The organism is Rhodobacter maris (assembly GCF_900217815.1).
Lineage (GTDB): Bacteria > Pseudomonadota > Alphaproteobacteria > Rhodobacterales > Rhodobacteraceae > Rhodobacter > Rhodobacter maris.
Genome location: NZ_OBMT01000002.1, coordinates 1 through 225,327, shown reverse-complemented (window position 1 = coordinate 225,327; position 225,327 = coordinate 1). Strand labels below are relative to the sequence as shown.

Genomic DNA, 225,327 nt, shown 5'->3' with positions numbered 1-225,327 from the left:
GATCGCCTGTGAGAAACCAAGTTTCTCCGCCTCTTTCAACCTGTTTTCCGCCTGCCCGACCGGGCGCAGCGCCGCGGAGAGGGAGATTTCTCCGAAAATTACGAGGTCTGGCGGAAGTGCCACATCTTCGCGCGCACTGAGCAACGCCGCGGCGAGCGCCAGATCGGCGGCGGGTTCGAGCACCTTGAGCCCGCCCGCAACGTTCAAGAAAACGTCAAGCCCGGCAAAGGGGATGCCGCACCGGCTTTCGAGCACGGCGAGGATCGTCGAGACCCGCCCCGAATCGAGCCCCACCACGGTGCGCCGGGGGCTTGCGAGCGAGGAGGGGGCGACGAGCGCCTGAATTTCGGTCAACACGGGCCGCGTGCCCTCGATCCCGGCAAAGACGGCCGAGCCGGGCGCTGGCTGGCCGCGCTCGCTCAAAAACAGCGCCGAGGGGTTGGCCACTTCGGCCAGGCCGCCCCCCGTCATCTCGAACACGCCGATCTCCGAGGCCGGGCCGAAGCGGTTTTTTACCGCGCGCAGAATGCGGAACTGGTGCCCCCGCTCGCCCTCGAAATAAAGCACCGTATCGACCATGTGCTCGACCACGCGGGGGCCGGCGATCTGGCCCTCTTTCGTCACATGGCCCACCAGCACCACCGAGACGCCGCGGGATTTGGCAAAGGTGACCAGCTCATGCGCGGCCGCGCGCACCTGGCTCACCGAGCCGGGCGCGGCCTCGACCATGTCGGCCCACATCGTCTGGATCGAATCGATCACCACGAGGTCGGGCCGTTCCGCCTCGAGCGTGGTGAGGATGTCGCGCAGGTTGGTCTCGGCGCCGAGCTGCACGGGGGCATCGGCGAGCCCCAGCCGGGCGGCGCGCATGCGCACCTGCGCCGAGGCTTCCTCGCCCGAGATGTAGAGGCATTTGAGCCCGCGCCGCGCGAAGGCGGCCACCGCCTGCAACAGCAGTGTCGATTTGCCGATGCCGGGGTCGCCGCCCACAAGGATTGCCGAGGCGGGCACCAGCCCGCCGCCCAGCACCCGGTCGAATTCCGCCATGCCGCACAGGGTGCGCGGCGGCGGGGCCTCTTCGGTGGCAAGCGTGGTCAGGTCGATGCGCCGCCCCTTGGCGCCGCCAAGGCTTTTCGAGGCGGGGCCGGAGACGGAGAGCGGCGCCTCCTCGACGATCGCATTCCAGGCGCCGCAGGCGTCGCAACGCCCCGACCATTTGCGGTGCACGGCACCGCATTCGGTGCAGGTGAAGGAAGCGGATGCCTTGGCCATGCGCCCTTGTGGCAGAGTGGCGCGCGCCGGGCAAGCGCGCGCCACTCCGGCCGGGCGCGCGGTTCAGAGGAAGACAAAATCCTCCTTCCCGAGCGTGTCGAGGCCAAGAACAAGGATGGTCTGGCCGTCATAGCTCAACGCGACTGCCGCCGCGCCCTCGTAGGTTACCGTTTCCGGGGCGAGCGCGTCGAAATAGGCCTGCAGGCCGCTGCCGCCCGGCGCCTTTTCCACCCCGACCAGCCGGATCAGATCCTCGCCGCGGGTGAAATCGGTGAGGATGTCGACATTGCCCTCGGTGCCCGCATTGAACAGGAACACATCCGCACCGGCGCCGCCGGTCATCGTGTCGTTCCCCTCGCCGCCGTTGATCAGATCGTCGCCGGCATCGCCATCGATCAGGTCGTGCCGTCCGCCCCCGGCGAGGAAATCATCGCCCGCGCCGCCCAGGATCGTGTCATCGCCCTCGCCGCCGCCGATCGTGTCATTGCCGGTATCGCCCGCGAGGCTGTCTCGGCCCGAGCCGCCGCCCATCGCATCGTTGCCGTCGTCGCCCAGGAGCGTGTCATTGCCAAAGCTCGCCCCCATCACGTCATTGCCGGTCCCGCCGTTCATGGAATCGTCGCCCGCGCCGCCGTTCACGGTGTCCTTGCCCGCCGAGCCGAGGAGCGTGTCATCGCCCATGCCGCCGCCCATGAAATCGTTGCCGTCGCCGCCATCCATGCTGTCGTTGTCGAGGCCGCCACCCATCCGGTCATTGCCCGCGCCGCCATAGAGCGAATCTGCCCCTTCGGCGCCGGAGATGTTGTCATCCCCCGTGCCGCCATCGACAGTGTCGTTGCCCGGCCCACCGCGCAGGCCGTCATCGCCCGCCCCGCCCGAGAGCAGGTCATCGCCATCTTCGCCCGAAAGGAGGTCGTCGCCCTCCGCGCCGGTGAGCGTATCGGCGCCCGCGGTGCCCTCGAGCGTGAGATCCACCGGACCCGCCGCCACCACCGTGTCAGACACCGCCGAGGTGACGCTTTCATGCGTGCCGAAAAGGTCAGTGTAGCTCAGCACGGCCGCGATCACATGGCCCTGATCGGCGGACGTGAGCGTGTAGCTGGCCGCGGTCGCGCCCGAGATCACCGTGCCGTCGCACAGCCATTGCCAGCCGAGGGTGGGGGCGTTGATGCCATCGGCATCGGCCACGCTCGAACTGGCGGTGAGCACCGCACCCACCTGCGCCGTACCCGAAAGCGTCACCACGCCCGTCGGCGCCGCGTTCACATTGGTGATGGTCCAGGTGAAGCTGTCAGAGGTGGTGAGGATGCCGTCAGAGGCCGTCACCGTCACCGACATCGGTGCGCCACCCGCCACGGCGGCGACATTGCCCGAGATCACCGAGCCCGAAAGGCTCAGACCTGCAGCAAGGCCCGTCACCGTGTAGCTCAGGCTGTCGCCATCGGCATCGGAGAAGTAATCCGCCAGATCGAGCGAGATCGTGCCCTCGGCATGAGTGAGCGTTGCGGGCAGGGTCGAGACCGGCGCATCGCCGATCACATAATCTGCCAGCGTTTCCCATGTGTAGGTATGGGTGCTGTAGCTGTTGTAATAGAACAGCACCGTCTCCACGCCGCGCAGGGTGGTTCCGTTGTAAAGGAGCGTATCGGCCGAGACCGCCGAGAGGAGCGATTGCGAGAAGTCGCTGTCGAAGATCACGGTATCGCTGCCCGCGCCGCCGTCGAGCGTATCGCCGCTGCCGCCCACGAGCGTGTCATCGCCCGCCCCGCCCGAGAGGCTGTCATTGCCCGCGCCGCCATCGAGATAATCGGCCACGGCGGAGCCTGTGAGCGTGTCATTGCCCTCGCGCCCGAAGAGGGCCGCGCCGGTGACGGCGGCGGTCAGCGCATCGGCGCCGGTGGTGCCGAGCTGGTCTTCCATCAGCCGCCATGTCAGCACTTCGGGGCCATCGCCGTTCCAGCTGTCATTGCCTTCGATCAGGGCGAGATACTGGCCATTGCCGAGCAGCGCAAATTCCGGCGGGACGTTGTAATAGGTGGTGTCATCGTCGGGCACATGGCTCTGGGTGAGCACAAAGCGGCCATCCACCAGAGCGTTGTCCGCATCAAAGCGGTAGCCATAGGTCGTGTAGGCGGGGTTGTAGCCCGAATACATCGCGGTGATCAGGAACCCGCCATCCGAAGTCGCCGTGGCGCGGATGTCGACGTAATAGCTTCCCAGTTCCATCGCATCGGTGAGCGGCGTGCCATCTGCCGCAAAACGGCGCCAGTATCCGCTCTCCTCGCCGCACCAGGCCACCACGAAATCACCGTTCTCAAGCACGGCGACCGAGGCCTCCTGGGCCCAGGTGTCGGTCGCCTGGCTGATCATGAAGGCCGAGCCAATTGCGGTGCCCGAGGCGCTGTAAAGCTGCCCCATCACCGCGGGATCCGCACTCTCGTTGCCCGGAGCACCCTCGCCGCCGCGCATCACGACGATATAGGTGCCATTGTCGAGCGCCGCGATATCGGAGGTGTAGCTCACCAGATCCCAACCGTAAGAGATGCTGGCGACCCAGGGGGTGACTTGCGTGACCGGACTGGCGGCGATACCGGTGGCGCTGAAGGTCTGGGTATAGATCGTGCTTGCGCCCGCATATTGCGCCAGCATCCCGGCGTAGGTTCCGTCGAGCGAAAGCGCGAACCCGCCCCCTTCCAGTGCCGTCAGAGCCGCGCTGCCCGCGCTCGCATGCACCTCTACATATTCGTCTCGGCTTTCCAGATAGCGGTCGGGAAGGTCGACAGTGACATCGTTCAACAGCACGCCCGCGGCGGTGAAAGTCTGCACGCGGTAATCGAGCGTGTCCGGGTCTTCCCAGGCGATCGCATAGCCTCCCCCCGCGAGCCCGGTGACGACGGGGTAGTAATAGGCTGATATGCTCGCCACGCCCTCGACATGCGCGATCACGATCTGTCCGCCGACGGCATTGCCCGAGGCATCGTAGCGCTGCGCGGTGACTTCGCGGTCATAGCCGGAGACTGCATTGTCGAGGCGCTGCTCAAAAACGACGAGTGCGCCGCCATCGGCGAGAGCGGTGATGCTGGAGTGATATTGCTGGCCAGTACTGTCGTCGTGGGCATGGCTGGACCCGGCGGCGGCCACAAGATGATACGTCATGACGAAAACCTCTCCTGATAGAGGCCCGGAACAGGGCTTCGGATTCTGACCGACGGCCGCTTCCTTTCTGCTGCGCGGACCGGGGTTTCGGGGCGGGTTTAAGAATTAATGTGCGTAATCTTAAGGCAGATGCGCGGTCCGGCGGATTGATTTCGATCAATCCCGGCCGCCGCGACGGGCAGGCGGGGCCGCGAGAAAGGACAGAGCCAGCGAGGCCAGCACGCAAAAGGTGAAGAGATAGAGCCCCCAGCCGGTTTCAACCCGGCCAAGCCCGATGCCCTTGGCCAGCACGATATAGAGAGCGACAAGGAAGATATCGGCCATCGCAAGCCGTCCCAGCAGGTGGAGCGCCGGAAGCAGGCGCGGGGACGCGCGGCCGAATTGCACGAGCGCGAGCCCGATCACCTTGGCCAGCGGTGCGACCAGCGCGAAAAACGCCACCACGAGCGCCAGGAAGACATCTTCGCGCCAAATCACGGCGAGACCCGAAAGCACCGAGATCTCGTTCAGATCGAAGAAGGGCAGGAGCCCCGCGCGCAGCAGAGGTGCTGTCCAGGCGAGGGGATAGAGCAGCAGGAGTGTCAGATTGGCGGTTCTCAGCGCCGTCTCCGCACGCCCGCTCATCGCACCGCGGCAATCGGGCCTTCGGCCAGTCCGTGGATGAATTGATGCACGTAGGGGTCTGAGGTGCTGTCCATATCCGCAATCGGCCCGTGCCAGCGGATCTTGCCCGCATGGAGCATCGCCACCTTGTCGGCAATCGCGCGCACCGAGGACATGTCATGGGTGATGGTGATCGCGGTGGCCCCCATCTCGCGCACGACCGAGTTGATCAGCGCGTTGATCACGCCGGCCATGATCGGGTCGAGCCCGGTGGTGGGTTCGTCAAAAAAGATCACCGTGGGATCGGTGGCGATGGCGCGGGCAAGGCCCACGCGCTTTTGCATGCCGCCCGACAGCTCGGCCGGGAAGAGGTCGGCCACTTCGGGGCCGAGCCCGACACGGGCGAGCTTTTCCACCGCTACGGCGCGCGCCTCGGCCTTGGGCCGGCGCTCGGGGCCGCGCAGAAGCCGGAAGGCCACGTTTTGCCAGACGGTGAGGCTGTCAAAGAGTGCCGCGCCCTGAAACAGCATGCCGAAGCGGCCGAGAAACGCTTCGCGATGCGCCGCAACCGGGGCGCCGTTCACGGTGATCGTACCCGCGTCGGGGCGCACCAGCCCGAGGATGCATTTGAGCAGCACCGATTTGCCCGTGCCCGAGCCGCCGATCACCACGAGGCTCTCGCCGCGGTCCACCCGCAGGCTGACGCCGCGCAGCACCTGCTTGGCGCCGAAAGATTTTTGCAGTCCCTCGATCTCGATCATGCGGAGAAGAACACCTCCGTCAGCAGGTAGTTGGCGGCAAGGATCAGGATCGAGGCGGCGACCACGGCGGATTTGGTGGCTGCCCCCACGCCCTGCGCGCCGCGGCCCGAGTTCATGCCGTGATAGCACCCCATCAGCGCGACGATGAAGCCGAAGGCCGCGCCCTTCACAAGGCCCGAGCCCACGTCCCAGACCTCAAGATATTCCCAGGTGTTGCGCAGATAAGTCGAGGAATTGAAGCCAAGCCGCCCGGTGCCCACGAGCCATCCGCCCATCACGCCGATGATGTCGCCCACCGCGACGAGCACCGGCACCGAGAGCGTGGCCGCGAGCACCCGCGGCACGGCGAGGTATTTCAAGGGGTTGGTGGAAAGGGTGACGAGCGCGTCGATCTGTTCGGTCACTTTCATCGTGCCAATCTCGGCGGCAATCGAGCTTGCGACCCGCGCCGCCACCATCAGCCCGCCCAGGACCGGGCCAAGCTCGCGCACCATGCCGATCGCGACAATCGAGGGCACGACGGATTCCGCCGAGAAGCGCGCCCCGCCTGCGTAGATCTGCAGCGCCAGCGCGGCGCCGGTGAAAACGGCGGTCAGCCCCACGACCGGCAGCGAGAGCCAGCCAATCTGCAAAAGTGCGACGAGAAATTCGCGCCGGTAAAAGGGGGGCCGGAACAGATGACTGACCACGGCGCCTGCGAAAAGCCCGACCCGGCCCGCGGCGGCGAGCCCGCCGAGCGTGCCGCGGCCGAGCGCGGCAAGCGCGGTGAGGATCACGAATGCCCCCCGGCATAGCTGCGCTGATAGCGCGCACCGAGCGCGGTAAGGATCTCGTAGCCGATCGTGCCGACCGTTTCGGCCAGCGCGTCGATGCCCTGCTGCGGGCAGATCAGGTCGAGCGCTTTGGGCACTTCGGCCAGATCGGTGATGTCGACGGTGACAAGATCCATCGAGATCCGGCCGACGAGCGGACAGGGGATCGCGCCGAAATAGAGCGTCGCATTGTTGGAAAACCGCCGCGTCAGCCCGTCGGCATAGCCCGCCGAAAGCGTGGCGATGCGGCTGTCTTTCGGCGCGGTCCAGCTGTTCGAATAGCCCACCGTCTCGCCCGCCTGCACCTCGCGGATCTGCACCACGGGCAGCGACAGCGTGACCACGCTTTGCGAGCCTTCCCACGGCAGGCCGCCATAAAGGCCGATGCCGGGGCGCGTGACGTCAAAATGATAGTCCGCGCCCAGCAGGATGCCGCCCGTGGCCGAAAGCGAGCGCGGCACGCCGAGCCCCTCGGTCATCGACCGGAAGGCGGCCAACTGGCTCGCGTTCATCGGATGGTCGGGCTCGTCGGCACAGGCGAGGTGGCTCATGATCAGCTTCGGCCCGGCGCCGAGAATGGACGGCGCCACCGCCTGCCATTCCGCCGCCTCCATGCCGAGCCGGTTCATCCCGGTGTCGAGCTGCACGCCAAAGGCCGCGCCCGGCAGCGCCTCGAAATGGCGCGTCACCTGTTCGAGCGAATTGAGCATCGGCGTCAGCGCCAGATCGCCGATCATTTCGGTATCGCCCGCCATATGGCCGGAGAAGACGAAGATCTCGGGCCCTTCGCCGAGCGCCTGACGCACCGCGGCGCCTTCTTCGGCGGCGGCCACGAAAAACTTGCGGGCGCCTGCGCGGGCAAGGGTGCGCGCTACATGCGCGGCGCCGAGCCCGTAGCTGTCGGCTTTCACCACCGCGCCGGTCTCGGTCGCGGAAGCGGTCATCTTGTCGAGTGCGCGCCAATTGGCGAGCACGGCGTCGAGGTCAATGCGGAGCGATGCGGTAGCCATGCCGTTTTCTGTTGTCTGAGGGGCGCGAGGTCAAGCGCAAACAATCGTGAAGGGGCTTACTCGGGAGGGCGGGCGGCGCGCCCGCCGCGGCGCTTTTTCAGCCGCTGGGCGCGGGCCGGAAGCTCGGCCATCAGCGCGAGCCGCTCGGGGCGGCTCAGCCGGGACCATGCGCCGATTTCGGCCAGCGTGCGGTAGCAGCCGACGCAAAGCCCCTCGGTCGGGTGCATGACGCACACCTTGACGCAGGGCGTGTCGGGCTCGTCGCGGCTCCAGATCTCGTCAGACATCGGCGCGCCCCAGATGGCCGAGCCGGTCCAGCGCGCCTTGCAGGATGAACCCCGCGGCGACATGGTCCACGAGTTCCGCGCGGCGCTTGCGCGACAGATCCGCCTCCAGCATCGCGCGCTCGGCGGCGACGGTAGAGAGCCGTTCGTCCCAAAAGGTGATCGGCAGCGGCGTGAGCTTTTCGAGGTTGCGGGCAAAGGCTCGGGTCGATTGCGCGCGCGGCCCCTCTGAGCCGTCCATGTTGACGGGAAGGCCAAGCACAAGGCCCACGATCTCGCGCTCGGCCACGATCTTCAAAAGCTCCGCCGCATCGAGGGTGAATTTTTCGCGCCGGATCGTGCGCAGCGGCGTGGCGATTGAGCGCAATGTGTCGGAGACCGAGACGCCGAGCGTTTTGGTGCCAAGGTCCAGGCCCGCGAGCGCGCCAACCCTCGGCAGGGCGGCGGCAAACTCCGCAATAGCGGGGCAGATCATGGGCGCACCCCGGCGGCTTTTGCGGCGGCCTCAAGCGTGGCAAGGCCGGCGTCATCGCCTGCGAGCGCGGCCTGGCCCTTGGCGAGCATCGCGCGCGCCTCGTCTTCCTTGCCGATCTTGGTGAGCACGCCCACCGCGCGCGCCCATTCCTCGGCGCTGCCGCCCGTGTCGTTGAGCCGGCTCACCAGCCGGTCGACCATGCCTGCGATCATCGCCTGCCGGTCCTCGGCGCTCATCTCGCCCGCGGCCTGAACCTGCTCTTGCGACGGGCCGGGGAGCGCGGCGGAGGGGGCTGCGGGCGCGCTTTCAAGCTTGCCCAGCGGCGTTTCTGCCGCGGCCTCGATCTGCGCAAGCTCCTCGGGCTTTTGCGCAAATTTCTGCCGCGCCTCGGTGGCAATCGCGTTTGCGCGCTCTTCCTCGCCGATCAGGCGCAGCGAGGAGATCAGCTTCGCCCAATCCGCCGCGGTGCCGCCCTCATTGGCGAGCCGCGCATTGAGGTTTTCCACCATCCCGCGGATCATCTGCGCGCGCGCCTCGGGGCTCATGTCTTCGGCGGCGGCCATCTCCGCAGCCGAGGGGCCGCGCGGCACCGGCATCGGCACGGTGTACTCCTGCTCACCCGCAAGCCATGCCAGCGCCTCGATATTTTGAACCACTTGGTCAACCCAGAAGGCGTCAGCCGGCGAAGCACGAAGAGCTGCATCCCAAAGAGGGAATGCACGATCATAACGGCCGTTTTGGATCATCATCAAACCAGCATAATACAACGCTAAAGCGTTACGAGGATCCTTTTCAAGTGCAATTGCAAATGCCGCTTCCGAATCAGCCGTAATAATATCTCCTGCCGCAAGCGCCATCAAAAAGCCAAGCCTTGCATAGTCATTAGAGGTCGCCGCATTCCGCTTGATAGCAATAATGCGGCGTTGGGCGATCCAGCTCTCTCGCAGATTTTGATTTTGAAATTCGGCTATTACCAACTGGTCAAGCAAATTGATGTCATTTGGTTGATCTTGCACCGCTTTACGTGCGCGATTTAAGGCTTCCTTGCTTTCATCTGAAATCTGCGGGGCAGGGCCGCGCGCGGCCTCGGCCTGCGCCTCGGCCGCCTCCTGGCTTGGGCGGTTCGCATAGCTCTCGTTGGCTGCCGCGATCCGCGATGCCATCGGCTCGTCGGGCATGCCTGCGGCGCCAAGCTGGTCATAAAGCAGGAAGCTGCCGCCCGCGAGCAGCGCCACAAGCCCGCCCGAAACCGCGACGGTCAGCGCCCGCGGCGCCCCCGCCTGCGCCCCCGCCTGCGCCTCCTTGCCTGCCGCCTGCACCGCCCGGTCGGCCTCCAGCAGTCGCCGCGAGATCTCGATCTTGAGCCGCTCGGCCTCCACATCCGACAGCACGCCCCGCGCGCGGTCCTTTTCCACCTCGGCGAGCTGCGTGCGGTAAACCGCCATGTCCTGCACCGCCGCTGGCACCTCCGCCCCCCGCGGGCGCAAGAGCGTGATGGCCAGGGCAAAGGCGATCGCCGCCACGAGCACGGCGCAGATGATCGAAAACAGCATCGGGTCTCCTCTTCTCCGCCTCTCCCTTAGCCGGTTCGAACCGTTCCAGAAAGAGACAATCCCGCGATCCTCCCCGCTCACGCGCAGTTGTTCGAAAGGCGTTCCGCCGATGTCGCTTTTGTCCCTCGGATGCCGCTTGAGGGGGGCTTTCGGGGAGGGCGCGGGTTCATCTAGGGTCAAGGGGCGGCAGACTCACGCCGCCCAAGCCGAACCCGAAGCCGAGAGGGGCCGATGAGACGTTATTCGATCTTCGCCGTGGCGCGCGAGGCGCTGCGTTACCATTCCGGATGGGAAAAGGCCTGGGCCTCGCCCGAACCGAAAAAACGCTACGATGTGATCGTGGTGGGGGCGGGCGGCCACGGGCTTGCCACCGCCTATTACCTCGGCAAGGTGCATGGCATCACCAATGTCGCGGTGATCGAGAAGGGCTGGCTTGGCGGCGGCAATACCGGGCGCAACACCACCATCATCCGCTCGAACTATCTGCAGGATCCGTCCTCCGCGATCTTCGAGAAAGCGCGCTCGCTCTACGAGGATCTCAGCACGGATCTCAACTACAACGTCATGTTCAGCCCGCGCGGCCTGTTGATGCTGGCGCAATCCGAACATGAGATGCGCGGCTACAAGCGCACCGTTTATGCCAACAACCTGCAAGGCGTGGAAACCCGCTGGATCGACCGCCATGAGGTGAAGAACCTCGTGCCGATCCTCAATATCGACGGGCCGCGCTACCCGGTCCTTGGCGCGCTCTATCAGGAGCGCGGCGGCACCGCGCGCCACGATGCGGTGGCCTGGGGCTACGCCCGGCGCTGCTCGGCGATGGGGATGGACATCATCCAGAACTGCGAGGTGAAGGGCGTGCGCACCGAGGGCGGCAAGGTCGTCGGCGTCGACACCACGAAGGGCGCGATCGATTGCGGCAAGCTCGCGATCGTCGTCGCCGGTCACTCGAGCGTTCTGGCCGATATGGCGGGCTTCCGGCTGCCGATTGAATCGCGCGCGCTGCAGGCCTGGGTCTCCGAGCCGATCAAGCCGACGATTGACGTTGTTGTGATGGCCAACCTCGTGCATGGCTACATGTCGCAATCCGACAAGGGCGAGCTTGTGATCGGGGGCGGCACCGACGGGTTCAACAACTATTCGCAACGCGGCTCCTGGCAACATGTCGAGGAGACTACCCGCGCGCTGATCGAAACCTTCCCGGTGATCTCGCGGCTGAAAATGCTGCGCCAATGGGGCGGCATCGTCGACATGACGGGCGACCGCTCGCCGATCCTGTCGAAAACCCCGGTCGAAGGCATCTATGTCAACTGCGGCTGGGGCACGGGTGGCTTCAAGGCGATCCCGGGCTCGGGCTATGCGATGGCTGAACTCGTGGCGAAGGACTATTCGCCGCTCGCCGCCGAATTCGGCCTGCACCGCTTCAAGGAAGGGCAGTTCATCGACGAGAGCGTCGCCGCCGGGGTTGCGCATTGATGCACGCGGCCGTTTCATCTTGCTCTCAATATCCCGCGGGGGTCCGGGGGCGCGAAGCCCCCGGCGGCCGCTTCGGGAACCAATCTGCGGCCTGCGCCGTTTCCCTCCGGTACATCAACCGGAATGGAGATGACCCATGGCTGACACATCGACCGGCACAACGACCAGCAATTTCAAGAGCTTCCTCATCGGCGCCCTCATCGTCGTGGTGGCGGGCCTCGGCTGGTACATCTATGACCGCAACCTCGCGAAAGACGAGGCTGAAGTCACCATCACCCTGCCTGATCTCGACATCGGCAAATCATCGAACTGACCGGGGGTCGCGTCGCGCGGCGTGCCTCCAAGCAAAGGAGAGCGCGTCGTGCTGACACTCACCTGCCCCTATTGCGGCGTGACCGTTGAGGAAACCGAACTCTATCCGGGCGGCGAGGCGCATCTCAAGCGCTTCGGCCCCGGTTCGACCGACGCCGAATTCGAGAGCTACATGTTCGCCCGGAAAAACCCCAAAGGGGTGCATTTCGAGCGCTGGCGCCATGCCTATGGCTGCGGCAAGTGGTTTTTGGCCGCGCGCGACACCGTCACCTGGGAGGTGTTCGGCACCTATTCCGCCCAGACCCCCGAGCCGCCTGCCGCGCTCGTGGCCACCATCAAGCAAAAACGCCCGGGCTGGGAGGGCTGGAAATGAGCCAACGTCTTGCCAAAGGCGGCCGTCTGATCGACCGGACAAAGCCGCTCACCTTCACCTTCAACAGCACCCGTTACACCGGTTTTGCTGGCGACACGCTGGCCTCGGCGCTTCTGGGCACCGGAAAATCGCTGCTCGGGCGCTCGTTCAAATATCACCGCCCGCGCGGGCTGGTGGCGAGCGGGGTCGAGGAGCCGAACGTGCTCGTGAACCTTGGCGAAGGCGACCGGCTCGAGCCCGATCAGCGCGCCACCACGACCGAGCTTTTTGACGGCGCTGTCGCTGCGAGCCAGAACCACTGGCCGAGCCTCGCTTTCGACGTGGGCGCGATCAATGATTACGCCTACCGGATGTTCCCGGCGGGCTTCTATTACAAGACCTTCATGGTCTCCACCTGGGCCTGGCACAAGATCTTCGAACCGATCGTGCGCCAAGCCGCGGGCCTTGGCGCCGCGCCGCGCCGCGCTGACCCGGACCGCTATGAGCAAGCCTATGCCTATTGCGACGTGCTCGTTGCGGGCGGCGGCGTGGCGGGCCTGATGGCGGCGCTGAAAGCCGCCAAAGAGGGCAAGCGCGTGATCCTCGCCGAGCAGACCGCGCATTGGGGCGGTCGCGCCCCGGTCGATGGCGGCGAGATCGAGGGCATGGCCCCCGAGGCCTGGGTGAAGAAAACGCTCGAAGTCCTTGGCGCGATGGACAATGTCCGCCTGATGACGCGCACGATGGTGGCCGGTGTGCATGACCACGGCTATGTCATCGTCTATGAGCGTGTGGCCGACCATACGCCGGGCGATGATCGCCCGCGCCACCGGCTCTGGCGCGTGCGCGCCGGTGTGACCAAAGTGGCGACCGGCGCGATCGAACGCCCGCTTGCCTTTGCCGGCAACGACATTCCCGGCGTCATGCTCGCCTCGGCGGTGCGCGATTACATCGTCAATTGGGCGGTGAGCCCGGGCGAGGAGATCATCGTTGTGACGAACAACGACGATGCCTACCGCACCGCGCTTGCGGCGCTCAAGGCCGGGCTGAAAGTGATCGCCGTGCTCGACGCCCGCCCCACCGCCAACGGCCCGCTGGCCGAGGCCGTGAAGGCCAAGGGCGTGCGGGTGATGCCCGGCCATGCCGTCTCCAAGGTGCGCGGCAAATCGAAGGTCGTCGCCGTCGAGATCTGCAAGCAGGAGAGCGCGGGCGAAGTTGTCGAAGTGCTGGGCTGCGATGTGGTGGCGATGTCGGGCGGCTGGTCGCCGGTCGTGCATCTTTATTCGCATGCTGGCGGCAAGGTGCTCTGGGATGAGGCGGCGGCGATGTTCCGCCCCGATCCGGCCCGTCCGCCCACCGGCGACAAGGCGCAGCCGATTGCCGAAGTGGTCGGCGCCGCCAATGGCGCGCTCACGCTCACCGCGCTCTGCGCCGAGGCCGGTCTTGCCGGTGGCGCCGAGGCGGAAGCCCCGCTCGCACCGGTTTGGGTGATGCCCGCGAAAGCCAAGGACAAGCTGAAGTTCAAGGCCTTCCTCGACTTCCAGAACGATGTGAAGGTCTCGGATGTGCAGCTCGCCGCGCGCGAGGGCTATGCCTCGGTCGAGCATACCAAGCGCTATACCACGCTTGGCATGGCAACCGATCAGGGCAAGCTGAGCAACATCAACGGCCTTGCCGTGCTCTCCGAAGCGCTCGGCCAGCCGATCCCGCAAACCGGCACCACCACCTTCCGCCCGCCCTACACGCCGATTTCCTTCGGTGCGATCACCGGCGAGGCGCGCGGCGAGATCTTCCAGCCGCTGCGCAAAACGCCGATGCATGGCTGGCACGAAACGCATGGGGTGCATTGGGAGCCTGTGGGCCTGTGGCGCCGCCCCTATACCTACCCGCGCGCGGGCGAGGGGCACCGCGACAGCGTCAACCGCGAGATCGTCAACACCCGCACCAATGTGGGTCTCTTGGACGCCTCGACGCTCGGCAAGATCGTCGTCAATGGCCCCGATGCCGGCAAGTTCCTCGACATGATGTATACCAACATGATGTCGACCCTGCCGGTGGGCAAATGCCGCTACGGGCTGATGTGCTCGGACAACGGCTTTTTGATCGACGATGGCGTGGTGGTGCGGCTCTCCGAGGATACGTGGCTGTGCCACACCACCTCGGGCGGCGCCGATCACATCCACGCGCATATGGAAGACTGGCTGCAATGCGAGTGGTGGGACTGGAAGGTCTATACCGCCAACCTCACCGAGGAATATGCCCAGATCGCCGTGGTCGGCCCGAAGGCGCGGATGCTGTTGGAAAAACTCGGCGGCATGGATGTCTCGAAAGAGGCGCTGCCCTTCATGACCTTCAAGGAAGGTGAGCTTGGCGGCTTCCCGGTGCGGATCTACCGGATCTCCTTCTCGGGCGAGCTCTCCTACGAGATCGCGGTGCCCGCGAATATGGGCCTCGCGCTGTGGGAAAAACTGAACGAGGCCGGGGCCGCGTTCAGCGCCATGCCCTATGGCACCGAGGCGCTTCACGTGATGCGGGCCGAGAAGGGCTTCATCATGATCGGCGACGAGACCGACGGCACCGTGATCCCGCAAGATCTCGGCCTCGGCTGGGCGATCTCGAAGAAGAAGGAAGACTACCTCGGCAAACGCGCGCAGGCGCGGGTGCACATGACCGACCCGGACCGCTGGACCCTTGTCGGGCTGGAAACGCTCGACGGGTCGGTTCTGCCCGATGGCGTCTATGCCGTCGACGAAGGCGTGAACGAGAACAACCAGCGCAAGGTGCAGGGCCGCGTGACCTCGACCTATTATTCGCCGGTGCTGAACAAAGGCATCGCGATGGGTCTGGTGAAACACGGGCCGAGCCGCATGGGCGAGGTGCTCGATTTCCCCGCCGACAACGGCGTGGTGATCAAGGCGCGGATCTGTGATCCGGTGTTCTACGACAAGGCGGGAGAAAAGGCCGATGTCTGAGATGATGACAGGAGCGGTGTCTCCGCTGAACGGGAAAACCATCGCCACCGGTTTTGCTACGGTGGCGGAAGTCGGGCTGAAGGGCATGGTGAGCCTGCGCGCCGATCTCGGCTCGAAGGCGCTCGCCAAGGCGCTCAAGGCGCTGGGGCTGAAAACGCCCGCCCCGCGCGAGATTGTGACCGAGGGCGGCCGGTCGGTCGCCTGGATGAGCCCGGATGAACTTCTGGTGCTGTGCGGCTATGCCGAAGCGGCCGGGGTTGCGACGGATCTGGAAAAGGCGCTGGCGAAGGAGCATGCGCTCGTGGCCAATGTCTCGGATGCGCGCGCGATGTTCACCGTTGCCGGGGCGCGGGCCGATGAAGTGCTGATGAAGCTTTGCCCGGTCGATTTCGCCGCGCTCAAGCCGGGCGAGATGCGCCGCACGCGCTCGGCCCAGGTCGCGGCAGCGCTCTGGCGCTCGGGGCCGGAGGAGCTCAGCCTGATCTGCTTCCGCTCGGTCGCGGGCTACGTGATGGGGCTTCTTGAGGTCTCCTCCCGCAAGGGTGGCGAAATCTCCTGAGCCGGGCAGGGGGGCGCTGCCCCCCGTCCGCAAGCGGATTCCCGTGGGGTGAATTTTCCGCAGGAAAAGAGGGGGGCAGCGCCCCCCTTTTGCGTTTGGGCTTGCCTCGCGGCCCGGGCTGGCGGAGAAGCGGGAAAACAGGAGCGAGTGATGGATTATTCGAAATCAGGCGGGCCGAAACCGGGCCAGAACGCGCCGCGCCATGCCGAGCACAATGCCAAGGGCACGGCGAAGAACCCCTTTGGCAAGGGCGCCGCGAAGGACGAGCTGCTGGCGCGGATGAAGGCTGCGGCGGCGGCGCGCGGGGCCGAAGCGGACAAGAAAGGGTGATGTGCGGCCATTGGGGGCGGTTGTGCAGGAAAACCTTGCCGAGTGCTCTTGACCTTCGCGGTTTCGGTGCTTCATTTAGTCGCAACAGAACCAAAAAGGATCAATCCAATGGCTTTCGAACTTCCCGATCTTCCCTATGCCCATGATGCGCTCGCCGCGCTCGGCATGTCGAAAGAAACGCTCGAATACCACCATGACCTGCACCATAAGGCCTATGTCGACAACGGCAACAAGCTGATCGCCGGCACCGAGTGGGAAGGGAAATCGGTCGAAGAGATCGTCAAGGGCACCTATGTGGCCGGTTCGGTGGCGCAATCGGGTATTTTCAACAACGCCTCGCAGCACTGGAACCATGCCCAGTTCTGGGAAATGATGGGCCCGGGCGGCAAGACCATGCCGGGCGAGCTGGAAAAGGCGATCACTGAGTCCTTCGGCTCGGTTGCCAAGTTCAAGGAAGAATTCGCAGCCGCCGGGGCCGCGCAATTTGGCTCCGGCTGGGCTTGGCTCGTGAAGGACACCGATGGCGCGCTGAAAGTGACCAAGACCGAGAACGGCGTGAACCCGCTCTGCTTTGGCCAGACCGCGCTTCTGGGCTGCGACGTCTGGGAGCACAGCTACTACATCGACTTCCGCAACAAGCGCCCGGCTTACCTCACGAACTTCCTCGACAAGCTCGTGAACTGGGAAAATGTCGCCTCGCGCCTCTGAGGCAGACCCTTCGAATTACCTCCGGAAAGCAGCGAAACCGGCCCCCTCGGGGGCCGGTTTTATGTCATGGGCTCAGAGCTTTTCGAAGCGGCAGGTGAAATGGCGCATCAGTTTTGGCTCCTTGACGATGCGGTAGCCGCGCAGCGCGTCTTTCCTTGCGGCCAGGTCCTCGAAGGCTTCGAGCAGGTAATCGGCGTGGCTTTGCGTGTAGGTGCGCCGCGGGAAGGCGAGGCGGACAAGGTCCATCGCCGCCGGGTGCTCGGAGCCATCGGGCGCGCGGCCAAACATCACCGTGCCGATCTCGCAAGACCGCACCCCGGCGATCTCGTAAAGCGCGACGGCAAGTGCTTGCCCGGGGTATTCGAGCGGCGGGATATGGGCGAGCCAGGCCCGCGCATCGATGAAGACCGCATGCCCCCCCGCCGGGCGCACCACCGGCACGCCCATCGCCACGAGCCGCTCGACGATGTATTCATTGGTGCGGATGCGGTAGCGCAGGTAATCCTCCTCGACGATCTCGGAGAGCCCCTGCGCCAGTGCTTCAAGGTCGCGTCCGGCGAGCCCGCCATAGGTCGGAAAGCCCTCGGTGCGGATCAGATGCCCGCGTGCCTCCTCGGCCAGCGCATCATCATTGAGCGCGAGCCAGCCGCCGATATTGCCGAAGGCATCCTTTTTGGCCGACATCGTCATCCCGTCGGCGACCGAGAAACAGTCCCGCACGATCTCGGGGATCGAGCGCCCGGCCTGCCCTTCCTCGCGGGTCTTGATGAACCAGGCGTTTTCGGCAAAGCGGCAACCGTCGATCACGAAGGGTTTGCCGAACCGATGCGCGAGCCCCGCCACAGCGCGGATATTGGCGAGGCTCACCGGCTGGCCGCCGCCCGCATTGTTGGTGATGGTGAGCATCACCACCGGCACGGCATCGCGATGTTTTTCGAGATAGGCTTCGAGCTTTTCGAGATCCATGTTGCCCTTGAACGGATGCAGGCGCTGCGGATCCTTCCCCTCGGCGATCACGAGGTCGTCGCCCCGCGCACCGGAGGCCTCGATATTGCCGCGCGTGGTGTCGAAATGGGTGTTCGAGGGGATGCATTTGCCTGCCCCCCCGAAGATCGCGAACAAGATCGCCTCGGCGGCACGGCCCTGATGGGTCGGGATCACGTGGCGGAACGGCATCAGGTTTTTTACCGCCGCCTCGAAGCGCGCGAAACTTGGCGAGCCGGCATAGCTTTCATCGCCGCGCATCACCGCCGCCCATTGCTGCGACGACATCGCGCCGGTGCCGGAATCGGTGAGCAGGTCGATCAGCACGTCATCGGAGTGCAGCCCGAAAAGGTTATAGCCCGCCTCGGCGATCAGGCGCTCCCGCTCGGGGCGTGAGGTGAGGCGGATCGGTTCGACCGATTTGATGCGGAAAGGTTCGATGATGGTTTTCATCACGGGGCTCCTGAAATCGGCCCCGGGATTCGTGGCAACCTTTGCACGATGGGACCGAAGCGTCGCGGTTGCCCGGAGATCCGGACCGCGCTCGACGCCCAAAGGGGTTGCAGGCGAAATCTGGCACCGCGCGACGGCGCCGTCAAGCAGGGCTTGACGGCACGCTTGCGGCGCGGTTGATGTGGCGGGCTGACGCAGGAGAGAGCGATGAAAGAGACCACCAAGGGGTTCTGGGCGATCGTTGCGGCCTGCGTGGTCTGGGGTCTTTCAGGGATCTATTACAAGGCGCTTTCCGAGGTGCCGCCCGCGGAGGTGCTCGCCCACCGCACGCTCTGGTCGGCGGTGCTTTTGGGGGGGGTGGTGATGGCGCAGGGCCGCGGCGGGGCGCTGGTCGCGGCGCTCACGGGCCGCGCGCTGCGGGTGCTTGTCGTGGCCGCCGTGGTGATCTCGATCAACTGGTTCGGGTTCATCTGGTCAGTGCAGAATGGCCGCGCGGTCGAGGCCTCGCTTGGCTATTACATCTTCCCGCTCGTCGCCGTGGCGCTCGGTATGGCGGTTTTCGGCGAGCGGATGGGGCGGGCACAGGGCGTGGCGGTGGCGATTGCCGCAGCGGCGGTGGGCTATCTGACCTGGGCGCTCGGCGCAGCGCCCTGGATCGCGCTGCTGCTCGCCGCCACTTTCGGGCTTTACGGGCTGATCAAGAAACGACTCGCGGTGCCTCCGGTCGTTTCGGTTCTGGCGGAAGTGGTCATCCTCACGCCGCTTGCGCTTTCCTTTCTCGCGGCCCAGCATATCGGCGCCTTCGGGCTTGCCCCGCATTCGGGCGCTTTCGGCAACGACCTTGGCCATTCGCTGATGCTTGTCTTTTCGGGCGTGATGACGGGGGGGCCGCTCATGCTCTTCAGCTATGCCGCGCAGCGGGTGCGTCTCGCCACGCTCGGCCTCGTGCAATATCTCAACCCGACGCTGCAATTCCTCGTTGCGGTCGTGGTCTTTGCCGAGCCCTTCACCGCGGCTCATGCCGTGGCCTTCCCGCTGATCTGGGGCGCGCTCGCGCTCTATTCCGCCGCCACCTTGCGCGGCAAGAACTGAGAAGGGGGAGCGCCCCCGCGCGGGTGGGGCCGGGCGCCTCAGCCGAAAGCGCTCTCCAGTGCGGTCTCGAGCTTCGAGACGCTGTCGACCACCTGCACCATGTCGATCAGGCTTGCACTCGCGAAGCCCTCCGCCACGACATGGGCATTGAGCCGCAAGAGCGGATCCCAGTAACCCTCGGTGTTGAGCAGGAAGATCGGCTTTTCATGCAGGCCGATCTGACGCCAGGTGAGCACTTCATAAAACTCGTCAAGGCTGCCTGCGCCGCCGGGCAGCACCACGAGCGCATCGGAATTCATGAACATCACTTTCTTGCGCTCGTGCATGTTCTCGGTGACGATGAATGTCGTGAGGTCGCGCTTGCCCACTTCAAGCTTGAAGAGATGCTCCGGGATCACCCCGAAGGTCTGTGCGCCCGCCGCCTGCGCTGCCCGCGCCACCTCGCCCATCAGCCCCACGTCACCCGCGCCATAGACGAGCCGCCAGCCTCGTGCGGCGAGCATCTGCCCGGTGGCGCGCGCGGCTTCGGCATAGGCCGCTTTCACCCCGTGCCGCGAGCCGCAGAAAACGCAGACCGAGGGGGCGGGTTTGACGAGGGGCGGCAAGGACATCGCAGGGTTCCTTCGGGCTGGGAATGCACGGGCGGGAGTTGCTTTCCCCGGTGATACCGGGTCAGATGGTCACACTCAAGCGGCGGAAATCCGCCGCAGCCGGATCGGGCCGGAAAGGAAGGGCAGCATGGCGGGAGTGGAGCACGAAAGCGGGAGTGCCGGAGGGAAGGGCGGCGCGCTCAAAGGCGCCGCGGCCGGGCTTGTGGTGCTGGCTTCGGCGGCTTTTGGCCTCTGGATCGCCAGCCTGCCACCCGCCCCAGCCCCAGCCCCAGCTCCCGCTCCGACCGTGGCATCGGCGCCGGAACCCTCATCCCCCGCGCCTGCGGCACCGGTGACGGCGCCGCCCGCAGACGAGCGCGCGGCGCCCGGCCCTGCCCCCGAAGCGCAAGCGCCCGCCGCCGAAGCCCGCGCCTCAGGACCGGGCGAAACGGGGCCAGACGAAACGGGTCCAGACGAAACGGGCCCAGGCAAAACCGGGGCGGGCGAAACGGGGGTGATGGCGCCCTTGGCCGCCACGGAGCCGGCGGAGCGGGCCCCGATTGAGCCGGCCGCCGCGGCGCCCGGCCGCGCCGATACCGGACGGAATCTTGCCGCCCCGTCCGGGGATGCCGCGGCCGAAATCACCACGGCAGAACCCACCGAGGTGCCACCAGAGGCCGAATCGCCTGCGAAGCCCGCGCCGCCGGAGATTCGCTTTGATGCCCTGCGCGTCACCCCCGAGGGGGGGCTCACGCTCGCAGGCCGCGTGGCGCCGGGGGCAGCGGTCGAGATCTTGCTCGACGGCGTGCCGATCGCTTCGGCAAGGGGCGACGCACAGGGGGCTTTTGCCGTGCTCGCCGATATCGCGCCCGCCGCCGCGCCGCGCAGCCTGCGGCTGCGGGTGACGGGCGCCGATGGCGTGGCGCAGATTGCGCCCGAGAGCCTGACGGTCGCGCCGAGCCCGGTGGCGATAGCCGAGGCCGCCGCGCAAGAACGCAAGGCTCCCGAACGCATTGCCGCAGAACTGCAGGCGGCGCAGGTGCTGGCCGAAACTCCGCTGGTGACCGATGCCGCGGGGGCGGCGCATGTGCTCGCGGGGGCGACGGAAGTGCTTGGCATCGACACGCTGGCTTTCGATGCCGCGGGACGGATCGCGATTTCGGGCCGTGGCGCGCCGCGGGGCGTCCTTCTGCGCGCCTATATTGACGGTGCCGAAGCGGGGCTTGTGCAGGCGGGCGCCGACGGGGCCTGGGCGATGCAATTGCCGAAAGTGGCTCCGGGCGCGCATGTGTTGCGTGTCGATGCGCTCGATGCGGCGGGCGCGGTGCTTGCCCGCGCCGAACAGGGCTTCGAAGCGGTCGCCCCCCCCGCTCTCGAAGCGGCGGCCCGCGCCGCGGCGCCCGAACCTGCGGTCTCCTCCGCCGTCTCTCCCGCAGCCCTCCCGGCGGCGTCTCCCGCGCCCGAGCCCGTGGCGCCGGTCACCCGCGCCGTGACCATCGCGGCGGGAAACACGCTTTGGGCGATTGCGCGCGAGGCCTATGGCGATCCTTATCTCTACGTGCAGATCTTCGAAGCGAACCGGGGCCAGATCCGCGATCCGAATCTGATCTATCCGGGCCAGGTCTTCACCCTGCCGAAGTGAGCCCGCGACGGCGTTTGGACTGGACAATCCCGTCGGGGCACTTAGGTTGCCGCTCGCAGGCGGGGCACGTGACCCGCTCCCCGGTATCGTCACAGGTTTCGCAAAGGAGGGGCCATGCCGCCCTCTCAGATCACCCAGTCCGGCAAGATGGACCCTTCCGAGCGTGCGCGCGGCTGGCGCACGATCCGCGCGGTTGCCCCCTATCTCTGGCCCGCGGACCACCCTTGGGTGAAGCAGCGCGTGTTGATCGCGATGGCCTTTCTCGTTGCGGCAAAGCTGATCTCGGTCGGCACGCCCTTCCTTTACAAGGCGGCGGTCGACGGGCTGGCGGGCGAGGGGCGCAGCGAGGCCTGGCTTTTAGGCTTTGGCGCGGTGGCGCTGACGGTTGCCTATGGGCTTGCGCGGTTGATGTCGGTGGGTTTTGGCGAATTGCGCGACGCGGTCTTTGTGCGCGTGGCGCAACGCGCGCTGCGCCAGCTTGCGCTTGAGACCTTCCAGCATATCCACGCGCTGTCGCTGCGCTATCACATCACCCGCAAGACGGGCGGGCTCTCGCGTATTGTCGAGCGCGGCGTGAAGGGCGTCGATTTCCTTTTGCGCTTCATGCTCTTTTCGGTCGGGCCGCTGATCCTCGAGCTGACGCTGGTCACGCTGATCTTCGCCTTCCTGTTCGACTGGCGCTATGCGCTCGTGGTGGTGGGCACGATCTGGACCTATGTCACCTTTACCTTCCGCATCACCGAATGGCGGGTGGCGATCCGCCGCAAGATGAACGATGCCGACAGCGCCGCGAACCAGAAGGCGATCGACAGCCTTCTGAACTTCGAGACGGTGAAATATTTCAGCGCCGAGAAGCGCGAGGCAGCACGCTATGATGCCTCGATGGCGCATTACGAACAGGCGGCGGTGAAAACCGGCCAGAGCCTTGCCGCGCTCAATGCGGGCCAGACGCTGATCATCACCGCGGGACTTGTCGCGGTGATGGTGATGGCCGCGCTTGAGGTGCAGGCGGGCACGCTCACCGTGGGCGATTTCGTCATGGTGCAGGCCTATATGATCCAGATCACCATGCCGCTTGGCTTCCTTGGCACGGTCTACCGTGAGATCCGGCAGGCGCTTGTCGATATGGGCGAGATGTTCGATCTGCTGCACCAGCCTGCCGAGATCACCGATGATCCCGACGCGAAACCGCTGGTGGTGACGGGCGGCGCGCTGCGCTTCGAGGCGGTCGATTTCGCCTATAGCCCGGAGCGGCCGATCCTGCATGCTGTGTCGCTCGATGTGGCGGCGGGGCAGAAGGTGGCGCTGGTCGGTCCCTCTGGCTCGGGCAAGTCGACCATCGGGCGGCTGATGTTCCGCTTCTACGAGGTGACGGGCGGGCGCATCACCATCGACGGGCAGGACATTCGCAAGGTGACGCAAGAGAGCCTGCACGAGGCGATTGGCGTGGTGCCGCAAGATACGGTCCTTTTCAACGACACGATCCGTTACAACATCGCCTATGGGCGCTCTGACGCGAGCCAGGCCGAGATCGAGACTGCGGCGCAAGCGGCGAAGATCCATGAGTTCGTGATGAGCCTGCCCGAGGGGTATGACACGCAGGTGGGCGAGCGCGGCCTGAAGCTCTCGGGCGGCGAGAAGCAGCGCGTCGGCATTGCGCGCACGCTTTTGAAGAACCCGCCGATCCTGCTTCTGGATGAGGCCACCTCGGCGCTCGACACGCAGACCGAGCGCGACATTCAGGAAAGCCTCGATGCGATGGGCGAAGGGCGCACGGTGATCGTGATCGCGCACCGGCTTTCCACTATCGCCGATGCCGACCGGATCGTGGTGCTCGAAAAGGGCGTGATCGTCGAGGAAGGCAGTCACGAGGCGCTGCTCGCCCGCGGCGGGCGCTATGCGGCGATGTGGGCGGCCCAGAAGGCCGAGGAAGAGGCCGAGGAACACGCGGCTTCGGGGTCCGAAGCGGCGGAATGAGGCTGCGCCGCGCGGAGGCGGCGCCCGCTTTCCTCGTCCTTCATTCGGGAGCCGGTCGTGACGGGGACGGCGTTTCCCGGCCTTGGCAAGGCGCCGCCCTTGCGTATAGATAGGGCCAAAGATCAAGGAGCCTTGAGCGTGCACGACAGCGACAGTTTCATTGACGAAGTCACCGAGGAAGTGCGCCGCGACCGGCTCTGGGGGCTGTTTCGCAAATATGGCTGGATCGGTGTTCTGGCGATCTTCGGGCTTGTCGGCGGCTCGGCGTTCTATGAATGGCAAAGGGCACGGGCGGCGGCCGAGGCGGAGGGGTTCGGCGATGCGATCCTGGCCGCGATGCAGAGCGACAATCCCGCCGAGACGATGGCGGATCTGGCCGCGGTGGGGCCGCAACAGGGCTTTCTGAAACTGCTCCTCGCGGCGCAGGCGGCTGAGGACGGGAAGACCGAGCTTGCGCTTGAGGATCTGCGCGCGGTTGCGGCCGACGCCACGCTGCCCGGGAGCCTGCGCGCGCTCGCAAGGCTCAAGGCGGTGCTTGTCGCGGGCGATCTGATGACGCCTGAGGAGCGTGCCGCCGAGCTAGACGCTCTGGCGACCCCGGGCCAGCCGTTCCGGCTTCTGGCAATGGAACAGCAGGCGCTCGCGCTGCAGGCGGCGGGCGACAGCGCCGGGGCGATCGCCAAGGCGCGCGAGATTCTCGGCGAAAGCGGCGTCACCTCGGGCTTGCAACAGCGCGCGACAGAGTTGATTGTGGCGCTCGGCGGTGATCCGGCGGCGGCGTGACGTTCCGGACGGGGCAGGGCGGCCGAGGCCGCGAAGAGATGAAGGCAGGGAGACAGCCGTGAAGCGGATTGCGGGACTGGCCGTTCTGGGCGTGGCGATAGCGCTGGCGGGCTGCGAAAAGGATGTGCATCTGGAAGGCGAGCGGCTCGATCCGCGCGCCTTGCTTGCGGACGCCGCTTCCGACCCTGCCTCGGCGATCGAGGGGCCGCGCGCGCTTGCGTTGCCCGGCGTGGTGACGAATGCCGACTGGCCGCAGCGCGCGGGCGGGCCGAGCCATGGCATCGTCAATGCCGCGCTCGGGCAGGGGCTGACGCCGGTCTGGTCGGCGCCGATCGGGGCGGGCCAATCGCGCCGCTACCGCATCGCGGCCGCTCCGGTGGCGGCAGGCGGGCGGATCTTCACTCTCGACAGCCAGTCGCGCCTGACCGCGACCGGCACCAACGGGGCAACGCTCTGGGCCGCCGACATCGCCGCCCCGGGCGACCGTGACGATGATGCCACCGGCTCGGGTCTCGCCGTGGCCGATGGCAAGGTCTTCGCCACTTCCGGTTTTGCCGAGCTGATCGCTCTGGATGCCGCGTCGGGGCAGATCCTCTGGCGGCAGGATTTCGACGCCGGGATCGGCGGCGCGCCAACGGTTTACGAGGGCGTCGTCTATGTGCTGGCGCGCGACGGCTCCGCCTGGGCGGTCGAGGCGGCGGACGGCAAGGTGGTCTGGCAGATTGGTGGCGTGCCCGGCAAGGTTGGCATGTCGGGCGTGTCCGCACCGGCGATCACGGGCAAGACCGTGATCTTCCCCTTCGCCACCGGCGAGATGCTTGCGCTTGACCGCGCGACGGGGGCCCCGGTCTGGCGGGCGCAACTGGCGGGCGGCCGGCTCGGGCGCGGCTATACGATCGTCTCTGACCTCACCGGCGATCCGGTGGTGATCGGCGATACCGTTTATGCGGGTTCCTCGGCGGGGCGGCTCGGCGCTTTTGACGCCGTGACCGGCGTGGCGCGCTGGACTGCGACCGAGGGCGCGGTGAGCCCGGTGCAGGTGGCGGGCGGCTCGGTCTTCCTGATCTCGGATGAGAACAAGCTGATGCGGCTCGATGCGGCGAATGGTGCCGAAATCTGGGCCGTTGATCTGCCCGATTACGTTACCGACAAGATCCGCAAGCAAAACGAGATCCATGTGAACCTCGGCCCGGTGCTGGCGGGCGGTCGGCTCTTCGTCGTGTCCTCGGACGGGCTTTTGCGCTGTTTCGACCCGAGCTCCGGCGCGCTGATCGGCCAGGCGGAGCTTCCCGGGGGCGCCGCCACCGACCCGATCGTGGCCGGATCCACCCTTTACGTCGTTTCGCGCAATGGGCAACTCCACGCTTTTCGTTGAGGCCAAACCCGTGTAAGGGGGCGGCTTCGACGCGACGGGGGATGCAACCGGCCGCGCAAGGAGCGTGACATGAGCTTTACCCTGGCCATCGTGGGCCGCCCGAATGTGGGCAAATCGACCCTTTTCAACCGGCTCGTCGGCAAAAGGCTGGCGCTGGTGGATGACACGCCCGGCGTGACCCGTGATTTGCGCGAGGGGGATGCGCGGCTGGGCGATCTGCGCTTCGTGGTGATCGATTCCGCCGGGCTCGAACTTGTCGAGGATGACAGCCTGCAGGGGCGGATGCGGCGGCTCACCGAACGCGCGGTCGAGGAGGCGGACATCTGCCTGTTCCTGATTGATGCGCGCATGGGGGTCACGCCCGCCGATGAAATCTTTGCCGATATTTTGCGGCGCAAGAATGCCCATGTGATCCTCGCAGCCAACAAGGCCGAGGGCGCGGCGGGCGATGCGGGTGCGCTGGAGGCCTGGGCGCTTGGCTTGGGCGAGCCGGTGCGGATCTCGGCCGAGCATGGCGAGGGGATGGACGATCTTTACGATGTGCTTCGCCCCCATGCCGATGCCTTTGCCGAAAAGAACGTCGCGCAGATGCCCGAGGTGGATGTGGCGCTTTCCGAAGACGAGGCGGAAGAGGAAGGCGCAATCCGCATGCCCACCGAGGCGCGGCCGCTGCAACTGGCGGTGATCGGCCGCCCGAATGCGGGAAAATCGACCCTGATCAACAAGATCCTCGGCGAAGACCGGCTTCTCACCGGCCCCGAGGCCGGGATCACCCGCGATGCGATCTCGGTCAGCACCCCCTTCATGGGCACGCCGATGCGGATCTGGGACACCGCCGGGATGCGCAAGAAGGCGAAGGTCTCGGGCAAGCTCGAGAAGCTTTCGGTGGCCGATGGGCTGCGTGCGGTGCGCTTTGCCGAGGTGGTCGTGGTGCTCCTCGACGTCAATATTCCCTTCGAGGTGCAGGATCTGCGGATCGCCGATTTTGCCGAAACCGAGGGCCGCGCGGTCGTGGTGGCGGCGAACAAATGGGATCTCGAGGAAGAGAAGACCGAGAAGCTGAAAGAGCTGCGCGAGAGCTTCGAGCGGCTTTTGCCGCAGCTCAAGGGCGCGCCGCTCGTGACGGTGTCGGCCAAGACCGGCAAGGGGCTCGACCGGCTCCATGCCGCGATCCTGAAAGCCTATGAGGTCTGGAACCGGCGTATTTCGACGGCGAAACTGAACATGTGGCTCACTGCGATGACCGAGGCACATCCGCCGCCCGCACCGGGCGGGCGCCGCATCAAGCTGCGCTACATCACGCAGGCGAAAACGCGGCCGCCGGGGTTTGTGATCAAGGCCACCCATACCGACCAGATCCCCGAAAGCTACGGGCGCTATCTGGTGAACGGGCTGAGGGCGGATTTCGACATGCCGGGCACGCCGATCCGGCTTTATTTCCGCGATCAGGGCGGGACGAACCCGTTCAAGGATCGCAAGAAATCGATCCCCTCGCGGCTCACCAAGCATGTCGAGAAGAAGAAACACGCCGCACGCAAGGAAAAGGGTCTGCCCTCGAAGCCGAAGGGCTGAGCGGGGCGGAAGGCGCCTGTTTCGCTTCGGCGGGGCCGAAGCGACCCGCCGGGGGGCTTGCCGCCCCCCGGACCCCCCGCAAGGCCGGATCCTCGGGCGAGGCGCGGGAGGAGGTCCGCTCCGGACCGGCTCAACCGGGGCGCTGCGGCAGGGCGCGGCCCGCGGCATCGAAACGGTGCAAATGGGCGGGGGCGGGGGTCAGCCAGACGGTCTCGCCCGGGCGCAGATCGGCGCTGCCGTCGAGCCGGGCGACGAGGCGTCCCTGCCCACTGCTCAGATGCAGGAAGCTTTCGGCGCCGAGCGCCTCGATCACATCGACCCGGCCCGGCCAGAGCCCCTGCGCCCGGGTCACCCGCAGATGCTCGGGGCGGATGCCGAGCGCATGGGCGCCCTGTCGCTCCGCCTCCGGCCCCTCGATGAAATTCATCGTCGGACTGCCGAGAAACCCGGCGACAAAGCGGTTGCAGGGCGCATGATAGAGCGCCAGCGGTGCGCCGGTCTGCTCGACCCGGCCCGCGTTGAGCACCACGATTTGCTCGGCGAGCGTCATAGCCTCGATCTGGTCATGAGTGACGAGGAGCATTGTCGTCCGCAGTGCCCGATGCAGCCGTGCGAGCTCGAGCCGCATTCGCGCGCGCAGTTCCGCATCGAGGCTTGAGAGCGGTTCGTCGAGCAGGAACGCGGCCGGCGCGCGCACCAGAGCGCGCCCGATCGCCACCCGTTGCCGCTCGCCCCCCGAAAGCTGGCACGGCTTGCGCGCGAGGCAGTCGCCGAGGCCGAGCTGACTGGCCACGGCCTGCACCCGTGCGGCGATCTCGGGCGCTGGCCGCCCCGCCATTTTCAGCGGAAAGCCGATATTCTCGCGCACGTTCATATGCGGGTAGAGCGCGTGGGACTGGAACACCATCGCCAACCCGCGCGCCGCGGCCGCGGTATGGGTGACATCGCGCCCGTCGATCAGCACGCGCCCCGAAGAGACCTCCTCAAGCCCGGCGATGAGGCGCAGAAGGGTTGTCTTCCCGCATCCCGAGGGGCCGACCACCACGACGAAGCTTCCTTCCGCGATCGTCAGATCGAGGGGGGCGAGCACCTCCTCGGTGCCAAACCGCTTGCTCAAGCCTTCCAGCAGGATCTCGGCCATGGGCTATTTCACCGCGCCAAAGGTCAGCCCGCGGACAAGCGCGCGCTGGCCGATCCAGCCAAGCCCGAGGACGGGCAGGCTGGCGAGCATCGCGGCAGCGCAGAGCCGGGCATGAAAGAGCCCCTCCGGGCTCGCCTGTGCGGCGATGAAGGCGCTCAGGGGCGCCGCTTTCGCCGCACTCAGATTGAGGGTCCAGAAGGCCTCGTTCCAGCCGAGGATCAGGCACAAAAGCGCCGTTGCCGCGATGCCGGGCGCGGCAAGCGGCGCGATCACATGGCGAAGCTCGGCGCCCGGCCCGGCGCCGTCCATCCGGGCCGCCTCGAAGATCTCGCCGGGGATCTCGCGCAGATGACCGTAGAGCATCCAGATCGCCACCGGCAGGTTCGTCAACATCACGACCACAATCAGGCCCGCTCGGCTGTCGAGCAGGCCAAGGTCTCGGAAGAGCAGGTAAACCGGAACAAGCACGCCCACCGCAGGCATCATCCGGGTGCCGAGGATCGTCATGAGAAGCGCTTTCGTGCGTGGCCCGGGGAAAAGCGCGAGCGCCCAGGCGGCGGGAAGCGCGACGAGGAGCGCGAGCGCCGTGGCGCCGCCCGCGATCAGGACCGAATTGACGAAGGGGGCGGTAAAGCGTGTGCCTGCGGTGATTGCAGCATAGCTTTCGAGCGTGAACGGCGCGGCGAGCACGGCAGCAGGCGCACCCAGTGCATCCGCTTCGGAGCGAAAACTCACCAGCGCGGTCCAGAGGATCGGGAAAGCGAGCGTGAGCCCGACGCTCCAGCCAAGGAGCGTAAGGGCCGCCTTGCGCAGCAGGGGGGATAACGAGGACATGGCTCAGCGCTCCAGCGCGCGGCCGATCAGCCGCATCAGGAAGATTGCAACGGCATTGGCAAGGAGCACCGCAAGGATGCCGCCGGCGGCGCCCGTGCCCGGGTCGAATTGCAGAAGCGACTGGATATAGACGAGATAGGTGAGCGTGGTCGAGGCGGTGCCGGGGCCGCCATTCGTGGTGACGAGGATCTCGGCGAAAGTGGAGAGCAGGAAGATCGTCTGGATCAGCACCGCAACGGCGATGGCGCGGCCCAGATGCGGCAAGATGAGGTGGCGCAGCCGGGCAGCCGGGCCCGCGCCGTCGAGCCGGGCGGCTTCGATCTGTGCCGGATCGAGCGATTGCAGCGCCGTGAGCAGGATCAGCGCGACAAAGGGTACCCATTGCCAGGCGAGCAGGGCAATGAGCGTTGCGAGCGGTGCCTGTGATAAAAAATCAAAGGGTTGCAACCCAAGGCTGCGCGCGAGATGCGCCAGAAGCCCGGACATCGGATGCAGCAGCATGGTCTTCCACACGAGCGCCGAGACACTCGGCATGATGAAGAAGGGGGCGAGCACGAGGGCGCGGACGACCCCCCGGCCCCAGAAGGGCTGGGCCAGCACAAGCGCGATCCCGAGCCCGCCGGGCAGGGTGAGGGCGAGCACCCCGAGCACAAGGGCGAGAGTGTTGCCAAGCGAAGGCGCGAAGGCCGGATCGGTGATGAAATAGCGATAGTTCTCAAGCCCGGCGAAGCCCTGCGCGCCGGAGGTGATCAGCGTGTACCGCTGCAGCGAGAACCAGAGCGTCATCGCGAGCGGGACGAGCATCCAGCCCGCCAGCATCCCCAGGGCGGGCGCAAGCATCAGGCGGGCGGTGCGACGCGAGGCTGGGGGCGGCGGCATCGGGGCTCCGGGCTGAAAGGTTAGCGGATATATCCGGCCTTTTTCATGGCGCGCAGGGTGAGCTGCTGTGAGGCGGCAAGGGCCTCTTCAGCGGAAAGGGTTCCGGCCAGAGCCGCAGCGAATTGCTGTCCCACCGCGGTGCCGATCGCCTGAAACTCAGGGATCGCCACGAACTGCATGCCGATATAGGGCACGGGATCAACCGTCGGATGCACCGGATCGGCCTCGGAGATAGCGTGCAGGGTGATTTCCGCAAAGGGCAGGGCATGGTATTCGGGCTGCGCATAGAGTGAACGGCGCGTGCCGGGCGGGGCATGCGCCCAGCCTTCTTGCTCTGCCACGAGCGCGAGATACTCCTTCGAGGTCGCCCAGGCGACGAAGGCGCGGGCCGCCTCGGCTTTCTGGCTTCCGGCCGGGATGGCGAGCGTCCAGGCCCAGAGCCAGCTTGCACGCTTCGTCCCGCCCGGGCGGTTTGGCGCGAGCGCGAAACCCACGTGCTCCGCCACGCTGGACTGCGTCGGGTCGGTGACAAAAGAGGCCGCGACGGTCGCGTCGATCCAGATCCCGCAATGGCCCTGCTCAAACAGCGTCAATGTCTCGTTGAAGCCGTTGTTGGCGGCGCCGGGCGGGCCGTAGAGCCGCATCATGTCAAGGTAATCGCGCAGCGCGGCGGCCCAGGCGGGGGTGTCGAATTGCGGGTGCCAGCCCATGTCGAACCAGCGCGCGCCATAGCTGTTTGCCATCGCGGTGAGAAGGGCGACATTCTCTCCCCAGCCCGGCTTGCCGCGCAGGCAGAGCCCATAGATCCCGGCGGTTCGGTCGGTGATCGCGGCGGCGGCGGCGCGGATAGCGTCCCAGTCGGGCGCGTCGGGCAGCGTTATCCCGGCCGCGGCCAGAAGATCGCGGCGGTAGAGCGTGATCGCGCTTTCGCCGTAAAACGGCGCGGCATAGAGTTGGCCCTCGACAGTGAGTCCGTCGCGGATCGGCGGGAGCAGGTCGTCCACGTCATAGGCGGCGTCGAACTCGAGCGGCAGCAGCCAGCCCTGCCTGCCCCAGATCGGCACTTCATAGGTGCCGATCGTCATCACGTCGAACTGCCCGCCATGGGTGGCGATGTCGGTGGTGACGCGCTGGCGCAGCAAGTTTTCCTCAAGCACCACCCAATCCACCCGGATGTCGGGATGGCGGGCCTGAAAATCCCCGATCATGTGCTGCATCCGGATCATGTCGCCATTGTTCACCGTGGCGACGGTGATTGTCGTCTCGGCGCGCGGGGCCGAGGCCAGTGCGAGGCAGGTCAGCGCGCCGAGTGTCACGGTGCGCAGGGCAACCACTCCCGGCCGCCGGGTGCATAAACACCTTCCCTGCCGGCTCGAACGGGGCCGGATCGTGGTGGTCATGAAGCTCCTCCCGGCTCTCCCTGCGGAGATAGTTTCTTTTCTCAACCGAGGGTTGCAGATTTCCAGAAAGGGCCGGACCCTGTCAATGCGGAAAAAGCGCGCCGGGAAGCAGAGTGCCGAACATTCCAAAATCCGAGAAATCGCGACTGGCGCGGGGGGCCTCGGAGGCAGCGAGGTCGCGCCCGGCGAGATGGCTGCCGCCGGTGAAACGCCAGACCTCCATCCCCGCGGCATGCGCGGCCCGGATACCGGTGACACTGTCTTCGATGACGAGGCAGCGCGCGGGCGCCACCCCCATCTCGCGCGCGGCCAGCAAAAAGAGATCGGGCGCAGGTTTGCCATGCGCCACCTGGCTCGCGGTGAAGAGGCGTGTGCCGACACGTGCGCGGAGCCCCGCGATTTCAAGCGAGCGTTCCGCGCGGGGGCGCGAGGAGGATGTCGCCACGCACCAGTGCAGCCGCAGCCGGTCGAGTACCGAGGCGACGCCGGGCATCGCCTGCATCTCTGCTTCGAAGGCCGTCATCAGCCGGGCGCGGTAGCGCGCCTCGAAATCCGCGGGCAGATCAAGGCCGAATGCCGTGCGGACATGGGCCTGCACCGTCGGATAGGCCCGACCCAAAAAATGCTGCGCCACATAATCGAGATCGATCACCACGCCGTCTTCGGCCAGTTCGGCAATCAGCATCTGCGCCGACAGGATCTCGCTGTCGATCAGCACGCCGTCGCAGTCGAAGATGATCAGATCGAAGGCGGGATGCGGCTCGGACATGATAGTTCCTCCGCAGCGAGCCTAACCGGATCGGCATGGGCAGGAAAGTGCCGTTTGGGATATAATAAATCATGTTGAGTTATATATTGACCGGAGCGCCGACTCGCGCCAGAGTTTGTGCGGGGCTGGGAGGAACGGCCCGAACGGACGGGAGGAGAACCGTTATGATGCACAAGGCAGCCCTGATGGGCGCTTCCGTGATTTTTGCGAGTGCCTTTGGCGGTGCGGCTCTGGCCGATGTCGGCGCCTGCCTGATCACCAAGACCGATACCAACCCCTTTTTCGTGAAGATGAAGGAGGGGGCGAGCGCGAAGGCCGCCGAGATGGGGATTGCGCTTTCGACTTATGCAGGCAAGATCGACGGCGATGTGGAAACGCAGATTGCCGCGGTTGAAAGCTGTATCGCGGCGGGCGCGAAGGGGATCCTGATCACGCCGTCCGACAGCCGGGCGCTTGCGCCCGTTGTCGGCAAGGCGCGCGAGGCAAATATTCTTGTGATCGCGCTCGACACCCCTTTCGAGCCGGCCGACGCCGCGGACGCAACCTTTGCGACCGACAACTTCATGGCTGGCGAGATGATCGGCAAATGGGCCGCAGCGAAGATGGGCGATCCCGCGGGGGCAAAGATTGCACTGCTTGACCTTAACCCTTCCGAGGTCTCGGTCGATTACCTGCGCGATCAGGGCTTCCTGCAGGGCTTCGGGATCGACATCAAGGATCCGAAGGATATCGGCGACGAGGACGACCCGCGCGTCGTCGGCCATGATGTGACGAATGGCAACGAGGAAGGCGGGCGCACGGCGATGGAGAACCTGCTGCAAAAGGACAGCGGTGTGAACCTCGTTTACACGATCAACGAACCCGCGGCTGCGGGGGCTTATGAAGCGCTCAAAGCGGTGGGGCTGGAGCATCAGGCGCTGATCGTCTCTGTCGATGGCGGGTGCCCGGGGGTGCAGAATGTCGCCGATGGCGTGATCGGCGCCACGGCGATGCAGTTCCCGCTTCTGATGGCCTCAAACGGCATCGAGGCGATTGCCGCCTATGCCGCCGACGGCACCAAGCCCGTCAACTCCGAGGGGCTCGATTTCGTCAATACCGGGGTCACGCTGGTGACCGACGCTCCGGTCGAGGGGTTGCCCTCGATCAGTTCCGAGGAAGCGCTGCACCAGTGCTGGGGGTAAAGTGTGAGTAACGAGTGCCGGAGAGGCGGGAAACCGCCTCTCCTTTTTGAAAAAAATGACAAAGCCTGGATCGGCAGGCGGGCGGGGGAGGGCCGCATGGGCGAGACTGCGGGCAGTTCGGTTCAAAACGAACCGCGGGGCCAGGATTTCGAGCAGGTGCTGGGGCAGAGCGATGCACGGCTGGCGCGGTTCGAGGACCGCCCGCCGGGACTGATCGCTGCGCTTCAGCACGGGCTGCATGGCAATCCGACGCTGGTGCCCGTGATCGTGCTTGTCGTCGCGATTGCGGTCTTCGGCCTTATCGCGGGCGGCAAGTTCTTCTCGCCCTTCAACCTGACGCTGATCCTGCAACAGGTCTCGATCATCGGCATTCTGGCGGCGGCGCAATCGCTGATCGTGCTCACCGCGGGGATCGATCTTTCGGTGGCCGCAATCATGGTGCTGATGTCGGTGATTGCGGGAAATCTTGCCGTCTTCATGGGCGTGCCCACGGTGCTGGCCTTGCTCGTCGCTTTCGCTGGCGGCTCTGCGGCGGGGCTGATGAACGGCTTTTTCGTCACCAAGGTGAAGCTGCCGCCCTTCATCACCACGCTGGGCACCTGGTCGATTTTCTTTGCACTCAATCTTTGGCTCTCCGGCGCGCAGTCGATCCGCAGTCAGGATATCGACCGCAATGCACCACTTCTCAAATTCTGGGGTGAGGGCTTTGCCTTCTTTGGCGCGCGCGTGACCTATGGCTCGCTTCTGATGATCGCGGTCTTCCTCGTGCTGTGGTACCTGCTCAACCGCACGGCCTGGGGCCGGCATGTCTATGCCGTGGGCGATGACCGCGAAGCGGCGGAGCTTGCTGGCATTCAGGCCGACCGGGTGTTGCTTTCCGTCTACGGGCTTTCGGGCTTTGTCTGCGCCATTGCCGCCTGGGCCTCGATCGGCCGGGTCGGCTCGATCTCGCCGCAGTCGTTCTACGAGGGCAACCTGCAATCCATCACCGCTGTTGTGGTGGGGGGGATTTCGCTCTTTGGCGGGCGCGGCTCGATCCTGGGCGCTTTGTTCGGCGCGCTCATCGTCGGCGTGTTCCAGTCGGGCCTGCGCCTCGCCAATGTTGACGTGCTCTGGCAGGTTTTCGCGATCGGCTGGCTGATCATCCTCGCGGTCGCCATCGACCAATGGATCCGGAAGGTGTCACGATGAGCGGGCAACCGATCCTTTCCGCACGTGGCCTCGTGAAGCGTTATGGCCGGGTGACCGCGCTCGATCATGCTGATTTCGAGCTGATGCCGGGCGAGATCCTCGCGGTGATCGGCGACAACGGCGCGGGCAAGACCTCCCTGATCAAGGCGCTTTGCGGCGCGGTGCAGCCCGATGCGGGGGAGATTTTTCTCGATGGCCGCCTGGTGCGCTTCGCCTCGCCGCGAGAGGCGCAGGCGGCGGGCATTGCCACCGTCTATCAAACGCTCGCGCTGTCGCCCGCGCTCTCCATTGTCGACAACATGTTCATGGGGCGCGAGATCCGCAAGCCCGGCCTTGCCGGAACGCTGTTGCGCGCGCTCGACCGTGAGGCGATGCGCGCGTTTGCGCGCGAAAAGCTCTCGGATCTCGGGCTGATGACGATCCAGAACATCGACCAGCCGGTGGAAACCCTGTCGGGGGGCCAGCGGCAGGGGGTGGCCGTGGCACGCGCCGCCGCCTTTGGCTCCAAGGTGATCATCCTTGATGAACCCACCGCCGCGCTGGGCGTGAAGGAGAGCCGGCGGGTTCTCGAACTCATTCTCGATGTGAAGGCCCGCGGCATCCCGATCATCCTGATTTCCCACAACATGCCGCATGTCTTCGAGGTGGCGGACCGCATTCACGTGCACCGCCTTGGCCGCCGCCTTTGCGTGATCGACCCGAAGACGCACACGATGTCCGATGCCGTTGCCTATATGACAGGGGCGAAAACGCCCGCAGGCATGGAAGCCGCCTGAAAGCCACTCACGCGCGCAGACTGGGGCCCGGGGTTTTCCCGGGCCTTTTTTCTTGCCCGCCCCGCGCCGGCGCGCCAATCTGGCGCCGAGAGGCCAAGGGGCGGGGAGGAAACATGAAACTGGTGCGGTTTGGCGAGACGGGGCAGGAGAAGCCGGGGTTGGTGCATTCGGATGGCACTGTGCGCGACCTCAGTGCCGTGGTGCGCGACATCGACGGGGCAGCGCTTTCGGAGGCGGGGCTGTCGCGGCTCGCTTGGGTCGATGCGGAGATGCTGCCGATCGTGCCCGAGGGGGTGCGGCTCGGGGCGCCGGTCGCGCGGGTGGGCAAGCTCATCGCGATCGGGCTCAACTATGCCGATCATGCTGAAGAGGCGGGGATGCAGGTGCCGCCAGAGCCGGTTGTTTTCATGAAGGCGACCACGGCGATTTGCGGCCCCGATGACGATGTTGAATGCCCGCGCGGCTCGGAAAAGCTCGACTGGGAGGTGGAGCTGGCCTTCGTGATCGGCACACGGGCGAAATATGTGCCGCTTGAAGCGGCGATGGATCACGTGGCGGGCTATATGGTCTGCAACGACATTTCCGAGCGCGGCTTTCAGATCGAGCGCGCCGGGCAATGGGTGAAGGGCAAGAGCCACGACACCTTCGCCCCGCTCGGCCCCTGGCTTGTGACAAAAGACGAGGTGGCCGACCCGCAGGCGCTGCCACTCTGGCTGGAGGTAAACGGGGAGCCGATGCAGACCGGCACCACCGCCACGATGGTCTATGGTGTGGCCTATCTCGTGCATTACCTGAGCCAGTTCATGACGCTTGAGCCGGGCGATGTGATCACCACCGGCACGCCCCCCGGCGTGGGCATGGGGATGAAGCCGCCGCGGTTCCTGAAAGTGGGAGACAGGATCGGGCTCGGCATCAAGGGGCTGGGCCAGCAGCAACAGCGCGTGGTGCAGGCGTGAGCGCCGCCGCTGCCTATGCACGGCTCGCCGCAGGCGATGCGGCGCGCCGGAGAGAGTTTGACGTTGCCAGACGCCGCGCAGTGCTCGCGCGCCTTGCCGAGGAGATCCGCGCGCGCGAGGGCGAGATCATGGCGGCGCTCGCGGCCGATCTCGCCAAGCCCGAGGTCGAGGTGCGGATTTCCGAGATCATCCCGGTCTTGTCGGAAATCCGCCACAGCGCGCGGCATCTGAAACGCTGGGCGCGGCCGCGCCGGGTTTGGCCGACGCTTGCGATGCTCGGCACCCGCGGCACGATCCGCCCCGAGCCCAAGGGCACGGTGCTGATCATCGCGCCGTGGAATTACCCGTTTTGCCTCGCGCTCGGGCCCCTCGTCTCGGCGATTGCGGCCGGCAATGCCGCGGTGATCAAACCCTCCGAGCTTGCCCCCGCCACCTCGGCGCTGATTGCCTCTCTGGTGGCGGCCGCGCTGCCCGAAGACCTCGTTACGGTGGTCGAGGGCGGCGTCGAGACATCGACCGAGCTTCTGGCGCAGCCCTTTGATCATATCTTCTTTACCGGCTCGCCTGCGGTGGGGCGCGTGGTCATGGCGGCGGCAGCGAAAACGCTCGCCTCCGTCACACTGGAACTCGGAGGCAAATCGCCTGTCATCCTCGGGGACGGGGCGGATGTGCAGAAGGCCGCGCGCATGCTCGCCTGGGGCAAGTTCCAGAACGCGGGGCAGACCTGCATCGCGCCCGATCATGTTTATGTGCCGCGCGCGATGGAACCCGCGCTCACCGCCGCGTTGCGCGCCGAGATCGCGCGGATGTATGGCGGCGCGCCGAAGGAGTCGCCAAGTTATGCCCGGCTGATCGGGGCGCGCCATTTCGCCCGCCTCAAGGGGATGCTTGACGAGGCGCTCGCAGGGGGGGCGACTCTGATTGCGGGCGGCGCGGCGGAGGAGGGCGCGCGCTATCTGGCGCCGACCGTGCTCACCTCCCTGCCCGGCGAAACCGCGCTGATGCGCGAGGAGATCTTCGGCCCGGTGCTGCCGGTGATCGCCTATGACGATCTTGAGGCGGTTCTGCGCGGGATCGAGGCGGGCGAAAAGCCGCTGGCGCTTTACCTCTTTGCCCGAGACCGCGCACTGATCGCGCGCGTCACCGCCAGCACCACTTCGGGGGCGCTCGGCGTCAATGTCACGCTGGCGCATTTCCTGCATCTCAACCTGCCGTTCGGGGGGATCGGAAATTCGGGGCTCGGCGCGGCGCATGGGCGCTGGGGCTTTGCCGCCTTCAGCCACGAAAAGCCGATCCTGGAAAACCGCTTTGCCGTGCTCGACCCGCTGATGCCGCCCTATACAAAGCTCAGCGCGCGGATCGCGAGGATGGTGCAGAAGCTGGTGGGCTGACCCGGGACGTGTGGTCGCAAGGGGTTAGCGGGAAAGAATATTTTTACGCCTCCGGCTTAGGTTGCCGAAAAGTAACGAGTGCCGGTTCGCCCCATGACCCTGACCATTTATGCCCTCGACAACCAGTTCGCCGCCGCGACCGGCAGCAATGTGGGCTCAGGCTCCGGCACGTCGACCTTCGACTATCCGCCCAATTCGTCCAAGGATCTGGTGATCCAGTCGCAGGCGGGAGATGCCTCGCCCTATGTCTTCTCCCCTGGCGATGTTTACACGATCAGCTTCGGGGGAAACGGCGGCGACACGATCCAGAACGCGACGGTGATCCGCTCGGACTATATCGATTACGGGGGAGATACCGGCTATGCGGTGGTTTTCGAAGGGCTCGACAGCAAAGGCGAGCTGATCCAGCTCGTCTGGACCCCGGAGTTTGATCTTGAGGGCTGGTACTGGGACAATTTCTCCGGGGGAAATCCGCCCGGGTTCTATACCTCCGATCTCTCCGCCACGACCTATCAGATGCCGTGTTTCGAGCAAAACACTTTGGTTGCAACTCCCTCCGGCCCGCGCGCCGTCGCCAGCCTGATCCCGGGCGACAGCATTCTGACGCAAGACCACGGCCCGCAGCCTTTGCACTGGATCGGGCGGTTCGAGATGGCGGGGCAGGGGCGGGCGATGCCGGTCCGGATCGAGGCGGGGGTGCTCGGCAATGAGCGGCCGCTCTTGTTGAGCCGCCAGCACCGGGTGTTGCTGCACGACCCCGATGCGGGCGAGGTGCTGGTGCCCGCGGCGGCGTTGCTCAACGGCGCAACGGTGCGGCTGCAGCCGATGGAGCGCGTCAGCTATGTGCATCTGCTCTGCATACGCCACGAGATCATTCGCGCCGAGGGCAGCCCTTGCGAGACGCTGCTGCTCAAGCGCACCACGGCAGGGTGGCTGGCGATGGGGCAGGTTGCCGGGCGGGCTCCGGAACTCGGCGGGCTGGCGCAGGAGCCCTGCCGCCCGCTCCTGACGACGCGCGAAGGCGCGGCGCTCTGGGCGCGACTTTGCAATGCAGGCGGCCGGAAACGGGCGATGTTCGGCCGGCGCGGCGCCGCGCAGGCGGCCGTTTTCACCTTTGTGCCCTGCACCGACGGTCCGCGAGTCAATTGCCTGCGCGTCTCGGCACCGCATGGGGACGCCGGACCGGGCTGAGGCGGCACCCTCTTGCTCCCGCGCCGATTTCGGCCCAAACCGGAGCCGCAACTTCGGAGGCGGGCATGGGTGAGGCGAAAGCGGCAGGCGGATGGAAGCTCTGGGCAGTGCTTGCGCTGCCGCCGCTGTTCTGGGCGGGCAATTTCATCGTGGCGCGTGCCTCGCGCGGCGACTGGCCGCCGATCGCGCTCTCCTTCGGGCGCTGGGCGATCGCGCTCGTCGCCCTTCTGCCGTTCGCCTGGCCGCATCTGAAGCGCGACGCACCGCTTTACCGGCGCTATTTCTGGCGCATCGTGCTTTTGACCTTGCCCGGCGTCGCGGCCTTCAACTCGCTCGTCTACTGGGGGCTGCAAAGCACTACGGCGACCAACGGGATGCTGCTCAATTCCACCATCCCGCTCCTGATCCTCGCGCTCGGCGCGCTGTTCTGGGGCCAAAGGCTCAGCCTCTGGGCCATCCTCGGGCTTCTCGTCTCCACCCTTGGCGTCGCTGTGGTGATCCTTCAGGGCTCCTGGGAACGGGCCGCCGCGCTCGATTTTGCCTCGGGCGATCTGATCATCTTTGCCGCGATGGTGGCCTGGGCGCTCTACACGATCGGGCTGAAGCTCTTTCCGCCCGAGGTGAACCGGATCGGCCTTCTGGCGGTGCAGATCGCGCTCGCTTTGCCGATGCTCGCCCCCTTCCTCGCTTTCGAGATCGCCTCGGGCCGGGTGCCGCACTGGAGCCCCGCTTCGGTTGCAGCGCTCGTTTATATCGGCATCGTGCCCTCGGTGCTGGCCTATCTCTTCTATACCCGCGCGGTCGCGCTCGCGGGTCCGGCCCGGGCGGGGCAGTTCATCCACCTGCTGCCGGTCTACGGCGCGATTCTCTCGGCCGCCTTCCTGCACGAACCGCTCCACCTTTATCATGCGGCGGGCTTCGGGCTCATTCTGACGGGGATCGTCCTTGCCGGGCGCGGCAAGTGATTTCGCTTGCAATGGCGGGGGGACGAGGCTAGAAGGCCCCACTTCCGCGCTGATATGAACCGGCGATGCCTCTCGTGGTGGGTGGCGGAAGTCTACACCCGCCGTTGAAGCCGCCTTGCGAAACAGGAGCCTACATGCCGCTTTACGAGCATGTCCTCATTGCGCGTCAGGATCTTTCCAACGCGCAGGCCGAAGGCCTTCTCGAACATTTCTCCGCCGTGATCGGTGACAACGGGGGCAAGATCCTCGGCACCGAATACTGGGGCGTGAAGACGATGGCCTACAAGATCAACAAGAACCGCAAGGGCCATTACGGCTTTTTGCGCACCGATGCGCCCGCCGCCGCGGTGCAGGAGATGGAGCGTCTCGCCCGCCTGCATGACGACGTGATGCGCGTGCTCACCGTCAAGGTCGATGGCCATGACGAGGGCCCCTCGGTGCAGATGCAGAAGCGTGACGACCGCGAAGACCGTGGCGAGCGTGGTGACCGCGGCCCCCGTGGCGACCGTGGCCCGCGCGAGGATCGTGGCCCCCGCGAAGACCGCGGCCCGCGTCCCGAGCGTCGTTGATCCGAGGAGTTTGACCCATGGCTACCAAACCGTTTTTCCGTCGCCGCAAGGTCTGCCCGTTCTCGGGTGAGAACGCGCCGAAGATCGACTACAAGGACGTGCGCCTGCTGCAGCGCTACATCTCGGAGCGCGGCAAGATCGTTCCTGCCCGCATCACCGCCGTCTCGGCCAAGAAACAGCGCGAACTGGCGCGTGCGATCAAACGCGCCCGCTTCCTCGCCCTGCTTCCCTATGCCGTGAAGTAAGGAGACACAGAGATGCAAGTCATCCTGCTGGAACGCGTGGCCAAGCTTGGCCAGATGGGCGATGTCGTGAAGGTTCGCGACGGTTACGCCCGCAACTTCCTTCTGCCCCAGGGCAAGGCGCTGCGCGCCAACGAAGCCAATATCAAGAGCTTCGAAGCCCGCAAGGCGCAACTCGAGGCGACCAACCTCGAGACCAAGAAAGAAGCCGAAGCGCTGGCCGCCAAACTCGACGGGCAGCAGTTCGTGGTGATCCGCTCGGCCTCTGATGCCGGCGCGCTTTACGGCTCGGTCACGACCCGTGACGCGGCCGAAGCGGCCACCGCGGGCGGCTTCACGCTCGACAAGCGCCAGGTCGCGCTCAAAGCCCCGATCAAGGATCTGGGTCTGCACGAGGTGCATGTGATCCTGCACCCGGAAGTTTCGGCGACGATCACGATCAACGTGGCGCGCTCGCCCGAGGAAGCCGAGATCCAGGCTTCGGGCAAGTCGATCCAGGAGATCGCGGCGGAAGCCGAAGCTGCGGCCGAATTCGAAATCGCCGAACTCTTCGACGAAGTCGGCGCCGCGGCGGGCGACGACGAGGAATAAGCCTTTCGGACCGGAAGCTGCGAACCGCGCCCCCCGGGGCGCGGTTTTGCTTTGGGGATGGTGTGCGGCCAAGCCCCCCGGCGCGCCCGCCGGGGGCGCCTTACTGCGGCTCCACCAGCCGGTGATATTCCCCGATTGCGAAACGATCGGTCATCCCCGCGACATAGTCGAGCACCACGCGGGCGATCTCGGTCTGCCCTTCCGCATTGCCCCGGGCGAGCGCCTTGGCCACATCACCCTGCCAGTCTTCGGGGAGCAGGTCGGGGCGGTCCAGAAACAGCGGGAAGAGCGCATTGACCATCCCCGTCACCCGTTTGCGCTCGACCACCACGGTGGGGGCGCGATACATGCGGGTGAAGAGGAAGCTCTTGATCGCCTTGATGTTCTGGTAAAGCGGCTTGGAGAAGCGGATGATCGGCCCTTGCATGTGGCGGATGTCGTCCACATGGCGCGGTTGCAGGCTTTCGAGCCGGTTGCGCGCCACCGCGATCACATCTTCCACCATCACGCCAAAGACGCGCCGCAGCGCCTCGTGGCGGCGCCGCATCGGGTTGAGCCCGGGGTAGAGTTTGTCCACGGTGGCGAAGCACTCGCCCAGCACCGGAAGCTCGCACAGATCCGCCTCGGTAAAGAGCCCGGCGCGCAACCCGTCGTGCAGATCGTGGTGGTTGTAGGCGCAATCATCGGCCACCGCCGCCACCTGCGCCTCGGCCGAGGCATTGGTGCCAAGCTCGAGGTCCCAAAGCCCGTTCACCTCGGCGAGCGCATAGTTCCAGGGCGCCTCGACCGGGCCATTGTGCTTGGCGATGCCTTCGAGCGTTTCCCAGGTGAGGTTGAGCCCGTCGAAATCGGCGTAATGGCGCTCGAGCCGGGTGACGATGCGCAAAGCCTGCGCGTTATGGTCAAACCCGCCATAGGGCTCCATCAGGAGCGCGAGCGCATCCTCGCCGGTGTGGCCAAAGGGCGGGTGGCCGAGGTCATGCGCCAGCGCCACCGCCTCGGCCAGATCGGTGTTGAGCCCCAAAGCCCCGGCAATCGTGCGTGCCACTTGCGCCACCTCGATCGTATGGGTGAGCCGGGTGCGGTAGTAATCGCCCTCATGTTCCACAAACACCTGCGTCTTGTGCTTGAGGCGGCGGAAGGCGGAGGAATGGATGATCCGGTCCCGGTCGCGCTGAAACGGCGTGCGGAAGGTGGAATAGCTCTCAGGGAACAGCCGCCCCCGGCTCGCCTCCGGTTGGCACGCATAGGGTTGCAGCATTCCTCACCTCGCCTTGTCGTGGGCCCTTGCCCTTCCTATACTTATCATCAGCCCAACGACAGGTTCCAGCCCATGCTTTTGCCCCCCAAAGTGACCCCCCGCGCGTTCGAACGTCTCGCTGCCATCAATGCCAAGGAGCCCGCGCCCAAGGCGCTGCGCGTGGCGGTGGAGGGCGGCGGCTGTTCGGGCTTTCAATATGATCTGAAGCTCGAGGCCGCGCCCGCCGCGGATGATATCGTGATTGCAGGCGAGGGGGAGATGGCGGCGCAAAAGGTGCTGATCGACCCGGTGAGCCTGCCGTTCTTGCAAGATGCGGTGATTGATTACACGCAAGAGCTGATCGGCGCGCGTTTCGTGGTACAAAACCCGAATGCGACCAGTTCCTGCGGCTGCGGCATTTCCTTCTCGATGTAACGGCTGGCGCTGGCCGCCCGTTCGCAAGCGCCGGTCCTTGCCGGGACGCCAAAGCGTTCCGGCCAGCGCCCGCCCCGCCCATGGCGGGCGCTTCTCGCCCGCCGGGGCAGGCGCCGGCCTCCGGTGCACCGGGAACCACCGGGCCGGGCTTCCCCCGCGCGCTGCGGGCGGGGAAAGGGCAGGCCTTTCCCTTTCGCCCGAACTAGCATGCGTCTTGCCAGAAGAACAATCCACCGGCAAAGTTGCGCCGGGGGGGGGCGATGCAGCCGAGTGAGATACAGGACGAGGAAACGCTCAATGCGTGGCTCGACGCGCTGCCCGGGGAAATGCGGCAGCGAGAAGTAGTAACGTTCGTCCATCGTGCGGCGATGCGGATGCTGCCTTTGTTCATAGCTCGCCTGAATGCGGAATGGGCGCGCAAGGGGGATTTGACAGCTCTGCCATTTTTGCGCTGTGCTTTGATCTCCGGAGTCTATTTCGGGAACTCTGCTCCGGAGATCGAAAACGCCGCTGCCGCGGCCTACAACGCCGCCTCCGCCTACGTCTACGCCGCCGCTGGCGTCGCCGAAGCCGACAATTACGCCGCCGCCGCCGCCATAGCCGCCGCCGCAGTCAGAGCCTCCGCTGCCCTCGCCTTCAGAGACGCCGCCGCCTTCGCCTCCGCTTCCGCCTCGTTCACATCCTCTGCCGCCGTTGCCGCCTTTTGGGATGCGGTACGGCAGGATGCCTCCGCGATCGAAGCGAGGGCGTTGTTGCTTTCTAATCCCCTTTGGGCTCGGCAAACGCCAGATTGGCCCCAGACCGCATGGCATTCCGCAAAAGATTGGCTTGCTGCAAACTCCGGCCATGGGTTCTGGGTCTGCTGGTATGAAGCCGCGCTTGCAGGCCGCCCACTCACCGAGGACTGGGAGAGCCACGCGCAGCTTCTGACCGACATTGCCCTTATTCCCGACGCAGACTGGAAGCAGGGTGCGGAGCATGTGGCGCAGATCATTGCCGAGATCGAGGAGCGGTTTCGGCTGCTCGCAGAAGCGCGCCGCTTGAAGGCAGAGCTCGCCCCAGTGCTCGAAAAGAGTTCGCCTGCGCCGATGGGGCACAACCATCCGCCGGAAGCGCTGGAAGAGGTCGTCCCGGCGCAGTCGATCTTGCTGATCTGGGATACGCTGGATGAGGTCGAGACGGAGCTGGAAAAATTACAACCCGACAAGCCGCTCTTGCGACGGGCGGCGGGTATTCTGCTCCATGCCAGTTTGGAAGTCGCGAAATACTGTGGTCGGCTTGCTGACAAGGCATTGCAAAATGCCGCGGGGCAGATCGGGGATTCGATCGGGAAATGGGCTTTGCCTATTATCGCCGGAAAACTGATGGTAGGAGACGAATTGCTGCGCTCTTTTGCTGAGGCTTTGGCCCGTTTCGCGGGCAATTAAACTACCGCTGAGCAGTTAAAACCCATCTGTTATTTCACCTTGCTCGAAATATCCGCGGGGTGAATTGGGCGGAGCCCAAGAGGGGGCGGCGAGCCCCCTTGGCGCTTTCCGCGCGCGTGCCGTCAATCTTTCTTGCGAAACAGCGCGGCGCGGCCGACGCGGTCGAGGAGGTCGCGGCCCGCTTCGGTGCCGAAATGCGGCGTGTGGATCAGATCGGGCAGGCGGGCGCGGATCTCGGCGGTCAGCTCCTCGGGCATCAGCTTCAGCACCGCCTCGCTCACCTGCAGGCTCTCGACCGGCACGCCCTCGGCATAGACGATCTCGTGATGGTCGAACACGAGCGCGTAGTAATCCACATAGCCGCCCTCGCGCCGCCAGACATGCTCGCCGTCCACAAGGTGTTTCGCCTGCACCAGAATTTCGGCGGTGTCGCCGAGCCGTTGCGCGCCGCGGCGGTACAGAAACACGCGGTGATGCGGCGCCACGATCAGGTCGCTCTCATTGCCGAGCGTGCCCGCCGAGATCACCACCGGGGCAAAGCTGCCAAGCGCGCGCAGCGTGGTTTTGGCCACGAGCCGCACCGGCTGGGGGCCATTGTCGCGGGTGAGCACGCGGTCGCCCGGGCCGAGCGTCTCGATCGCGCGCTGCGCGCCGCCCGCCATGGTGATCATCGTGCCGGTGGTGAAGGCGATGCAGACGAGGTCTGAAAGGCGCACATCGCCCGGATCGTCGGTCGCCTCCAAAAGCGTGTAATCCACCCGCGGGATGATCGGCGAGAGCGGCAGCGCATAGAGGGTCTGCGTTTCCTCGTGACGGATCAGGAGGATGTCGAGCGTGTCGGCCTCGGGTGTGATCATCACATGGCGCGCGACAAGCCGGATGTGCTCGCCCTCTGTGCCCACTTCGGAGCCTGCGCAGATGTGCTGGCGCTGCGCGGGATCGGCGGAGAGCAGAAGCCGCAAGGGTTTGGCGCCGCGGTCAAGCTGATACACATCGCCGGGCTGGCTCAGCGCGGCCAGATCGAGCCCGTCGCCATGATTGGCGCCCGAGGTCACCCAGATCAGATCCGCCTCATAGACATGGACGATCTGGGGCGGCAGGGCAGGGGGCGAAGACATGGCGGCTCCAGCACGGATGGCGGTGCGACGATCGCGCGATCTGTTCACGATTTCGTTAAGGGGCGGGGGCGTCAAGGTCAAGTCCAACCGCGGCCGGGAGCTTGCCGCTGCCGCGGCCGGGGCTAGCTTGGAGCGAAACGGAGGACGACATGGATCTGGGGCTTTCTGGAAAACGCGCGCTGGTCTGTGCCGGCTCGAAAGGGCTGGGGCGGGGCTGTGCCGAGGCGCTCGCGGCAGCGGGGGTGGAGATCGTGCTCAATGCGCGCGGGGCCGAGGTGCTGGAGCGCACCGCGGTAGAGATTGCGGCGGCGCATGGCGTGAAGGTGAGCCCGGTGGCCGCCGATATCACCACGCTCGAGGGGCGCGCGAAAGTGATCGCTGCGGCGGGCGAGATCGACATTCTCGTCACCAATGCGGGCGGCCCGCCGCCGGGGGTCTGGTCGGACTGGGCGCATGAGGATTTTCTCGCCGCGATCGAGGCGAACATGCTCGCGCCCATCGCGCTGATGCAGGCCTTTGTGCCGGGGATGAGCGCACGCGGCTGGGGGCGGGTGGTCAATATCACCTCCGCCGCGGTGAAGGCACCGATTGCGCAGCTTGGGCTCTCCAACACCGCGCGCTGCGGGCTTACGGGCTTTGTCGCGGGCATGGCGCGGCAAGTGGCACCCACCGGCGTGACGGTGAACAACCTTTTGCCCGGCATCCATGCCACGGACCGGATGGCCGCGCTCGACGGCCCGGTGGCGCAGGCCGAGGGGATCAGCCTTGAAGAGGCCTCGGCGCGGCGCAAGGCAACGATCCCGGCGCGTCGCTATGGCGCGCCGCAAGACTTTGGCGCAGTCTGCGCCTTCCTGTGCTCGCAACAGGCGGCCTTCATCGTCGGGCAAAACGTGCTTGTCGATGGCGGCGCGGCGAACCAGACGCTGTAAGCCTGCGGGCGCGGGGGTCAGTACCCCTCCGCGCCCTCGCCCTGCCACGGTTTTGCGAGATCGGAAAACCGGGTGAAGCGGCTCTCGAAGGCCACTTCGACGGTGCCGATCGGCCCGTGGCGCTGCTTGCCGAGGATCACCTCGGCCTTGCCATGCACGCGCTCGGCCTTTTGCATCCATTCGGCGAATTTCGGGTCGTCTTCCGGCGGCTTCATGCGCTCGTGATAATATTCGTCGCGGTAGACGAACATCACCACGTCGGCATCCTGCTCGATCGAGCCCGATTCCCGCAGGTCGCTCAGCTGCGGGCGCTTGTCCTCGCGGCTTTCCACCGTCCGCGAGAGCTGTGAAAGCGCCACCACGGGAATGTTGAGCTCTTTTGCCAAGGCTTTGAGGCCCATGGAGATTTCGCCAATTTCCTGCACCCGGTTGTCGGTCCGGCCCGAGCCGCGCAGAAGCTGCAGGTAGTCCACAAAAACCACATCGAGCCCATGCGTGCGCTTGAGGCGGCGGCAGCGCGCGGCGACCTGCGCGATCGGCAGCGCGGGCGTGTCGTCGATATAGAGCGGGCAGGTTTCGAGCGCCTTGGCCGCCTCGACAAAGCGGCGGAACTCCGCCTCGGTCATGTCGCCACGGCGGATCTGTTCGGAGGGCACTTCGGAGGCTTCCGAGAGCACCCGCGCGGCAAGCTGCTCGGCGCTCATCTCGAGCGAGAAGAAGCCCACGACGCCACCCTCAACAGCGCCCTCGGTGCCATCGTGACGGGTGCCGCGCTTGTAGGCCTTGGCGATGTTGAAGGCGACGTTGGTGGCGAGCGAGGTTTTCCCCATCGAGGGGCGCCCGGCGAGGATCAGAAGGTCAGAGGGGTGCAGCCCGCCCAGTTTCTTGTCGAGATCGCGCAGCCCGGTGGACACGCCCGCAAGGCCGCCCTCGCGCTGATAGGCGGCGTTGGCCGACTGAACAGCCTCGGTCACGGCCTTGAGAAAGCTCACAAAACCCTTTTCGGCAGTGCCAGTCTCCGCCAGCTTGTAAAGCGCCCCTTCGGTGGCAACGATCAGCTCCTCGGGCTCGCGTCCGATCTCCACCTTCGAGGCCGAGGCGGACAGATCCTTGCCAAGCCGGATCAGCTCGCGGCGCAGCGCGAGGTCATGGATCATCTGCGCATAGTCGCGCGCCGCATAGGCCGAGATCGCCGCGCCCGCGAGCCGCGCCAGATAGGCAGCGCCGCCGAGTGCCTTGAGCCCCGCGTCTTCCTCAAGATAGGCCTTGAGCGTGACCGGCGAGGCCAGCGCGTTCTTCTGGATCCGCGCCACGGCGACTTCGTAGATCGTGCGGTGAACCGGTTCGAAGAAATGCTCCGCCCGCACCACCGAGGCGATACGGTCGAAAATATCGTTGTTGGTCAGGATCGCACCGAGCAATTGCTGCTCGGCTTCGATGTTGTGCGGCAAGGCCTCTTCATCGGCGCCGGAGCCGCCGTCGGGGCGAATGGCGGTGCTGTCGTTCATCTCTGCCTCATGTCGGTCCCGCCTGATAGCCGGGCTGCACGCGCTGCGGTATCGGGATAAGTTCGGGGATAAGCCTAAGGTTTAGGCCCCGCTTACGGCTCTTTTGGTGTTGCGCTGGCATGAGGCTACCACAGGTTGTGGTATTTTGCGAGCTTTCCGCGCCGAGACCGAGTCGCGGCGAGTTATCCCCATTTTGTGCACAGCGGTGCGGCGAAACTATCCCCAGAAATCGGGTCAGCCTTTTTGCCGGGCTTCCTGCCAGGCGCGCGGCGCCTTGAGAAACGCTTCGACCTCGTCGAGCGTCCCGGCACTGAACGCGCCTTGCGCGCGCGCCTCGGCGAGCACATCCCACCAGGTGCAAAGCGCATGGAGCCTCACGCCATGTTCGGCGAGCCGCGGCTCGGTTTCAGGGAAGATGCCGTAGTAGAAGATCACTGCCGTGTGGGCGCAGGTGGCCCCGGTCTCGCGGATCGCATCGACAAAGCTCAGCTTCGAGCCGCCATCGGTGGTCAGATCCTCGACCAGCAGCACCCGCTGCCCCTCGGTCATCGCGCCCTCGATGCGGGCATTGCGGCCGTAACCCTTGGGCTTTTTGCGCACATAGGTCATCGGCAGCGCCAGCCGCTCGGCGACCATTGCGGCAAAAGGAATGCCCGCCGTCTCGCCCCCGGCGATATTGTCAAACGCCTCAAAGCCCGCCTCGCGCAGCACCGTGACGGCGAGGAAATCCATCAAGGTCGAGCGGATGCGCGGAAAGCTGATCAGCTTGCGGCAGTCGATATAGGTGGGCGAGGGCAGGCCCGAGGCGAGGGTGAAGGGCGCGTCGGCGTTGAAATGCACCGCCTTGATCTCAAGGAGCATCCGCGCGGTCAGCCGGGCGATTTCTTCTTTCGCGGGATAGGAGGAGGGGATCATCTCATTGGTCCTTTCGCGCTTTCAGCTTGCCGAAAATATCCCCGCCGGAGGCTCCCGGCGGCCCCGCAGATGCGCTGCGGGGGATATTCAGAGCAAGATGAAAACCATCATTTCACATGCCAGTAGACCGGGAAGCCCGGATCGAAAACAGTGACCGGGCCCGCGCCAGTCTCGATTTTTGCGGGCCATTGGGCGGGGGTGCCGGTTTTGATCAGCGTGAGCGTGTCGCTGTTCACCGGCAGCCGGTAAAAGGCCGGGCCATTGCGGCTTGCGAAGGCCTCAAGATTGGCAAGTTTGCCGTCTTCTTCAAACACATGGGCAAGCAATTGCATCGTGTTCGTGGCAGTAAAGCAGCCCGCGCAGCCGCAGGCATGTTCTTTCAGCGCGTCGATATGGGGCGCGGAATCGGTGCCGAGGAAGAAGCGCGCCTCGCCCGAGGTGGCCGCCTCACGCAGCGCAAGGCGATGGTGCTCGCGCTTCGCCACCGGCAGGCAATAGTAATGCGGCTTGATCCCACCCACGAGGATGTGGTTGCGGTTGATAATCAGATGATGCGTCGTGATTGTTGCGCCGAGGGTCTCGTCCTGGCTGCGGGCATAATCCACGCCGTCTTTCGTGGTGATATGCTCCATCACCACCCTCAGGCCGGGCGTGGCGCGGCGGATCGGGTCGAGCACGGTCTCGATGAAGACCGCCTCGCGGTCAAAAATATCGACCTCCGGGCTCACCACCTCGCCATGCACGCAGAGCGGAAGGCCGATTTCGGCCATCACCTCAAGCACGCCGCGCACCTTGTCAAAATCGCGCACGCCGGAGGCGGAGTTGGTCGTCGCGCCCGCCGGGTAGAGCTTTACCGCGCTCACAAGCCCGCTCTCGGCGGCGGCGCGCAGATCGGCCGGATCGGTCGTCTCGGTGAGATAGAGCGTCATCAGCGGCGTGAAGCGCGCTCCCGCCGGCAGTGCCGCCATGATCCGCGCGCGATAGGCCGCGGCATCCTCCGCCGTCACCACCGGCGGCACCAGGTTCGGCATCACGATCGCACGGCCGAAGTGATGCGTGCTTTCGGGCAGGATGCCCTTGAGCATCGCGCCATCGCGCAGATGCAGGTGCCAGTCGTCGGGGCGGGGGAGCGTGATCTCGGTCATGGGCTCCGGTTACACCCTCGCGCGGATCATTTCCAGTGGCAGCTTCGCGCCGATGTGATGGCGCGGGGCTGGACGCGGGGGGGCGCGCTTGCGATGCTGGCAAAGGCCCGGAGCAACTGGGCGTGAGAGGAGCGCAGATGAAATCCCAAATCCTGTCCGTTGCCCTGTCGGGGGCGAGCCTTCTCGCGCTTGCGGGCTGCAACGACCCGGGCTTTCGCGGCGTGCCCGAGGTGCGCATCGCCACTGCGGGCGAGGTCGCGCAATGCCGTGCGGTCTCGGTGATCACCAACGAACCCGGGGTCTATGGCCCGCTCGTTGGTCATGAGGCGGAGCGCTATGCCCGCAACAAGATCCTCGAAAGCGCGAAACAGGACGGCGCCAATACCGTCGTGTTTGACCCGGTGGTCCCCGGAGAGCCGGTTTATCTTTTGCGTGCGCAGGCTTACGCCTGCTGAGGTGCGCCCCGGAAGCCTCTGATTTCTGTATGCAAATGTATGCTGCGTTGCAGAAAATGCAGGGCGGGATTGCGGCCGGGCCGGTTGCTGGGGCAGGGGAGTTGACGTAATTTGCCGCCACGGGAGGAAACTCTCTGCCCGAAGGAGGTTTCCATGGCTTACGTCACGACGTTCATTCAGAAAGAAAATGGCCCGCTGAAGGGTCTGCGCAGCCGCATGGGCCAGATTGGTGCGGCAATCGGTGATCGGCTGGTCGCCGCGGTCGAAACCGGCTCGCGGATGCGCGATGTGGTGCGCTTCTCCGAGATGTCGGATGCCGAGCTGGCAGTGCACGGGCTCACCCGTGATGAAATTGTCAGCCACGTTTTCCGCGACAAGTTCTGCTATTGACGGCACGCGGCTGCGGCATTCCTGCACCCCGGGGCTCTTGCGCCGGGGCTTTTGCGGTTGAATAATGCGGGTCGCAGGCGGGGGGCCTGCCGGGGGAGAGGATCAATGACACAAGAGACGCTGACGGAAGTGCGCGGAGATCTGGTTCTGGCCGCGCTCTGCGTGGGGCAGTTCCGCGCGCCGTGCCAGATTGATGCCGAGCGGCTTCTGGTGCGTGCCGATGAGGCGCTGGGTCAGGCGCTTCATGCGCTCGGGCTGGAGCTTTCGGTGGTGGTGGAAAGCTTCACCCCCGCACCGCTCTTCGCGCCCGATGAAGTGTTGCTCGATCAGGCGGCCCGGAGCCTCGCGCGGCGTCAGGTGCAGACCCACGTGTTCCGCCCGCATGACGAGGAGCCGCCGGAGGAAGAGGCGGTGCTCGAGGATCTTCCCGGCCAGCAGGGCTGAGGGCCGCCCCCCGATGCACCGGTGCGGTGCGAGACGGGGGGGGCGGGGGCGCAGCCCCCGCCCGGGTCGCCTCGCAAGGCGAGGCGAAATACCCCGGCCCGAGGGGCCGGGGCCAGGCGCGGCCTTCAGAGATCTTCGCCAAACCCGTAGGTCTGGGTCACGTAATCGATATCCTTGTCGCCGCGCCCCGAGAGGTTGATCAGGATCGAGCGGCCCGGGTTCGCGGCCGCCTCGCGCAGCGCAAAGGCCACCGCATGCGCGCTTTCGAGCGCGGGGATGATCCCCTCGTGGCGCGAGAGCGCATAGAAGGCCTTCAGCGCCTCGGTGTCATCGGCGGTGGTGTAATGCACCCGGCCCGTCTTGTGCAGATGCGCATGCTCCGGGCCGACGCCCGGATAATCGAGCCCGGAGGCGACGGTATGGACGGGCGCCGGTTCGCCGTTCTCGTCGGTCAGAACGAGGGTGCGGAAACCGTGAATGTCACCATCCGCGCCAAAGCTGATCGTCGCGGCATGTTCGCCAAGCTTCGAGGAGGTGCCGAGCGGCTCGACGCCGTGCAGGCTCACGCTTGCATCGTCGATGAAGCCGGCAAAGATCCCCATCGCATTCGAGCCGCCGCCGACGCAGGCTGCCACCATGTCGGGGAGTTCTCCCGTCATTTCAAGGAATTGCTCACGCGCCTCGATGCCGACGACATGCTGGAAGTTGCGCACCATCATCGGGAAGGGATGCGGGCCGACGACCGAGCCGATGGCGAAAAGGGCATGATCGGCTTGGGAGATATAGCTCTGGAAACAACTGTCGACCGCTTCCTTGAGTGAGCGCCCGCCAAAGCCTACCGGCACCACCTTGGCCCCCAGAAGCTTCATCCGGGTGACGTTTGGCGCTTCCTTGGCGATGTCGATCTCGCCCATGTGGATCTCGCAGTCCATGCCGAAATAGGCTGCCGCCGTGGCCAGTGCCACCCCGTGCTGGCCCGCACCGGTTTCCGCCATCAGCTTGGTCTTGCCCATGAATTTGGCAAGCAGGCCCTCGGCCATGCAGTGGTTTAGCTTGTGCGCGCCGGTGTGGTTGAGATCCTCGCGCTTGGCATAAAGTTGCGCGCCGCCGCAAAGCTTCGAGAGGTTCTTCAGATAGGAGATCGGGGTCGGGCGGCCCTGGTAATGCTTGCGGATCTGGCGCAGCTCGGCGATGAAATCGGCCGATTTCGAGATCGTCGCATAGGCCTCGCGGATCTCCTTGAAATGCGGCACAAGCGGCGGCGGCAGCATCGCGCCCCCATAGCTGCCAAAGAAGCCCTGCGCATCGGGCATGGTCTTGAGGTAGGAAGTCATTTGGCCCTCTCCTTGCTGTAACCCCGCTGGGCGGGATTTGACGCGTCTTTGCAGCCGCTTGCAAGCGCTGACCCGGCCTCCCCGGCCCCGCGCCAATTAACCGCAGGCTAAAGCCTTTCGTGTATGTCGGGAGCAAAGGCCACGGGAGTTCGGTATGAGAGTCGGAAGTTTTTCAACGATTGCAATCCTTTGCGCGGCGCTTGTCGGCGTGGCCGGAACGGCGTTCGCCGAGCAGGGCGTAACCCCGTCGGAGGTCCGCTTCGCCCAGGTGGCGGCACTTGAGGGGCCCGCGGGCGCGCTTGGCTCGGGCATGAACACGGGGCTGCGCGCGGCGTTCGAAGAGGTCAACCGCGCCGGCGGCTTGGCCGGGCGCAAGCTCGTGCTTGAGGCGTTCGACGATGGCTATGAACCGTCGAAATCGGTCGAAGAGACGCGCAAGCTGCTCGCCAAGGATGACCATATCGCCCTCATCGGTCCGGTCGGTACGCCGACCTCGGCCGCCACGCAGCCGCTGGCCACCGAGGCGGGTTGGCCCGTGCTTGGCCCTTTCACCGGGGCGGGCTTCCTGCGTGATCCGGGGCTGCGCAATGTGTTCAACCTGCGCGCCAGCTACGATGCCGAGACCGAGACCTGGATCAAGCTTCTGGCCGATACCCGCGGCTATACCCGGATCGGCATTCTCTATCAGGACGACAGCTTCGGGCGCGCCGGGCTCAAGGGGGTCGAGGCGGCACTCGACCGGCGCGGGCTCAAGCCGATCGCCCGCGGCGCCTATCCGCGCAACACGCTGGCGGTGAAGGCGGCGCTGCTCGACATCCGTCGCTCCGGCGCCGAGGCCGTGGTGATGATTGGCGCCTACAAGCCGGTGGCCGAATTCATCCGCGTGGCGCGGAAGATCGACTTCCGCCCGGATTTCATCACCATCTCTTTCGTCGGCACCGATGCGCTGGTGGGCGAGCTTGGTCGCGACGGCGCGGGGGTGATCATCTCGCAGGTGGTGCCCTATCCGATGGACTCTTCAGTTCCGGTGGTGGCGCGCTATACCGAGGCGCTCAAGGCGCTTGATCCGGAAGCGCAGCCGAGCTTCATCTCGCTGGAAGGCTATCTGGTCGGGCGGCTGGCGATTGCCGGGCTCGAGGCGAGCGGCGCGACCCTCACGCGCGCGAGCTACCTGGCGGCGCTGCAGGGGCTTGGCGATGTCGATCTGGACGGGCTCGTGCTGCATTTCGGCAAGGACGACAATCAGGGCCTCGACGAGGTGTTCCTGACGCAGATCTCGCCCGAGGGCACGATCACGCCGCTCTCGCCCGAGGCGGCCAAGGCGGCCAAGGCGGATTGTGTGGCCCCGGCGGTGGGTGGTTGAGGCGCTGCCTCTCGCTCTTGTCGCGTATGAGTATCGAAGGGAAATGAGATGATCGGCAAGCTGCACAGCCTTTTTGCCAGTGTCGGCGTGAAGATCGTGGCGATCGTGATCGCGCTCGTGGCCGTGACCGCGGTTGCGGTGGTGGTCAGCCTGAGCGTGTTTCGCGCCACCGACCGCGTGGTGACAACCCTTGTCGAGGATGACGTGCCGGTGCTGCGCACGACGATGGAGCTTGGCGGCATCACCGGGGCGCTGACCCGGGACATGGTCGATATTCTCTCGGCGCAGGATGCGGGTGCGCTCGACGCGCCCGATCAGGCGGCGCAGAGGCATTTCGCCGATCTGCGCGGGATCGTGGCGGCGCATCAGGAAAATCAGGAAGCCCTTGCCGCGCTCGGCCCCGTTGTGGCTGAGGCCGAGGGCGAAGTCACCGCTCTGATCGCGGCGCGGCGCGCGCTTTTCAGTGCGACCGAAACCACCGATGCGGCGATCACGCGGCTCTTCACGCTCAATACCGAGGTCTCCGAGCGGTTGCTCGAAGTGAGTGATGACGCGCATTTCAGCGTGGTGATGGGCGGTGAGGTGGCGGTGCGCCGGGTCGACCGCACGCTTGACCGGCTCGTGGACCGCGAGTTCAACGCGCTCGCCGATGCGCTGACGCTGCGCGTCGAAGTGAACATGCTGCGCGGCAATCTGGGTATGATGGCGCCCGGGCTCGATGCGGAGGCGCAGGCGGCCCTGCGCGAGGGGCTCGCCTCCTCGGAATCGCATATGCGCGACCGGCTGTTGCACATCGACGCGGGCTCGCCACTCAATGACCTGCGCCCCGATCTCGAACGCCTCGCCGATCAGGCGAAGCGGATGATCGAGCTTGGCAATGCGGCGATGGGGCGGCAGCGGCGCGAGATGCAGGACTTGGCCAAGAGCCTCGATACCGCTCTGGCGGCCCGGATCGACGATCTTTCCTTCGCGCTCACCCAGGGCGCGCGGGCGGCGTCGGGCAAGAATGCCGAGGCGATCGAGCGGCTGATGACGAGCGAACTTGACCCGTTGCTGATCGCGGAAACGATCGAGGGGCGGGTGCGCGATCTGGCCACCGCAACGCTGCGCCTGGCGCTGACCCGCAGCGAGACCAGTTTTGCGCGCGAGAGCGTGGTTGTGGCGGCCGCCCGTGCGGCGCTCGTCGAGATCGTGGCGCAGACGCCCGAGGCGCTGCGTCCGCGGATCGAGGATCTGCTCGCGATGGCCGATCCCGAGGCGGAGCTGGCAAAGGCGCATCTGGCAACGATCAAGGCAAGGGCCGCCGCGGACGCCGCGTTTGACGGCGCCAACGTTTCGATGAGTGCCATCGACAAGGCCGCCGATGTGGCCGGCGGTGCCGTGCTGGCGCGGATCGAGACCGCCTCGGCCGATGTCTCCGATCGCACCAGCCAGTCGATCCGCGCGATGATGGTGGTGGCGGCGCTGAGCGCGCTGATCGGGCTTGCTGCGCCCTGGCTTGCCTGGGTGACGATCGTGCGCCCGCTCCGGCGTGCGACCGAAGCGACCGCGCGGCTGGCGCAGGGCGAGATGACGGCGGTCGATGGTCTGCATGCCGGGCCGGGCGAGATCGGCGGGCTCATTGGCGCATTGATGGTGTTCCGCGACGGGCTGCGCGACAAGGCGCGGCTGGAGGCGGAAGAACGCCGTCAGGCTGAGGCGACTGCGGCGCGCGAGGCGGCGGAACGCGATGCGGAGGCGGCGCGGGCCGCGGCCGAGCTGGAGCGCGAACGCGCCGAGCATGAGCGGCAGATGGCGGAAGAGGCCGAGCGCGCGCGTCTGCGTGCCGAGGCCGAGGCGGAGCGCGCGGCGCAGGCAGAAGAGCAGAGCCAGGTGGTGAGCCGGCTCGCGGCCGGGCTGCGGGCGATGTCGGGCGGCGATCTGACCGCCACGATCGACAGCGCCTTCCCCGCGTCCTACGAGGCGTTGCGGCACGATTTCAACCAGACCGTGGAACGGATGGCGGAATTGCTCTCCTCGATCGTGCAATCGACCGGTGTGGTCGAGACAGAGGCGCGCCATCTCGGCGGCGCGTCGAGTGAACTTGGCCGTCGTACCGAGACCCAGGCCGCCTCGCTCGAGGAAACCGCGGCCGCGATGAACGAGATGGCTTCGTCGGTGCAGCAATCGGTGACGGGGACGCGCGAGGCGGCGAAAGCCGTCGGGCAGACCCGCGACACGACGACGAGCGGGCGCGAGGTGGTGCGCCAGACGCTGCAGGCGATGAACGACATCGCGCGCAGCTCGGAGCAGATCTCGCGCATCACCTCGGTGATCGACGATATCGCCTTCCAGACCAACCTTCTGGCATTGAACGCGGGCGTCGAGGCGGCGCGGGCGGGCGAGACCGGGCGCGGCTTCGCGGTTGTCGCTTCCGAAGTGCGGGCGCTGGCGCAGCGCTCTTCGGAAGCGGCCAAGGAAATCGCCGAGCTGATCGAGACCTCCTCGCGTCAGGTGCATTCGGGGGTGCAACTGGCGGCGCGCTCCGACACCGCGCTCGGGGAAATCGAGGTGCTGGTCGGCAAGCTCGACAGCCTGCTCGAAGAGATCGCTGCGGCGGCGAGCGAGCAGTCGGCGGGCATCACCGAGGTGACGGCCGCGGTGAACCAGCTCGATCAGGTGACGCAGCACAATGCCGCGATGTTTGAGGAAAACTCCGCCGCGACCCAAGGCCTGCTCGGCGAGGCGCAAAGCCTGCGCCAGCTCAGCGCGGTGTTCCGTATCACCAGTTCCGAAGCCGGACCGGAGGCGCTGCGCGCCGCCGGCTGACTGAGATCCCGCGCTTAAAAAAGAAAGCCCCCTGCACATGCGCGGGGGGCTTTGCATATCTTGGTCTCTGATCGCCGGTTCCGGTGTTCCCGCGGTGATCAGGTGCCGGTTACGAGGTGCCGGTGATCAGGCGCCTGTACGGGTCAGCACCACGCCCGCGGTGCGCAGGATCAGCGCAAGATCGCCCCGCGCCGACATATTGGCCGCATAGGCCTCATCGAACCGGATGCGCGAGCCGAAGGTCGTGTCGCAGCGGCTGAACACCTGCCACAGACCGGTCACGCCGGGGCGCAGCCGGTAATAGGCGCGCCCGCCCGCCTCGTCGTAGATCGCCTTCTGCGCCGGCAGGAAAGGACGCGGGCCAACAAGGCTCATGTCCCCCTTGAGAACGTTGAAGATCTGCGGCAACTCATCGAGGCTCGTCCTGCGCAGGATCTTGCCGACACGGGTGATGCGCGGATCCTTGGCGAGCTTCTGGTAAGTGACCCATTCCGCCGCAACAGAGGGCATGCGCGCGCACATGTCCGCCAGCACGCGCTCGGCATCGGGCACCATCGAGCGGAACTTGTAGCAGCGGAACAGCTTGCCGTCGCGACCGACCCGAAGCTGAACGAAGAGGGCCGGATGACCGTCGAGGCGGATCAGCAGCGCGATCACCGCCATCACCGGAAGCAGCACGGGCAGAAGCAGCACTGCAATCCCGAGATCAAGCAGGCGTTTTCCGTAGCGCGCATAGAGGCTTGAGTCGCGGCGTTGTCGCGTCAGGCTTTCGGGTTGCGGACCCTGCACCGGATGGGCAATTGCAAAACCGCCCGGAAAGGACTCCATCTCTTGAAACGCCACTGCTACCCCCCAGTACAAAACGCGCCCATAGGGCTTCAACAATCTACATCGCACCCGGCTCCCCGCTTTCAGCGACGTGAAGACGCCGAGGACCGCAGCGCGTTAAGAATTTAGTAACATATACCCCGAAATATGGTGGGGGTCACATGCTTTTCTGCACTGATCAAACGCATGAATGCATAAATAACGGTCAGTTGAGATGGTTAACACCGCTTCTTCTGGCACTTTCGTGCATGAACGCGCAACCGCTGCAGGCTGCTCAAGGGCGCCCGGTGCTGCGCCGCGGCGTTAACGCTTTAGCCGGATGAAAACGATTCGCGGCGCTTCAACCGGTGCGCATTGCCGCAGCGACAATCGTACCGCGGCCGGTGTTTGCGGGTGCCGGTGTCTGCGGGGGGGCGAGCCGGTGAGGGCGTTCAGAGCTCTTTCTCGGAGCGATCTGCCTCGCCCGCGACCCAGTAACCCGCGGCTTTCAGCCAGGATGCGGGATGCCCGCGGTCGGTGAGCGCGGCGCGCAGCGCTTTCGCCACTCCGGCCTCGGCGGCGATCCAGACGAAAGTGCCCTCGGAGAGCGGGATCCGCGCCAGCGCGGCGCAGAGCCCGGCCGCATCGGTCGGATCGGTGCGATGCACCCAGAGCCCGACATGTGCGGCAGCGGTCCGGATCCGCTGCTCCTCGGCGGGGCCTTCGACGGCAACGAGGCTGGTGACCGGCGTGCCCGGCGCCATTTCCTCGATCCGCCGCGCGATGGCGGGCAGCGCCGTTTCGTCGCCGATGAGCAGCCAGCGCGCAATCGGCCCGGAAATCACCTGCGAGCCGCGCGGACCACCGATTTCCGCGGTGTCTCCCACCTGTGCGGCCATTGCCCAGGCCGTGGCCGGGCCCGCCTCATGCAACGCAAAGTCGATTTCCAGTGCGCCCCGGTCCGCATTGTAGCGGCGCGGGGTGTAATCGCGCATCTGCGGCTCGCCATGCGCGCCGGGAATGAAGAGCTTGATATGGTCGTCGGCGCCGAGCGAGGTGAAGCCCATCAGCTCCGGCCCGCCGAGCGTGAGGCGCAGCATCCGCGGCGTGACCAGTTCGCGGCGCAGCACGGTGAGTTTGCGGCGGCGGATCTCGTGGCGGTGGCGGGTGATTTCGGGCTGGGCGGTCATGGCATTCTCCGGAACTTCGTCGCAATCGCCAACCAGCTAATGCGCGGGCGGCGCCCGGCAAGACTGCTGCAGTCTTTGTTTTTCTGCTGACGTCAGGTTGGATCCGGGCCTTCTGCCGCAACGCAGCGGTTGCGGCCCCCCTCCTTGGCGCGTTGCAGGGCCTGATCGGCGCGGGCCATCGCCACCGCCAGGCTCTCACATTCCGGTTCGAATGTGCCATAGCCGAATGAGGCGCTGAGCTCCGCTTGAGGGAAGGGGTCCGCCCGCCCCGGCATGGCGACAATCGCGCGCCGCAGCCGCTCGCTCAGATCGGCGAGTTGGCCGCGGTTGCTGATCTCGAGCAGCAGCAGGAATTCCTCGCCGCCCCAGCGTGCGAAGACATCGCCCGGTGCCAGTTCGGCATGCACCCGCTCGGCCACCGCCCGCAGCACCCGGTCCCCCTCAAGATGCCCCATCGTATCATTGATGCGCTTGAAATGGTCGAGGTCGAACAGGATCAGCCCACTTAGCCGCTGATTTTCGGCGATGGCATCGTTCAATCCGCGCCGGTTCAGCGCGCCGGTCAGCGGATCGTGGCGCAGTGCATGGTCAAATTTCTCGCGCTGTGCGTTCAGCTTGGTGCCGGTGTAGAGCACCACTGCCAGCAACAGATATTCCATCGCTTCGAAAACATGGAGCATTCCCTCCAAATGGTGGTGGCTGAAGTCTTCGGTGTGCGAGAGCAGCGCGCCGCTCAGGAAGGGCAGGGCGAGGATCGCGCCGAGCATCACCAGAAACGGCTGGCGCAGATCCCCCGGGGCAAGAAAAATGCGGAAGGGCGCACTTTCGGCATGGCTCAACACCAGCGCGGTGAGCAGCGCCAGCAGCGCAGCGAGCGAGAAGGCCGAAAACTGGATCGACTCGTTGAAAAGGCTGAAGGCGAATTTGAACAAGGCGCCGGTGGCACTGAACCAGCCGAGCGCCACGATCGCGGTTGCGAGCGGGGTTGAGAACCGATCCGCCAGCAGTGCCCCGTTCAGGATCAGAAGGGCGCGGGCAGTCGGGGGAGAGAAAGCACCGTTGAACCCCAGATCGTAGCCCCAATGCGCAAAGATCTCGGGTGAGACCAGAACCGGCCAGCCCGGCAGCCCCGCTTCCAGAAGCCGTTGTGTGGCGATCAGGAAAAAAAGAGCCTGCGCCAGTGTGAGCACAGGATGCGGGCGCCGCAGGAGGCTCAGCGCCACGACCAGATAGCCCGCCGCCGCAAGCGGATGCAGCGAGGCGCTTTGCACTTGGTCGGCATAGAAAAAGTTATGCGCGATGCCCAGAACAACGATGCCGATCACCAGCACCGCAAGGCCGCGTGTCGCGACAGCAAACTGTGCCACTGTCTTCGATAACTCCATGACACGCCCCCTCGCGCATGGTTTCACTTCGGGCGTGATCCGACGAAGTCCGTCCCAGCGCACAATTCATGATGGTTAATGTATGTTAAAACGGTACAAAAATGTAAATGAAATTATTCTAACCAGACCGGCCGCGCCAGTTTCTTTCGCCTCCGGGCGGTTCTCCAAACCGCATGCCGGGAATGAACGGCAAACCGCGCCCGGGGTCTTGCCGGGCGCGGTCTCGGTCTGCTGCGGTGGGTTTGGTCGGACGGGATCAGGCGGTCTTGCGCCCGAGCCGGCCCGCCAGCGACATGATCAGAACATAAAGCGCGGGCACCATGAAAATGCCGAGGAAGGTCGAGGCGACCATGCCGCCGATCACGCCTGTTCCGATCGCATTCTGCGCGGCCGCGCCCGCCCCGGAGGCAGTGGCGAGCGGGGCCACGCCCAGAATGAAGGCGAGCGCTGTCATCAGGATCGGCCGCAGCCGGAGCCTTGCTGCGGCAATCGCCGCGTCCTTGAGCGCTTTTCCTTCCTGCCGCAGGCTTTCGGCGAATTCCACGATCAGGATCGCGTTGCGTGCCGCAAGGCCGATCGTGGTGAGCATGCCGACCTTGAAATAAACGTCGTTCGATTGCCCGAAGACCCAGGCGGCCAAGAGCGCGCCGAGCACCCCCACCGGCACGGCCAGCATCACCGCGAAGGGGATCGTCCAACTCTCGTAAAGGGCGGCGAGCGCGAGAAAGACGACCAGCACCGAGATGGCGTAAAGCAGTGGCGCCTGATTGCCCGATTGCTGCTCCTGATAGCTCAGCCCGGTCCAGGCGAGGCCGTAGCCGCCGTCGAGCCCATCGACAAGATCCTGCATCGCGGCCATCGCGGTCCCGGTCGAGACGCCATTGGCGGCCGACCCCGAAACCGAGATGGCAGAGGTTGAATCGTAACGGCTCAGGCTCGGGGGCACCGGCTCCCAGCGGGTGGTGGCGAAAGCCGAGAAGGGCACCATCTCCCCGGAGGAATTGCGCGCATACCAGGAGAAGATGTCATCAGGTTGCATCCGGTAGGGGGCGTCGGCCTGCACGATCACCGGGCGCAGCGAGGAGCCAAGCACGAAATCGTTCACCTCCTTGCCCGCGAAGACGGTCGAGAGCATCGCGTTCACCTCGGAGAGGGTGAGCCCGAGGCTTTCGAGCTTTTGCTGGTCGATGTCGAGGCGCAACGCGCTCTCGGCATCTATCCCGTCGACGCGCACTGTGGTGAGCCGGGCATCCTTGTCGGCGCGGGCCTCAAGCTCTTTCGCCGCCGCCTGCAAGGCCTCGATGCCATGGCCTGCCTGATCGATCAGGTAAAAGCTGAAGCCGCCGGTATTGCCGAGCCCCCGGATCGCGGGCGGCTGGTTGACAAATACCCGCCCGGCGCGTTCGGAGGCAAAGGCAGCATTGGCACGCGCGGCAATGGCGGCGGCGGTGAGGGAGGGATCCTTGGCGCGTTCGTCAAAATCGCGCAGTTTCACAAACAGCATGCCGCGGTTTTGCCCGCTGCCGCTGAAGCCAAAGCCGAGCGAGGCGAAGCTGGCCTCCACCCCGGCCTTTTCGGTGTTCAGAAGGTAGTCGTTGACCCGGTCCAGCACGTCTTTGGTTTGTTGCGTGGTTGCGCCCTGATCAAGCTCGATGATCGCCATCAGCACGCCCTGATCCTCGGTCGGGATGAAGGAGGAGGTGATGCGCCCGTAAACGCCCCAGGCGGCCGCAAGCACCACGGCCAGAACGGCAAGCATGATCACCGGCGCGCGCAGGCTCCGACCCACCGAGTTTCCATAGAAATTGGTGAACCGGTCGAGCCCGGTGTTGAACCAGCGCGCGGGCGCAAAACTCGGTTCGGCATCGCCCAGCCGCAACAGCCGCGCCGACATCGGCGGGGACAGGATGATGGCGACAAGCAGCGAGAGTGCCATCGCCGTGACCATGGTGAGCGAGAACTGCCGGTAAATCACACCGGTCGAGCCCGGGAAAAAGGCCATCGGCAGGAACACCGCGGCGAGCACCACGTTGATGCCGACCAGCGCGGCGGTGATCTGCCCCATGCTTTTCGCCGTGGCTTCCGGTGCGGGCAGGCGCTCGTCGCGCATCAGCCGCTCGACGTTTTCCACCACCACGATCGCATCGTCGACCAGAAGCCCGATCGCGAGCACCATGGCAAACATCGTCAGCGTGTTGATCGAATAGCCCGCCGCATAAAGCACCGCGAGCGTGCCCAGAAGCACCACTGGCACGGTGATCAGCGGGATGAGCGTGGCGCGCCAGCTTTGCAAAAACACGATCAGCACCAGCACCACGAGCCCGACCGCCTCAAGCAGCGTATGTTCCACCTGCTCGATCGAAAGCTCGACGAAGGGCGAGGTGTCATAGGCGACGCGGAATTCGAGCCCGGCGGGGAGCGCCGTCGTGAGCCGGTCCAGCGTGGCGCGCACCGCCGCGGAAGTATCGACCGCATTGGCGCCGGTCTCAAGGTTCACAGCGAAGCCTGCGGCGGGGGCTCCGCTGAAATAGGCGTCACCGCCATAGCTTTCCTGGCCGATCTCGACACGGGCGACATCGCTCAGATGCACCGAGGCGCCATCGGCCTCTGTCTTGATCAGGATCTGCTCGAACTCCGCCGTGGTGGTGAGCTGACTTTGCGCGGTGATGGTGGCGGTGAATTGCTGGCCCTCGGTGCTGGGCTGGCTGCCGAGCGCGCCGACCGAAACCGTGGTGTTCTGCGCCTCGACCGCCGAGGTCACATCGGCAGGGGTGAGCTGGAAGCGCACCAATGCCAGCGGGTCGAGCCAGATCCGCATCGCATAACCCGAGCCGAAGGCATGCACATCGCCCACGCCTTCGGTGCGCTCGATCTGGTCCTCGACCTGTTCGGTGAGGATGTCGCCCAGTTGCAGCGTCGTGTATTTGCCGCGGGTATCGACGAGCGTGCCGATCATCAGGATGTCGGAGGAAGAGCGGCGCACGTTCACGCCTGCGGTCTGCACCGAAGTGGGCAGGTCGGAGAGGATGTTGCTCACCTTGGTCTGCACATCGTTTTGCGCATCGACCGGCTCGATCGAGCCGTCGAAGGTGAGGGTGATCGAGGCGGAGCCCTTGCTCGAAGTGCTCTCCATGTAGAGAAGCCCGTCGAGCCCGGTGAGGCTCTCCTCGATCACCCGGGTCACGGAGTTGAGCACCGCGTCGGCGGTGGCGCCGGAATAGGTGGCGGAAATGCGCACCGTGGTGGGCGCGATGTCCGGATATTGCGCCACCGGCATCTTGGTGAAGGAGGCGGCACCGGCGAGCATCGTCATGATGGCCAGAACCCAGGCGAAGACGGGGCGTTTGAGGAACATGTTGCCCATGACCGGCTCAGTTCTCCTGCGCGGCATGCGCGCTGTCGGCCGCCGCCGCGTCTTGCACCACGCCCGTCGCGTCAATCGTTACCGGCACCGGTGCGACCTCGGCCCCGTCTTGCAGGTTGGTCAGCCCGTCCACCACCAGCGCCTCGCCGGGGCTTACGCCATCGGTGACGATCCAGGCGTTTTCATAGGTTCCGCTCGAAATCAGCGCGCGTTTTTCCGCCTTGCCATCCACCGCCACGAAGGCGCTCAAGGTGCCATCCGACGCGCGCGACGTGGCGCGCTGGGGCACAAGAACGGCGCGGATCGTGCCCAAAGTGATGGTCACGCGCAAAAACTGCCCGGGCAGGATCTTGCGGTTGGGGTTGTCGAACTGGATGCGCATCTCCGTGGTGCCGGTGGTCGAGGAGACGGTGGTTCCGGGCGAGACGAAGCTGCCCTTGCGTTCATAGATCTCGCCGGTTTCGAGCGTCAGCGCGAAATCGACTTTCTCGCCGCGCACCAGCTTGCCGGTTTCCAGCATCGCGCGGTGTTCAAGCATGCGACGGCTCGATTCCTCGACGTCGACATAGATCGGATCGAGCCGGGTCACGGTGGTGAGCGCATCGGTCTGGTTTGCGGTGACAATCGCGCCGGTCGAGACGGAGGCAACATCGGGCACGCCCGAGATCGGCGAGGTGATGCGGGTGCGGTCAAGGTTGAGCTTTGCGGTATCGCGCGCAGCCTCCGCCGAGCGCAGCGTGGCTTCCGCCGAAGCTACGGCAACGCGGGCGGTATCGACATCTTCGACCGAAATCGAGGTGCTTTCGAGCTTCTTGTAGCGCGCATAGGTGGCGCGGGCGGCCTCAAGCGCGGCCTCGGCGCTGTCCACCGCCGCTTCGGCAGATTTCAGGTCCGCCTCGTAAGTGTCGCCGTCGATGGCAAAAAGCGGGTCACCCACCTGCACCGGACGGCCCGCCTTATAAAGGATCTCGGCAATCACTCCGGCCACGCGCGGGCGGATATCAACCTCTTCATAGGCCACGGCCCGGCCCGGCACGGTGATCTTGTAGGGCACGTCGGATTGCTCAAGCGTGACCACCCCCACCTTGCTCGGCCCGCTCGTGCCACCGGGCGGGCCTTGCTGCGCGAGCGCCGGAGCGGCGAGGCCAAGCGTCAGAGCGGCGAGCAGCAGGCGGCGCGAGAGGTGGCGCAGCATAATCGAAGCGGGGCGGGGAAGAAAGGCCGGCATGGCACCTCGGCAACTGGGAAGGATCTGAAAGGATACGCGCGAGGCGCGCTGATCGGTCGCTGCCGGGCGCACACGCTTGCGTGATCAGGCGCTTTTTTCTGCCGTTGCGTCAAGGGCGGGCGTTTTTCCCGCGCCTGTCGGGCCAAGCTCGGTGCCGCGTAATTGCAGCGCGATCCCGAGCGCGAGAGCCATCACTCCGGCGCCGATCAGGAAACTTGCGGAGATCGCCTGTCGGAACGCCTCGGCGACTTCGGCCTGAAGCGCTGTCGAGAGCGTTGCGATCAGTTCTATGCCGCCTGTGGCAATCCCGGCGGCGTCGATGCCCTCAAGCCCCTGCAGCTTCGTGGCGAGCAGGCTTGTCATCACGCCGCCCGAGACGGCAACGCCCAAGGCCCCGCCGAGCGAGCGCAGGAAGGACATGCCCGCCGTCGCCACGCCGAGGCTGACCCGCGGCACGGCATTTTGCACGATCACGGTGGCATTGGGCATGGCACTCCCCATGCCGGTGCCCAGCACCGCGAGCGCACCAAGCACCGGCACCACCCCCGCCTCCTGATGCGCCATCAGCGCCAGCAGCCCGAGCCCGCTTGCCTCAAGCGCGATGCCGCCGACGAGGAAGAGTTTCGGCCGCCCGATGCGGGCGGAGAGCCGGCCGCCCAGCACCGAAGAGAGCAGCATCATCACGATCTGCGGCACCATCACGAGCCCCGATTGCGCGGCGCTCATGCCCAGCACGAGTTGCAGGTAAAGCGGCAGGAACACCATCGCGCTCATCATCGCGAAGGTCATCGCCCCCGTGGTCACCGCACCGATGGTGAAGGCGGGGATGGCAAACAGGCTCAGATCGACCATCGGCTCGCGGGCGCGGGTTTCCTGCCAGACGAAGAGGGCAAGAAGCAGGAGGCCCGCGGCCAGCAGCGCGCCCGATTGCGGCGAGATGCGCGGAAACACCGAACCCGCAAGCGAGAAGAGGAGCAGCAGCGCAGTGGCGGCACCGGTGAGCAGGAGCGCGCCGAACCAGTCGATATGGTGACGGCGCTTTTCCACCGCGGGCAGTTTGAGCGCGCTGATCAGCAGCGCGAGCGCGACGAGCCCCACCGGCACATTCACATAGAAGACCCAGCGCCAAGAGAGGGCGGTGGTGAGCCCGCCGCCGAGCACTGGCCCGGCGAGCGAGGAAAAGGCGAAGGCGCCGGTGAAGAGGCCCTGATACCGCAGCCTCTCGCGCGGGCCCACCACATCGGAGATCGTCGTCTGCGTCAGCGTCATCAGCCCGCCGCCGCCGATCCCCTGCAGCAGCCGAAAGCCGATCAGTTCCGGCATCGACTGCGCAAGACCACAGAGCGCCGAAGCGAGGATGAAAAGCGTGATACACCCCAAAAGCAGGTTGCGTCGCCCGTACATGTCGCCGAGCTTGCCGAAGATCGGCGTGGCGTTGGTCGAGGACAGCATGAAAGCCGTGACCACCCAGGAGAGATGCGCCATGCCCCCCAGATCGCTCGCCACCGCGGGGAGCGCGGTATTGACGATCGACTGGTCGAGCGCCGCGAGCACCATCGCCAGCATCAGCCCGGCAAGGATCAGCCGCAGCGGGGCGCGGCGGCTTTCGGTCGGGGCAAAATCGGTGGTTGAGGAGGTCATGTCGGTCATGAAAGGTCCGAAGTAAAACGGCTCCCCGGTGGGGAGCCGATGCGGGGTTCAGGCTGTGGTGTGGCGCGCCACCCAGGCCGCAAAGGCGGCCGAGATCCCGGTCAGGAAGGCGCGGGTCTCGTCAGATGTGACCTTGCCCTGATCGTCAAAGAGGCTGCCGAGATTGCCGATATAGGCTTCGGGCTGGCCCATCACCGGCATGTCGAGCACGACGAGCATCTGCCGCAAATGGTGGTTCGCGCCAAAGCCCGCGAGCGCGCCGCCCGAGCCCGAGACAACGGCGGCCGGTTTGCCGCTCCAGACGCTCGCGCCATAGGGGCGAGAGGCGATGTCGATCGCGTTCTTCAGCGCGGCGGGCACGGATCGGTTGTATTCGGGGGTGACGAAGAGCACGCCATCGACGGCGGCGATTTCGGCGCGCAGGCGCGCCCAGGGGGCGGGGGGCGTGTCGGTGTCCAGATCGGGGTTGTAAAGCGCCAGATCACCGATCTCGATGAATTTGAAGCGCAGCGTGGCAGGTGCCAGATCGGCCAGCGCTTCGGCCAGTTTTCGGGTCAGCGACCCTTCGCGCAGGCTGCCGACGAGTACGGCAATCTCGAATGTGTCTTTCATGGGTGTGGTCCTTCATGTGGTCCGCGGGGAGCTTGGCGCTCCCGATATTGGTCCCGGACAGAAATACTGCGCTCAGATGCAAGTGCAAATGGTAATTGATGTAATTTATGTGCGTTTTTGAACATATTGAGAGCCGGAATGGACTGCAGTTTTTCGGGAACCGGGCGGTGTGATGCGCGTTGCGGGCTGGCACGCAAAAACCCGGAGGATCACCGGATCCTCCGGGTCCGACCCGCCGCGGCAAGGCGGCGGGTCTTCCGGGCGCCGCCTTCCCCGCGGCGGCCGGAGCTTTTTTCCGGGCGGCGGCTTATTCGAGCCGCGACACCACGCCATTGGCGAAGGCATTGACCATTGCCACATAATAGGCGGGGCTGTCGAAATAGGCGCCTTCCTTCAGCTTGCCTTCCTTGTCGAAGGCATGGGCGGCGGCGGTGTTCACCGTCACGGTGTAATTGTCGATCGGCGAGCGGTCGTCGCGATTGAGCACGCGCACGGTCCCGACGAGAACCGCATCTTCATCGCTAGTCACCTTTTCGAACGTGTTCGCGAGCGCCAGTTCGTCGATATCGACATCGAGCACTGCGCCTTGCGGGGCGAGCTGGTCGTTTTCCGCCAGCCGCGCGGCGATCGCGCTTTGCAGGTCGTCCGAGATCCGGCCCCAATAGTCAGCGGCCTTCGGGTTGGCGATTGCAGTGATGTCGGTCTCGACATCCACCTCATGCACCGGCGTCGTATTGGCGAGCGCCGGCCCCACGAGCGCGCTCGAGGCGAGCATAACGGCGGTGGTGGTGGCAATCATGGTCTTGCGGATCATGGTAATCTCCCTTTTCGACTGCGCCCTCAGTGGCGCTGTGAGAAGAAAACGCGAAAACCTGCGCCTCAGTTCCTCATTTCACAACGACTTGTTATAAAAAGAAAACCCGCCATGAGGCGGGTTTTGAGGGGCGCACTGGCGGGATTCCGCTCAGCCCGCCAGCGTCTCGGTCGAGGCAAAGAACATCGCCTGGCTCACCGCCGAGCGCACCTGTTCCTCCGAGAAGGGCTTGGTGATCAGGAAGGCGGGCTCGGGCTTCTCGCCGGTGAGCAGCCGCTCGGGGAAGGCGGTAATGAAGATCACCGGCACCTCGCCGATCTCGCGCAGGATGTCGTTCACAGCGTCGATGCCCGAGGAATTGTCGGCAAGCTGGATGTCCGAAAGGATCAGGTCCGGGCGATGCTTGCGGGCAAGCTCTACCGCCTCGGCGCGGGTGCGCGCGGTGCCGGTGACCTCGTGCCCAACCCCGGTGACGATATCGACAAGGTCCATCGCGATGATCGCCTCGTCCTCGATCACCATCACCCGGCCGGTGACGGCGCGGGTCATCTCGTCATTGGCGGCGGCGATCAGCGTGGCGACCTCGTCGGTCTCGATCTGCATGATCGCGCCGATCTCCTCCTGGCTGAACCCCTCGATCGCCTGCAGCAGGAGCGCCTCGCGCGAATTGGGCGTAAGCCCCGCCATCAACGCCTGAGCCCGCGCCGCGGGGCCTTCGGTGGCCTCGCTGCCGGGCGCGCCAGCACTCGCCCAGACCAGATGGAAGGCATGGAACAGCCCCACTTTCGGGCGCGGCGCGGCTTCCACCACCGAAGGATCGACGAGCAGGCTTTCCAGCGTCGCCACGGCAAAGGCATCCCCGCTCGTCTGACTTCCGGTCAGCGCGCGCGCGTAGCGGCGCAGATAGGGAAGCTCCCCGGCAATCGCTTGCGACAGGTCGAGGGTTGCGGTGGAGGTCATGGATTTTTCTCCCGATTGCGAGTTTTTCTGGGAACCGAACGTCGCGGGGGCGCGTTGGGTTCCCGAAGACGGACACATACACGCAAAAAAAGAGCATGGCGCAAGAGATGACAGAGGAAAAGGGCAAGCCGGGACTGCGGCGCGACATCGACGAAAACCTCAAGCGCGTCTACGAGGCCGCGATCGACCCGGAGATTCCGGATCGGTTCAAGGCGCTGCTGGCGCAGCTGAAGGCGCAGCAGGACGGCGTGCGCAACAACGAGCCGGAGGGCAGCCGGTGACCGCCTCCAACGCTCTCGCCCCGCCCGCCGGCGTTCCCGACCCGCGTGACGAACTGGCCGGGCATATTCCCGCGCTGCGTGCCTTTGCGATCTCGCTCACGCGCAATGTCTCCGAGGCCGATGACCTCGTGCAGGAGGCGATCCTGAAAGCCTGGAGCAATTTCGACAAGTTCCAGCCCGGATCGGATCTGAAGGCCTGGCTCTTCACGATCCTGCGCAACACCTTTTACTCTGCGCGCCGCAAGACCCGCCGCGAAGTGGCCGACCCCGACGGGCTGCATGCCGCGACGCTTGCGGTCAAACCTGCGCATGACGGGCGCCTCGCGCTCGCGGATTTTACCCGCGCTTTCGACCAGCTTTCGGCCGAGCACCGCGAGGTTCTGATCCTTGTCGGCGCGAACGGGTATTCCTATGAGCAGGCCGCGGGCATGATGGGCTGCGCGGTGGGCACGGCAAAGAGCCGCGCCAACCGGGCGCGGGCGCGGCTTGGAGAACTCCTTGGCCTGGCCGAGGGGGAGGATCTGATCTCCGACAACCCGTTGACGCTTCAGGCCGTGGCGGGCCCGGGTGGCCCGCAGGCAGCATGAGAACGATCAAGCGGATCTTTGCGCGCGTCGATGGCCTCGGCGCGCGTCTCGTGCTGATGATGGGGGTGGTGCTGCTGCCGCTCGCCCTGTTGAGCTTTGCCCAGCAGCTTGCCTCGAACCGGCTTGCCGAGAGCCGGATGCGCGCCGCGATTCTTGGCGAGACGCTGATCGCCGCGGCGCCGCAGATCGACCTTCTGATGCAGGCGCGCGGCACCGCCATGGCGATGGCGGCGGGGCTGCCCCAATGGCGTGACGATCCCGCGGGCTGTTCGGCCCATATGCATCAGATCAAGGAAGCGGCCGGCGGGGATTATTCCTTCGTCGGTTTTGTTCCCCTCGACGGCAAGATCACCTGCACCTCGCAGGAGGCTCCCTTCACGCTCACCCATTCGGACTGGCTCGCCGATCAGCGCGCCAATCCGCGCCCGCTGCTTTACGTCAACCGGCAGGGGCCGATCTCGGGCACCTCGATCCTGAGCTTTTCGCTGCCGGTGCGCGACGGGGCGGGGGCGCTCCTGGGCTTTGCCGCGGTTTCGATGCCGCATGAAACCTTCGAGGGGCGCGGCATTGCCGCCACCCAGGGCGGCGAGCGCCCGCTGGCCATCGTCACCTTCGACGGCACGGGCGAGGTGCTCACGGCGACCACCGGGCTCGACCATGTCGCCCGCGCGCTTCCCGCTGCGCGCCCGCTCGGCACCTTCATCGGTCAGGGCGGGCAAAGCTTTCTCGACCGCGCCGCCGATGGCCGTCGCCGCGCCTTTGCCGTGGTGCCGATCTCGGAGGGTGATCTCTATCTGCTTGCTTCCTGGCCCGCCGATACGCTCGACGACGAGGGATTGCTGGCGAACTGGCCGCCCTTTGCCTTCCCGTTCCTGATGTGGGCGGCGAGCCTGATGGTGGCCTGGCTCGCGGCCGAGGGGCAGGTGCTGCGCCATGTCCGCGCTTTGCGCGTGTCCATCACAGCCTTTGCCCGCGGCGATCGCCGCATCCGCCCGCTCTCGATGCGCGGCGCGCCGCTTGAGCTGCGCGATGTGGCCCGCGCGCATGAGCACATGACCGAGGCGGTGCTCCATGACGAGGCCTATCTGGAAAACGTGATCCACCAGAAGGAGGTGCTCCTGCGCGAGGTGCACCACCGGGTGAAGAACAATCTCCAGCTCATCGCCTCGATCCTGAACATGCAGCTGCGCCGGGCGCGCTCGGACGAGACGCGGGCGGCGATGAAGAACGTGCAGGAGCGGGTGCTGAGCCTCGCCACGATCCACCGCGAGCTTTACCTCACTTCGGGTCAGACCGATATCCGCGCCGATGAACTTTTGCCGCGGATCGCGAAGCATATCCTGAAGATCGGCTCCACCGCCGAGCGGCCCTTCGATCTCGATCTCGAAGTGGAAGAAATCCGGCTGGTGCCCGATCAGGCGGTGGCTTTGGCGCTTCTGCTCACCGAGGCGCTCGACAATGTGCTCAAACATGCCTGGCGCGGGGCGGAGGTGGCGGCGCCGGTACGGGTGGCGCTGACGCATCGGCTCGATGGCTCGGCGCTTCTCGAAGTGGTCAATGCGCTCGCGCCCTTCAGCGCGGCCAATACGCCTGCCGCACCCGATATGGTGCCGCCGTCGGACGGGTTTGGCACCAAGCTTCTCACCGCCTTTGCGGCGCAACTCGGCGGGAGGCTTGAACGCGGCCCCGAGCCGGGAGGCCCTGCGGATGCGCCGCCGCGTTATGTTCTGCGCCTGAGCTTCCAACCGGCCGCCCTTGCCGCGGGGGAAGAGCGCAATGCCGCCCCGCCGGAGCCGCCGGAGCCGATAGAGGCAGAGCCCGGCGCGGAGGGTTGACGCTTTCGTGAGGGAACGCCGGGCCGGGCAGGACGTTGATCCGGTACACAGGCCGCGCAGCCCCGAACCCCGCGCGGTCCCCCTCGAAACAGCTCAAAAGGAGATCCATCATGCTGGGTTGGGCCCTGACCTTTCTCGTCGTCGCGCTGATCGCCGGCGCGCTCGGATTTGGCGGCATTGCGGGGGCTTCGGCCTCGATCGCGCAGGTGCTGTTCTTCCTGTTCCTGATCCTGTTCGTGATCGCGCTCGTGGCGCGCGCGCTGCGCGGCCAGCCGCCACTCTGATCGCTGCAGACATGACCACAAAGGGCCCCCGCGGGGGCCCTTTGCATTATGCTGCGGCAGGATCGGCAGGCTTGGGCGGGAAGGTCAGCGTCACCACCGTGCCACCGCCGTCGCGCGCGTCAAAGCCGAGCGTGCCCTCAAGCTGGGCCGCGAATTGCGTGGCCAGCCTCAGACCGAGGCTTTTGGGCTGTCCGGGGTCGAAATCCTCCGGAAGCCCGGTGCCATTGTCTTCGATCGCAATCGTCGCAATGCCGTCTTTCAGCCGGGTACGCAGCGTGATCGTGGTGCGTCCGGTCTCGCGCAGGGCATGTTCGAGCGCGTTCGACACCATCTCGACCACGATCAGCGCAACCGGCGTCGCCTGATCGGCGGGGATGGCGAGCGGCACGAGGTCATAGGCGAGGCGCACGCGTTGGCTCAGGTTCGCTGCGGCGACAATCTCGGGCAGGGCGCTTTGCATCAGCGCGCCGATCTCGGTCACCTGGCGGCGCGGGTCGTGCAACTGCCGCTGCAGCGAGGCGATCACGCCCAGCCGCGCCGCGGCGGTGTTGAGCGCCTTCTTGGCCACCGGGTCGCGGGCCTTGCGCTCCTCCATCCGCAGGATCGAGCCGATCACCTGCAGATTGTTGGAAACGCGGTGCTGCAATTCGTGGAACATGAGCGTGTTCTGCTGCGCCTGCCGGGCCCAGTCGGCGCGCTCGTTTTGCAGCTTGCCGAGGGCGGCCCGCATCGCGGCAATTACGAAAAGCTCGGTGGCGACGATGAAGGCATAAAACCCCATCGCCAGAAGCCCCGGCCCGCCCAGCCGGAACGTGCCCTCCGGCGTGACGAAAAAGAACCAGGCGGCGAGCCCGCAGCCCACTGCCATCACCACGCCTGCGCGGGTGGAGACGAAAAAACCGGTCAGGAACACCGCCGGGAAGAAGGTCAGGAACGGATAACCGGGCGGCAAGAGCCCCTCGGTCTCGAACCTTAGCCCGAGCGCAAGCGCGAAGATGGCGGCGCTGCCGCCCCATTCGAAAAGAGAGCCGTGCGGGGTCACGGTCATGGCGCGCAGGAGTTTCATCGGTGGCTCGGATGGTCAGAGGGAGGCAGGCGGCGGACCCCGGGGGGTTGCGGCATCTCGCCCATGACTACCGCATTCACCGGGCTTGTAAACCGGATTTGCGGCAATGCGCGACAGAGCCGAAGGCGCGCGCAATCCGGCGGTTCCGGCGGGCCGGCTCCGGGAGCCGAAGCGACGTTTCAGACCCGAGAGCGCGGAAAAGAGCGGGTCTGGCCGCGGAGCGGCGATGAAACCGAAAGGCCCGACGGTCTGGAACCGCCGGACCTCTGAAGGCGCATCTTGAGCCGGTTCAGGCGCGGCGCCGCGAGACGAACCGGGTTTCCTCGGTGCGCGGCGCAGGCCCGGGGGCGGCCGACCGGGCGCTCCAGGCGGCGGGGGCGCTCGGGGCGCCCTGCACTTCGAGCCGGAAGGCCGAGACCGCCTCTGCCAGCGCATTGGCTTCGCCCTGCAGCGAGCGCACCGCGGCGTTGGTCTGTTCGAACACGGCGGCATTATGCTGCGTCGTGCGGTCGAGTTCGGTCGTGGCGTTCGAGATCTCCCCGATCCCGGCGGCGGTTTCGCGCGAGGCGGTGACGATCTCGGCGATCTTCGTGGCGGCATCCTCGACGCCCGCCACGATGTCGCGCAGAGCCCGGCCGGAATCGCGCACCAGATCCACGCCCCGCCCGACACTGGTGCTCGAGCTTTCGATCAGCCGGGCGATGTCGCGCGCCGCTTCCGAAGAGCGTTGTGCGAGGGCGCGCACTTCCGAGGCGACCACGGCAAAGCCGCGCCCCGCTTCACCCGCCCGCGCCGCCTCGACGCCGGCGTTGAGCGCCAGAAGGTTGGTCTGGAAGGCGATATCGTCGATCACCTGCAGGATCTTCGCGATCGCATCCGAGGAGCTCTTGATCTCGTCCATCGCGGCGACGGCGCTTTCGACCACCTTGCGCCCGGCGCCTGCCTTGCCGGAGATGTCATCCACCGCAACCCGCGCGACCTCGGCGGAATTCGCGGCCGATTTCACCGTGGCCGACATCTGCTCGAGTGCCGAGGCGGTCTGTTCGAGCGTCGCGGCATTGCGTTCGGACCGGCGTGCCAGATCGTCGGTCGCCCCGGAGATCTCGCTGGCCGCGGTATCGACCGAGGCGGCGGAAACGGTGATATTGGTCAGCGTGCCGTTCAGGCTTTCCGTCGAACGGTTCATTGCCGCGGCGATCTCGGCAAAGACGCCGTGGAAGCGCTCGGGCATGCGGTGGGTGAGATCGCCTTGGGCGAGCTGGTCGAGCGCGTCCTGCACCGCCGAGAGCCCGTCCATCGCGGCTTCGCCGATCCGGTTCACGCCCTCGCACAGCTCGGCAAAGACGCCCTCCTTGTCGTCGGTGCGCAACCGTTGCGAGAAATCGCCTTCGGCGCAGGCGGCCACAACGGCGGCGATTTCCTGCGCTGCGGCGTGTTCGCGCGCGACCCGCTCGGCGGTGGCGAGGCGCTCGGCTTCGGCGGCCGCGGCCTTGGCGCGGGCTTCCGCGGCCTCATGGTCGGCCTGTTCGGCACGCGCTGCCGCGGCGCGCTCGGTTTCGGCGGCATGTTCCGCCTCGAGCCGACGCCGCTCGATGATGGCATCGCGGAAGGTGCTCAGCGCCGCACCGATCGCCTGCACCTCGCGCAACCGCGATTGCGGTACGCTGATCTCGGTCGAACCGCCCGCAAGCGTTTCCACCGCCTCCGAAACTTTCTTCAGCGGCACCACGGTGGCGCGGAAGAGCCGGAACGCCCCGAAGGCAAGCGCGATGAAGCCGATCAGCCCGGTCACAGCGATCACGCCGCCTGCCATCAGCTTGTGCTGGACGGCCGAAGCCTCGAGCGCGTCGCTGTTTTCGGCAATATGCGTGCGCAACTGGTCCAGTTCGGGCAGCATCGCGTGATATTGTTCGTCGCTTGAGATGATCAAGTCATGCAGTTGCAACGACAGATCGGCGAAGAGATGAAAGGTTTCCTGATAGGCCTCGATCTTCTTCACCACCCGGGCGCGATGCTGTGCAGAGGGGTATTTCTCCGCCGGATAGGCAAGCAGGTTGGCGACCTCGGCATCGACCTTGTCGATATAGACCGGGTCGATGCGCAAGATGAAATCCTTCTCGTGGCGGCGCAGCATCAAAAGCGAGGCGCGCACATCGGGCATGCCGAGCGAGTCGATGATTTTCTCGGCGTCATGCACGGCCTTGCGCAGCTCGCCCTGCAGCCCGGAATCGTGATCAAGCCCGACCACGCGCAGGTTGTCTGAAAGCTCGAGGAAGCTTGAGCCGTAGTCGAGCAGCGGTTCGTGCAGCGCTTCGGTCTGCGCCGCCAGATCCTCGAATCCGAGGCCATTGGCCGCGGCGACCATCTTCTCGAGTTCTTCTCCGGTCGCTTCGATCTGCGCCTCGTGGCGGGTGATCAGGCTCTCGTCATGCAGGTCGCGAAACTGTGTTTCTATGTCGCGCGCGGCTGCAAAACCACGCTCCACCGCGCCGAGGTCTTCCTTCAGCGCCGCCATGGCGATGCTTTCTTTCTTGCTCTGGTTGTCGATGTAGACCGCGAATCCCAGCGACCCGCCGACCGCGAGCGTGCTGAAAAAAACGATCAGCGCCATGCCGATCAGATGTGAAAAGAAGGTCCTGGTCTTGACTGACTTTGCCATGCCTGCGCTCCGAAATCCCGGGGCAGATCCTGCAAAAAAGACCTTAACGCCGGATGAAGCGGTATCACAAATCCTGAGCAGATGCCCGGATTAGTGGCTAAAACACGTTCTATTGTTAGAATATGTAGAAAAACGAGGGGGCTGGGCGCGCGGCGTGCGGAGGCTCACAGAAGGGCGGCGCAGAGCGCGCACCAGCCCGCCAGCTCGGCGCATTGCTGCGAGGCGCCAAGAACATCCCCGGTTTGCCCGCCGAGCTTGGCTTGGGCTCGCCGCGCCACGGCGAGCGCGGCGAGCCCCCCGGCGAAGCCGGGCGCAAGGATCGGCAGGCCCGGGACGGCGAACCCGGACAGGCCGAGGGCTCCCGCCACGGCGAGGGCCGCAGGTGCTGCGCCACGGGCGCGGTGGCCCATGCCATTGTCGCGCGCGGGAGCCATCGTGGCCATCAGGGCCACCGGGGCGACCCGGCTTGCCATGGCCAGGGCGACAAGCGCGGCACTGGCAAGGCCCGGCCCGGCAGCGGCGAGAACGGCGAGCGCCTGCCAGCGCAGCCCGAGCGCCAGCACAAGCGCCGTGACGCCATAAGAGCCGATGCGGCTGTCGCGCATGATCTCAAGGCGGCGCTCGCGCGTGTGCCCGCCCCAAAACCCATCGGCGCAATCGGCGAGCCCGTCCTCATGAAGCGCGCCCGTCATCATCACCTGCGCGGCAAGCGCGAGCCCCGCCGCCAGCGCGGGCGGTAGCCCGAGCGCGAGCGCGAGGCCCAGCACCAGCGCGGTGAGCCCCCCGAGCAGCGCCCCCGCGAGCGGAAACGCCCAAGAGGCCGCGGCAAGGCTCGGGGCCGGGTCGGGCAGACGGGGGGCGGGAAGGCGCGTGAGCATCACCACGGCCAGCAAGGCTTCGGTGAGGCGCTGGCCCGCCCAGCCCTTTCCGGTCTGCCCGAGGGCGCTCATTGGCCTTCGCTCACGCCAGCTTCGGCGAAGGTCGCCATGCCGTTGTGGCACTCAAGCGCCGCACGCACGACGGAGAGCGCGAGCGCCGCGCCAGTGCCTTCCCCGAGCCGCATCCCCATTTCCAGCAGCGCGACCTTGTTCATCGCCGCGAGGATGCGGCGGTGGCCGGGCTCGGCCGAAGCATGGCCGACGATGCAGTGATCAAGGAGCCGCGGATCGACCTTGAAGAGCGTGGAGACGGCGCCGGTGCAGATGAACCCGTCGAGAATGACCGGGATCCGCGCCGCCCGTGCTGCCAGCACTGCGCCGCACATCGCGGCGATTTCACGCCCGCCAAGGGCGCCCAGCGTTTCGATGCCGCCAAGGCCGGAATGCAGCGCAAGGCCCTTGTCGATCACCGCGGTCTTGCGCGCGATGCCCGCCGGGTCCGAGCCCGCGCCGGGGCCGACCCAATCCGCGCCGGTGCCGCCAAAGACCGCCGCGGCGAGCGCCGCCGCTACGGTGGAGTTGCCGATCCCCATTTCGCCCACGAACACCACATCGGCGCTCTCGTCCACCGCCGCGGCGCCCGCGTTGAGCGCGGCAATCGTTTCCGCCTCGTCCATCGCCGGGCCCTGGGTAAAATCTTGCGTCGGCCGGTCGAGGTCGAGCTTGACCACGGTCAGATCGGCGCCGGAGGCGCGGCAAAGCTGGTTGATCGCCGCGCCGCCTGCCTCGTAATTCGCCACCATCTGGATCGTGACTTCCTGCGGGAAGGGGCTCACCCCGAGTTTGCAGATGCCGTGATTGCCCGCAAAGACAATGCCCTGCGCCTTGGTGATCGTCGGCTTCACGGTGCCGCGCCAGGCCGCCCAATGCACCGCCACATCCTCGAGTTTGCCCAGCGAGCCAAGCGGTTTGGTGAGGTTGTCCTGCCGCGCGCGCGCCTCGGCGCGGATCGCCTCATCGGCGACGGGAAGCCGGTCAACCAGCGTGGCGAACTCTGCATAGGATTGGAATTGCAGCATTTTCTTATTTCACTTTCATTGGCAGGCCCGCGACGGTGAAGATCACTTCATCCGCCGCCGCGGCGACCCATTGGTTGAGAAACCCCGCAGCATCGCGGAAGTCCCGGGCGAGGCGGTTGTCGGGCACGATGCCGAGGCCCACCTCGTTGCTTACAAAAACGACCGGTGCGGCAAGATCGGGGAGAGAGGCAAGAAGCGCCTTTGCCGCAGCCTCCCAATCCCGCTCGCCCAGCATCAGATTGGTGAGCCAGAGCGTGAGGCAATCGACGAGGCGGGGGGCGTCGTCAGTGGCGCGCAGCACCTTTACAAGGTCAAGCGGTTCGGCATGGGTGGTCCATTCCGGGCCGCGGCGCGCCTGATGCAAAGCGATGCGGGCGGCCATTTCCTCATCCCAGATCTCGGCGGTGGCGATGTAATGGGCGGGGCGGCCCAGCGCGAGGGTGCGTGCCTCGGCATGGGTGCTCTTGCCCGAACGGGCGCCGCCGGTGACCAGAAGGATGCGTGCCATGGGGGCGTGGACCTTGCCTCTTGTTCCTTGCGCGGCAACAAAGCAGAAAGGGCGCCGGACCGGAAGGAGAAATGCGACCATGGGCGGGAACGGGGCGACGGAGGCGCAAGCAGCGCAGGCGACGGGGGCGGAGCTTTTGCTGATCCGCCATGCGCCGGCGCGCAACGGCGGGTGCCTCGCGGGGCGGCGCGACGTGCCCGCAGACCTTCCAGGCCCCGCGCCGCTTGCGGCGTTGCGCGCGGCGGTGGGCGCGGCGCGGCTGGTGGCCAGCCCGGCGCTGCGCTGCCGCGAGACCGCCGCGGCCGTGTTTCCGGGCCTGACGCCGGATCTGGACGAACGGCTCTGGGAGCAGGATTTTGGCGCCTGGGAAGGGGTGCCCTTTGCCGATCTGCCCGACATCGGGGCGATGACGCGGGCGGACCTTGCCCGCCACCGCCCGCCTGCGGGCGAGAGTTTCGAAGACCAGTGCGCCCGCGTCTTTCCGGCCCTGACCGAGCTGGCAGAGCAGGGCGGGCGCACCGCTGTTGTCGCCCATGCGGGCGTTGTCCGCGCCGCGCTGGCCCTCGCCATCGGAGATCTTCCCGCGGCGCTTGCCTTTGACATTGCGCCGCTTTCGCTCACCGGGCTTCGGGTGTTGCCGGGCGGGCACTGGGTGATCTCCCATGTGAACCGGACCTTCGGATGAGGGCTGCGCTTCATATCCCCGGTCATTTCGGCGAATGGTTGCAGGGCCGGATGGGGCCCGAGGGGCCGGTGGTGCTGGTGACGCTTTCGGCGCCCGCTCTGGGTGTCGAGGCCTGGCACCGCCCGGGTCCGGGGCTCGCGCTTCATGGGGCGGGGCTGAGCCCGGCGCGGGCGCGCCGGTTTCTGGAGCGACTCGGGGGCGCGCTCTTTGGTCAGGTGGTGCTGCGCCCCGCGGTGGTGCCGGGGCTCGGCACCGGCGTTTCCACGGCGGCGCTTCTGGCGCTGGCCCGGCTGGCCGGGCTGGAACGCCCCCCGGCGGATCTCGCCGCAGCCTGCATCGCCACCGAGGGCGCCTCTGATCCGCTGATGTTCGCTGCGCCGGACCGGCTCTTGTGGGCCTCGCGGCAAGGACGGGCTCTGGCCGCGCTCCCGCCTTTGCCGCGCCACGAAATTCTCGGCGGATTTGACGGCCCCCCGACGCGGACCGAGGCCGAGGACGATGCCTTCCCCGATATTTTGGACCTCGCGCAGCGCTGGCAGGCGGGCGCGACGCTTGCCGAGCTTGCCGCACTCGCCTCGGAAAGTGCGGCGCGCTCCTCGCGCCTGCGCGGTCCGGGCGCGGAGAGTGCCCCGGCCCTCGTCGCGAGGCTGGGCGCGCTTGGATGGATGCGCGCCCATACTGGCGCCGCGCGCGGGCTCATCTTCGCCCCCGGCACCGTTCCCGCGGGCGCCGAAGCGCTCTTGCGCGCGGCGGGCTGGCGCGGGATCTTGCGGCTCAGGGGGGGCACGCGATGAACTTTGCGGCGATGATGCTGGTGGCGGTTGCGCTCGATCTGGCGCTCTCCTGGCCGGGCGCGCTTTATGAAAGGATCGGCCATCCGGTGACCTGGCTTGGCGCGCTGATCGCCGCGCTGGAAGTGCGTTGGAACGGCGGCGCGGCGCAACGGCTGATGGGCGTGGCCGCGGCCGCGGTCGTGATCGGGGCGGTTCTTGGAATAACCATTCTTCTTCAGACCCTTCTGCCGCAGAGTTGGATTGGAATCCTGCTCGGCGGGCTGCTCGCCTGGCCCTTTGTCGCGCTGCGCTCGATGCATGATCATGTGGCCGCCGTGGCGCGCCCGCTTCTGGCGGGCAATCTCGCACAGGCGCGCCATGAGGTTTCCATGATCGTGGGCCGCGACCCGGCGCAGCTTGACGAGGCCGGCGTTGCCCGCGCCGCGCTCGAGAGCCTTGCCGAGAATTCGTCGGATGGCATCATCGCGCCGCTGTTTTGGGGCTGCGTCGCCGGGCTGCCGGGCATCGCCGCCTACAAGGCGATCAATACGCTCGATTCGATGATCGGGCACCGCAGCGCGCGCTATGAGCGCTTTGGCTGGGCCTCCGCGCGGGTCGATGACCTCGTGAACCTGATCCCGGCGCGGCTCACCGGCCTGCTCTTTGGCCTTGCCGCCGGAGCCAAGGCGCGCGAGGCGCTGGCCGTGATGCGGCGCGATGCCCGCGCGCATCGCTCCCCCAATGCGGGCTGGCCCGAGGCGGCGCTCGCGGGCGGGCTTGGCATCCGGCTCTCCGGGCCGCGCATCTATGGGGACCGGGTGGCCACGGAGCCCTGGCTCAACGGCACCGCCCCGGACCCCGTGCCGCAAACCCTTGCCCGCGGCCTTGCGCTTTATCGCCGTGCGATGGGCGGGGCCATTTTGCTCATTGCCCTTGTGGCGCTTTTGTGGAGCTTCGCATGAGACGCGATCACGGTGGCAATATCGATGCGGCCAAGGCCCGGTTCGGCGGCGCCGACTGGATCGATCTCTCGACCGGCATCAACCGCGTCCCCTATCCGCTCGCGCGGCTGACCCCCGAAGCCTGGACCGGCCTGCCCACCGCAGCGGCCAAGGCGGCGCTGATTGCCGCGGCGCAGACGGCCTTTGGCACGCAGGCGCCGGGCGTCGCCCTTGCGGGGGCGCAGCAGGCAATCCAGCTCATTCCCCGGCTCACGCCGCCCGGCCTCGCCCGGGTTCTGGCGCCGACCTACAACGAGCATGCGGCCGCGCTTCGCGCCGCAGGCTGGGAGGTCGAGGAAGTGACCAGCCTGCGCGCCCTTGCGGGGGCCGATCTTGCCGTGGTGGTCAACCCCAACAACCCCGATGGCCGGGGCACGAGCCCCGAGGCGTTGCGTGCGCTTGGCCTGCAGGTGCGGCGCATGGTGGTGGACGAGAGCTTCGCCGATGCCACGCCCGAGACCTCGCTCGCGGCGAAAGCGGGGGCCAAAATCATCGTGCTGCGCTCCTTTGGCAAGTTCTATGGCCTTGCGGGGCTGCGGCTCGGCTTTGCCTTTGCCGATGCCGCCACGGTGGCGCGGCTTGAAGACATGGCCGGGCCGTGGCCCGTTTCCGGCCCCGCGATTGAAACCGGCACCCGCGCGCTGCGCGACCGCCCCTGGGCCGAGGCGACAACGGCGCGGCTCACCGCAGAGGCCCAACGCCTTGATGCCATCGCCGCGGCAGCAGGCTGGGCGCTTGTGGGGGGCACCGCCCTTTTTCGCACTTACGCGACGCCCGAGGCGCAGGCGGCGCAGGAGCGGCTGGCGCGCGCGCAGATCTGGAGCCGGATCTTCCCCTATTCGCCAAGCTGGTTGCGGCTGGGCCTGCCGGGGGCAGAATCCGAATGGAAACGGCTGGAAAGGGCCTTGAGCGATGCAATTTGACCAGACCCACCGCGAGGCGCTGACCGAGGTTTTGCGCTGGCGCCGCGATGTGCGCCATTTCCGCCCCGATCCGATCCCCGAAGAGGTGGTCGAACGTCTGCGGGCGGTGATGGATATGGCGCCCTCGGTCGGCAATGCCCGGCCCTGGCGGGTGCTGCGTGTCGAGAGCGCCGAAATCCGCGCCGCGGTGCTTGCGAATTTCGAGGCGGCCCGGACCGAGGCCGGGGCCGTTTACGCCGATGACCAGGCCGCGGCCTATGCAAAGCTGAAACTGCAGGGCATCGACCAAGCGCCGTTGCAGCTTGCCGTTTTTACCCATCGTGATCCGCAGGCCGGGCACGGGCTGGGCCGCGCCACCATGCCCGTTACCTTGCAGCAATCGACCGCCATGGCGATCCACACGCTCTGGCTGGCGGCCCGGGCAGAAAACCTTGGCCTCGGCATGGTCTCGGTGCTTGATCCGCGCGCGATCGAGCGGCTCCTGGGCACCCCGCCCGAGTGGGAATTCACCGCCTGGCTCTGCATCGGCACCCCGGAATTCACCGATGACACGCCGCTTTTGCACCGCGCAGGCTGGCAGGCGAACCTTACCACTGAATGGGAGACCCGCTAGCGTGCGAGCGCGAGCAGGCCCGCGACGTCGAGATGCGCTTCCATATGGTCGGCGAGCGCTTCGAGTGTGGCCTCGACCCCGGCTGCATGGCTTTGGCCCGAGGCACGGATGCCGAGGCTTTCGAGAAAGGCCGCCCGGAACGCATCCGCCGAGAACATCCCGTGCAGATAGCTGCCGATGATCCGCCCCGAGGCAGAGATTGCCCCCTCGGGCGCCCCGTCGATCAGCGCAAAGGGGCGGGCGCGGTCCGGCCCTTCGGTCTTGCCGATATGGATCTCGTAGCCCTCGACGGCGAGCCCGGTCGCGGCATGGGTGGCGCGGGTGCGGGTGAGGCGCTTGTCGGGTGTCATCACCGTTTCCACGTCAAGGAGACCAAGGCCCGGTGTGGTGCCGGGCGCGCCCTCGATGCCGTCGGGGTCGGTGACGGTGCGGCCCAGCATCTGATAGCCGCCGCAGATGCCAAGCACATGGCCGCCGCGCCGCACATGCGCGGCGAGGTCGATGTCCCAGCCCTGGTCGCGCAGGAAGGCAAGATCGCCGCGCGTCGATTTTGAGCCCGGAATCACCACGAGCCGCGCCGCGGCCGGGATCGGTTGGCCCGGCGTGACCATCACAAGGTCGACCCCGGGCTCTGCCGCAAGCGGGTCAAGATCGTCGAAATTGGCGATGCGCGAGAGCGCGAGGCAGGCCACGGTGAGGCCACCCTCGGTGCGCCCCGAGCCAAGGTCGAGCGCGTCTTCGGCGGGGAGCAGATGCGCCTTGGAAAACCACGGCAGCGTGCCAAAGCCACGCCAGCCGGTGCGCGCCTCGATCAGCCGGTAGCCGTCGTCAAAAAGCGAAACATCGCCCCGAAACTTGTTGATGATAAAACCGGAAATCATCGCAGCATCTGCGGGGTCGAGCACTGCCTGCGTGCCGATGATCTGCGCGATCACACCGCCGCGGTCGATGTCGCCCGCCAGCACCACCGGCACATCGGCGGCGCGCGCGAATCCCATATTGGCAATGTCGCCCGCGCGCAGGTTCACCTCGGCCGGGCTCCCCGCGCCCTCGACAATGACCAGATCATGCGCCGCCTTGAGGCGCGCGAAACTTTCCAGCACCGCGCCCATCAACTGCGGCTTCAGGCCCGCATAATCGCGCGCCTTCGTAGTGGTGAGGCGTTTGCCCTGCACCACCACTTGCGCGCCGACATCGGTTTCCGGCTTGAGCAGGATCGGGTTCATGTCGACCATCGGCTCCAGCCCGCAGGCCAGCGCCTGCAAGGCCTGCGCGCGGCCAATCTCGCCACCATCCGCCGTCACGGCCGCATTATTTGACATGTTCTGCGGCTTGAAGGGCGCGACCGAAAAGCCTCGCCGCCGCGCCGCGCGGCACAGCCCCGCCACCAGCATCGACTTGCCGACATTCGAGCCCGCACCCTGGATCATGATCGCGCTCATGGCCGGCCTCCGCGCCTGTTGCCGCTGCGGGAGCCTCCGGCGGGGATATTTGGGAGCAAGCTGAAAGCCGCATCTGCAAAAGACGCGCTGCACCGCACCCAAGCCTGCCAAGGCAGGGAGGGCGCGGCGCTTTCACCTTGCACGGTCATCGGGATCCCTCCCTGTACCGTTCTTTCAGCCTGCGCGCACATGGTTAACAGATCCTTAACGTGGTCTTTCATCTTGCCCCAAATATCCCGGGGGTCCGGGGGCAGCGCCCCCGGCCTTCGGCTCAGAATTCGACCCCCGGCTGGCCCTTGATGCCGGCGCGGAACGGATGCTTCACCAGCGTCATTTCGGTCACCAGATCGGCCGCCTCGATCAGCTCCGGCGCGGCGTTGCGGCCCGTCAGCACAACATGGGTCATCTCCGGTTTTTCGTCGCGCAAAAACGCCAGCACCTCGGCCAGATCGAGGTATTCGTAGCGCAGCGCGATGTTGATCTCGTCCAGAAGCACCATCCGGATCGCCGGGTCGCGGATCAATTCCTTCGCCTTTTCCCAGCCCGCGCGCGCCGCCGCCACATCGCGCTCGCGGTCCTGTGTTTCCCAGGTGAAGCCCTCGCCCATCGCATGGAACTGGCACAGCGCGCCGAAATGCTCGGTGAGCAGGCGCCGTTCGCCCGTGTCCCAGGCGCCCTTGATGAACTGCACCACCGCACAGGGCATCTCATGCGCAATGCAGCGCAGGATCATCCCGAACCCGGCCGAACTTTTGCCCTTGCCCGCGCCGGTATGGACGATCACAAGCCCTTTTTCTCCGGATTTTCCCGCCATGATCTTGTCGCGCGCGGCCTTCTTCTTGGCCATTTTCGCGGCATGGCGCGCCAGATCCTCGGGCGTGTCTTCGGCGTCATGCGGCGGGGCGGGGTCGGTTTCGGGCGTCATTGCGGCGGCCTCCTGCTTGACAATGCACTATCTCTCGCCCACTCAGGAGCGGCGCTGGTTTCTGTCCTATGACAGGCGAAGAGGGAATGCGACAGGCTTTGCGACCGAAAGGTGACAAAAGCCGAACGCAGCCGCCCCCGCGACCGTGACCGGAGAGGGCGCCCCGCACCACTGGCAGACCCGAGAGGGGGCCGGGAAGGGGGGGCGACCGTGAGGGATTTCCCTCGCATCCGCAAGCCGGGAGACCTGCCAGCGCATGTGTTTCGGGCGGACGGGGTGTGCCGCGACCGGGAGGGGCGTTTGCCCGTCTTCGGCCGTTCCCCCAGACCCATCAAGGAGGGGCGATGGTCGCCACACTGCATGTTTGCACCACCTGCCGACGCGCGGGTGAGGTGCCCGAAGACGAGATCCGCCCCGGCGCGGCGCTTCATGCGGCGCTCGAAGGGCTCGATTGCCCCGAGGGGCTGCGGATCGTCCCCGTGGAATGCCTTTCCGCCTGCACGCAGGGCTGTTCTGTCGCGCTCTCCGCCCCCGGCAAATGGTCCTATGTCTATGGCCGGCTGGGCCCCGCAGATGCCGCGACCGTGCTTGAGGGCGCCGCGCTTTACGCGCAAAGCGCCGACGGGCTCGTGCCCTGGCGCGCGCGGCCCGAGATTTTCCGCAAGCAGAGCCTTGCGCGCATCCCGCCCCAAGCGTTGACCCCTGAGGAGTAGCCCATGTCGGACCTGACCAAAATTCCCGTCACCGTGATCACCGGCTTTCTGGGCGCGGGAAAAACCACGCTCATCCGCCACCTGATGGCCAACCCCGGCGGGCGCACGCTTGCCGTGCTGGTGAACGAATTTGGCACTGTGGGCGTGGATGGTGAGATCTTGCGCCAATGCGCCGATGAAAACTGCCCCGACGAGAACATTGTCGAGCTGGCCAACGGCTGCATCTGCTGCACCGTCGCCGATGAGTTCATCCCGACCATCGAGGCTTTGATGGCGCGGCCCAACCGCCCGGACCATATCCTGATCGAGACCTCGGGGCTGGCGCTGCCCAAACCGCTCCTGAAGGCCTTCGACTGGCCCGCGATCCGCTCGAAAATCACGGTCGATGGCGTGATTGCCGTGGCCGATGCCGAGGCGGTGGCGGCGGGCCGCTTTGCCCCCGACGAGGCCGCAGTCGATGCGCAACGGCAGGCCGATGACAGCATCGACCACGAAACGCCGCTCTCCGAAGTGTTCGAGGATCAGATCGCCTGCGCCGATCTCGTGCTCCTGTCCAAGGCCGATCTCGCGGGCGAGGCGGGGCTTGCCGCCGCGCGCGCCGCGATCGAGGCGGAGGCGCCGCGCAAGCTGCCCATTCTGCCGATGGTCGAAGGCGTGATCGACCCGCTCGTGGTGCTGGGCATCAATGCCGCCGCCGAGGATGACCTTGCCGCGCGCCCCAGCCATCACGATGATCACGGCGAGCATGAGCATGACGATTTCGACACGGTGGTAATTGATCTGCCCGAAATCGCCGATCCCGCCGCGCTGGTGGCGGCGATCGAGCGGCTCGCGCGGGAGCACAATATCCTGCGGGTGAAGGGCCATGTTGCGGTGGCGGGCAAGCCGATGCGGCTTTTGGTGCAGGCCGTGGGCGAGCGGGTGCGCCATCAATATGACCAGCCTTGGGGCGAGCGGCCGCGCCGCTCGGCGCTTGTGGTCATTGCCGAGCATGACGATGTGAACGAAGACGCGATCCGCGCGCTGCTGATGACCGGGGTTGCCGCCTGATGCATGTCGTCTTCCGCGAAAGCCACGGGCTTGAGGAAACCGAGGTGCCGACCGATCTTGGTCAGCGCCCGGCGGACCTCGTGGCGCTGTCCTTCTCGGACAGCGACCTTGGGGCTTTTGCGGCAGGCTGGAAGCGCGCGGCGGGGGGGCTTCCGTCGTTGCGGCTCGCCAATCTGGTGGCGCTGCGCCACCCGATCTCGGTCGATACCTATGTCGAGACCACGCTTTCGGGCGCGAAAGGCATTCTCATCCGGCTGATCGGCGGCGAGGCTTACTGGCCCTATGGGCTCGCCTCGGTGCAGGATTTGTGCCGCCGCAAGGGGATTGCGCTTGCGGTGCTGCCCGCGGATGGCCGCGCCGATGAACGGCTCGACGCGCTTTCCACCCTCCCGGTCTCGACGCTCCGGCGCCTGAAAGAGCTGTGCGACGCGGGCGGCGCGGTGGCTGCGCAAGCGGCGCTGGCGCAGCTTGCGCTTGCCTCGGGCCTTTATGCCCCCCCCGTTCCGGGGGACAAGCGCCTGCCGGACTGGGGGTTTTACGACCCCGCCAAGGGGGTGATCCCGGCGCCCGAGGGGGAGGGGCCGCTTGCGCTTGTCTCCTTTTACCGCTCCTATCTCACCGCCGCCGATACTGCACCCGTCGATGCGCTGATCGCAGGGCTGCGCGCGCGCGGCTTTGCCGCCTGCGGGCTCTTTGCGGGGTCTCTCAAGGCGGAGGGGCTCGGCGATGCGGTGGAGGCTGCGCTTGGCGCGCGCCACCCGGCGCTGATTGTCAACGCCACCGCCTTCTCGGCGCAGGGCACCGACGGCACCACCCCCTTTGACCGCTACGATGTGCCGGTGTTTCAGGTCGCGCTTTCAACCGCGCGCAAGCGCGACTGGGAGGCCGCCGAGCGCGGCCTTTCGCCCGCCGATCTTGCCATGCATGTGGTGCTGCCGGAGGTGGACGGGCGGCTCTTTGCCGGGGTCATCTCCTTCAAGGCGCCCGAACCCCGCGACCCCGATCTCGAATATGCCCGCTTTGCCCACCGCGCCGATCCGGGCCGCGTGGAAGCCGCGCTCGAGCGCATCACCGGCTGGCATCGGCTCGCTCACACGCCCGCGCCTGCGCGCCGCGTGGCGGTGGTGCTCTCCACCTATCCCGGCCGATCGTGGCAGATGGCGCATGCGGTGGGCCTTGATGCGCTCGCCTCGACCGAGGCGCTGTTGGTCGAACTCGCCGCTGAAGGCTATGCGATTGCGCCCGGGGCCGAGCTTGAAGCGCTTGCCTCAGAGCGGCAAAGCTGGCCGCTCGCTGATTACCGCACCGCGCTTGAAACGCTGCCCGAGCGCCTGCGCGCGGCCCTCACCGAGGCCTGGGGGCAGCCCGAGGATGACCCCGCCTTTGCCGCGGGCGCGTTTCACTTTGCGGCGCTTTCGCGCGGCGCGGCGCTGATCGCGCTGCAGCCCGAGCGTGGCGAGGTGCGCGCGCGCGAGGACGATTATCACGACCTCTCGCGCGTGCCGCGCCACGGCTATGTGGCCTTTTACCTCTGGCTGCGGGCGCAGGGGCTTCATGCGCTCACCCATATGGGCGCGCATGGCACGCTCGAATGGCTGCCCGGCAAGGCGGTCGCGCTTTCAGAGGCCTGCTGGCCCGAGGCGCTCTGGACAGGACCGGTGATCTACCCCTTCATCGTCAACGATCCGGGCGAGGCCGCGCAGGCCAAGCGCCGCCTTGGCGCCGTGACGCTCGGCCATCTGCCGCCGCCGCTCGCGCAAGCCGTGGTGCCCGAGGGCATGACCCGGCTGGAGCGGCTTTTGGACGAATATTCCACCGCCGACGGGCTCGACCCGGCGCGGCGTGACCGGCTGATTGCCGATATCCGCGACGAGGCCCGCGCGAGCGGGATTGAGGCGGATCTGGGCATCCCGCCGCAGGCTTCTGCCGCCGAGGCAATCACCCGGATTGACCGCTTTGTCTGCGACATCAAGGAAAGCCAGTTCGGCGAGGGGTTGCATGTGCTGGGGCAGGGCGCCTGCGGCGCGGAGGAGCGCGCCGGGCTCAGGGCGGCGCTTTCAGGCGCCCGCGTGCCGCCCGGCCCCTCGGGCAGCCCCGCGCGGGGGCGCGCCGATGTGCTCCCCACCGGGCGCAATCTCTTTGCCGTCGACCCGCGCGCCGTGCCCTCGCGCGCCGCCCATGCGCAGGGCGTCAAGCTTGCCGAGGAGCTGTTGCGCAAGCATCTGCAAGATCAGGGCGACTGGCCGAAAGGGCTGGTGGTGGACCTCTGGGGCTCGGCCACGATGCGCACCGCGGGCGAAGAATTCGCCATGGCGCTGCATCTGGCGGGGCTGAAGCCGGTCTGGGACGAGGGCGCGGCGCGGGTCTCGGGCGTTGAGGTCATCCCGCTCGCCCTGTTGGGTCGGCCGCGGATCGACGTCACCTTGCGCGTCTCGGGCCTGTTTCGCGATATTTTTCCGGGCCTCGCCCAGCTTTTCGAGACCGGGGCAGAAGCGCTCGCCGCGCGCGAGGAAAGCCTTGAGGATAACCCCTATGCCCGCCCCGCCCCGCGCGTGTTCGGGCCCCGGCCCGGCCAATACGGGCTCGGCATGGGCGCGGCGCTGGATGCCTTCACCCCCGAGGCGCGCGCGGCGGCGGGCGAGGCATGGCTGGCCGCCTCAAGCTATGCCATTGACAAAAAAGGCGAGATTCGCGCCGATCGGGAAGGGCTGGAAGCGCGCTTGATGGCCTCGGACAGTTTTGTCCATGCGCAGGATCTGCCCGAATCCGACCTGCTGCTGGCCTCGGATTACGCCGCCCATGAGGCGGGCTTTGCCGCCGCGCTCGCGCATATTGGCGCGGCAACGCCCGCGCTTTACCACCTCGACGCGACAGATCCTTCTCGCCCGCGCGCCCGCACGCTGCCCGAGGAAATCGCCCGCGTGGTGCGGGCGCGGGCCACCAACCCGGATTGGGTTGCGGGCATGATGCGGCACGGCTTTCGCGGCGGCGCCGAAATTGCCGCGACGCTCGACCACATGGCCGCCTTTGCCCATCTGGCCCAAGTCGTGCCCGCCCATCTCTTTGACCTTTATCACGAGGCGACGCTCGGCGATGATGCCGTCACCGCCTTTCTGGAAACCGCCAACCCGGAAGCGCTTGCCGCGATGCGCGATCTCTTCCGCCGCCTCGCCGAGGCCGGGCTTTGGCAGACCCGCCGCAATTCGATTGCGGCAAGCTTGCAGGAGCGGCTATGAGCGCCCAACCCGACCCGGAGACCCGCAATGCCCCATACCTATGAGAAGGACGGCGCGAAGATCTACGTGCAATCCTTCGCCACGATCCGCGCCGAGGCGGAGCTTGCCCGCTTCACCCCCGAAGAGGAGGTGGTCGTGGTGCGGATGATCCATGCCGCCGGGATGGTGGGGCTGGAGCGCCATGTGCGTTTTGCGCCGGGCATGGCGATTGCCGCGCGGGCCGCGCTTGAGGCGGGCGCGCCGATCCTGTGCGATGCGCGGATGGTGAGCGAGGGGATCACCCGCGCGCGGCTGCCCGCAAAGAACGAGGTCATGTGCACCTTGCAAGATCCGCGCGTGCCGGAGATGGCGCGCGAGATGGAAAACACCCGCTCGGCGGCGGCGCTTGAGTTGTGGCGCCCGAAGCTCGCCGGCGCGGTGGTGGCGATCGGCAATGCGCCGACGGCGCTTTTCCATTTGCTGAACATGCTCGAAGACCCGGCCTGCCCACGCCCGGCAGCGATCATCGGCTGCCCCGTCGGCTTTATCGGCGCGGCCGAGAGCAAGGCCGCGCTCGCGCAGGCAAACCCGGTGCCCTGGGTGATTGTGGAGGGGCGGCTTGGGGGCTCGGCGATCACCGTGGCGGCGGTGAACGCGCTGGCGAGCCGGAAGGAATAAAGATGGGGCGGATCATCTGTGCGGGGCTTGGCCCCGGCGACCCGGAACTGATCTCGGTGAAATCGGATCGCGCGATCCGCGCCGCGACCGATATTGCTTATTTTCGCAAGGCGGGCCGGGCCGGGCAGGCACGCCGCATTGTTGAAGGCATGCTTGCGCCGAACGCAGTTGAACATGCAATGGAATATCCGGTCACGACCGAGCTTCCGTTCGACAGCCCGGAGTATATTGCGGCCCTCGCGGGCTTCTACGATGACTGGGCTTCGAGGCTTCTTGAAATTTCGAAAACCCGCGACATCGTTGTTTTATGTGAGGGCGACCCCTTCTTCTATGGCTCTTTCATGCATCTCTACACGCGGCTTCTGGGCCGCGTGGAGCTTGATGTGATCCCCGGCATTCCGGGCATGGTGGGCTGCTGGACCGCGACGGGCCAGCCGATCACCTGGGGTGACGATGTGCTCACCGTGCTCGCGGGCACGCTGCCCGAGGCAGATCTCGCGCGCCAAATGGCGGCGGCCGATGCGCTTGTGGTGATGAAGACCGGGCGCAACCTGCCCAAGATCAAGCGCGCGCTCGCCGCGGTGGGCAAGCTTGAGGCGGCCTGGCTCGTGGAGCGCGGCACGATGCCCACAGAGCGGCTGGCGCGGCTTTCGGAAGTCGACGCGGAAGATTGCCCCTATTTTGCGATCGTGCTCGTGCATGGAGAGGGGCGGCGCCCCGAGAGGGAGGGGCTCGCATGAGCGGTTGGGTCACGGTGGCGGGGCTCGGCCCCGGAGATGAAGCGCTGGTGACACCGGAGGTCACGGCGGCCCTGTCCGAGGCGACCGATATTGTTGGCTATATTCCTTATGTGGCGCGGATTGCGCCGCGCCCGGGGCTGACGCTGCATGCTTCTGACAACCGCGTGGAACTTGACCGCGCCCGCCATGCCCTTGAAATGGCAGCAGAAGGGCGGCGCGTGGTGATTGTCTCCTCGGGCGATCCGGGGGTATTTGCCATGGCCTCGGCGCTTTTTGAGGGGCTCGAGGCAGCGCCCGAATTCGCCGAAACCGAGATCCGTATCCTGCCCGGCATCACCGCCATGCTCGCCGCCGCCGCGCGGGCGGGCGCGCCTTTGGGGCATGATTTCTGCGCCATCAACCTGAGCGACAACCTCAAGCCTTTCGACCTCGTTGAGCGCCGGTTGCGGCATGCGGCGCAGGGCGATTTTGCGATGGCCTTTTACAATCCGCGCTCAAAATCCCGCCCGCATCAATTTGCCCGTGTGCTGGAGGTGCTGCGCGAGGAATGCGAGCCCGGGCGGCTCATTCTGTTTGCGCGCGCGGTGACAACCCCCGAAGAAGAGATCAACGTTGTCACGCTGGCCGAGGCGACGCCCGAGATGGCGGATATGCGCACCGTGGTGCTGGTGGGCAATTCCACCACGCGGCGGGTGGGGCGCTGGGTTTATACGCCCCGGGGCGTGGCGCCGTGAGCGGCAAGCCAGTCCAGCACCGCTGCAACCGAACCGCAGATGCTGCGCTGCGGCACATAGGGGCGATCAATCAGGATCACCGGAATGCCAAGCGCGCGCGCGGCGATGAGTTTGGCCTCTGCGCCGCGCCCGCCGGCGTTTTTGGCCACGATATGGGTGATGGCTTCGCTGCGCAGCAATTCGCTATCCCCTTGAACATCAAAGGGGCCGCGGGCGATCACGGCGGTCGCATCGGGGAGCGGCAACGCGCCTTCGGGCGGATCGACGAGGCGCAGCAAATAGTGATGCTGCGGTGCGGCATTGAACGCTTCGAGATGCTGCTTGCCGATGGCGAGGAACACGCGGGCCGGGTATTGCGGCAGGGCTGCAACGGCGGCGGCGAGATCGGGCACATGCAGCCAGCGGTCCCCCGCCTGCGCCACCCAGGGCGCGCGCTCAAACGCGCACAGATCCACGCCCGTCTCGGCGCAGGCGGCAACGGCATGGGCGCTCATCTGCGCGGCGAAGGGATGGGTCGCGTCAATCACATGGGTGATGCCCTCGGCCTGCAGGTAGCGCACCAGCCCCGCGATGCCGCCAAAGCCGCCAATACGGGTGGGGAGCGGCTGCGCCACCGGCTTTTCGGTGCGCCCGGCATAGGAAAAGACGGCGTCAAACCCTTTTTCTGCAAGGGTTTTTGCCAAAAGGCTCGCTTCGGTGGTGCCGCCGAGCAAAAGGAGGCGCGTCATGTCTGACCCCTGGCTCACGATCATCGGTCTGGGCGAAGATGGCCCGGCGGGCCTCCCCTTGGCAAGCCGTGAAGCGCTGCAAGACGCAGAGGTGATCTTCGGCGGGCCAAGGCATCTGGCGCTGGTGGGGGCGGGCGAACGGGGCCGCCCCTGGCCCGTGCCCTTTGACATTGGGCCGGTGCTGGCAGTTCGCGGCCGCCCGGTGGTGGTGCTGGCCTCGGGCGATCCGTTCTGGTGTGGCGCCGGGGCGCGGCTCGCCGATGTGCTCGCGCCTGATGATTGGCATGCGATCCCGGTGGCAGGGGTCGTTTCACTCCTCTGTGCGCGCCTCGGCTGGCATGGCGAGCGGGTGCGGGCGCTTGGCCTTCATGCCGCGCCTTTCGCGCGGCTGCGCCCCGAAATCTATCGCGGGGCGCAGATCATCGTGACGCTGCGCGATGGCGCGGCAGTGGCCGATCTCGCGCACTGGCTCACCGATCAGGGCTTTGGCGCGCTGCGCATGGTGGTGGCGGAAAATCTTGGCGGCCGGGCCGAGCGTTTGCGCAGCACTCTGGCGCAAAGCTATGATTTGGAAGATGTTTCCGTCCTCGTCGCGGTGGCCCTCGATGGCGCGGATCTTCCGGCATCCGCGGGCATTTCGCGCGTGCCGGGGCGCCCGGAGAGCCTTTTTGCCCATGACGGGCAGATCACGAAATCTCCGTTTCGGGCCTTGACGCTGGCCGCGCTGGCGCCGCGCCCGGGCGCGCTGTTGTGGGATATTGGCGGCGGTTCGGGCTCGGTTTCGGTCGAGTGGTGCCTCGCCGGGGGGCGCGCGCTGACGATCGAGCCGCGCGCGGACCGATGCGCCAATATCGCCGAAAATATCGCGGCCTTTGGCCTTGGCGGACAGATGCAGCTTGTTGCGGGGGCTGCGCCCGACGCGCTCGCGGGGCTCGCGCTCCCGGATGCCGTTTTTGTCGGCGGTGGCGGCGCGGAAGCGCTTTATGCGCGGCTCTGGGAGATCCTTTCCCCCGGCACGCGGCTTGTCGCAAATGGCGTGACGCTCGAAACCGAGGCATTGCTGGCGAGCCTCCATGCCTGCCACGGCGGTAGCCTGATGCGGATCGAGATCGCCGAGGCCGAACCGCTCGGGCGGATGCGCGGCTGGGGGGCCTCACGTCCGCAGGTGCAATGGAGCGTGACGCGATGAGGGTGGCGGGGCTCGGATTCCGCCGCGGCACGGTGGATTTTGCCGCGGCGCTGGCGGCGGCGGGGCCGGTCGATGCCCTTGCAACGGCGGCGGAAAAGGCCCAAGAGCTTGCCGCCGCGCTGCCCGGACATCGGGTGCTTGGCGTCGATGTGGCGGGGGTGGCGACCCCCACGCAATCGGCCCGTGTTCTGGCGCTGAAAGGCACCGGATCGGTGGCGGAGGCGGCGGCGCTCATGGCGGCGGGGCGGGGGGCAAGGCTGGTGCGGGCGCGCGAAGTGATCGGCGGGGTGGCCCTCGCCGTGGCAGAAGGAGAAGGCGAATGACGGTGCATTTCATCGGCGCGGGGCCGGGCGCGGCGGATCTGATCACGCTGCGGGGTCGCGATCTCATTGCCGCTTCGCCGGTCTGCCTTTATGCGGGAAGCCTCGTGCCCGAAGCGCTGCTTGCGCATTGCCCTCCCGGCGCGAAAATCGTCAACACCGCGCCGATGAGCCTCGATGCGATCATCGACGAAATCGCCGCGGCCCATGCCGCGGGGCAGGACGTGGCGCGGCTGCATTCGGGCGACCTTTCTGTCTGGTCGGCGATGGGCGAACAACTCCGCCGGCTGCGCGCGCTTGGCATCCCCTATGACGTGACGCCGGGTGTGCCCTCTTTTGCTGCCGCCGCCGCCACTCTCGGAGCAGAGCTTACGCTGCCCGGCGTCGCGCAATCGGTCGTGCTCACCCGCACCTCTGGGCGGGCGAGCGCCATGCCTGCGGCCGAGACGCTGGAAGATTTCGCCCGGACGGGAGCGGTTCTGGCGATCCATCTTTCGGTCCATGTGCTCGAAGATGTTGTCGAAAAACTCACCCCCTTCTATGGCGCCGATTGCCCGGTGGCGGTGGTGTGGCGCGCGAGCTGGCCCGATGAACGGGTGGTGCGCGCCACGCTGGGGAGCCTGCGCCCCGCGATCGGTGCGGAGATGGAGCGCACCGCGCTCATTCTCGTGGGCGCCTCGCTCGGCGCGGAAGAGTTCGACGAGAGCCGCCTTTATGCGGGTGATTACGACCGCCGCTACCGCCCGCTCGGCACCCATCCGCGCTTCCCGGAGGGCACGGAATGAGCGGGTTCGTCTCCTTCGTTTCCTCCGGTCCCGGCGATCCGGAGCTGCTGACCCTGAAGGCCGCCGATAGGCTCGCGAAAGCCGATGTAGTGCTCTTTGACGATCTCTCTGCCGGGCCGATCTTGGGCCATGCGCGCGAGGGAGCGGAACTCATTGCCGTGGGCAAGCGCGCCGGGCGCCCCTCTCCAAAACAGGACCATGTGAGCCGGCTTCTGGTCGATCACGCGAAAACCGGGCAACGCGTGGTGCGGCTCAAATCCGGAGACAGCGGGCTTTTTGGCCGGCTGGAGGAGGAGCTTGTCGCGCTTTCGGCGGCCGGAATTGACCATGAGATCATCCCCGGCGTGCCCTCGGCCTGCGCGGCGGCCGCGGCGGCGGGGCTGCCGCTCACGCGCCGGCTCACCGCGCGGCGGGTGCAATTTGTCACCGGCGCCGATGTGACGGGCGATTTGCCCGAGACGCTGAACTGGGCGGCGCTGGCCGATCCGGGCGCGACCACGATTGTTTTCATGGGCAAGCGCACCTTTCCGAAACTGGCCGCGGATCTGATCGCGCATGGCCTTGCGCCCGAAACGCCCGCGCTTCTGGCCGAGGCGGTGGGGCACTCCGACCAGAGCTTTCAGCGCGCGACCGTCGCCACGCTCGCGGCATCGCTTGCGCAGGCGCGCAGCGACAAACCCGCACTCATCCTCTACGGCCCGCTTTACGACCCGGAGGCGGACGCATGATCGAACTCACGCTGATCGGCATCGGCACCGGTAATCCGGGCCATATCACGCTTGAGGCCATTGCGGCGATGAATGCGGCCGATCTGATCCTCATCCCGCTCAAGGGCGCCGACAAGTCAGATCTTGCGGGGCTCCGGCGTGAAATCTGCGCCCGCCATGTCACACGCGCCTCGGTGAACGTGGTGGAATTCGCGCTGCCGGTGCGCGATGCTGAAAACCCCTCTTATCGCGCCGGGGTGGATGAGTGGCACGATGCCATTGCCGAGACCTGGTATGCCGAAATGGCGGCGCACTGTCCCAAACTCGAGGGCCGCGTCGCGCTGCTTGTCTGGGGCGACCCTTCGCTTTACGATTCGACCCTGCGCATCGCGGCAAGGCTCGAACACCGGCTCACGCTGAAGACGAAAGTGATCCCGGGCATCACCGCAATTCAGGCGCTCTGCGCGGCGCATGCGATCCCGCTCAATGACATCGGCGCGCCGGTGGTGATCACCACCGGGCGGCAGATCCGGGACACTGGCTGGCCCGCGGGGGCCGAGACGGTGGTGGTGATGCTCGACGGCAGTTGCGCCTTCCAGAGCCTTGACCCCGAAGGCATCGCGATCTGGTGGGGGGGCTGTGTGGCGATGCCCGAAGAGGTGCTGGTCGCAGGCCCGCTCGCCGAGACCGGGCCGCGCATTCTTGCCGCCCGGGCGGCCCTGCGCGCATCTCACGGCTGGGTAATGGATATTTATCTGATGCGCCGCAACCGGTGAGGCCGCCGTTGCGCTTGCGGGCCCCGGGGGCAGGCGCGGCGTTGAAGCTGCGCCCGGTCGCGCCGATGCGCCCGCCGCGCGCTTCAGCCTTGCGCATGCCCGCGCCCGCTCTTGTGGGCAGGCGCAGTTTCGCTACTCTGACCGGATCATGACGACGCCCGCCCGCGCCCTTGCCGTTCTTCCCGCCAGTACCGGAGTGCTGGTCATCGGGGCCGGGCTCGCGGGGCTTTGCGCGGCGATCGCGGCACGGGAGGCCGGGGCGTCGGTCGTGCTGCTCGATGCCGCGCCCGAGGCCCGGCTTGGCGGCAATGCCCGGCATGGGCGCAACATCCGCTGTGCCCATGCGACCGAGACGGAGGTCCAGCGCGATGCCTATCCGGTCGCGGAATTCGCCGCGGATCTGGGGCGGCTCGCGGGCGCCGATCCGGGGCTTGCCGCGGTGCTGGCCCAAGGGTCCGCCGATCTTGCCGACTGGCTGATGGCCCAGGGCGTGCGGCTCGAGCCCTGGGCAGAGGGTCATCTGCCCTATTCGCGCCGAACCGTCTTTTTGCGCGGCGGCGGGCAGGCGATGGTCAATGCGCTGCTGCGCCGGGCGCGGACGCTTGGCGTTGCACTCTTCTCCGAAGCGCGCGTCGAGGCGCTTGATCCGGCGTTGCTCGATCCGGCCGCCACGCGGCCGTTCGAGATCGTCGTCGCGCGGCCGGGGGGCGCGCACAAGATCGCCGCCGGAGCGGTGGTGCTTGCCGCGGGCGGCACGGTTCCGGACCATCCTCATATTGTCAACCGCGGCACGCCCGAGCAAGCGGGGGCGCCGGTTCTCTGGGCCCTGGGCGCGGGCGCACGGGCGGCGGGTCGGCCGGGCGATGGCCATTTTGTCGCCGTCGATGCCCGCGCGCCGAAGGCCGATGCCGGGATCGTGAGCCGGGTGGACGGGATGCATCTGGGCCTTGTGCTCGGCGCCGACGGGCAGCGGTTTTACGATGAGGCGGCGGTAACCAGCCCGGCGCGGCATTCGGTGGCGGCGCGGGCGCTTCGCGCGCGCACGGATCCGCGCGGCTGGATCGTGCTGGGAGCCGAGGCTGCGCGCGCCCTGCCGCCGCTGCTCCTGGCGCCGATCCGTGCCACGAGCGCGCGGCTGCTGGCAGAGGAATGCGGCATCGACCCTGCCGGTCTCACCACAACGCTTACGACCCCCTTCGATCCACCGCGCAGCGTGGCACCGGATCTGACACCGCCTTTCCACGCGATTCCGATCGTGCCGGGGCTCGGCTTCAGCCGACACGGGCTCGCCATCGATGCCCAGGCACGGGTGCAGTTACAGGAATCTGGTGTTGCGCCACGCTTTTTTGCGGCCGGGACGGCGGTTTGCGGGGCGGTGCTGGGGGAGGGATACCTGTCCGGCGCAGGGCTGGCGATTGCCGCGGTGTTCGGGCGCATCGCCGGGCAGGCGGCAGCGCAAACGGTCGGTCCCGGCGATGCTGCGCCTGCAATGCTGCGCAGCGAAACCGTGCCCTGCGTGGAGGCCACACCGCAGAGCGCGGCGCGCGCGCTCAACATATGCAATACCTGCGGCTTCTGCACCGGGCTTTGCGCCGTCTTCCCGGCGGCAGGCCGCCGCCCCGCCCTCACGCCGGGCGATCTGCGCCATCTCGCGCATCTGTGCCACGATTGCCGTTCCTGCCTCCATGACTGCCAATATGCGCCGCCGCATGCGCTTTCGGTGAACCTCCCCGCCACGCTCGCTGCGGCGCGGGTGGCAGAGTATCGGGGCGAGGGGCGGGGGGCGATCTGGCTCTTTTTCGCCTGTCTCATCGGGCTGCCGCTGGCAGCGCTGATCTGTTTGCCGTGGGCCGTGCTCTTCGGCGCGCAGACGGGGCCGGGCGCCTTTTATGCCGTGCTGCCGCATCCGCTCATGGCGGGAGGTGCGGGGGGGGTGTTCGGCTTTGCCCTTCTCGTGCTCGCGTTCCGGCTCGCGCGCTACTGGCGGGCGAGCCGCGGCCCCGGCGCGCCGGTCACGCTTTCCGCCCTGCGCCGCGGGCTTGCCGATGCGCTGAGCCTGCGCAACCTTGGCGATTGCGAGGATCGCGACGGCGCGTTGGGGCAGGGGCGGCGGCATGCGCATCACCTGCTCGCCGGGGGCTTTCTGCTCACCTTTCTTGCCACCGTGGCCGGGTTTTTCGCCCATCTCGCGGGCCATCCCGCGCCCTATCCGGTGCTCAGCGCGCCGGTTCTGCTGGGCACGCTGGGGGGCCTTTCGATGCTTGCGGGGCTTTTGCTTTTCACCCGCGGTGGGCGCGCGATCGTGCTGCCCAAAAGCGCCAAGCTGGCGCGGATCGACCGGTTCGCACGGGTGCAGCTTGCCACGCTCGCGGGCACCGGGCTCGCGCTTCTTGCGCTGCGGGAGACGCCGCTGATGGGGCTTGCGCTGCTGCTCCATCTGGGCGCGGTTGCGGGCTTCGCGCTCCTCCTCCCCTTCGGCAAGCTTGCGCATGGCGCCTTCCGCACGCTCTCGCTCATCCGCCACGCGGCCGAGGAGGCGCGGCTTCTTGACAAGCGCCGCCGCCCCCCGGCATGAGCCCGACATGACCGCAGCCGCCCCCCCCTGGCCCAAGGGCCTCGCCATCGCCGCCCCCGCCTCCGGCGCGGGCAAGACCACGCTGACGCTCGGGCTTCTGAGCGCCTTCCGCGCCCGGGGGCTGGCGGTGCAGCCGTTCAAGAACGGGCCCGATTACATCGATCCCGCCTTTCATGCCGCAGCCGCGGGGCGCGCGAGTTTCAACCTTGACGGCTGGGCGATGGATGCGGGGCTTCTGGGCGCGCTTGCGGGCGCAGCGCGGGGCGCCGATCTTGTCCTTTTCGAAGGCGCGATGGGGCTTTACGATGGCCCTTCCGATCCGGGGCGCGCGGGGCGCGGCGCGAGTGCCGAGATCGCGCGGCGCTTTGGCTGGCCGGTGGTGCTCGCGCTCGACGTGAAGGGGCAGGGGCAATCCGCTGCCGCCACCGCGCTCGGGTTCGCCCATCACCCCGAGGCGCCCGCGATGGCCGGAGTGATTTTGAACAATGTGGCGAGCCCGCGCCACGAGGCGATGATCCGCGCCGAGATGGAACGCCTCGGCATCGCCGTGTTCGGCGCGCTGCCGCGGCGGGCCGATCTGGCGCTGCCCGAGCGGCATCTGGGTCTTGTGCAGGCCGAGGAGCAGGCAGGGCTTGCCGCCACGCTCGACCGGCTGGGGGCCTTTGTGGCCGAACACGTTGATCTTGACGCGCTGCTTTCTGCCGCCACCTCGGGCCCCGCGCCGGAGGAGGGCGCCTGGCCGTGCCCGCCCGCGCAGCGCATCGCGTTGGCTCGTGATGCCGCCTTTTCCTTTGCTTATCCGCATATGCTGGCGGGCTGGCGCCGGGCCGGGGCGGAGATCGTGCCGTTTTCACCGCTCGCCGATGAGGCACCAGACGCTTCGGCAGATCTCGTCTGGCTTCCGGGCGGTTACCCCGAGTTGCATGCCGGGCGCTTGGCCGCGGCGACAACCTTCCTTGAGGGGCTGCGGGCCTTTGCCGCCCAAAAGCCGGTGCATGGCGAATGCGGCGGCTATATGGTCCTTGGCACGGCGCTTGTCGATGCCGAGGGGATCTCGCATCCGATGGCGGGGCTTTTAGGGCTGGTCACGAGCTACGAGAAGCGGCGGTTGCATCTGGGCTACCGCCGGGCCAGCCTTTGCGCGCCAATGCCCGGGCAGGCACCGGGCGCGGTGCTCTGGGGGCACGAGTTCCATTATTCGACAATCCTCGCCCAACCCGATGCGCCTTTGGCGGAAGTACGCGATGCGGGCGGGCGGGTCGTTGCCGAAACCGGCTCCGTCCGAGGCTTGGTGAGCGGCAGCTTCTTTCACCTGATCGCGGATTAGGGCGCTTCAGTTCTGCGCCAGCGCCGGGTGTTCGGCGGCGCGGAACCAGTTCCGGATCGCGGCGCGCGCCTCGGGCTCCATGACATTCGCGGCGCCGGGCGGCATCGCATCGGTGAGACCGGCGAAGATGTAAACCTGCTCGGCCGCACGCGCGACCGCCTCGGGCGTGTCGAGCCAAAGCCCGCGCGGCGCGGTGGCAAAGCCCTCCCAGCCGGGCTCGGGGGCGTGGCACATGGCACAATTGGCGGTGACGATCTCGGCCACCTCCTCGAACCCCGGCGCCTGTGCGAAGCGCTGCGCCGTGGGCGAGAGCGGCAGGGCGGCGGCCTCGTCCTCCGGCACCGGGTCGCGGAAGGTCGAGAGCCAGACACAGGCGAGAAACAGCAGGATCGTTGCCGGGATCGTCCAGTAGGGCGCTCCCTTGCGCGCATGACGGGTGTTGAACCAGTGCCGGATCGTGATCCCCATCAGGAAGACGAGCGTCGCAATCCCCCAGTTGTAAGGACCGGCAAAAGAGAGCGGATAGTGGTTCGACGCCATGAAGAAGATCACCGGCAGGGTGAGGTAGTTGTTATGCATCGAGCGCAGCTTCGCGATCCGGCCATATTCGGGGTCGGGCTTGCGGCCCGCCTTGAGATCCGCCACCACGATCTTCTGGTTCGGGATGATCACGAGGAACACATTCGCCGTCATGATCGTCGCGGTATAGGCGCCCAGATGCAGAAAGGCGGCGCGGTCGGTGAAGACCTGCGTATAGCCCCAGGCCATCGCCATCAGCGCCAGCAGCAAAAGCCCCATGAAGGCCATGGGGTAATGGCCGAGCTTCGAGCGGCAGGCGAGGTCATAGACGATCCAGCCGATGGTGAGCGAGCCCGCCGAGATCGCCATGCCCTGCCAAGGCGCGAGATCGACCTTGGCCGGGTCGATCAGGAACAGATCCGCCCGGTGCCAGTAAACGAGGATCAGCATCGCCGCGCCCGAAAGCCAGGTGGCGTAGCTCTCCCATTTGAACCAGGTCAGATGCTCGGGCATGCGTTCGGGTGCGACGAGATATTTCTGGATGTGGTAGAAGCCGCCGCCATGCACCTGCCATTCCTCGCCCGCCGCGCCCGGCGGCAGATGCGGCACCTTCCGCAACCCCAGATCGAGGGCGATGAAGTAGAAGGACGAGCCGATCCAGGCGATGACGGTGATGATGTGCAGCCAGCGCATCGCGAAGGACGCCCAGTCCCACAAAAGGGCGGTGTCGAGCATGGTGATCTCCTTTGCGATGACGCTACCGGCGCGGCGCCACGGCCTCCAGCGCAAAATTGCGCCGGTTGCACAAACGTCTTGCATCTGCCTGATCTTGCGCCTTTTCTGGGCGGAGAGGCGCAGGGGAAAGGCAGCGGGCATGCAGGAGATCCGGATCGAGGCGCTCACGAAGGAGGCTTTTGCCCCCTTTGGCGACATCATCGACGTGCTGGGGCCGCCAACGAAGCGGATCAACGCGGGGCTCTGCGGGCGGCATGACGATCTGGCACGGCTGAGTTTCGAGGCGCCGGGGCGGGCGGGCATATCGCTCTTCGATGCGCAGGCCCGCGCGCTGCCCTATACGCTCGATCTCGTCGAGCGCCATCCGCTCGGCTCGCAGGCCTTTCTGCCCCTCGACGGGGTGCCCTTTCTCGTTTGCGTGGCCGAGGACGAGGGGGGCAGCCCGGTGCGGTTTCGCGCCTTTCTGACGGCGTCCGGGCAGGGGATCAATCTTTTGCGCAACACCTGGCACGGGGTGCTTGCGCCGATCGGGGCGCAGGGGCGCTATGCGGTGGTCGACCGGATCGGCGCGGGCGTGAACCTTGAGGAATGCCCGCTCGATACCCCGATCCGCATTGTCACCTGAGGCTCAGCCCCAGCCAAGCGCCACCGCGAGATGATAGGTGACAAAGGCCGCGCTCCAGGCCAGCGCGAACATGTAGCCCACCGAGACCCAGACCCATTTGGCCGAGCCGGTCTCGCGCCGGATCACCGCCAGCGTGGAGATGCACTGTGGCGCGAAGATGAACCACACGAGGAAGGAAAGCGCGGTGGCAAGGCTCCACTGGCTGGCCAGCAATGTGGCAAGCGCCGCATCGCCCCCGGTGTCGGAGATCGAATAGACCGTGGCGAGTCCGGCCACCGCGATTTCGCGCGCCGCCATTGCCGGAATGAGCGCGACCGAGATCTGCCAGTTGAAGCCGATCGGCGCCAGTACCGGCTCGATGACCTGGCCGATCTTTGCCGCAAGGCTGTAGAGGATCGCCGGTTCGGTCGCGCCAACGGGGGGCTGCGGGAAGGTGGCGAGCACCCAGATCACCACGGTCATGGAAAAGATCGTCGTGCCGGCACGGCGCAGGAACGCCGCGGCGCGGGTCCAGAGCGCAATCGCCACCGAGCGCGGCCGCGGCACCTTGTAATCGGGCAGATCGAGCATGAAGGGCGGCGAGGGGATGCGCCGGGCAAAGAGGAATTTGGCCACTGCCGAGACGACCAGCGCCGAGACGATGCCCGCTGCGTAAAGCCCAAACATCACAAGGCCTTGCAGGCTGATAATGCCACCGATCTGGCGTGCCGGGATGAAGGCGGAAACAATCAGCGTGTAAACCGGGATCCGCGCCGAGCAGGTCATCAGCGGCGCGACGAGAATGGTGGTGATCCGGTCGCGCGGATTGTCGATCACCCGTGTCGCCATGATGCCGGGAATGGCGCAGGCGAAAGAGGAGAGAAGCGGGATGAAGGCGCGCCCGTGCAGCCCCGCGCCGCCCATGATCCGGTCCATCAGGAAGGCCGCGCGCGCCATATAGCCGAGATCTTCCAGAAGCAGGATGAAGAGGAACAGGATCACGATCTGCGGCAGGAATATGATCACCCCGCCCACGCCGCCGATCACCGCATCGGTGAGGAAGCTTTGTGCGAGCCCGGCGGGAAGAACCGCGGTGATGGTTTCGGCGAGCGCGGCAAAGCCCGCGTCGATCAGGTCCATGAAGGGGGCTGCCCCGGCAAAGACCGCCTGAAACATCACGAACAGCAGGACAAGCAGGAAGCCGAGCCCGAACACGGGGTGCAAAAGCACCCGGTCGATGCGGTGGGTGAGGCTGTCATATTCGGGCGGATGGGTGATCGCGCGGTCAATGAGCCTGTCGGCGGCGCGGTGGCTCAGCCGCAGGTCGGCCGCATCGGGGGGCGTCCAGAGGTTCGGCCCCGGTTCGGGCAGGCCGAAGGCGAGGGTGGTGTCGATCTGCGCGCGCAACATCTCAAGCCCGCCCTTGCGCACCGCGCTCGAGCTGATCACCGGCACGCCCAATTCGTCGGACAGCGCGGCGGTGTCAATCTCGATCTTCCGGTGCCGGGCGATGTCGATCATGTTGAGCACCACGATCATCGGCAGGCCGGTGGCCAGAAGCTCCATCGCGAGGCGCAGCCCCGCGCGCGGCGCCACCGAATCCACCACCACCAGCATCAGTTCGGGCGGCGGCTCGTCGGGGTGGTGGTTCAGGACCACATCGCGGGTGACGATCTCGTCGGGCGAGCGGGCGCGCAGGCTGTAGGTGCCGGGCAGGTCGATCAGTTCGATGCGCTGCCCCGCCGGGGTGACGAAGGCGCCCGCCTTGCGTTCCACCGTGACGCCCGCGTAATTGCCCACTTTCTGGCGCGCGCCAGTGAGCGCGTTGAAGAGCGCGGTCTTGCCGCAATTGGGCGGGCCGACAAGCGCCAGACGGAACGGGTCGGAACGGGGGGCGTCGGTCATCAGGGCTCAGGCAACCAGGATCGCCATCGCCTCGCGGCGGCGCAACGCCACGGTGCTGCCATTGATGCGCACCGCGATCGGGTCGCGCCCGAAGAGACCTTCGTGCAGGATCGTCACCCGCGCCCCCTCGACGAAGCCAAGCTCGATCAGCCGCCGTTCCATCTCTGCGGCCGGCAGCGCGGCGGAATGATCGGCCGCAAGGATGCTGTGGACATGGCCCGAAAAGCCGCGATGCAGGGTGCCAAGCGGCTGATGCTCGGCCAGGGGCGCCTGCGTCGCATGGGGCAGATCGGGCGAAAGCATCATCGGGCGCTCCTTGGGCTTGAGTCGGGGTGCCCCGAACCTGGCGGATGTCATAGTGACTATTCCGACTGGAAGGGTCAAGTTAGCGGCGCCCGCATGGCCCTGATTTTGCGCCCCGGCGGGACACAAGTAAATGACCTGGCGGCCGCAGGGGCGCAAGGCCGCAGGCGTGTGAAACAATATTGTGATGGCACCATCCCGCACGGGGTGTTCTTTTCGCCTTGCCGGAAATATCCCGGGGGGTGCGGGGGGCAGCGCCCCCCGCCGGGTCGCTTCGGCAGCGCCGAAGCGAAACATCCGTCCCGCTTCGCCTGCCGGGCTTTCCCTTTTGCCACATCGCTGCTACATCGCCCGCCGAAGGAGCGCCCGATGACCCGTTTCAGCTTCGCCGTGACCGCCACCGATGGCAAGGCCCGCAGCGGGGTGATTTCCACCGCGCGCGGCGAGATCCGCACCCCCGCCTTCATGCCGGTGGGGACTGCCGCCACGGTGAAGGCGATGCTGCCCGAGAGCGTGCGCGCCACCGGCGCCGACATCCTTCTGGGCAACACCTATCATTTGATGTTGCGCCCCAGCGCCGAGCGGATCGCCCGTCTGGGCGGGCTGCACAAATTCATGAACTGGGAGCGGCCGATCCTCACGGACTCGGGTGGCTTTCAGGTGATGAGCCTTGCGAGCCTGCGCAAGCTCACCGAGGAAGGGGTAACGTTTTCAAGCCATATCGACGGCTCGAAGCACCATCTGAGCCCCGAGCGTTCGATGGAGATCCAGAAGCTTCTGGGCTCCGATATCGTCATGGCCTTCGACGAATGCCCGGCGCTGCCCGCAACCGAGGAAGCGGTGGCGAAATCGATGCGGCTCTCGATGCGATGGGCGCAACGAAGCCGCGACGCCTTTGGCGACCGGCCGGGCCATGCGCTTTTCGGCATCATGCAGGGCGGCGTGACGCGTGCGCTGCGCGAGGAATCGGCCGAAGCGCTCACTGCAATCGGGTTTGACGGCTATGCGGTCGGCGGCCTTGCCGTGGGCGAGGGGCAGGAGGCAATGTTTTCCGTGCTCGACTACGCGCCCGGCTGCCTGCCCGAAGAGAGACCGCGCTACCTGATGGGCGTGGGCAAGCCCGATGACATTGTCGGCGCGGTCGAACGCGGCATCGACATGATGGATTGCGTGCTCCCTTCGCGCTCGGGGCGCACCGGGCAGGCCTGGACCCGGCGCGGGCAGATCAACATCAAGAATGCCCGCCACATGGACGATCCGCGCCCGCTTGACGAGGCCTGCACCTGCCCGGCCTGCCGCAACTATTCCCGGGCCTATCTGCACCATGTGTTCCGCGCCCAGGAGATGATCTCGGGCATGCTGCTCACCTGGCACAATCTGCACTATTATCAGGAACTGATGGCCGGGTTGCGCGCGGCGATTGCCGCGGGGCAGCTGTCCGACTTCGTGGCGCAGTTCCATGCCTTGCGCGCCGAAGGCGACATTGACCCGCTCTGAGCCCCGCCCGAGGGCCGGGCTCAGCGCCCGGCGATCAGGATCACCGCGGCATAATGCGTGGCGGCGGCAGCGAGCACATGGCCATGCCAGATCGCACGCGAGAACGGCATCCCCTTGAGCTTGTAAAACACTGTGCCGAGCGTATAGATCGCGCCCCCGGTGCCGAGCAGGATCAGCACAGCGAGCGGCAAAGCCTGCAGGAGCGGCCAGATCGCGACAATGCCGAGCCAGCCCATCGCAAGATAGAGCACGAAGCCGAGCCGCTCGCCGCGGTGGAAAAAGCCGAGCTTCATCACCATGCCGACGAGCGCGAGCGCCCAGATCGTCAGCGTGAGCGCAATGCCGACCCCGCCTCCGAGCCCGATCAGCGCCATCGGCGTGTAGGTGCCCGCGATCAGCAGATAGATCGCCGCATGGTCGAACCGGCGCAGCACCGCGCGGGCGGGCGCGTAAAGGGTCAGGTTGTAGCCCGCCGAAAAGCCGAAAGAGGCGATCAGACCCACCGCATAGACGACCAGCGGCCAGATCTTCGGCCCGAGCCCGGCCATCGCCGCCCAGACCATCAGCGCCGAGACGGCCGCGACGGCGAAAGTAACGCCAAGCACATGCATCACGCCATCGGCGAAATGCTCACGAAAGGAATGGGCAAGCTGGTGTCGGGTCATGACGGTCTCCGGGGAATGGCTCATCTTAGCATCGCCGCACACCGGCCCAAAGGCTGACGCTGCGTCAGTTCTGGGCGGCGCAGGGGGGGGCGTAGCGAAGAGGGGCGGAGCCCTATGGCGCGGCAATCACGAGATCGGCGGCGCGGTTCTCCTGCGCGAGCAGGCGGCCGTTGGGCAGGTCGTTCTCTTCGGTGCGCCGGCGCGCCTCGGCCTCGGGGAGAGAGGCCCAACGGTTCATCAGCCGGGCGCGGAGCGTGGCCTCGGGCACGGCGATGCGGATCGAGAGATCGAAGAGCGGGAAAAGGTCGCGCCAGGGGGCGCGGGTGAGGAGCAGGTAATTGCCCTCGACCAGCACCACCCGGGCGCCGGCCGGGATCGTCGCGCCGCCGGGCACCACTTCGTCGGCCGCGCGGTCAAAGCTCGGCACGGGAAGGTCTTCGCTGGCGGTTTTCACAGCGCACAGGCAGGCCAAAAGCGCTTCCACGTCAAAGGTTTCCGGCGCGCCCTTCACGGCGCGCAGCCGGTGCGCCTCAAGCCAGTCGTTATCTCGGTGGAAGCCGTCCATCGGCAGCACCGCCGCCATGCCGGGCGCTTTCGCATTCAGCGCCTCGGCGAGCTCGCGCGCGAGCCGCGACTTGCCCGACCCCGGTGCGCCGACAATCGCCACCAGCACCCGGCCGGGGCCGAGCTGGCCGATATGGCCCGCGAGATCCGCCCGGTCGACGCGCAGCTCGGAGGCCATGAAAGCCCCCACATCGCCCATCGGGCCATTGCTGTCACCTAGCCAGAATTCCGCCATCCGCTCCGCCCGCCTCAGCCCATTGCCGCGATCAACCGGCCAAGCGCGGCAGCCGGGTCCTCCTCGCGCCAGATCTCCTCGCCGATGGCGAAGAAATCGGTGATCGGCGCATAGGCGCGCACGAGATCCTCGGTGAGTGCGCCCTCGGCCACCACCGGCACCTCGATCACCTCCGACCACCATTCGAAGATCTCGCGCTCGGGGCGCGTGCCGGTGCCAAGCCCGGTTTCGCCCACCGGGCCAAAGCAGACGTAATCCGCTCCCGCCTCGCCGGCATTCATCCCCTCATGTTTCGAGGCGCCGCAAAAGGCGCCCACGATCGCATCGGAGCCGAGCTCCTTGCGCGCATAGCGCACCGTGCGCGCGCCATCGCTCAGATGCACGCCGTCGAGCCCGTGACGCCCGACGAGCGCGATATGGTTCTCGATCACCAGCGCCACGTCATGTTCATGCGCCACCACCCGCACCGCATCGGCCGCGCGCATCACGGCATCTTCGTCCTTGCTGGCCAGCGCAAGCCGGATGCAGGCGATCTCATGCGCGCCCAGCACCTTCGAGAGCGTCTCCGGGAAGATGTCGAGATCGAAACTCGGCGGCGTGAGCAGGTAGATCTGCGGGCGGTCCTCTGCCATGGGGCTCTCCATTCGGTTTCGCGCCTTCTAGCGCAGGCGGGCCCGCCTTGCCAGCGGCTTTGCGGGGCGCTATCGGGGGGGCATGACTGACGCGATCCCCACCTTCATCCTGATCCGGCCCCAGATGGGCGAGAATATCGGCGGCGCGGCCCGCGCGATGCTGAACTTCTCGCTCAACCGTTTGCGCCTTGTCGCGCCGCGCGACGGTTGGCCGAACCCGAAGGCGGTGGCCATGGCCTCGGGCGCGGCGGGGCAGGTGCTGGACCATGCGGGTCTCTTTGCCACCACAGCCGAGGCGATTGCGGATTGCGATTTCGTCTTTGCCACCACCGCGCGGGGGCGGGAGCTGACCAAGCCGATCTACACCCCCGAGGCGGCGATGACCGAGGCGCGCGCCCGCATTGCGGCAGGGCAAAAGGTGGGCGTGATGTTTGGCCCCGAGCGCACCGGCCTTGAAAACGATGAGATCATCCGCGCGAATGCGATCATCACCGTGCCGGTGAACCCGGCGTTCTATTCGCTCAACCTCGCGCAGGCGGTGCTGCTTCTGGCTTACGAATTCGGCCGCCAAAGCACCGATGTGGCGCCGGTCGACCCGGGCCTTGCCGGCTCCGAGCCCGCCACTGCGCTCGAGATCGAAAAGCTCGGCGATCATTATGAGGAGCGGCTCGCGGCGGCGGGGTTCTTTTTCCCGGAGACCAAGGCGCCGATGATGAAGCGCAACCTGCGCAACATGTGGAGCCGGTTTGGCCTCACCCGCGCCGATGTGCAGACGCTGCACGGCGCGCTGCGCCAGCTCGTGCGGCGGCGCGACTGAGCTTGCGCGGACGCGGGGGCGCGCCCATCCTCGCGCCATGATCAGAGCCTTCCGCAAAGCGATTCTGGCCCTCACCCTCGGGGCAGGGCTCGGGGCGCTTGCGCTTTTTGCCTTCTTTCCAGTGCTGCGGGGGGCAACCTGTCCGGGCTGCTATGGGCTTGAGCCGGTCTCGCGCGCGCTTTTTGTCGAGGCGGAGATGCCGCCCCCTGCGCGGGCGGCGCTTGCCGCCGAGATTGCCGCGGCGCGGGGGCGGATCGCGCAGCTCTTCGGCCCGGCGCAGGCGCATCTGCGCATCCTCGCCTGCGAAACGGAGGCCTGCGACCGGCAGCTTGGCGGGCGCGGGGCCGCGGCGGTCACCTATTCGCTGGGCAGCCTCTCCGTGGTGCGGCTCGCGCCGCGCGGGCGCACGCCCACGATCCTCACCCATGAACTCACCCATACCGAGACCCATGCCCGGCTCGGGCTGGGTGGCCAGCTGTCGCACCGGATTCCAACCTGGATGGATGAGGGGATCGCGGTTCTCGTCTCGGACGATCCGCGCTATCTCGGCCCCGGCACGGGGGGAGCGCGCTGCCTCAAGAAGCCCCGCGAGAGCCTGCCCGCCACGCCGCGCCGCTGGGGTAGGGCGGCGGCGCAGGACCGCGACATCTATGCCGAGGCGGGCTGTGCGGTGCTTCTTTGGATGGCGGAAAACGGCGGCTGGGCGGGGCTTTGGGCCCGGGTTGCCGCGGGCCGCCCGCTACCTTGAGGCCTCTTGCCCCGCGCGCGCCCCGGGCCTAGTCTCGCGCACGAATAAGTGAGGAGCACCCGATGGGGATGAAACCGGCGAAGAACCGTAACCGTGCCCTGTTTGAAGAGGTCGGCGTGGAAACGCCGCGGCAGATGCCGGTGAAGCCGCAAGGCGGCATGATTGATGCCCGGCCAAAGGGCGCACGCGGTGCGGTGCGGTTGTGGATGGCGTCGCTGATCCTGCTCGCGCTTCTCATGCTCGGCTTTGACACGCTGCCGATCCCGGAGCCGGTGGCGCAGGCCGCGCCCTTCACCGGGGCGGCGGTGCTGGCGGTTTGGGCGCTTGGCGCGCTGGGGCTTGCGATGGGCCGGAAGTTTCCGCGCGGCTGGGCCGGGCGCAGCTTTGGGCTTGGTGCCTTCTGCCTTCTCGTGTTCGTCTCGGACCCTGCGGTTTTCTCGATGTCAGCCAAGGCTTTGCGGGGCGATGTTGCGCCGGTTGCGGCGACCGTCCTGCCCGCGACCGAAGCCCTGCCGCCGCTGCCCTTGCTCCCGGCCGCCCCTCCCACGGCGGCGCCCGGAGCCCTTGCGCCGGACCCGGCAGGTTCGCCCGGCAAGACGCTCTCCCTCCTCGATCAGGCCCGCGCCCTGGGATCAGAGGCGGCGCAGATCGCGGCCGATCAGATTGGCGGCATGCGCGAGCTGATCGGCCCGCCGGTGCTCGCCGCGCTGCGCGCGGGGCTTGCTTTCCTGATCACGGGATTTGGCTTTTGGTATGTGCTGCTTCTGGGCCGCAGCGAGGCCGAGCTCATTTCCGCCCGTCGTCAGGGTGAGGCGGGGCTTGCGGGGCTCGCCACCGGGCTCATGCATCTGGGGTTTGCGCAGCTTCTGATCGGCGCGCTCACCACGGCGCTTGGCGCGGGGGCGGTGCATATGGATTGGCCGTTGATGGGCGGCGCTTTCTTCCCCACCGATGCGCTGACCCTTGAGCCGCTCTGGCGCAATGCGCTTGAAAACCCGGCGCTGGTGCAATTCCTGCACCGGGTTGCGGGCTATCTGATCCTGCTCCTTGGCCTCGTCGCTTTGATCCGCTCGCGCCGCTCGGTGCATGGGGTGACGCGCGCGGCCTTCCTGATTGCGGTGATCTGGCTCGTGCTGCAGGTCGTTCTTGGCGTCGTCACGCTGTTGCGCGCCGATGCGCAACCGCTTGCGCTCGCCCATCTTGGCGTTGCGGTCCTGGTCTGGGTCTTCGTGATCCGGGCGCGTTTCCTTGCGCGCTATCCCCGCGTGCAATCCATCCGGAGGTCGTGATGACAGCCTATGCCGAACTGACTGCTTTTCTGCGCGAAACCGAGGCGCTTGCCTATGTCGCCGAACGGCTGGGCTGGGATCAGGAAACGATCATGCCGCGCGGGGCGGCCGCGCAACGCGCCGAGGAGATCGCGGCCCTTGAAGCGGTGCTGCATGCGCGCCGCACCGATCCGCGGCTTGAGGACTGGCTCGCCCGCGCCGAGGCCACGACCGAGGCGGAGGCGCGCGTCCTTGACCTTGCCGGGCGCAGCTACAACCGCGCGAGCCGCATTCCGGCGCGGCTCGCTACCGAACTCGCCCGCCTTACCTCGCTCTCGCAAGGGATCTGGGCCGAGGCCCGCGCCGCCGAAGACCCGGCGCATTTCCTGCCCACTTTGGCGGAAGTGGTCGCGCTCAAGCGCGAGGAGGCGGCCTGCCTGAGCGAGGGCGATCTTTACGACGCGCTTCTTGACGATTACGAGCCCGGCGCCACGCATCGCCAGCTCGGCGCGATGTTCGACCGGATGCGGCCCCGCCTCGTGGCCCTGCGCGAGAAAGTGCTCGGCACCGAGCGCCAACCCAAACCCGTTGGCCATGTCTTCCCCGAGGCGGCGCAGCTGCGCATCGCCCGGATCTGCGCCACCGCCTTTGGTTATGACTGGACCTGCGGGCGGCTCGACAATTCGGTCCATCCCTTCACCTCTGGCTCGGGGCGGGATGTGCGCATCACCACAAGGGTGAGCGAGAGCGATCCGTTCAACTGCCTCTATTCGACGATTCACGAGGTGGGCCATGCCTGCTACGAGCAGGGGATCGACCCGGATTATGCCTTCACACCGCTCGGCCGCGGTGTCTCGATGGGGGTGCATGAGAGCCAAAGCCGGATCTACGAAAACCAGCTTGGCCGTTCGGCGGCCTTCACGGGTTTTCTCTTTCAGCGCATGGTCGAGGCCTTCGGAGATTTCGGCGTCAAGGATGCCGAGGCCTTTCATGCCTGTGTGAACCGGGTCACACCGGGCCATATCCGCACCGAAGCGGACGAGCTGCATTACAACCTCCATATCATGATGCGCTTCGATCTCGAACGCGCGCTCATTGCGGGCAAGATGGAAGTGGGGGATCTGGAAGAGGCCTGGAACACGCGGTTCGAGGCCGATTTCGGGGTGAAGGTGGCGCAGCCCTCGCAGGGCTTCTTGCAGGATGTGCACTGGTCGGTGGGGCTTTTTGGCTATTTCCCGACCTACAGCCTTGGCAACGTCTATGCAGGCTGCCTGAACAAGGCGATGCGCGCCGAGGTCGAGGGGATCGACGAAGCGCTGGCCGCGGGCTCGGCGCGGCCCGCCACCGAATGGCTGCGCGAGCGGCTGCAACGCCACGGGGGCCTGCGCCCGCCGCGCGAGACGATCGCGCTGGCCTGCGGGTTTGAGCCCTCTGAGGAGCCGCTCCTCGATTACCTCGATTCGAAATTCGGCGCGATCTACGGGGTGTGAGCCGGGTAGCCCCCGGCTCTTCAGGCGGTGGAAGTGAAGCGGTTCGCTGGCGTGGTGATCAGGCTTTTGGCATGGCTCACCCCGTCAAAGCGCGCTTTCAGCGTTTGCGGCCCGGCGGTGAGGCGGAAGTAGTCATAGGCCTTTGGCGCGTCGAAGGCGCAAAGATACTGGAAATGCAGCCGGAAGAAGCGCCAGCGCAGCGCCTTCCAGCGTTCCGGGCTCAGGGTTTGGGTGAAGGCGGCGGAGATCACCAGCGGATGGATTTGCCCCTTCGGCCCGACCCCCGAGACCCGGACCGGATCGCACAGCGCGAAGGCGCAGCCATCTCCCGGCGCGGTGACATCGACCCAGGTGAGTTCTTCGCGCGTGGCGAGAAAGGCGAGATCGCCGCGCAGGCGTTTGGCCTGCGGCAGGTAGCTCACCATCGGCACCACATGGCCGAGCGAGAGGAAGGAAAGCGCCGGGCCCTCCGCGGGCACGCGGCCGGTGCGGATCAGATCGGCGAGGATCGAGACGGCGAGATGCGCGCCCGAGCTGTGGCCGACGATGAGCACCTCGTCCCAGTCCTCAGTGAGCGCCTTGGCGATCGTGGCGCCAAACTCCGCCATCCGCACTTCGAGCCGCGGCGGGTTGGCGCCGCCCCAGCGCGCGGTGAAGGCATAATCATGCATCAGGTAATAGGCGTAGAACGTGCCGTCCTTGCGGCGAAACCAGCGTAAGGCTGCCCAGACGAGGGCGAGCCCCGCCAGCGCCGAAAGGCCGGTGACGAGCGCGGGGAGCGGCCCCGGCACGGCAAGGATCGAGACCGCGGCGCCAAGATAGCGCGAGAGCGCCCAGACCACCGCGGCCCCCAGCCCGAGCGCCACGAGAAGCTGCACGATCAGCGCGAAGATCGGGTAGAGCGCGGCGATCACCGGCCCCTTGCGCAGCCGCATCAGCCGGAAGAGCGCGCCCGAGGCGATATACGCCCAGGCGGTGCGCAGAAGCTGGCCATAGGTTGCGAGGATCGAGCCATCCATGCTGTCGCGCACGATATCGGCCCAGATCAGCACTTCGATATCGGCCTCGACCGTTTCCCCCTCCTGCTCGGAGCGCACATGCCAGCCATAGGGGCCACCCGCGCGCTTGCGGGCGAGGCTGAGGCTGTAGCCCGAGATCGCCGCCTGCGCCTGCCCCTCCTTGCGGTAAAGCTCGCGGTAGCGGCGGGGATGGATCGGGTCATAGCCGGGGATGTAGAACACCCGGCGCTTTCTTACTGTCTCGCTCATCTCGGCTCGCATGCTCGCGGATCATTTGCCCCGAGGCTAGCAGGAAAGACAAGGCCGGGCTGTGACTTATGCGGCATTCCAGCGGTTGAGATTGGTGCGGATCGCGGCGATCCGGTCGGCCGTTGCGGGGTGGGACAGAAGCCACGCTGGCACCGCACCCGCGCGCGCGCCGGTGATCGCGTCGAGTTTTTCGAAGAGGGTCAATTGCGGGTCGGCGCCGATCCCCGCCTTGAGAAGCAGCGCGGTGGCAAATTCATCGGCCTCGTATTCATCCTTCTGGCTCAGCCGCGCCGCCACCGCCTCGGTGATCAGATTGGCGATCCAGGGGCCGATCACGGGAATGAACCGGCCGATGAGCCCGGTCAGCACGAAGCGGAGCAGGTTCTGGCCGGAAAAGTCGATCATCCGGCGCTTGGCATGCCCGCGCGCGACATGGCCGATTTCATGGGCGATCACCGAGGCAAGCTCCTCGGCGCTGACCTGGCCTTGACGGTAGAGACGCACAAACCCCTCGGTCAGGTACACACTGCCGTCTGGCGCCGCGAGTCCGTTCACCTGCGGAATCTCGTGCACGAAAACCGGCAGCCGTTCGATCCCCAGCGCCTTGCGCAAGGCTTCGATCACCGGCGTCAGGTCGGGCTCGTTGAGCGGGTGGGATTGCTGGGCGAGCTTGCGGACTGTGGCGCGCGTCGAGAGATGCCAAACCACCAGCCCGGCGGCGAGGATCAGAAGGAAGGGGAGCAGGCGGAAAAGAAGGAGCATGTCTCTCAGATGGGGGGGCTGGGCACAGGATCAATCCCCAAGTGGGGCGAGCTCTTCGGGTTCTGGCGTCATTTCTTCGGATTCGGGCGGCTCGGGCCGGCGCAGGGCGCGCAGCAGCCAGAGCCCGAGCCCGATGGCGACGGCGCCCGCGGCAAGCAGGCCAAGCGTATTGCCCGCCAGATCGGCCGCGGCGTCGAGATTGCGCCCGAACACCATGCCAAGCCCGACATAGCCCAGCACCCAGACCACTTCGCCCGCGATGTCGGCGAGCGTGAAGCGGCGGTGGCTGTAGCCCGAGGCCCCGGCGGCAAGGTTGACCCAGGGCCCGAGCGCCGCAAAGAGCCAGCGCGAGAGAAACACCGCAAGCGCGCCGTGCTGGGCGAGCTTGTCGAGCGCGGTGGCGATGAGCGCGGCCCGTTTCGTGCCGGGTTTGGGCAGCAGATGCCCGGCGCGACGGCCAAGGAAAAACCCCAGTTGATCGCCCGCGAGCGCACCGCCGAAAGCCGCACCGCCGACGGCGGGCAGCGAAAGATCGCCCGAGGCGACGAAAGCCCCGGCGGCGATCATCATCAAGGACGAGGGGACGGGGAGCGCAAGGCAGCTCAGGAAGGTGGTGAGCCCGACAAGCCAGGGCCCGTAAAGCGGCAGCGCTTCGAGCAAGGCGTCGAGCAGCGCGCCGTTCATGGACGCGGATCCGGATGGGTGATGTTGGGGAGTCCCACGGCGAGCCGGTCGATCAGGTCTTCGAGCGGCACGTCGAGTGCGCGGGCGATGCGCTCAAGCGTGGGCGGGCCGCTCCCCACCAACTCCGGCCCGTTTTCGATGCCGAGCACAGCATCGACCTCCTCGACCTTCAGCCGCCAGCTCCGCGCGATATAGCCCGGCGTCATCCAGCCCTCGGGCGCCTGCCGGTGATGCTCCGGGTTCGCCCAGTAGATCGTGCGCAGGACGATCCGCCCGCCAAAGAAGGCCGCAAGGCTTGCCGCGAGAAGAAAGGCGATGAGCGGTCCCCGCTGCTCGCGCCAGAGCCGGCGCAACGCGTTCATCCGAGCACCTTCATCGCGGCGGTGATGCCTTCGAGCGTGAGCGGGAACATCCGCCCCGCGAAGATCTCGCTGACCATGCCGATCGACATCGTATAGGACCAGTGGCGCTCGGGCACCGGGTTGAGCCAGACATGGTCGGGCCATTGCTCTTGTGCGCGCGAAAGCCAGAGCGCGCCGGGTTCGGGGTTCCAATGCTCGTTCGCGCCGCCGACATGGCTGATCTCATAGGGCGACATCGCGGCATCGCCCACAAAGATGCATTTGTAATCGGGGCCATAGCGGTGCAGCACCTCCCAGGTGGGGGTCACCTCGCCCCAGCGGCGGCGATTGTCGCGCCAGACCCCCTCATAGAGGCAATTGTGGAAGTAATAATGCTCCAGATGCTTGAACTCGGCGCGCGCGGCCGAGAAAAGCTCGTCTACGAGCGCAATATGGTCATCCATCGAGCCGCCGACATCGAGAAAGAGCACGACCTTGACCGCATTGTGCCGCTCGGGCCGGGTCTTCACGTCTATATAGCCCGCCTCGGCGGAGGCGCGGATCGTACCGGGAAGGTCCAGTTCCTCCTGCGCCCCGTGCCGCGCCCAGTGCCGGAGCCGTTTGAGCGCTACCTTGATGTTGCGGGTGCCGAGCTCGACCGTATCGTCGAAATCGCGAAACTCGCGCTTGTCCCAAACCTTTACCGCACGGCGGTGGCGGCTTTCCTCCTGACCGATCCGCACGCCCTCAGGGTTGTAGCCATAGGCGCCGAAGGGGGAGGTGCCTGCCGTGCCGATCCATTTGTTGCCGCCCTGATGGCGGCCCTGCTGTTCCCGGAGCCGCTCGCGCAGCGTCTCCATCAGCTTCTCGAAGCCGCCCAGAGCCTCGATCTGCGCCTTTTCTTCCGCGCTCAGATGCTTCTCGGCGAGCTTGCGCAGCCAGTCTTCGGGAAGCTGCAGGGCGTCCAGCACCGCCTCCTGCGGAATGGTTTCCAACCCCTTGAAACTTTCAGAAAAGGCGCGGTCAAACCGGTCGAGGTGGCGCTCATCCTTCACCATCGCCGCGCGGGCGAAGTAGTAAAACCCGTCGAGGTCATAGGTGCAAAGCCCGGCTGCCAGCCCTTCGAGAAAGCCCAGATACTCGCGCGGGCTCACCGGCACGCCGGAGGCCCGCAGCTTTTCGAAAAACGGCAGAAACATCACATCCCCCGTGCCCCTTGCCAGCGCGGGGCACGCCCGGCCGGATCAGCCGCGCCCGGCCTGGGCGCGTGCCGCCACTTCGGCGGCCCGCGCCCGCGCCGCAGCATCGGAGCCAAAACCGTAGCCTGCCCATTGCCCGGAGTCGAGCCGCGCCTGCCGCGCCTGAACCCCCTCCCCAAGCGCCTCATAGGCTTCGGCGCGGATCAGATGAAGCGTCGCCACCAGCGCCGCATTCTCGCCCTCAAGCGCCGGAGCAAGCGCCCGGTCGGCCAGCGCTATCGCTTCCTGCGCGTGCCCCGAAGAGAGCGCTAAAGCGGCAAGCTGCATGTCGACATGGGCAGATTGGATGCCCGCACCGGGCGTGCTGCGGTAGATGGCGCCAGCCGTGGCAAAGGCATGCAACGCGGTTTCGGGGTCGCTTTGCACCGTCAGGCGGCCAAGCGCATACCAGCCGAAGGCGGCGCGGGTATCGTGCCAGCCCTGCGCGGTGGCAAGCTGGATTGCCGTTTGCGCCGCGGCGCGCCGGGCGCGGGTGCTACCGGGGCCAATCGCCCGGTTGACGGCGTTGACATAAGCACGCGGCGTCGGGTCTTCGCGCAGGCCCCGCACTGCACCACCGGCGGGATTGAGGCGCGCAAAAACGGCGGGCAAACGTGCCTGAACCTCGGGGGCACTCAGGCCGGACTGAAGCTCGGGCGCATAGGTCGCGCGCAGCTGCATCATGTCATATCGCGTCAGCACGCTCTGGAAGTTGTCGTCATTCCAGACCGAGTCCGGTAGCCGGTAGAGGTCATTGAGGGGGCCGAGCGCCTGGCTCGTTTCCTCGTGGAGGCAGTCGCGCAGCTCCTGTGGCGTCGCCTCGACAGGAATGAACACAGTGGCGGCGGTGCGTTGCTTCACCTGCGCCCAGTCGCCCGCGGGGGTGCGGCGTTGCGCGCGATAGTCGCTCCAGTTCGTGGCATTCGGCACGACGAAACAGGCGGCACCGGGCGCTTCGCGGCGCATCTTGCGGCGCGGCACGAATTCGATGCGGATATGGTTGCTGGCCGAAGCCCCGACCGAGATCGGAAGGCCCGCCTCGCGGCGCAGCCGCGCCACCAGCCGGACGAGTTCGGGTTCGGCCGCGGGTGGGGCGCCGGGCGCGAGCGCCACCGTCACCGGCCCTTCAAATCGCGAAAACTGGCCGAACCGGCGCCCCGATTCGAGCGAGAAGCTCAACTCCATGAAATCGCGCGCAAGCTCGCTGTTGGAGGGCAGCACGGCGGCGCGGGGCACGGGGGCGGCGCGCGGGGAGCCCGGGAAGATTTCGCTCAGCGGCAGGTCGAGCGCCGCGGTGGCGGCGCGGGCGGTCGGCGCCTCGAAAGCAGGCGGCGGCGCCGCGCAGCCCGCCAAGACGGCGAGCCCGGCGAGCGCCGAAATCCGGGTGAGCGGAGAGACCTTCCCCAAGGCGGCTCGGTGGCGCGGCGGCATGGCGGCGGGGGCTTTGGCCGCTCTGATCGTTTCATAAGGCGGCATGATCTTCGAACGCATGGCAGCGCGATTCCGGTTTGTTCAGGGGTCCGCCAGTGAGCGGGCCTTGGCTTCGACCCGCAATCATTTGAGTTTCAATGGGATTTTAATAAGGCGCTGCTGCGGGATATGCCCCGCCGCGGCCCGTCAGCCGCCTTGTTCTCGCCATGTTTGCCCGCGCGCGAGGCGATTGTTGCGCAGGGTGGAACAGAGCGGTTCCAGCCTGGCTGAGCTGCGGCGGCGGTTCTCGATTTGGAATTTCTGCGTTTCGTTTGAGGAAACGGCATATCTGTCCCCCGCGTCGCGAAGGGGCATCTGCCGGTTCCGCGCCACGCTGCGGGCCAGGGATGCGCTCCGCCCTGGCCCGCAGGCGCGCATCAATCGGGACCGCGCGGCAGGATTGTGGGGGGATCAGAAACAGACGCCCCGGCCGGAGCCGGGGCGCGTCAGGCTTGATTCGATGCGCGCGGAGGGTCGCCTCAGCGGGCGCGGCGGCGCCCCCGGCCGGTCGAGGCGGCCGCTGCGGCCGAGGCTTCGGCAAAGCTCGCGCCTTCCTTCATCGCTTCGAGCACTTTCGCGAGCTTGATCCAGTCCGCCGAATTCGCGTCGTGGTCCATCAACAGGTTGGCGGCGCGGATCGCCTCCATCTCCTGACTGCGCACCGGGTTCATGATGGCGCTCGTCATCCCCGCACCGATCGCCATCGGCAGGAAGGCGGCGTTGACACCATGGCGGTTCGGCAGGCCGAAGGAGATGTTCGAAGCGCCGCAGGTGGTGTTGACGCCCAGCTCGCTGCGCAGGCGCTGCACCAGCGTGAACACCTGTCGTCCCGCCGAAGGCATCGCGCCGACCGGCATCACCAGCGGGTCAACGACAATGTCATGCGCGGGAATGCCGAAATCGGCGGCCCGTTCGACGATCTTTTTCGCCACCGCAAAGCGGACCTCCGGGTCTTCCGAGATCCCGGTGTCATCGTTCGAGATCGCCACCACGGGGACATTGTATTTTTTCACCAGCGGCAGCACGCGCTCAAGTCGTTCTTCCTCGCCGGTGACGGAGTTCAGAAGCGGGCGGCCCTCGCAGGCCGCGAGCCCGGCCTCAAGCGCGGCGGGCACGGAGCTGTCGATGCAGAGGGGGACATCGGTGATCGCCTGCACGCGGGCGATCAGATCGCGCATCAAGGGCGGTTCAACAAAGTTGTTGTCGGCATAACGCGGATCTTCGGCCATCTTGTTGGAGAAGACGGCGCCCGAGTTGATGTCAAGCACGGTGGCACCGCAGGCCACCTGCTCAAGCGCATCCTTCTCGACAGTGGTGAAATCGCCCGCCTCCAGCTCGGCGGCCAGTTTTTTCCGGCCGGTCGGGTTGATGCGCTCGCCGATCACGCAGAAGGGCTCGTCGAAGCCGATCACCACGGTCTTCGTCTTGCTCTCGAGAATGGTGCGGGTCATGGTCAGCCTTTCATCTGTTCCGCGATCCAGGTCGCGTTGGTCTTGATACCGCCGAGCGGAAAGAAATGCACGGCCTCGATCCCGAATTCGGGATGAGCGGCCTTGTGCTTGGCGAGATCCTTGAGAAGCTCGGTAGGCTCGATCGGCGCAAGGAGCTTCGTCACATCCTTGGCGCGTTTTTGCAGCACCTTCAGGCTCGGCCCGACGCCACAGGAGATCGCGAATTTCAAAAGCGTCTGCAGCTTGCCGGGGCCCGCGATGCCAATATGGACGGGCATCTTGATCCCTTCCGCGGCGAGCCGGTCCACCCAGGCGATCATCGGCCCCGCCTCGAAGGCGAATTGCGTGACGATGGCGCAGTCGGCATCGGTCGTGTCGGCGAATTTCTGTTTCAGCTTGAGGGCTTCCATGACGATCTTGTCGCCGCCGCTCACGTCGATGTCGCGGTTGCCCTCCGGGTGACCGGCAAAGTGGATGCGCTCGAAGCCCGCGAAGGCGCCGCTTTCAAGGAGCTGCATCGAATTGTCGAGGCTGCCGAGCGGGGTTTTCGGCCCGCCGCCCAGAAGCAGCGCCTGTTTCACACCTGCCTCGCCCTTGTAGCGCGCCACCCATTCGCGCAGCTCGAGCGCATCGCGCATGATCCGCGCGGGGAAATGCGGCATCGGCTCGAAGCCGTCCTCGCGCAGTCGCTTGACGGTGGCCACCATTTCCTCGATCGGCGTGCCCTCGATATGGGCCACGTAAACCCGCGTACCTTCGGGCAGAAGGGCGCGGAAATCCTCGATCTTGGCCGCCGTGCGGGGCATCACCTCGATCGAGAAGCCGTCGAGAAAGGCGGGCAGCACGCCATTGGTGGGCGGGGTTTGCGAGCTGGAAACGGCCTCGCGGCGGAAGTTCAGAAGCGCCATGTCTCTCTCCGTCAGCTGGGCTGGGGCTCCCAGCCGTCATTGGCAATCAGCCGGGCGAGCGCCGCGGCATCGTAGTCGGAGAGAACCCGCGCCAGCTCGGCTTCGGCGGCCTCATTGTCCGAGCCGTCGCGGGTGCCAATCACCACCTTGCGCCACTCGGCAAGGTAAGCGTCGCTGTCCTTCGCGCCGATCTTCATCGCGCAGCGGTCGATCGCCTGTTCGAACCGTTCGGGGAGCGGCTTTTTCACCCCCCTGCGGCCCGAGCCTGCAATGATCTGCGCGGGAATGTCGCGCCAGAAGACGATGGTGATCTCGGCCATTCGTGATTCCCTCTTGTCTCAGCAATACGGGCGAAAGCGACGCCACCGGAGACGGATTTCGACATGTTTCGCGGGGTTGGCGACACCGCCCGTTTTCTTCGCGCAGTTGGCACCGGACATGCAAATTCGAAGTGTGCATGAAGATGATGAAGACGGCTCAAATGCCGCCCGGTCACGTGGGGCGGCGGATGCCTCCGGCGGGAAAATTTGGGCCAGGCCGAAAAGAAGAACGAGATCGCAGGCCGGCCCTTTCATCTTGCCTTAAATATCCCGGGGGAGCGGGGGCGGAGCCCCCGCCCGGGTCGCTTCGCCTGGGGCGAAGCGAAATTCGGTGCCCGGGCCGAGCATTCTGGCAATGTGATCGAGGTCACCAAATCGTCATCAGGCGCTTGAACCGGCGCCGCCCGCGCGCTACCTAGGGGGTAACTTGAAATCGGAGGGCGTGACGATGGCGCCCAGGCGTCCTCGGGCTGCGGGCGCGATCCCGAAACCGGTCGAACGCGCCGCACCCACCCCCGCCGAGCCGGGCGAGCTTTATGCTGCGCTCGATCTCGGCACCAACAGTTGCCGGATGCTGATCGCCCGACCGAAGGGCGATCAGTTCCAGGTTGTGGACAGCTTTTCGAAGGCTGTCCAGCTCGGCCAGGGGTTGGAAGCCTCGGGTCGGCTTTCCCGGTCATCCATGGCGCGCACCGTGCAGGCGTTGCAGATCTGCCGCCGCAAGATCGAAACGCATGGCGTGCGCCGGATGCGGCTTGTCGCGACCGAGGCCTACCGCCGCGCTGGCAATGCGCGCGATTTCATCCGCTACGTGCGCCGCGAGACCGGCTTGCCGCTCGAGATTATTCCGCCCGAGGAAGAGGCGCGGCTCGCGGTGATTTCCTGCGCCTCGCTCGTCAATCCGGGCACCGAGCAGCTGCTTGTTGTCGATATCGGCGGCGGCTCGACCGAACTTGTCTGGATCGACATTTCCTATGTGCCGCCGGGCGACCGGCCGCGTGCGATCATGCGGCTTTCGGGCGGCTTCTCACAACCCGAAAGCGAGATCCCTTCGGCCCGGGTGGTGGACTGGATCTCGGTGCCGCTCGGCGTTGCCACGCTGAAAGACCAGTTTGGCGATGTCGAGGACGATGCGGCACGTTTTGCGCTGATGTCGTGGTTCTTCGAGGAAAAGCTTGCCGATTTCAGCCCTTATGCCTCCGGCACGCCGCAGGAGGGGTTTCAGGTGATCGGCACTTCGGGCACGGTCACCACCGTGGCCGCCTGCCACCTTGGCCTCAAGCGCTATGACCGCAACCGGGTCGACGGGCTCACCATGACCTCGGGGGAGATCGATGCCGTGATCCGCTCGTTTCTGACCCTCGGCCCGGAGGGACGGCGCGCCGATCCGCGCATCGGGCGGGACCGGCATACGCTGATCATGTCGGGTGCGGCGATCTTGCAGGCGCTGATGCGGGTCTGGCCGACCGACCGGATGTCGGTTGCCGACCGCGGCCTGCGCGAGGGGCTGCTTTATGCGCAGATGGCCGAAGATGGCGTGCTCGAAGAGATGAAGCCGATCGTAGGAGAGATCGAATGACCAAGACCCCGACCGGCAAAAACACCTCCGGGCGCGGGCAGCGCGACCTGCGGGTGCGGGTGAAAACGGCGAAGGGGCGCAAACTCTCTTCGACGCTCTGGCTTGAGCGGCAATTGAACGACCCTTACGTGATCCGCGCGAAAAAAGAGGGCTACCGCGGCCGCGCCGCCTACAAGATCCTGGAACTCGACGAGAAATTCCATTTCCTCGTGAACGGGGCGCGGGTCGTCGACCTTGGTTGCGCGCCCGGCGGCTGGTGCCAGGTGGCGGTGAAGCGGGTCAATGCGCTTGGCGAGAAGTCGGGCAAGAAAATCGGCACCGTGCTCGGCGTCGATTTGCAGGAGATCGCGCCGATTGCCGGGGCTGACCTGCATCAGCTGGATTTTCTGGAAGATGGTGCGGACGAAAAGGTGAAGGGCTGGCTCGGGGGCCGGGCCGATGTGGTGATGTCGGATATGGCCGCGGCGGCCTCGGGCAACCAGCAGGTGGACCATTTGCGCATCATCACTTTGTGCGAGCATGCCGCCTATTTTGCCTTTGATGTGCTCGAAGAGGGCGGCACTTTTGTGGCCAAAGTGCTCGCGGGCGGCGCCGAACAGGGGCTGATGGGGGTTCTTAAGAAGAATTTCGAGAAGGTGGTGAATGTCAAGCCGCCCTCGTCGCGCAAGGACAGCTCCGAGAAATTCGTGGTCGCCCAAGGGTTTCGGGGCAAACGGCACGAAGAGGGGCTGCAGGCGCCTGACGCAGAGTAAACTGCGACCCTTGCGCGCAGCCGATTTCGCCCTATCCTGAGCGCTTCGACGCAGCGTGAAGAGGGGAGGCTTTTCGATGCGCCACAGGGAGAGTGCGCCCGCAAGCCGTAACCATGCCGAGATCGTGCAATCTGTCGTCACCTCGGCCAAGGCCGCGGGGCGGGCGGGGTTTGCCGCCTCGTGGCGGCGCTCGATGATCCATCACAAGCTTGATCCGGGGCAGGGGCAGGGCGCGCATCGGCTGACCGAGCGCGAGATCGAGGCGCGCCGCGAGGCGGCAGGGCTCTTGTTGCGCGTTGCCGCCCCCGTGCTTGACCGGCTCGCCCGCGCCGCCTGCGAGGCGGGCTGCGCGGTCTTTCTCTCCGATGCCGAGGGGCTCGTGCTTGACGAGCGGCTGCGCGAGGGGGACCGGCGCGCCTTTCACGGCTCGAACCTTGCCCCGGGCTCGGATTGGTCCGAGGGCTCGGAGGGCACGAATGGCATCGGCACCTGCCTCGCCGAGGGCCGCGCCGTCACGGTTTGGCGCGACCAGCATTTTCGCGCCACCAATACCGGGCTGACCTGCATGGGGGCGCCGGTGTTTGGCGCCGAGGGGGAGTTGGCGGGCGTGATCGATGTCTCCTCCGCCCGCGCCGACATGACCGAGGGCTATGCGCGGCTTGTGGCGCTCACCGTGCAGGATGCGGCGAGCCGGATCGAGGCGGATCTGTTCCGGGCCGCGTTTGCCGGGGCGCGGATCCTCTCGGCGGGCGGCACCGAGGAGAGCCCGCAGGGCGTGATGCTGCTCGCGCTCGACCGCGACGATCTGGTGATTGGCGCCACGCGCGCGGCGCGGCGCCAGCTTGGCCTTGAGCCGCGCCAGATTGGCCGGGTGCCGGCCAATGATCTTTTCGGGGAGCGGGCAGCCCCCGCGCAGGGGGCGCTGGCCGAGGCGCAGCGGGCCGAGATGGCGCGCGCGCTTGCGCGTTCGGGCGGGAATGTATCTGCCGCGGCGCGCGATCTGGGGATTGGCCGCGCCACCTTTTACCGCAAAGCAAAGGCGCTCGGGCTGGGTGTGTGACCCTTTGCGCGGCGCCGCGCGGGCTCAGCCGTTGCGGAAATGCTTGGCGAGCTTGAGCCCCTGGCCCTGATAATTCGAGGCGATCCCGGTGCCGTAAAGCCGCTCCGGCCGCTCGGCCATACGCTCATAGACAAGCCGCCCGACCACCTGCCCGTGTTCGAGCACGAAGGGCGCCTCGTGGCAGCGAACTTCAAGCACGCCTTTGGAGCCCTCTCCTCCGGCGGCGCCATGGCCGAAACCGGGGTCGAAAAAGCCCGCGTAATGCACCCGGAACTCGCCCACCATCGCAAGGTAAGGCGCCATCTCGGCAGCAAAATCGGGCGGGATCACCACCGCCTCGCGGCTCACGAGAATATAGAAGGCGCCGGGGTCGAGGATGATCCGCCCGTCGCGGGTGCGGATCTCCTCCCAAAAATCGGAGGCCGGATAATGTGCGATCCGATCAAGGTCGATCACGCCGGTATGGGGCTTGGCGCGGTAGCCGACAAGATCGCCCGTCTCCGGGCGCAGATCCACCGAGAAGCCGAGCCCGTGGTCGATCACCGCCTCGCCACTCACCAGGGGTTCAGCGGCATGCAGGAGCTTCAGCTCCGGGTCAGAAAGCGCAGCATCTCCGGCGCGAAACCGGATCTGGTTGAGCCGCATGCCGGGCCGCACCAGCACCGAAAACGAGCGCGGGCAGATCTCGGCGTAAAGCGGGCCCGCATAGCCCTCAGGGATGCGGTCAAATTCGGTGCCGCCATCGGTGATGACGCGGGTGAGCAGATCGAGCCGCCCGGTCGAGCTTTTTGCATTCGAGACGGCGGTGAGGCCCGCGGGCAGCGCGAGCCGCTCCATCAGCGGCACGAGATACACGCAGCCCTTTTCGAGCACCGCGCCCTCGGTGAGGTCCATCCGGTGCATTTCGAACGCGGCAAGCTTTGCTTCCACCCGTTCGTTGGGGCCCGCAAGGAAGGAGGCGCGGATGCGGTAGGCCACCGGCCCAAGCCGCAGATCGAGGCTTGCGGGCTGCACCTGCGCATCGATCACGGGGGCAGAGGCGGCGATCTCACCCCGAAGGATCATCGCACGCAATGCGCTGTCGGGAAGAACGCCCTGCATCGTCAAAGCCCCGTGTAAATCAGGTGTCGGATATGCGAACGCCCACCCCCGAAGGAGTGGGCGTTGTTCGGATGGTCGGGCCGGTGAGATTCGAACTCACGACCTTCCGCCCCCCAGACGGACGCGCTAACCAGGCTGCGCCACGGCCCGACGAGGGGCATATAGAGGCATTGCGCCTCCGGGCGCAAGCGGCAAAACGCATCTTTTTGCGCCAAGTTGGTGCGAGCGATGCGGGCCATATCAGCGCCGTGCGGGCGGTGGGCGCGGCGGCTGGGCCAGCCGTGCCTGAAGCGCCATGAGCCGGTCATGCGAGGAGAGAAGCCGCATCCGTTCGATCGGCGAAAGCGCGACCGGGGCAAAGAGCGCAAGCCCTTCCTTGAGCGCGCCGAGCGGGTTCACGCTCGGATCGATCTGCCCGGCCACGGGGAGTTCCTGGCTGAGCGGCGCGGCGCCGCTCAGAATGAGGCTCACCATCCGCTCGAGCGGATCGAGCGCGGGCGGCGCGGCGCGGGGCGCCGCGAGCTCGGGCCAGTCTTCCGGCCCTGGCTCCGGCTCTGCGTCGGGGATCTCGGGGCCCGGATCGTCGGGTTCTGGCGCCTCCGGAACAGGTTCTTCGGGAACAGGTTCTTCCGGAAGAGGTTGTTCCGGCACTGGCTCTTCGTGTCCGGGCCACTCGGGTTCAGCGGGCTCTACCTGTTCCGGCCATTCCTGCGGTGCTTCCGGGGGCGGAAGGTCCGGCACCGGTTGCGGCAAGATTTCAGGTTCCTGCGGGATTTCAGGTTCCGGCGCGGGCAGGGGCTCGGGCGTGGGGGCCGGCTCCGGTTCCGGTTCGGGCAGGGCCATCAACTCAAACAGCGAGGGCTGGTACCATTCCTGCACCGCGGCAACCGGCGGGGTCGTGGCCTCGGGGGGCGGTGCGGATTTGCGGCGCGGCCCGCGCGGGGCGATGAAGGAGTAGGCGCTGTCCTCGACCAAGAGCGGCGGCGTGGGGTCCGGCTCGGGCTCTGCTTCCGGCTCAGGTTCGGGAACCGCTTCGGGTTCCGCCCCGATGGTCTGCGCTGCGACCGCCTGCTCTGTCGGGGTGACGGGGGCGGGGTCTGCTTCGATCTCCGCGACCGGCAAAGCCTCCGTGTCCGTCGCCGCGGGGAGGAGCGGCTCGGGCGTTTCCAGTGCGGGGGGCGCGGTGCGACGGAACACCAGCTCCGGCGCGGGAGCTTCTTCCGGGCGATCGAAGGTCGTGGGGCGGTGCCGGGCAAAAACGAGCGCGGCAATGTCGCCCCGCTCGGGCTCCGCCTCCGGTTCGGGCTGCGCTTCCGGTTCGGGCTGCGCCTCCGGTTCGGGCTCTGCTTCCGGTTCGGGCTCTGCTTCCGGTTCGGGCTCCGCTTCCGGTTCGGGCTGCGCCTCCGGCTCGGGTTGCGCCTCCGGCTCGGGCTGCGCCTCCGGCTCGGGCTGCGCCTCCGGCTCGGGCTGCGCTTCCGGTTCGGGCTCCACTTCCGGTTCGGGCTGCGCCTCCGGTTCGGGCTGCGCCTCCGGTTCGGGCTGCGCCTCCGGTTCGGGCTCTGCTTCCGGTTCGAGCTGCGCCTCCGGTTCGGGCTGCGCTTCCGGTTCAGGCTCCGCTTCCGGTTCGGGCTCCACTTCCGATTCGGGCTCTGCTTCCGGTTCGGGCTGCGCCTCCGGTTCGGGCTGCGCCTCCGGTTCGGGCTCTGCTTCCGGTTCGGGCTCTGCTTCCGGTTCGGGCTCTGCTTCCGGTTCGGGCTCTGCTTCCGGTTCGGGCTCTGCTTCCGGTTCGGGCTGCGCTTCCGGTTCGGGCTGCGCTTCCGGTTCGGGCTGCGCTTCCGGTTCGGGCTGCGCTTCCGGTTCGGGCTCCGCCTCCGGTTCGGGCTGCGCTTCCGGTTCGGGCTCCACTTCCGGTTCGGGCTGCGCCTCCGGTTCGGGCTGCGCTTCCGGTTCGGGCTGCGCTTCCGGTTCTGGCTCCGCCTCCGGCTCGGGCTCTGCTTCCGGTTCGGGCTCTGCTTCCGGCTCGGGCTGCGCCTCCGGTTCGGGTTCCGCCTCCGGCTTGCGTCCGAAAACCAGATCAAAGGCCGTATCGATAATTTCCTCGTCCGCCTCAAAGGCGGGTCCGGTCTCAGCGCCGGTCTCTGTACCTGTCGTCTGGAGCGGCCCCGCAAGGGCCGCGGTGTCAAGCTGTGCAACGGTCTCTTCGGCCGTCTCGCTTGCGGGCGCCGCCTCCGGGCCGAGGCTTGCGTCCAAAAGCGCTTCCGCTACGGCTTCGGCGACGATTTCCGAAAGTGCCGCCTCGAAGCCAAACGGATCGACTGGCAGATCCTCCGTGGCCGGCAGAATGAGGTCCGGCCGGGTTTCCTCGGGCGGCGCATCGTCGCCAGCAGGCGTGGCCGATAGCTCGGGTTCTGCCGAAGGCTCGGGTTCTGGCGGGGCAGCAGGCTCCTTGGCACCTATGGCCTCGGCGTCCTCGGCGGGGGGCGCGGGGACAGACAGCGCCGCCTTGGCCGCCGCGGCGGCACGGATTGCATCGGCGGCGGCGCGCAGGCGTTTGATCTCGGCGCGGACGGCCTCGGCCTCGGTGCGCGCCAGCTCAAGCGCGGCTTGCGCCGCGGCGATCGAGCGCGCCTCGACCGGCCCGGAGGCGATCTGATGGAAGTCGGATTGTGCCGCGGGCGGGGCAGGGGACGCGTCTTCGCAGAGGGCGGGGGCTGCAGGTTCCGGCGCGACAAGTTCCGGCGCGGCAGGTTCCGGCGCGACGGGCGCAGATTCGTCCGATGCGATTTCCTCCGGCCCGGGTCCGGGAGGCGGAAGACCTCCGGCTGTGTCGGGGAGGGCAGATGTTTCGACGATGGTCAATTCATCCGGAACCGGGGGAGGCTCTTCCGGCTCCGGTGCAGCGACATCCGTCGCCACGGATTCAGGGCTTTCGGCAATGAGTTCTGAAGCCCCGAAAGTTTCGGAAATCTCAGAAACAGCTTCCGCAGCCTGTGCTGCCCCCTCTTCCGGTTGCAGGTCCGGGGGCTGCATCTCTTTTGTTTCGGGGTCTTCGTGGTCAGCGGATGCGGGGGCGACGAGAGGGTGAACCACATGCGCGGTGATTGCCTCTGTACCGGTCTCGGTAGGGCTCTCGATCACAGGCTCGGGACCGGGTTCCGGGGCGAGCGCGACAGGCGCTTCAAGCACCTCCCGGCCGAGCGCCGTGATCGCCTTCACGCCTCGGGATTTGAGCGCGGCCTGTGCGTCCTTGATCGCCAGACCCTCGAGCTGCAGCAACGCCTTGATCCCGGCGATCAGCGCGACATCGGCGGGGCGGTAATAACGCCGCCCGCCAGCGCGTTTGACGGGCTTGATCTGTGCAAACCGTGTTTCCCAGAACCGCAGGACATGCGTGGGCGTGTCCAGCAGTTCGGAAACTTCGCTGATCGTGCGGAAGGCCTCGGCGGATTTCGTCATCGGCCGCGTTGATCCCTTTCTGGGCGGCCCGGGGGCCGAGCGCCGTGATGGCGCGCTGTCAGTGTGCGTTGCCCTCGGCGACGCGGTCCTTCATCAGATGCGAGGGCCGGAACGACAGCACCCGGCGAGGTGAAATGGGCACTTCCTCGCCGGTTTTCGGGTTGCGGCCCATGCGCGAAGCCTTGTCACGCACCGAAAAGGTGCCGAAGGACGAGATCTTCACCGTCTCACCGCGCACCAGCGCATCAGACATATGTTGCAGCACGCTTTCGACAAGCTGTGCAGATTCGTTGCGGCTCAGACCCACTTCGCGGAACACCGCTTCGCTCAGGTCCATTCTGGTCAGCGTCTTCTCCGACATCGCGATCCCCCCGGAGTGATTTGAGCCACGATGCGGGCAAGATTTTCCCGAGTCAATATCAATGGCTTGCACGCCGAGGTTGAGACGGTGTTTTTCACGCACCTGCGACATTCGCGCAAAGGCCGGGGTCACCAGCGCAGCGTGACCGCACCCCAGGCCAGGCCGCCGCCGATTGCCTCTGTCACCAGAAGATCGCCGGTCTTGATCTGACCGCGCGTGCGCGCGACGGAAAGCGCGAGCGGGATCGAGGCGGCGGAGGTGTTGCCATGATCCTGAACCGTCACCACCACGCGCTCCATCGGCACGCCCATGCGTTCGGCGGTGGCGGTGATGATCCGCAGATTCGCCTGATGCGGCACGATCCAGTCGACATCCGCGCCGGAGAGGCCGATCTTGGCGAGCGCCGCATGGGCGCTGTCGGAGAGTTTGGAAACCGCATGGCGGAACACCGCATTGCCCTGCATGCGCAGATGGCCCGCAAGGCCCGTGGTGGAGACCCCGCCATCGACATAAAGAAGCTCGCGATGCCGCCCGTCGGAATGCAGGTCGACCGAGAGGATGCCCCGGTCATGCGTGGTGCCGGTGCCGGTGGCGGCTTCGAGCACCAGCGCCCCCGCCCCATCGCCAAACAGCACGCAAGTGCCACGGTCATCCCAGTCCATGATCCGCGAAAACGTCTCGGCGCCGATCACCAGCACCCGCTCGGCCTGGCCCGAGAGGATCATCCCGTTGGCATTCGCCAGTGCGAAGATGAACCCGGCGCAGACCGCCTGCACGTCATAGGCGAAGCCCTGCGTCGAGCCGAGGCCCGCCTGCACCATAGTCGCGACCGAGGGGAAGGTGAAATCGGGCGTCGAGGTGGCGACGATGATCGCGTCGATATCCCCGGGTTTCATGTCGGCGTCGATCAGCGCCGCTTTTGCCGCGGCAATGGCGAGTTGCGAGGTGGTTTCGCCCTCGGCGGCGATATGGCGCCGCTCGATCCCGGTGCGGGAGCGAATCCATTCGTCACTGGTATCGAGCCGACCTTCGAATTCGGCATTCTCCATCACCCGCGCGGGCAGATAATGCCCAACGCCCCGGACCACGGCTCTTGTCGTCATTTCTGGGTCTCGTCTCCTGCCTCCACCGAGGCTGCATCCTGCCCGCTTGCTGACGCAAGGGCAAGACGTGCCGCGAGCCGGTCGATGAAACCGAGCCCCGCAAGCCGCGCAGCGAGCTCGATCGCAGCCGCCACCCCGGTCGCATCGGCGCCGCCATGGGATTTTACCACTGTGCCGTTCAGCCCGAGGAACACCCCGCCATTCGCCCGGCGCGGGTCGATCTTGGCCTTGAGCCGCTTCAGCGCGCCCATCGCGAGGATCGCGCCAAGCTTCGCGAGAATCCCCGAAGTGAAAGCCTCGCGCATCAACTCGCCCGCAAATTTCGCGGTGCCTTCGCCGGTTTTCAGCGCCACATTGCCGGTAAAGCCATCGGTGACGATCACATCGACGCGGGTGCCCGGAAGGTCATTGCCCTCGACAAAACCGACGAAGGCAAAATCGCCGTTCTGCGCCGCCTGCGTGATCAGCTCATGGGCAGCCTTCAGTTCGGCATTGCCCTTGTGCTCCTCCGTGCCAACGTTCAGAAGCCCGACGCGCGGCGTTTTCAGCCCCAGCGCATTGCGTGCATAAGCCGCGCCCATCACCGCATAGGTAAGCAGGTCGCGTGCATCGGCGCGCACATCAGCGCCCATGTCGAGCATGACATTGTAGCCCGACGGGTTCTTCGAGGGCCAGAACGAGGCAATCGCAGGGCGATCGACGCCCGGCATCTTGCGCAACCGCAGCATCGAGAGTGCCATCAGCGCGCCGGTATTGCCGCAGGACACGGCAACCAGCGCTTCCTTCTCGCGCACCGCTTCGATCGTCGACCACATCGAGGTCGCCTTGCCGGTGCGCATCACCGCGGAGGGCTTGTCATGCATCGTCACCACATCATCGGCATGGCGCAGGCTCACCCGGTCGGTCAGCTTGCGTGCGGCGATGAGCGGCACAAGTTCAGCCTCGCGGCCATGAATGATGAAATGCAGCGTCGGATTGCCGCGAGCGGCGAGGGCCACCCCGTCGAGCACTGCAGCCGGTCCGCGATCCCCGCCCATCGCATCGACCGAAATCACGAGGCGTTGGGCAGAAAGCGGGCCGTCGGAAGAAAAAGCGCCGGAAAGGTCCGGCGCCGGGGCCGCGGTTTTGCGGCCATTTTGCTGCTTGCTTGACGTCAGGTCACCCCGCGCATCGGCCGCGGTCCGCTCCAGAAAGGGCAGTCTGGCCATGGCGGGATCGCGGCTTACGCCGCGTCGTCGTCCAGGTCAACCTCGGCGGCTTGCGCCACCACTTCGCGGTCGTCATAGTGGCCGCAGGCGCCGCAGACATGGTGCGGACGCTTGAGTTCGCCGCAGTTCGGGCAGGCAGCCGGGTTGGCGGCGGTAAGGGCATCATGCGCGCGGCGCATGTTGCGGCGGGAGCGCGTGACTCGGTTCTGCGGGACAGCCATGTGTCTAACCTCGGTTTCCTGGGGCGCAAGGCCCTGATTTTCCTGGGGTTTCGTCACGGGCGCCGGAGGCGGACCGGGTGCGAACCCTTTACTCGAATGAGGCCGGGAACATACAGCGATTGCGCCCCGTTGCAAGCCCTTTTTGCGGCCTTTTTCGTCCCCCTTCCGCGGCGCGACGAAAAGCCCTCAGGCGCGGTCCGGATCCTCTCCGTCTGCGCTTCCGTCGCCGCGCTCCGTGCCGCTCATGAGCGTGCGCAGATTGGCGAAGGGGCGGGTCTCCTCCTCGCGGATCGGCGCGGCCCCGGGCGGGGTGGCCACGATCTCAAGTCCCTCCGCGCCCGGCGCATGCGGGTAAAGCGGCAACGCCAGCTCAAGCGCCTCAAGCGCGACAGCGCCAAGGTCGATCCGGTCGGGGAGGGGTTCGCTGTCGGTATCTTCGGGCATTTCCACCTCCTCGCCGGTCGGCTCTTCCATCGCGGCAAGGTAACGGCGGCGCACATCCTCGATGATCTCGGTCTCGACGGGCGCCAGGGTGACAACGCAGTCCTGCACCACGGTGGCGGTAAGCCGCGCCTCGAGAAGCCAGTCGTTCCGCCCGGCAGGCGTCAGCGCGCCCTTGAAATGAAAGGCGCGCAGCGCCGTGATGCCGGCCCAGCCGGCGATGTCCGCCAGCGTTTCGGAGGGCGGTGCGATCTCGAACCGGGTTGGCTTTCTCCCCGCCAGATCGGCCGGGCGCAGCGGCTGGGACAGCGGCGGCGCGGGGGGCGGGGGCGCAGTATCGGTCATCATTCTCTCCGGTCGCTGGCGGGGTCTCCGCGTCTCGGGCTTGAGGGCCGCGCAGAGCTGTTGTAAGCGGGATAGAAGGCACGTCCCGCCCTGACAAGAGGGTATCGGGCGCGGAAGACCTGATGCATGGACCTGATGCAGGGAGCGGACCAGGGTGAGCAGCACGACACGACAAGCGCGCCTGGCGCAGAAGATTGCCTTCGCTGCGGCGCTTGCGGGGCTTCTGGCGGCGGCGGGCTGCTCCGCGATCTATGAAAATCACGGCTATGTGCCGACAGAAGAGGATCTGGCGCAGGTCGCGGTTGGCAAGAGCACGCAGCAGGATGTCGCCTATGCGATCGGCCGCCCCTCCTCGATGGGGCTTCTGCAGGGGGCGGGCTGGTATTACGTCGGCTCGCGCTGGAAGCATTACGGCCCGCGGGCGCCCGAGGAGATCGAGCGCGAGGTCGTTGCCGTGAGCTTCGACGACAAGGGCGTGGTCGACAATGTCGAGCGCTTCGGGCTTGAGAAAGGCGAGGTGGTGGTTCTGTCGCGGCGAGTGACGAAATCCAACATCAAGGGCGTGAGCCTCGTCCGTGAACTGCTGTCTTCCTTCGGCCGGATCTCGCCGGCGCAGATGGTCAAGGATTGATCGGCAGATCCAGCGCGCCGCGGTGCCGCGTCGCAGGCCACTGTCTTTTCGCTGTCAAGCAATTGGCCTAAAGTCGCCGCGCGGCTCGATGCAGGGTTTCCGATGCAGGGACCGGGCCGTCCGGAGGTGCGCGCATGTTTACGCTGTCGAAATTCTCGCTGTCGCGGGGCCGCTATGCGGCACGATTCGCCGTCACCCCCGCAGATCTGCACGCGGCCCAGACGTTGCGCTGGCGCGCTTTCATGGCCAATCGGGGCCGGGCGGGGGGGGGAGAAGACGCGGTGGACGCCGACGCCTTTGACGCCGATTGCCGCCACGTGCTGGTGGAGGAGACGGGCTCGGGGCGGCTGGTGTGTTGCTTCAGGCTGATGGCGCTTGAGAGCGGGGCCGAGCTGTCGCGCAGCTATTCGGCGCAATTCTACGACCTCACGCCACTTGCCGCCTATCCGGGGCGGATGGTGGAGATGGGGCGGTTCTGCATCGACCCGGATTGCCGCGACCCGGATATTTTGCGCCTCGCCTGGGGGGCGGTAACGCGCTTTGTCGATGCCGAGGGGATCGAGATGCTGTTTGGCTGCTCGTCGTTTCTCTCCACCGATTTCGACAGCTACACCGATGCCTTTGCGCTTCTGGCCGAGCGCCATCTCGCGCCGCGGCGCTGGCGGGTGCGGGTGAAGGCGCCCAAAGTCATTCGCTATGCGCGCAAGCTTCTGGGCCGCAAGGGGGATCCGAAGCTTGCGATGTTGAAAATGCCGCCGCTTTTGCGCAGCTATCTCGGCATGGGCGGCTGGGTCAGCGACCATGCGGTGGTCGATGAGGATCTGGGCACGCTCCACGTGTTCACCGGGCTCGAGATCGGCGCGATCCCGCCCGCTCGCGCTCGCGCGCTGCGGCTCGTGGCCGGCTGACAAGGCCGGCTGACAAGGGTTTTGCGGGGCAGGGGGCGCTGCCCCTCTGGCTTGGGCCATTCACCCCCGGGAGAGTTGCCGCAAGATGAAAACCCCCTTCGACTTGGTGGGAATATCCCGGGGAAGTCTCCGCAGGAGACGGGGGCGGCGTCCCCATCCCCGTTGACCTTTGCGCGCGGCCCGGCTAGCGCAGGCACATGGCACGCGCACCCCTTCTTCAGCTCTCCTCGATCTCGCTCACCTTCGGCGGCACCCCCGTGTTCGACGGGCTCGACCTCACCGTGCAGGAGGGCGACCGGGTCGCCCTTGTCGGCCGCAACGGCTCGGGCAAATCCACGCTGATGAAAGTGATGGCGGGGCTTGTCGAGCCCGACCACGGCAGCCGTGTCGTGCCCACTGGCACCCGTGTCGGCTATATGGAACAGGAGCCGGATCTTTCGGCTTTCACCACCTTGGGCGATTTCGCGGCCTCCGGTCTTGCGGAGGCGGAGCGCTACCGCATCGAGATGGTGGCCGAGGGGCTGAAGTTCCGCCCCGAGGCGGAGGTCGCCACCGCTTCGGGGGGCGAGCGGCGCCGCGCCGCGCTGGCCAAGCTTCTGGCCGAGGCGCCGGAACTGATGCTGCTCGACGAGCCGACGAACCATCTCGACATCGAGGCGATCGGCTGGCTCGAAACCTATCTGCGCGACACCCGCACGGCTTATGTGCTGATCTCCCACGACCGCGCCTTCCTGCGCCATCTCACCCAAGCCGTGCTCTGGATCGACCGCGGCGAGGTGCGGCGGATGGAACGCGGTTTTGAATATTTTGAAGAGTGGCGCGAGGAAACCTGGGCCGCCGAAGATGACGCCCGCCACAAGCTCGACCGCAAGATCAAGGCGGAGGCGAAATGGGCGGTCGAGGGGATCTCGGCCCGCCGGAAACGCAACATGGGGCGGGTGCGCGCGCTGCAGGCGTTGCGCGCTGAACGCGCGGGCCAGATCCGCCGGCAGGGCACTGCGGCGATGGAGCTTGAGACTGGCGCGGCATCGGGCAAGCGCGTGATCGAGGCGAAGGGCGTCACGAAAAGCTTTGGCACGAAGCCGATCGTCAAGGATTTTGACCTGCGCGTGCTGCGCGGTGATCGCGTCGCCTTTGTCGGGCCGAATGGCGTGGGCAAGACCACGCTTTTGAAAATGCTGACGGGGGAGCTTGCCCCCGATGCGGGCACAGTCACCCATGGCACCAATCTGGAGATGGCGGTTTTCGATCAGGCCCGCGCCACGCTCGACCTCGAGATGACGCTCTGGGACGGGATGGTGAACGACCCCGAGATGCGCGTCTCGGGGCGCTCGGATCAGGTGATGGTGCGCGGCACGCCCAAACATGTGGTCGCCTATCTCAAGGATTTTCTGTTCGACGAGATGCAGGCGCGCGCGCCGATCGGCTCGCTTTCGGGGGGCGAGCGGGCGCGGCTCTTGCTTGCGCGGATCATGGCGAAGCCCTCGAACCTCCTTGTGCTCGATGAGCCGACCAACGATCTCGATGTCGAGACGCTCGACCTTCTGCAGGATATTCTGGGGGAGTATGACGGCACGGTGCTGCTGGTCAGCCACGACCGCGATTTCATCGACCGCGTCGCCTCCACCACGATCGCGATGGAGGGGGACGGGCGCGCCACCGTCTATGCCGGCGGCTGGAGCGATTATCAGGCGCAAAAGGCGCTCACGGCGCCTGCACCCGCTGCCGCTCCCGTCGCGGCGAAAAAGGCCACTGCCCCGGAGGCGCCGAAAGAGGCCGTGAAAAAGGCCGGTCTCACCTTCACCGAGAAGCACCGGCTCGAGGCGCTGCCGGGGATCATCGAAAAGCTCGAACGCGAGATCGGCAAGCTGCATGAGCTGCTCTCCGACCCCGATCTCTTCACCCGTGAGCCGGTGAAATTCGCCAAAGCCTCCGAGATGCTCGTCGCGCGCGAAGCAGCCCTCGTCGCGGCCGAGGAGGAGTGGCTCACGCTGGAGGAAAAGGCCGGGGTTTGACCCGCCCGGCCTTTTCAGGCTCGCGGGGCCATGCTAGCCTTCCCGCATCGGAGGTTGCCATGAAACGCTTGATCTTCCTCGCCATTCCCGCGGCCGTTTTGGCCGCTTGCGCGGCCGAACCGCCCGCTGAGCCAGTGTCCGTCGGCATGCCCAATCCGGCGGCGGCCTTCTGCATCGAGAAGGGCGGCGAGATCCTGCCCGGTGCCAACCCCGGAGAAGATGCGGTCTGCAAGCTTCGCGATGGCCGCAAGGTCGGCGAATGGGAATATTTCAACGAACACCATCGCCCCGAGCCCGCTCCGGCATCCTGACCGCGGCCGCGTGAACGGTGCAGACTTCTGACAACGGGGCGGCCATCCCCGTTGCAGCCGGGAAAGCGCTTGACACCTCGGCCCCCCTCGGAGATAAGGCGCGGACCCGGCGGCGAGTCCCTCTCCGCCGGGATCATGTTTTCAACAACGCCCATCTGGGCGCGCTGTCCGAGGCGGGGCAACCCGGCAACACCCGAAAGGGGGCCACAGGGCGCGGCTGACACAAGGAAGAACGCATGTTCGCGGTCCTCAAGACGGGCGGCAAGCAATACAAGGTTCAGGCGGGCGATGTGCTGCGCGTGGAACTGATTGCCGCCGTCGCTGGTGAAAAAGTCCAGTTCAACGAAATTCTGATGGTGGGCGGTGAAACGCTGACCGTTGGCGCGCCCAATGTAGAAGGCGCGGCCGTCGTCGCCGAAGTGATCGACACGATCAAGGCCGACAAGGTCATCACCTACCACAAGCGCCGCCGGAAACACTCCTCGCAGCGCACCCGCGGCCACCGCCAACAGCTCACGCTGCTGCGCGTGACCGAAGTGCTCGCCTCCGGCGCTGCCGCCTCGGGTGTCAAGGAAGCCGTCGGCACCGCCTCGGCGCGCCGCGCAGTGCATGGCACCGCGGCTCCCGAAGCTGCCGCCCCCGCGAAACCGAAGCGCGCCAAAAAAGCCGCTGAAGCTCAGGAGTAATCCCCCATGGCACACAAAAAAGCAGGCGGCTCCTCGCGCAACGGTCGCGACTCTGCCGGCCGTCGCCTCGGCGTGAAACTCTACGGTGGCCAAGCCGCCGTTCCGGGCAACATCATCGTGCGTCAGCGCGGCACCAAGGTCTGGGCCGGCGAAGGCGTGATGATGGGCCGCGATCACACCCTGTTCGCCGTTGTCGAGGGCAAGATTGCCTATCGCAAGGGCCTCAAGGGCCGCACTTTTGTTTCGGTTCTCCCGGTCGCGGAGGCCGCCGAGTAAGCCGAACGTAACCCGAAGCGTTTATAAGGGGGATCGGCTGAAGCGCCGGTCCCCCTTTTCGTTTGCCCCGCGAGGGAAGGAGAGGGGCAAGCGGTCGCAGTTGAAATCGGTCATATGAACGCCAAGGTGCTGTCATGGGACTGTTTCCGTTTTCGAAGTAGGGCCAGAACGGCCAGCGTTTGAGGAGAACGCGATGTTTCAGACGACCATAACCGCGCAACCGGTGATCGAGGCCGAGCGTTTCCTGCTGCGTCCGCTGCGGCGCTCGGATGCCGGGCTGATTTCGATGTATACCGCCGACAAGCGCGTGGCCGAGGGCACCCGCGCGATCCCGCATCCGCTGCCGCCGGGCGCGACTGAAAGTTTCATTGCCCGCGCCATGTCCGAGGGGCGGGGAGAGGATGTCTGGGCGCTCGATGGCTCCGCGCAGGGGCTGGCCGAGGTGCTGGGGCTCGTGTCGCTCACCCGGCTCGACGACGACCAGTCCGAGATCGGTTTCTGGGTCGGGCCGGGGTTCTGGAACACGGGCTTTGCTTCGGAAGCCGTGGCCGCGCTGATCGCCGCCAACCCGCATCGCGCGCGCACGCTGATGGCCGAGGTGTTTCAGGACAATCCTGGCTCGGCGCGCGTGCTCAGCCATAACGGGTTTGAGTATCTCGGCGATGCCGAGAGCTGGTCGGTGGCGCGCAACGCCCGCGTGCCGACCTGGACCTATGTGAAGAAACTCGATTGAGGGAGATCGGGGAGGGCCAGCCCTCCCCGACCCCCACCTGCCGGAAGGGCGATGCCCTCCCGGGCCCACCCGCTCCCGGTCTGCTGCCCCGTCTTGGCCGAAATCCCGCGGGAGTTTGAGGGCGCGCCCCATGCGCCGCTTGCGCAATCGGCGCGGGGCGCGTAAACGGGCGCCTTGCGAAAGGGGCCATACGATGAAATTCCTCGACCTTGCGAAAGTCTATATCCGCTCGGGCGGCGGCGGGGCCGGTTGCGTGAGTTTCCGGCGCGAGAAATTCATCGAATTCGGCGGCCCCGATGGCGGCGATGGCGGCACTGGCGGTTCGGTCTGGGCCGAGGCGGTCGAAGGGCTGAACACGCTGATCGATTTCCGCTATCAGCAGCATTTCTTTGCCCAGACCGGCCAGCACGGCATGGGCAGCCAGTGTACCGGCAAGGATGGCGAGGATGTCGTGCTGAAAGTGCCGGTGGGCACCGAGATCATCGACGAGGACGAGGAAACGGTGATTGCCGATCTTGTCACCCCGGGGCAGCGCGTGCTTCTGGCCAAGGGCGGCAATGGCGGCTGGGGCAACCTGCGGTTCAAATCCTCGACCAACCGCGCGCCACGCAACGCCAACCCCGGCCAGGAAGGGGTTGAGCGCACGCTTTGGCTGCGGCTCAAACTCATCGCGGACGCCGGGCTTCTGGGGTTGCCCAATGCCGGCAAATCGACCTTCCTTTCGGCCGTCTCGAACGCGCGCCCGAAGATTGCGGATTACCCGTTCACGACCCTTGTGCCGAACCTTGGCGTGGTTGGTATCGACGGCAAGGAATTCGTGATGGCCGATATTCCGGGGCTGATCGAGGGCGCCTCCGAGGGCCGGGGGCTCGGCGATCAGTTCCTGGGCCATGTCGAGCGCTGTTCAGTGCTTTTGCACCTTGTCGATGGCACGTCGAGCACGATCACCAAGGATTACCGCACCATCATCGGCGAGCTTGAGGCCTATTCCGAGGCGCTTTACGAAAAGCCCCGGATCACCGTGCTCAACAAGGCCGATGCGCTCGACGCCAAGACGCTTTCGAGCCGCAGGCGCGCGCTGGAAAAGGCCTCCGGCGGGCCGGTGCTGGTGATGTCGGGCGTGTCGAAAAAGGGCGTGACTGAAGTTTTGCGCGCGCTCTGGGCGGAGATTGCCGAGGATCGCGCCGAAGAGCAAGAGGTGACGCCTTGGCAACCATGACGCCGCGCGCCGAGACGGCGAAACGGCTGGTGATCAAGATCGGCTCGGCGCTTCTGGTGGGGGCCGAAGGGCTGAACACCGGTTGGCTCACCGCACTTGCCGAAGATGTGGCGTCGGCGCGCAAGCGCGGCGCGGATGTGGTCCTCGTCTCCTCGGGTTCGATCGCGCTCGGGCGCCGCGTGCTCGGCCTGCCGCCGGGGCCTTTGCCGCTCGAGCAAAGCCAGGCGGCGGCAGCGGTGGGGCAGATCCGCCTTGCCCAGGCCTATCAAGAGGTCTTGGCGCCCCACGGCGTGACCACGGCGCAGGTGCTGGTGACGCTTGAGGATACTGATGACCGGCGGCGTTATCTGAACTCGCGCGCGACGATGGCGACGCTGCTTGCCATGGGCGTCGTGCCGATCGTGAACGAGAATGACACGGTGGCGACCGACGAGATCCGCTTTGGCGACAACGACCGGCTGGCGGCGCAGATCGCCGTGACCGTGGGCGCGGATCAGCTGATCCTGCTGTCCGATGTCGACGGGCTCTATACCGCGAACCCGAAGGAAGACCCGAGCGCCACCCGCTTTGACGTGGTTGACCATATCACCCCCGAGATCGAGGCAATGGCGGGCGATCCGATCTCCGGCCTCTCCAAGGGCGGCATGAAGACGAAGCTCCTGGCGGCGAAAACCGCCGTTGCGGGCGGCTGCGCCATGGCGATCATGGAGGGCTCGGTCGCGCGCCCGCTGCGCGCGCTGGCCGAGGGCGCAAATTGCACCTGGTTCCTGCCCGAGGGCGACCCGCAGGCGGCGCGCAAGCGCTGGATCGCGGCGATGAAGCCGCGCGGCGAGGTGACGGTCGATGCGGGCGCGGTCGGGGCGCTCCTTTTGGGCAAATCGCTCCTGCCGGCGGGGGTCACAAAAGTCTCGGGGCGGTTCGGGCGCGGCGAGCCGGTGACGATTGCCGGCCCCGATGGCGCGGTGCTCGGCAAGGGGCTGATGCGCTACACGGCGGAAGAGGCGCGCAAGATCGCGCGTCATCGCTCAAGCGAGATCGAGGGAATTCTCGGCTATCCCGGGCGCGCCGCGCTTATTCACCGCGACGATATGGTGCTCGGCTAAACGCTTGAAGCGGGCAGGGGGCGCGGCCCCTTTGGCCTTTGACCAATCGGCCTCTCTTCGACTTTGCCTAAATATCCCACGGGGGGGGGGGGGGGGTGCCCCCCCCGCCGCGACCGGTCAGCCCGCGATCCGCTCCAGCACGCGTGCCCAGCTCCGGATCCCCTTGTGGAAGCTTTGCAGGTCGTATTTTTCGTTCGGGCTGTGGATCTGGTCGTCATCCTTGCCAAAGCCCACAAGCATCGCATCCATGCCAAGGATGTCCTTGAAATAGCCCGCAATCGGGATCGAGCCGCCGCAGCCGACGAAGGCGGCGGGGCGCTCCCATTCCTCCGAAAGCGCTTCGCGCGTGGCCTCGAAAGCGGGGTCGGTGATTTCCATCACCGCGGCGGGCGAGCCGTTCGGACCGGTCCAGACCAGTTCACAATCGGGCGGCAGCTGCGCCGCGATCCAGGCCTTGAAGCTTGCAAGGATCTTGTCGGGATCTTGCTCGGAGACGAGACGGAAGCTCACTTTCGCACTCGCCTCTGCAGGCAGCACGGTCTTGAAGCCCGCGCCCGTATAGCCGCCCCAGATGCCGTTGATCTCGGCGGTCGGGCGCGACCAGATCTGCTCAAGCGGCGTGCGGTCCACCTCACCCGCAGGAGTGGTGAGCCCGACCCCGCCGAGGAAAGCGGCGTGATCGAAGCCAAGCCCCTGCCACTGCGCCGCCACCGCCTCGGGCAGTTCCGCCACATCGTCATAGAAGCCCGGTAGCGTGACCCGGCCCTGATCGTCATGCAACCCGCCAAGGATCTTGGTGATCACCCGGATCGGGTTGATCGCCACGCCGCCGAACATGCCCGAGTGCAGATCCTTGTTGGCGGCGCGAATGGTGAACTCGATCTTCGCGAGCCCGCGCAACATGGTGACGATGGCGGGCACTTCATCGGCAAACATGCCGGTATCGCAGATCAGCGCGAGATCCGCCGAGAGCTCTTCGCTGTTTTCCTCCAGGAAGGGAATCAGCGAGGGCGAGCCGGATTCCTCCTCGCCCTCGAAAAAGATCGTAAGGTTGCCGGGCAAGGTGCCATGCACATCCTTCCACGCGCGGCAGGCCTCGATGAAGGTCATCAACTGGCCCTTGTCATCGCCCGCGCCGCGGCCGCGGATCACCCGCCCCTTCGGCGTCTCCTCGATCTGCGGGTCGAAGGGATCGCGCGCCCAGAGCTCGAGCGGGTCGACCGGCTGCACGTCATAGTGACCGTAAAAGAGGATATGCCGCCCCGGCCCGGTATGCCGCCCGATCACCATCGGATGCCCCGGCGTGGGGCGCGATGACGCTGAAAAGCCCAGGGATTTCAACTCCTGCACCAGCCAGTTTGCCGCCTGGGCGCAATCTGCGTCGAACTCCGGGTCGGTGGAAATCGAGGGAATGCGCATCAGTTCCATCAGCCGCTCGCAGGAGTCGGGCAGGGTTTCATCGATACGGGAAAGAACGGCTTCGAGCGTCATTTTGGTCTCCTTTGGAGGAAGCCTAACAGCCACTTTGCCGCAGCACCAGACGCTGCGCATCCCTCAAATGCCCGAAAAATCATCCGCGAAATAAAATTGTGCATCGGCATGCGACAATTTAGAACTCCCTTTTTGTGAGCTTGACGCTTATCAAGGACCGTGCCGGAAGGGCCGAAGAGCCGACACCGGCAGACCACAACCAAGTGCATCAAGCCAGGGGTGACGACTATGGACTATGATCTCGCGCTCGACAAAGCGATCCAGAAACTGCACGACGAAGGCCGCTACCGGACCTTCATCAACATTGAGCGCGAAAAAGGCGCCTTCCCGAAGGCGCAGTGGAACCGCCCCGACGGGGCGAAGCAGGACATCACCGTCTGGTGTGGCAACGACTATCTGGGCATGGGCCAGCATCCGGTCGTTCTCGCCGCCATGCATGAGGCGCTTGAAGCCGTTGGCGCCGGTTCTGGCGGCACCCGCAACATTTCCGGCACCACCGCCTATCACAAGGCGCTTGAGGCCGAACTCGCCGATCTGCACGGCAAGGAAGCCGCGCTCGTCTTCTCCTCGGCCTATATCGCGAATGACGCGACGCTGAGCACCCTGCGCGTGCTCTTCCCCGGCCTGATCATCTATTCCGACAGCCTGAACCATGCCTCGATGATCGAAGGCATCAAGCGCAATCAAGGCCCGAAACGGATCTTCCGTCATAATGACGTGGCGCATCTGCGCGAACTTCTGGCCGCCGACGATCCGGCCGCGCCGAAGCTGATCGCCTTTGAATCGATCTATTCGATGGACGGCGATTTCGGCCCGATCAAGGACATCTGCGACCTCGCCGACGAATTCGGTGCGCTGACCTATATCGACGAAGTGCATGCCGTGGGCATGTATGGGCCGCGCGGCGCCGGTGTGGCGGAACGTGACGGGCTGATGGACCGGATCGACATCTTCAACGGCACGCTCGCGAAAGCCTATGGCGTGTTCGGCGGCTATATCGCCACCACCGCGAAAATGGTCGATGCCGTGCGCTCCTATGCGCCGGGCTTCATCTTCTCGACCTCGCTGCCGCCGGCCATCGCGGCGGGGGCGCGCGCCTCGATCGCCTTCCTGAAAACAGCGGACGGGCAGAAGCTGCGCGACATGCAGCAGGCCCATGCGAAAGCGCTCAAGCTGCGCCTCAAAGCGCTTGGCATGCCGATCATCGATCATGGCAGCCATATCGTTCCGGTGGTGATCGGCGACCCCGTGCACACCAAGGCGGTTTCCGACATGCTCTTGAGCGATTACGGCGTCTATGTGCAGCCGATCAACTTCCCGACCGTGCCGCGCGGCACCGAACGGCTGCGCTTCACGCCCTCGCCGGTGCATGACATGGCGCAGATCGACGGGCTCGTGAACGCGATGGATGCGCTCTGGGCGCGCTGTGCGCTGAATCGCGCCGAAGCCGTCGCCTGAGCCATTCTGCAAGTGCAACCCTCCCCGGGGTGTGGTAGTCAAATATCAAGAATTATGGGCCATGAGGCTCGAATCGGAACGACACCTCGGGGACGGGCAGGCACATGATCAGGTGGAAGGTCACTCCTTCGACACAAGAGGATGAGGCAAAACCGAAAGGTTTTGACGATTTCGAACTGCGTCTGGGCGATGTGCTGCGCGGCGAGCGCGCGACGCTTGCCAAATCCCTCCTTGATGTGCAGCGTGAGCTGCGCATCAAGGCAATCCATATTGCCGCGATCGAAAACTGCGACGTTTCGGCCTTCGAATCGCCCTCGTTCATCGCCGGTTTCGTGCGCTCCTATGCGCGCTATCTGGGGCTCGATCCGGATTGGGCCTTCGAACGGTTTTGCCGTGAGGCGGGCTTCTCGCCGACCCATGGTCTCGCCGCCGCCGCCTCCGGGCCGAAGCCGCAGCGCCGCCCTGCCGATCTGAGCGAGTCGCTTGCCAACCCGAATGCCTCCTTCATTCCGAAGCCCGCGCCGTTCTGGACCAAGATCGACCCGCGCGCCGTGGGTTCGCTCGCCGTCGTGATGATGGTCGCGGGCGGAATCGGTTATGGTGGCTGGTCGGTGCTGCAGGAAGTGCAGCGGGTGCAGCTTGCCCCGGTCGATCAGGCGCCCGGCGTGGTGGCCGAAATCGACCCGCTCCATTCCGTTGCGCCGATGCAGGTGGCGAGTTCCGCCGATGCGCTGCCCGCGACCGCGGCAACTGAGGCCTTTGACCGGCTCTACCGTCCGGCCGCACTGGAGACCCCTGTGCTGATCGCGCGGGATGGTCCGATTGCCGCGATCGACCCGCGCGAGGCGGGGCTGCTTGCGGGCACGGCACCTGCCGCCCCCGCTGTTCCGGTGCGCCTCTCCGAAGCCGCGCAACCTTTGCCCGCGGCCGCGGGGGATTCCCTGCCGATGGTGCGCACGTTGGGGGCCGATGCGCCCGAAGTGGAACTTATTGCCGTGCGTCCCTCCTGGGTGCGCGTGACGGGCTCGGATGGTTCGGTGATCTTCGAGAAGGTGATGGATGCGGGCGAGCGCTTCGCGGTGCCCCGGCTTGAAGAACCGCCGAAGTTGCGTGCCGGGGAATCGGGCGCGATCTATTTTGCCGTCAATGGCGTGGCGCATGGGCCTGCGGGCGCGAAGGGCGCAGTGACGAAGGGGATCGTGCTGGCGCCCGAGGCGCTCGACGCGAGCTATGCCGTGGCCGATCTTTCTGCCGACAGCGATCTGGCCAAGCTCGTCGCCGTGGCCGATGCCTCGTCTGCCATCGCAACGCCCACCGAATAACGAGACTGCTATCGCGATGGGGCCGCTTTGCGGCAGGGAGCGGCATTGCGTCCGTTGCCCTCGCGCGGCGGCTGACCTATGTGTTGGGCAACGAACCGGAGGCCTCTCATGTCGCACAATCCCATCCGCCCGTGGCGCAACATCGCGCGCCGCCCCTCGCGCAAGATCTGGGTGGGCAAGGTGCCCGTGGGGGGCGATGCGCCGATCTCGGTGCAGACGATGACCAATACCATCACCTCTGACGTGAAAGCCACGCTGGGGCAGGTGATCCGCGCCGCCGAGGTGGGGGCCGATATCGTCCGCGTCTCGGCGCCCGACGAGGATGCCACCCGCGCGCTGAAGGAGATCTGCCGCGAGAGCCCGGTGCCGATCGTGGCCGACATCCATTTCCACTACAAGCGCGCGATCGAGGCGGCCGAGGCGGGCGCGGCCTGCCTGCGCATCAACCCCGGCAATATCGGCGATGCCAAGCGCGTGCGCGAGGTGATCAAGGCCGCGAAGGACCATGGCTGCTCGATGCGGATCGGGGTCAATGCGGGCTCGCTCGAAAAGCACCTTTTGGACAAATACGGCGAGCCCTGCCCGGAGGCGATGCTCGAATCCGGTATGGATCACATCAAGATCCTCGAAGACAACGACTTTCATGAGTTCAAGATCTCGGTCAAGGCCTCCGATGTGTTCCTTGCCGCCGCCGCCTATCAGGCGCTGGCGGAGGCCACCGACAAGCCGCTGCACCTTGGCATCACCGAGGCGGGCGGGCTGATGTCGGGCACGGTGAAATCGGCGGTGGGGCTTGGCAACCTGCTTTGGGCGGGCATTGGCGACACGATCCGGGTCAGCCTTTCCGCCGATCCGGTCGAAGAGGTCAAGGTCGGCTACGAGATCCTGAAATCGCTCGGGCTGCGCGCGCGCGGCGTGCAGATCATCTCCTGCCCCTCCTGCGCGCGGCAGGGCTTTGACGTGATCAAGACGGTGGATGCGCTGGAGCGCCGGCTCGAACACATCAAGACGCCGATGAGCCTCTCGATCATCGGCTGCGTGGTGAACGGGCCGGGAGAGGCGCTGATGACGGATATCGGCTTTACCGGCGGCGGCGCGGGCGCGGGGATGATTTATCTTGCGGGCAAGCAAAGCCACAAGATGTCGAACGAGGCGATGATCGAGGAGATCGTGCGGCTCGTGGAGGAGCGGGCTGCGGCGCTCGATGCGGCGGAGCAGGCGGCCGAGTGAGGAGGGGCGCTGCTTCCCGTCTGCAGATGCAGACACCTCCAAGGGTATTGCAGCAAAGTCGAAGCCGAACATAAAAGGGGCGCCGCAGGGGCGCCCTTTTGCCATCATGCCCTCGACTTTGCTGAAATATCCCGGGGGGGAATGGGCCGCAGGCCCAGAGGGGACGGCGCCCCCTTTCCCTCAGCCGCGTTCCTGCGCCACGATCTGCTGCATTGTCTCGGTAGGCGCGTAGCCGCGCAGGAGCTGGCCGCCGACGACGAAGGCGGGTGTGCCTGCGATGCCCATCCGTTCGGCAAGCTGGGCATTGGTACGCAGCACCGCCGTCACCTCTTCGGTGTTCATCTTCGCGACCACGGCATCGGCATTGATCTTCTGCGCCTCCGCGAGCCGCTTCAGGCTGTCGAGCGTGATGTCGCCGCGCAGATCCATCAGCGCGTTATGCACCGCCTCATAGGCGGCATCGCCCGCCACTTGGCGCACCGCCACCGCAAAGCGCGCCGCGAGCACCGATTGATCCGAGAGGATCGGGAATTCCTTCACCACGAAGCGGATCTTGCCATCTTTTTTCAGCACTTCGTCAACGACTTGATAGGCCTTCTTGCAGTAGCTGCATTTGTAATCGATGAACTCGACCATCGTTACATCGCCATCCGGGTTGCCGCCTACCCAGTCGCCCGCAAAATCGAAGATGTCCTGCGCGTTGGTTTGCACCAGAACCTTGTCGTTTTGCGCGGCTTGCGCCTGCTGACGCTCTTCAAGCTTGTTGATCGCCTCGACCAGAACCTCGGGGTTCTCCATCAGGTAATCGCGCACGGCCGTGCCGAACTGCGCCTTTTCGTCCGCACTCATTGCGCCGAGATCGAACGCCTGAGCGGGCAGCGCGAGCGCGGTCGAAAGCGCAAAGAGGGCGGCGAGCGAGAGACGGGTCATCGGGTCATCCTGAAAGGGGCGCCTGCGGCGCCGGTTCGCGGCACCTTCGCCAATGCTGCGCCGGCACGCAAGACAAATCCCGCCGCCCCGCTTCAGGCTTTCGTCATTGACCGCGTATCGCCCCGGGCCTATCCCGGGGCCGCAACTTTTCGGGAGGCGACAATGCGCAGATCCAGCCGGGGGCAGGTCGATCCGTTCATCGTGATGGATGTGATGGAGGCGGCGCGGGCGGCCGAGGCGGCGGGGCGGCGCATCATCCATATGGAGGTGGGCCAGCCTTCGACACCGGCGCCTGCGCGCGCGCGCAAAGCACTTGCCGCAGCGCTTGAGCGCGAGAGCCTCGGTTATACCGTGGCACTGGGCCTGCCGGAGTTGCGCCGTGGCATCGCCAGCCTTTATGCGCGCTGGTATGGCGTCGATCTCGACCCCGAGCGGGTGGTGGTCACGCCGGGCTCCTCGGGCGCGTTCCTGCTCGCCTTTTCCGCGCTGTTCGATGCCGGGGACCGCGTCGCCCTCGGGGCGCCGGGCTATCCGAGCTATCGACAGATCCTGCGTGCCATGTCGGTCACGCCGGTCGATATTCTGACCCGGCCCGAGAACCGCTACCAGCCGGTGCCCGCGGAACTTCCCGCCGATGTGCAGGGCCTCATCGTCGCCTCGCCCGGCAACCCTTCGGGGACCATGCTCGGCAAGCCCGAGCTTGCGGCGCTGATGCAGGCGGCCAGCGCGCGCGGGCTCGGCTTTGTCTCCGACGAGATCTATCATGGGCTCCACTATGAGGCCCGTGCCACCTCGGCGCTGGAAATCGGCAACGACGCCTATGTGATCAACTCGTTTTCGAAATACTTCTCGATGACGGGCTGGCGTGTGGGCTGGATGGTGGTGCCGGAGGATCATATCCGCACCGTTGAGCGGCTGGCGCAGAACATGTTCATCTGCCCGCCGCATGCGAGCCAGGTGGCAGCGCTCGCCGCGCTTGAGGCGATTGACGAGCTGGAGGCGAACCGCGCGGTCTATGCGCAAAACCGCACCCTCATGCTTGAGGCGCTGCCGAAGGCGGGCTTTGGCAAAATCGCGCCGCCCGATGGCGCCTTCTACATTTATGCCGATGTCTCCGATCTGACGCAGGACAGCCGCGCGTTTTGCGCCGAAATCCTCGAGAAGGCGGGCGTGGCCGTGACGCCGGGGCTCGATTTCGACCCGGTGCGCGGCCATACGACGGTGCGCTTTTCCTATGCCCGCGCCACGGCCGAGCTCGAAGAGGGGCTCGCGGCGCTGACCGCCTTCATGACAACGCGCTGAGGGGATTCCCCCTCGCCCCGCCTTGCGTTACGATGGGGCAAACCGGCCGTCCGGACCGGGCAGGCCTGAAGCTGAGCAGAGATGAGACTTTTCCTTCCGATCCTCACGGCGCTTCTGGCGCTCACGCTTTCCGCGCGCGCAGAGACGCCCGGGCTTTCGGGGCTTGCGCGTCTCGAACCGGATCGCAGTGCGATCAACGTCAGCGCGACGGAAACCGGAATCACGCTGGGCCTGAGCCAGCCGGTGCCGTTCCGCGCCTTCCTTCTGGATGCCCCGCCACGGCTTGTCGTGGACTTCCGCGAAGTGGATTTTACCGCGGCGCAGGCGGATGACTTTGCGCATCAGGGTCTTCTGGGCGCGTTGCGCTGGGGCAAGTTCCGCCCCGGCTGGTCGCGGATGGTGGCGGAGCTCACCGCACCGGCGCGGATCGTTTCGGCCGAGGAACGCACCGAGGCAGGAAGCGGCCGCCCGCCGGAGCTGCATCTGGTGCTTGCGCCGGTCGATGCCGCCGATTTCCGCACCCATGACGGCGCGGCACAATCCGCATTGTGGGATCTGCCGCAGCCGGTGCCCACCGGCCAGCCGCTCATCCGGCAAGATGGCACCCGGCCGCTGCGGGTGATGCTTGACCCGGGGCATGGGGGCATCGACCCCGGCGCCGAGGCGGATGGCTATTCGGAGGCGGTGCTGGTGCTCTCCTTTGCGCGCGAGTTGAAGGAGGCGATGACCCGCGCCGGAATCGAGGTTGGCCTGACGCGCGACGAAGATGTCTTCGTGCCGCTCGAAGAGCGGATCACCCGCGCCCATGCCTTCCGTGCCGATCTTTTTCTGGCGCTCCATGCCGATGCGCTCCCCGAGGGGCAGGCGATGGGCGCCACCCTCTACCGCTTCGACGACAAGGCCTCGGATTCCGCCGCGCGCGTGCTCGCCGAACGGCATGACCGGTCAGATCTTCTGGCTGGCGTCGATCTCATGGGGCATGACGATGCGGTGGCGGGGGTCTTGATGGACCTCGCCCGCACCGAGACCCAACCGCGCGTGGTGCGGCTCGCCCAGGTGCTTGCGGGGGCGATCAAGGGGGCCGGGCTCAGGATGCATCGCCATCCGGTGCAGGCCGCGAATTTTGCCGTGCTGCGCTCGCCTGACATCCCCTCGGCCCTGGTGGAACTCGGGTTTCTGTCCTCGCCGGTGGATCGGGCGCGGCTTCTCGATGCCGATTGGCGCGCGCAGATGGCGGCCGCGATCACCGAAGGTGTGTTGCGATGGGCCAAGGCCGATGCCGCGGAAGCGCGCCTTTTGCGCCAGTGAGCCAACAAGGAGTGCCATGACCCCCGCTGCCCGCCTTGCCGCCGCGATCGACGTGCTCGATGCCATCCTCGCGGGGGCGCCCGCCGAACGCGCCCTGACGAACTGGGGCCGGGCCAACCGTTTTGCCGGCTCGGGTGACCGCGCCGCGGTGCGCGATCATGTGTTTGACGCGCTTCGTTGCCGCGGCAGCTTTGCGGCGCTCGGCGGCGCTCTCACGGGCCGCGGGTTGATGCTCGGGCTTTGCCGCGCCGAAGATCGCGCCCCGGAAGCGTTTTTCACCGGTGCGGGCCATGCGCCTGCCGCACTCACCGATGCCGAGAGAGACCATCTTTGCGTGGCGCGCCCCGCCGCTGAAGATCTGGCCGCAAGAGACTGGCCAGATTGGCTTTTGCCGCAAATCAAGGAAGATCTCGGGAGCGATTTCGATGCCGTATCGGCGCAGATGCAGGCGCGTGCGCCAGTGTTCCTGCGGGTGAATGTCGCCAAAACCACGCGCCGGGCAGCGCAGGCCGCTCTTGCGGCGGAGGGGATCGAAGCGGCGGCCCATCCGCTTGCGGAAACCGCGCTCGAAGTGACCGCAGGCGCGCGCAAAATCATGAAAAGCCGAGCATATGAGACCGGCCTCGTCGAATTGCAGGATGCCGCCTCGCAGGCGATGCTTGCGCTCGTGCCGCTTTCACCGGGGGCGCGGGTGCTCGATTATTGCGCGGGCGGCGGCGGCAAGGCGCTGGCGCTGGCCGCCGCCGCCCCGCAGGCCCGGATCACCGCACATGACATCGACGCCGCACGCATGCGCGACATCGCCCCCCGCGCCAAACGGGCGGGAGCGCGGATCACGCTGGCGCAACCGGGAAAAGTGACCGGCACTTTCGATCTCGTGCTGGTCGATGCGCCTTGCTCGGGCTCGGGCACATGGCGGCGCGCGCCCGAGGCAAAATGGGCGCTCACCCCCGCGCGGCTTGCCGAACTGACCGCGTTGCAAGGCGAAATTCTGGCACAGGCAGCGCGCTTTGTCGCTCCGGGCGGGCGGCTTTGCTACATGACCTGCTCGCTTCTTTCGGTTGAGAACGCCGCACCCATCGCCGCATTCCGCGGTACCGGCTGGCAAGTGACCCGCGCACTTCGCCTCACGCCGCGCGACGGTGGTGACGGTTTTTTTGGCGCGGTACTGGAACGGGATGGAACGGATCGGGAACTTGCTCTTACATCTTTAGGTTGAGGTAGGTATTTGTTAATCAGGCTTTAACCTAAATGTTCCCGAATGCGAGGAGACGATTCTGAAAAGGAACAGGCCCGTGACGCACCCCGATCCGTCTTTGCCTGCGCTTGGCCGTACGGCAGCCCTGATCGCTCCGGGGGCGATTTATCTTCTGCTCGGGGCCGTTGCCGCCGGGGTTGCAGGCTATTTCGTGCAGGATCGCGTCTGGATGACGCTTCTGCTTTCGGTCTCGGGCAGTTTCCTTGTTCTGGCCCTGATCGCCAAGCTCGCGCAGCGGTTCGGCGCGCGCCGCGAGGGGCAGATGATGGCGTCGCTCGCCGCCTTCATCGCGCATGATGCCGCGCCTTCTTTCACCACCGATGCCGAGGGCGAGATCGGCTATCAGAACCGCGCCGCGACCGACCGGTTTGGCGTGCGCGGCGGGCAGACGCTGGCGCGTGCACTTGGCGAACTTTTCGCCAATCCGGGCTCGGTGCTGACCCGGCTGCAATCGAAAGCGGTGGCGCTCGGGGCGGCGCGCGAGGACGTGGTGACACGGCGCGGGCATATGCGCATTGCGGTGCACCGGATCGAGGGCGGCGGCTTCCTTTGGCGGCTCGAGGACATGGCCGAGCGCGCCGTGGGCGGGCGCGGCGGCGAAACGCTCTCGTTGCCGATGCTGACGGTGTCGAAAACCGGCACGATCCTGTTCATGAACGAGGCTTTGCGGCGGCTCGTGGGCGAGCGGATGCGCACGCTCGACCGGATTTTCACCGATTTGCCGATCCGCTCGGGTGAGGAGCAGGAGATCACCACCACCGAGGGGCCGATGCGCTGCATGGTGGCGCAGATCGAAGGTGCAGGCGGGCGCGACGAGATTTACCTGATGCCAGTGGCGCCGGGGCGGCCTGCCGCACATGATCCGGCCTCCTTCGAGAGCCTGCCGGTGGCGTTGATGCGGCTTGCCATTGATGGTCGTGCGGTCGATGTGAACCGCGCCGCGCGCGGGCTTCTGGGCCAGATCGCGCCCGGCACGCGGCTGTGCGACCTTTTCGAGGGGCTCGGCCGGCCGGTCGAGGACTGGGTTGCCGATGCGGTGGCCGGGCGGACCGAGCGGCGCCCCGAAGTGCTGCGCGCGCGCCGTGGCGACCGCGAGGTGTTCTTGCAGGTCACGCTGGCGCGGGTGATCGAGGACGGGCGCACCGGGCTCATTGCCGTGCTCTCCGATGCGACGCAGCTGAAAACGCTCGAGGGCCAGTTTGTGCAAAGCCAGAAGATGCAGGCGATTGGCCAGCTTGCGGGCGGTGTTGCGCATGATTTCAATAACTTGCTCACTGCCATTTCGGGTCATTGTGACCTTCTGATGCTGCGCCATGACAAGGGCGACCCGGATTACACAGATCTTGACCAGATCAGCCAGAACGCCAATCGCGCCGCCTCGCTGGTGGGGCAGCTTCTCGCTTTTTCCCGCAAGCAGACGCTCAAGCTGCGGGTGATCGATCTGCGCGACACGCTGGCCGATCTCACGCATCTGCTCAACCGGCTGGTGGGCGAAAAGGTGGTGCTGACGCTGATCCATGATGAGCATCTGAGCTCGATCCGCGCCGACAAGCGCCAGCTTGAACAGGTGATCATGAACCTGGTCGTCAATGCTCGCGACGCGATGCCGGGCGGCGGGGAGATCCGCATCGAGACCGAGAACCTGCACCTGATCGAGGATCTCAAGCGCGACCGTGCCGCGGTGCCGAAGGGCGATTACGTCGTCGTCAAGGTCACCGACGAGGGTGTGGGCATCCCGCCCGACAAGCTGGGCAAGATCTTCGAGCCCTTCTTCACCACAAAAAAACCGGGCGAAGGGACGGGCCTCGGCCTGTCGACTGCCTATGGCATCGTCAAGCAGACCGGCGGCTATATCTTCTGCGATTCCGTGCTGGGCTCGGGCACCTCCTTCACGCTCTTCCTGCCCGCCCATGATCGCCCGGCCGACATCGAACCGGAAACCACGGGCCCCGTGCTCGAGCTTCCCGCGGTTGAGGACAGCGCGGCCTCAATGGTGCTTCTGGTCGAGGACGAGGCGCCCGTGCGCGCCTTCGCCTCGCGTGCGCTCAAGCTGCGCGGCTACACGGTTTTCGAGGCGGAGAATGCCGAGGAGGCGCTGCGCATTCTCGAGGATGAGAGCCTTGTGTTCGATGTCTTTGTCACCGATGTGATCATGCCGGGGATGGACGGGCCGACCTGGGTGGCGGAAGCGCTCAAGCGTCGCCCCGATACGGCGGTGGTCTTCGTTTCCGGCTATGCGGAGGATGTGTTCCGGGAAGGCCGTCCGCCGATGCCGAAGTCAGTCTTCCTGCCCAAACCCTTCTCGCTGAGCGAGCTGACGGCGACGGTGCAGAACCAGATTGCCCGCCATGCCAAGCAAAAGGCGGCCGCGGAGGCTGCGGGGCGGGGCCCCGGGCAGGGCGGTGCGGCCGACCCCTCTCAGGCAAGGCTCTCGTAAAGCGCGACATCCGCCGCGAGCGCGGCTTTCAGCGCCGTTTCGGTGGTCGCACTCAGTTGAGTATCGACTGCGGGCGGCACATTGACCCGCGGCAGGGTGACTGCGCAGTCGAGCCGGTCTTCAAGAAATTGCACGAAGCGCTCGATCTCCTCATAACGGAAGATCCGGTCCGCGAGCGGTGTCCCCGCGGCGTCGCACAAATGTGCCGACTGGCTGCCGATTCCCGTCGTGCCGGGATGGGCCATGTAATTCTGGGCAAAGCTTTCGAAGCTTTGACCTGCCATCGGATGTGCCGGATCCTCGAAATCGTCCCGCGAGCGGAACCGATACCAGGAGCGCAGCCAGCCAACCGGCTCGCGCATCAGCGCAACAGTGGTGAAAGGTGTCCCCGCCTGCGCTGTGAGCCATGGCCCGAGCGTGGCGTGATAATCGGCGGCGCTCATGTGTTTGAGGGCGGCAGGGCGCTGCATCCGCACCGAAGCGAGCGGCTCAAGCGCCACTTCCACTGCCGTCGAACCTGCTTTCGGTGTTGCCAGGAATACCAGTCGTTGATCCCAGAAAATCAGCATCTGCAAAGCCTTCGCTGTTTTCTCTCTCATAGGCGTTGCGTCGGGTGCGGTAAAGTGCAGCTGCGTGCCGGCCATGCCCGGGTCGGCTCTCCTCGCCCTAATACGGAAAAATTCATTGCAATGTTCTCGAAATGTGCTCATATGGGTGAGAACAAGAGGTGAACTTTTCCGGGGCCGGGCAGATTGCCGTGCCGCCGCCTCTATGGGATAAGGGGACGACAGATGGCAACGGCAGGCCTTTTCGAGATGAGTGACAAAAGCAAGGCAGAGAAACAGAAAGCGCTGGAATCGGCGCTGGCGCAGATTGAGCGGCAGTTCGGCAAGGGCTCGATCATGAAGCTCGGTGGCGACAATCCCCCTCCCGAGATCGAGGCGACCTCGACCGGTTCGCTTGGCCTCGACATTGCGCTTGGCATCGGTGGCCTGCCGAAGGGGCGGATCGTCGAGATCTACGGGCCGGAAAGCTCCGGGAAAACCACGCTGACGCTGCATTGCATTGCGGAAGAGCAGAAAAAGGGCGGCGTCTGCGCTTTTGTCGATGCCGAACATGCGCTGGACCCCTATTACGCGAAAAAGCTCGGCGTGAATCTCGAAGAGCTGCTGATTTCCCAACCGGATACAGGCGAGCAGGCGCTCGAAATCGTCGATACGCTGGTGCGCTCGGGGGCGGTGAGTCTTGTGGTGGTCGACTCGGTGGCGGCGCTGACGCCGCGCGCCGAGATTGAGGGCGATATGGGCGATGCCACGGTCGGCGCGCAGGCGCGGCTGATGTCCCAGGCGATGCGCAAGCTCACCGCCTCGATCGGGCGCTCGAACTGCATGGTGATCTTCATCAACCAGATCCGCATGAAGATCGGCGTAATGTTTGGCTCACCCGAAACAACGTCGGGCGGCAATGCCTTGAAATTCTATGCTTCCGTGCGTCTCGACATTCGGCGCACCGGCGCCATCAAGGACCGCGATGAGGTGATTGGCAACCAGACGCGGGTGAAGGTCGTCAAGAACAAGGTGGCGCCGCCCTTCCGCGAGGTGGAGTTTGACATCCTTTACGGTGAGGGCATCTCCAAGGTTGGCGAACTGGTCGACCTTGGCGTCAAGGCCGGTGTGGTGGCGAAATCGGGCGCCTGGTATTCCTATGGTGACGAGCGCATCGGCCAGGGCCGGGAGAATGCCAAACAGTTCCTGCGTGACAATCCCGATGTGGCCTATGAGATCGAGGACAAGATCCGCGCCAGCCACGGGCTCGACTTCGGCGTCGATCCGACGGCGGAAGACCTGACCGAGGAGTGATCCGCCCTGGCGCGCTTTGGCTTTGGCCCGGATCGCGCAGGAATGATCGCGGAAACGCCTAACTGCAACGGCCGGGCCCAGCCTCGGCCGCTTTGCTTTCTGGACAGGGCCGGGAAGCATCGCTAAACGGAGGGAAATCCGTAAAAAAGGCCTGCCCATGCCCAGCCTCAATGATATCCGCTCCACCTTCCTCGGTTATTTTGAAAAGAACGGTCACAAGGTGGTGGAAAGCTCGCCCCTCGTGCCGCGCAACGACCCGACGCTGATGTTCACCAACTCCGGCATGGTGCAGTTCAAGAACTGCTTCACCGGGGTGGAGAAACGCGATTACGTGCGCGCCACCACCTCGCAAAAATGCGTCCGCGCCGGGGGCAAGCACAACGACCTCGATAACGTCGGTTATACCGCGCGCCACCACACGTTTTTCGAGATGCTCGGCAACTTCTCCTTCGGCGATTATTTCAAGCATGGGGCGATCCCCTATGCCTGGGAATTGCTGACCATGGATTTCGGGATTCCGAAGGAACGCCTCCTCGTCACCGTCTACCATACTGATGACGAGGCGGCGGAGATCTGGAAGAAGGTCGCCGGGCTCTCGGATGACCGGATCATTCGCATCGCCACGAAGGACAACTTCTGGCAAATGGGGCCGACCGGTCCCTGCGGCCCCTGCACCGAGATCTTTTACGACCACGGCGACCATATCTGGGGTGGCCCGCCCGGCTCGGCGGATGAGGATGGCGACCGCTTCATCGAGATCTGGAACCTCGTGTTCATGCAAAACGAGCAATTCGAAGATGGCTCGATGCGCGCGCTCGACATGCAATCGATCGACACCGGCATGGGGCTGGAGCGGATCGGCGCGCTGTTGCAAGGCAAGCATGACAATTACGACACCGATCTGATGCGCGCTCTGATCGAGGCGTCGGCCCATGCGACGTCGGCCGATCCCGATGGTCCGGGCAAGGTGCATCACCGCGTGATCGCGGACCACCTGCGCTCAACCTCGTTCCTGATCGCCGATGGCGTGATGCCTTCGAATGACGGGCGCGGCTATGTGCTGCGCCGCATTCTGCGCCGTGCCGCGCGCCATGCCCATATGCTCGGCGCGAAAGACCCGGTGATGCACAAGCTCGTGCCGGCGCTGGTGCGGCAGATGGGGGCGGCCTTCCCCGAGCTTGCGCGCGCCGAAAAGCTGATCGAAGAAACGCTGAAGCTTGAGGAAACCCGCTTCAAGGTCACGCTCGACCGCGGGCTGAAGCTTCTGGATGACGAGCTTGCTGCGCTCCCCGAGGGGGCAGAGCTTCCGGGCGCCGCCGCGTTCAAGCTTTACGACACATACGGCTTCCCGCTCGATCTGACGCAGGATGCCTTGCGCGAGAAGGGCCGCACCGTCGATACCGACGGGTTTGACGCCGCGATGGCCGAACAAAAGGCCAAGGCACGCGCGGCCTGGGCCGGTTCGGGCGAGGCGTCGGACGCGCGGATCTGGTTCGAGATCGCCGAGGCGAAGGGCGTGACCGAGTTCCTCGGCTATGACACGGAAACCGCCGAGGGGCAGATCCTCGCGCTGGTCGTCGAGGGGGCCGAGGTGGCAGAGGCCACTGGCGCGGTGCAGATCGTGGTCAACCAGACGCCGTTTTACGGTGAGTCGGGCGGGCAGGTCGGCGATGCCGGCATCATCCGCACCGAGACTGCCGAGGTGAAGATCACCGACACCAAGAAGGTCGCAGGTGTCTTCATCCATATCGGCGAGGTGGTTTCGGGCAAGGTGACGCGCGGCCAACCCGCGAAGCTCGAGGTGGATCACGCGCGCCGCTCGGCCATTCGCGCGAACCACTCGGCGACGCACCTGCTGCACGAGGCGCTGCGGCGCGCGCTTGGAGAGCATGTGGCGCAAAAGGGCTCGCTCAATGCCGAGGACCGGCTGCGGTTTGACTTCTCGCATGCCAAGGCGATGACGGCAGAGGAATTAGTGCAGGTGGAGGCGGAAGTGAACGCCTTCATCCGGCAGAATACACCCGTGGATACACGGATCATGACGCCCGACGATGCCCGCGCCCTTGGCGCACAAGCGCTCTTTGGTGAGAAATACGGCGACGAGGTGCGGGTCGTCTCGATGGGCGAGCAGCTGGGCTCGGGCAAGGGGGCGGATGGCAAGACCTACAGCCTCGAGCTTTGCGGCGGCACGCATGTGCGGCGCACCGGCGATATCGGGGCTTTTGTCGCGTTGGGCGACTCGGCTTCCTCGGCGGGGGTGCGCCGCTTTGAGGCGCTGACCGGGCAGGCGGCGCTTGACTGGCTGAAAGAGCAGAACGCGCGGCTTTCCGAAGTGGCCGCGGTGCTGAAAACCGCGCCGGCGGATGTGGCCGAACGGGTGCGCACGCTGGCGGAGGAACGCAAGGCCTTTGCCAATGAAGTGGCGCAGTTGCGCCGGGAGCTGGCCATGGGCGGCGGTGCTTCGGGTGGCCCGGAAGTCGAAGAAATCAATGGCTTGCGCTTCATTGCTCAAGTAGTGTCCGGGGTCTCCGGCAAGGATCTGCCCGCGCTTGTCGACAGCCTGAAGGAAAAGGTTGGCTCGGGTGCGGTGCTGATCGTGGCCGATACCGGCGGCAAGGCGGCCTGTGCGGCGGGCGTTACTGCCGACAAAACCTCGGTCGTGTCGGCGGTGGATCTCGTCAAGGCAGCGGCTGCCGCGCTTGGCGGCAAGGGCGGCGGCGGTCGCCCCGATATGGCGCAGGCCGGTGGGGCGGATATTGCCAAGGCGGATGACGCGCTGGCCGCCGCGCGCGCCGTGATTGCGGGGAACGCCTGATGCCCTCCGCGCTCTGGATCGCTCACGTCGAGGTGCTCGACCCTGAGGCTTACGGCAAATATGCCGTGGCCGCGGGGCCGGCGATTGCTGCGCATGGCGGGGTCTTCCTTGCCCGCGCAACGCGCTATGTGCAGCTTGAAGGCAATGACCGCGCCCGCAATGTGGTGGCGCGGTTCCCGTCGCTTGAGGCCGCCGTGGCCTGCTACCACTCAGACGCCTATCAAGCCGCGCTCGCCCATGCCAAGGGCGCCTCGGTGCGCGATTTGGTCGTGGTTGAAGAGAACGCGTAAGCCTTTCGCCCCGCCCCGAAAAGCGTTAACGTGACACTCATGTGTCGCTGTTATACCGGGGCGGAGCCAACCGCCTGAATGGGGCAGAGAATGTGCCGCTGGGCCGCCTATATCGGGCAACCGATCTTTCTGGAAGATATCGTCTCCAAACCGGGGCATTCGCTCATTCATCAGAGCCAATGCGCCACGCAATGCCACACCGCGATCAACGCCGATGGCTTTGGGCTGGCGTGGTATGATGCGCGCCCCGAGCCGGGGCTTTACCGCGATGTTATGCCCGCTTGGTCGGACCCGAACCTCAAGTCGTTGACGGCACAGGTGAAATCTCCGCTCTTTCTCGCCCATGTGCGGGCCTCGACCGGCACAGCCACAAGCCGCAACAACTGCCACCCCTTCGTGGTGGGCCGCTGGAGCTTCATGCACAACGGCCAGATCGGGGGCTATGACCGCTTTCGGCGGGCGGGGGAGATGCTCATCCCCGATCATCTCTATCCGCATCGGAAAGGCGCGACCGACAGCGAGGCGCTGTTCCTGCTTGCGCTGGCCGAAGGGCTCGACGCCGATCCGAAAGGCGCTTTCGAGCGCGCGGCGGCCCGGCTGGAGGCGCTGGCGGCCGAGCGTGGCTGTGCCCCGCATATGCGCCTGACGGCGGCGTTTTCGGATGGTCAGCGGCTCTACGCGATCCGCTATGCCTCGGATGATGCGGCGCCAACGCTGTATCACCGCTGGTCCGATACGCGGCGGGGGCGGGCGGTGGTCTCTGAACCGCTCGAGGATGGCGAGGGCGATTGGCAGGCCGTGCCGCCGGGGAGCTTTTGCGTTTTTGAGGGCGCGCGGGTGGTGATCGAGCCTTTTGCGCCGCCGCGCGCCGCCGTTGCCGCTTGACGGCCATGCGGGGCGGGGCGTAACTGAGCGCATGAGACCCCGTGCGATCATCCGCATTTGCCTGATTTGCCGCTGACCACAGTCACGCGGGCCGTTCTTTTGTTTTCATGCAGGATCGAATGAGCTAAGCCCGCGGCGAGAGCCCCGTGAGGAAGTTCATGATCCGTCTGCACAATTCGAAAACCCGCCGCAAGGAAGAGTTCCGCCCGATCGACCCCGCCAATGTGCGGCTCTATCTGTGCGGGCCGACCGTCTATGACCGCGCGCATCTGGGCAATGCCCGGCCGGTGGTGGTGATTGATGTGCTCTACCGGCTCTTGCGCCTCACCTATGGCGCCGAGCACGTCACCTATGTGCGCAACTTCACCGATGTGGACGACAAGATCAACGCCACCGCGCTGGCGCGCAAGGAGGCGGGGGCGGCCGGCACGCTTGAGGAGCTGATCCGCGCGCGCACCGAGGAGACGATCGGCTGGTATCACGCCGATATGGATGCGCTTGGCGCGCTGCGCCCCAGCCACGAGCCGCGCGCGACCGATTTTATCGGCGCGATGATCGCGATGATCGGCGATCTCATCGCCAAGGGCCATGCCTATGAAAAGGACGGCCATGTGCTCTTTCGGGTGCGCAGCTACCAGAATTATGGCGCGCTCTCGGGCCGCTCGGTCGATGACATGATCGCGGGCGCGCGGGTCGAGGTGGCACCGTTCAAGGAAGATCCGATGGATTTCGTACTCTGGAAGCCCTCGGATGCGGACCTTCCGGGTTGGGAAAGCCCCTGGGGCCGGGGCCGTCCGGGCTGGCATATCGAATGCTCGGCGATGTCTTACGAACTCTTGGGCGCCTCGTTTGACATTCATGCCGGCGGGATTGATTTGCAATTCCCCCACCATGAGAACGAGATCGCGCAAAGCTGCTGCGCGCATCCCGAGGGGGGCTTTGCGAATATCTGGCTCCATAACGAGATGCTGCAGGTCGAGGGCAAGAAGATGTCCAAATCTCTGGGCAATTTCTTCACCGTGCGCGATCTTTTGGATCAGGGCATTCCGGGCGAGGTGATCCGGTTCGTCTTCCTGCAAACGCATTACGGCAAGCCGATGGACTGGACGGCGGAAAAGGCCGCGCAGGCGGAGGCGACGCTGCGCAAGTGGCGTGCGCTCGTTGCGGGGATCGACCCCGCGCCGAGCGCGGCGCCCGCGGTCATCGCCGCGCTCAGCGACGACCTGAACACGGCGGGCGCCATTGCGGCGTTGCACCAGCTGACCGACCTGGCGGAGCTGAAAGCCTCGGCGGCGCTCCTGGGGCTGCTTGAGGATGGGCTGGGCGATTGGGCGGCGGCGCCGCAAGCGGATTTGTCGGGGCTTGCCGAGAAGCTCGCCGGGCTGCGCGCCAAGGCGATGGAAACCAAGGATTTTGCCCCTGTCGATGCGATGAAGGCGGCGCTTGTGGCGGCAGGCGTTGAGGTGCGGATGTCGAAAGCGGGGGTGGAGCTTCTGCCCGGCGCCGGGTTTGACGCCACGAAGCTGGAGGGTCTGTGATGTCGAAAGAACGGCTCTACCTCTACGACACCACGCTCCGCGACGGGCAGCAGACGCAAGGCGTGCAATTCTCGGTGCCGGAAAAGATCGCCATTGCTGAGGCGCTCGACGCGATCGGCATTGATTACATCGAGGGCGGCTGGCCGGGGGCGAACCCGACCGACAGCGATTTTTTTGCCGCCCGGCCCGAGACGCGCGCGACTTTGACCGCCTTTGGCATGACCAAGCGCGCCGGGCGCTCGGCCGCGAATGACGATGTGCTGGCGGCGGTGATGAATGCCGCCACGCCCGCCGTGTGTTTGGTGGGCAAGACCCATGATTACCATGTGACCACGGCGCTTGGCATCACGCTCGCGGAAAACCTCGAGAATATCCGCGCCTCGGTCGCGCATATGGTGGCGCAGGGGCGCGAGGCGCTGTTTGATGCCGAGCATTTTTTTGATGGCTACAAGGCGAACCCGGACTATGCGCTCGACTGTTGCCGCACCGCTTATGCTGCGGGCGCGCGTTGGGTGGTTTTGTGCGATACGAATGGCGGCACGCTGCCGGATGAAATTGGCACGATCACCCGCGCGGTGATTGCGGCGGGCGTGCCCGGAGATCATCTGGGCATTCATACCCATGACGACACGGGCACCGCTGTCGCCAATACGCTCGCCGCCGTGCTGGCGGGGGCACGCCAGATCCAGGGCACGCTGAACGGGCTCGGTGAGCGGTGCGGCAATGCCAACCTGACCACGCTCATCCCTACATTGCTTCTGAAAGAACCCTTCAGAAGCCTTTTTGAAACAGGCGTTTCTGAGGAGAAGCTGAAGAGCGTCACGCGGCTTTCGCGCCGGCTCGACGACATTTTGAACCGCGTGCCGCTGCGCTCGGCCCCCTATGTGGGCGCCTCGGCTTTCGCGCACAAGGCGGGGCTCCATGCCTCGGCGATCCTGAAGGATCCCTCGACCTACGAGCATGTCGCGCCCGATTGTGTGGGCAACACGCGCCTGATCCCGATGTCGAACCAGGCGGGGCAATCGAACCTGCGTGCGCGGCTCAAGGGCATGGGGATCGAGATTGACCCGAAAGATCCGCGGCTTGCCGAGATCCTCGACGAGATCAAGGCGCGCGAGGACCGCGGCTATGCCTATGACGGCGCGCAGGCGAGTTTTGAGCTGGTGGCGCGCCGGGTGCTTGGGCTTTGCCCCGAATTCTTCGAGGTGAAGCGCTACCGCGTCATCGTCGAGCGGCGCAAGAACCGTTATGACCAGATGGTCACCATGTCGGAGGCCGTCGTGGTGGTGAAAGTGGGCGGCGAGAAGATGCTCTCGGTCTCGGAAAGCATGGATGCCGAGGGGCATGACCGCGGCCCCGTCAACGCGCTTTCGAAAGCGCTCGTCAAGGATCTCGGCCCCTATCAAAGCCTGATATCGGACATCAAGCTGGTCGATTTCCGGGTGCGGATCACGCAGGGCGGCACCGAAGCCGTGACGCGGGTGATCATCGACAGCGAAGACGGGCACGGCGCGCGCTGGTCCACTGTCGGGGTGAGTGCGAACATAGTCGATGCCTCGTTCGAGGCGCTGCTCGATGCGATCTGGTGGAAGCTCATTCGTGACGGGGCAGAAGCGGTATGAGCGATCCGGTTACGGTCTGCGCCGAACGTCTGGCGGCGGGCGATCCGGACCGCTTTGCCGCAGTGATGGCGCTGCCCGGGCGGGCGCGTGCGCCGCTCTTTGCGGTTTATGCCGCGAACCTTGAGCTTGCGCGGGCGCCTTGGGCGGCGCGGGAGCCGATGGTGGCCGAGATCCGGCTGCAATGGTGGATCGACGCGCTTGGGGCGCTGGCCGCCGCGGGGACAGAGCCGCGCCATGAAATTGGCCCCGCGCTTCTGAATATTGCACCGGAAGCGCTTGAGTTGCTTGTCGAAATGGGAGAGGTGCGACGGACGGATTGCTGGTCTGATCCGTTTGAGGATGCGGGGCGGCTGCGCGATTACCTTGATGCGACGAGCGGTGCACTGACCCTTGCGGCGGCGCGCGCACTCGGGCTCTCAGGTCACGAGGCGGCGCTGCGGGCGGCGGGGGCGGCCGCGGGGTTGGCGGCCTGGCTCGTCGCGCTGCCCGAGCTTACGGCGCGCGGCCGCTTGTGCCTTGCCGGGGCGCGGCCGGAGGATCTGGCGGGGCTTGCCTCCGAAGCGCTGGTGGCACTCGATGCGGCCGAGGTCGGGCTGAAAACGGCCCCGGAGGCTGCGCGTTTTGCCACGCTCGCCCATTGGCAGGCGCGCCGAATTTTGCATCATGCCGCAAAAGCGCCGGAGCGGATTGCGGCGGGGGAGCTGCGCGGTTCCGAATTCCGGCGTCGTCTCAGCCTCTTGCAGGCGCGCGCACGGCTCTGAGGGCAAGCGCGCGGGCCGCGGCCGATGCGGCAAGCGCATATGATTTAAGTGAATCTTCAAATGTTGTGGGCAAATTCGCAGGACCAACCTGGCGAGCCTGCCAACAATCACGTCGTGCGGTGCGACGGTGGAGACCTTGAATGCGCTTTCGGACGTCCCTCTCGCTGGGGGTAAAACTGCCCTTGCTGCTGGTGGCGATCGCAATGGTCGCGCTGACGGTGATGGGCGTTTCCTCCTACCGGGCGGCGCGCGACCTGCTTGCCGAAGAGGCGCAGCAGCGGCTTGAAAGAACACTCGAATCGCGGCGCGAAGCGCTTGAGGACTGGGCCGAGCAAACACGGGCGCAGATGGCGGCGCTGGCGGCCAATCAGGGCACGCAAAGGCTGATGCGCGATTTTGCCAATGCCTGGAAAATGCTGGGCGAGGGGGCGGAAGCCAATCTGCGGCACGCCTGGGTCGAGACCAATCCGAATCCGCCCGACACGCGCTGGAAGCTCGATTTTGCGGGCGAGATCAATGATTACGGAATTATCCACCGGCGCGCGCATCCGGGCTTTGTCACGCTTGCGCAGGATCTTGACCTGAAGGATCTGTTCTTTGTCGATGCCTCGGGGCGTGTCGTCTATTCGTTGCGCAAAGGCGCAGAATTTGCGGCGAATCTGAACGATCCGTCGCGCGCCGAGAGCCCGCTTGCGCAGACGGTGGCGCAGGCCCTTGCCGCGCCAGCGGCCGAGGTTGCCGTGTCTGGTCTGATCGAAGACCCGCAGGGCGGCGCCGGATCGGTTTATCTCGCGCAGGCGCTGCGGACGACCCAGGGGGCCCCGCTTGGCGTGCTTGCCTTCGCTGCCGGGTTTGAACGGCCCGCGGCGGTGCTGGCAAGCGAGAGCGCGCTCGGCACCACCGGCGTTGCCTATTTGCGCGATGCTGAGGGGCAGATCGTGAACCGCTTGCGTCAGGGCGCGGCCGGTCCGGTAAGTGGGCCACAAGGGCAGGCGCTCGGGCTCGACGGTCATCCCGTGGCGCGACTCACGGCGCCGCTCTCGCTTCTGGGGCACGAATTCACGCTGGTGGTGGAGCAGGATGAGGCCGAGGTTCTGGCCCCGGCGCAAGCGCTTGCGGAACATCAGCTTTTCAATGCGCTCTGGCTGATCGCGCTGATCGGCGCGCTTTCGGCATGGGTTTCGCGTGGCATTGCCCGACCGATGCACCGGCTCGCCGGGGCCGTGGGGGCCATCGCGCAGGGCGATCACGCGGTGACGCTGCCCGCGACCTGCAGAAGCGACGAGCTGGGCGAGATAGCGCGCGCGCTTGATGCGCTGCGCGGCGAGCTCGCAGAAGCGGCGGCGCGCCAGCGCGCGGCGGTGATTCAGGGCACAGCATTTCGCACCTGTTCGGCGCCGCTGATGGTGCTCGATACCGATCTGACCATCACCTATGCCAATACCGCGCTCGGCCAGCTGGTGGCCGAGCGGCTCGCCGATTTTCGCACCCGTTCGGCTGATCTTGCGCCCGCCGCGTTGGTGGGGTGCCCCCTGGCGGCGCTCTATCCAGTCGAAGCGGCCGAGCGCCGCTGGTTCGACAGTGATGATGCGCCGCCGTTCCACCGCGATGTGGCGCTGGGAGAAGGGCGTTACGGCGTTGATTTCTCTCAGATCCGCGATCATGACGGGGCGCTTCTCGGCCATGTTGTCGAATGGCGCGATGTGACCGAACAACGGATGACACGGGCGCTTCTGGCGGCGCTTGAGACGAGCCAGCTGATGCTCGAATTCTCGCCTGAGGGGCGGGTGAGCCGGGCCAATGCCAATCTGTGTGCTGCGCTCGGCGAGAGTGCCGAGGCGCTTTCGGGGCGGGCTCATGAGGCGGTGATAGAGGGCTTGGGTCAGCTCTCGGGGTTCTGGACGCGGCTCGGGCAGCTCGAGCCGGTGATCGGCCGCTTCGTGCTGCGCGGGCATGACGGGCGCGCGGTGATCGCTGAAGGCAGCGTGACGCCGGTGCCCGACCATGGCGGCCAGCTTCTCAAAGTGTTGCTGATCGGCAATGACATCACTCGTGCGCACGAAGAACTCGAGGCGGCGCAGGCGCGCAACGCGGCGATGATGGAGGGCCAGCACGCCGTGGTCGAGGGGTTGCGGATCGGCCTTGAAGGGCTGGCGCGCGGCGATCTGAAGCGCCGGATCACCGCGGTCTTCCCCCCTGAATATGAGCAATTGCGAAATGATTTCAACGAGGCTGCGGCCACTCTTTCGGAGGCGATGGCGGTTGTGATCGACTGCGCGCTCGGCATCGATGGTGAGGTGCGCGAGATCTCGAATGCCGCGACGGACTTGAGCCAGCGCACCGAACGTCAGGCCGCGACGCTTGCCGAGACAGTCTCCGCGCTCGACCAGCTCACTTCCTCGATCGGCACCGGCAGCGCGGGCATCTCCGAGGCCGATGCGATGGTCGGCCGGGCGCGGATTGGCGCGGAAAGCTCGGGACAGGTGGTGCAGCAGGCGGTCAGCGCGATGGGCGAGATTGCCCAGAGCTCCGAGCAGATCGCCCGCATCATCGGCGTGATCGAGGATATCGCCTTCCAGACCAACCTTCTGGCGCTCAACGCCGGCGTCGAGGCGGCCCGCGCGGGCGAGGCGGGGCGCGGCTTTGCCGTGGTCGCCTCGGAAGTGCGCGCCCTCGCGCAGCGCTCTTCGGAGGCGGCGCGGGAGATCGACACGCTGATCTCGACCTCTTCCTACCATGTGCGCCGCGGTGTTGATCTTGTCGGGCAGACAGGCACTGCGCTCGAGGGGATTCTCATTTCCGTCAATGATATCGCGACGCGGGTCTCCAAGATCGCGCTTTCGGCGCGCGAGCAATCCTCGGGTCTGAGCGAGATCAACAACGCGATGTTGCAGCTTGATCAGGTGACGCAGCAAAACGCGGCGATGTTTGAGCAGACAACGGCGGCGGCGCAGGCGCTTGGCCGGGGGGTCGAGGCGCTGACCGCGACCACCGCGCGCTTCGATGCGGCGCCCGGCACGTTTTCTGCCCCGGTGAGCGCGCGACGTGCCGGGCCGCGCCCCGGGCCGATGCAAGCACTGGCGTCACAGCAAGACCTTGCGGCGCCCGTTCCGCTGCGTGCGGCCCCGAAGAAAATGGCTGACCCGCCCGCCGCCCCCGCTTTGCCTGCCGCAATGCCCCGCAGTACGGGCGCCCTCGCCCTGAAGCCCGATCCGGGCGAATGGGAAGATTTCTGAGATGAGATCCATGCCTTTGAGCCTTAACAACCGAGTGCCAACATGACCCCGAAACGTGTCCTGATTGTCGATGATTCCCCGACCATCCGTGCCCTTTTGCGCACCATGCTGGCGCAGGATCCGCGCCTGACGGTGGTGGGGGAAGCCTGCGATCCTTTTGACGCGCGCGAGAAGATCAAGGTGCTTTTGCCCGATGTGCTCACGCTCGATGTCGAGATGCCGCGGATGAACGGGCTCGAATTTCTCGAAAAACTGATGCGTCTGCGGCCGATGCCGGTGGTGATGATCTCCACCGAAACGCAGAAGGGCTCGGCGGCGGCGCTTGAAGCGCTGTCGCTTGGCGCGGTCGAATGTATCGGCAAGCCGAGCTTCGATCGGCTTTCGGACACTTTTGCCAACCTCGCCGATCTGCTCGTGGCCGCGGCGGGGGCTCGGCTGCGCGGGGCGGAGACGCGCGCGCGCGTGGCACCGGCAACCGATTTCAACTGGAACGGCAAGATCGTGCTGGTCGGCTCCTCGACCGGCGGCGTCGACGCGCTTGAAACGCTGCTTTCGGGGTATCCGCGCAACTGTCCGCCGACGCTGATCACCCAGCATATGCCCGAAGGGTTTCTGGCCTCCTTTGCGCGCAGGCTCGACACCAACATGCTGCCGCAGGTGGAACTCGCGCGGGACGGGGTGCTGCTTGCGCCCGGTCATGTCTATCTGGCGCCGGGGGGCGATTATCACCTCGCCGTCGCCGGGCATGAGGCGCCGAAATGCCGCCTCGTCGCGAGTGACAAGCGCAATGGCCACCGGCCGTCGGTCGAGGTGCTGTTTGATTCCGCGGTGCCGCTCGCGAACCGCGTGGTTTCAGTGATGCTCACCGGCATGGGCAAGGACGGCGCCGAGGCGATGGTGCGGCTGCGCCGTGCCGGTGCGCGCTGTCTGGCACAGGATGAGGCGACCTGCGTCGTCTTTGGCATGCCGCGCGCGGCGATCGAGTTGGGAGCTGCCGAGCGTGCGGTATCCATCGGATCGATGTCGCGCGCGGTGCTCGATTTGTGTAGTGGTAACGGCCGCAGCGCGGCCCAGTTCAGTTCTGTTCGGAGGGCCTGAGATTATGGCGCATCATCACAAGAGCCACCATATCGCCCAGGGCGAATTTGCTACGGCCCGTGGCCCCGAGGCTTCAATCTCGACGATTCTCGGCTCCTGCGTGGCCACTTGCCTTTATGACGAGGTGGCGCAGGTCGGCGGCATGAACCACTTCCTCTTGCCCGATGGTGCGGGGGCGGGGTCGCTCAATTCCGCGCGGTTCGGTGTGAACGCGATGGAGCTTCTGATCAACGCCCTGATCAAGGAAGGAGCGAGCCGTAACAGACTGAAAGCCAAAGTTTTTGGTGGGGGGCGCATGATTGCGGGCTTGTCCGATGTCGGGGCGAAGAATGCGAGTTTCGTGCTCGATTTCCTGCGCCGTGAGGCGATCGAATGCACCGGCCAGAGCCTGGGCGGCACGCAGGCGCGCCGAGTCGAATTCTGGCCCGGCAGCGGGCGCGCCCGACAGCGTCTTTTGGGCGAGACGCAGGTGGTGGAGACCCCGCCGAAACCGCCGGCAGCCAACGGCGTCGAACTGTTCTGATCCGGCCAAGGCCGAAGGCTTTCGCACGCCAGCGCATGACGTTCAGGCGCGCCCTTCAGGGGCGCGCCTTTTGCATAACGGGGATCCCGTGGTGCTTCTGTGGGATTGCGACATTGTTTCGCTGCGCCTGTGTGACACAGTCACTTAATTCGCATTCACGGATGCGTGTATCAGAATACCATAGGAGACTTCGAAACGCATACCGAGCGAAGAGCCAAAGCCAGGGGAGGGACCATGAAACTCACCGCCTTGCGAGTGGGCGCCAGCGTGCTGGCGCTTGTCCTCGCAGCGGGGCCGAGCGGCGCGCAAGAGACGCCCGCACCACAGACCCCCGCAGCATCCGTCGAGCCATCCTCCCCGGAGCAAACCCCGCCGATGGGCGCCCAATCACGCCCCGCCCGGAGCGAACTTGCGGCCCATGCCGCCCGGTTTACGGACCCGGTCGCACCGATAACCGCAGATCACTCGAAATTCGAGATCCTGAAAGGCCCGTTTTCCTCTGGTCCCGAAGTCACGGCCGCCTGTCTGAGCTGCCATACTGAAGCCTCGAACCAGGTCATGCATTCGGTGCACTGGAGCTGGAGTTATGAGAACGCAGCCACCGGGCAGCAGCTTGGAAAGGCGCATGAGCTCAATGCGTTCTGTGGCAATGTTGCCTCAAATGAAGTGCGCTGCACCTCGTGCCATGTCGGCTATGGCTGGGACGATGTGCGTGCCCCGCCGCCCTCGGAGCCGACCAAGGTGGACTGCCTTGTCTGCCATGATACCTCGGGCCAATATGCCAAGCAGGACAACCTTGCCGGTAATCCGCCGCTTGATCCGGTGAAAGACACCGCGAAAACCATCACCGGTGCGCCGGTGCATGCGGTGGATCTGGCCGAGGCCGCCCTTTCCGTCGGCATGCCGGGGCGCGAGAATTGCGGCAACTGCCACTTTTACGGCGGCGGCGGAGATAACGTCAAACACGGCGATCTCTCCTCGGTGCTCTTTGATCCGCCGCGTTCGGTGGATGTGCACATGTCGCGCGATGGCGCGAACATGACCTGCGAGGCCTGCCATGTTTCCGACAAGCACGTTCTGGCGGGCTCGCGCTATGCGGGAGATGTGGTCGACCCTCATGCCGCAGACCGTGCACCGGGCGCCGCGCGCGAGACCGCGTCGTGCAGTTCCTGCCACAGCGATCAGCCGCACAAGGGGCCAAACCCGCTTCTGGCGATGAAGCTCAACGATCACACCGACCGTGTGGCCTGCCAAAGCTGCCATATCCCGGAATTTGCCCGTGGCGGCGTGGCCACCAAAACGTGGTGGGATTGGTCCACGGCGGGGCGTTTGAGTGCCGATGGCAAGCCGATTTCCGAGCATGGCTACACCCAGGGCAACGGCAAGGAGCTGCACACCTATCTTTCGACCAAGGGGGATTTCGCCTGGGGTGAAAACGTCGTGCCTTATTATCAGTGGTCGAACGGCGTGGCGCGGTTCACCCTGCCGGAGGAACAGATCGACCCAACGAAAGTGATCGAGATCAACCACTTCGAAGGTGAACCTGGAGCGCCCGATGCGCGGATCTTTCCGTTCAAGCGGATGGAGGGCAAGCAGGCTTATGACACCGAGCGCAACGTGCTTCTGTTCAACCACGTTTATGGTCCCGGGGACGGTGCCGCGCTCTGGTCCTATTTCGACTGGGAGAAATCGCTGCGCGCCGGGATGGACTATGTCGGTCTGCCGTATTCCGGGCATTTCGACTTTGCGAAAACCTACATGTACTGGCCGATCGCGCACCAGGTCGCGCCGAAGGAGGATGCGCTCGAGTGTGCCGCGTGCCACGCCGAGAACGGGCGGATGGCGGGGATTGCCGGCATCTATGTGCCCGGCGGGCTCAATATCGGCGGCAAGATCGGGATCGTGCTGCTGATGCTTGCGGCGCTTGGGGTGGGCTTCCACGGCATCTTGCGGGTGTTTGGCCGGAAATCGAAAGGGGCTCATCATGACTGAGCGTTGCGTCAAGGTTTACAGCCGCTTCAACCGGCTCTGGCACTGGTCGCAGGCGGCCTCGATCGTGGCGCTGATGTTTACCGGCGCGCGGATCATGGGTCTGCATCAGGTGATGCCTTTTGGCCTCGCGGTCACGGTGCATTCGCTTGTGGCGATCGCGCTTTTGGTGCTCTGGGTTTTCGCCACCTTCTGGCTTTTCACCACGCATGGCTGGAAACAGTTCATTCCGCGGCTCACCGGCCTCGTCAAGGTAGCGCGATTCTACGCCTACGGTGTGTTTCGGGGCGAGCCGCACCCCTATTCCAAAACGCTGGAGCGACGCCACAACCCGCTGCAGGCGGCGGCCTATTTTGCGCTGAAGATGGTCCTCTTTCCGGCGATCTGGGTGACCGGACTGATCTATCTCAGCTATGGCTTCTGGGACTTTGTTGACGGGCAGGGGCTCTGGCTGACGCTGGTGGCGAACCTGCATGTCTTCGCCGCCTTTGCCATCGCCTCTTTCGTTGTGGCGCATATCTACCTGCTCACCATCGGCCATGGCTTCAAACGCCACGTGCAGCCGATGATCTCGGGCTATGACCGGGTGGATCTGAACCCCGAAGAGGAAGCCTTCCTTGAGCAGAAGGGTCTGGTGCGGGCGGTGCCGCTCTACAAGGATTGAGGCTTCTGAGGTATGGAACACAAGCCCTCGGAAACGGGGGCTTTTTCCTGCTCATAAAGGAAAAGGCGCCGGAAGACGGCGCCTGTTTCATGCGAGAGTTCGCGGATCGGAGCGTATCAGCCGTTCCAGGTGCGCACCGCACCGCAATCCATATGCACGAAATTCGAACGGGGATATTTGCCGACACCGCCCGCATGGCAGGCCATCGCGGCGGAATAGATCTGCGGCACCGAGCGCGACTTGAGCCGTAGGTCGGCGGCCATGCCCTGCATGTGGAGCGAGTTCTTCGCCACGCCGCGGGAGCGGGCACGCAGCATCGCATTGGTTGCGGGCGAGCGGTAGCCGGAAAGGAGCATATAGGGTTCGCGCGTATCCATCAGCCGATGCGAGGCAGCGGCGATGTCGATCGTGCGGGGGTCCATGACCTTGACCTGATCGGTGCGCCAGTCGCGCATGAAGGTGTTGATCTCTTTCAGCGCTTCCGGGATGTACTTGCCCTCGATCCAGTAGATCATGTCGAGGCTCTCACCGGTCCGCCCCGAATACATCCGGATCTGCCGAATATCGCCTGCGCCGCGCAGCAGCCCGAAGGCGTTGCTCATTGTGGGCGCCGCAACCACCATCGTGGACGCGAAGGCCGCGAGAAGTCCCCGACGGGACGTCGTTATCATGCTCATCGGTTTGCCTGTCCCTCGGTCTGTGCCGTTTGTACCAGCGGCTTTCAACCAAATTTAACCATTCACCGTGGAAATGTTATGGCATAGCGCCTCGCATGATTCAAATTGTCATTTCCCCTAAAGTAGGGGTTTCCCTACCTTTCGGCAGATTCTTGCCGGATTGCCCCGTTCTGGCGGCAGGATTCTGCGCTGTGGCGCGTTTGCATCGCTTCGCGGGGCAAGGCGCAGCGGAATTCCCCTTGTTTTACGGGTTCTCTGGACAGTTTCGCGTTTTTCCCACAGGCTCTTCCAGATGATTTCAGGGGATTTACGATGATCGGATGCGATTGGCGCGGACTTGGGCGCAGGGCTCTCGTGGCATGTCTGCTGGGGGGCACGAGTCTCGGGCCGGGGCTTTTGGCTGCGCCGGTGCTCGCTCAGGCCCCCGCGATCTCGGGGTTTTCTCAGGCTGTGGCGGAAGCGGCGGCGGCCGAGCCTGCGCTTGGCGCCTTTTATGCCGCGCGGGCCTATGCACCGGTCTGGACCGATGCTGCCGCGGCGCCGCGCCGGGCCGCTTTTTTCGCCGCGCTCGATCAGGCCGGGGCACATGGGCTCCCGGTTGCGCGCTATCAGGCAGAGACCTTGCTGGCGCGCTTCGCCACGATCGAGACCGAACGCGAGCGCGGCCAGCTTGAGGCCGCCGTGTCGCTTGCCTATCTCGCCTGGGCGCGCGATATTTCCTCGGGAGCGCTCGAACCGGAAAAGATCGATGCCGGGATCGTGCGCGAGATCAAGCGCCCCGATCCGGCAGCGCTTCTGTCCGCGCTCCTTGCAGCGCCGTCGCCCGAGCATTTCTTGCGCGATCTGGCGCCGAAAACTCCGCAATATGCCAACCTTATGCGCGCGCGGCTGCAACTTGCGGCGCAGATCGGCCAGGGCGGTTGGGGCAATCCGGTTCCCGCCAGACGCCTCGGCCCCGGCGAAAGCGGTGCGGCCGTGGTGGCGCTGCGCGACCGGCTGATGAAGATGGGGTATCTCGGCCGCTCGGTTTCGGCCACCTATGATGCTGCGCTGCAAAAGGCGGTGCAAAGCTACCAGTTCGACCTTGGCATGAAAGCCGATGGCGTCGCGGGCGAGGCGACGCTTGCCGAAATCAACGTTGCCGCCGAAGAGCGGCTCAAATCGGTGCTCGTGGCGATGGAGCGCGCACGCTGGCTCAACGGGCGCGATCTGGGCAAACGCCATATCTGGGTGAATATTGCCGATTTCAGCGCCCGGATCATCGACGACGGCAAGGTGAGCTTCGAGACCGTGACCGTGGTTGGCCAGAACCGCCCGGACCGCCGCACGCCCGAATTCTCCGACGAGATGGAAATGATGGTGATCAACCCGAGCTGGTCGGTGCCGCGCTCGATCACCGTCAAGGAATATCTCCCGATGATGCAGCGGAACCCGGGCGCGGCGGGGCATATCCAGCTTGTGGACAGCCGCGGCCGCACCATCTCGCGCGAGGGGGTGGATTTTGCCGCCTATAATGCGCGCAATTTTCCTTTTGCGATGCGCCAGCCGCCCTCGCAGGGCAATGCGCTCGGGCTCGTCAAATTCCTGTTCCCGAACCCTTATAACATCTATCTGCATGATACGCCCTCGAAGTCGCTGTTCCAGCGCGAGGTGCGCGATTTCTCGCATGGCTGTATCCGGGTGGGGCGGCCCTTCGATCTCGCCTATGCCCTCCTCGCCCGGCAAGTGGATGACCCACAAGACTATTTTCAGAAAGTCCTGAAGACCGGGGCAGAGACGACGGTGCGGCTCGATGCGCCCGTTCCGGTGCATCTGGTCTATTTCACCGCCTGGCCGAATGCGCGCGGGCGGATCGAGTATCGCCACGATGTCTATGGCCGGGACGCCGCGCTCTATACCGCGTTGGCGAAGGCAGGGGTGGAATTGACGACCCTGACGAATTAAGTCTCACGTGAGGGCGCACTGGCGCCGGGCACCAAGAGGCGAACATGGCGCAGACGGTCGAAACCATCGCACGGGCATTGGCGGCACGGGCTGAGGGAAATCTGTCCTTGCCGATCGAGGGGGCTTCCGAGCCGCAATCGGCGGGGCCAAAGCAGATCGCCTTGGCGATGAGTGCGAAATACATCCCCGGCCTTGCGCAGGGGCAGGCCCTTGCCGCGATCCTCCCCGAGGGGACGGACTGGCAGGCTCTCGGTTTGAAGGCGGCGATCTTCGTGGCCCGGCCGCGGCTCGCCATGGCGGGGCTCTCCAAGGCTTTCGATCCGGGCCCCGAGATCGCGCCGGGGATCCATCCCACCGCAGTCATTGATCCTTCCGCGGAGATCGGCGCGGGCGCCGCGATCGGGCCATTCGTGGTGATCGGACGGGGCGCGAAAATTGGCCCGAAGGCCAGGATCGCGGCGCATGCCTGCATCGCAGAGCATGTGAGGATCGGCGATCAAGCTCTTATTATGCAAGGAGTAAAGATTGGTGCGCGGGTGGTCGTTGGGGATCGGTTTATCGCCCAGCCGGGCGCGATTATCGGTTCGGATGGTTTCTCTTTCGTCACCCCCGAGAAATCCGGCGTTGAGGAAATCCGCGAAACGCTCGGCCAGCGTGACGCGATCACCGAGCAAAGCTGGACCCGGATTCACAGCCTTGGCACGGTGGTGATTGGCGACGATGTCGAGATTGGCGCCAATGCGGCGATTGACCGTGGCACGGTGCGCGCCACCGCCATCGGCTCGGGCACCAAGCTCGATAACCTCGTCCATGTCGGCCACAATGTGCAGATCGGGCGCGATTGTCTGCTCTGCGGGCAGGTCGGCATCGCGGGCTCGTCACGAATCGGCGATAGGGTAGTGCTTGGGGGCCAATGCGGGGTGAACGACAATATTTTCGTGGGCGATGACGTGATCGCGGGGGGCGCGACCAAGATTTTCACCAATGCGCCGGCGGGGCGGGTGCTTCTGGGCTACCCCGCCGTGAAGATGGAAACGCATGTCGAGGCGTGGAAGAACATCCGCCGCCTGCCGCGACTCTTCGCGCAAGTTGCGGAGCTTCGGGAAACTGTTACAAAATACTCGCAAAAGGAGGGCACGGAGTAACCTGCAAGATGAGGCCCGACATGCAGCAAGAGATTCTCTCCATCATCGCGCGTGAAGCCGCGATGGACCCGTCCGATGTACGCTCGGACATGACACTTGAAGAACTGGGGCTCGACAGCCTCGGGCTCGTCGAAATGATCTTCTCGATCGAAGAAACCTTTGGAATTTCCGTGCCTTTCAACGCCAACGAGCCGACGCAGAATGATTTCGACATCTCTTCGGTCGGCGCGATCGTGCGCGCGGTCGAGCGGCTGATCTCGACGCCGGAGCTGGCCTGAGGCATGAGGCGAGTCGTTGTCACCGGGGCCGGAACGGTCAATGCGCTGGCCCCGGATGTGGCAGGAACGCTTGCCGCGATGCGTGAGGGGCGCTGCGGCATCGGGTCGCTGGAGTTTGCCGATGTCGAGCGGCTGACGGTGCAGATCGGCGCGCAGGTGCGTGGCTTTACGCCCGAGAGGCTCTTCGAGAAGGGCAAGATTTCCTTCTATGACCGCTTTACCCAGTTTGCCCTGGTGGCCGCGCGCGAAGCGATGGCGCAAGCCGGGCTCACCGCTGTTCCGGCTGATCCGACACGCTGGGGCGCGATTATTGGCACGGCGGGCGGTGGCAATGCGACGGTGAACGAGGCTTATCGCGCCGTTTATGCAGAGGGAAAGAACCGGGTTCATCCTTTCACCGTGCCGCGTCTTATGAGCAATGCCGCCGCTTCGCATCTGTCGATGGAGTGGGGGCTGATGGGGCCGAGTTTCGCAGTGGCGACGGCCTGCGCAAGCTCAAACCACGCGCTTGGTCTGGCGTTCCAGATGATCCGCTCCGGCATGGCGGATGGCATGCTGGCGGGCGGCGCGGAATCGATGCTGAATTTTGGCGGTCTGAAGGCCTGGGAGGGGCTGCGGGTGATGTCTCCTGACGGCTGCCGCCCCTTTTCAGCGAGCCGAAATGGCATGGTGCAAGGCGAAGGGGCCGGCGTCTTCGTGCTTGAAAGTCTTGAGGGAGCGCGAGCGCGCGGCGCAAATATTCTTTGTGAAATCAAAGGTTTTTGCATGACATCTGATGCGGTTGATATCGTCATGCCTTCGCGTGACGGGGCGGCGCGGGCGATGCGTGGCGCGCTGGTCGATGCCGGGATCGCCGCTTCGGATGTCGAGTACATCAACGCTCATGGCACGGGCACTGCCGCCAATGACCGTACCGAGGCGGCGGCGATCCTTGAGGTCTTCGGCGATCGCGGCGCGCATGTGCCGGTTTCCTCGACCAAGGCGATGCATGGCCATTGCATCGGCGCGACGGGCGCTGTCGAATTGCTTGCCTGTCTGATGGCGCTGAAAGAGGGGGTCATTGCCCCCACGGTGAACTTTGACAGCCCTGATCCGGACTGTCCGCTCGACGTGGTGCCGAATATCGCGCGTGAGGCGCGGGTCGATACGGTCATGAGCAATGCCTTCGCCTTCGGCGGGCTCAATGCGGTGCTCGTGCTCGGGCGGTTCTGAGGCCGGGATTCGTTCCGAGAGACTGCCCGCAAAACGCCGCCCCTGAGGGCGGCGTTTTCTTTTTGTTGAATGGCTTATTCCGCGGGCTTCACGGCCAGCGCGTCGAAGGCGGCCGTGAATCCCTTGAGTGAGATCGTCAGCTCCACCGGCTTGTCTGCCGCCGCGGCGGCAACCACGGTCATCGCGATCTTGTTGCCCTTCTTGAACAGGTCAAGATCGGCGGGTTTGAGCAACACATTGGCGAAGCAGCCGCCCTGCGTGCAGACGTTGAAGGGCAGCGCGAGCGGCTTTTGGCTGTCGATCTGCAGGCCAACGCCGCGGGTGAGCAGGGTTTCGAGCGGAGTGGTGATCGTAGCGCCCGCGACGGCCTCGCCCTCGGGCTTGGGCAGCTGCATGATCGAGATCGCGGCCGTCCGCGTGCCTTCGCCGTCTTTCAGCACCTGAAACATCTCGCAGGGGTCGCTGCCGTTCTCGGTGCGCAGGCATTGCACCTGCCAGTCGTCGAAAGTGTTCTTGATATAGGTCGTGCCAGGGCCCTCCGCCGAGGCGGCTGGCGGCGCAGCGGGCGCTTCCGTTGCCGGTGCGGCCGGGGTCGCGGCGTCGGCGGCCGGAGTTTCCTGCGCCAGCGCCATCGGTGCGGCAAGGCTGAGGCTCAGGGCGAGGGCGAGGGATATGCTCTGTCTTTTCATGTTTTTCCTCCACGGGGATGACGCCGATTTAGCATGGGCTCCCGGCACTGTCAGGCAAAAATCCGCGCCAGGGGCCGGTTTGACCTCCCCGGAGGGCTGACAGTTGCGTGAGAGGCGGTAACACCGAAATGATGAAGGGCTCCGTTTCCAGAGCCCTTCTCCCCCTGTCGGACTGGCCGACTATATCATTGGCGTGAACGCTAGCGACGAAGAATGCGCGCGTCAACAGTCAAATACATCTTTCCGTGATGTACCTCAAAGCCTTGCCTTGGAACGAAAAACAAATCGAAAAAAGCCGCGCCCGAGGGCGCGGCCAGTCGACAGGGAGGAAGAGTTCCGGGGCCAGAGGGCGCAACCGGAACGCTTCCACTCTGGCATAAAAGGGTTAATCAATTATTGTCAGGCCTAACGGGCCGGGCTCGGCGCGCAGATCGGAGGCAGCATGACCGGAGTTCTGACCGAGGCGGGGGTCTTTGTCGGCGGCGGCGGTGCCGACCAGGCGCAGGCGCAACAATTGCTGTTGCGCTATGGCAACCGCCACGGCCTGGTTGCCGGCGCCACAGGCACCGGCAAGACGGTGACGTTGCAAGTACTTGCAGAGGGGTTTTCTGCAGCGGGCGTGCCGGTGTTTCTGGCCGATGTGAAGGGCGATCTGGCGGGGCTCGCCATATCGGGAACCCGGCCGGGCGGGCTTCATGACGCCTTTCGAGAACGTGCCGATAAGATTGGATTTGATCTGAGCTATCGCAGCTATCCAGTTATATTCTGGGACATTTTTGGAGATAGTGGACATCCGGTCCGAACCACGGTTTCCGAGATGGGGCCGCTTTTGCTTGCGCGACTTCTGGAATTAACCGAGGCGCAGGAAGGGGTGTTGAACATTGCCTTCCACCTCGCTGATGCCGAGGGGCTGGCGCTACTGGACCTTGCCGATCTGCGCGCGATGCTCGCTTATGTGGGCGAAAGCGCCGCGGCACTGGAGCTGCGTTACGGCAATATATCGTCGCAATCGGTCGGGGCGATCCAGCGGCGGCTTCTGGTGCTCGAAAACCAGGGGGCGACGCAGTTCTTCGGCGAACCGGCGCTCGATCTGGCCGACATGATGCGTCAGGCGCCTGATGGCCGCGGACAGATCAGCATTCTCGCTGCAGATCGTCTTATGGGTTCGCCAAGGCTCTATGCGACCTTCCTGCTGTGGCTGTTGTCGGAGCTTTTCGAACAGCTTCCGGAGATCGGGGACCCGGAGATGCCGCGCTTCGTGTTCTTTTTCGACGAGGCGCATCTTCTGTTCGACGATGCGCCGAAGGCGCTGCTCGACAAGGTGGAGCAGGTGGCGCGGCTGATCCGCTCGAAGGGGGTGGGCATCTATTTTGTTACCCAGACCCCTGCAGATGTGCCGGAAGAGATTCTCGGGCAGCTGGGCAACCGGGTGCAGCATGCCCTGCGGGCCTTCACCGCGCGCGATCAGCGCAATCTTGGCCGTGCGGCCGAGACTTATCGCCCCAATCCGCGCTTTTCCACCGAGACGGCGATCCGCGAGCTCGGAACGGGCGAGGCGGTGACTTCTTTCCTCGAGGCGAAGGGAGTGCCGGGGATGGTGGAGCGCACGCTCGTGCGCCCACCGCAATCCCGGCTCGGCCCGCTGGTGCCGGAAGAACGGCACGCCCTGATTGCGGCCTCGCCTCTGGGGCACAAGTACGACCAGGCGATCAATCGCAGCTCCGCCGCGGAATTGCTTGCTTTACGTACACAAAACGCGATTAGCAATGAGCTGGAAAACGGCCCCGCAACGGGCTCCGAAACCACCCGGGAGCGGGAATTCAGCCGTGCCCGACGCTATGTGCCCGGAGGGAATTCCACGCCGGCGGCGATGCCGAAAGTGTCGCGTCGGGGGGCGTCTTCAGGCTCGGATTCCGTGGCGGAAGTGTTTGGCAAGGCGCTGGCGCGGCAGCTAGGCGCCAAGGCGGGGCAGGCGCTCGTGCGCGGTGTGCTCGGTTCGCTCTTCAGGTCGCGTTGAGCGCGTCTTGCGCGGGATTCCGCGAGAATTGCGATCAATAGCTCGACCTGGTGCAGGAAGCTGTATTGCGCCGCCCCGGCCTGCCGCGCGGTTTCGAGCGCGGCCTCCTGCGCGATCAGTGCGGCCAGAGCGGCCGCGGGAGCTGGCACTTCTGCCACGCCTAGGATGCGCCGAAGATCGCGGTCGCGCCGATAGTCGCGCTGGCCGAAACGGGCGGCGTGGATCAGCAGTTTCGGGCGCCGCAGCCGCGCCAGGATCTCGCCGTGATCATCCATTCTCTCCTCCCGAACGGATCTGATCGGGGCAGGAAAGCACAACCGGAACGCGTGTTGCGTGATTGTCGGATCAACCGGGCGCTGCATTATCGGATCTTTAGACTTTTTAAAGAATTTTGGGGATCGCCCCGCATTTTAACGAAGGGGTAACCAAAGCAACCCACGGTTGAAGCTGCTTTCGACGGCATTCGTGCCGGTTCGAACGAGGGGAGAGAGATGAGCGATACGATGCCGACCGGGGCGGATTTGCCCGCCTGGGTGCCAGATGTCGCACGCATCTATCTGCGGCATGTCGAGGAGGGGATCCCGATCCGGGCCTTGGCGCGCGCCGAGGGATGCCACGCCTCGACGATCCTGCGCCGGGTGCGCCGGATCGAGGCGCAACGCGACGATCCGCTGATCGACGAAGTGCTGGCGCGCTTGGGCCAAGTGGTCCCACCAACGCCGGGCAGGCCCCCTTTGACTGAAGCTTCGACCGTGCCGAATCAGGAATCCCGCTTGATGACAGATCCGATCCGTCCCGCCCAGACGTCTCTCCACGGTCGCGCGACCTCCGGTCGACCGGGTGTTCAGGATTTGCTCGCGGAGGATCTGCGCGCCCGAGAGGAGGGACGCATCCTGCGCCGGTTGGCGGAGCCCGCCGCAGTGCTGATCGTCGCGCCAGACATGGACAAGGCCGTCGTGCTGCGCGGAACGGTGCGCACCGCGGTGATGGCGCGCGAGCTCGCCCAAGCGCTCGCTTTACGCGGCTGGATCATGCCCAAACATACTGGCAGGGTAACGAGTTACGAGCTGTCCTCAAGTGGACGGGCGGAGCTGCGGCGCAGGCTCGCCGAAGAGAGTGCGGCACGTGGTGAAGACCCCGGGACGACCGGCGCGGAGCGCCCGCAACCACGTCGGCCTTGCGACTGGGGAGAACGCGAGGTGCAGGATGCGCAGGGGCGCGTGGCGCGGATCCGCACCAATCTTTCCGAGAGCCCGCTTGCCGTGCTGGCGCGGCGGCGCGATGCCAATGGCGCGCCGTTTCTGGCCCCCGAACTTGTCGCGGCCGGAGAGCGGCTGCGCGAAGATTTCGAACTGGCGCAGATGGCGCCCCGCGTGGCGCAGAACTGGGAGCGGTTCATGACCGGAGGGATTCGCGGGCAATACCGCCCCGACCTTGGCACCGGGGGGCCGGGGGGATCGGAACGGGCCCGGGCCCGGGTAGCGGCCGCGCTCTCGGATCTTGGTCCGGGGCTCGGTGACATGGTGCTGCGTTGCTGCTGCTTCCTCGAAGGGCTCGAGGCCGCAGAAAAACGGATGGGCTGGTCCGCCCGTTCGGGCAAGATCGTGCTGCGTATCGCGTTGATGCGGCTCAAGCGCCATTATGACGAGACTTACGGTGGCGCGGCTCCCCTGATCGGCTGAACGCGCGGAATTTGCATCGTTCGCCCTTTCGCTCTATGTGAGCCTCATTGCTTACGAAAGGATGCTCCCTTGCGCGATCTGAAGCTTCCCGGCCAGCGCCACCCGGAAAAGGCGCATCGCCCCGACAATGCCCAGCCGAAGAAACCGAACTGGATCCGCGTCAAGGCGCCGACTTCGGAGGGGTACAAGGAAACGCGCGATATCCTGAAAACCCATAAGCTCGTCACCGTCTGTGAGGAGGCAGGTTGCCCGAATGTGGGCGAATGCTGGAGCCACGGCCATGCGACGATGATGATTATGGGTGAGATTTGTACCCGCGGGTGCTCGTTTTGCAATGTTGCTACTGGGCGGCCCGAGGCGCTCGATCAGTTCGAACCGGGCCGCGTTGCCCATGCGGTTGAAACGCTGGGGCTCAAACATGTGGTCATCACCTCGGTCGATCGGGATGATCTGGACGATGGCGGGGCGGAGCATTTCGCCCAGACAATTCGCGCGGTGCGCCACCGCGCGCCCGCGACAACGATCGAGGTGCTGACCCCGGATTTTCTGAAGTGTTCTCCGAAAGCACTTGAAATCGTTGTTGAAGCTAGGCCGGACGTTTTCAATCATAACCTTGAGACCGTGCCCGGCCTTTATCCCTCGGTGCGACCGGGGGCGCGTTATTTTCACTCGCTGCGGCTGCTGCAACGGGTCAAGGAACTTGATCCGCGGCTGTTCACGAAATCGGGCATCATGGTGGGGCTTGGGGAGGGCCGCGAGGCGGTGCTTCAGGTGATGGATGACATGCGCGCCGCCGATATCGATTTCCTGACGATCGGTCAGTATTTGCAACCGACGCCGAAGCATCATGCGGTGGACAGGTTTGTCACGCCCGAGGAATTTGCCGATTATGAGAAAGCGGCTTATGGCAAGGGTTTTGGCATGGTCTCTGCGACGCCGCTCACACGGTCGAGCTATCACGCCGGCGAGGACTTCGCGCGACTGCGTGCAGCGCGGCTGGCAAAGCTCGGTGAAAACTGACCGATAATCGGCGTTTCAGTGCAGCTGGGCGAGCCATCGAAAGAGGGCGTCGCATAATACTCGGTAGAGAGAAAGCATGTCAAAATGCTTATCTGCTGAGGCGGAATGAACCTGAAACCTTGTCGCAGACCCGTGTTTCGCGTGAGAAATATCTCGTAATGATCTGTTTTTATTTTCATATGCCTCATTATGGTAGCGCTGGTTATGTTTTCTCGAGAGGGTACGCCCGCCACTTCATCAGATTATAGGCACGTATTTTCAGAAGATTGCGCCGGGCATTTGCGATTTGCCTGGGGGATCTCATCTATTTTGCGCCCCTTGGCCTGTGCGCGTGGGGTCGTGGGGTCGTTGCCCCGATCCGCCTGTCCGTGGATCGGATAGTCGACGAAGCCGTCCGGTTCTGAGTGCAGATTCGGCCGAAATGGTTGCATGCTGCGCCGCTCGGACATTGGGTGCCCGAGGGGCGATCGTTTCGGTCGAGAGCGTTTCGTGCCGGCCTGCGAAATGGTCGGCTGCCCTGCACGCATGCGTGGTACGGAACGCTGCTGAGGACAGGATCCGGGCGGAAAGCCACGAAAGTAGCGGCTTTCGAATGCGGGAAGCGAGTGCCCAAACCCTTCCCCGAGCATTGCCGCGTGAACGGGTGGTGGTTCCGGCGCCGAATGGATGGCGAAGATCGTTTTCGAGATCGAGGCAATGGGGCGCCATTGATGGGGTGGAAACCATCCACTCCATCCGTGGGGGCGGCGGCCTCCTCCATCTTTGATGATCGTATCGCCCTTGGTGAACCCGGTAAGCATGCGTCAAGGGCCGCCTGGCGGGAATGCTGTCTTGCGGGTTACCGGACGTCCTTATGGCGCATACGAAGACACCCCCCGCATTCAGGTTTGGCTGGCTTCCGACAAGGGGCGCCGTCGCCGTTGGACGGATGCCGAGAAGGTCCGGATTGTTGAAGAGCGCTACGGGCCAGGCATGACACTGGCTGAGGTGGCGCGCCCCATGAGATTTCGGGGGCGATGCTCTACGATTGGCGTCACCGACACAAACTCGGTCTCGCCTTCGTTCGAAGGGCCGTCTCTCTTACAGGTCTGCGCGGGCGGCAATTAAAGTGGGGCGCGTGCCCCGGTGGCGGAACGCCTGTGCGCGAGCGGAAACGGCCGCGGTTGCTGGGCGGCAAGGAAGGCGCGCGCGCAATCGAGCGCTTCGCGGATCGTCACATCCATGTCGAGATAGCGATAGGTTCCGAGCCTGCCAACGAAGCTGACATGTTTTTCCCGTTTCGCGCGCTCAAGATAGCGGGTCAGCTGCGATTGCTCCGCGGCGAGCCGGATCGGATAATAGGGAATGTCATCAGGCCCGGCGACCCGCGAGTATTCGCGATAAAGCACCGAAAGGTCATGCTGCTCCCAGGGGGAGAAATGCTTGTGCTCGGTGATGCGGGTGAAGGGAACCTCAAGATCACCGTAGTTCATCACCGCACAGCCTTGCCAGTCCCCCGAAGCGGTGAAGCGCTCGAAATCGAGCGTCCGGTAGCCGAGCCGGCCATGTTCGTAATCGTACCAAGCATCGATCGGGCCGGAATAGAACACATGATCGGCGTTGTCTGCCTGAGCGCGCTGGAATGTGGTGCCAAGCTGCAGCTCGATTGCAGGATGGTCGAGTATCCGCTCGACCAATGCCGTATAGCCGTCACGCGGCATGCCCTGAAACCGGTGGAAGAAGTAATTGTCGTCGTAATTGAACCGCACCGGCAGGCGTTTGAGAATGGAGGCGGGCAATTCCTGCGGCGACATTCCCCATTGTTTCACCGTATAGCCCTTGAGGAAGGCCTCGTAGAGATCACGGCCGACGAGGCTGAGCGCCTGTTCTTCAAAAGTTTGCGGCGCCGTGATTGACGGATCGGCGAGCGCGGCAACGAAACTGCGCGCCTCCTCCGGCCGCATCACGCGGCCAAAGAACTGGTTGATTGTGTGCAGATTGATGGGCAGCGAGAACACCGCGCCGCGCACGGTTGTCTTGACTTGATTGCGATAGGGCTGAAAGGGCATGAAACGATTGACATATTCCCACACTTCGACGTCGTCGGTATGAAAAATATGCGGTCCGTAGACATGCACCATGACACCGGTCTGGGCATCGCGCGCGGTGTGGCAGTTGCCCGCGACATGCGGACGGGCGTCCAGGATTTGCACGCTCCATCCCGCTTCGGCGAGGGTCCGGCCAATCACTGCCCCCGAAAAGCCGGCGCCGACCACAAGTGCAGTTCCTGCAGGCATTGATGTGTCCCTTTTCGAGAAGTTGGAATGGCGATGGCGGAAGCCTTCGGTCCGGCTATCGGGTGGCGCTCAGGGCAGCATCCCGACTGGGCGGAAGGCCACGCGGCAGCTCGTGCGATGGCGCCCCACCCAGACATTGAGCAGCCGCTCTGCCAGAAATCCGAATACTCGTGCCTCGTAGGGCGGGTAGTCGCGGAAAGGGATCTGGGGTTCGAGCCGGAACAGGATGTCGAACAGCCAGGCGCAATAGGCATCGAAAACTTCGGCTCGCGCGATCATGATATTATAGGGATGCAGTTTGCAGTTGCGCATGACGAAATCCCAATAGGGAATATAGGGCGCATGGAACTCTTCCAGCACCGCGCGCGTCAGCACCAGATCAAACCCAACGGCTGTGGCATCATACTGGCGTTCGACGGTCTGAGGTGCCCCGGAACCGGGGTCTGTCAGGGTGATCTTGTCTGGCAAGATCATATCATAACCATCTGAGAATTCATCAAAATCATCAGAGGCCGCAACGCCGATCAGGCCAATGGGTGCCATTCGGGCTTTCGGGATGAAATGGCGGCGGTAATGGACAAGGCCCTTGATCGCGGCGTCTGAATTCTTCCAGATCCAGTAAAGCGCGGTCAATTCGCAGAAGTGCGGATTGCGCGATGAGATATTGTCGCCCGTGTCGTCGCCACGGATACCGAGATCGACCTCCGCGATCCCCCTTCCGGCATGAATGGGCACATAACCTGGATCCAGCGGGAAACCCGTCTGCTTGTGTGTGGCAACATGGATTTCGATTCCCGCACCCATCAATACGCTCCATTCTGGATCAGCTTGGAGAGACTATCGGGCAGCAAGGTTAAAAGGCCGCTAACGACCAATGGCGCGCCGTGACAGGGGCGGGGGGCCGAATGCGGGTCCGGCCTGCCGACTGAGACGCGTTCCAAATGACGTTCACGCCGGGCAGGGCCCGGCGTGACATCGATTTCTGGCGGGAGCGGGGCAATTGCCCAATTCCGTGCGGTGAGATCCGACCTCGCGGTCTGGCCCCGATCAGAGGAACAGCGAGCTGATCTGATCGGTGCCCATCGCCCCGAGCTGGGCGGTGGTGAAGGCCGCGACCTGGCTCGTCGTGAGGGCCGCCAGATCCTGCGTCTCCATCACGGCGATCTGCTGGGTGGTCAGCGCCGACAGTTGATCCGTGGTGAGGCCAAGGACCTGCGCCGTGCCCAGCGAGACGATCGTGTCGGTCGTCAGTGCCGTCAGGGCCGCCGTCGAGAGGCTGCCAATCTGCGACGATGTGAGTGCCGCAACCTGGCCCGTGCTCAGCGACGTCACCTGTCCGGTCGTCAGTGCAGCGATCTGGGCCGAGGTGAGGCCCTTGAGCGCTGCGGTGGCGAGGGCGGCCAGATCGGCGGTCTCGATCGCGGAGAACTGGGCCGAGCTGAGCGCAGTGAGCTGAGCCGAGGAGAGCGCGGCGGCCTGATCGGTGCCCAGAGCAACGACTTCGGCCGTCCCGAGGCCCTGGAGCCCGCCCGTCGAGATCGCGGCCACCTGATCGGTGGTGAGCGCAGCGATCTGATCGGTGGAGAGCGCATCGATCTGGCTCGAGGAGAGCGCGGCGATGCCCGCCTTGCCGAGCGGCGCCATGCCCGCCGTGCCGAGGGCCACAAGATCTGCGGTCTCGAACCCGGCGATCGCAGCACTGGAGAGCGCGGCAATCTGCGCCGAGCCGAGCGCGCTCACCTGATCGGTGGAAAGCGAGGCGATCTGGGTCGAGGTGAGGCCCTTGAACGCAGCGGTGCTCAGCGCGGCCAGATCGGCGGTCTCGATCGCAGCAAACTGGGCCGAGGTCAGCGCGGTAAGCTGTTTCGAGGAAAGCGCCGCGGCCTGATCGGTGCCCAGAGCAACGACTTCGGCCGTCCCGAGGCCCGTAATCCCGCTCGTCGAGATCGCGGCCACCTGATCGGTGGTGAGCGCAGCGATCTGATCGGTCGAGAGCGCATCGATCTGGGTCGAGGAGAGCGCCGCGATGCCCGCCTTGCCGAGCGGCGCCATACCCGCCGTGCCGAGGGCCACGAGATCGGCCGTTTCGAGCCCGGCAATCGCGGCGCTGGAGAGCGCGGCGATCTGCGCCGAACCGAGCGCGCTCACCTGATCAGTCGTCAGCGCGGCGATCTGGGTCGAGGTGAGGCCTTTCATGGCACTCGTGCCGAGAGCGGCCAGATCGGCGGTCTCGATCGCAGCGATCTGGGCCGAAGTCAGCGCCGTGAGCTGTTTCGAGGAAAGCGCGGCGGCCTGATCGGTGCCGAGCGCCGCGATTTCCGCGGTGCCGAGGCCCTTGATCCCGGTCGTCGAGATCGCGGCCACCTGATCGGTGCCCAGAGCGACGATCTGATCGGTCGAGAGCGCGTCGATCTGGGTCGAGGAGAGCGCAGCGATGCCCGTCTTGCCGAGCGGCGCCATACCGGCGGTGCCGAGCGCGACGAGATCGGCCGTTTCGAGCCCCGCAATCGCGGCGCTGGAAAGGGCGGCGATCTGCGCCGAACCGAGCGCGCTCACCTGATCAGTCGTCAGCGCGGCGATCTGGGCCGAGGTGAGACCCTTGATCGCGGAGGTGCTCAGCGCCGCCAGATCGGCGGTCTCGATCGCCGCGATTTGCGCCGAGGTCAGCGCGGCGAGCTGTTTGGCGCTCAGCGCGGCGGCCTGATCGGTGCCCAGCGCCACGATTTCCGCGGTGCTGAGACCCTTGACCCCGGTCGTGGAGATCGCGGCCACCTGGTCGGTGCCCAGAGCGACGATCTGATCGGTCGAGAGTGCTGCGATTTGCGTCGAGGAAAGCGCGGCGATCCCGGTTTTGCCGAGCGGCGCCATGCCGGCCGTACCGAGCGCGGCCAGATCGGCCGTTTCGAACCCGGCCACCGCAGCGGCGGTGAGCGCGGCAAGTTGCGCTGTTCCGAGGGCCGCGACCTGATCGGTGCTCAGCGCGGCCACCTGGGCCGAAGTGAGGCCCTTGATCGCGGCGGTGTTCAGCGCGGCCAGATCGGCGGTCTCGATCGCGGCGAACTGCGCCGAGGTCATTGCCCCGAGCTGTTTGGCGGAAAGCGCGGCGGCCTGATCGGTGCCGAGCGCGGCAACTTCGGCCGTGCCGAGGCCCTTGATCCCGGTGGTGGAGATCGAAGACACCTGATCGGTGCCCAGAGCGGCGATCTGATCGGTCGAGAGCGCGGCGATTTGCGTCGAAGAGAGCGCGGCGATCCCGGTCTTGCCAAGCGGCGCCATGCCCGCGGTGCCGAGCGCGGCGAGATCGGCCGTCTCGAACCCGGCAACCGCCGTGGCAGTAAGCGCGGCGAGCTGCGCCGAGCCCAGCGCGGCCACCTGATCAGTGCTCAGCGCGGCCACTTGGGTCGAGGTGAGGCCCTTGATCGCGGCGGTGCTCAATGCGGCCAGATCGGCGGTCTCGATCGCGGCGAACTGCGCCGAGGTCAGCGCACTGAGCTGTTGGGCGGAAAGTGCGGCGGCCTGATCGGTGCCGAGCGCGGCAACTTCGGCCGTGCCGAGGCCCTTGATCCCGGCCGTGGAGATCTTGGCGATCTGATCGGTGCCGAGCGCAGCGATCTGATCCGTCGAAAGTGCATCGATCTGCGTCGAGGAGAGCGCGGCAACGCCGGACTTGCCGAGCGGCGCCATGCCGGCCGTGCCCAGGGCAACGAGATCTGCGGTTTCGAACCCTGCGACCGCACCCTTGGTGAGCGCGGCGATTTGCGCCGAGCCGAGCGCCGCCACCTGATCGGTGGAGAGCGCCGCGACCTGGGCCGAGGTGAGGCCCTTGATTGCCCCGGTGGCAAGCGCGGCCAGATCGACGGTTTCGATGGCTGCGAACTGGGCCGAGGTCAGCGCACCGAGCTGCTTGGCGGAAAGCGCGGCAGCTTGATCGGTGCCGAGCGCGGCGATTTCAGCCGTGCCAAGCCCCTTGATACCGGCGGTGGAGATCTTGGCCACCTGATCGGTGGAAAGTGCGGCGATCTGATCGGTCGAGAGTGCGTCGATTTGCGTCGAGGAGAGCGCAGCAACGCCGGACTTGCCCAGCGGCGCCATGCCCGCGGTGCCGAGCGCGGCCAGATCCGCGGTTTCGAACCCTGCAACTGCGCCCTTGGTGAGGGCGGCGATCTGCGCCGAGCCGAGCGCGCCCACCTGATCGGTGGAGAGCGCGGCGACCTGGGCGGAGGTGAGACCCTTGACCGCGGCGGTGCCGAGCGCGGCGAGATCGGCGGTTTCAATGGCGGCGAACTGGGCCGAGGTCAGCGCGGCGAGCTGTTTGGCGGAAAGCGCGGCGGCCTGATCGGTGCCCAGCGCGGCGACTTCGGCGGTGCCAAGCCCCTTGATCCCGGCGGTGGAGATCTTGGCCACCTGATCGGTGGTCAGCGCGGCGATCTGATCGGTCGAAAGCGCGTCGATCTGCGCCGAGCCAAGCGCGGCAACCCCGCGCTTGCCGAGCGGTGCCATACCGGCGGTGCCGAGGGCGACAAGATCCGCGGTTTCGAACCCGGCAATCGCGCCTTTGGAGAGGGCGGCGATTTGCGCCGAGCCAAGCGCGCTCACCTGATCGGTGGAGAGCGCCGCGATCTGCGTCGAGGTGAGGCCCTTGATCGCCGCGGTGGCGATCGCAGCCAGATCGGCGGTTTCAATGGCGGCGAACTGGGCGGAGGTCAGCGCGCCGAGTTGTTTGGCGGAAAGCGCGGCGACCTGATCGGTGCCGAGCGCGGCGACTTCGGCGGTGCCAAGCCCCTTGATCCCGACGGTGGAGATCTTCGCCATCTGATCGGTGGTCAGCGCGGCGATCTGGTCGGTCGAAAGCGCGTCGATTTGCGTCGAGGAGAGCGCGGCAACCCCGCGCTTGCCGAGCGGCGCCATACCGGCTGTGCCGAGCGCAACGAGATCGGCGGTTTCAAACCCTGCGACGCCGGCCTTGGAGAAGGCGGCGATCTGCGCCGTGCCGAGTGCGGCGACCTGATCGGTGCTGAGCGCGGCGACCTGGGCCGAGGTAAGGCCCTTGATCGCGGCGGTGCTCAGAGCTGCGAGATCGGCGGTCTCGATGGCGCCAATCTGGGCGGAGGTGAGCCCGCTGAGTTGTTTGGCGGAAAGCGCGGCGGCCTGATCGGTGCCGAGCGCGGCGACTTCGGCGGTGCCAAGCCCCTTGATCCCGGCGGTGGAGATCTTGGCCACCTGATCGGTGGTCAGCGCAGCGACCTGATCGGTGGAGAGCGCGGCAACCTGGCTCGAGGTCAAGCCCTTGAACGCGCCTTTGCCGATCGCGGCAAGATCAGCGGTTTCGATGGCAGCGATCTGGTCGGAGGCGAGTGCGCCAAGCTGTTTGGCGGAAAGCACAGCCGCCTGATCGGTGCCCAGAGCGACGATTTCGGCGGTGCCGAGACCCTTGATCCCGGAGGTGGAAATAGCAGCGACCTGCAGCGTGCTCAGCGCGGCGACCTGATCGGTGGAAAGCGCTCCGGTCTGTGCCGAGGTCAGCCCCGTCACCGCGGTTTTGGTCAGCGCGGGGATCTGGGTCGAGGTCAAGGCAGAGACTTGATCGGTGGTCAAGCTCGCAACGTCTGTAGAGGTCAGAGCGGCAATGGCACTCGTGCTCAGCGCGGCGATCTGGGCGGTGGTCAGGCTGGAGATGACAGGCATTTGTTTTTCCCGAACAAAATGGACTCTGGTTGGTTCCGCCCCGAAGCTTTTTATCGAGACAAGCTGCGCCGGATGCCGGACACCCGCACAGAGGGAAAAGTGCAGAAAACATCTTAGCGAGGCGTAAACAGCGCTGCGCTTTGGTGTGCTCGGGTGTCACAAAGTGCGTAAACTTTGCCTAAACGAGGCGCATCACTTTGCTTAAACGAGCCGCATTAAGCGGGCATTAACGCTGAACTGAGAGGATTCGCCGGATGGCCCGCCGGGGCCGGTTTCCAGAAAGGATCTCCGCTTGTCCCACATTGCCAAGATACAGACCCGGGTTCCGCAAGAACTGGCCATGGTCTCTCGACCGTCCGGAGAGGAATCGGAGGGGGAGGCAAGCCTCGGTGGCGGGAGCGGGGCGGGCGGCCTCGCCCGGCTGGACGCCGGCGCGCTGATCGGCCTGCTTGAGGAACGCCCCGCGCCCGAAGCGGCGATGCTCTACCGGGATTGGCTCGCACAGCCCGGACGCGGGATAGAAGCGGCACCGGTCTGGTACAATCTCGGGGTGGCCCTGCAGCAGCAGGGAGGGCATCAGGAGGCCGCCCTGGCGTTCAGCACGGCATTCCGTTTGCAGCCCGCACTCTGGCAAGGGGCTCTCGGGCGGGGCCTCGCGCTCGAAGGCGCCGGGGCGCGCGAAGCCGCGATTGACGCGTTGCGCGAGGCGCTCCTGCCCGTTGAGGCGCGGCGGCAGATCCATGTGCAGCTCGCCCGGATGCTCGAGGAACAGGGCAGGCTCGGCGAGGCCATCGACGAGGCGCGCGCGGCGCTCCTGCTGGCGCCCGATCAGCCCAATGTCATCCAGCATCTGGTGCACAATCGCCAGCGCTGCGTTGCCTGGCCGCCGACGGCTCTGGCGATCCCGGCCGTCACGGAAGAACAGGCCGAGTTGAACGCCGGGCCGCTCGCCGCTCTGGCGCTCGTTGACGATCCTCTCCGGCAGGCGGCGATCGGCTCCGACTGGATCCGCCGCAATGTGCCCGATGTCGCGCATCTGCCGCTTCCGCCCGGCGGGTATCACCATGAGCGGCTGCGGATCGGCTATCTCTCTTCCGACTTCTGCCGCCATGCGATGAGCTTCCTGATTGCCGAACTGCTTGAGCGGCACGATCGCACGCGTTTCGAGATCTGGGGCTATGATTGCTCGCCCGAGGATGGCAGTGATATCCGCGATCGGGTGCTTGCCGCGCTCGATCATCATGTGCCGATCTCCGCGCTTTCCGATGCGGAGGCAGCACAGCGCATCCGCGACGACGAGATCGACATCCTGATCGATCTGAACGGCCTCACCAAGGGCGCACGGCTGCCGATCCTGCGCCGCAAGCCTGCACCGATGCAGGCAACCTACCTGGGCTATATCGGGCCGGTGCCGCTGCCGGAGATGGATTTCCTGATCTGCGATGCGGTCACCATCCCGCCCGAGATGGATGCGCTATACCAGCCGCGGCCGCTGCGCCTGCAGGGGTGCTATCAGGCCAATGACGGGCGCATGCCCGCTCTGCCGCATCTTACCCGCGCCGCAGAAGGCTTGCCCGAGACCGCCTTCGTCTTCACCTGCATGTCTCATCACTACAAGCTGACAGAGCCGGTCTGGGAGAGCTGGTGCCGCATCGTCGCGCGTGTGCCCGGCTCCGTGCTCTGGCTGATCGGCGACAATCCCGTTTCCCGCGCGGCGCTTGCGGCGCGTTGGGCGGCAGCAGGGCTCGCGCCGGAGCGGCTGATCTTTGCCGGGCGCACCGATCCGGCGCGCTATCGCGCCCGTCTCGGGCTGGCGGATCTCTTCCTCGACACCACCCCCTACAATGCGGGCACCATCGCCTCGGATGCGCTGCGCATGGGCCTGCCGCTCGTGACAACGCTCGGGCGGGCCTTCGTGGCGCGGATGGGGGCGAGCTTGCTCACCGCGGTCGGGCTTGACGACTGCGTCGCCGCCGATCTGCCGCAGTATGAAGAGCTCGCGGTCGCGATCGCCCTGTCGCCGGAGCGGCATGGCCGGTTGCGTGCACATCTTGCGGGCGGCGCCTGGGAGCGCACGCTGGGCGACTCCCGGGATTTCGTCAATCGGTTCGAGGCGGCGCTGCTTGAGGGGTACAGCGGCTGCATGTCCGCGCTCTGAGCCGCAGGTCCAAGCCGGGGCCGGCGAGGCCTGAGGCAGATCCTGCCCCGCCCGGCGTCTTTTTCCCGCTTGCGCAAAGACCTGCCCCGACCAATGCAGGCCCGGCCGATCCGGCCCGGGCGTTTGCAGGGCAGGGCGGCCGCACCCCTCAGCCGACCGGGAGCGCGCGCTCGACCAGCCGGGCAAAGAAGCTCGCACCGATCGGCGCGGCCTCATCGTTGAAATCGTAAGCCGGGTGATGCAGCCCTGCGCCCGGGCCGATGCCGAGGAACAGATAGGCCCCCGGCCGCGCCTCGAGCATGTAGGAAAAATCCTCCGCCCCCATCTCGCGCCCGGCATCGTCGCAGACCGCCTCCGCGCCCGAGATCTCGCGCGCCACCTCGGCCGCGAAGCGCGCCTTTTCGGCATCGTTCACGGTGGGCGGATAGCCCCGGTCATAGCGGATCTCGACTTTCACGCCAAAGGCCGCGGCCGTGCCCTCGACGATTTCATGAAAGCGTTTCTCGACCATCGCCCGCACTTCGGGTGTGAAGGAGCGGATCGTGGCGCAGAACCAGCCGCTTTCAGGGATGATGTTGTTGGCGGAGCCGACATGGATCTGCGTCACCGAGACCACAAGCTCGTCGAGCGGGAAGAGGTTGCGGCTGACGATCGTCTGCAAAGATCCCACCATCGCAGTGATCGCCGGGATCGGGTCGATGCATTCATGCGGCGTGGCGCCATGCCCGCCAAGCCCGGTTACCGTCACCCAAGCGGTATCGACCGCGGCCATGAGCGGCCCCTGCGTGGTCTGGAAATGGCCAATGGGCAGGTTCGGCGCATTATGGATGCCGAAGACCTGGGTGATGCCGAAACGCTCCATCACCCCTTCTTTCACCATCACCTCGCCGCCGCCGCCGTCTTCTTCGGCGGGCTGGAACAGAAGCGCCACGGTGCCCGCGAAATTGCGCGTCTCCGCCAGATATTTGGCCGCGCCGAGAAGCATCGTCGTATGCCCGTCATGGCCGCAGGCATGCATCTTGCCGGGATGTTCGGAGGCGTAATCGGCGCCGGTCAATTCCTCGATCGGCAGCGCATCCATATCGGCGCGCAACCCGATCGTGGGCCCGGCCTCGCGCCCCTTGATCAGCGCCACGATGCCGGAAGTGGCAATCCCCTCATGGATCTCGTCGACGCCGATCTCGCGCAGGCGTTCGGCCACGAAAGCGGCCGTTTGCGGCAGGGCAAACTCAAGTTCCGGGTGGCGGTGCAGCCAGCGCCGCCACTCCTTCATCTCCGGGGCGAGGGCGGCGATACGGTTGATCACGGGCATGATGGACTCTGGTATTGCGAAAGGGATACTGACCTAGATGGACCTGAGAGGAGCGAGAGGCAATGGTGAAACCGACCGATCCGATGCTGTTCGACGAAACCGGTGAACTGGGCGTTCAGATCACCCGGCTCGCGGCGATCATGGCCTGTCTGCGCGATCCCGAGACCGGCTGCCCCTGGGACATTGAACAGGATTTTGCCTCGATCGCGCCTTATACGATCGAGGAGGCGCATGAGGTGGCCGATGCCATCGAACGGCAGGCCTGGGGCGAGCTTGAAGGCGAGCTCGGCGATCTGGCGCTGCAGGTCGTCTATCATGCGCAGATGGCCGAAGAGGCGGGGCATTTCGATCTGGTCGGGGTGCTGAAGACGATCTCGGCCAAGATGATCGCGCGCCATCCGCATGTGTTCGGGGCCGAGAGCCGGGTAAAGAGTGCCGCGCAACAGACGGAAGATTGGGAGAAAATCAAATCCGCCGAGCGCGCGGCCAAGGCCGAGGCGGGGGTGCTCGATGGGGTGGCGCTTGGGTTGCCTGCGCTCACCCGGGCGCTGAAGCTGCAAAAGCGCGCGGCGCGGGTGGGGTTTGACTGGCCCTCGACGCGCGAAGTGGTCGAGAAGATCACCGAGGAGGCGCATGAGCTCGTCGAGGCGCGCGACGCTCTCGGCCCCGAGGAACTCGCCGAGGAATATGGCGACATGCTCTTTGTCATGGTGAACCTGGGCCGGCATCTCGGGCTCGATGCGGAGGCCTGTCTGCGCGCGGCAAATGGCAAGTTCACCCGGCGCTTCGGCTTTATCGAGGCGGAGCTGGCAAAAGCGGGGAAACGGCCCGATCAGAGCGATCTTGACGAGATGGACGGGCTCTGGAACGCGGCGAAGCGCGCGGGGCTCTGAGTTGCCGAGAGGCAGAGGGGGAAGCGGGGGCCGCAGCCCCCGCGCCCCCGCCCGGGGAAGGTACGCCTTCCCCGGAGCCCCATCCGGCGCCCGGCCTCACGTGTCGTGCATCACTTCGGCAAGGGCGCGGTCGTATAGGGCAAGCCCCGCCCCCTCGCGCGTCGCCCCTTCGGAAAGCACCCGGCGCCAGCCGCGCGCACCGGGGCGGCCGTGAAAGAGGCCGAGCATGTGGCGCGTGATCTGATGGAGCCGCCCGCCCGCAGCGAGATGCGCCGCGATATAGGGTTTCATCGCCTCCGCCACCTCGAAGGCCGAGCGCGATGCGCCCTCGCCCCAGAGCGCTTCATCGGCGCCGCCCAGAACCTCCATCGGCTCGCCGTAAGCGGCGCGCCCGACCATCACCCCGTCCATCCCCGCCGCGAGATGCGTCTCGACCTGCGCGAGCGTTGCCACCCCGCCGTTGAGGCTCAGATGCAGCTCGGGAAATTCTCGTTTCATCGCATGGACAAGCGCATAATCGAGCGGCGGGATCTCGCGGTTTTCCTTCGGGCTGAGCCCCTGCAGCCAGGCCTTGCGGGCATGGAGTGTGAAGCGGCGCACCCCCGCGGCGGAAACGGTGCGCAGGAAGGCCGGCAACACCTCCTCGGCGATCTGGTCGTCCACGCCGATCCGGCATTTCACCGTCACCTCAACCGGGGACGCGGCGATCATCGTCTCGACGCAGCGCGCCACAAGATCGGGGGTCTTCATCAGCACCGCCCCGAAAGCGCCGGATTGCACCCGGTCCGAGGGGCAGCCGACATTGAGGTTGATCTCGTCGTAGCCCCAGTCCGCGGCGATCCGGGTGGCTGCGCCCAGCTCTGCCGGATCCGAGCCGCCAAGCTGAAGCGCAACCGGATGCTCGAGCGCGCTGTAATCGAGCAGTTGTGCGCGTTTGCCATGGATCACGGCCGGTGCAGTGACCATTTCAGTATAAAGGAGTGCATGGCGCGAGATCATGCGGTGGAACATACGGCAATGCCGGTCTGTCCAGTCCATCATCGGCGCAACCGAAAGCCGCGCCGCACGGGTGGCATTGTTCATAGCATTCTCAGGGCTTTGCCGTTCAATCATCGGGTCGCGTTCTGGTTTGCTGTAGTTGAACGATGCGCGTTCCGGGCACGATTCATGGCGCAGTCTCTAGATCATTCGAGGGTCTTGCACAACTCGGCGCTTGCGGAAAGCGGCTTCCGCATCCACCGCTCCGGTTTGCGCGCTGAAGGATATGCCGTCTCATCCGCGGCAGATCGGGGAAGACGCGGTGCCGGGAGCTTCGGCATCGTGATGAACAAAGGGTGATTCTCGGTGCGGTCGCTGGAGGCCCGGACAAAAGCGCCCTTTCGATCGCTTTGGAGACAATCGCGGAACAATCGCTTTGACCGGATTGTTCGTTTTGGAGCCGAAGATTGATGCCGGATCGGAAACCGTCGGGTGTGAAGCATGTTGCGCATCGGGAGACGATCGGCGCCGAAGGACCACGGCGCCAAAGCCGCGTTGCACGCCATACTTCGGGTAAATATCTGTAAGTAAAATTATTTTAATCGAGTGGATGGCCCGGCTGGGCGCCTGTTCGGAAACAGTTCCGCCTTGGTCGCGGCGCGTTTGCGGCGCGTTTGCGGCATGCCTTCGCCCGAGCGAGGCGAAAAGGCGGCAAGATTGGGGCAGATTTCGCGTTACAGCGCGTTGCGACGCTTGGTATCACCGGTCAAGCCCGACTGGGGGGCTTCTGGCCGTGGGGGCGGTCGCGTGGGAACGGCATCTTTCGGAGATGCGCAGAAATTCGGGTGCTGCCGATGACGGGGTGATCTGCCATCCCGTTCCGACATCGAACCTTTGATCGCAAGAACCGCCTTCGGGCGGAAGGGTTCGTGCATCCTCTGCGTCGATCATGCCGGTACGCGCAACGTGTCCGGGGCGGGTCGCTGACTCTCCCTCACGATCCCGGCTCGCGGGCCGGGCACGGGAAATTCGCAGGTCTCCGGCCTGCAGGCGGTTATTAGGAGAGGCTGTCATGACTTTGACGTGCAATACAAATTCGAGCCCGGTCGCACGCGACGACACGGCCAGCACGGCCTATAACACTGCCGTCACGATCAATGTGCTGGCCAATGACAGTGACGCGAACCACGACACGCTGTCGATCTCCGGCACGCCGACCTCGTCGCAGGGCTCCGTCACCGTCAACTGCGACGGCACGCTCACCTTCACGCCCAACAGCGGGTTCTCCGGAACGGCAACGATCTGTTACAAGGTGACCGACGGTCATGGCGGGTACGACACTGCCACGGTCACGGTCACGGTCGCGGCCAATACGCGCGATTACGTGGTCGAAGGCACCACCGGCGACGATCTGATCGACTATGATTACACCGGCGATCCTGAAAAGGACATGATCGACCACAACGACAATGCCACCGGCACCAATGCCGATCTGGTCAAGGCCGGCGCGGGCGATGACACGGTTCTGGCCGGGGCAGGCAATGACACTGTCTATGGCGAGGACGGCAACGATCTGCTCGATGGTGGGGCAGGCAATGACGTGCTTTACGGCGGGGCGGGCGACGACACTTTTGTTGGTGGCGCGGGCAATGACACGTTCACCGGCGGCACCGGGCTCGACATCATCGATTATTCGGACTCGGACGAGGGGGTGAGCGTCAACCTCTCCACCGGTCAACTCTCGGGCGGCGATGCGACGGGCGATTCCATCGCCTCGGGCATCGACGGCATCATCGGCTCGGATTATGCCGACAGCCTTGTCGGATTCGACCATCAAGGCACGTCTGCCTCCGACAGCTATACCAATGTTTTCTATGGCGAGGGCGGCAACGACACGCTCGCGGGCCTTGGCTCGGATGACAGCCTTTACGGCGGCGCCGATGACGACAGCATCCTTGGTGGCGCAGGGGAAGATTACATCGAGGGCGGCGCCGATGATGATTACATCGACGGCGGCACCGGCGACGACACGATCTATGGCGACGGCACCACCGGCGCCACTTCGACAATCTCGGTCACCATCGGCGATGGCTCGGCAAGCTATGTGAACGCGGTCTTCGTCTATACGATCGACCCCGCCACCGGCGATATCGTTGTGGTCGACACGCTCACCGCCAATGCGGCGAGCGCCGAGGGCACGACCTATACCGTCGATGTTGCCACCGGTAGCACGGTCGGCATCGGCATCGTCACGCCCGCCGGCACCACCTATTACAGCTCCGCCTATGGCACGAATGTCGGCCTCAATGCCGACGGCCTCGTGCATACCACCGGCATCAGCGAAAAAACCGATGGTTCGGTGACGATCGGCTTCGAGGATCTGACGAACCTCGGCGATCATGATTACAACGATGTCGTGGTGACCGTCGATCTGGGCACCTCCGGCTGCACTTTCGACAATGCGCATTACGATTACAGCTCGGATGGAACGGGCGATGTGGTCGCGGGCGATGATACGATCCTCGGCGGCGCGGGCGATGACGAGATCCATGGCGGCGGCGGGGCCGACGAGATCACCGGCGGTGAAGGGGCCGACACGATCGACGCGGGCGACGACCGCGACACGATCCATGGCGCGGCGGGCGATGTGGTCGATGGCGGCGCGGGCGGCGACGACTGGGACGTGCTCGACCTTACCGGCGAGGGTGCCTACCGGGTCGTCAACACCACGACCGACAGCAACGGCAACGGCCTCGACGGCACGGTCGAATTCCTTGATGCGGATGGCAATGTCACCGGCACGCTGAGCTTCACCGAGATCGAGGAGATCACCGGCGACGACATGCGCGACGGCATCGTCGAGGGCACGGATGGCGCCGATCTGATCGACACCACCTATACCGGCGACCCGGACGGCGACATGATCGACGCGGGCGATGCGATCATCGCGGGCGACGGGCCGGATGATGACCGGGTCGAAGCGGGGGCGGGCAATGACACCGTGCTCGCGGGCGAGGGTGACGATACCGTCTGGGCGGGCACGGGCAATGACTCGGTCGAAGGCGGGGTCGGCGACGACAGCCTCTTGGGTGAGGGCGGCAACGATACGCTGCGCGGCGGCGAGGGCGATGACACACTTGACGGCGGCGCGGGTGATGACAGCCTGATCGGCGGCACCGGCGACGACAGCATTCTCGGTGGCGACGGCAATGACACGATCTCGGGTGTTGCGGGCGACGATACCGTCGAAGGTGGCGCGGGCAATGACCAGATCACCACTGGCGCGGGCAGCGATTCCGTCGATGGCGGCGATGGCGATGACTACATCAACACCCGCAACTCCGCCGCGGCGCCCGATCTCGGCTATCCGGGGCTTTACAGCGCCGATACTGACCCGACCGACGACATGGACACCGTTTCTGGCGGCGCGGGCAATGATACGATCCTGACCGGCGACGACCGCGATTACATCGACGCGGGCGCGGGCAATGACGTCGTTGATGCGGGCGTCGACGAAGACACCGTTCTGGGCGGGGCGGGCGATGACCTGATCACCGCCGGCGAGGGCGATGACTCGGTCGATGGCGGGGACGGCAATGACACGATCTACGGCGGCCTCGGCCCGACCGTGCCGGATCTGATCAACGTCCCTGACGCGACCGACCTCGTGCAGGATAACGGCATGGACACGCTCCATGGCGGCGCCGGCAATGACGTGATCTACGGCGAGGACGACGACGACGAGATCTACGGCGATGCAGGCAATGATTACCTCGACGGCGGCATCGACGAAGACACGATCTTCGGTGGCACCGGCAATGACACGATCATCGGCGGCGACGGCGCCGACAGCCTTTCGGGCGGCGATGACCGCGACACCTTCCTTGTTGGCTCGGCCTCCGCGGGCATCGGCGATGTGATCGACGGTGAAGAAGGAGGCGATGATTACGACACGCTCGATCTCACCGGCGCAGGCCCGGTCTCGATCGCCTATGATCCGTCGAACCCGGAAAACGGCACCGTCAGCTTCCTTGATGACAGCGGCAATGTGCTCGGCACGCTCGATTTCACCAATATCGAGACCGTCATCCTCGATGAGGGCGATGGCTATGTCGAAGGCACCGATGGCGCCGATCTGATCGACTATGATTATACCGGCGACCCCGAAGGCGACATGATCGACCACACGGATGCGCTCATCGCGGGCGACGCGCCCAATGATGACCGCGTTCTGGCCGGGGCGGGCAATGACACCGTTTATGCGGGCGAGGGCGATGATACCGTCTGGGCCGGCGCGGGCGATGATTATGTCGAAGGCGGCAACAGCGATGACAGCCTGCTTGGCGAGGCTGGCAATGACACGCTGATCGGCGGCGAAGGGCAAGATACGCTCTCAGGCGGGGACGGCAACGACAGCTTGGACGGTGGCAATTCCTCTGACAGCCTGGATGGCGGCACGGGCGATGACACGCTGATCGGTGGCGAGGGCAATGACACGCTTCTGGGCGGGGACGGCAACGACCTGCTTGATGGCGGTTCCGCTTCCGACACGCTCAAAGGGGGGGCTGGCAACGACACGCTTCTGGGCGGCGAAGGCGATGACCGGCTCTCCGGCGACGAGGGCGATGACGTGCTCACCGGTGGGCAAGGTCAGGACAGTCTGGTCGGCGGGGAGGGCAACGATACGCTCACCGGCGGAAGTGGTGTCGACACGCTGATCGGCGGCGACGATCGCGACACGTTCATCGTCGCGAGCCAGGATGACGGCAACCACGACTCCATTGACGGCGGCGAAGGCGGCGACGATTACGACACGCTCAACCTCACCGGCGCCGGGCCGCTGGTGATCGATTACGACCCGACGAACCCGGAAAACGGCACGGTCCGGTTCCTCGACACAAACGGCAATGTCACCGGCTCACTCACGTTCCAGAACATCGAGAATGTGATCCCCTGCTTCACGCCGGGCACGCTGGTGGCGACGCCGCGCGGCGAGCGCCGGGTGGAAGAGCTGCGCGAAGGCGACAAGATCCTGACCCGTGACAACGGCATTCAGGAGATCCGCTGGGTCGGTCGGCGCGACATGAGCCGCGACGAGCTGATCGCCGCGCCGCATCTGCGCCCGGTTCTGATCAAGGCGGGCAGCCTCGGCAACGGCCTGCCCGAACGGGACATGCTGGTCTCGCCGAACCACCGGATGCTGGTGGCGAACGAACGCACCGCGCTTTACTTCGAAGAACATGAAGTGCTGGTGGCGGCGAAGCATCTGGTCGACAACCGCGGCGTGAAGCCGGTGGAAACGCTCGGCACGAGCTACATCCACTTCCTGTTTGACCGTCACGAAGTGGTTCTGGCGAACGGGGCCTGGACCGAGAGCTTCCAGCCGGGCGACCAGACGCTCGGCGGGATGGGCAATGCGCAACGCGCCGAGATCTTCGAGCTCTTCCCCGAGCTGAAGACCAGAACGGGCATCGACGCCTATGGCGCCGCGCGCAAGACGCTCAAGAAACACGAGGCCGCGCTTTTGCTGCAAGGTTGAACGGTTGACCACGGTCAGTGGGGGCTGACCAGCGCCCGGAGCCGCGAGGGTCCGGGCGCATTGCTGCGCCTCAGACGCTGTGGCACCCGGTCAGCGAAGGCGCGCCTTTATGGCCGTTTCGGGGCGAGAAACGGAGCGTTGCAGCCGATTGCGGCACAATCTTGGCAGTTTACCTTTGTGCAATGTTTGTTTCGCATTATCCTGGCATTCGGGAGCGCGCAGGCGCTCCGGGAGACCGGAGGCAGGATGTGCGACATGGTTGGGAGCCAGGAGTTCTTTTCCGCGCTTGGCGCTGCTGATGAGCGGCGGGACGGTTCCTCTGCCGTGTCGGATGTGATCGAGACGCGCCTGCATTTCGATGGGTTCGACACGGAATCAGGCCATGTCGAAGGCCGCGATGGCGCGGGGAACAGCTTGTTTTCCACCCCGATCGCGGAACTGCTCGAAGCGATTCCGTGTTTTACCTCGGAAACGCGGCTCGCCACCGGCACCGGGTTGGTGCAAGTCGGGGCTCTGACCCCCGGCATGCGCGTGATCACCCGTGACGATGGCATGCAGGAGTTGCGCTGGATCGGCCGGCGCAGCTTTGGCTGGCGGGCGCTCGGCCTCAACCCGCTTTTGCGCCCGGTGCGGATTGCCGCCGGGGCGCTCGGGCCGGGGGTGCCGGAACGCGATATGGTTGTCTCTCCCAACCATCGCGTTCTCACCCGCGGGTCCGAAGCGGGCGAGGCGGGCGAGCGGCTGACGATGGCGCGCGACCTGCTCGGCCAGCCCGGCATTACGCGTGCGGCGGTCTCCCATGTCGAATACTGGCAGCTTCTGTTTGACCGTCACGAGCTCGTCCTGTCCGACGGCTGCTGGTCCGAGAGCTTTCAACCCACCCCGGCCAGCCTTGCCGCGCTCGATGCGCCCGGCCGTGCCGCCCTTGGCACGATACTGGACGAAACCGCGCTGCGTGCAGGGTTTGACAGCGTGCGCCCTTGCGCCGGGATAAATACCGCTGCCTAAACCTTCGGCATAAAAGTGCGCCCCGCAGGCGCCGCCGTTTCTCTCGCAAGGGTTGAGGCGGGCCTGAAAATCGACACATTTCGGTACGGCTTCCGCCACGACCCCGGCAATAAACCGCCATTCCTTAGAGCCATTTTAACCTTGTCGCCTCCGCTTGGCTGCGGGGCGGGAAGGAATGAGACTTCATGGGAACCTACACCGGCACCTCGGGAAATAACCAGATCAGCGGGTCGCGCAACAGCGATACGATCTATGCCTATGCCGGGAACGATACGGTCACCGCCGGGAGCGGCAACGACTATGTTGATGCGGGCACGGGAGATGATTCCGTTTCTGCGGGCAACGGCAATGACACGGTGCTCGGCGGAGACGGCAATGATACGCTGGCAGGGGATGCGGGCAATGACCGGCTTACCGGCGATGCCGGAAACGATTCCCTCGATGGCGGCGACGGCGCTGACAGCCTCTCGGGCGGAACGGGGGGCGATACGCTCCATGGGGGCGCCGGCAGCGACACCCTCGACGGCGGCAGCGGCATGGATTACGCCGATTACAGCGATTCCGGTGCGGGCGTCAGCGTCAACCTCGCCAACGGAACGGGCGCGGGGGGCGATGCGCAGGGCGACACCTATTCCGGCATCGACGGGGTCTATGGCTCGGCCTATGGCGATACACTGATCGGTTTCGACGATTCCTCCAGTTCTTCCACGGATGCTTATACCAACGTCTTTTATGGCAACGGCGGCGACGATTACCTTTATGGCGCTGGCGGCGACGACAGCCTTTATGGCGGTACGGGCGATGACACCGTGCTGGGGGGCACTGGCGACGACCTCGTGACCGGCGATGCGGGCGACGACAGCCTCGAAGGCGGCGCGGGCAATGACACGCTCGAAGGCGGCGCCGGTGCCGATACGCTGCTGGGCGGGGAGGGCGACGATACACTTCTGGGGGGGGATGGTGACGATTATCTCGACGGCGGCACGGGGGACAATGTCTATGTCGGCGGCGCGGGCTCGGACACGATTGTTGCCCATGCCGGTTCCACCACCGAGATCAATGGCTCGGAAGATGCCGACGGGTCCGATGTCGATACGCTGATCGTGATCCGTGGCGAGGGGCGCATCATCTCAGACGGGGCGGGCACCGAATCGGGCTACATCCTGTGGCAGGATGGCACCACGACGCGCTATGCGAATATCGAGACGACGGCCTATGACGTGCCCTGCTTCACGCCCGGCACCCAGATCGAGACCAAGCGCGGACGGGTCGAGGTGGAAGACCTGCGCCCGGGCGACAAGCTGCTCACCCGTGACAACGGCTATCAGAAGATCCGCTGGATCGGCCGGCGCGACCTTTCGGCGGCCGAACTCGCTGCCCATCCGCAATTGCAGCCGGTGCGGATCGCGCGGGGGGCGCTGGGCGAGGGGTTCCCCGAAAACGACATTCTCGTCAGCCCGCAGCACCGGATGTTGGTGTCGGGGATCCGAGCTGAACTGCTCTTCGGCGAGGCAGAAGTATTGGCCGCGGCGCTGCATATGGTCGGCCTGCCCGGAATCACGCGGGTGGCGGCACGCGGGGTCAGCTATCTGCACCTGATGTGTGACGCGCATGAGATCATCCGCGCCGAGGGGGCCTGGACCGAGAGCTTCCAGCCGGGAGAGCGTTCGCTGCGCGGGCTCGATCCGGCGCAGCGCACCGAATTTCTGACACTCTTTCCCGAACTCGCCGGGCAGGCCGGTCCGGGCGCCTTTCTTGCGGCGCGACGCGCGCTCAAAGCGCATGAGGTGCGCGTTCTGATGGCCGCCTGAGCACACCGGCGCAGTGCGCGCATCTCTCACGCGTGCGTGTCTTGACCGGAGCGGCTTTCAGGCGCAGATCCGAAGCATCGAGAACAAAACGAAAAAATCGAGCAGTCAAGATGGCATATTCCGGTCTTCTCCGTTCTGAGAGCGGGTTCGACTTCATTACTTTGCGTCGCCGCGGCGGGGTTACCGAAATCGTCTATGACGATGGTGCATTGCACCGCCGGGTCTGGCGGGTGCGCGGCGAGGCGAGCGAAGGGGCGCTGAGCGAGGCGCTCTCGCGGGCGCATCGCGAGGTCAATGTCGTGCCCGCGCTTTACGCCGAACTGCGCAAGCGCTCGATCGCGATCGAAGCGATTGCCGGCTGATACTTGTTTTCTGGAATTTCGGAAATACGAAAAAAGGCCGGATGCACGCATCCGGCCTCAGGAAGAGAGCCGACAGGGGACTGCGGCGCTCGGGAAACTTGCGGCCTTAGAAAGCCGGAAAGAACTGGGGCAGCGGCGCCGGTTCAATTTTTGACGTCAGCCCGATATCGGCGCGCAGGCGGTTGTCGAGCCGCGCCATGGCGCGCGTGGTGGTGCGCAGGGTCAGCCAGTCGAGAACCAGCCGCCCGACCGCGGCGGCCGGGCGCAGCGCGGCAGGGCGGTGCGACAGCGTGAGGCTCGGATAGGACAGGTTGGCGGCGGAAGACAGACCCGACATGGGACACCTTTCAGACAGAAGAGAGAGCGTGTTCAGTGATGTTTGTGTATTGATACAATCCAGTGTTCTCTGGTAATGTCACCCTACAAGAGTGGCACAATCCGGGCGAGAGAAACATTGTGACAGATACAAGTTGGCAACCGGATCTGCCGATACAATCGGGTCCAAAATATCTGGCCCTGGTGCGGGCGCTGCGTGACGGGGTGCGGCGCGGCGATCTTGCGCCCGGCTCACGCTTGCCGACGGTGCGAGATCTGGCCTGGAAACTTGGGGTTACTCCCGGCACCGTGGCCCGCGCCTATCAACTTGCCACGCAGGAGGGGCTTTTGGAAGCGGCGGTGGGGCGCGGCACCTTTGTGTCGGCACAATCGCGCCGGCTGGGTCCGACCGAATCACTCTACCAACATCCTCTCTCCGACCCGGCGGCGGATGGGCTGATCGACCTGCGCTCGCCGCAGTTGCCCGATGTCGGCCAGAGCAAGGCCCTGGCCCATGCGATGGCGGAAGCGGCCTCCTCGCTGGGCGAGCATTATCTTGAATATCCGGGGCTGCGGCGCGACCGCTATTGCCGCGAAGCCGCGCTCGACTGGTTCTCTTGCTGCTCGCTCAAGGACATGATCGACGCCGACGATCTGGTGCTGACGCTCGGTGGTCAGAACGGCATCTCGATCGTGCTGCAATGCTGCCTGCGCGGCGACCGGCCGGTGGTGCTGTGCGAGGAGCTTGCCTATCCGGGCTTCCGCCATGCCGCACGGCTGATGCGGGCCGAGGTGGTGCCGGTGAAGCTCGACGAGGAGGGAATGATCCCTGCCGCGCTTGACGCGGCCTGTCGCCGCTACGGCGGGCAGGTGGTCTGCGTCACGCCGGATGCGCAGAACCCGACGACAGCGCGGATGTCGAACGAACGCCGGTTTGCCATTGCGGAAGTGGCGCGCCGCCATGACCTGCAGATCATCGAGGATGATTGTTACACCGCCCCGGTCTCGGGCCTTTCCTCGCTGCGCGCAATAGCCCCTGAACGAAGCTGGCATGTCACCTCGCTTTCGAAAACTATCTCGGCGGGGATGCGCTTTGGCATCGTTGTTGCGCCCGAGGGGATGGGTGAGGCGGGCAGGCTCACCGCGCAGCACAGCTATTTCGGCCTGCCGCGACCGGTCACCGACATCATCACCCGGCTCTTCACCTCCGGCGAGGCCATGCGGCTGCGCCATGATGCGCAAGACGAGATGGCGCGGCGGCTGCAGATGGTGGTGCAGGCGATGGGCAGCCATGACATGCTCTGGCAGCCGGGGCTCAGCTTCGTCTGGCTGAAGCTGCCGGTGGGCTGGCGCGCCTCGACCTTTGCCCGGGTGGCCGAAGCCGAGGGGGTGCTGGTGCGTTCCTCGGATGAATATGTGCTGGCCGACGGGCACGCACCCAATGCGGTGCGGATCGCGCTGGCGGGCGGTGTGCCCGAAGACCGGCTCCTGCGCGCCGTGGCCAAGTTGCGCGACCTGCTCGACACGCCGCCCCGGGATCTGCCGGTCTGAGTTCTGCCGCCGCCGCGCCACCCGCCCTGGTTGCAATGCTCCCGCCCGAGTGCCAAAAACTTGGGCAAAGGGCGCGGCCTCCCGCCCGGAGCGCATCATATCCGCGGGAGGCCCCCTTTTCTCTGCCGAAACCTTGTGCAAGTTTGAGCGCTGAACGGCCCGATTGAGAGGCCATCGGGGAGAGGGGAACAAGATGTCGGCATCGCCCTGGCGGCGGCTCGCCCGTTCTGAAACGGCGAATGGCTATTTGATGGTCAGCCCGACGCTGATCTATGCGGTGCTGATGCTCGCCGCACCGCTCGTCACCATCCTCGCCTATTCCTTCTTCAAGGACGGCTATCTGGAGGTGATACACGAGTTCACTCTCTCCAACTATGCCGAGGCCTGGAGTGACCCGATCTTCCGCGCGATCCTGTTCCGTTCGGTGCTCGTTTCGGCGCTGGTGACGGCGGTGACGGTGCTGATGGCCTTTCCGATCGCCTATTTCATCTCTTTCAACGTGCCCGCGGCCACGAAATCGCGCTGGTTGTTCCTGATCACCATCCCGTTCTGGACCTCCTATCTGATCCGCGTGTTCCAGTGGAAAGTGATCCTTGGCTACAACGGGGTGATCAATTCCGTGCTCACGGGCCTTGGAATCGTCGATCAGCCGCTGCAGATGCTCAACACCATCGGCGCGATCGCCATCACCCTCGCCCATGCCTATGCGCCCTTTGCGATCCTGCCGATTTTCGTCAGCCTCGAAAAGATCGACCGCTCGCTCCTCGAGGCCGGACAGGATCTGGGCGAAAGCCGGCTGATGACCTTCTGGCGTGTCACGCTGCCCTTGGCCATGCCCGGCGTGATCGGCGCGGTGATGATCGTCTTCATCCCGACCATCGGCGATTACGTGACGCCGGTGATCATCGGCGGCGGCAAGCTGCCCATGGTCGCCAACATGATCCAGATGGATATGCTGAAGATCGACAACAAGCCGCTCGGCTCCGCGGTCGCTGTCTCGGCTATGGTCGTCGTGGCGGCGATCTCGCTTCTGTTTTTGTTCCTCAACCGCCGCTTCCTGAGGGGGCCGAAATGAAAGTCTCGGGCCTGCGGCTCTACGCGCTCTTCTATCTCGTCTTCCTCTACGCGCCGATCCTGCTTTTGCCGGTTTTTGCCTTCAATGACGGCACGGTGATTGCCTTTCCGCTCAAGGGCTTCACGCTTGAGTGGTTCCGCCAGATGCTCTCCAACGACACGCTCGGCGGCGCACTCACCAATTCGCTCATCATCGCCTGCTCGACGGCGATCCTGGCTACCACCTTTGGCGTCTTTGCCGCCCGTTCAAGCACACGCTACAGCTACCCCGGCAAGGCGGGGGTGATCGGGCTGATCATGCTGCCGCTCGTGCTTCCCGAAATCATCGTTGCGGTCTCGCTTCTGGTCGTGCTTCTGGGGATGGGGGTGAGCCTCTCGATCTTCACTGTGATCCTTGGCCATGTGCTGATTGCCACGCCCTATGCGATCGCGGTGCTCAATGCGGCCTTTTCCTCGCTCGATCGCTCGCTCGAAGAGGCGGCCTATGATCTGGGCGAGACCCGGCTCTCGACCTTCCGGCTGATCACCCTGCCGCTCGTGATGCCCGGCATCATCTCCTCGGCGCTGATGGCCTTCACCATCTCGCTGGACGAGTTCATCATCGCCTTCTTCCTCGCGGGCGAGCAGACCACGCTGCCGACCTATATTTATTCGCAGCTCCGCTTCCCGAAACAGATCCCGATGATCATGGCGCTCGGCACGGCCCTCGTGCTCGCCTCCATCGTGCTTCTGACCACGGCCGAATATGTCCGCCGCCGCGGGATCGCGAAGACCGGCGCCAAAGATACCGGAGGTTTCCTGTGACCGAACCCAATGTCGTCACCGCGCGGGTGCCGCTCGAAAGCCGCAAGAAGATGATCGAATTCGCCTCGGTGCAAAAATATTATGGCGATTATCACGCCCTGCGCGGCATCACGGCCACGATCCGCGAGGGCGAGTTCTTCTCGCTGCTGGGGCCGTCGGGCTGCGGCAAGACCACGCTGTTGCGCACCATCGCCGGGTTCGAGGATATTTCTTCGGGGGCGGTGCTGATCGACGGGCGTGACATGTCGGATGTGGCCCCCAACAAGCGCCCCACCAATATGGTGTTTCAGAGCTATGCGATCTTCCCGCATCTGACGGTGGCGGAGAATGTCGGCTTCGGGCTGCGCCGCGATCCGCGTCCGGCCGCCGAGAAGGCGCGCGCGGTCGAGGAAGCGCTCGAGATGGTCGGGCTGAAAGGCTATGGCGCGCGCGCGGCGCATGCGCTCTCGGGCGGGCAGCGACAGCGCGTGGCGCTGGCCCGCGCGCTGATCCTCAAGCCCAAGGTGCTGCTCCTCGACGAACCGCTCTCCGCGCTCGACAAGAAGATCCGCGAGCAGATGCAGGTCGAGCTGATCAAGCTGCAGCGCGAGGTGGGGATCACCTTCGTTCTGGTCACCCATGATCAGGAAGAGGCGCTGGTGATGTCCGACCGAATCGCGGTGATGTTCGAGGGCGAGATCGCCCAGCTTGCCGATCCCGAAACGCTCTACCGCCGCCCGGCCTCCCGCCGCGTTGCCGATTTCATCGGCGTGATGAACTTCCTGCCCGCGAACGTGCTGGGCGAGGGGGGAGGCCATGTGCAGCTTGAGGTCGCGGGCCTCGGCGCGGTCGATGTGACCGATGATCAGGCGCAGGCTAAGCCCACGGGCGAGGCGCCCGCGGTGGGCTTCCGCCCCGAGACGCTGACGATCCTTTACGAGGGGCAGGTGGCGAGCGAGCGCGAGGCGCCCGGCGTGATCGACGAAGTCGTCTATTACGGCGACATGACCTATTACGACGTCAAGCTCGACGGGGTGGAAACCCCGGTGCGGATCTCGATGCGCAATGTCTTCGGGCGCCCGGTGCTCGATGTCGGCACCCGCACGCGGGTGGCCTGGTCGCCCGGCGCACTCGTGCTCTTCCGGTAGCAGTCGCGGGGGCGCTGCCCCCGCACCCCCGGGATATTTGCGGCAAGATGAAGCGCTGTTTTCATCTTGCTCCAAATATCCCGGGGGGTGAATTTTGTGCGGCACGCACAAAAGAGGGGGGCAGCGCCCCCCTTCTTCCGTATCAGCCTTCCGAACGCGCGGCGCGTTTGCGCTCATGCGGGTCCAAAAGCCGCTTGCGCAGCCGCACGATCTTCGGCGTCACTTCAACGAGTTCATCATCGTCGATATAGGCGATCGCCTCTTCAAGGCTCATCCGCACCGGCGGGGTGAGCCGCACCGCTTCATCGGTGCCCGAGGCGCGGACGTTGGTCAGCTTCTTGCCCTTGAGCGGGTTCACCTCAAGGTCGTTGTCGCGCGAATGCTCGCCGATGATCATGCCCTCGTAGATCTGCTCCTGCGCGCCGATGAAGAGCTTGCCGCGCTCTTCGAGGTTCCACAGCGCATAGGCGACCGAAACGCCGTTCTCCATCGAGATCAGCACGCCCTGGCGGCGGCCCTGAATCGGGCCCTTGTAGGGCGTCCAGCCGTGGAAGATGCGGTTGAGAACACCGTTGCCGCGGGTGTCTGTCATGAACTCGCCCTGATAGCCGATCAGGCCGCGCGACGGCACATGGGCCACGATCCGGGTCTTGCCGTGGCCCGCCGGGCGCATTTCCACAAGGTCGCCCTTGCGCGGCCCGGTCAGCTTTTCGATCACCGCGCCGGAATATTCGTCGTCGACATCGACGATCACTTCCTCGATCGGTTCGAGCCGCTCGCCATTCTCCTCGCGGAAGATCACGCGCGGGCGCGAAATGGACAGTTCAAACCCTTCGCGGCGCATGTTTTCGATCAGCACGCCCATCTGAAGTTCGCCGCGGCCGGACACGACAAAGGCTTCGCCGCCGGGCGTATCTTCCACCCGGATCGCGACGTTCACCTCGGCCTCTTTCATCAGCCGCTCACGGATCACGCGGCTTTGCACCTTGGTGCCGTCCCGCCCTGCAAGCGGGCTGTCGTTGATGCCGAAAGTGACCGAGATCGTCGGCGGGTCAATCGGCTGCGCCGGGATCGGCGTGTCGATCTCGAGCGCGCAAAGCGTATCGGCCACGGTCGCCTTGGTCATGCCGGCGATGGTGACGATATCGCCCGCCTCGGCCACGTCGATCGGCTGTTGCGTCAGACCGCGGAAGGCGAGGATCTTGGTGCAGCGGAACTGCTCGATCCGCTCGCCGGTGCGCGAGAGCGCCTTGAGGCTGTCGCCCACCTTGAGGCGGCCCGCCTCGACACGGCCGGTGAGGATGCGGCCAATGAACGGGTCGGCCGAGAGCGTGGTGGCGAGCATCTGGAACGGCTCGTCGGCGCGGAATTCCTGCTTGGGCGGCTCCACATGTTCAAGGATCAGATCGAAAAGCGCGGAGAGATCCTGACGCGGGCCGTCCAGCTCCCGGTCCGCCCAGCCGCCGATGCCGGAGGCATAGACATGGGGGAAGTCGAGCTGCTCGTCGCTCGCGCCGAGGTTGGCGAAAAGGTCGAACACCTCGTTGAGCGCGCGGTCGGGCTCGGCGGCGGGCTTGTCGACCTTGTTGAGAACCACGATTGGCTTGAGGCCGAGCGCGAGCGCCTTCGAGGTCACGAATTTCGTTTGCGGCATCGGCCCTTCGGCGGCGTCGACAAGGAGGCACACGCCATCGACCATCGACAGGATCCGCTCCACCTCGCCGCCAAAATCGGCGTGGCCGGGGGTGTCGACGATGTTGATCCGCGTGCCTTTCCATTCGACCGAGGTGCATTTGGCCAGAATGGTGATGCCGCGTTCGCGTTCGATGTCGTTGCTGTCCATCGCCCGTTCGGCAACGGCCTGATTTTCCCGGAAAGAGCCCGACTGGCTCAGCAATTTGTCGACAAGGGTCGTCTTGCCGTGGTCAACGTGTGCGATGATCGCAATATTGCGAATGTCCATGAGGTCCGCCTGTTCGAGATTTGGGTGCCGCATACGGGAAAAGCGCTCGCTTGGCCAGCAATAAGCGCGTTACGGATGCCCTGCGGATGAAAACAGGTTGATGACAGCAATCCCCGCGATGATCAGGGCGATGCCGATCAGGGCAGGGGCGTCGAGGCGCTGCTGAAAGATCAGCCAGCCCGAGAGCGTGATCAGCACGATGCCGATGCCCGACCATAGCGCATAGGTGATACCCAAGGGCAGGGTTTTCAGCACCAGTGTGAAGAACCAGAACGCCGCGCCGAAGCCAAGGACCACCCCCACCGTTGGCCAGAACCGGGTGAATTGCTGCGAGGCCTGCAGGCAGGTGGAGCCGAAGGTCTCGAACATGACCGCAATGAGAAGGAGCAGATAGGTTTTCATCACGACACGATATACCAGTCGCGGCGATGGTTGAAGGCGATCACGAGATTGAGCACCAGCGCCCCCAGAAGCGACCAGCCCACCCGGTCGAGCGGCAAGAGCCAGAGCGCGAGCGCGAAGAGGCACAGATCATGCACGATCTGCACATAGCCCGCGCGCCAGCCGAGCTTGTCTTGCAAGATCAGTGCAATGATAGACACGCCGCCGAGCGAGCCCGAATGGCGAAAAAGACCCAAAAGCCCGACCCCTGCCGACACGCCAAAGAGGAGCGCCGCCGCCGCGGGATGGATCGTCTGCAGCAGCATAACGGGCTTGAGCGCCTCCGCCATCACCGAGACAAGGGTGACGGTGGCGAGCGATTTGACGCAGAAGACGGGCCCCCGCGCCCACCAGGCGAGTGCATAGAAGGGGATGTTGAGGGCGAAGAAGAGGGCGGAGAAGTTGAGCCCCGTCGCATAGGAAAGGATCAGCGCCGTGCCCGCGGTGCCGCCCGTCACGAGCCCTGCGGCGCGCAGCAGATGAATGCCGAGCGCCGCCTGCGCCGAGGCGATCACGAGGCCCTGGAGATCCTCGAAGACAGTGTAGCGGCGGGTCGGAAGAATGTCAGCATTCATGACCCAATGATGGGGCCGGAGGGCGGATCCGTCCAATGCAATAAGTGCATGGCGGCTATGCGCTCTGATCAGGTCGCGATATAGCGGTCGCGGCGGTGGTTCATCGCGATCACGAGGTTGATCACCAGCGCCCCAAGCGCCGAGACAGCGACCGTCTTCCAGTCGCGCAGGGTCAGCGCGAGAGCAAAGACGCAGGCATCGAAGATCAACTGCGTCCAGCCGGCGCGGAAACCCGTTTTGTCCTGCAGATAAAGCGCCATGATGCCCACTCCGCCGAGCGAGGCGCCATGGCGGAAGAGCGCGAGCAGGGCCGAACCCGAGAGGAAGCCGAAGATCACCGCACCGACCACCGGGTTCACATTCGCAAAACTCACATACTCCGGAAGATAGGCCGCCAGCAACGAGAGCGCGGCCACCGAGAGGAAGGTCTTGATCACGAATGTGAGCCCCATCCGCCGATAGCCGAACCAGTAGAAGGGCAGGTTGAGCGCGAAGAAAACCGGCCCGAAGCCCCAGCCGGTCGCGTAGGAAATGAGAACGGCAAGCCCCGCTGTCTGCCCGGTCACAAGGCCAAGATGGGTCAGCAGCACGATGCCGAAGGCGGCCATAGTGGCGCCATAGGCGATCCCCTGAACATCTTCGAAAGGGCTGTGGGACAGATCGGCGGGATCGTTTTGGGCAGCGGCCACGGGTTATCTCGCATCGTGAGTGGGGGCCCAAAGAAGGGCAGGGAACGATGCGTTCACATCATTCCCTGCCCGGGTTTGCAAACTATTTTACGGTTCAGGCGGCCGCCCTTTTCCGGCGGCGGACCAGCCCGAGGGCCGCAAGGCCGCTGAGGGTCAGCGGCAATGCCCCCATCAGAGGCACCACGTTCGTGTTGTTCGTCGACTGGTCATCGGTGGTCAGGCGGAAGTTGTCGAAAGTCACCGCTCCGCCATCGCGGCTGTTGGCGCTCAACCGGATCCCGAGCGAGGAGGCCGAGCTGCCGATGGCTGAGTTGTAGATCGAGGCGATGCTGAAGCTCAGCGTGTCGCCGACACTGAGCCCGCTCGTGCTGAACGTCCCGATCGTCCCGATCGAGGCGGCCTGAAAGTCCGAAATATTCTCCAGGTTATTGCCGAGATAGGCGTCGACGGTGATCGTTCCGCCATAAAGGAAGTCGTTCACGCCGCTGAACAGCCCCGCGAGTTGGTAAACGCCGAACGTCACGAAGGCGGTCGCGCTCGTCGCGAGCCCGGTCAGGTTGTATTCGGAAAGGCCGCGAACGTCCTCGGAAGAGAACGCGCCGACCTCTGCCTTGCCCGAGGGATTGCCGAAATCTCCCCCGGTGGACGAGTGGAAATGGCTTCCGACGCCCGTCCCGGTGCCGCTCGTCGCCACCGAGAAAGTGAACCCGTCAGTGATCGTGGAAGCCTGTGCCGAGATCGCGCCCAAAGCTGTCACGGCGATCGCAAGTGCGAAAGCTGTCTGTTTCATGGATGTCCCCTAAAATATCTCCCGTATCTCTAAAGTTAGTCTAAAAATCGATTCGAATAAACGAAATGTATATGTGATATTTATCATTATATATCAATTGTTTATTTGTTCAAGCCGTCAAAAGGACAGGGCGTCTGGCAGCGTTGGCCGGGTCCGGGGTAAGGGCTGGAACGCGCGCCATTCTGGCCCGGTCCGGTGCGTGTCTCCGAACCACCCCCCGGGGGGCGCACCTGTGGCGTGTGCGCAACGTTCAAGGGGGGCGGTGGCGCTGCCGGGGATATTTTTCTGGCCCGACTCGCCGGGCCATGCATTCTCCCGTTATCCGGCAATTTCAGACAGGAGGGCGGATCATGACAAACCATGCAACCACTCTCCGAACCGGTGGGTTTTCGATTGCGGCCCATGCCGTGGTCGTCGGCGCATATCCTACCGCGCCCGCAGGCCAGCGCTTCCACGCCTGACCCCCGCGAACCCCGGTGCCACTGCACCACGTCTGACCTTCGACCGGATCTTTCCCTTCCTCGCGCCTGATGCGCATGGCCAATGGCCGGGTCCGGTTCATTCCATCTCAACCAGAGGCCGGTCTCGCACCGGAAACCCCATGACACGGACTGACGACCCGGAGCTTTCGCTTCATCTGCACCTGGAAACCCTGATTGCGCTGCATGGCGCGCGGCGCGTGGTTCTGGCCGCGCTCGGGGCGCTGCTGCGCCCGCATGCGACCCGGCCGCTCGCCCAAAGCTTTGCCGAGATGGACGACCACATGCGGCGCGACATCGGCTTGCCGCCGCGGGGCCACTCGCCGCCGATGCCGCACTGGAGTTACTTCGGCTGGTGAAGTTTGCCCTGCAAGCAAATGAAAAGGGCCGGAAAAACCCGGCCCTTTCCGAAATCTGGTTCAGCCTCAGCCGGCCAGCGCCTTGCCGAGATATTCGTCCACCTTCTCAAGATAGCCCATCGTGGTGAGCCATTTCTGATCGGGGCCGACGAGCAGCGCGAGGTCTTTCGTCATGAAGCCATCTTCCACCGTCTGCACGCAGACTTTTTCGAGCGTGGTGGCGAATTTCGCCAGCGCCTCGTTGCCGTCGAGTTTGGCGCGGTGCTTGAGGCCCCCGGTCCAGGCGAAGATCGAGGCGATCGAGTTCGTCGAGGTTTCCTTGCCCGCCTGATGCTGGCGGTAGTGGCGCGTCACCGTGCCATGCGCGGCCTCGGCTTCGACGGTCTTTCCGTCGGGCGTCATCAGCACCGAGGTCATGAGGCCCAGCGAGCCAAAGCCCTGCGCCACGGTATCCGATTGCACGTCGCCATCGTAGTTCTTGCAGGCCCAGATATAGCCGCCCGACCATTTCAGCGCCGAGGCCACCATGTCGTCGATCAGCCGGTGCTCGTAATGGATGCCCGCCTTCTTGAATTCGGCCTCGAATTCTTCCTCATAGACTTTCTGGAACAGATCCTTGAAGCGGCCGTCATAGGCTTTCAGGATGGTGTTCTTGGTGGAGAGGTAAACCGGCCAGCCCTTCATGAGGCCATAGTTCATCGACGAGCGTGCGAAGTCGATGATCGACTGGTCGAGGTTATACATTCCCATCACCACGCCCGAACCGGGCGCGTCAAACACCTCGCGTTCGATCACCTCGCCGTCTTCGCCGACGAATTTGAGCGTGAGCTTGCCCTTGCCGGGGAAGCGGAAATCGGTGGCGCGATACTGGTCGCCAAAGGCGTGACGGCCCACGACGATCGGCTGGGTCCAGCCCGGCACGAGGCGCGGCACGTTTTTGCAGATGATCGGCTCGCGGAAGATCACGCCGCCCAGAATGTTGCGGATCGTGCCGTTCGGCGATTTCCACATCTGCTTGAGGTTGAATTCCTGCACCCGCGCCTCGTCGGGCGTGATCGTGGCGCATTTCACCGCCACGCCGACCTCTTTGGTCTTCAGCGCGGAATCGATGGTGATCTGGTCGTTGGTGCGGTCACGCTCCTCGATGCCCAGATCGTAGTAGAGCAGATCGACATCAAGATAGGGCAGGATCAGTTTTTTCTTGATGAAATCCCAGATGATCCGGGTCATCTCGTCGCCGTCCATCTCGACGATGGGATTGTCTACCTTGATCTTGGTCATGGGGGCCTCACGGTTGGTGACTCGTTGGCCGTCTTTTACCCTGTTCCGAGGGGCTTGGCTAGCCTTGTATGCGGTTGTATACCGCTGCGGCGCAGCGCTCAGCGTCCGCGGGCGTCAAACCAGGGGCGGATGCGGGCCTGCACCCAGTCCCACACACCGGGCAGGCCGCGGGCGATCTTGGTGCCCACGCGGGTTTCGAGTTCCTCCCATTGCACATCGTAATCGACCCAGGAGCCGCCACCCGCCTGTTCGTTCAAAAGCACCGGCTGGGTGCGGTCGAGCGATTTGGCGTAAATGGCCGTCGGCGTCTCATTGGCCTCAAACTCTTCCCAGAGTGCTTGAAATTCGTCCGCCATGTCCTTGGGCAGAATGCCAAAAATGCGTTTTGCAGCAGCAAGCTCGGCGGCCTGGATCTCGGCGGAGCCATGCGCCGTGCCATTTGCCAGATGGATCGGCACGTCTCCGACATCGATTTCGACAATGTCGTGGATCAGGAGCATCCTCACCGCGCGCAGCACATCAACGCCGGGCGCGGCCTGATCGGCGAGCACGAGCGCATAAAGCGCCAAGGTCCAGCTGTGCTCGGCCGAGTTTTCGGGGCGGGAGGCATCGTGGATCGGTGTGGCCCGTGTCACCGACTTCAGCTTTTCGACTTCGGCCAGAAAAGCGAATTGCGTGGCCAGTCTTTCCGTCATTCGCCCTTCAGCGCCTTCACGCGGGTCTCGAAGAACGTCCGGCCGCGGTCGGCGGCCATGTGCAGCCGGCACGCCGTCATGAAGGCCTCCTGCAGCGAGGGAGAGGAGGTGCCGATGTAGTTCCCCACCTCCATGAAGAGCCGCTCGCCTTTCTCGCCGAGTTCGCGTTGCGCCGCCATCACATCGGCGGCGAGCGCTTCGGCGAGATCGTCGAGCAGCGCCATCAGCGCGAGCCCTCGGTCAGGCGGCGCTTCACGTAAGACTGCACCGTGTCGATCATCGGCTTCATATGCGCCTCGTCATCCTTGAAGAAGTGATCCGCGCCTTCGATCTCCTCGTGCGTAATGGTGATCCCCTTCTGCTCGCGCAGCTTGGAGACCAGCGCATGGGTATCCTTCGGCGGGGCGATCCGGTCGGCGGTGCCGTTGATGATCAGCCCAGACGAAGGGCAGGGCGCGAGGAACGAAAAATCATACATGTTCGCGGGCGGAGCAACCGAGATGAAGCCGGTGATCTCGGGGCGGCGCATCAGAAGCTGCATGCCGATCCAGGCGCCAAAGGAGAAACCCGCAACCCAGCAATGCTTGGAGTTCGGGTTCATCGCCTGCAGGTAATCGAGCGCGGAGGCGGCATCGGACAGCTCGCCGATCCCCTGATCATATTCGCCCTGGCTGCGCCCCACGCCCCGGAAATTGAAGCGCAGCACGGTGAAGCCGAGTTTGTGAAAGGCGTAATGCAGGTTGTAGACGACCCGGTTGTTCATCGTGCCGCCATATTGCGGATCGGGATGCAAAAAAATCGCGATCGGCGCATCGGGGGCGGGTTGGGGATGGTAACGGCCTTCAAGGCGGCCTTCGGGACCAGGAAAAATGACTTCGGGCATGCTCGCTCGCTCGGCTTCGCCGTTTTGCTTGGGGGCTGCGGCGGTGCGCGAACTTGACGCTCTCGCGCCGAGCCCCTAGGACGAAAACGGTCCGGCACGATGCCGGGGTTTCGGATGCTCCCGAGTTAAGCGGCCCGGGGCGCGGCGTCAATGCTTCGCCCACTCTCGTTCTGGATGTAAAAGCGAGTGTGGCGCGAAAACCGAGGGGGCCGGGGCGGACTGCCGGGAGGAACGCATGAAACTTTCGACAAAGGGGCGCTACGCGATGGTGGCGCTGGTCGATCTGGCCACGGTCGGGCCGACGCAGATGACCTCGCTCGCCGAGATTTCGAAACGGCAGGATATCTCGCTGCCTTATCTGGAGCAGCTTTTCGTGCGGCTGCGCCGCGCCGGGCTTGTCGCCTCGGTGCGCGGCCCGGGCGGCGGCTACAAGCTCGCCCGCGATCCCGCCGAGATCCGCATCTCCGATGTGTTTGAGGCGGTGGACGAAACCGTCTCGGCGCTTCACGTCGGGGCGGGCGCCTCGGGGGGGATTTCGGGCTCGCGCGCGCAATCGCTCGCCAACCGGCTCTGGGAGAGCCTCTCGGCGCAGGTCTTCGTGTTTTTGCACCAGACCACGCTCGAGGATGTGGTGAAGAACACACTCAAACCCTGCCCGGCGGTGCCGAGCCTGTTCTCGGTTGTCGACGACTGAGGGGCCGTGGTTGAAACCGCTCGGCTTTTGCCGGAAGAAAGGGCAAGACCCTCGCACAGATCGGCCCGCCTGACATGAAACGCCTCTACCTCGACTGGAACGCCACAACGCCCTTGCGCCCCGAGGCGAAGGCGGCGATGGGGCAGGCGATGGATCTGTGGGGAAACCCTTCCTCGGTCCATGCCGAAGGGCGGGCGGCGAAGGCGCTGATCGAGCGCGCGCGCGGCCAGATTGCCGCCGCACTTGGTGCCGAGGGCGCGGATATCATTTTCACCTCCGGGGCGACGGAGGCCGCGGCGCTGGCGCTGGCGGGGCGCGGTATCCTTTGTGGTGCGGTCGAGCATGATGCCGTTGCGGCCTGGTGCGCGGCGTCGCTGCCCGTCGATGGCTGGGGGCGGGTCTTTGTGACCGAACCTGCGCGGGCCACGCTGCAACTCGCCAATTCCGAAACCGGGGCGATTCAGAGCCTCCCCGAGGGGCTCTGGGCGGCGGACCTGACTCAGGCTTTTGGCAAGATTCCTTTTGCCTTCAACTGGCTGGGCGTGACTTGCGGTTTCATTTCCGCCCATAAATTGGGCGGGCCCAAGGGCATCGGGGCGCTGGTGGTCCGGCGTGGCACGGAAATTGCGGCGCTGCTGAAAGGCGGCGGGCAGGAGATGGGGCGGCGCGCGGGCACGGAAAACCTGATCGGAATCGCCGGTTTCGGCGCTGCGGCAGAGGCTGCGGCACGCGATCTGGCGGCCGGGATCTGGGAGGAAGTCGCCCAAGTTAGAAATATTCTAAAAGATGCTCTGGAAATCCCGACGAAAGAAGTCTATTTTCCGGGCAGGGAGACGCCGCTAGAGTGCGAAGCGTTGGAGGATGGGCCGCTTGCGGTTCTGCCCAACACGCTTTCGGTGATTGCGCCGGGCTGGAAAGGGGAGACGCAGGTGATGCGGATGGACCTTGCCGGCTTTGCCATCTCGGCGGGCTCGGCCTGTTCTTCGGGCAAGGTGCGCGCGAGCCGCGTGCTGGCCGCGATGGGATGGGGAGAAGATGAGGCCGGTTCGGCGATGCGGGTATCGCTCGGGCCGGGTGTGACAGGGGACGAGGTGTTGCGCTTTGCCGATGTTTGGCGCGCCGCCTTTCAGAAGCACCGCGCCAGACAGTGACGCGGAGGGAACGCGGAAAGGAACGATGGTGATGCAGGACGCAGACATCCGCGAGGGCGTGGACCGCGAAACGGTCGAAACGGTGCAGAACATGGGCTCCTACAAATACGGCTGGGAGACCGAGATCGAGATGGAATATGCCCCCAAGGGCATCTCCGAAGAGATCGTGCGGCTGATTTCGAAAAAGAACGACGAGCCCGAATGGATGCTGGACTGGCGTCTTCAGGCCTATGCGCGCTGGGTCGGCATGACCGAGCCGGACTGGGCGCTCCTCGATCTGCCGAAGATCGACTATCAGGATCTCTATTATTACGCGCGCCCGAAAAGCATGGTGGAAAAGCCGAAGTCGCTCGACGAGGTGGACCCGAAGCTTCTGGCAACCTACGAAAAACTCGGCATTCCGCTGAAGGAGCAGATGATCCTTGCGGGCGTTGAGGGGGCCGAGAACATCAATCTCGAAGAGCGTCAGGTCGCTGTCGATGCGGTCTTTGACTCGGTCTCGGTCGGCACAACCTTCAAAGCGAAGCTTGCCGAAGCCGGCGTGATTTTCTGCTCCATCTCCGAGGCGATCAAGGAACACCCGGAGCTCGTGCAAAAATACCTCGGATCGGTTGTGCCGCAGACGGACAATTACTTCGCCACGCTCAATTCGGCCGTGTTCTCCGATGGCTCCTTCGTCTATGTGCCGCCGGGCACGCGCTGCCCGATGGAGCTTTCGACCTATTTCCGCATCAATGCCGAAAACACCGGGCAGTTCGAGCGCACGCTGATCATCTGCGACCGGGGCGCCTATGTGAGCTACCTCGAAGGCTGCACCGCCCCCAAGCGCGACACCGCGCAACTCCATGCGGCGGTTGTGGAAATCGTCGTTCTGGAAGATGCCGAGGTGAAATATTCCACGGTGCAGAACTGGTTCCCCGGCGACGAGGAGGGCAAGGGCGGGATCTACAACTTCGTCACCAAACGCGCCGATTGCCGCGAGGCCCGCGCCAAGGTGATGTGGACGCAGGTCGAGACCGGCTCGGCGATCACCTGGAAATACCCCTCCTGCATCCTGCGCGGCGACGAAAGCTCGGGCGAATTCTACTCGATCGCCATTGCCAACAATTTCCAGCAGGCCGATACCGGCACGAAAATGGTGCATCTGGGCAAGAACACCCGCTCGCGCATCGTGTCGAAAGGCATCTCGGCGGGGCAGGCGCAAAACACCTATCGCGGGCTTGTCAGCATGCACCCGCGCGCCAAGAATTCGCGCAACTACACCCAATGCGACAGCCTGCTGATCGGCGACAAATGCGGCGCCCATACCGTGCCTTACATCGAGGTGAAGAACAATTCTTCCCGCGTCGAGCATGAGGCCACCACCTCAAAGGTCGATGACGATCAGCTCTTTTACTGCCGCGCCCGCGGCGTGGGCGAGGAGGAGGCGGTGGCGCTGGTCGTCAACGGGTTCTGCCGCGACGTGTTGCAGGCGCTGCCGATGGAATTTGCCATGGAAGCGCAATCGCTCGTGGCCATCTCGCTTGAAGGCTCGGTGGGCTGAGCCCCGCCGCGCTTTCCAAACCTTTCCCGCCCGGTCTTTCGCACCGCTGACCCAAGGACGAAAAAATGCTTGAAATCAAGAATCTGCACGTCAAACTTCAAGATGAGGACAAGGTGATCCTCAAGGGGATGAACCTCACGGTTGAAACGGGCAAGGTGCATGCGATCATGGGGCCGAACGGCTCGGGCAAATCCACCATGAGCTATGTGCTCTCGGGCAGAGACGGCTATGAGGTGACCGAGGGGTCCGCCACGCTCGGCGGCAAGGAACTCCTCGACATGGAGCCCGAAGAGCGCGCCGCCGCCGGCCTCTTTCTGGCCTTCCAGTATCCGGTGGAGATCCCGGGCGTGGGCAACATGACCTTCCTGCGCACCGCGCTCAATGCGCAACGGAAGGCGCGCGGTGAAGAGGAGCTTTCGGCCGGCGAGTTCCTCAAGCTCGTGCGGGAAAAAGCGAAAACGCTGAAGATCGACGCCGACATGCTCAAGCGCCCGGTCAATGTAGGCTTTTCGGGCGGCGAGAAGAAGCGCAACGAGATCCTGCAGATGGCGATGCTCGAGCCGAAGATGTGCATTCTCGACGAGACCGACTCGGGCCTCGATGTCGATGCGATGCGGCTTGTCGCCGATGGGGTGAACGCGCTGCGCGCGCCCGACCGCTCCTTCCTCGTGATCACGCACTACCAGCGGCTTCTCGACCACATCAAACCCGATGTCGTGCATATCATGGCCGATGGCCGGATCTTGCAGACCGGCGGGCCGGAGCTGGCACTTGAAGTCGAGAACAACGGCTATGCCGAGATCCTCGCGGCGCATGGGCTGACGGAGGCGAAGTGATGGCGGATGCTCTGACGGCAGGGCCGGGCTTCGTCCCGGAACGGAAGGCGGCCGCCGAGCGGCTCGGCGCAATGGGCCTGCCTGGCCGGCGCGACGAATACTGGCGCTGGACCGATCCGGCCACGCTCAACGCGCCGGACCCTAAGCCCGCACAGGCGGGCGAGGCGGAAGCGCCACTCTTCGATGCGCTCGACCGGCTCAAGGTCGTGTTCGTCGATGGTGTGTTCGATGCGGGGGCCTCGGACGATCTGAGCCTTGCGGGCGTCGAGATCACGCGGCTTGCCACATCCGCGCCGGGTTGGGCAGAGGGGCTTTACGGCACGCTCGAAGCCACCGGGCAGGTGCCGGTGAAACGCCCCTTTGCCGCGCTCAACACCGCACAGGCGACGGACGGGCTTTTGATCCGCGTCACGGCCGCGGCGGCAAAGCCGATCAACCTTATTTATGTTCATAAATCAGAGACTTCTGATCCGATCCTGCACCATCTGATCCGGCTTGAAGAAGGGGCAGAACTCACACTTCTGGAAACCGGCCCGGCGGGCGCGCGGTTCAACAAGGCGATGGAGGTTGACCTCGCCAAGGGCGCGCGCTTCCATCATATCCGCATTCAGGGCCCCGATCAGGAACGCCGCGCGGTCACGCATATCTTTGCACGGCTGGCGGATGCGGCGCTCTTCAAGAGCTTCACGCTGACCTTCAACGGCGTGCTCACCCGCAACGAGGCCTTTGTCGAGATGCTGGGCGATGATGCTATGGCCCATGTCGCGGGCGCGGCTCTGGGAGATGGCCGCGATGGCGCCTTCCACCATGACGACACCGTTTTTGTCACCCACGATGGCCTGCGCGGCGAAAGCCGCCAGGTGTTCAAGAAAGTGCTCAAAGGCGGCGCGATCGGCACGTTTCAGGGCAAGATCCTCGTCAAGCCCGGTGCGCAGAAAACCGATGGTTATCAAATCAGCCAGTCGCTTCTGCTCGATGACGACAGTCAGTTCCTTGCCAAGCCCGAGCTCGAGATCTATGCCGACGACGTGAAATGTTCGCATGGCTCCACCACCGGCGCCATTGACGAGACGGCGCTGTTTTACTTGCGCTCGCGCGGCGTTCCCGAGGAAGACGCGAAGGGCCTGCTGGTCCTGAGCTTTCTCGCCGATGCGATCGACGAGATTGAAGACGCGGCGCTGAAAGAGGAGATTGTCGCGCGGCTCGAAGACTGGCTGGCGCGGCACCGCAGCTGAGGAGCCCACATGGCCGCCGTCGACGATATATTGCGTAGCTACCGCAGACCGGGAGAGGTGGTGCGCGCGCATCTTGGCCGCGCCCGCTCCGAGCCGCGGCTCTTCACGCTCCTCTTTTCGGCGCTGGTGGTGATCTTTGTGGGCCAATGGCCGCGGCTCGCGCGTCAGGCGTTTGAAACCCCCGATGTGCCGTTGCCGGGGCTTCTTCTGGGCACGGCGATGGCGCTCGCTGCCGTCACGCCCTTCATTTACCTTCTTGCGTGGCTCGTGGGGCAGGGACTGCGGATCTTCCGCGGCAGGGGGGACAATTACGGCAGCCGACTTGCGCTCTTCTGGGCGCTGCTCGCCGTCTCGCCGCTCATGCTCTTGCAGGGCCTCGTTCTGGGTCTGATCGGGCCGGGGTTGCAGGCGAATGTGATTGGCGGCATCGTCTTTGCCGTCTTCGCGCTCTTCTGGGCTTTCGGGTTGAAAGTGACCCAGTTCGACGCCGCCGGGGCGCCCGCATGAACCTTGCGCTTTACCTCCAACTGGTGCGGCTCAGCCTGACGGATCCGAATGCCGCTGCCTTCCGGGTGACGACATTGCTCGACACGGCCAAGGCGCGCTGGCTGGCTCTGGCCGCCGTGGTCACCACCGGTGCCGCGCTTGGCGCCTTTGCGGAACTGCTCTTCTCCTTCATGACCGGAACCGATCTCGGTCCCGCCGCCTCGCCGGTCAAGCTCGGCATCGTGCAGGCGGTCTTGCTGATCTATGCCGCAGGGGCGATGACGCTGTTTGGACGTCAGTTCGGCGGCACCGGGCGCTTTGGCGATGCGCTGAGCCTCGTGGTCTGGATCGAGGCGGTGATGGTTGGCGGGCAGATCTTGCAGCTTCTCTTGATGGTGCTGTTTCCGCTGGTGTCCGTGGTGCTCACGCTTGCGCTCTTCGCGCTGATGCTCTGGCTTCTGGTGCGCTTCACCGCCACGCTCCATGGCTTTGAAAACCTGTTCCTGACGGCGGCAGGGGTGCTTGCGGTGTTCTTCGGCTCGGCGATGGTGCTGGGCGCGCTGATCCTCGGGCTGGGGATCTCCCCGTCGTTTCTGGCGGAAAGCTGAAAGGGCTTGATGATGTTCGATGTCGAAAAGATCCGCGCCGATTTCCCGATCCTGTCGCGCCAGGTGCACGGCAAACCGCTGGTCTATCTCGACAACGGCGCCTCGGCGCAAAAGCCGCTCTGCGTGATCGAGGCGATGGATCAGATGTATCGCGAAGATTATGCCAATGTGCACAGGGGCTTGCACACGCTCTCGAATATCTCGACCGAGCGCTATGAGGGCGTGCGGGCGACCGTGGCCAAGTTCCTCAACGCGCCCGACGAACATGAGATCGTCTTCACCACGGGCTCGACCGAGGGCATCAACCTCGTCTCCTATGCCTGGGCCGCGCCGCGCCTTGAGCCGGGCGACGAGATCGTGCTCTCGATCATGGAGCATCACGCCAATATCGTGCCCTGGCACTTTTTGCGCGAGCGGCAGGGGGTGGTGCTGAAATGGGTCGAGATCGAGCCCGATGGCAGCCTGCCGGCCGAAAAGGTGCTGGAGGCGATCGGGCCGCGCACCAAGCTTGTCGCCATTACTCATATGTCGAACGTGCTGGGCACACTGGTCGATGTGAAGACCATTTGCGCCGGCGCACGCGAGAAGGGCGTGCCGGTGCTGGTCGATGGCTCGCAAGGCTCGGTGCATGGCCCGGTGGATGTGAAGGACATCGGCTGCGATTTTTACGCCATCACCGGCCACAAGCTTTACGGGCCGAGCGGCTCGGGCGCGATCTATATCACGCATGAGCGGATGGCAGAGATGCGCCCCTTTATTGGCGGCGGCGACATGATCGACACCGTCACCCGCGACGCGGTCAGCTATGCCAAACCGCCGATGCGGTTTGAGGCGGGCACGCCCGGGATCGTGCAGCAGATCGGCCTTGGCGTGGCACTCGACTATCTGATGCGTATCGGCATGGAGAATGTCGCGCGGCACGAGGCCGATTTGCGCGCCTATGCAGAGAGCCGCCTCAAGGGTCTGAACTGGCTCAACATTCAGGGCATGGCGGCAGAGAAGGGGGCGATCTTCTCCTTCACCCTCGAAGGCACCGCGCATGCCCATGACATCTCGACCATCCTCGATCAGCGCGGGGTTGCGGTGCGCGCAGGCAGCCATTGCGCGATGCCGCTTTTGCAATCGCTCGGGCTGAGCGCCACCGCGCGCGCTTCCTTCGCGATGTACAACACCCGCGCCGAGGTGGATGCGCTCGTCTCCGCGCTCGAGCTTTGCCACGATCTTCTGGGCTGAGCCGAAATCCCGCGCCGGGGGCACACAGAGCGGTTGCAGCCCCCGGATTTTCCCGCTATCAACCGCCAAGCTGCACCCGTAGCTCAGCTGGATAGAGTACTGCCCTCCGAAGGCAGGGGTCACAGGTTCGAATCCTGTCGGGTGCGCCAATCAAATCAAGAAGTTAACTGCCGTTCTTTTGCGCTCGAAAAGTGCGCGTATCTGTTACTTGTAACGGTTTGCCGCCCTTGACACCCCGTCGAGCGCATCGCGTGCCGATTCCATATGGTCCGGGGCGTGGTGCCCATAGACCCGCTCGATCGTCTCGATCGAGGTCGAGAAGAAGCCTGCGACATGCCATTTGTCGGCGCCGCCCTGGAGCGCCCAGGTGATCGCGGTATGCTTGAGGGTGTGCGGGGTCACATCTTCAAGCCCTGCCGATGCCGCGGCCTTGGCGAACCCGCGTTTGATATTCCCGACGCGAGCGCCTTGATATTCGACAGCCCACCGTGCGCCCGCGGCGCGCCAGCGTTTGAGATGCGCGAGAAGCTTGCGCGGAATTGGCGCGGGGCTGCGCCGCTTGTTGGTGGTGCGCTCGCCCTCGGCCATGCGATACATGATGCCGTTGGAGAGATCGAACCATCCCCCGACCGTGTTCGGCTCGAATCCCATGCGCAATAGGGCGTCCTTGCGTGTGCCGGTGTAGAGGCCAATCAGGATAAACCGGGCGATGTGGCTCGCCTTGTGCCCGCGATAGGCGTCCCAGATCAGCCTGGCGGCCTCGGATCGGGTCAAGTATCTTTCTCGCGGCGCTGTTTTCTCGGGGAGCGTCACGGCAGGCACGGACAACACATGTCCCTCGTGATGACAGTAGTTCAGCGCAGCCTGCAGCGTGCCGAGCTCCCGCCGGACTGTTGCGGGTGACACAGGGCGGCTTTCCCCTTCCGGGCAGCCTGCCGTTGTGCGCCGGGTTTTGGCGTATCTGCGGCAGGTCTCGCCTTTGACATGCGCCACTTTGAGCGGGCCCCAGAAGGGGAGCAGGGCCTCGATCGCATAACCGATACGCTCAGGAGCTGCGACAGTTGGGGCGTATTCCTCGGCGTAGATCGTCAGGATCTCGGCGATGGTTATCTCGTGCGCGGCAAGGGCAACACTGCTGCGCCCCTTTGTGGCGATGTAAGCCGCGAGGGCTTTTTCAGCATCTGCGCGGCTGATGCAGCCCGTTGACTGGTCAGGGCATCCGGTGTCTCGGATATACCAGTACGGACGGTGGGCAAACTTGTGGAGGCGGGGGCCTTTTGCTGGTCTCGGCATTTTTCGATCAACTCCCCGAGGCGATATCTTTCGATGCGGATCGCGCGCCCCATGCGCACGAGGTATCCGTGCTTCTCCGCAGCGGTGCGCAGGCTGCGCTTTGGCACGCCAAGCTCCGCGGCTGCAGCATCAATGGTTAAGAGGTCATGCTTGCTCATCGCGTCACCCGCTGCGGGCCTCCTGTTGCTGTTCGTTTTGTCCGCCCCATTGCTCGGCACAGGCCACGGTGGCGCCGGGCGTGGGCGGGGCGAGTTTCATTGTCGACATCAACGCGGGCAGCCCGCGCGTCACGCGAGCGCTTCCAGAAACAGTGCGGCCCCCGCGGCGAGAAGCCCTGCCGAGCCGTGAATGAGGATGCCGAGGCGGGCGCCGCGGCCCGGTTCATCGGCGAGCTCGCGCGCAGTTGCCGTTGCATAGGCTTGATGAAAGCCCGCAGCGGCGGCGCAGAGCGTGGCGAGGCCAAGGGCGAGGCACAGGGGGCTCATCGGGGTGCTCCTGTCGTGAGTTCGCTCCATGCGGGGCGCGGGCCTTCGAGTGGCGTGAGCTTCACGGCGAGGCCGGACAACAGGCTGCGCGTGATGTGACCTTGCAGCCAGCCGCGGCCACCGGGGGTATCATAGTCGATCTCGCGGGTGCCATCCTCGCGGATCACTTCTTCCAGTTCGGGATCAATCGTTTGAACGCAGACAGGGAATGTCATTTGGGTCTCTCATATTGGGGAGCTGCGGCGCGCTGCAAAGGGGAAGGCGCGCCGCAGCGTTACCCCGCGCGGGGGAGGTGCGCGGGGATCTCAGATCATGCCGAGGGCGGA

Annotated in this window: 201 protein-coding genes, 2 tRNA genes, 1 pseudogene and 1 riboswitch (1 of these 205 only partly in view); of the genes and pseudogenes, 118 read left to right on the top strand and 86 right to left on the bottom strand. The window is 65.8% G+C overall.

Annotated features, from left to right (window positions below; all coding sequences use genetic code 11):
- The 9 genes from radA to ccmI form a co-directional block, all read right to left on the bottom strand.
- Positions 1-1,272, bottom strand: partial view of a DNA repair protein RadA gene (gene radA / locus CRO22_RS05295; protein ID WP_097069082.1) — the 5' portion only. It extends 99 nt beyond the left edge of the window; 1,272 of the gene's 1,371 nt are visible here — the first part of the coding sequence; it begins with the start codon at positions 1,270-1,272; its stop codon lies beyond the left edge, outside the window.
- Between the two features lie 63 nt (positions 1,273-1,335).
- Positions 1,336-4,428 carry a calcium-binding protein gene (locus CRO22_RS19315; protein ID WP_097069081.1) on the bottom strand — a complete coding sequence of 1,031 codons (3,093 nt, stop codon included), beginning with the start codon at positions 4,426-4,428 and terminating at the stop codon, positions 1,336-1,338.
- A gap of 156 nt (positions 4,429-4,584) precedes the next feature.
- Positions 4,585-5,052 carry a paraquat-inducible protein A gene (locus CRO22_RS05285; RefSeq protein ID WP_097069080.1) on the bottom strand — a complete coding sequence of 156 codons (468 nt, stop codon included), beginning with the start codon at positions 5,050-5,052 and terminating at the stop codon, positions 4,585-4,587.
- Complete coding sequence (locus CRO22_RS05280; protein WP_097069079.1) at positions 5,049-5,792, bottom strand: ABC transporter ATP-binding protein; 744 nt, start codon at positions 5,790-5,792, stop codon at positions 5,049-5,051. The genes CRO22_RS05285 and CRO22_RS05280 overlap by 4 nt, the downstream gene beginning before the upstream one ends.
- Positions 5,789-6,565, bottom strand: a complete 777-nt coding sequence (locus tag CRO22_RS05275; protein ID WP_176518560.1) for an MlaE family ABC transporter permease — start codon at positions 6,563-6,565, stop codon at positions 5,789-5,791. Before CRO22_RS05275 ends, CRO22_RS05280 begins: the two co-directional genes overlap by 4 nt.
- Positions 6,565-7,614: an alanine racemase gene (alr, locus tag CRO22_RS05270; RefSeq protein WP_097069077.1), complete on the bottom strand. Its 1,050-nt coding sequence runs from the start codon at positions 7,612-7,614 to the stop codon at positions 6,565-6,567. Before alr ends, CRO22_RS05275 begins: the two co-directional genes overlap by 1 nt.
- Before the next feature lie 56 nt (positions 7,615-7,670).
- Positions 7,671-7,901, bottom strand: a complete 231-nt coding sequence (locus tag CRO22_RS05265; RefSeq protein ID WP_097069076.1) for a DUF1289 domain-containing protein — start codon at positions 7,899-7,901, stop codon at positions 7,671-7,673.
- Positions 7,894-8,373, bottom strand: coding sequence for a Holliday junction resolvase RuvX (ruvX, locus tag CRO22_RS05260; RefSeq protein WP_097069075.1), 480 nt, complete (start codon positions 8,371-8,373; stop codon positions 7,894-7,896). Before ruvX ends, CRO22_RS05265 begins: the two co-directional genes overlap by 8 nt.
- On the bottom strand, positions 8,370-9,926 hold the full coding sequence (gene ccmI / locus CRO22_RS05255; RefSeq protein WP_097069074.1) for a c-type cytochrome biogenesis protein CcmI: 1,557 nt from the start codon (positions 9,924-9,926) through the stop codon (positions 8,370-8,372). The genes ruvX and ccmI overlap by 4 nt, the downstream gene beginning before the upstream one ends.
- A 231-nt stretch (positions 9,927-10,157) precedes the next feature.
- Between ccmI and CRO22_RS05250 the strand changes: the two genes are divergently transcribed.
- From CRO22_RS05250 to CRO22_RS05225, 7 genes are all read left to right on the top strand, one after another.
- A complete protein-coding gene (locus CRO22_RS05250) occupies positions 10,158-11,402 on the top strand; it encodes a sarcosine oxidase subunit beta family protein (protein ID WP_097069073.1) in 1,245 nt (414 codons plus the stop codon).
- A 136-nt stretch (positions 11,403-11,538) separates the two neighbouring features.
- Entirely contained in the window at positions 11,539-11,715 is a 177-nt protein-coding gene (locus CRO22_RS18800) for a hypothetical protein (RefSeq protein WP_176518547.1), read from the top strand.
- Between the two features lie 48 nt (positions 11,716-11,763).
- Entirely contained in the window at positions 11,764-12,087 is a 324-nt protein-coding gene (locus tag CRO22_RS05245; RefSeq protein WP_097069072.1) for a sarcosine oxidase subunit delta, read from the top strand.
- Entirely contained in the window at positions 12,084-15,038 is a 2,955-nt protein-coding gene (locus CRO22_RS05240) for a sarcosine oxidase subunit alpha family protein (RefSeq protein ID WP_097069071.1), read from the top strand. The genes CRO22_RS05245 and CRO22_RS05240 overlap by 4 nt, the downstream gene beginning before the upstream one ends.
- Complete coding sequence (locus tag CRO22_RS05235; RefSeq protein ID WP_342745161.1) at positions 15,031-15,597, top strand: sarcosine oxidase subunit gamma; 567 nt, start codon at positions 15,031-15,033, stop codon at positions 15,595-15,597. Before CRO22_RS05240 ends, CRO22_RS05235 begins: the two co-directional genes overlap by 8 nt.
- Before the next feature lie 150 nt (positions 15,598-15,747).
- Positions 15,748-15,927: a hypothetical protein gene (locus tag CRO22_RS05230; protein WP_097069070.1), complete on the top strand. Its 180-nt coding sequence runs from the start codon at positions 15,748-15,750 to the stop codon at positions 15,925-15,927.
- 108 nt (positions 15,928-16,035) lie between these two features.
- The gene (locus CRO22_RS05225; protein ID WP_097069069.1) at positions 16,036-16,635 is read left to right on the top strand and encodes a superoxide dismutase; all 600 of its coding nucleotides are present in this window, start codon (positions 16,036-16,038) and stop codon (positions 16,633-16,635) included.
- 72 nt (positions 16,636-16,707) lie between these two features.
- Here the strand turns inward: CRO22_RS05225 and CRO22_RS05220 are convergent, their stop codons facing one another.
- Positions 16,708-18,072: a tryptophanase gene (locus CRO22_RS05220; RefSeq protein ID WP_097069068.1), complete on the bottom strand. Its 1,365-nt coding sequence runs from the start codon at positions 18,070-18,072 to the stop codon at positions 16,708-16,710.
- A 207-nt stretch (positions 18,073-18,279) separates the two neighbouring features.
- Here CRO22_RS05220 and rarD point away from each other — a divergent pair, with 207 nt between their 5' ends.
- Positions 18,280-19,164, top strand: coding sequence for an EamA family transporter RarD (gene rarD, locus CRO22_RS05215; protein ID WP_097069067.1), 885 nt, complete (start codon positions 18,280-18,282; stop codon positions 19,162-19,164).
- A gap of 38 nt (positions 19,165-19,202) precedes the next feature.
- On the opposite strand, the gene CRO22_RS05210 is transcribed toward rarD, so the two are convergent.
- On the bottom strand, positions 19,203-19,775 hold the full coding sequence (locus CRO22_RS05210; RefSeq protein WP_097069066.1) for an LOG family protein: 573 nt from the start codon (positions 19,773-19,775) through the stop codon (positions 19,203-19,205).
- Between the two features lie 127 nt (positions 19,776-19,902).
- Between CRO22_RS05210 and CRO22_RS05205 the strand changes: the two genes are divergently transcribed.
- The 5 genes from CRO22_RS05205 to der all read left to right on the top strand — a co-directional run bounded on the left by CRO22_RS05205 (position 19,903) and on the right by der (position 27,103).
- Positions 19,903-21,396, top strand: coding sequence for a LysM peptidoglycan-binding domain-containing protein (locus CRO22_RS05205; RefSeq protein WP_097069065.1), 1,494 nt, complete (start codon positions 19,903-19,905; stop codon positions 21,394-21,396).
- A 114-nt stretch (positions 21,397-21,510) separates the two neighbouring features.
- Positions 21,511-23,373 (top strand): ABCB family ABC transporter ATP-binding protein/permease, encoded by a 1,863-nt coding sequence (locus tag CRO22_RS05200; RefSeq protein ID WP_097069064.1) that lies wholly within the window; start codon positions 21,511-21,513, stop codon positions 23,371-23,373.
- Between the two features lie 138 nt (positions 23,374-23,511).
- Positions 23,512-24,156: a hypothetical protein gene (locus CRO22_RS05195; protein ID WP_097069063.1), complete on the top strand. Its 645-nt coding sequence runs from the start codon at positions 23,512-23,514 to the stop codon at positions 24,154-24,156.
- A gap of 58 nt (positions 24,157-24,214) precedes the next feature.
- Entirely contained in the window at positions 24,215-25,531 is a 1,317-nt protein-coding gene (locus CRO22_RS05190; RefSeq protein ID WP_097069062.1) for a PQQ-like beta-propeller repeat protein, read from the top strand.
- A gap of 69 nt (positions 25,532-25,600) precedes the next feature.
- The gene (der, locus tag CRO22_RS05185; RefSeq protein ID WP_097069061.1) at positions 25,601-27,103 is read left to right on the top strand and encodes a ribosome biogenesis GTPase Der; all 1,503 of its coding nucleotides are present in this window, start codon (positions 25,601-25,603) and stop codon (positions 27,101-27,103) included.
- A gap of 130 nt (positions 27,104-27,233) precedes the next feature.
- On the opposite strand, the gene CRO22_RS05180 is transcribed toward der, so the two are convergent.
- From CRO22_RS05180 to CRO22_RS05160, 5 genes are all read right to left on the bottom strand, one after another.
- Positions 27,234-28,244: an ABC transporter ATP-binding protein gene (locus tag CRO22_RS05180; protein WP_097069060.1), complete on the bottom strand. Its 1,011-nt coding sequence runs from the start codon at positions 28,242-28,244 to the stop codon at positions 27,234-27,236.
- Positions 28,245-28,247: 3 nt separating this feature from the next.
- Entirely contained in the window at positions 28,248-29,078 is an 831-nt protein-coding gene (locus tag CRO22_RS05175; RefSeq protein WP_097069059.1) for a carbohydrate ABC transporter permease, read from the bottom strand.
- A gap of 3 nt (positions 29,079-29,081) precedes the next feature.
- A complete protein-coding gene (locus CRO22_RS05170) occupies positions 29,082-29,957 on the bottom strand; it encodes a carbohydrate ABC transporter permease (RefSeq protein WP_097069058.1) in 876 nt (291 codons plus the stop codon).
- Between the two features lie 20 nt (positions 29,958-29,977).
- The gene (locus CRO22_RS05165) at positions 29,978-31,291 is read right to left on the bottom strand and encodes an ABC transporter substrate-binding protein (protein ID WP_394341483.1); all 1,314 of its coding nucleotides are present in this window, start codon (positions 31,289-31,291) and stop codon (positions 29,978-29,980) included.
- Between the two features lie 148 nt (positions 31,292-31,439).
- Entirely contained in the window at positions 31,440-32,126 is a 687-nt protein-coding gene (locus CRO22_RS05160; RefSeq protein ID WP_097069056.1) for an HAD family hydrolase, read from the bottom strand.
- 164 nt (positions 32,127-32,290) lie between these two features.
- Between CRO22_RS05160 and CRO22_RS05155 the strand changes: the two genes are divergently transcribed.
- The 10 genes from CRO22_RS05155 (at position 32,291) to rplI (ending at position 41,179) form a co-directional block, all read left to right on the top strand.
- Positions 32,291-33,307 carry a substrate-binding domain-containing protein gene (locus CRO22_RS05155; RefSeq protein ID WP_394341479.1) on the top strand — a complete coding sequence of 339 codons (1,017 nt, stop codon included), beginning with the start codon at positions 32,291-32,293 and terminating at the stop codon, positions 33,305-33,307.
- Positions 33,308-33,403: 96 nt separating this feature from the next.
- Positions 33,404-34,498 (top strand): ABC transporter permease, encoded by a 1,095-nt coding sequence (locus tag CRO22_RS05150; protein ID WP_097069055.1) that lies wholly within the window; start codon positions 33,404-33,406, stop codon positions 34,496-34,498.
- Positions 34,495-35,274: an ATP-binding cassette domain-containing protein gene (locus tag CRO22_RS05145; RefSeq protein ID WP_097069054.1), complete on the top strand. Its 780-nt coding sequence runs from the start codon at positions 34,495-34,497 to the stop codon at positions 35,272-35,274. The genes CRO22_RS05150 and CRO22_RS05145 overlap by 4 nt, the downstream gene beginning before the upstream one ends.
- A gap of 113 nt (positions 35,275-35,387) precedes the next feature.
- On the top strand, positions 35,388-36,230 hold the full coding sequence (locus tag CRO22_RS05140; protein WP_097069053.1) for a fumarylacetoacetate hydrolase family protein: 843 nt from the start codon (positions 35,388-35,390) through the stop codon (positions 36,228-36,230).
- Positions 36,227-37,621 carry an aldehyde dehydrogenase family protein gene (locus tag CRO22_RS05135; protein WP_097069052.1) on the top strand — a complete coding sequence of 465 codons (1,395 nt, stop codon included), beginning with the start codon at positions 36,227-36,229 and terminating at the stop codon, positions 37,619-37,621. The genes CRO22_RS05140 and CRO22_RS05135 overlap by 4 nt, the downstream gene beginning before the upstream one ends.
- Before the next feature lie 93 nt (positions 37,622-37,714).
- Positions 37,715-38,812: a Hint domain-containing protein gene (locus tag CRO22_RS05130; RefSeq protein WP_097069051.1), complete on the top strand. Its 1,098-nt coding sequence runs from the start codon at positions 37,715-37,717 to the stop codon at positions 38,810-38,812.
- Between the two features lie 65 nt (positions 38,813-38,877).
- Positions 38,878-39,777, top strand: a complete 900-nt coding sequence (locus CRO22_RS05125; RefSeq protein ID WP_097069050.1) for a DMT family transporter — start codon at positions 38,878-38,880, stop codon at positions 39,775-39,777.
- Positions 39,778-39,911: 134 nt separating this feature from the next.
- Positions 39,912-40,346 (top strand): 30S ribosomal protein S6, encoded by a 435-nt coding sequence (rpsF, locus tag CRO22_RS05120; RefSeq protein WP_097069049.1) that lies wholly within the window; start codon positions 39,912-39,914, stop codon positions 40,344-40,346.
- A gap of 17 nt (positions 40,347-40,363) precedes the next feature.
- Positions 40,364-40,591, top strand: a complete 228-nt coding sequence (rpsR, locus tag CRO22_RS05115) for a 30S ribosomal protein S18 (protein WP_097069048.1) — start codon at positions 40,364-40,366, stop codon at positions 40,589-40,591.
- A 12-nt stretch (positions 40,592-40,603) separates the two neighbouring features.
- Entirely contained in the window at positions 40,604-41,179 is a 576-nt protein-coding gene (gene rplI / locus CRO22_RS05110; RefSeq protein ID WP_097069047.1) for a 50S ribosomal protein L9, read from the top strand.
- Positions 41,180-41,279: 100 nt separating this feature from the next.
- On the opposite strand, the gene CRO22_RS05105 is transcribed toward rplI, so the two are convergent.
- Entirely contained in the window at positions 41,280-42,440 is a 1,161-nt protein-coding gene (locus tag CRO22_RS05105) for a deoxyguanosinetriphosphate triphosphohydrolase (protein WP_097069046.1), read from the bottom strand.
- Positions 42,441-42,512: 72 nt separating this feature from the next.
- Here CRO22_RS05105 and CRO22_RS05100 point away from each other — a divergent pair, with 72 nt between their 5' ends.
- Entirely contained in the window at positions 42,513-42,854 is a 342-nt protein-coding gene (locus CRO22_RS05100; protein ID WP_097069045.1) for a HesB/IscA family protein, read from the top strand.
- 260 nt (positions 42,855-43,114) lie between these two features.
- Positions 43,115-44,281, top strand: a complete 1,167-nt coding sequence (locus CRO22_RS05095; RefSeq protein ID WP_097069044.1) for a hypothetical protein — start codon at positions 43,115-43,117, stop codon at positions 44,279-44,281.
- Between the two features lie 122 nt (positions 44,282-44,403).
- On the opposite strand, the gene CRO22_RS05090 is transcribed toward CRO22_RS05095, so the two are convergent.
- Positions 44,404-45,399: a Hint domain-containing protein gene (locus tag CRO22_RS05090; RefSeq protein WP_097069043.1), complete on the bottom strand. Its 996-nt coding sequence runs from the start codon at positions 45,397-45,399 to the stop codon at positions 44,404-44,406.
- A gap of 149 nt (positions 45,400-45,548) precedes the next feature.
- On the opposite strand from CRO22_RS05090, the gene CRO22_RS05085 reads away from it, so the two are divergent.
- A complete protein-coding gene (locus CRO22_RS05085) occupies positions 45,549-46,328 on the top strand; it encodes an SDR family oxidoreductase (protein WP_097069042.1) in 780 nt (259 codons plus the stop codon).
- 17 nt (positions 46,329-46,345) lie between these two features.
- On the opposite strand, the gene CRO22_RS05080 is transcribed toward CRO22_RS05085, so the two are convergent.
- From CRO22_RS05080 to pyrC, 3 genes are all read right to left on the bottom strand, one after another.
- Positions 46,346-47,836 (bottom strand): replicative DNA helicase, encoded by a 1,491-nt coding sequence (locus CRO22_RS05080; RefSeq protein WP_097069041.1) that lies wholly within the window; start codon positions 47,834-47,836, stop codon positions 46,346-46,348.
- A 234-nt stretch (positions 47,837-48,070) separates the two neighbouring features.
- Positions 48,071-48,751 carry an orotate phosphoribosyltransferase gene (locus CRO22_RS05075; protein WP_097069040.1) on the bottom strand — a complete coding sequence of 227 codons (681 nt, stop codon included), beginning with the start codon at positions 48,749-48,751 and terminating at the stop codon, positions 48,071-48,073.
- Between the two features lie 107 nt (positions 48,752-48,858).
- Positions 48,859-49,896, bottom strand: coding sequence for a dihydroorotase (gene pyrC, locus CRO22_RS05070; RefSeq protein ID WP_097069039.1), 1,038 nt, complete (start codon positions 49,894-49,896; stop codon positions 48,859-48,861).
- A gap of 137 nt (positions 49,897-50,033) precedes the next feature.
- Between pyrC and CRO22_RS05065 the strand changes: the two genes are divergently transcribed.
- The 3 genes from CRO22_RS05065 (at position 50,034) to CRO22_RS05055 (ending at position 51,185) form a co-directional block, all read left to right on the top strand.
- Positions 50,034-50,351, top strand: a complete 318-nt coding sequence (locus tag CRO22_RS05065) for a hypothetical protein (protein ID WP_097069038.1) — start codon at positions 50,034-50,036, stop codon at positions 50,349-50,351.
- 153 nt (positions 50,352-50,504) lie between these two features.
- Complete coding sequence (locus CRO22_RS05060; protein WP_097069037.1) at positions 50,505-50,741, top strand: DUF1127 domain-containing protein; 237 nt, start codon at positions 50,505-50,507, stop codon at positions 50,739-50,741.
- Between the two features lie 105 nt (positions 50,742-50,846).
- Positions 50,847-51,185: a hypothetical protein gene (locus tag CRO22_RS05055; RefSeq protein ID WP_097069036.1), complete on the top strand. Its 339-nt coding sequence runs from the start codon at positions 50,847-50,849 to the stop codon at positions 51,183-51,185.
- 125 nt (positions 51,186-51,310) lie between these two features.
- Here the strand turns inward: CRO22_RS05055 and trpB are convergent, their stop codons facing one another.
- Entirely contained in the window at positions 51,311-52,519 is a 1,209-nt protein-coding gene (gene trpB / locus CRO22_RS05050; RefSeq protein ID WP_097069035.1) for a tryptophan synthase subunit beta, read from the bottom strand.
- 154 nt (positions 52,520-52,673) lie between these two features.
- On the opposite strand from trpB, the gene CRO22_RS05045 reads away from it, so the two are divergent.
- Positions 52,674-53,882, top strand: coding sequence for an ABC transporter substrate-binding protein (locus CRO22_RS05045; RefSeq protein ID WP_097069034.1), 1,209 nt, complete (start codon positions 52,674-52,676; stop codon positions 53,880-53,882).
- A gap of 48 nt (positions 53,883-53,930) precedes the next feature.
- A complete protein-coding gene (locus tag CRO22_RS05040) occupies positions 53,931-56,690 on the top strand; it encodes a methyl-accepting chemotaxis protein (RefSeq protein ID WP_245860890.1) in 2,760 nt (919 codons plus the stop codon).
- A gap of 126 nt (positions 56,691-56,816) precedes the next feature.
- Here the strand turns inward: CRO22_RS05040 and CRO22_RS05035 are convergent, their stop codons facing one another.
- The 9 genes from CRO22_RS05035 to CRO22_RS04995 all read right to left on the bottom strand — a co-directional run bounded on the left by CRO22_RS05035 (position 56,817) and on the right by CRO22_RS04995 (position 68,700).
- Positions 56,817-57,533, bottom strand: coding sequence for a sugar transferase (locus CRO22_RS05035; RefSeq protein ID WP_245860889.1), 717 nt, complete (start codon positions 57,531-57,533; stop codon positions 56,817-56,819).
- Positions 57,534-57,949: 416 nt separating this feature from the next.
- On the bottom strand, positions 57,950-58,687 hold the full coding sequence (locus tag CRO22_RS05030; protein WP_097069032.1) for a siderophore-interacting protein: 738 nt from the start codon (positions 58,685-58,687) through the stop codon (positions 57,950-57,952).
- Positions 58,688-58,779: 92 nt separating this feature from the next.
- Complete coding sequence (locus tag CRO22_RS05025; RefSeq protein WP_097069031.1) at positions 58,780-60,072, bottom strand: GGDEF domain-containing protein; 1,293 nt, start codon at positions 60,070-60,072, stop codon at positions 58,780-58,782.
- 256 nt (positions 60,073-60,328) lie between these two features.
- Positions 60,329-63,436 carry an efflux RND transporter permease subunit gene (locus tag CRO22_RS05020; protein WP_097069030.1) on the bottom strand — a complete coding sequence of 1,036 codons (3,108 nt, stop codon included), beginning with the start codon at positions 63,434-63,436 and terminating at the stop codon, positions 60,329-60,331.
- Between the two features lie 7 nt (positions 63,437-63,443).
- Entirely contained in the window at positions 63,444-64,664 is a 1,221-nt protein-coding gene (locus CRO22_RS05015) for an efflux RND transporter periplasmic adaptor subunit (protein ID WP_245860888.1), read from the bottom strand.
- 84 nt (positions 64,665-64,748) lie between these two features.
- Positions 64,749-66,314 (bottom strand): MDR family MFS transporter, encoded by a 1,566-nt coding sequence (locus CRO22_RS05010; RefSeq protein WP_217991872.1) that lies wholly within the window; start codon positions 66,312-66,314, stop codon positions 64,749-64,751.
- Between the two features lie 48 nt (positions 66,315-66,362).
- Positions 66,363-66,926: an NADPH-dependent FMN reductase gene (locus CRO22_RS05005; protein WP_097069029.1), complete on the bottom strand. Its 564-nt coding sequence runs from the start codon at positions 66,924-66,926 to the stop codon at positions 66,363-66,365.
- 307 nt (positions 66,927-67,233) lie between these two features.
- Positions 67,234-67,740 (bottom strand): hypothetical protein, encoded by a 507-nt coding sequence (locus tag CRO22_RS05000; protein ID WP_097069028.1) that lies wholly within the window; start codon positions 67,738-67,740, stop codon positions 67,234-67,236.
- Between the two features lie 150 nt (positions 67,741-67,890).
- Entirely contained in the window at positions 67,891-68,700 is an 810-nt protein-coding gene (locus tag CRO22_RS04995) for a response regulator (protein ID WP_097069027.1), read from the bottom strand.
- A gap of 95 nt (positions 68,701-68,795) precedes the next feature.
- Here CRO22_RS04995 and CRO22_RS04990 point away from each other — a divergent pair, with 95 nt between their 5' ends.
- The 4 genes from CRO22_RS04990 to CRO22_RS04975 all read left to right on the top strand — a co-directional run bounded on the left by CRO22_RS04990 (position 68,796) and on the right by CRO22_RS04975 (position 71,687).
- Positions 68,796-68,981, top strand: a complete 186-nt coding sequence (locus tag CRO22_RS04990) for a NepR family anti-sigma factor (RefSeq protein ID WP_097069026.1) — start codon at positions 68,796-68,798, stop codon at positions 68,979-68,981.
- Complete coding sequence (locus CRO22_RS04985) at positions 68,978-69,568, top strand: RNA polymerase sigma factor (RefSeq protein ID WP_097069025.1); 591 nt, start codon at positions 68,978-68,980, stop codon at positions 69,566-69,568. The genes CRO22_RS04990 and CRO22_RS04985 overlap by 4 nt, the downstream gene beginning before the upstream one ends.
- Entirely contained in the window at positions 69,565-71,403 is a 1,839-nt protein-coding gene (locus tag CRO22_RS04980) for a sensor histidine kinase (RefSeq protein ID WP_097069024.1), read from the top strand. The genes CRO22_RS04985 and CRO22_RS04980 overlap by 4 nt, the downstream gene beginning before the upstream one ends.
- 110 nt (positions 71,404-71,513) lie before the next feature.
- Positions 71,514-71,687: a DUF1328 domain-containing protein gene (locus CRO22_RS04975; protein ID WP_097069023.1), complete on the top strand. Its 174-nt coding sequence runs from the start codon at positions 71,514-71,516 to the stop codon at positions 71,685-71,687.
- A 46-nt stretch (positions 71,688-71,733) separates the two neighbouring features.
- Here the strand turns inward: CRO22_RS04975 and CRO22_RS04970 are convergent, their stop codons facing one another.
- The 5 genes from CRO22_RS04970 to cobU form a co-directional block, all read right to left on the bottom strand.
- Positions 71,734-72,753: a sensor histidine kinase gene (locus tag CRO22_RS04970; protein WP_097069022.1), complete on the bottom strand. Its 1,020-nt coding sequence runs from the start codon at positions 72,751-72,753 to the stop codon at positions 71,734-71,736.
- A gap of 289 nt (positions 72,754-73,042) precedes the next feature.
- Entirely contained in the window at positions 73,043-75,412 is a 2,370-nt protein-coding gene (locus tag CRO22_RS04965) for a methyl-accepting chemotaxis protein (RefSeq protein ID WP_097069021.1), read from the bottom strand.
- 164 nt (positions 75,413-75,576) lie between these two features.
- Positions 75,577-76,362: an adenosylcobinamide-GDP ribazoletransferase gene (gene cobS, locus CRO22_RS04960; RefSeq protein ID WP_097069020.1), complete on the bottom strand. Its 786-nt coding sequence runs from the start codon at positions 76,360-76,362 to the stop codon at positions 75,577-75,579.
- The gene (gene cobT / locus CRO22_RS04955; RefSeq protein WP_097069019.1) at positions 76,359-77,369 is read right to left on the bottom strand and encodes a nicotinate-nucleotide--dimethylbenzimidazole phosphoribosyltransferase; all 1,011 of its coding nucleotides are present in this window, start codon (positions 77,367-77,369) and stop codon (positions 76,359-76,361) included. The genes cobS and cobT overlap by 4 nt, the downstream gene beginning before the upstream one ends.
- A 4-nt stretch (positions 77,370-77,373) precedes the next feature.
- Positions 77,374-77,877, bottom strand: coding sequence for a bifunctional adenosylcobinamide kinase/adenosylcobinamide-phosphate guanylyltransferase (cobU, locus tag CRO22_RS04950; protein WP_097069018.1), 504 nt, complete (start codon positions 77,875-77,877; stop codon positions 77,374-77,376).
- 79 nt (positions 77,878-77,956) lie between these two features.
- Here cobU and CRO22_RS04945 point away from each other — a divergent pair, with 79 nt between their 5' ends.
- From CRO22_RS04945 to bluB, 5 genes are read left to right on the top strand one after another with little or no spacing between them, the layout of a single operon-like run.
- Positions 77,957-78,562, top strand: a complete 606-nt coding sequence (locus tag CRO22_RS04945) for a histidine phosphatase family protein (RefSeq protein ID WP_097069017.1) — start codon at positions 77,957-77,959, stop codon at positions 78,560-78,562.
- Positions 78,559-79,356 (top strand): propanediol utilization protein, encoded by a 798-nt coding sequence (locus tag CRO22_RS04940; RefSeq protein ID WP_097069016.1) that lies wholly within the window; start codon positions 78,559-78,561, stop codon positions 79,354-79,356. Before CRO22_RS04945 ends, CRO22_RS04940 begins: the two co-directional genes overlap by 4 nt.
- The gene (gene cbiB, locus CRO22_RS04935) at positions 79,353-80,297 is read left to right on the top strand and encodes an adenosylcobinamide-phosphate synthase CbiB (protein WP_097069015.1); all 945 of its coding nucleotides are present in this window, start codon (positions 79,353-79,355) and stop codon (positions 80,295-80,297) included. Before CRO22_RS04940 ends, cbiB begins: the two co-directional genes overlap by 4 nt.
- Positions 80,294-81,259 carry a threonine-phosphate decarboxylase CobD gene (cobD, locus tag CRO22_RS04930; RefSeq protein ID WP_097069014.1) on the top strand — a complete coding sequence of 322 codons (966 nt, stop codon included), beginning with the start codon at positions 80,294-80,296 and terminating at the stop codon, positions 81,257-81,259. Before cbiB ends, cobD begins: the two co-directional genes overlap by 4 nt.
- Positions 81,249-81,872 carry a 5,6-dimethylbenzimidazole synthase gene (bluB, locus tag CRO22_RS04925; RefSeq protein WP_097069013.1) on the top strand — a complete coding sequence of 208 codons (624 nt, stop codon included), beginning with the start codon at positions 81,249-81,251 and terminating at the stop codon, positions 81,870-81,872. Before cobD ends, bluB begins: the two co-directional genes overlap by 11 nt.
- Here the strand turns inward: bluB and CRO22_RS04920 are convergent.
- Both CRO22_RS04920 and cobO read right to left on the bottom strand, forming a co-directional pair.
- Positions 81,869-83,314, bottom strand: a complete 1,446-nt coding sequence (locus tag CRO22_RS04920; RefSeq protein WP_097069012.1) for a cobyric acid synthase — start codon at positions 83,312-83,314, stop codon at positions 81,869-81,871. The genes bluB and CRO22_RS04920 overlap by 4 nt on opposite strands.
- A 271-nt stretch (positions 83,315-83,585) precedes the next feature.
- The gene (cobO, locus tag CRO22_RS04915) at positions 83,586-84,239 is read right to left on the bottom strand and encodes a cob(I)yrinic acid a,c-diamide adenosyltransferase (protein ID WP_097069011.1); all 654 of its coding nucleotides are present in this window, start codon (positions 84,237-84,239) and stop codon (positions 83,586-83,588) included.
- A gap of 38 nt (positions 84,240-84,277) precedes the next feature.
- Positions 84,278-84,507, top strand: a riboswitch (cobalamin riboswitch).
- A 76-nt stretch (positions 84,508-84,583) separates the two neighbouring features.
- Here cobO and CRO22_RS04910 point away from each other — a divergent pair.
- Genes CRO22_RS04910 through cobJ form a run of 6 tightly spaced genes read left to right on the top strand, consistent with a single transcriptional unit; the run spans position 84,584 to position 91,369 of the window.
- Positions 84,584-84,952 (top strand): DUF1636 family protein, encoded by a 369-nt coding sequence (locus CRO22_RS04910; protein WP_097069010.1) that lies wholly within the window; start codon positions 84,584-84,586, stop codon positions 84,950-84,952.
- 3 nt (positions 84,953-84,955) lie between these two features.
- Entirely contained in the window at positions 84,956-86,002 is a 1,047-nt protein-coding gene (gene cobW / locus CRO22_RS04905; RefSeq protein WP_097069009.1) for a cobalamin biosynthesis protein CobW, read from the top strand.
- Positions 86,002-89,238, top strand: coding sequence for a cobaltochelatase subunit CobN (gene cobN / locus CRO22_RS04900; protein ID WP_097069008.1), 3,237 nt, complete (start codon positions 86,002-86,004; stop codon positions 89,236-89,238). The genes cobW and cobN overlap by 1 nt, the downstream gene beginning before the upstream one ends.
- Positions 89,239-89,265: 27 nt before the next feature.
- Positions 89,266-89,895: a precorrin-8X methylmutase gene (locus CRO22_RS04895; RefSeq protein ID WP_097069007.1), complete on the top strand. Its 630-nt coding sequence runs from the start codon at positions 89,266-89,268 to the stop codon at positions 89,893-89,895.
- Positions 89,896-89,897: 2 nt separating this feature from the next.
- Positions 89,898-90,635 (top strand): precorrin-2 C(20)-methyltransferase, encoded by a 738-nt coding sequence (locus CRO22_RS04890; protein WP_097069006.1) that lies wholly within the window; start codon positions 89,898-89,900, stop codon positions 90,633-90,635.
- Entirely contained in the window at positions 90,632-91,369 is a 738-nt protein-coding gene (gene cobJ, locus CRO22_RS04885; protein ID WP_097069005.1) for a precorrin-3B C(17)-methyltransferase, read from the top strand. Before CRO22_RS04890 ends, cobJ begins: the two co-directional genes overlap by 4 nt.
- Here the strand turns inward: cobJ and CRO22_RS04880 are convergent.
- Positions 91,342-92,097 carry a cobalt-precorrin-6A reductase gene (locus CRO22_RS04880; protein ID WP_097069004.1) on the bottom strand — a complete coding sequence of 252 codons (756 nt, stop codon included), beginning with the start codon at positions 92,095-92,097 and terminating at the stop codon, positions 91,342-91,344. The genes cobJ and CRO22_RS04880 overlap by 28 nt on opposite strands.
- Here CRO22_RS04880 and cbiE point away from each other — a divergent pair.
- The 7 genes from cbiE (at position 92,096) to CRO22_RS04845 (ending at position 99,776) form a co-directional block, all read left to right on the top strand.
- Positions 92,096-93,286 (top strand): precorrin-6y C5,15-methyltransferase (decarboxylating) subunit CbiE, encoded by a 1,191-nt coding sequence (gene cbiE / locus CRO22_RS04875; RefSeq protein WP_097069003.1) that lies wholly within the window; start codon positions 92,096-92,098, stop codon positions 93,284-93,286. The two genes, CRO22_RS04880 and cbiE, sit on opposite strands and share 2 nt — an antisense overlap.
- On the top strand, positions 93,268-93,609 hold the full coding sequence (locus CRO22_RS04870) for a cobalamin biosynthesis protein (protein ID WP_097069002.1): 342 nt from the start codon (positions 93,268-93,270) through the stop codon (positions 93,607-93,609). The genes cbiE and CRO22_RS04870 overlap by 19 nt, the downstream gene beginning before the upstream one ends.
- On the top strand, positions 93,606-94,391 hold the full coding sequence (gene cobM, locus CRO22_RS04865; RefSeq protein WP_097069001.1) for a precorrin-4 C(11)-methyltransferase: 786 nt from the start codon (positions 93,606-93,608) through the stop codon (positions 94,389-94,391). Before CRO22_RS04870 ends, cobM begins: the two co-directional genes overlap by 4 nt.
- Complete coding sequence (gene cobA, locus CRO22_RS04860; protein ID WP_097069000.1) at positions 94,388-95,119, top strand: uroporphyrinogen-III C-methyltransferase; 732 nt, start codon at positions 94,388-94,390, stop codon at positions 95,117-95,119. Before cobM ends, cobA begins: the two co-directional genes overlap by 4 nt.
- On the top strand, positions 95,116-95,874 hold the full coding sequence (gene cobF, locus CRO22_RS04855) for a precorrin-6A synthase (deacetylating) (protein WP_097068999.1): 759 nt from the start codon (positions 95,116-95,118) through the stop codon (positions 95,872-95,874). Before cobA ends, cobF begins: the two co-directional genes overlap by 4 nt.
- A 148-nt stretch (positions 95,875-96,022) precedes the next feature.
- The gene (gene tcuA / locus CRO22_RS04850; RefSeq protein WP_097068998.1) at positions 96,023-98,449 is read left to right on the top strand and encodes an FAD-dependent tricarballylate dehydrogenase TcuA; all 2,427 of its coding nucleotides are present in this window, start codon (positions 96,023-96,025) and stop codon (positions 98,447-98,449) included.
- A 7-nt stretch (positions 98,450-98,456) separates the two neighbouring features.
- Positions 98,457-99,776, top strand: a complete 1,320-nt coding sequence (locus CRO22_RS04845) for a cobyrinate a,c-diamide synthase (RefSeq protein WP_097068997.1) — start codon at positions 98,457-98,459, stop codon at positions 99,774-99,776.
- 6 nt (positions 99,777-99,782) lie between these two features.
- Here the strand turns inward: CRO22_RS04845 and CRO22_RS04840 are convergent, their stop codons facing one another.
- Positions 99,783-101,030: a urate hydroxylase PuuD gene (locus CRO22_RS04840; protein WP_097068996.1), complete on the bottom strand. Its 1,248-nt coding sequence runs from the start codon at positions 101,028-101,030 to the stop codon at positions 99,783-99,785.
- Between the two features lie 139 nt (positions 101,031-101,169).
- On the opposite strand from CRO22_RS04840, the gene CRO22_RS04835 reads away from it, so the two are divergent.
- Positions 101,170-101,655, top strand: coding sequence for an ureidoglycolate lyase (locus tag CRO22_RS04835; RefSeq protein WP_097069210.1), 486 nt, complete (start codon positions 101,170-101,172; stop codon positions 101,653-101,655).
- 3 nt (positions 101,656-101,658) lie between these two features.
- Here CRO22_RS04835 and feoB read toward each other — a convergent pair whose 3' ends face one another.
- On the bottom strand, positions 101,659-103,539 hold the full coding sequence (feoB, locus tag CRO22_RS04830; RefSeq protein ID WP_097068995.1) for a ferrous iron transporter B: 1,881 nt from the start codon (positions 103,537-103,539) through the stop codon (positions 101,659-101,661).
- A 6-nt stretch (positions 103,540-103,545) separates the two neighbouring features.
- Complete coding sequence (locus CRO22_RS04825; RefSeq protein ID WP_245860887.1) at positions 103,546-103,845, bottom strand: FeoA family protein; 300 nt, start codon at positions 103,843-103,845, stop codon at positions 103,546-103,548.
- 366 nt (positions 103,846-104,211) lie between these two features.
- Here CRO22_RS04825 and tgt point away from each other — a divergent pair, with 366 nt between their 5' ends.
- Entirely contained in the window at positions 104,212-105,339 is a 1,128-nt protein-coding gene (tgt, locus tag CRO22_RS04820; protein ID WP_097068994.1) for a tRNA guanosine(34) transglycosylase Tgt, read from the top strand.
- A gap of 20 nt (positions 105,340-105,359) precedes the next feature.
- Here tgt and trhA read toward each other — a convergent pair whose 3' ends face one another.
- From trhA to CRO22_RS04805, 3 genes are all read right to left on the bottom strand, one after another.
- Positions 105,360-106,004 carry a PAQR family membrane homeostasis protein TrhA gene (gene trhA, locus CRO22_RS04815; protein ID WP_097068993.1) on the bottom strand — a complete coding sequence of 215 codons (645 nt, stop codon included), beginning with the start codon at positions 106,002-106,004 and terminating at the stop codon, positions 105,360-105,362.
- Between the two features lie 112 nt (positions 106,005-106,116).
- The gene (locus CRO22_RS04810) at positions 106,117-106,803 is read right to left on the bottom strand and encodes a hypothetical protein (protein WP_245860886.1); all 687 of its coding nucleotides are present in this window, start codon (positions 106,801-106,803) and stop codon (positions 106,117-106,119) included.
- A 14-nt stretch (positions 106,804-106,817) separates the two neighbouring features.
- Positions 106,818-107,435 carry a thiamine phosphate synthase gene (locus CRO22_RS04805; RefSeq protein WP_097069207.1) on the bottom strand — a complete coding sequence of 206 codons (618 nt, stop codon included), beginning with the start codon at positions 107,433-107,435 and terminating at the stop codon, positions 106,818-106,820.
- 82 nt (positions 107,436-107,517) lie between these two features.
- On the opposite strand from CRO22_RS04805, the gene CRO22_RS04800 reads away from it, so the two are divergent.
- From CRO22_RS04800 to CRO22_RS04785, 4 genes are all read left to right on the top strand, one after another.
- Positions 107,518-108,252 (top strand): RNA methyltransferase, encoded by a 735-nt coding sequence (locus CRO22_RS04800; RefSeq protein WP_097068992.1) that lies wholly within the window; start codon positions 107,518-107,520, stop codon positions 108,250-108,252.
- A gap of 37 nt (positions 108,253-108,289) precedes the next feature.
- A complete protein-coding gene (locus tag CRO22_RS04795; RefSeq protein ID WP_097068991.1) occupies positions 108,290-109,000 on the top strand; it encodes a hypothetical protein in 711 nt (236 codons plus the stop codon).
- Between the two features lie 62 nt (positions 109,001-109,062).
- On the top strand, positions 109,063-110,289 hold the full coding sequence (locus CRO22_RS04790) for a COX15/CtaA family protein (RefSeq protein ID WP_097068990.1): 1,227 nt from the start codon (positions 109,063-109,065) through the stop codon (positions 110,287-110,289).
- Positions 110,289-111,758, top strand: a complete 1,470-nt coding sequence (locus tag CRO22_RS04785) for a carboxypeptidase M32 (RefSeq protein ID WP_097068989.1) — start codon at positions 110,289-110,291, stop codon at positions 111,756-111,758. The genes CRO22_RS04790 and CRO22_RS04785 overlap by 1 nt, the downstream gene beginning before the upstream one ends.
- Positions 111,759-111,778: 20 nt before the next feature.
- Here CRO22_RS04785 and CRO22_RS04780 read toward each other — a convergent pair whose 3' ends face one another.
- The 9 genes from CRO22_RS04780 to CRO22_RS04740 all read right to left on the bottom strand — a co-directional run bounded on the left by CRO22_RS04780 (position 111,779) and on the right by CRO22_RS04740 (position 120,200).
- The gene (locus tag CRO22_RS04780; protein ID WP_245860885.1) at positions 111,779-113,026 is read right to left on the bottom strand and encodes a hypothetical protein; all 1,248 of its coding nucleotides are present in this window, start codon (positions 113,024-113,026) and stop codon (positions 111,779-111,781) included.
- Between the two features lie 66 nt (positions 113,027-113,092).
- On the bottom strand, positions 113,093-113,788 hold the full coding sequence (locus tag CRO22_RS04775; RefSeq protein WP_097068987.1) for a M48 family metallopeptidase: 696 nt from the start codon (positions 113,786-113,788) through the stop codon (positions 113,093-113,095).
- A 30-nt stretch (positions 113,789-113,818) separates the two neighbouring features.
- The gene (locus CRO22_RS04770) at positions 113,819-114,472 is read right to left on the bottom strand and encodes a DedA family protein (protein ID WP_097068986.1); all 654 of its coding nucleotides are present in this window, start codon (positions 114,470-114,472) and stop codon (positions 113,819-113,821) included.
- Positions 114,469-114,834, bottom strand: a complete 366-nt coding sequence (locus CRO22_RS04765; protein ID WP_097068985.1) for a hypothetical protein — start codon at positions 114,832-114,834, stop codon at positions 114,469-114,471. The genes CRO22_RS04770 and CRO22_RS04765 overlap by 4 nt, the downstream gene beginning before the upstream one ends.
- Positions 114,831-116,012, bottom strand: coding sequence for a vWA domain-containing protein (locus CRO22_RS04760; RefSeq protein ID WP_097068984.1), 1,182 nt, complete (start codon positions 116,010-116,012; stop codon positions 114,831-114,833). Before CRO22_RS04760 ends, CRO22_RS04765 begins: the two co-directional genes overlap by 4 nt.
- A gap of 45 nt (positions 116,013-116,057) precedes the next feature.
- Complete coding sequence (locus tag CRO22_RS04755) at positions 116,058-117,458, bottom strand: DUF2927 domain-containing protein (RefSeq protein WP_245860884.1); 1,401 nt, start codon at positions 117,456-117,458, stop codon at positions 116,058-116,060.
- Positions 117,459-118,000: 542 nt separating this feature from the next.
- Positions 118,001-118,972 (bottom strand): methyltetrahydrofolate cobalamin methyltransferase, encoded by a 972-nt coding sequence (locus CRO22_RS04750; protein WP_097068983.1) that lies wholly within the window; start codon positions 118,970-118,972, stop codon positions 118,001-118,003.
- A gap of 2 nt (positions 118,973-118,974) precedes the next feature.
- Complete coding sequence (locus CRO22_RS04745) at positions 118,975-119,880, bottom strand: methylenetetrahydrofolate reductase (RefSeq protein ID WP_097068982.1); 906 nt, start codon at positions 119,878-119,880, stop codon at positions 118,975-118,977.
- Positions 119,881-119,891: 11 nt separating this feature from the next.
- Positions 119,892-120,200, bottom strand: a complete 309-nt coding sequence (locus CRO22_RS04740) for a virulence factor (RefSeq protein ID WP_097068981.1) — start codon at positions 120,198-120,200, stop codon at positions 119,892-119,894.
- Between the two features lie 448 nt (positions 120,201-120,648).
- Here CRO22_RS04740 and CRO22_RS04730 point away from each other — a divergent pair, with 448 nt between their 5' ends.
- From CRO22_RS04730 to CRO22_RS04720, 3 genes are all read left to right on the top strand, one after another.
- Positions 120,649-121,779 carry a Ppx/GppA phosphatase family protein gene (locus tag CRO22_RS04730; protein WP_097068979.1) on the top strand — a complete coding sequence of 377 codons (1,131 nt, stop codon included), beginning with the start codon at positions 120,649-120,651 and terminating at the stop codon, positions 121,777-121,779.
- Complete coding sequence (locus tag CRO22_RS04725; protein WP_097068978.1) at positions 121,776-122,531, top strand: RlmE family RNA methyltransferase; 756 nt, start codon at positions 121,776-121,778, stop codon at positions 122,529-122,531. The genes CRO22_RS04730 and CRO22_RS04725 overlap by 4 nt, the downstream gene beginning before the upstream one ends.
- Positions 122,532-122,607: 76 nt before the next feature.
- Positions 122,608-123,591 carry a GAF domain-containing protein gene (locus tag CRO22_RS04720; protein WP_097068977.1) on the top strand — a complete coding sequence of 328 codons (984 nt, stop codon included), beginning with the start codon at positions 122,608-122,610 and terminating at the stop codon, positions 123,589-123,591.
- 24 nt (positions 123,592-123,615) lie between these two features.
- On the opposite strand, the gene CRO22_RS04715 is transcribed toward CRO22_RS04720, so the two are convergent.
- From CRO22_RS04715 to CRO22_RS04680, 8 genes are all read right to left on the bottom strand, one after another.
- Complete coding sequence (locus CRO22_RS04715; protein ID WP_097068976.1) at positions 123,616-124,692, bottom strand: 2'-deoxycytidine 5'-triphosphate deaminase; 1,077 nt, start codon at positions 124,690-124,692, stop codon at positions 123,616-123,618.
- Positions 124,693-124,764: 72 nt separating this feature from the next.
- A tRNA-Pro gene (locus CRO22_RS04710) sits at positions 124,765-124,842 on the bottom strand.
- 90 nt (positions 124,843-124,932) lie between these two features.
- A complete protein-coding gene (locus CRO22_RS19130; RefSeq protein ID WP_097068975.1) occupies positions 124,933-128,148 on the bottom strand; it encodes a MerR family transcriptional regulator in 3,216 nt (1,071 codons plus the stop codon).
- Positions 128,149-128,206: 58 nt separating this feature from the next.
- Complete coding sequence (gene ihfA / locus CRO22_RS04700; RefSeq protein ID WP_097068974.1) at positions 128,207-128,509, bottom strand: integration host factor subunit alpha; 303 nt, start codon at positions 128,507-128,509, stop codon at positions 128,207-128,209.
- Positions 128,510-128,637: 128 nt separating this feature from the next.
- Entirely contained in the window at positions 128,638-129,612 is a 975-nt protein-coding gene (locus CRO22_RS04695) for a beta-ketoacyl-ACP synthase III (RefSeq protein WP_097068973.1), read from the bottom strand.
- On the bottom strand, positions 129,609-130,820 hold the full coding sequence (plsX, locus tag CRO22_RS04690; protein WP_097068972.1) for a phosphate acyltransferase PlsX: 1,212 nt from the start codon (positions 130,818-130,820) through the stop codon (positions 129,609-129,611). The genes CRO22_RS04695 and plsX overlap by 4 nt, the downstream gene beginning before the upstream one ends.
- Before the next feature lie 14 nt (positions 130,821-130,834).
- Positions 130,835-131,041 carry a 50S ribosomal protein L32 gene (gene rpmF / locus CRO22_RS04685; RefSeq protein ID WP_076483356.1) on the bottom strand — a complete coding sequence of 69 codons (207 nt, stop codon included), beginning with the start codon at positions 131,039-131,041 and terminating at the stop codon, positions 130,835-130,837.
- A gap of 186 nt (positions 131,042-131,227) precedes the next feature.
- The gene (locus CRO22_RS04680) at positions 131,228-131,827 is read right to left on the bottom strand and encodes a YceD family protein (protein WP_097069205.1); all 600 of its coding nucleotides are present in this window, start codon (positions 131,825-131,827) and stop codon (positions 131,228-131,230) included.
- A gap of 154 nt (positions 131,828-131,981) precedes the next feature.
- On the opposite strand from CRO22_RS04680, the gene CRO22_RS04675 reads away from it, so the two are divergent.
- From CRO22_RS04675 to proB, 9 genes are all read left to right on the top strand, one after another.
- Positions 131,982-132,458: an outer membrane protein assembly factor BamE gene (locus CRO22_RS04675; RefSeq protein ID WP_097068971.1), complete on the top strand. Its 477-nt coding sequence runs from the start codon at positions 131,982-131,984 to the stop codon at positions 132,456-132,458.
- A 134-nt stretch (positions 132,459-132,592) separates the two neighbouring features.
- Positions 132,593-133,366: a GNAT family N-acetyltransferase gene (locus CRO22_RS04670; protein WP_097068970.1), complete on the top strand. Its 774-nt coding sequence runs from the start codon at positions 132,593-132,595 to the stop codon at positions 133,364-133,366.
- Between the two features lie 197 nt (positions 133,367-133,563).
- Positions 133,564-135,381: an ABC-F family ATP-binding cassette domain-containing protein gene (locus CRO22_RS04665; RefSeq protein ID WP_097068969.1), complete on the top strand. Its 1,818-nt coding sequence runs from the start codon at positions 133,564-133,566 to the stop codon at positions 135,379-135,381.
- A gap of 59 nt (positions 135,382-135,440) precedes the next feature.
- The gene (locus CRO22_RS04660) at positions 135,441-135,692 is read left to right on the top strand and encodes a DUF333 domain-containing protein (protein WP_097068968.1); all 252 of its coding nucleotides are present in this window, start codon (positions 135,441-135,443) and stop codon (positions 135,690-135,692) included.
- A gap of 236 nt (positions 135,693-135,928) precedes the next feature.
- The gene (gene rplU / locus CRO22_RS04655; RefSeq protein WP_097068967.1) at positions 135,929-136,378 is read left to right on the top strand and encodes a 50S ribosomal protein L21; all 450 of its coding nucleotides are present in this window, start codon (positions 135,929-135,931) and stop codon (positions 136,376-136,378) included.
- Between the two features lie 6 nt (positions 136,379-136,384).
- Positions 136,385-136,654 (top strand): 50S ribosomal protein L27, encoded by a 270-nt coding sequence (rpmA, locus tag CRO22_RS04650; RefSeq protein ID WP_097068966.1) that lies wholly within the window; start codon positions 136,385-136,387, stop codon positions 136,652-136,654.
- A gap of 193 nt (positions 136,655-136,847) precedes the next feature.
- Positions 136,848-137,387 (top strand): GNAT family N-acetyltransferase, encoded by a 540-nt coding sequence (locus CRO22_RS04645; RefSeq protein ID WP_097068965.1) that lies wholly within the window; start codon positions 136,848-136,850, stop codon positions 137,385-137,387.
- Positions 137,388-137,580: 193 nt separating this feature from the next.
- A complete protein-coding gene (gene obgE, locus CRO22_RS04640; protein WP_097068964.1) occupies positions 137,581-138,606 on the top strand; it encodes a GTPase ObgE in 1,026 nt (341 codons plus the stop codon).
- Positions 138,603-139,709 carry a glutamate 5-kinase gene (gene proB / locus CRO22_RS04635; RefSeq protein WP_097068963.1) on the top strand — a complete coding sequence of 369 codons (1,107 nt, stop codon included), beginning with the start codon at positions 138,603-138,605 and terminating at the stop codon, positions 139,707-139,709. The genes obgE and proB overlap by 4 nt, the downstream gene beginning before the upstream one ends.
- Positions 139,710-139,826: 117 nt before the next feature.
- Here proB and CRO22_RS04630 read toward each other — a convergent pair whose 3' ends face one another.
- Positions 139,827-141,200 (bottom strand): M20/M25/M40 family metallo-hydrolase, encoded by a 1,374-nt coding sequence (locus CRO22_RS04630; protein WP_097068962.1) that lies wholly within the window; start codon positions 141,198-141,200, stop codon positions 139,827-139,829.
- 228 nt (positions 141,201-141,428) lie between these two features.
- On the opposite strand from CRO22_RS04630, the gene hemA reads away from it, so the two are divergent.
- The 3 genes from hemA (at position 141,429) to ispG (ending at position 145,210) form a co-directional block, all read left to right on the top strand.
- A complete protein-coding gene (gene hemA / locus CRO22_RS04625) occupies positions 141,429-142,658 on the top strand; it encodes a 5-aminolevulinate synthase (protein ID WP_097068961.1) in 1,230 nt (409 codons plus the stop codon).
- 104 nt (positions 142,659-142,762) lie between these two features.
- Positions 142,763-143,980 carry a helix-turn-helix domain-containing protein gene (locus CRO22_RS04620; RefSeq protein ID WP_097068960.1) on the top strand — a complete coding sequence of 406 codons (1,218 nt, stop codon included), beginning with the start codon at positions 142,763-142,765 and terminating at the stop codon, positions 143,978-143,980.
- 108 nt (positions 143,981-144,088) lie between these two features.
- Positions 144,089-145,210, top strand: a complete 1,122-nt coding sequence (gene ispG, locus CRO22_RS04615; protein WP_097068959.1) for a flavodoxin-dependent (E)-4-hydroxy-3-methylbut-2-enyl-diphosphate synthase — start codon at positions 144,089-144,091, stop codon at positions 145,208-145,210.
- A gap of 180 nt (positions 145,211-145,390) precedes the next feature.
- Here the strand turns inward: ispG and CRO22_RS04610 are convergent, their stop codons facing one another.
- Positions 145,391-146,140 carry a DsbA family protein gene (locus CRO22_RS04610; protein WP_097068958.1) on the bottom strand — a complete coding sequence of 250 codons (750 nt, stop codon included), beginning with the start codon at positions 146,138-146,140 and terminating at the stop codon, positions 145,391-145,393.
- Positions 146,141-146,302: 162 nt separating this feature from the next.
- On the opposite strand from CRO22_RS04610, the gene CRO22_RS04605 reads away from it, so the two are divergent.
- The 4 genes from CRO22_RS04605 (at position 146,303) to CRO22_RS04590 (ending at position 152,445) form a co-directional block, all read left to right on the top strand.
- Positions 146,303-147,442: a pyridoxal phosphate-dependent aminotransferase gene (locus CRO22_RS04605; protein WP_097068957.1), complete on the top strand. Its 1,140-nt coding sequence runs from the start codon at positions 146,303-146,305 to the stop codon at positions 147,440-147,442.
- An 81-nt stretch (positions 147,443-147,523) separates the two neighbouring features.
- A complete protein-coding gene (locus CRO22_RS04600) occupies positions 147,524-148,750 on the top strand; it encodes an N-acetylmuramoyl-L-alanine amidase (protein ID WP_097068956.1) in 1,227 nt (408 codons plus the stop codon).
- A gap of 16 nt (positions 148,751-148,766) precedes the next feature.
- The gene (locus CRO22_RS04595) at positions 148,767-149,969 is read left to right on the top strand and encodes an RsmB/NOP family class I SAM-dependent RNA methyltransferase (RefSeq protein ID WP_097068955.1); all 1,203 of its coding nucleotides are present in this window, start codon (positions 148,767-148,769) and stop codon (positions 149,967-149,969) included.
- Positions 149,970-150,177: 208 nt separating this feature from the next.
- Positions 150,178-152,445, top strand: coding sequence for an ATP-binding response regulator (locus CRO22_RS04590; RefSeq protein WP_245860896.1), 2,268 nt, complete (start codon positions 150,178-150,180; stop codon positions 152,443-152,445).
- Here the strand turns inward: CRO22_RS04590 and CRO22_RS04585 are convergent.
- Entirely contained in the window at positions 152,427-153,014 is a 588-nt protein-coding gene (locus tag CRO22_RS04585; RefSeq protein WP_097068954.1) for a hypothetical protein, read from the bottom strand. The genes CRO22_RS04590 and CRO22_RS04585 overlap by 19 nt on opposite strands.
- Positions 153,015-153,236: 222 nt before the next feature.
- Between CRO22_RS04585 and recA the strand changes: the two genes are divergently transcribed.
- The 12 genes from recA to CRO22_RS04525 all read left to right on the top strand — a co-directional run bounded on the left by recA (position 153,237) and on the right by CRO22_RS04525 (position 169,725).
- The gene (gene recA / locus CRO22_RS04580) at positions 153,237-154,304 is read left to right on the top strand and encodes a recombinase RecA (protein ID WP_097068953.1); all 1,068 of its coding nucleotides are present in this window, start codon (positions 153,237-153,239) and stop codon (positions 154,302-154,304) included.
- A gap of 157 nt (positions 154,305-154,461) precedes the next feature.
- Positions 154,462-157,119: an alanine--tRNA ligase gene (alaS, locus tag CRO22_RS04575; RefSeq protein WP_097068952.1), complete on the top strand. Its 2,658-nt coding sequence runs from the start codon at positions 154,462-154,464 to the stop codon at positions 157,117-157,119.
- The gene (locus CRO22_RS04570; RefSeq protein WP_097068951.1) at positions 157,119-157,409 is read left to right on the top strand and encodes a DUF1330 domain-containing protein; all 291 of its coding nucleotides are present in this window, start codon (positions 157,119-157,121) and stop codon (positions 157,407-157,409) included. The genes alaS and CRO22_RS04570 overlap by 1 nt, the downstream gene beginning before the upstream one ends.
- 90 nt (positions 157,410-157,499) lie before the next feature.
- Positions 157,500-158,294 carry a class II glutamine amidotransferase gene (locus tag CRO22_RS04565; RefSeq protein WP_097068950.1) on the top strand — a complete coding sequence of 265 codons (795 nt, stop codon included), beginning with the start codon at positions 157,500-157,502 and terminating at the stop codon, positions 158,292-158,294.
- Between the two features lie 158 nt (positions 158,295-158,452).
- Positions 158,453-159,832 carry a cysteine--tRNA ligase gene (cysS, locus tag CRO22_RS04560; RefSeq protein ID WP_097068949.1) on the top strand — a complete coding sequence of 460 codons (1,380 nt, stop codon included), beginning with the start codon at positions 158,453-158,455 and terminating at the stop codon, positions 159,830-159,832.
- The gene (gene cimA, locus CRO22_RS04555) at positions 159,832-161,454 is read left to right on the top strand and encodes a citramalate synthase (protein ID WP_097068948.1); all 1,623 of its coding nucleotides are present in this window, start codon (positions 159,832-159,834) and stop codon (positions 161,452-161,454) included. Before cysS ends, cimA begins: the two co-directional genes overlap by 1 nt.
- A complete protein-coding gene (locus CRO22_RS04550) occupies positions 161,451-162,215 on the top strand; it encodes a squalene/phytoene synthase family protein (RefSeq protein ID WP_097068947.1) in 765 nt (254 codons plus the stop codon). Before cimA ends, CRO22_RS04550 begins: the two co-directional genes overlap by 4 nt.
- 140 nt (positions 162,216-162,355) lie before the next feature.
- Positions 162,356-165,451, top strand: a complete 3,096-nt coding sequence (locus CRO22_RS04545; protein ID WP_097068946.1) for a methyl-accepting chemotaxis protein — start codon at positions 162,356-162,358, stop codon at positions 165,449-165,451.
- Between the two features lie 42 nt (positions 165,452-165,493).
- Positions 165,494-166,549, top strand: a complete 1,056-nt coding sequence (locus CRO22_RS04540; protein ID WP_097068945.1) for a protein-glutamate methylesterase/protein-glutamine glutaminase — start codon at positions 165,494-165,496, stop codon at positions 166,547-166,549.
- Between the two features lie 4 nt (positions 166,550-166,553).
- The gene (locus CRO22_RS04535; protein WP_097068944.1) at positions 166,554-167,072 is read left to right on the top strand and encodes a chemotaxis protein CheD; all 519 of its coding nucleotides are present in this window, start codon (positions 166,554-166,556) and stop codon (positions 167,070-167,072) included.
- Between the two features lie 234 nt (positions 167,073-167,306).
- On the top strand, positions 167,307-169,064 hold the full coding sequence (locus tag CRO22_RS04530) for a tetrathionate reductase family octaheme c-type cytochrome (RefSeq protein ID WP_217991871.1): 1,758 nt from the start codon (positions 167,307-167,309) through the stop codon (positions 169,062-169,064).
- Entirely contained in the window at positions 169,057-169,725 is a 669-nt protein-coding gene (locus CRO22_RS04525; RefSeq protein WP_097068942.1) for a cytochrome b/b6 domain-containing protein, read from the top strand. The genes CRO22_RS04530 and CRO22_RS04525 overlap by 8 nt, the downstream gene beginning before the upstream one ends.
- Before the next feature lie 116 nt (positions 169,726-169,841).
- On the opposite strand, the gene CRO22_RS04520 is transcribed toward CRO22_RS04525, so the two are convergent.
- Positions 169,842-170,402, bottom strand: a complete 561-nt coding sequence (locus tag CRO22_RS04520) for a YcbK family protein (RefSeq protein ID WP_097068941.1) — start codon at positions 170,400-170,402, stop codon at positions 169,842-169,844.
- 312 nt (positions 170,403-170,714) lie between these two features.
- On the opposite strand from CRO22_RS04520, the gene CRO22_RS04515 reads away from it, so the two are divergent.
- The 4 genes from CRO22_RS04515 to CRO22_RS04500 are packed head-to-tail and all read left to right on the top strand — an operon-like array spanning position 170,715 to position 174,981.
- Positions 170,715-172,346: a L,D-transpeptidase family protein gene (locus CRO22_RS04515; RefSeq protein WP_097068940.1), complete on the top strand. Its 1,632-nt coding sequence runs from the start codon at positions 170,715-170,717 to the stop codon at positions 172,344-172,346.
- Between the two features lie 44 nt (positions 172,347-172,390).
- Positions 172,391-173,491 (top strand): UDP-3-O-(3-hydroxymyristoyl)glucosamine N-acyltransferase, encoded by a 1,101-nt coding sequence (gene lpxD, locus CRO22_RS04510; protein ID WP_097068939.1) that lies wholly within the window; start codon positions 172,391-172,393, stop codon positions 173,489-173,491.
- 8 nt (positions 173,492-173,499) lie between these two features.
- Positions 173,500-173,769, top strand: coding sequence for an acyl carrier protein (locus CRO22_RS04505; RefSeq protein WP_097068938.1), 270 nt, complete (start codon positions 173,500-173,502; stop codon positions 173,767-173,769).
- A 3-nt stretch (positions 173,770-173,772) separates the two neighbouring features.
- Complete coding sequence (locus tag CRO22_RS04500; protein ID WP_097068937.1) at positions 173,773-174,981, top strand: beta-ketoacyl-[acyl-carrier-protein] synthase family protein; 1,209 nt, start codon at positions 173,773-173,775, stop codon at positions 174,979-174,981.
- A 74-nt stretch (positions 174,982-175,055) separates the two neighbouring features.
- Here the strand turns inward: CRO22_RS04500 and CRO22_RS04495 are convergent, their stop codons facing one another.
- A complete protein-coding gene (locus tag CRO22_RS04495; protein WP_097068936.1) occupies positions 175,056-175,670 on the bottom strand; it encodes an invasion associated locus B family protein in 615 nt (204 codons plus the stop codon).
- Positions 175,671-176,112: 442 nt separating this feature from the next.
- On the opposite strand from CRO22_RS04495, the gene CRO22_RS04490 reads away from it, so the two are divergent.
- Entirely contained in the window at positions 176,113-177,687 is a 1,575-nt protein-coding gene (locus CRO22_RS04490) for a helicase HerA-like domain-containing protein (protein WP_097068935.1), read from the top strand.
- A 53-nt stretch (positions 177,688-177,740) separates the two neighbouring features.
- On the opposite strand, the pseudogene CRO22_RS19125 reads toward CRO22_RS04490, so the two are convergent.
- Positions 177,741-177,962, bottom strand: a pseudogene (locus CRO22_RS19125) (DUF6477 family protein); the annotation flags it as partial.
- A gap of 216 nt (positions 177,963-178,178) precedes the next feature.
- On the opposite strand from CRO22_RS19125, the gene CRO22_RS04480 reads away from it, so the two are divergent.
- The 3 genes from CRO22_RS04480 to CRO22_RS19415 all read left to right on the top strand — a co-directional run bounded on the left by CRO22_RS04480 (position 178,179) and on the right by CRO22_RS19415 (position 181,496).
- On the top strand, positions 178,179-179,369 hold the full coding sequence (locus CRO22_RS04480; protein WP_097068934.1) for a DUF6456 domain-containing protein: 1,191 nt from the start codon (positions 178,179-178,181) through the stop codon (positions 179,367-179,369).
- A 69-nt stretch (positions 179,370-179,438) separates the two neighbouring features.
- Positions 179,439-180,389 (top strand): lipoyl synthase, encoded by a 951-nt coding sequence (gene lipA, locus CRO22_RS04475; RefSeq protein ID WP_097068933.1) that lies wholly within the window; start codon positions 179,439-179,441, stop codon positions 180,387-180,389.
- Between the two features lie 765 nt (positions 180,390-181,154).
- A complete protein-coding gene (locus CRO22_RS19415; RefSeq protein ID WP_097068932.1) occupies positions 181,155-181,496 on the top strand; it encodes a transposase in 342 nt (113 codons plus the stop codon).
- On the opposite strand, the gene glf is transcribed toward CRO22_RS19415, so the two are convergent.
- From glf to CRO22_RS04455, 3 genes are all read right to left on the bottom strand, one after another.
- On the bottom strand, positions 181,493-182,665 hold the full coding sequence (gene glf / locus CRO22_RS04465) for a UDP-galactopyranose mutase (RefSeq protein WP_097068931.1): 1,173 nt from the start codon (positions 182,663-182,665) through the stop codon (positions 181,493-181,495). The two genes, CRO22_RS19415 and glf, sit on opposite strands and share 4 nt — an antisense overlap.
- A 69-nt stretch (positions 182,666-182,734) precedes the next feature.
- Positions 182,735-183,469: a DUF4422 domain-containing protein gene (locus CRO22_RS04460; protein ID WP_097068930.1), complete on the bottom strand. Its 735-nt coding sequence runs from the start codon at positions 183,467-183,469 to the stop codon at positions 182,735-182,737.
- 243 nt (positions 183,470-183,712) lie between these two features.
- The gene (locus CRO22_RS04455; protein ID WP_097068929.1) at positions 183,713-188,350 is read right to left on the bottom strand and encodes a beta strand repeat-containing protein; all 4,638 of its coding nucleotides are present in this window, start codon (positions 188,348-188,350) and stop codon (positions 183,713-183,715) included.
- A gap of 340 nt (positions 188,351-188,690) precedes the next feature.
- Here CRO22_RS04455 and CRO22_RS04450 point away from each other — a divergent pair, with 340 nt between their 5' ends.
- Complete coding sequence (locus CRO22_RS04450; RefSeq protein WP_097068928.1) at positions 188,691-190,508, top strand: O-linked N-acetylglucosamine transferase, SPINDLY family protein; 1,818 nt, start codon at positions 188,691-188,693, stop codon at positions 190,506-190,508.
- A gap of 148 nt (positions 190,509-190,656) precedes the next feature.
- Here the strand turns inward: CRO22_RS04450 and CRO22_RS04445 are convergent, their stop codons facing one another.
- Complete coding sequence (locus CRO22_RS04445; protein ID WP_097068927.1) at positions 190,657-191,820, bottom strand: M20 aminoacylase family protein; 1,164 nt, start codon at positions 191,818-191,820, stop codon at positions 190,657-190,659.
- Positions 191,821-191,882: 62 nt separating this feature from the next.
- Here CRO22_RS04445 and mazG point away from each other — a divergent pair, with 62 nt between their 5' ends.
- Positions 191,883-192,713 carry a nucleoside triphosphate pyrophosphohydrolase gene (gene mazG / locus CRO22_RS04440; protein WP_176518545.1) on the top strand — a complete coding sequence of 277 codons (831 nt, stop codon included), beginning with the start codon at positions 191,883-191,885 and terminating at the stop codon, positions 192,711-192,713.
- 96 nt (positions 192,714-192,809) lie between these two features.
- Here mazG and dusA read toward each other — a convergent pair whose 3' ends face one another.
- Positions 192,810-193,796, bottom strand: a complete 987-nt coding sequence (dusA, locus tag CRO22_RS04435) for a tRNA dihydrouridine(20/20a) synthase DusA (RefSeq protein WP_097068926.1) — start codon at positions 193,794-193,796, stop codon at positions 192,810-192,812.
- A 967-nt stretch (positions 193,797-194,763) separates the two neighbouring features.
- On the opposite strand from dusA, the gene CRO22_RS04430 reads away from it, so the two are divergent.
- From CRO22_RS04430 to CRO22_RS04410, 4 genes are all read left to right on the top strand, one after another.
- Positions 194,764-199,230 (top strand): Hint domain-containing protein, encoded by a 4,467-nt coding sequence (locus CRO22_RS04430; RefSeq protein ID WP_176518544.1) that lies wholly within the window; start codon positions 194,764-194,766, stop codon positions 199,228-199,230.
- 255 nt (positions 199,231-199,485) lie between these two features.
- Positions 199,486-200,238 (top strand): Hint domain-containing protein, encoded by a 753-nt coding sequence (locus CRO22_RS04425; RefSeq protein ID WP_217991870.1) that lies wholly within the window; start codon positions 199,486-199,488, stop codon positions 200,236-200,238.
- 185 nt (positions 200,239-200,423) lie between these two features.
- Complete coding sequence (locus CRO22_RS04415; RefSeq protein ID WP_141399412.1) at positions 200,424-202,049, top strand: Hint domain-containing protein; 1,626 nt, start codon at positions 200,424-200,426, stop codon at positions 202,047-202,049.
- Between the two features lie 110 nt (positions 202,050-202,159).
- The gene (locus CRO22_RS04410) at positions 202,160-202,411 is read left to right on the top strand and encodes a hypothetical protein (RefSeq protein WP_097068921.1); all 252 of its coding nucleotides are present in this window, start codon (positions 202,160-202,162) and stop codon (positions 202,409-202,411) included.
- Between the two features lie 106 nt (positions 202,412-202,517).
- On the opposite strand, the gene CRO22_RS04405 is transcribed toward CRO22_RS04410, so the two are convergent.
- A complete protein-coding gene (locus CRO22_RS04405; protein ID WP_097068920.1) occupies positions 202,518-202,748 on the bottom strand; it encodes a DUF1127 domain-containing protein in 231 nt (76 codons plus the stop codon).
- 119 nt (positions 202,749-202,867) lie between these two features.
- Between CRO22_RS04405 and CRO22_RS04400 the strand changes: the two genes are divergently transcribed.
- The 4 genes from CRO22_RS04400 to CRO22_RS04385 all read left to right on the top strand — a co-directional run bounded on the left by CRO22_RS04400 (position 202,868) and on the right by CRO22_RS04385 (position 207,282).
- Entirely contained in the window at positions 202,868-204,277 is a 1,410-nt protein-coding gene (locus CRO22_RS04400; RefSeq protein WP_097068919.1) for an aminotransferase-like domain-containing protein, read from the top strand.
- 193 nt (positions 204,278-204,470) lie between these two features.
- On the top strand, positions 204,471-205,352 hold the full coding sequence (locus tag CRO22_RS04395) for an ABC transporter permease (RefSeq protein WP_097068918.1): 882 nt from the start codon (positions 204,471-204,473) through the stop codon (positions 205,350-205,352).
- The gene (locus CRO22_RS04390; RefSeq protein ID WP_097068917.1) at positions 205,349-206,155 is read left to right on the top strand and encodes an ABC transporter permease; all 807 of its coding nucleotides are present in this window, start codon (positions 205,349-205,351) and stop codon (positions 206,153-206,155) included. Before CRO22_RS04395 ends, CRO22_RS04390 begins: the two co-directional genes overlap by 4 nt.
- 50 nt (positions 206,156-206,205) lie before the next feature.
- Positions 206,206-207,282: an ABC transporter ATP-binding protein gene (locus CRO22_RS04385; RefSeq protein WP_176518556.1), complete on the top strand. Its 1,077-nt coding sequence runs from the start codon at positions 206,206-206,208 to the stop codon at positions 207,280-207,282.
- A gap of 142 nt (positions 207,283-207,424) precedes the next feature.
- Here CRO22_RS04385 and typA read toward each other — a convergent pair whose 3' ends face one another.
- The 5 genes from typA to CRO22_RS04360 form a co-directional block, all read right to left on the bottom strand.
- Positions 207,425-209,245, bottom strand: coding sequence for a translational GTPase TypA (gene typA, locus CRO22_RS04380; RefSeq protein WP_097068916.1), 1,821 nt, complete (start codon positions 209,243-209,245; stop codon positions 207,425-207,427).
- Positions 209,246-209,314: 69 nt separating this feature from the next.
- Complete coding sequence (locus CRO22_RS04375; protein ID WP_245860883.1) at positions 209,315-209,647, bottom strand: DMT family transporter; 333 nt, start codon at positions 209,645-209,647, stop codon at positions 209,315-209,317.
- The gene (locus CRO22_RS04370; protein ID WP_097068914.1) at positions 209,647-210,261 is read right to left on the bottom strand and encodes a YitT family protein; all 615 of its coding nucleotides are present in this window, start codon (positions 210,259-210,261) and stop codon (positions 209,647-209,649) included. Before CRO22_RS04370 ends, CRO22_RS04375 begins: the two co-directional genes overlap by 1 nt.
- A gap of 68 nt (positions 210,262-210,329) precedes the next feature.
- Positions 210,330-210,950 carry a YitT family protein gene (locus CRO22_RS04365; protein WP_281254741.1) on the bottom strand — a complete coding sequence of 207 codons (621 nt, stop codon included), beginning with the start codon at positions 210,948-210,950 and terminating at the stop codon, positions 210,330-210,332.
- A gap of 94 nt (positions 210,951-211,044) precedes the next feature.
- A complete protein-coding gene (locus CRO22_RS04360) occupies positions 211,045-211,740 on the bottom strand; it encodes a VPLPA-CTERM sorting domain-containing protein (RefSeq protein WP_097068913.1) in 696 nt (231 codons plus the stop codon).
- Positions 211,741-212,341: 601 nt separating this feature from the next.
- Between CRO22_RS04360 and CRO22_RS04355 the strand changes: the two genes are divergently transcribed.
- Entirely contained in the window at positions 212,342-212,578 is a 237-nt protein-coding gene (locus CRO22_RS04355; protein ID WP_097068912.1) for a hypothetical protein, read from the top strand.
- A gap of 66 nt (positions 212,579-212,644) precedes the next feature.
- Here CRO22_RS04355 and CRO22_RS04350 read toward each other — a convergent pair whose 3' ends face one another.
- The 4 genes from CRO22_RS04350 to CRO22_RS04335 form a co-directional block, all read right to left on the bottom strand.
- Positions 212,645-213,859, bottom strand: coding sequence for an NADP-dependent isocitrate dehydrogenase (locus CRO22_RS04350; protein ID WP_097068911.1), 1,215 nt, complete (start codon positions 213,857-213,859; stop codon positions 212,645-212,647).
- Positions 213,860-213,957: 98 nt separating this feature from the next.
- On the bottom strand, positions 213,958-214,554 hold the full coding sequence (locus CRO22_RS04345; RefSeq protein WP_097068910.1) for an HD domain-containing protein: 597 nt from the start codon (positions 214,552-214,554) through the stop codon (positions 213,958-213,960).
- Positions 214,551-214,778 carry a hypothetical protein gene (locus CRO22_RS04340; protein WP_097068909.1) on the bottom strand — a complete coding sequence of 76 codons (228 nt, stop codon included), beginning with the start codon at positions 214,776-214,778 and terminating at the stop codon, positions 214,551-214,553. Before CRO22_RS04340 ends, CRO22_RS04345 begins: the two co-directional genes overlap by 4 nt.
- Positions 214,778-215,437: an alpha/beta hydrolase gene (locus tag CRO22_RS04335; protein ID WP_097068908.1), complete on the bottom strand. Its 660-nt coding sequence runs from the start codon at positions 215,435-215,437 to the stop codon at positions 214,778-214,780. Before CRO22_RS04335 ends, CRO22_RS04340 begins: the two co-directional genes overlap by 1 nt.
- A 235-nt stretch (positions 215,438-215,672) precedes the next feature.
- On the opposite strand from CRO22_RS04335, the gene CRO22_RS04330 reads away from it, so the two are divergent.
- The 9 genes from CRO22_RS04330 to CRO22_RS04290 all read left to right on the top strand — a co-directional run bounded on the left by CRO22_RS04330 (position 215,673) and on the right by CRO22_RS04290 (position 223,372).
- A complete protein-coding gene (locus CRO22_RS04330) occupies positions 215,673-216,131 on the top strand; it encodes a Fe-S cluster assembly transcriptional regulator IscR (RefSeq protein ID WP_097068907.1) in 459 nt (152 codons plus the stop codon).
- Between the two features lie 74 nt (positions 216,132-216,205).
- Positions 216,206-217,282: a cysteine desulfurase family protein gene (locus CRO22_RS04325; RefSeq protein WP_097068906.1), complete on the top strand. Its 1,077-nt coding sequence runs from the start codon at positions 216,206-216,208 to the stop codon at positions 217,280-217,282.
- Positions 217,283-217,307: 25 nt separating this feature from the next.
- Complete coding sequence (gene sufB, locus CRO22_RS04320) at positions 217,308-218,825, top strand: Fe-S cluster assembly protein SufB (protein ID WP_097068905.1); 1,518 nt, start codon at positions 217,308-217,310, stop codon at positions 218,823-218,825.
- Between the two features lie 65 nt (positions 218,826-218,890).
- On the top strand, positions 218,891-219,661 hold the full coding sequence (gene sufC, locus CRO22_RS04315) for a Fe-S cluster assembly ATPase SufC (protein WP_097068904.1): 771 nt from the start codon (positions 218,891-218,893) through the stop codon (positions 219,659-219,661).
- A complete protein-coding gene (locus CRO22_RS04310; protein WP_097068903.1) occupies positions 219,661-220,896 on the top strand; it encodes a SufB/SufD family protein in 1,236 nt (411 codons plus the stop codon). The genes sufC and CRO22_RS04310 overlap by 1 nt, the downstream gene beginning before the upstream one ends.
- A 9-nt stretch (positions 220,897-220,905) precedes the next feature.
- Positions 220,906-221,403 carry a YIP1 family protein gene (locus CRO22_RS04305; RefSeq protein ID WP_097068902.1) on the top strand — a complete coding sequence of 166 codons (498 nt, stop codon included), beginning with the start codon at positions 220,906-220,908 and terminating at the stop codon, positions 221,401-221,403.
- Positions 221,400-221,990, top strand: a complete 591-nt coding sequence (locus CRO22_RS04300; protein ID WP_097068901.1) for a YIP1 family protein — start codon at positions 221,400-221,402, stop codon at positions 221,988-221,990. The genes CRO22_RS04305 and CRO22_RS04300 overlap by 4 nt, the downstream gene beginning before the upstream one ends.
- Positions 221,991-222,002: 12 nt before the next feature.
- Positions 222,003-223,223: a cysteine desulfurase gene (locus CRO22_RS04295; RefSeq protein WP_097069200.1), complete on the top strand. Its 1,221-nt coding sequence runs from the start codon at positions 222,003-222,005 to the stop codon at positions 223,221-223,223.
- A 72-nt stretch (positions 223,224-223,295) separates the two neighbouring features.
- Positions 223,296-223,372 (top strand) — tRNA-Arg (locus tag CRO22_RS04290).
- Positions 223,373-223,427: 55 nt separating this feature from the next.
- On the opposite strand, the gene CRO22_RS04285 is transcribed toward CRO22_RS04290, so the two are convergent.
- The 3 genes from CRO22_RS04285 to CRO22_RS04275 form a co-directional block, all read right to left on the bottom strand.
- A complete protein-coding gene (locus tag CRO22_RS04285) occupies positions 223,428-224,516 on the bottom strand; it encodes a tyrosine-type recombinase/integrase (RefSeq protein WP_097068900.1) in 1,089 nt (362 codons plus the stop codon).
- A gap of 287 nt (positions 224,517-224,803) precedes the next feature.
- Positions 224,804-225,001 (bottom strand): hypothetical protein, encoded by a 198-nt coding sequence (locus CRO22_RS04280; RefSeq protein ID WP_097068899.1) that lies wholly within the window; start codon positions 224,999-225,001, stop codon positions 224,804-224,806.
- Positions 224,998-225,216 (bottom strand): hypothetical protein, encoded by a 219-nt coding sequence (locus CRO22_RS04275; protein ID WP_097068898.1) that lies wholly within the window; start codon positions 225,214-225,216, stop codon positions 224,998-225,000. The genes CRO22_RS04280 and CRO22_RS04275 overlap by 4 nt, the downstream gene beginning before the upstream one ends.
- Positions 225,217-225,327 lie beyond the last annotated feature (111 nt).

Excerpts from the sequence above, each read along its gene's own strand:
- CRO22_RS05095 (WP_097069044.1), top strand. The coding sequence starts at position 43,115 with ATGCAGCCGAGTGAGATACAGGACGAGGAAACGCTCAATGCGTGGCTC.
- CRO22_RS04910 (WP_097069010.1), top strand. The coding sequence starts at position 84,584 with ATGGTCGCCACACTGCATGTTTGCACCACCTGCCGACGCGCGGGTGAG.
- hemA (WP_097068961.1), top strand. The coding sequence starts at position 141,429 with ATGGACTATGATCTCGCGCTCGACAAAGCGATCCAGAAACTGCACGAC.
- glf (WP_097068931.1), bottom strand. The coding sequence starts at position 182,665 with ATGCCTGCAGGAACTGCACTTGTGGTCGGCGCCGGCTTTTCGGGGGCA.
- CRO22_RS05065 (WP_097069038.1), top strand. The coding sequence starts at position 50,034 with ATGAAATCCCAAATCCTGTCCGTTGCCCTGTCGGGGGCGAGCCTTCTC.
- CRO22_RS05155 (WP_394341479.1), top strand. The coding sequence starts at position 32,291 with ATGATGCACAAGGCAGCCCTGATGGGCGCTTCCGTGATTTTTGCGAGT.
- CRO22_RS04550 (WP_097068947.1), top strand. The coding sequence starts at position 161,451 with ATGAGCGATCCGGTTACGGTCTGCGCCGAACGTCTGGCGGCGGGCGAT.
- CRO22_RS04280 (WP_097068899.1), bottom strand. The coding sequence starts at position 225,001 with ATGAGCCCCCTGTGCCTCGCCCTTGGCCTCGCCACGCTCTGCGCCGCC.
- cobA (WP_097069000.1), top strand. The coding sequence starts at position 94,388 with ATGAGCGGGTTCGTCTCCTTCGTTTCCTCCGGTCCCGGCGATCCGGAG.
- CRO22_RS04495 (WP_097068936.1), bottom strand. The coding sequence starts at position 175,670 with ATGAAAAGACAGAGCATATCCCTCGCCCTCGCCCTGAGCCTCAGCCTT.
- CRO22_RS04940 (WP_097069016.1), top strand. The coding sequence starts at position 78,559 with ATGAGGGCTGCGCTTCATATCCCCGGTCATTTCGGCGAATGGTTGCAG.
- CRO22_RS05085 (WP_097069042.1), top strand. The coding sequence starts at position 45,549 with ATGGATCTGGGGCTTTCTGGAAAACGCGCGCTGGTCTGTGCCGGCTCG.
- CRO22_RS04345 (WP_097068910.1), bottom strand. The coding sequence starts at position 214,554 with ATGACGGAAAGACTGGCCACGCAATTCGCTTTTCTGGCCGAAGTCGAA.
- CRO22_RS19415 (WP_097068932.1), top strand. The coding sequence starts at position 181,155 with ATGATCGTATCGCCCTTGGTGAACCCGGTAAGCATGCGTCAAGGGCCG.
- CRO22_RS04350 (WP_097068911.1), bottom strand. The coding sequence starts at position 213,859 with ATGACCAAGATCAAGGTAGACAATCCCATCGTCGAGATGGACGGCGAC.
- CRO22_RS04920 (WP_097069012.1), bottom strand. The coding sequence starts at position 83,314 with ATGAGCGCGATCATGATCCAGGGTGCGGGCTCGAATGTCGGCAAGTCG.
- cobW (WP_097069009.1), top strand. The coding sequence starts at position 84,956 with ATGTCGGACCTGACCAAAATTCCCGTCACCGTGATCACCGGCTTTCTG.
- CRO22_RS04805 (WP_097069207.1), bottom strand. The coding sequence starts at position 107,435 with ATGGCAGAGGACCGCCCGCAGATCTACCTGCTCACGCCGCCGAGTTTC.
- CRO22_RS05225 (WP_097069069.1), top strand. The coding sequence starts at position 16,036 with ATGGCTTTCGAACTTCCCGATCTTCCCTATGCCCATGATGCGCTCGCC.
- CRO22_RS05105 (WP_097069046.1), bottom strand. The coding sequence starts at position 42,440 with ATGCTGCAACCCTATGCGTGCCAACCGGAGGCGAGCCGGGGGCGGCTG.
- CRO22_RS04730 (WP_097068979.1), top strand. The coding sequence starts at position 120,649 with ATGGCGCCCAGGCGTCCTCGGGCTGCGGGCGCGATCCCGAAACCGGTC.
- CRO22_RS05100 (WP_097069045.1), top strand. The coding sequence starts at position 42,513 with ATGCTTTTGCCCCCCAAAGTGACCCCCCGCGCGTTCGAACGTCTCGCT.
- CRO22_RS04500 (WP_097068937.1), top strand. The coding sequence starts at position 173,773 with ATGAGGCGAGTCGTTGTCACCGGGGCCGGAACGGTCAATGCGCTGGCC.
- CRO22_RS05130 (WP_097069051.1), top strand. The coding sequence starts at position 37,715 with ATGACCCTGACCATTTATGCCCTCGACAACCAGTTCGCCGCCGCGACC.
- CRO22_RS04370 (WP_097068914.1), bottom strand. The coding sequence starts at position 210,261 with ATGAATGCTGACATTCTTCCGACCCGCCGCTACACTGTCTTCGAGGAT.
- CRO22_RS04610 (WP_097068958.1), bottom strand. The coding sequence starts at position 146,140 with ATGACCCGTCTCTCGCTCGCCGCCCTCTTTGCGCTTTCGACCGCGCTC.
- ccmI (WP_097069074.1), bottom strand. The coding sequence starts at position 9,926 with ATGCTGTTTTCGATCATCTGCGCCGTGCTCGTGGCGGCGATCGCCTTT.
- ihfA (WP_097068974.1), bottom strand. The coding sequence starts at position 128,509 with ATGTCGGAGAAGACGCTGACCAGAATGGACCTGAGCGAAGCGGTGTTC.
- rpsR (WP_097069048.1), top strand. The coding sequence starts at position 40,364 with ATGGCTACCAAACCGTTTTTCCGTCGCCGCAAGGTCTGCCCGTTCTCG.
- trhA (WP_097068993.1), bottom strand. The coding sequence starts at position 106,004 with ATGACCCGACACCAGCTTGCCCATTCCTTTCGTGAGCATTTCGCCGAT.
- CRO22_RS04895 (WP_097069007.1), top strand. The coding sequence starts at position 89,266 with ATGCCCCATACCTATGAGAAGGACGGCGCGAAGATCTACGTGCAATCC.
- CRO22_RS05280 (WP_097069079.1), bottom strand. The coding sequence starts at position 5,792 with ATGATCGAGATCGAGGGACTGCAAAAATCTTTCGGCGCCAAGCAGGTG.
- CRO22_RS04995 (WP_097069027.1), bottom strand. The coding sequence starts at position 68,700 with ATGACCTCCACCGCAACCCTCGACCTGTCGCAAGCGATTGCCGGGGAG.
- rplI (WP_097069047.1), top strand. The coding sequence starts at position 40,604 with ATGCAAGTCATCCTGCTGGAACGCGTGGCCAAGCTTGGCCAGATGGGC.
- CRO22_RS04300 (WP_097068901.1), top strand. The coding sequence starts at position 221,400 with ATGAACCTTGCGCTTTACCTCCAACTGGTGCGGCTCAGCCTGACGGAT.
- typA (WP_097068916.1), bottom strand. The coding sequence starts at position 209,245 with ATGGACATTCGCAATATTGCGATCATCGCACACGTTGACCACGGCAAG.
- CRO22_RS04415 (WP_141399412.1), top strand. The coding sequence starts at position 200,424 with ATGGGAACCTACACCGGCACCTCGGGAAATAACCAGATCAGCGGGTCG.
- cobD (WP_097069014.1), top strand. The coding sequence starts at position 80,294 with ATGAGACGCGATCACGGTGGCAATATCGATGCGGCCAAGGCCCGGTTC.
- CRO22_RS04795 (WP_097068991.1), top strand. The coding sequence starts at position 108,290 with ATGATCAGAGCCTTCCGCAAAGCGATTCTGGCCCTCACCCTCGGGGCA.
- CRO22_RS04780 (WP_245860885.1), bottom strand. The coding sequence starts at position 113,026 with ATGAGCGAGACAGTAAGAAAGCGCCGGGTGTTCTACATCCCCGGCTAT.
- CRO22_RS19315 (WP_097069081.1), bottom strand. The coding sequence starts at position 4,428 with ATGACGTATCATCTTGTGGCCGCCGCCGGGTCCAGCCATGCCCACGAC.
- CRO22_RS04425 (WP_217991870.1), top strand. The coding sequence starts at position 199,486 with ATGGTTGGGAGCCAGGAGTTCTTTTCCGCGCTTGGCGCTGCTGATGAG.
- cysS (WP_097068949.1), top strand. The coding sequence starts at position 158,453 with ATGATCCGTCTGCACAATTCGAAAACCCGCCGCAAGGAAGAGTTCCGC.
- CRO22_RS05150 (WP_097069055.1), top strand. The coding sequence starts at position 33,404 with ATGGGCGAGACTGCGGGCAGTTCGGTTCAAAACGAACCGCGGGGCCAG.
- recA (WP_097068953.1), top strand. The coding sequence starts at position 153,237 with ATGGCAACGGCAGGCCTTTTCGAGATGAGTGACAAAAGCAAGGCAGAG.
- CRO22_RS04430 (WP_176518544.1), top strand. The coding sequence starts at position 194,764 with ATGACTTTGACGTGCAATACAAATTCGAGCCCGGTCGCACGCGACGAC.
- CRO22_RS04335 (WP_097068908.1), bottom strand. The coding sequence starts at position 215,437 with ATGCCCGAAGTCATTTTTCCTGGTCCCGAAGGCCGCCTTGAAGGCCGT.
- CRO22_RS04645 (WP_097068965.1), top strand. The coding sequence starts at position 136,848 with ATGTTTCAGACGACCATAACCGCGCAACCGGTGATCGAGGCCGAGCGT.
- CRO22_RS04825 (WP_245860887.1), bottom strand. The coding sequence starts at position 103,845 with ATGATGCTTTCGCCCGATCTGCCCCATGCGACGCAGGCGCCCCTGGCC.
- CRO22_RS05285 (WP_097069080.1), bottom strand. The coding sequence starts at position 5,052 with ATGAGCGGGCGTGCGGAGACGGCGCTGAGAACCGCCAATCTGACACTC.
- CRO22_RS05040 (WP_245860890.1), top strand. The coding sequence starts at position 53,931 with ATGATCGGCAAGCTGCACAGCCTTTTTGCCAGTGTCGGCGTGAAGATC.
- CRO22_RS05055 (WP_097069036.1), top strand. The coding sequence starts at position 50,847 with ATGACACAAGAGACGCTGACGGAAGTGCGCGGAGATCTGGTTCTGGCC.
- cobN (WP_097069008.1), top strand. The coding sequence starts at position 86,002 with ATGCATGTCGTCTTCCGCGAAAGCCACGGGCTTGAGGAAACCGAGGTG.
- CRO22_RS04285 (WP_097068900.1), bottom strand. The coding sequence starts at position 224,516 with ATGCCGAGACCAGCAAAAGGCCCCCGCCTCCACAAGTTTGCCCACCGT.
- CRO22_RS04490 (WP_097068935.1), top strand. The coding sequence starts at position 176,113 with ATGACCGGAGTTCTGACCGAGGCGGGGGTCTTTGTCGGCGGCGGCGGT.
- CRO22_RS04525 (WP_097068942.1), top strand. The coding sequence starts at position 169,057 with ATGACTGAGCGTTGCGTCAAGGTTTACAGCCGCTTCAACCGGCTCTGG.
- CRO22_RS04665 (WP_097068969.1), top strand. The coding sequence starts at position 133,564 with ATGGCACGCGCACCCCTTCTTCAGCTCTCCTCGATCTCGCTCACCTTC.
- cobJ (WP_097069005.1), top strand. The coding sequence starts at position 90,632 with ATGAGCGGTTGGGTCACGGTGGCGGGGCTCGGCCCCGGAGATGAAGCG.
- CRO22_RS05000 (WP_097069028.1), bottom strand. The coding sequence starts at position 67,740 with ATGATCCGCAAGACCATGATTGCCACCACCACCGCCGTTATGCTCGCC.
- CRO22_RS04605 (WP_097068957.1), top strand. The coding sequence starts at position 146,303 with ATGCGCAGATCCAGCCGGGGGCAGGTCGATCCGTTCATCGTGATGGAT.
- cobF (WP_097068999.1), top strand. The coding sequence starts at position 95,116 with ATGATCGAACTCACGCTGATCGGCATCGGCACCGGTAATCCGGGCCAT.
- CRO22_RS04460 (WP_097068930.1), bottom strand. The coding sequence starts at position 183,469 with ATGGGTGCGGGAATCGAAATCCATGTTGCCACACACAAGCAGACGGGT.
- der (WP_097069061.1), top strand. The coding sequence starts at position 25,601 with ATGAGCTTTACCCTGGCCATCGTGGGCCGCCCGAATGTGGGCAAATCG.
- cobU (WP_097069018.1), bottom strand. The coding sequence starts at position 77,877 with ATGGCACGCATCCTTCTGGTCACCGGCGGCGCCCGTTCGGGCAAGAGC.
- CRO22_RS04355 (WP_097068912.1), top strand. The coding sequence starts at position 212,342 with ATGACACGGACTGACGACCCGGAGCTTTCGCTTCATCTGCACCTGGAA.
- rarD (WP_097069067.1), top strand. The coding sequence starts at position 18,280 with ATGAAAGAGACCACCAAGGGGTTCTGGGCGATCGTTGCGGCCTGCGTG.
- CRO22_RS05235 (WP_342745161.1), top strand. The coding sequence starts at position 15,031 with ATGTCTGAGATGATGACAGGAGCGGTGTCTCCGCTGAACGGGAAAACC.
- CRO22_RS04660 (WP_097068968.1), top strand. The coding sequence starts at position 135,441 with ATGAAACGCTTGATCTTCCTCGCCATTCCCGCGGCCGTTTTGGCCGCT.
- CRO22_RS04750 (WP_097068983.1), bottom strand. The coding sequence starts at position 118,972 with ATGACCCGCACCATTCTCGAGAGCAAGACGAAGACCGTGGTGATCGGC.
- CRO22_RS04445 (WP_097068927.1), bottom strand. The coding sequence starts at position 191,820 with ATGCCCGTGATCAACCGTATCGCCGCCCTCGCCCCGGAGATGAAGGAG.
- CRO22_RS05030 (WP_097069032.1), bottom strand. The coding sequence starts at position 58,687 with ATGACCGCCCAGCCCGAAATCACCCGCCACCGCCACGAGATCCGCCGC.
- ruvX (WP_097069075.1), bottom strand. The coding sequence starts at position 8,373 with ATGATCTGCCCCGCTATTGCGGAGTTTGCCGCCGCCCTGCCGAGGGTT.
- plsX (WP_097068972.1), bottom strand. The coding sequence starts at position 130,820 with ATGGCCAGACTGCCCTTTCTGGAGCGGACCGCGGCCGATGCGCGGGGT.
- cbiE (WP_097069003.1), top strand. The coding sequence starts at position 92,096 with ATGTCTGACCCCTGGCTCACGATCATCGGTCTGGGCGAAGATGGCCCG.
- CRO22_RS04310 (WP_097068903.1), top strand. The coding sequence starts at position 219,661 with ATGGCGGATGCTCTGACGGCAGGGCCGGGCTTCGTCCCGGAACGGAAG.
- CRO22_RS04450 (WP_097068928.1), top strand. The coding sequence starts at position 188,691 with ATGGTCTCTCGACCGTCCGGAGAGGAATCGGAGGGGGAGGCAAGCCTC.
- CRO22_RS05220 (WP_097069068.1), bottom strand. The coding sequence starts at position 18,072 with ATGAAAACCATCATCGAACCTTTCCGCATCAAATCGGTCGAACCGATC.
- CRO22_RS04595 (WP_097068955.1), top strand. The coding sequence starts at position 148,767 with ATGACCCCCGCTGCCCGCCTTGCCGCCGCGATCGACGTGCTCGATGCC.
- rpmA (WP_097068966.1), top strand. The coding sequence starts at position 136,385 with ATGGCACACAAAAAAGCAGGCGGCTCCTCGCGCAACGGTCGCGACTCT.
- CRO22_RS19130 (WP_097068975.1), bottom strand. The coding sequence starts at position 128,148 with ATGACGAAATCCGCCGAGGCCTTCCGCACGATCAGCGAAGTTTCCGAA.
- CRO22_RS05025 (WP_097069031.1), bottom strand. The coding sequence starts at position 60,072 with ATGGAGTTATCGAAGACAGTGGCACAGTTTGCTGTCGCGACACGCGGC.
- ispG (WP_097068959.1), top strand. The coding sequence starts at position 144,089 with ATGTCGCACAATCCCATCCGCCCGTGGCGCAACATCGCGCGCCGCCCC.
- CRO22_RS04620 (WP_097068960.1), top strand. The coding sequence starts at position 142,763 with ATGATCAGGTGGAAGGTCACTCCTTCGACACAAGAGGATGAGGCAAAA.
- rpsF (WP_097069049.1), top strand. The coding sequence starts at position 39,912 with ATGCCGCTTTACGAGCATGTCCTCATTGCGCGTCAGGATCTTTCCAAC.
- CRO22_RS05020 (WP_097069030.1), bottom strand. The coding sequence starts at position 63,436 with ATGGGCAACATGTTCCTCAAACGCCCCGTCTTCGCCTGGGTTCTGGCC.
- pyrC (WP_097069039.1), bottom strand. The coding sequence starts at position 49,896 with ATGACCGAGATCACGCTCCCCCGCCCCGACGACTGGCACCTGCATCTG.
- feoB (WP_097068995.1), bottom strand. The coding sequence starts at position 103,539 with ATGACCGACGCCCCCCGTTCCGACCCGTTCCGTCTGGCGCTTGTCGGC.
- cimA (WP_097068948.1), top strand. The coding sequence starts at position 159,832 with ATGTCGAAAGAACGGCTCTACCTCTACGACACCACGCTCCGCGACGGG.
- CRO22_RS04515 (WP_097068940.1), top strand. The coding sequence starts at position 170,715 with ATGATCGGATGCGATTGGCGCGGACTTGGGCGCAGGGCTCTCGTGGCA.
- CRO22_RS04745 (WP_097068982.1), bottom strand. The coding sequence starts at position 119,880 with ATGGCGCTTCTGAACTTCCGCCGCGAGGCCGTTTCCAGCTCGCAAACC.
- CRO22_RS04630 (WP_097068962.1), bottom strand. The coding sequence starts at position 141,200 with ATGACGCTCGAAGCCGTTCTTTCCCGTATCGATGAAACCCTGCCCGAC.
- CRO22_RS04845 (WP_097068997.1), top strand. The coding sequence starts at position 98,457 with ATGACCGCAGCCGCCCCCCCCTGGCCCAAGGGCCTCGCCATCGCCGCC.
- sufC (WP_097068904.1), top strand. The coding sequence starts at position 218,891 with ATGCTTGAAATCAAGAATCTGCACGTCAAACTTCAAGATGAGGACAAG.
- CRO22_RS04385 (WP_176518556.1), top strand. The coding sequence starts at position 206,206 with ATGATCGAATTCGCCTCGGTGCAAAAATATTATGGCGATTATCACGCC.
- CRO22_RS04395 (WP_097068918.1), top strand. The coding sequence starts at position 204,471 with ATGTCGGCATCGCCCTGGCGGCGGCTCGCCCGTTCTGAAACGGCGAAT.
- CRO22_RS04590 (WP_245860896.1), top strand. The coding sequence starts at position 150,178 with ATGACGCTTCTGCTTTCGGTCTCGGGCAGTTTCCTTGTTCTGGCCCTG.
- CRO22_RS04770 (WP_097068986.1), bottom strand. The coding sequence starts at position 114,472 with ATGAACGGCGCGCTGCTCGACGCCTTGCTCGAAGCGCTGCCGCTTTAC.
- sufB (WP_097068905.1), top strand. The coding sequence starts at position 217,308 with ATGGTGATGCAGGACGCAGACATCCGCGAGGGCGTGGACCGCGAAACG.
- CRO22_RS04760 (WP_097068984.1), bottom strand. The coding sequence starts at position 116,012 with ATGTTTCTGCCGTTTTTCGAAAAGCTGCGGGCCTCCGGCGTGCCGGTG.
- CRO22_RS04800 (WP_097068992.1), top strand. The coding sequence starts at position 107,518 with ATGACTGACGCGATCCCCACCTTCATCCTGATCCGGCCCCAGATGGGC.
- CRO22_RS04480 (WP_097068934.1), top strand. The coding sequence starts at position 178,179 with ATGAGCGATACGATGCCGACCGGGGCGGATTTGCCCGCCTGGGTGCCA.
- CRO22_RS04680 (WP_097069205.1), bottom strand. The coding sequence starts at position 131,827 with ATGACCGATACTGCGCCCCCGCCCCCCGCGCCGCCGCTGTCCCAGCCG.
- CRO22_RS04990 (WP_097069026.1), top strand. The coding sequence starts at position 68,796 with ATGGCGCAAGAGATGACAGAGGAAAAGGGCAAGCCGGGACTGCGGCGC.
- CRO22_RS04970 (WP_097069022.1), bottom strand. The coding sequence starts at position 72,753 with ATGAAACTCCTGCGCGCCATGACCGTGACCCCGCACGGCTCTCTTTTC.
- CRO22_RS05175 (WP_097069059.1), bottom strand. The coding sequence starts at position 29,078 with ATGTCCTCGTTATCCCCCCTGCTGCGCAAGGCGGCCCTTACGCTCCTT.
- CRO22_RS04455 (WP_097068929.1), bottom strand. The coding sequence starts at position 188,350 with ATGCCTGTCATCTCCAGCCTGACCACCGCCCAGATCGCCGCGCTGAGC.
- CRO22_RS04505 (WP_097068938.1), top strand. The coding sequence starts at position 173,500 with ATGAGGCCCGACATGCAGCAAGAGATTCTCTCCATCATCGCGCGTGAA.
- CRO22_RS04585 (WP_097068954.1), bottom strand. The coding sequence starts at position 153,014 with ATGCTGATTTTCTGGGATCAACGACTGGTATTCCTGGCAACACCGAAA.
- CRO22_RS04695 (WP_097068973.1), bottom strand. The coding sequence starts at position 129,612 with ATGACGACAAGAGCCGTGGTCCGGGGCGTTGGGCATTATCTGCCCGCG.
- alaS (WP_097068952.1), top strand. The coding sequence starts at position 154,462 with ATGCCCAGCCTCAATGATATCCGCTCCACCTTCCTCGGTTATTTTGAA.
- CRO22_RS04775 (WP_097068987.1), bottom strand. The coding sequence starts at position 113,788 with ATGCTCCTTCTTTTCCGCCTGCTCCCCTTCCTTCTGATCCTCGCCGCC.
- CRO22_RS04835 (WP_097069210.1), top strand. The coding sequence starts at position 101,170 with ATGCAGGAGATCCGGATCGAGGCGCTCACGAAGGAGGCTTTTGCCCCC.
- CRO22_RS04570 (WP_097068951.1), top strand. The coding sequence starts at position 157,119 with ATGCCCTCCGCGCTCTGGATCGCTCACGTCGAGGTGCTCGACCCTGAG.
- CRO22_RS04870 (WP_097069002.1), top strand. The coding sequence starts at position 93,268 with ATGGAGCGTGACGCGATGAGGGTGGCGGGGCTCGGATTCCGCCGCGGC.
- lpxD (WP_097068939.1), top strand. The coding sequence starts at position 172,391 with ATGGCGCAGACGGTCGAAACCATCGCACGGGCATTGGCGGCACGGGCT.
- CRO22_RS05090 (WP_097069043.1), bottom strand. The coding sequence starts at position 45,399 with ATGTCTTCGCCCCCTGCCCTGCCGCCCCAGATCGTCCATGTCTATGAG.
- proB (WP_097068963.1), top strand. The coding sequence starts at position 138,603 with ATGACGCCGCGCGCCGAGACGGCGAAACGGCTGGTGATCAAGATCGGC.
- CRO22_RS04965 (WP_097069021.1), bottom strand. The coding sequence starts at position 75,412 with ATGGCAAAGTCAGTCAAGACCAGGACCTTCTTTTCACATCTGATCGGC.
- CRO22_RS05250 (WP_097069073.1), top strand. The coding sequence starts at position 10,158 with ATGAGACGTTATTCGATCTTCGCCGTGGCGCGCGAGGCGCTGCGTTAC.
- dusA (WP_097068926.1), bottom strand. The coding sequence starts at position 193,796 with ATGAACAATGCCACCCGTGCGGCGCGGCTTTCGGTTGCGCCGATGATG.
- CRO22_RS04325 (WP_097068906.1), top strand. The coding sequence starts at position 216,206 with ATGAAACGCCTCTACCTCGACTGGAACGCCACAACGCCCTTGCGCCCC.
- CRO22_RS04790 (WP_097068990.1), top strand. The coding sequence starts at position 109,063 with ATGGGGATGAAACCGGCGAAGAACCGTAACCGTGCCCTGTTTGAAGAG.
- CRO22_RS05015 (WP_245860888.1), bottom strand. The coding sequence starts at position 64,664 with ATGCCGGCCTTTCTTCCCCGCCCCGCTTCGATTATGCTGCGCCACCTC.
- CRO22_RS04410 (WP_097068921.1), top strand. The coding sequence starts at position 202,160 with ATGGCATATTCCGGTCTTCTCCGTTCTGAGAGCGGGTTCGACTTCATT.
- CRO22_RS05005 (WP_097069029.1), bottom strand. The coding sequence starts at position 66,926 with ATGAAAGACACATTCGAGATTGCCGTACTCGTCGGCAGCCTGCGCGAA.
- CRO22_RS05010 (WP_217991872.1), bottom strand. The coding sequence starts at position 66,314 with ATGACCGACATGACCTCCTCAACCACCGATTTTGCCCCGACCGAAAGC.
- alr (WP_097069077.1), bottom strand. The coding sequence starts at position 7,614 with ATGGCTACCGCATCGCTCCGCATTGACCTCGACGCCGTGCTCGCCAAT.
- CRO22_RS04975 (WP_097069023.1), top strand. The coding sequence starts at position 71,514 with ATGCTGGGTTGGGCCCTGACCTTTCTCGTCGTCGCGCTGATCGCCGGC.
- CRO22_RS04340 (WP_097068909.1), bottom strand. The coding sequence starts at position 214,778 with ATGGCGCTGCTCGACGATCTCGCCGAAGCGCTCGCCGCCGATGTGATG.
- CRO22_RS04765 (WP_097068985.1), bottom strand. The coding sequence starts at position 114,834 with ATGAACGCGTTGCGCCGGCTCTGGCGCGAGCAGCGGGGACCGCTCATC.
- CRO22_RS04545 (WP_097068946.1), top strand. The coding sequence starts at position 162,356 with ATGCGCTTTCGGACGTCCCTCTCGCTGGGGGTAAAACTGCCCTTGCTG.
- trpB (WP_097069035.1), bottom strand. The coding sequence starts at position 52,519 with ATGACTTCCTACCTCAAGACCATGCCCGATGCGCAGGGCTTCTTTGGC.
- cobT (WP_097069019.1), bottom strand. The coding sequence starts at position 77,369 with ATGCTGCAATTCCAATCCTATGCAGAGTTCGCCACGCTGGTTGACCGG.
- CRO22_RS18800 (WP_176518547.1), top strand. The coding sequence starts at position 11,539 with ATGGCTGACACATCGACCGGCACAACGACCAGCAATTTCAAGAGCTTC.
- CRO22_RS04880 (WP_097069004.1), bottom strand. The coding sequence starts at position 92,097 with ATGACGCGCCTCCTTTTGCTCGGCGGCACCACCGAAGCGAGCCTTTTG.
- rplU (WP_097068967.1), top strand. The coding sequence starts at position 135,929 with ATGTTCGCGGTCCTCAAGACGGGCGGCAAGCAATACAAGGTTCAGGCG.
- CRO22_RS04740 (WP_097068981.1), bottom strand. The coding sequence starts at position 120,200 with ATGGCCGAGATCACCATCGTCTTCTGGCGCGACATTCCCGCGCAGATC.
- CRO22_RS04840 (WP_097068996.1), bottom strand. The coding sequence starts at position 101,030 with ATGCTCGACACCGCCCTTTTGTGGGACTGGGCGTCCTTCGCGATGCGC.
- mazG (WP_176518545.1), top strand. The coding sequence starts at position 191,883 with ATGGTGAAACCGACCGATCCGATGCTGTTCGACGAAACCGGTGAACTG.
- CRO22_RS05125 (WP_097069050.1), top strand. The coding sequence starts at position 38,878 with ATGGGTGAGGCGAAAGCGGCAGGCGGATGGAAGCTCTGGGCAGTGCTT.
- CRO22_RS05080 (WP_097069041.1), bottom strand. The coding sequence starts at position 47,836 with ATGAACGACAGCACCGCCATTCGCCCCGACGGCGGCTCCGGCGCCGAT.
- rpmF (WP_076483356.1), bottom strand. The coding sequence starts at position 131,041 with ATGGCTGTCCCGCAGAACCGAGTCACGCGCTCCCGCCGCAACATGCGC.
- CRO22_RS05265 (WP_097069076.1), bottom strand. The coding sequence starts at position 7,901 with ATGTCTGACGAGATCTGGAGCCGCGACGAGCCCGACACGCCCTGCGTC.
- CRO22_RS04305 (WP_097068902.1), top strand. The coding sequence starts at position 220,906 with ATGGCCGCCGTCGACGATATATTGCGTAGCTACCGCAGACCGGGAGAG.
- CRO22_RS05170 (WP_097069058.1), bottom strand. The coding sequence starts at position 29,957 with ATGCCGCCGCCCCCAGCCTCGCGTCGCACCGCCCGCCTGATGCTTGCG.
- cobM (WP_097069001.1), top strand. The coding sequence starts at position 93,606 with ATGACGGTGCATTTCATCGGCGCGGGGCCGGGCGCGGCGGATCTGATC.
- CRO22_RS05160 (WP_097069056.1), bottom strand. The coding sequence starts at position 32,126 with ATGTCCGAGCCGCATCCCGCCTTCGATCTGATCATCTTCGACTGCGAC.
- bluB (WP_097069013.1), top strand. The coding sequence starts at position 81,249 with ATGCAATTTGACCAGACCCACCGCGAGGCGCTGACCGAGGTTTTGCGC.
- CRO22_RS04360 (WP_097068913.1), bottom strand. The coding sequence starts at position 211,740 with ATGAAACAGACAGCTTTCGCACTTGCGATCGCCGTGACAGCTTTGGGC.
- CRO22_RS04980 (WP_097069024.1), top strand. The coding sequence starts at position 69,565 with ATGAGAACGATCAAGCGGATCTTTGCGCGCGTCGATGGCCTCGGCGCG.
- CRO22_RS04275 (WP_097068898.1), bottom strand. The coding sequence starts at position 225,216 with ATGACATTCCCTGTCTGCGTTCAAACGATTGATCCCGAACTGGAAGAA.
- CRO22_RS04540 (WP_097068945.1), top strand. The coding sequence starts at position 165,494 with ATGACCCCGAAACGTGTCCTGATTGTCGATGATTCCCCGACCATCCGT.
- CRO22_RS04530 (WP_217991871.1), top strand. The coding sequence starts at position 167,307 with ATGAAACTCACCGCCTTGCGAGTGGGCGCCAGCGTGCTGGCGCTTGTC.
- cobO (WP_097069011.1), bottom strand. The coding sequence starts at position 84,239 with ATGACGCCCGAAACCGACCCCGCCCCGCCGCATGACGCCGAAGACACG.
- CRO22_RS05205 (WP_097069065.1), top strand. The coding sequence starts at position 19,903 with ATGGCGGGAGTGGAGCACGAAAGCGGGAGTGCCGGAGGGAAGGGCGGC.
- CRO22_RS04375 (WP_245860883.1), bottom strand. The coding sequence starts at position 209,647 with ATGAAAACCTATCTGCTCCTTCTCATTGCGGTCATGTTCGAGACCTTC.
- CRO22_RS04600 (WP_097068956.1), top strand. The coding sequence starts at position 147,524 with ATGAGACTTTTCCTTCCGATCCTCACGGCGCTTCTGGCGCTCACGCTT.
- CRO22_RS05200 (WP_097069064.1), top strand. The coding sequence starts at position 21,511 with ATGCCGCCCTCTCAGATCACCCAGTCCGGCAAGATGGACCCTTCCGAG.
- CRO22_RS05210 (WP_097069066.1), bottom strand. The coding sequence starts at position 19,775 with ATGTCCTTGCCGCCCCTCGTCAAACCCGCCCCCTCGGTCTGCGTTTTC.
- CRO22_RS05075 (WP_097069040.1), bottom strand. The coding sequence starts at position 48,751 with ATGATCCCCTCCTCCTATCCCGCGAAAGAAGAAATCGCCCGGCTGACC.
- CRO22_RS04390 (WP_097068917.1), top strand. The coding sequence starts at position 205,349 with ATGAAAGTCTCGGGCCTGCGGCTCTACGCGCTCTTCTATCTCGTCTTC.
- CRO22_RS04720 (WP_097068977.1), top strand. The coding sequence starts at position 122,608 with ATGCGCCACAGGGAGAGTGCGCCCGCAAGCCGTAACCATGCCGAGATC.
- CRO22_RS05045 (WP_097069034.1), top strand. The coding sequence starts at position 52,674 with ATGAGAGTCGGAAGTTTTTCAACGATTGCAATCCTTTGCGCGGCGCTT.
- CRO22_RS04715 (WP_097068976.1), bottom strand. The coding sequence starts at position 124,692 with ATGCAGGGCGTTCTTCCCGACAGCGCATTGCGTGCGATGATCCTTCGG.
- CRO22_RS05060 (WP_097069037.1), top strand. The coding sequence starts at position 50,505 with ATGGCTTACGTCACGACGTTCATTCAGAAAGAAAATGGCCCGCTGAAG.
- CRO22_RS04535 (WP_097068944.1), top strand. The coding sequence starts at position 166,554 with ATGGCGCATCATCACAAGAGCCACCATATCGCCCAGGGCGAATTTGCT.
- CRO22_RS04330 (WP_097068907.1), top strand. The coding sequence starts at position 215,673 with ATGAAACTTTCGACAAAGGGGCGCTACGCGATGGTGGCGCTGGTCGAT.
- CRO22_RS05230 (WP_097069070.1), top strand. The coding sequence starts at position 15,748 with ATGGATTATTCGAAATCAGGCGGGCCGAAACCGGGCCAGAACGCGCCG.
- tcuA (WP_097068998.1), top strand. The coding sequence starts at position 96,023 with ATGACGACGCCCGCCCGCGCCCTTGCCGTTCTTCCCGCCAGTACCGGA.
- CRO22_RS04565 (WP_097068950.1), top strand. The coding sequence starts at position 157,500 with ATGTGCCGCTGGGCCGCCTATATCGGGCAACCGATCTTTCTGGAAGAT.
- cbiB (WP_097069015.1), top strand. The coding sequence starts at position 79,353 with ATGAACTTTGCGGCGATGATGCTGGTGGCGGTTGCGCTCGATCTGGCG.
- CRO22_RS05240 (WP_097069071.1), top strand. The coding sequence starts at position 12,084 with ATGAGCCAACGTCTTGCCAAAGGCGGCCGTCTGATCGACCGGACAAAG.
- CRO22_RS04785 (WP_097068989.1), top strand. The coding sequence starts at position 110,289 with ATGACAGCCTATGCCGAACTGACTGCTTTTCTGCGCGAAACCGAGGCG.
- CRO22_RS04405 (WP_097068920.1), bottom strand. The coding sequence starts at position 202,748 with ATGTCGGGTCTGTCTTCCGCCGCCAACCTGTCCTATCCGAGCCTCACG.
- cobS (WP_097069020.1), bottom strand. The coding sequence starts at position 76,362 with ATGAGCGCCCTCGGGCAGACCGGAAAGGGCTGGGCGGGCCAGCGCCTC.
- CRO22_RS04945 (WP_097069017.1), top strand. The coding sequence starts at position 77,957 with ATGGGCGGGAACGGGGCGACGGAGGCGCAAGCAGCGCAGGCGACGGGG.
- CRO22_RS05180 (WP_097069060.1), bottom strand. The coding sequence starts at position 28,244 with ATGGCCGAGATCCTGCTGGAAGGCTTGAGCAAGCGGTTTGGCACCGAG.
- CRO22_RS04295 (WP_097069200.1), top strand. The coding sequence starts at position 222,003 with ATGTTCGATGTCGAAAAGATCCGCGCCGATTTCCCGATCCTGTCGCGC.
- CRO22_RS04810 (WP_245860886.1), bottom strand. The coding sequence starts at position 106,803 with ATGGCGGAATTCTGGCTAGGTGACAGCAATGGCCCGATGGGCGATGTG.
- CRO22_RS04670 (WP_097068970.1), top strand. The coding sequence starts at position 132,593 with ATGTTTACGCTGTCGAAATTCTCGCTGTCGCGGGGCCGCTATGCGGCA.
- tgt (WP_097068994.1), top strand. The coding sequence starts at position 104,212 with ATGACCCGTTTCAGCTTCGCCGTGACCGCCACCGATGGCAAGGCCCGC.
- CRO22_RS05140 (WP_097069053.1), top strand. The coding sequence starts at position 35,388 with ATGAAACTGGTGCGGTTTGGCGAGACGGGGCAGGAGAAGCCGGGGTTG.
- CRO22_RS04890 (WP_097069006.1), top strand. The coding sequence starts at position 89,898 with ATGGGGCGGATCATCTGTGCGGGGCTTGGCCCCGGCGACCCGGAACTG.
- CRO22_RS04725 (WP_097068978.1), top strand. The coding sequence starts at position 121,776 with ATGACCAAGACCCCGACCGGCAAAAACACCTCCGGGCGCGGGCAGCGC.
- obgE (WP_097068964.1), top strand. The coding sequence starts at position 137,581 with ATGAAATTCCTCGACCTTGCGAAAGTCTATATCCGCTCGGGCGGCGGC.
- CRO22_RS05145 (WP_097069054.1), top strand. The coding sequence starts at position 34,495 with ATGAGCGGGCAACCGATCCTTTCCGCACGTGGCCTCGTGAAGCGTTAT.
- CRO22_RS04520 (WP_097068941.1), bottom strand. The coding sequence starts at position 170,402 with ATGAGCATGATAACGACGTCCCGTCGGGGACTTCTCGCGGCCTTCGCG.